Genomic DNA, 226,610 nt, shown 5'->3' with positions numbered 1-226,610 from the left:
GGCGGCGGTGCGCTGCCAGACATCGGCAAGCCGGCGGAACACTCCCGCTGGAAGCGGCGTACCGCCAGCCGCCTGAACGAGCTTGGCGGCGATCCATGGCAAGCGAAACCGCCAGGCGCACCCGACGATCATCGAACGGTGAACGCGTCGTATTGAATGCCAGCACGTTGCTGAACAAAGCGGGCGGTGTCACCAATGTCAGCATTGGATCGTTGCGCACGAGATGCGCCATCGTGGGCGAGATACCGGCAATATCCAGATCCCCGCTCACCAACCCGGCAAATTTCGTCGCCGCTTCATCCACCACGGCAACGATAATCCTGGACAGAGAGGGCGGGTTGCCCATCGCGACCGGAAACCGGTCGTTTCGCACAAAGCGCCAGCGGCGTCCCGCCGCCCGATCGACAAAGCGAAATGGACCGTTGCCAACGGGTGTCACGGAGAATGCGGCACGACGCCACGAGGTGCGTGGGACTGTATCGAGCAGGTGACGGGGCACCAACGGCAGTTCGGCCAGCACATTGGGCAAACGCCACTGCGACACGTTGAAATGCAATTGGATCACACTGTCGGAGACGACGTGCGTGGAGTCGAGGACCGACAAGTCTCCAGCGCGGGGGGAGCCGACCAACGGGTCGCGCGCCGCATCAAACGTGAAGCGCACATCATTGGCCGTGGTCGGCACGCCGTCATGCCAGGTCAGGTCGCCGACGAGTCGCACGGTGAGCACCCGATGTCACGTCCTACCCCCACGCACGGGCGTAATACGGGATCGGCTGAAAGACGGAATCGAAGCGCACCAACGTCACAAAGAGCGCATGCCGCTGGATCTGCCGGGTCAGCGAGTGCACGGTCAGCAGCGGATTGCCGGATTCCAGGTCGGTGCCGGACGCCATTACCACGGTATCGGTCGCCCGCGGTGGGACGCCGCAGCTGGCGACCACCGACAGGGTCCACGGGAGTGCCACGCGCAGGAGGCGCAGGGCTCGTGACCCCAAACCGGACGTCCTCTCTACCCAAGGCCGAGGCCCGCTATGGGTTGACGTGTGGGATTCCGCCCGCATCATCCTCGCGTGCGGCGCTTCGTCATTCGCTTCCTCGATGCCTTCGTGCGGCTCGGGCTGGTCACGAGCCTCACCTTTGCTCTGATTCATGTGGCGCCGGCTGATCCGGCGACGCTGCTGGTGGCACCAACCACCACGGCCGACGACATCGCATGGGAGCGTGCGCGCATCGGGCCTCGACGCGTCGATGCCCGCGCAATATGTGCAATGGATGGGCGCCGTGCCGCGCGGTGACCTGGGAACGAGCCCCGCCACGGCCCGACCGGTCAGCGCGGTAATCGCCGAGGCACTGCCACTGTCCTGGCATTGGGCGGCCTCTCCGCTCTTTCAGCTTCGCGATCGGCGTGATGATCGGTGGAGCAGGGTGTTCCGCGCCGGCTCCCCTCGAGGGGACACGACCGTCACGGTGCTCAGTACCATTTCTCTACGGCGCGCCCGGCAGTTTCTGGCTGGCATTGGCGCGGTGGTGCTGGCCACATCCGGCGCGTCCGCTGTCGGTGTTCCGTTCTGGTTGCGATTGCTTACCTTTGGCGGAATCGCTTACTGACTGGCCGAGGGCTCGCGCGCTGGCGACGTCGGCGCGTCACGCGGTGCTGCTGCTGACGGTGCTGGTCCTTCCGGGAGCTGCTTACGTCGCGCGGTATGTGCGTCACGCGATGCTCGAGGCATCGCGCGCACCGCAGGTCGGCGGCCGCTTCGGCGTGTGGCCTTTCCCGAGCGCGCATTGAACGATTTGGTATGTCCTTCGCACCGCACTGACACCCCTCGTCGTGTTGTTCGGTCTGACCCTTCCCGGCGTGATTGCTGGTTCGGTGTTCGTCGAACAGGTATTCGCCTGGCCGGGACTCGGCCGGACCTTGCTGACGGCGATTGCGGCTCGCGACTACCCCGTCGTGCTTGGCCTCACCCTGATCTACGCGACGGCGGTGATTGCGGCCAATCTTGTGGCCGATCTGATCCTGCTTCGCCTCGATCCGCGGCAACGATCAGTACGCGACGCGGCCGAATCACCATGAGGCGCACCATGTCGTCCCATCGCGATCCGACCGACCGATCCGTACGGCGTGACCCGCGCTTCCGCGTGGGCGTCAGCCTGCTCATCGTCCTCGGCGTTGCAGCGCTTGTGTGGCCATGGTTCGCAACGCGTGATCCAAACGCCATCACCGACGTGCTGGCGCGTCGATTGACGCCGCCGTTGTCGCGCGATGGACTGGGTCAGTGGCACCTCTTTGGCACCGACGCCGTCGGCCGCGATGTCACCGTACGTCTCTGGCTCGCGGCCCGCATTTCGTTGAGTGTCGGTGTCATCGGGTCTTTGCTGGCCGGCGCCATCGGCGTGCTGTTGGGGGCGATCGCGGCGTGGCATCGGGGACTCACGGAGCGGGTGATCCTGGCATTTGGCGACGCACTGCTTGCGGTGCCACGGCTGGTGTTGCTGCTGGTGACTGCCGCTCTCTGGGGACCCGGTCTTGGCGTCGTGGTGTCGGTGCTCGCGTTGACCGGGTGGATGTCTGTCATGCGGCTGGTGCGAGCCGAAGTGTTGCGAGTTCGCGTGCTGCCGTACGCGGAAGGGGCTTCGGCGCTTGGCGTCCGGTCAAACCGAGTGCTCTGGCGTCACGTGCTGCCCAATTCGCTGGGTAGTACGGTGGTGGCGATCACCCTTGGGGTGGGCAACGCGATCCTGCTGGAGAGCGGGCTGTCTTTTCTCGGACTTGGCATCCAACCGCCGGCGCCGAGTTGGGGGAACATGATCGCGGGAGGACGAGAATGGCTGCTCGTTGCCCCATGGATCGCGCTGGCTCCCGGACTGCTGCTGATCGTCACGGTCGTGTCATGCACACTGATCGGTGATGCGCTGTCAGGGGCGCGTGGATCGTCATCGGCGCGTTGAACAGACACTCAGTAGTCGCGCTGCACCTCAAGCGTCACCACCTCGCGCGATCGCGCGTCGAACGGTATCGCACCGCGCGACGCCGTCCAATCGCCCATTGGCGTTCCATCCATTCGACAGCGTCGGAACCGCCACGCCGCGTTGCCGGGCAATGTCCATACCCCACACCCCGCGCGCGACGCGGCGTTCGTGGCACGCAGAATCAGTGATTCCCCGCTGGTGCTAAGGCACACTGCGGACGCCACCAATCCGTCACCGGCAAGTGTCGGTCCTGCGAGCACCCGTGAGTCCCCGGCGAGGTCACGCCAACTCTCGCCAACCAGTGGCAACAGCACCGTCTCCGCCGTCTCCTCGACATCATCCAGTGTCGCATCAGTCCATGGGCCATGGAGCAGCAATCCGACCCGCGCGGCAAAGCGACCCTGACATTGCGCAGCGGGAATCGCACTGGGCCATCCCGCATGTCCTGGCCGCTCCGGCAATTCGGCGCGCGAGAGTTCACCGATGGCGCGCACCAGCGTCACAGCCAATCGATGACCGCCCGGGTCGCCCTCGCACAATCCATCGGAGATCAGCGTCACGCCCCGATCGTCGTCATGCACCGACAGCCATCGGTGCAACGGCATGGTGGACGCCGGCATCTCAAACGGGAGCGCATCGGGGACTGCCGCCGTGCTGGTACGCACAACCGGCCCGAAGGCCGCGTCCGCCGTGACGCGCGGCACCGGGACGTCGGTGCGCCACACCAGTTGGAGTCGATGATTGCGCCGGGCATTCCATCCGCGCACGTCGCACCGCACGTGCGAGGCACCCGCGTCGAGGATGATCTCCGTCGAGACGCGCACCTGCTCGCGACCATGGCGCCAGAGCCAGTGCAGTAGCACGCTGGCGCGCAGCGGACCTTGGGCCCCGAGGCGCACGGTGTGAAGCCGCAGCAACTCCGGGGACCCGCGGAGCGACGGCGTGTAGCTGTCACCAAGGTCGACCGTTGTCTCCAGCCCCAGCACGTCGTCGAGACGTCGAGCGCCACTGGCAATGGACACCCCCTGCGACGACGCCATGATCCGCAGTCGGCCATTGTCCAGTTCAACACCGTCGGGCGTTTCGCGCACCACCACCGGTGCAGGCGTGACCGGCAGCGCATCGTCGGTGGGTCCAATGACACGCACACCGAATGCCGGGACGACCGGCATCCATGCCACCAGTCGGTGCACGCGCACAAGATCAGTGTCCGGGTAGTGCTGCGGCGACTCACGACGTGCGTGCGTCACGTGTTCACGCAGTGGCTGCACGGTGCAGTTGCCCAGCAGTGGCCTGCGGTGCCCGTCCGGGATGACGACCGGCGGTGCGCCAGCGCTGCCCGGACCCACGGACACATCGCCCAGCGTCTCGGTGACACGCAATTCCGCCATGCCGCCGCGCGCGCGCGCGCCCCGGTTTCGCACAACGGTCAAGGGTGACACGGCGACTGGACCGTCTCGTGCGGCGACTCGATCGTGCGCGAGCGCGCAGGCCAGCGCCGCGTCGCGCAGTTCCAGTGCGGCGTCGGCCACCGCACGTTGGCGCGTGGCCACCGCTGCGGCGACCGCATCAATCGAACATCCGCACAGCGTGTCGTGCGGATGCGTGCGCAACAACATCTCCCATGTGTGCGCCACGAGCGCCGGGAGTTGTGCCAGCGTCAGTGATCCATCGGCCGAGACGAAATGCGCCGTGACCGGTGCGTGCAGCCAGGCCAGAGCCGTCCATGGTTCCACGTCCCGCACCAGCGCACGTTCCAGTTGCGCGTTGCGGCGCTTGCGATGCGCCCGAGTGGCCAGCGTGCCCTGTAGTGTCCAGGTATAGCCGTAGCTGTCGCGCAGTTCCCCGCGCACCACGGGCAGCACCCCTCCATGCTCCTCGTACCGGATCGCGGCCTGAACGAGTTCGTCCGACGCGCGTGCGAGCCCGTTTCGCTCGACCCGTGCACCGTCCCTCTCAGCCGCACCCTGCAACTGGGCAATCGCCTGCGAAAGGTGGGGAGACCGGGCATGGTGATCGGCACCGGTGAGCAGCAACGACACGCCGGTCTGATTTCGCGGCCGCATGGTCGATGCCACGTGACGCCAGCGTTCCGCGACCGCGTCCGGCGCGGTGGGGAGTGCGCTGCCGAACTCATATCCATCGGGCGGGAGATGGTACAGCAGCACTCGGCTGCTGTCGGGGCCGACCCACCATGCCGTGTCCACCGCTGGGTGCGATCGACCACCGAATCCTCGCCACACAATGGCCGTGACGAAACCAAAGCCCTGCGCAATGGCGGGCAGCGCCGAAGGATGGCCAAACGTATCCGGGCAATAGGCGACGCGCGGCGCCGTCGCGTTCAGGCGGGCCAGCCACCGTCGTCCTGCCTCAAGATTGCGGATGACCGCTTCGGCGGAGGGGATGAGGTTGTCGGCCAACACATACCACGGACCCGTTTCCAGCGCGCCGGACATCAGCGCGCGTGCGACATCGCCCGACCGCTCCGGCTTCACGGCGAGATAGTCCGCGAGCACAATCGTCTGGCCATCCAGCAGGAATGGCGCAGCGGAGTCGGGCTGACCATCGAGCAGCGCGTCGATCAATGCCACCAGCCGCGCCTGGAACCGTTCGGCCGAATGATACCATTCGCGATCCCAGTGCGTGTGCGCCACCACGTGCACGGACCAAGGGCGCTCGGTGCCGCTGGCATCGACCACAGTCGTGCGTTCGGGGGGCGGTGGCGTCTCGTGCACTGGCACGCTTCAAGTTACCGCAGTTGACCCCGCAGCGTGACCCGTCGACCTTTCTGTCTGTGCTTCCGCGGATGCACCAGGGGATCCCCGGGTCGATCGGGCCGAACACGGCCACCGCGCCTTTCAAACCTCACCTCGTGCAGCTGCTCTCAGAGTTCTTCAACCGTCTTCGTGATTTGCCCGCGCTGGTCCAGTGGGCCGGCTACGTCGGACTGACCATCATCATCTTCGCGGAGACGGGCCTGCTGGTCGGGTTCTTCCTCCCCGGCGATTCACTCCTGGTGACGGCGGGCCTGCTCGCATCGCAGGCCGATTTCGGCCTGAACGTGTGGCTGCTGGGTGCTATCTTGAATGTTGCCGCCATTGTGGGCAACTCCGTGGGTTACCAGATCGGCAAGGCCGCCGGTCCCCGCATCTTCACGCGCGAGGACAGCCTGCTGTTCAACAAGGCGCATCTGCTGCGCGCGCATGCGTTCTACGAGAAACACGGTGGCAAGACCATTATCATGGCGCAGTTCATGCCGATCGTGCGCACCTTCGTCCCGGTCGTGGCGGGGGTAGGCGAAATGTCCTACCGCTCTTTCGTGACCTACAATGTGATTGGCGCCATCGCCTGGATCTGGAGCATGCTGCTTACCGGTTTCCTGCTCGGACGATTCCTTCCGGGGGTGGCACAGCACATCGAGAAAGTGATTCTGGTCGTCATCTTTCTCTCGATTCTGCCGGGTATCATCAGTTGGTTTCGCGAACGCGCCAAGAAGTCTGCCCGATAGTCATTTCTGTAACGCCGCACACGACTCACCTTCAATCATTGAGAGCCCATACCATGGCCCACACGCTTCCGTCCCTGCCCTACGCCCCCGAGGCGCTCGAGCCGCACATCGACCTGCAGACCATGCAGATCCACCACGGCAAGCACCACCAGGCGTATGTCACCAACTTGAACGCGGCGATCGACAAGGCCCCCGAGCTCGCCGGCTGGTCACTTGATGATCTCTGCCGCAAGATCAACGAAGTTCCCGACGCGGTGCGAACGGCCGTGCGCAACAACGGCGGCGGACACTGGAATCACTCGTTGTTCTGGCAGTTGATGGCGCCGAACGCCGGGGGCGAGCCCACCGGAGCGGTGGCGGACGCGATTACCAAAACGTTTGGTTCATTCGCCACGTTCAAGGAGCAGTTCCAGGCGGCCGGCATCGGCCGTTTCGGATCAGGGTGGGCCTGGTTGGTTTCCACCAACGGTGCCCTGTCCATCATGAGCACGCCCAATCAGGACAATCCGCTCATGGACGGCAAGCACGCGATCCTCGGCGTGGACGTGTGGGAACACGCCTACTACCTCAAATACCAGAACAAGCGCGCCGATTACCTGAAGGCATTCTGGAACGTGGTGAACTGGGCGGAAGTCGCCAAACGCTACGACGCGAAGTAGGGCGCGTGTCGACGCGATGAGGTGCCAAGGGCCCGGCGAAATGCCGGGCCCTTGGGTTATCCCGTCACGACGGGACGCTACATGAGCGCCGATGGCGCCAATTGCAGAATCGCGCTGATGCCGAACATGATGAGCGCCACCACGATGCCGGTGCCCTTCGACACGCGCGCCACGACGGCCACACCAATCGCGGTGAGCGCCAACTGCCATAGGCGGAACACGTCCAGATTCCCGAGCAGGGCCAATACCGCCGGTGGCATGGTCATCGGATCGACGAATCGCGCCGGACTCAGCGACAAGTCCATCAGGCTCTTTGCGGACGCGCCGTCGGCCAGGATGGCCTGCACGGGCATCACCACCCAGGACAGGAGGCGTGGCACGCCGCCCAAGACGGCGACGGTCGCGGCCTGCGCATACGTCAGTGGGGCCTTCATCAGCTTGGCACCAATCAGGATCAGGATCGCATTGAGATACGGTCCGATCAGCGTCACCAACGGCGCGCCAAGCACGATACTCCATGCCGTCGACGCACGGATACCGGACGTCATCCCTTCCGGCATCGGTCGGCCCTTCGCGGCGGCCATCTTGATAGTCAGATCGGCCTGCGCATCGAACCACGGCTGCAACAGGTTCTTCGTCGCCACGACCACAATGGCCACGACAATTGCGGTCACGAGCGCATACTTGCCCGCCTTGATCGCCCGCGTTCGATCAAACACCTTCGACGGCGCATAGAGCACCTCGATCAGATCCTCGAACATGCCACCCTGTTTCGGTGCCGCAAGGGACCCCTCTGGACTCGTCACCACTGCCTCCGTTGGAATGTCTGCTACCGCGCCGCTTCGCCTTCCAGGTACGTGTACCCTTCCAGCCCGGCGACGTAATCCGCGATGAAAGCGTTCGCCTCCTCGCGTGACAACGACGATGTCGCGTTCACCTTACGCCGGAACGTCGCCAGGAGTTGCGACGCGCCGAACTGCACGTAGTTGAGAACCTCGGTCACGGTATCGCCTTCCACAAGGTCGGTAATCTCGTAGCTGCCTTGATCGTTGAGACGCACGTGCACGGCGTTGGTGTCGCCAAACAGGTTGTGCAGATCGCCCAGGATCTCCTGGTACGCCCCGGTCAGGAAGATGCCAAGGATATAGTCCTCGCCATCCCGGAACTCATGCAGCTCAAGGCTGGGGCGACCCTTCTTGTCGCCCACGAATCGGTCGATCTTGCCATCGGAGTCGCAGGTGACGTCCTGCAACGTGCCGCGGCGCAGCGGCTCTTCGGTGAGCCGGTGGATGGGCATGATGGGGAACAGCTGATCGATGGCCCAACTGTCCGGCAGCGACTGGAACAGCGAGAAGTTGCAGAAGTAGCGGTCAACCAGCACCGCCTCCAGTTCCGGCAACACATCCTCAAAGGTGTCCGCATCGGCGGCGCAAATGCGGTAGATCGCGTTCATCGTCGCCAGCCACAACACTTCGGCCTTGGCCAGTCCACGCAAATCCAGCACGCCACTGTTGAAGTACTGGCGCGCGCGATCCTTGTCGAACGATGCGTCATGAAACACCTCGAGCACCTTGCGTGGCTTGGCGCCGCGCTCGGTGATGGTGCGCCAATCCTCGAACATCTCGTGCAACAGCGAGTGATCGTCGTCGGTCAGTGGCGGTATCGGTTGTTCGGCCAGCGACTCGACATCAATGACCTTCACCAGCAGCAACGCGTGGTGCGCCGTCAACGCCCGACCGGACTCGCTGATAATGTGCGGCATCGGCAGTTCGGCATCGCGACACGCCTCCGCGATCGTGTAAATCACATCGTTCGCGTACTCCTGCAGCGAGTAGTTGACACTCGCGTTGTTCGTGGAGTTCGTGCCGTCGTAGTCGATGCCGAGGCCGCCGCCCACATCCACATGGGTGATGTCGACGCCCAAACGGCGCATCTCCAGGTAGAATCTCGCCACTTCCTGCAGTCCCGACTTGATGAAACGAATGTCGGTGATCTGGCTGCCAAGATGGAAGTGGATGAGCTTGAGGATGTCGAGACGGCCTTCCGCCTGCAGCCGATCGATGAGCTTGATCAATTCCGCCGAGCTGAGACCGAACTTGCTCTTCTCGCCACCGCTCTGGGCCCACCGTCCCGCACCTTCGCTGGCCAGCTTGATGCGCACGCCGCACACGGGTGTGACATCCAGGTCGGCGGCCACTTCCAGCAGCACATCCAGTTCGCTGAGCTGCTCCAGCACGATGAACACGCGGTGGCCAAGCTTCTGGCCCATGAGGGCCAGCCGCATGAACTCATGATCCTTGTAACCGTTGCAGACAATGAGATGCTCGGTGCTCTCCGACAGTCCCAGCACGGCCTGCAATTCCGGCTTGGACCCGCACTCGAGTCCCACACCATGCGTCTTGCCGAACTTGACGATCTCCTCCACCACATGCCGCTGCTGGTTCACCTTGATCGGATACACCGTCGTATAGCCACCGGAGTACTCGAATTCCTTGATGGCGCCACTGAATCGCTCGCTCAGCGTTTCAATACGCGAGCGCAGGATGTCGGAGAAGCGCAGCAGCACGGGAAGCTGTACACCCTGCTCTTCGAGATCACGGGCCAGATCCTTGAGATCCAGCGTCAGCTGCGGACGATCAGGGTCCGGTCGCACGATGACATGACCGCGCGTGTTCACGTCGAAGTAACCCGCACCCCATCCTTCGATGTTGTACAGGGCGCGGGCAGATTCGATGGACCACACCGGAGCAGCCGGCGTGGGAAGTTCGGGAAGTGTACGAGTGGCCATGGCGTGAAAAGCTAGCAGGGTACCCAAGGCGGGCACCCGGCAGGCTTACCGATCGCCACCCAGCAGGCCGCCCAAAGCGCCCAGGACCGATCCTTCCTCGCGTCGGCTGCCACCGGCGCGCGGCGCGGCCGCGATAATGCGGTCGGCAAGCCGGGAGAACGGCAACGTCTGCAGGATTACACGACCTGGCCCCGTCAGCTGCACGAAGAACAACCCTTCGCCACCGAACAGTGCGGTCTTGATCCCGGGCACGCGCTGGATGTCGTACTCGACCGTCGGTTGAAACGCGACCAGGCAACCCGTATCGACGCGGAGCTTCTCGCCGGCGGCCAGATCGATGGCGTGCAACGTGCCCGACGCATGCAGGAACGCCAGTCCGTCGCCCTGCAGTTTCTGCAGGATGAACCCTTCGCCTCCAAAGAATCCGGCTCCGATCTTTCGCGTAAAGGCCACCGTGATGTCGATGCCGCGCGCGGCGCACAAAAAGCTGTCCTTCTGCGCCATCACCGTGCCGCCCCAGTCGCGCAGGTTCAGCGGAACGATCTTGCCCGGATAGGGCGCGGCAAACGCCACATCGGCTCGGCGCGCGCCGCTGTTCCCGAACAATGTGACAAAGAACGAATCGCCCGACAGGACGCGCTTGCCCGCGCCGATCAGCTTGTCGAACATCGACCCGCTCTTGGCGTTCGGGTCGAGCGTGGTGGCCATCGTGATGCCTTCGCGCATGAACATCATGCCGCCGGCTTCGGCGTACACCGCCTCGCCGGGGTCCAGCGTGATGATCACCGCCTGCAGGTCATCGCCAATGATCTGGTAGTCGATCTCGTCCGCCGCCATCAGTTGCCTCCGGGTCCGCGCACGTTCGTGGTGCCCGTGGCGGGAGTGGTCGTTGGGCGCACCTGGTCCCGCCCTTTCTCCAGGAACGGAATACCGCGCACCATCCATGACGCGGGTGGGGCCCCCAGAAGTTTCGTCGCAAAGAACTCCTGCATCTTCTTGTCGATGTCCTTCTGGTTGGCGCGCTTGGTCGGGTTGTGGTCATCACCATTGTACGTCACCATGTACGCCTCCTTCTGCAGGCGACGCATCCCCACGTAGAACTCGATTCCCTGATACCAAGGCACCGCGCCATCGTTGTCATTGGCCATGAACAGCACGGGGGTTGTCACGCGATCCAGGCGGAACAAGGGCGAGTTCTCGACAAACCGCTCGGGGAACTCCCATAGCGACCCGCCAATGCGACTCTGCGTGTGCTCGTACTGGAACGCGCGCGCCAGCCCCGACCCCCAACGAATGCCGCCGTAGGCGCTGGTCATGTTCACTACGGTCGCGTTGGGCACGGCCGCCGCGAACATGTTCGTCACGGTAATCAGATACGCCGACTGATAGCCGCCCCATGACTGGCCCGTGATGCCCACGCGCTTCGGATCGACGAAGCCCTTGCCAATCAGCGCCTGCACGCCCGGAATGATGGCTTTCGCCGCGCTTGGACCGGGCTGGCCGTCGGTGTAGATGATATCCGGTTCGAACACGAGGTAGCCAAGCGCGTTGTAGACTTGCGGATTCACCACATTGCGTCCCGTCGGCGCCACATAGCTGTGCAGTCCGTCGGTGAGCTTTTCGTAGAAGTACACCACCATCGGCCACTGCTTCGACGCATCGAAATTCTCCGGTTTGTACAGCAACCCGCGCAGCGGAATGCCATCGCCGTTGAGCCACGACACCAGTTCCACCGTGCCTCGGGGGTACTGCGACTCCTGCGGATTGGCGTTCGAGATCTTCGACGTGCCGGCCAGCGAACCGCCCGTCCACAGGTCCGGGAATTCCCGATACGTGGACTGCGTGATCAGATACTGCTCAGCGTTCCGCGCCTTCTGCGGGTTGCCGAAATTCCGATCCGCCATAACGATGCGCTCCGGCTTGCTGTCCACGCCAAGGCGATCCCGATAGAAGCCCGAGGCCTTCGTCAACGAATCCACGGCGCGCAGCAGCACCGGCTCCGCCGGATCGAGGAATCGATCCTCCCGATCCAGGTTGATCACTCGAAATGTCAGACCAGCCCGTCGACCCTCGCCATCGGTGAGGTTTCTGGCCGCGACCATGCCGGACGGATCGACTTCCCATACATCGAATCGATCGTACACCAGCACCCGCTTGTCGCCGGTGGTCCATCCGCCCAACCCATATGGTGGTGGAATGTCGGGAGAATCGAATTCCTCGTCCTGAAACTTCACGCTCGAGATGGCCGCCGTCAGGCTGACCTTCTTGCCGGTGGCCGTGGCGTACGCGTACCACTGCCCGTCATCAAACCACGTGACGTAACTCCCGCCGGGCGACAGCTGCGTCTGACCACGCAGCTTCTTCGCGACCAGTGTTTTGGCACCGGTCATCGGATCGATCAGGTACACATCGGCACCTCGCTCACCCCAGAACTGCGGAATGGCGTACTCGACGCTGTTCACGGCGAGCGCGCGCTTCGCATCATCGCTCAGCGTGACCTGCAACGAATCGTTCGCCAATCGCGTCCACTTGCCGGTCGACAGGTGGTAGACGGCGAGATACGTGCGATTGCGATCGCGCGCCGCGTCAAGCTTCTGTTGCGGCTGGATCTTGGTGTCCTGCCAGTGCCACAGATCGTAGATGGCCTTGTCGGCCAGCGAGTCGGCCGGAATGGAGTCCATCGGCACATTCGCCAGCGCGAACAGCACGGCATTGCCTTCGCGCGTGAAATCCACCCGACCACGCTCGGCGATCAACAATCCCTCCGGCGCTTCCGTCCCGGCAACAATCCGCCGCGCCGCAATCGGGGCCGCTGCCTTGCCCTTGGCTGGCACCAACGACGCGTGATACACCGAGAACTTGGGGCGAGACGTGCTGTCGCCCACGTCGGACAGAAACACCACCTGTTCGCCTTTGCGATCGAACGCGAAACCACGATACGAGGCGCGTCCGGCGAGCAGCGTCGTGACCGCGCCCCCGGTGAGCAGGCGGACGTAGGCGCCATCTCCCTTGCCGTCGCGCGTGGTCACGGTATAGCCCAGCCACTTCTCGTTCTCGTCAAACGTGTAGTTGGTCACCCCATCGATGCGCACCTCGGTGCCGGTGGCCAGCTCGCGCAACACGAGTGTCGTGCCGGTCTCCCGCCGAGGCGCGGCGGGACGTGTCGTGTCACGGACCGCCTGTCCCGTCGCCGGCGCGGCACCGTTCTGCCCCGGTCGCTGCGCCGTGGTGTCTTCCAAGAGATAGGCGAGATAGCGACCGCCATTTCGCGCCAGACGATACGAGCGTACCGCAGGTACGCGGGTCACGATCCCATCGGCGAGATTGACGATCCCCATGCCGTTGCGCGGCGCCGGAGTGCCCCGACGGGACCGTGCGCGTTCGACGTCGGTGCGCGACGCATACGCGGTGAACACCACAAAGCGGCTGTCGGCGCTGACCTGCGCGGCGGCGGCGGAAAACTGCGCGGCGGAATCGGCCGAGGCCTGCAGTTGCGGGCGCCCGGTATACCCTCGCGGCACGCGATACTCGGTGGCACTGCTGGTGGACCGCACGATCAGATCGCCTTCACCAACGACGGGGCTCACCGTATAGACCGCCCACTTGCCGTCGTTGGACAACGACGATCCCGAGATCGTGCGCCATTCGTCATACGTGTCCTGCGTGATCGCCTTCTTCCCCGCCGGCGGCGGCGGCGGCGTCCACGGAGACACACGCGTATACGGATTGGCGTTGGACGACGAGGCGGCCGACGCCGCACTCGCCCCCTGGCCCTGTCCTGTCGTCGGCCAGCAGAGCATGGCTGCCACAGCGACCGTGGTCGCAACCTGCAGGCGGAGGATCAACGGAGTGCGCATCGAAAGTCTGGAAAGGGACGGAGCAGTTTGACTGGCGGGCTGGTCGGCCGTGCTCACTGGCCCCAGCTTTGGGAGCAACACCGGCTCGTTTTCACGCAAAAATAGACTAACGTCGCGGCGCCAGCCGCGTGAGGGATGCGATGGGTAAGCTGCTGGGCTATTTCGCACGCGGATTGGTACTGCTGGCGCCGCTGGCTGTCACGCTTGCGGTGCTGTGGTATGTCTTCACCAGTGTGGACGGGTGGTTGGGACGTCTCGTGGAACTGCCACCTGGTGCCGGGTTCGTCGTCACCGTGGGATTGATCACCCTGGTGGGATTCCTCGGCTCCAGCTTCCTTACGCGTTCCGCGGTCGGGTGGCTGGAGCGCGCAATGGCGCGACTTCCATTTGTCCGCCTGGTGTACGGGTCGACCAAGGATCTGCTGAACGCGTTTGTGGGCGAGAAGCGTCGCTTCGATAAGCCGGTCCTGTTGACATTGATTCCGAATGGCACGTTGGTCATCGGGTTCGTGACCCAAGAATCGATGCACCAGCTGGGCCTGCTCGATCATGTGGCGGTGTACTGTCCGCACTCATATGCGTGGTCGGGGCAGATCTACGTGGTTCCCGCCGGCCTGGTCCGCGCGCTCGACGTGAACAGTGCGGACGCCATGGCGTTCGCCGTGTCGGGTGGTGTGTCTCGGCTCGTGCCAACCGCCATGTCCACCGGCGAGTTTTCCGTGCAGCAGCAATAGCGTGGCAACCGTTTCTTCAACCTTCCGATTGCCCATGATTCGGCGACTCGCCCGTTCCGCCATCCTGCTTGGTGTCGCGTTCGCTCCGGTTGCCGCGCAGACCGCCGACGTGGCGCGCCCGGTGCCCCGTCCAGTGCTCCTCGTCCCCGACGCGGTGTTCGACGGCACCAGCGACGCCGCCGCCCGTGGATGGGCGGTGCTGGTACGTGGGCAACGCATCGTCAGCGTCGGACCGTTGGCCCAGATGCAAGTGCCGGCAGACGCCGAGCGCATTCCCTTGCCCGGCTCGACGCTGTTGCCCGGGCTGAGCGATCTCCACAGTCACGTGCTGCTGCACCCGTACGACGAAACACCGTGGAACGATCAGGTGTTGCGCGAATCGCTGGCCTTGCGCACGTCGCGCGCCGTTAACCACCTGCGCAACACGCTGATGGCCGGCTTCACAGTGTTGAGAGACCTGGGCACCGAGGGCGCCGGCTATGCCGATGTGGGACTCAAGGAAGCGGTGGAACAAGGCATCATTCCGGGACCGCGCCTGTTCGTCACCACCAAAGCGATCGTCGCCACCGGATCGTACGGACCAAAGGGATTCGGTGTGGAAATCGGCGTCCCGCAGGGAGCCGAAGAAGCCGATGGCGTGGAAGGCCTCACCCGGGTGGTTCGCGACCAGATCGGCCATGGCGCCGATTGGGTGAAGATTTACGCCGACTACCGCTGGGGCCCTCGCGGCGAAGCGCGTCCGACTTTCACTGACGCCGAGTGGCTGGCCATTGTGCAAACGGCCAGCGCCAGTGGGCGCCCCGTAGTGGCCCATTCCAGCACCGTCGAAGGGATGCGACGCGCGATCATGGCGGGCGTGGAAACCATCGAGCACGGTGACGCTGCCACCGCAGAAACGTTTGCGCTGATGAAGACCCACAACGTCGCGTTCTGTCCCACGCTGAGCGCCACCGAGTCAACGACTCGCTATCGCGGCTGGAAGAAGGGCGTGGATCCCGAGCCGGCCGGGATCACCCAGAAAAAGGCGATGTTCAAGCTCGCACTGGCGTCGGGGGTGACGATCTGCAACGGCAGCGATGTGGGCGTGTTCACGCACGGCACCAACGCGCTCGAACTGGAATTGATGGTGGAATACGGGATGACACCTGTCGCTGCGCTCAAGGCGGCCAGCAGTGTCAATGCGCGACTGCTGCACCGCGAGAATGACTTCGGTCGCGTCGCGCCCGGGTTGCTGGCGGACCTCATGGCAGTGTCCGGTGACCCCACCAAAGACATTGCCCAGTTGCGAAAGGTCAGCTTTGTGATGAAGGGTGGGCAGGTCGTACGCCGACAATAGATGGGGTCAAATACACCCTGGCCTCTGGACAACGGCTGCTCTTAACCGAATTTTAGCGACTGACCAAGCGGCCCGAACCGCGCGTACCCTTCACTCCGCCTCTGGAGCACGTTTGTCCTCATCGAACTCCGACGCCCACGCTGGCTCCAACGAAGCCTGGGGAAGTCGAATCGGCCTCATTCTCGCCATGGCGGGCAATGCAGTCGGCCTCGGCAACTTCCTGCGCTTCCCGCGCCAGGCGGCCGCCAATGGTGGCGGCTCGTACATGATTGCGTACTTCATCGCGCTGCTGCTGCTGGGTATTCCGCTCATGTGGATCGAGTGGGGCATCGGTCGCAATGGTGGACGATACCGCAAAGGACATCTACCCGGCATGTTCGCGGCCATCTGGAAGCACCCGGCCGCCAAGTACTTCGGTGTTGTGGGCATGGTGATCCCGCTCGGCGTGATGATCTACTACACGTATATCGAAAGCTGGACGCTGGCTTTTGCGATTTTTTCGGCCACCAAGGACTACTGGGGCAACACCACGCAGGAGACGATGCTTGCGTACCTGCGCTCCTTCCAGGGACTGACGCCAGAAGGCACGGCCGCCCAGCATGCGTCATATACACCGTACCTGTTCTTCTCGGTGACGCTGTTCATCAACATCTGGGTGTTGTCGCGCGGCATCTCCGGGGGCATTGAGAAGCTGGCCAAGATCGGCATGCCGATCCTGTTCATCTTCGCGATGATTCTGGCCGGTGTCGTGCTCACGTTGCCGGCGCAGGCCGGGATCGGAGCGACACCGGCGCAGGGTCTTGAGTTCATCTACAAGCCCGATTTGTCTCGGCTGAACCAGCCCGGCATCTGGTTGGCGGCGGCCGGTCAGATCTTCTTCACGCTGTCCGTCGGCATGGGCTCGCTGCAGGCCTACGCCTCGTATCTGTCCACGAAGGACGATATCACGCTCAATGGTTTGGCCACGGCTGCGACCAACGAAACGGCCGAAGTGGTGTTGGGTGGTTCCATCGCCATTCCTGCCACCGTGGTGTTCTTCGGTGTCGCCGGTGCCATGCAAATTGCCCAGGGGGGTTCGTTCGATCTGGGTTTTGCCACGATGCCCGTGGTGTTCCAACAGATTGACAAGACCTTGCCCATCGGCAACCTGCTTGGCGTGATGTGGTTTGGCCTGTTGTTCTTTGCCGGAATCACCTCATCGGTGGCGATGCTCACGCCTGTTACGGCTTTCTTCCGCGAGGAGTTTGGCTTCAAGCGCGAAAAAGTCGCCACGGCACTCGGGGTATTGTGTTTTTCGATCGGCATGATGCATGTACATTGGCTTGGCCACGGATTCCTCGACGAGTGGGATTATTGGGTCGGCACGTTCGGCCTGGTATTGGTAGCCGTGCTGGAAACCATCGTGTTCGTCTGGATCTTCAAGCCCGACAACGCGTGGAAGTCCATTCACATGGGCGCGGACATCCGCATCCCGCAGATCTTCAAGTTCATCATGACATATGTCACGCCGCTCTACCTGCTCATCATTCTCACCTGGTGGGGCAAGGATGAAGCGCTGCCGATTCTGCTGAATCAGCGGTCGGCAGGCAGTGCCAATCCGGTCACGGACGTCGACATGCCGTTCATCATGCTCTCGCGCGGCATTCTGGTGCTGTTCATCATTGTATTCCTGTTCATCATCCGCACCGCGTGGAAGCGGAACAAGTACGACGACTACAAGGGCTTCGTCGAGATCCCCACCAACCGAGCGGAGGCCTGATGTCCGGTGGCGCTATTGCCTTTATGGCCGTGAGTTGGACGTTTGTCCTTGGACTGACCTTCTGGTGCTTTTACCTCCTGTTGACCGAGAAGAAGCATCATGATCCGGATGGAATCGGGCCGCTGGATCCACCCGAGCCGCCGCATGCGAAGAAGAAGTAAGTACCAAGTACCAAGTACCAAGTACCAAGTACTGAGTACTGAGTACTAAGTACCAAGTACTGAGTACTGAGGCAGCGGGGCAGACCTTGCATGAGGTCTGCCCCGCTTGCTTTCCGTCACATATTGCAGGAATGTGTCCGAAATGTTATTCGCTATCGACGGGTGACTTTCCCGACTGCGAAGCCTGAATTTTCTGAGGATCCTGCCATGTCTCGCTGGTTGCGTCGAATCGGTGTTGTTCTTGGGAGCCTGATCGGTGTGGTGGCGGTATTTGTGGGCTGGGCCTACTACGCCAGCAGCCAGAAGGCGGCCAAGGTCTATGACGTCGCGCTCACCCCATTTACGGCCGTCTCCGATTCCCTGTCGATTGCCCGAGGGAAGCACCTGGTCGAGTCCATCACGAAATGCGTGGTGTGTCACGGGCCCGATCTTGGCGGGGCCACGCTGGTCGACGATCCGGCGCTGGGAATACTCGCTGGCAAGAACATCACCAGCGCCGGCGGTGTGATCGGCACCTACAGCGACGCCGAACTGGCGCGTCTCATCCGGCATGGCGTCAAGCGCGATGGGCATGCGGCAGCGATCATGCCGTCCGAGGATTGGATATCAATGGCCGACGACGACCTGTCAGCCATCATCGCCTACTTGCGCTCCGTCCCTCCGGTTGACCGACCCACCGTGAACGTGATGCTGCGTCCAATGGGGAAGGTGTTGTTCGCAACCGGCAAATTGCCGCTGTATACGGCCGATATCATCGATCATACCATCAAGCCCGTGGCATCAATGGTCCCCGACTCCACAGTCGGTTATGGCCGGTATCTGGCAGACATTGGCGGCTGCACGGGGTGCCACGGTCCGGGACTCAGCGGCGGACCCATCCCCGGACTCCCGCCGGAGACGCCGCCGGCCGCCAATCTCACGCCCACCGGCATCAGTCACTACACCGACGCACAGCTGGAGCACGCCTTGCGCGCGGGCGTTCGCCCCGATGGTTCGAAGCTCAAGGAGCCAATGCCAGTGGCGTCCACCACCCTGATGACCCCGATCGAGATGTCAGCGGTGATCAAGTTCCTGCGCACCGTGGCGCCCAAGGAGTTCGGGGGTCGCTGAGCGATGATATGGGAACCGCCCGGCCATCGCAGTGCGCAATGGCCGGGCGGTTTGTTATTCCGTGGTGACGATCGCGGTTACTTCGCGATGCCCGCCGGCAGTTCGAACAGTTTGGGATCATTGGGCGTGAAGGTGACCGACGCCACGTTGATCACGATGTCGCCTTGCGCGTTGGTGAGCACTTGCTTGGTCACCACCATCTTGCCCTCGAACGCCTTGTAATCCTTGAACACCGATTTCTGTTCACCGCCCGGGGCGGGTACAACCTGACCGCGTCGCAGTCCGGTGGCGACTTCAAAGAAGTCCACGCGTTCGCGGCCCGCCTTGGTGGTGATCGCCACCTTGTAGCACGGCACACCGTCAAAGTCTTCCTGTCCAACCACGCTGGCCTTGGCAAAGCGTGACGGATCGAGGAATGCCGCGCCCACGACATTGGCCTCATTGGCATAGGCCGCGTCGGACGGCGACATCTTGGCGACCGAGCCATCCGGCTGCGCATTCCACACCACGTCCCCGTCGCTGCCCTGTTCGACTTTGCCGACACCCAAGTCGATGATCATGCGCATCTTGTTGGGGATCGAATTGTAGCGCTCGTACGTGCCCGACAAATTGGCAAAGGTGATATCGGCGGACCCCTTCTCCGCGCGGTGCGTCACCTTCTCCCACGCCGCCCGCCCGCCCACGGCCGTGGCATACTTGTCGTACACCTGCTGCACCGACGGCAACTGTGCCTCGGCGCGGACGCTTGCGGCGACCACCATCACCGCCACCATTGCTGCGCGACGAACTCCCTGCATCGGAACTCCTGGTAAGGTAAGCGGGAGGACGTACGTGTCCGTCCCGCGAGCGGTTTCGGCTACACGTGCAACGACCAGTGCTTACGCGGGCACAACGCCGAGAAACGGGGACTCGGCGCCGGCACGCAGCGCCTCAATGCGTTCCTCGACGAACTCCACCAGCTCGCCCATCGTCTTCGCATCGAACACCAACTGCACGCCCGCCGCCTTGTACAGTTCGGGGAGCGAGCGCGTTCCACCCAACGCCAGAAACCGTTTGTACGCCGCCACCGCACTACCGGCATCGCGCACCGCGTTGCGGAACACCTGCAACGCCCCCATCTGGGCAATGCCGTATTCGATGTAGTAGAACGGCAGTTCGAAAATATGCAGTTGCCGATACCAGCGTGACACACGCTCAGGGTCGAGTCCCGACCAATCAACCCCGGTCTCGAATCGCGCCCGCATCGCCAGCCACTGGGCGTCGCGTGCGTCACGATCGGCGCTGGCCGGATTGGTGTAAATCTACGCCTGGAACGCATCAACGCTGGCGATATGCACCACGCTCGCCAGCACATCTTCAAGATGCTCAAGCCACGCCACGCGCGCCTGTTCGGGTGAGTAGTACCCGTCGGGCACCACGAGGTACGGCATGGCCAGCAATTCCATCCCCATCGACGCCAGCTCGGCCGCTTCGTGACCACTGCGCCGCTGCCACGTGAACGGCAGCGCGTGCGTGGCGAAGTCGTGAAAACAGTGACCCGCCTCATGCACCAGCGTGTTCACATCGTCCGGCACGCCCACCGCGTTCATGAAAATGAACGGTCGGCCGCGGAAGGCGAGATCGGTGCAATAGCCGCCCGGCGCCTTGCCAGGTCGGCTCTCGAGATCCAGCAGCTTCTCATCGGCCATGATCTTGAAGCGCCCGCCCAACTCCGCATCGACCCGATTGAAGATGCGCTGTGCGCCGGTCACAAACGATTCAACGTTGGCGAACGGATGCAACGGCTCGGTGATGTTGAGATCGACGGTGACGTCCCATGGCCGCAGCGTCGACACGCCGAGTGACTGTTGGCGATGCACCATCAGCCGCTCGACGGCTGGCGTGACCGTGTCGATCACCGCCTCGTGAAACCGTGCGCAATCGTCCGGCGTGTAGTCGAAACGGTGCTTGGACGCAAAGCAATACTGCTGATAGTCGGCAAAGCCCGCCTCGTGCGCCACGGCGACTCGCAGCGCATACATCCTGTCAAACTGCTCAGCCAGCGCATCCCGGCGCTCCAGATACGCGTTCGCCCCCAGGCGAAATGCGCGTTCGCGATCGTCGCGATTGGCCGACTTGAGATACGGCTGCAGCTGCGGAATGGTCTTGGACACACCATCCCACTCGACACTGAGCCCGCCCGTGATCTTCTGATACGCCGCCGACAACTCTTCGATCTGTGAAAAGCGCTCGACGTTGGGTTCGCGAAAGATCTCGATGTCGGTGCGGAAGCGACGAATGGTCGTCTCCAAGTCCGGACGAGACCAATTCAAGGCCAGCAGGCGACGCGCCAGTCGCACTTGCTGTTCGTCGATCTGCGGGAAGATCTCCATCGAGAAACGCAGATACGCTTTCTCCGCCGCCGAGTCGGCCGTATTGCCGGTATAAGCAATCATCGCCAGCGTGCCGGCTTCACTGACCAGCGCATCGAGTCGCGACCACGCCGCGAGCCACGCTTCCACCACGAAGTCGTCGGACGTCAGCGGCGCATCGGCGAGTTGATTGTAGTACGGGAGGACATCATCCCACGCAGCGTCGCGAAACGCCTCCGGAGAGGCGGGGAGGTCGATCATGTGGCAGTGGAAAAATTATTGACGACGGACCGGCGACTACTCGCCGTACGGAATCCAGATGTTCTTGACCTGCACGGCGCGACGAAGGAACTCGCGCCCTTCCCCAACCCGGGGATCCAGCCACTCGCGTCCTGTCCATTCGGTCCATGTGCGCTTGAGATTGGCCGCCGACGCCTTTTCCAGCGCCGTCGCGCCCGCGTGCGATCCAACGTACCAGACGGCGTCCACATCGTCGTGATCGGCCAGCACCTTCGCCAACGCGTCACGACTTCCCGTCACCAGATTCACGGCCCCGCCCGGCAGGTCCGAGGTTTCCAACACGCTGTAGAAGTCCGTGGCCGCCAGCGGGAACCGCTCGGACGGCACGGCGACCACCCGATTACCGGTGGCCAACAACGGCGCGACGAGAGAGCTCAGACCCAGCAACGGATAGGGATCCGGACATGCGACGCCCACCACACCAATCGGTTCGTGCATGGCCAGGGCCACGCCGCGCAGCGGCACATCATGGACTGCGCCATCATGCTTGTCCGCCCACGCGGCGTAGGTGAACAGTCGCGATATACTGGCGTCCACTTCACGCGCCGCGTCGTCTACGGCCTCGCCGGTCATCGAAACAATACGGTGCGCAAACTCGGCGTGGCGCGCGGAGAGATTCTCCGCGACGTAGTACAGAATCTGGGCGCGTTGATGTCCGGTGAGCTTGGACCAGCCCGCACCCGCATGCGCCGCTTCCACCGCGTTCCGAATATCTTTCCGATTGCCGTCGCCGACCTCCCCGACGGTGCGACCGGACACATCACGCACGGATAGCGAGTACCCGGAATCGGGACGCGCCTGCTTGCCGCCGATGAAGAGTTTGGGTGTCCGATCGATAACCGGGAGCGCGGCGAAGCGCGCGTCGTGCGGCTCCGGCCCATCCTCGGCAATAGCGGTGGACATCACCGGCGACGGCGCCGGCACCCGTGGCAGTGATGGCTTGAGATACTCCCACATGCCTTCGCGCCCGCCTTCGCGCCCAAACCCCGACTCGCGATACCCGCCGAATCCGGCCGACGCGTCAAACAGGTTGGTGCTGTTGATCCACACCACGCCAGCCTTGATTTTCGGCGCCACATCGAGCGCAAGATTGATGTTCTCACTCCAAATGCTCGCCGCCAGACCAAACGGCGTATTGTTGGCCAAGGCGACCGCTTCATCCGGTGTGCGGAATGTCATCGAGACCAGCACCGGCCCGAAAATTTCCACCTGGGCAATGGTGGACGATGGTGCGACATCGGTGAACAGCGTTGGTGGATGGAACCACCCCTCGGCCGGTGACGCCCACGACGGCTGCCAGCAGGTAGCGCCCTCGCTCACGCCTTGTGCGACCAGCGTCTTGATCCGTTCAAGCTGGACGGGCGCCACGATGGCCCCCATGTCGATCGACTTGTCCAACGGCGCACCCACCCGCAAGCGCTCCATGCGCGCGCGCAACTTCTCCAGCAAGCGATCAGCAATTCCCTCTTGCATCAACAAACGCGACCCGGCGCAACACACCTGCCCCTGGTTGAACCAGATCGCATCCACCACGCCCTCGACCACGCTGTCCAGATCGGCGTCCTCGAACACGACAAACGGACTCTTCCCACCCAGCTCAAGCGAGAGACCCTTGCCTGTGCCCGCCGTGGCGACGCGTATGGCCCGACCCACATCGGTGCTGCCCGTGAACGCGATCTTGTCCACGTCGGCATGGTCGACAAGCGCGGCACCCGTCCGTCCGTCTCCCGTGACGAGATTGAACACGCCCGCCGGCAAACCGATTTCGTCGATCAGTTCCGCGAAGCGCAGTGCGCTGAGCGGTGTGTACTCGGCGGGCTTCATCACCACCGTATTTCCCGCCGCGAGCGCCGGCGCCACCTTCCAGGCCAACATCAACAACGGAAAGTTCCACGGGATCACCTGCCCGACCACTCCGTATCCGTGATAGCCCGCGAACTCGGTGTCGAGCAGCTGCGCCCAACCGGCGTGATGATAGAAATGGCGGGCCACCAGCGGGATGTCGATATCGCGCGTTTCGCGGATCGGCTTCCCGTTGTCCATCGATTCAATCACCGCAAAGTGCCGCGCGTGTTTCTGGATGCCTCGCGCAATCGCATACAGCCATCGGGCTCGCGCGTGGCCGTCCAACGCCTGCCACGCCGGAAGTGCCGCCCGCGCCGCCGCCACGGCCGCGTCAACATCCGCGTTTGACCCGTGCGCTACCTGTGCGATCTCCGCACCGGTGGACGGGTCGTGCACGGCGAAGCACTCGCCCGCGGATGGGGCCACCATGCGACCACCGATGTAGTGGCCAAACCGATGATCATGCGCGGCAAGCCATTGACGCACGGGACTATCGCCTTCTGGCGCCGGCCCGTAGCTCATCGTGTCGAAGATCTCGCGCACATTGGTGCGTGTGCTGCCTGGTGTTCTGGAGACGGTCATCGGTTCACACCATGGGCATGCGATGTGACGCCGCATAGCGGCCGGTCACGAAGTGTTCCAGCTGACGCTCGATATCGGTGAGCAGTCCACTCGCGCCGAAGCGAAACAGGTGCGGACGCAACCACCGATCGCCCAGTTCTTCCTTCATGAGAATCAGCCAGTCAAGCGCCTGCTTGGCCGAGCGAATACCACCGGCCGGCTTGAATCCCACTTCATGGCCTTCTCGCGCGCCGTATTCGCGAATCATGCGCGTCATCACCAGGCCCACGGGAAGCGTCGCGTTGGTCGGCTCCTTGCCCGTGCTGGTCTTGATGAAATCGGAACCGGCCATCATGGCCACCAGACTCGCTCGGGCCACGTTGGTGAGTGTCGCCAGTTCACCCACGCCAAGAATCGTCTTGAGGTGCGCGTCGCTGCAGGCGTCGCGGAACGCCCGAACTTCATCGTACAATGCCTGCCAATTCCCCGTGAGCACATGCGCGCGCGTGATCACCACGTCGATTTCCGCAGCACCGGCGGCCACCGACGCGTGAATTTCCGCCAAACGGGTTTCCATCGGCGATAGCCCGGCCGGGAATCCGGTGGACACCGCCGCGACCGGCACGCCGGACCCGCGCAGCGCGTCGACGGCGGTTGCGACATACGCGTGATACACGCACACGGCCCCCACCGTCAGATTGAGGTCGGCAACGCCCAGCGCGCTGACCAGATCTTCTCGAAGTGGATGGCGAGCCTTGGCGCACAGCCGCCGGACATTGCCCGCAGTATCGTCTCCCGAGAGGGTGGTGAGGTCCATGCAACTGATGGCCCGCAGCAACCAAGCGGCTTGCCAGTCCTTTTTCACCGTGCGGCGCCCAGACAGGGTTGCCACGCGTCGTTCCACGGCACTTCGGTTGATGCGGATAGAGCGCACGAAAGCGAGATCGAGCGCCGAGCCCGGGTTACGAGCGGGCGCGTCGTCAACCGAACGAGGGTTCGACCCCCCGGCGGCGGTGGGACCGTGACCCGTTGAATCGGCCCGTCTGGCGGGTCGAGCACCGTGCAAGGGAGTGACTGTCATAGCTGGTCCAATCTACGACGCACGCCAGTCCAGCGCTCCCCCAAAACGTCGACCGAAAACCGGCGCTCAACTCCGGCTGTGGACCGGCCGACACTCCCACGTGGAGAGAGAGACCCCGACCCACGTTGACCATGCGCACGACCCAAAATCGGTACCTCCTGGCCGCCCTGCTGACGGCTGTCCCGACGCTGTTGGCCTTCCCCGGCTGCACCAAAACCGTGGAGGCGCCTGCCGCTTCGCGTCTGTCGATCGTGCAGGGCAACTTGCAGCAGGCGGCGGCAGGCACCCAGCTGCCGACATCGGTTGTACTCCGCGTCTACGCGACCGACGGCACCCCGGTGGCGAAGGTGCCCGTCAGCTTCAACGTGGTTCAGGGCGGTGGAATCGTGGATCCGCCGTCGGTGGTGAGTGACGCCAACGGTGAGGTCAAGGCCAAATGGACTCTGGGACCGGGCTTCCAGGCACAATCGGTGAGTGGCAACGCCCCCGGTGTGGACCCGGTCACCCTGCAGGCGTTCGGCATCCTGCCCAGCGATTTGGTGGTGGCGCAAGGCAACAATCAGGTGGGCAAGGCCAGTGCTGCCCTCCCCGTCCAGATCGTCATTCGCGTCACCGGCGGCTCGAATGTGCCGATCCCGAATCAGACCGTCGCGCTGGCTGTCACCGCAGGCGGGGGCAGCATTTCGCCCCAGTCGGTGGTCACCAATGCGCTGGGTGAAGTCACCGTGCGTTGGACGCTCGGGCCGTCCACCGGTCTCCAGTCAGCCACGGTAACCGCCGGCTCGCTGGGTCCGATCCCGATTTCAGCAGTCGCGAACTAAACGCGAACTGATTTCGTTTAGCGGGTAGACGTAGACAGGCGCGATCCGGTCGGGTCGCGCTTTTCTCGTTCAGACCGTCCCAAAAACCCGCTTCCGTTGTCGGCAACTCTCGCTGGGCAGTGTGTCGTGATCACCGGTGCCAGCGATGGTATCGGCCGTGCGGCCGTGCACGCGTTCGCCGCGGCTGGCGCTCGGGTCATCATGGTCGGGCGTAACGAGGCCAAGACCGTCGCCGCCGCGCGCGCCATCATGGGTGAAACCGGCAGCCGCCGCGTCGATTGGGAGATTGCCGACCTGTCCCGCCAGGAAGCTGTTCGTGATCTGGCCCTGCGACTGCGTCAACGCGCACCGCGCATCGACGTGCTGGTCAACAACGCCGGGGCCGTGTTTCTCGAGCGGGAACTCACCGCAGAGGGATTCGAGCGAACGTTTGCGCTCAATCACCTCGCCTATTTCTCGCTCACGCTCCTGCTCCTCGAATCCCTGTCATCCGCCGCGTCGCCCGGACACCCGTCACGGGTGGTGTGCGTGGCCAGTCGGGCGCATCGGGACGCGCACTTGCGAGTCGATGACCTGCAGAGCGAACGCGGGTATGCCGGGTGGCGCGCGTATGCGAACTCCAAGCTGGCCAACGTGCTGTTCGCGCGCGCGCTCGCCACGCGTCTCGATCCGGCCCGGATCGTCGTGCATGCCATGCATCCCGGCGTGGTGTCAACCCGTTTCGGCGTGAACAACGGCCGGCGCGGGCGATTGATGCGGCGCATCATGGATGTCGTATCCATCGGACCGGACGCCGGCGCCGACACGCTCGTCTGGCTGTCCACCGCCGACGCGCCCGGCCACTCCAGCGGCGACTACTGGGTAAAACGCGCTCGCATTGATCCCTCTGAGGCGGCGCTCGATGACACACTCGGTCAATCGCTCTGGGTGCACAGCGCCGCCCTGTCGCATCTCGATCCCGACGCGCTGATTGCCGCGTCGGGCGCTGCGCGCGCGAAGTGACATGACGTGATGCGCGACTGGCTTCGCCTTGGCGTGATTCTCGCGCGCGTCGTGCCACTGGCAGTCTCGTTTCGCCGGGACTATCGACGGTGGATTCGATGGGGCGGGCCGGTTCCCCGCTCGGCGGAATTCCATGCGGCGCGAGCACGCGCGGTCGTGCGTGGATTGGCGGAGCTCGGACCAACCTTCGTGAAGCTGGCACAGATTTTCTCGACCCGCGCCGATCTGGTCGCCGAACCGTACCTTGGCGCGCTCAGCACGTTGACCGATCAAGTGCCGCCGGTGGCCTGGCCGGCGCTGCGTGCGACGCTCGAGCGGGCTTGGGGTGTTGATCCGGACACGGTGCTCGACGCCCTCGATCCCGTGCCGCTCGCCGCCGGTTCGCTGGGCCAGGTGCATCGGGCCCGCCATCTCGGTCGAGAGGTGGTGGTGAAGATCCTGCGACCCGGCGTGGAAGCCATCGTGGCGCGCGACGTACGGCTGGCGCGACGCCTCGTGGACTGGATGTATGCGCGCTTCCCGCATCACCACGTCCTCGGTTTTCGCGTGGTGTTGAACGAGTTTGCCGTGCACGTGCGCGAAGAGATGGATTTCGTGCGGGAAGGTGCCCAATGCACGCGCATGCGCGCGCGCTTTGCCGACGAACCCCGGTTGCGAATCCCGGAGGTCATCACGGAACTCACCCGCCACGAGGTGCTGGTCCTCGAATATCTCCCGGGAACCCGAATCGACGCGCTGGAAGCGCGCATCGCCGATGGGTCGGTGTCCGCGCTGACGCTCGTGGAGACGCTCATCGAATGCTACGCCCGCATGATGCTCCGCGACGGAGTGTTTCACGCCGACCCGCACCCGGGCAACCTGCTGGTTGACGCCAACGGACGTATCATCCTGCTCGACTTCGGCATGGTGATTGATGTGGACGTCACCACGCGCAAGGCGCTGTTCGACACCATCATCGCGGCCGTGCGGCGCGATGCGGTGGCGACGTCGAACGGCTTCTTTGCACTGGGCATGGTCGCGCCGGGCACCTCGCCCGAGACCATGCAGGCGTTGGTGGCGGTGCTGCTCGACATCGCGTTCAGCGAGTCGGATATCGCCGAGCGCACGCGCATGCTCGCCGAGCGGGTCATGCGGGAGCTGTTCTCGTGGCCGGTGGTGCTGCCGGGCGAACTGGTGTACTTCGCACGAACCGCCGTGCTGATCGAGGCAGTTGGCGCCCGCTACGATGCCAGCTTCAACAGCATCCGGGTGGCCTCGCCGGTCGTGCTGCGATTGCGACGTGAACTATTGGTCGCGCTCATTGGTGATGCCGATGCGTCAGATCCGATTGTCCGTTGGGCCGCGACATTGGGCGCGGTGGCAGGTGGCGCCGTGGCCCTGTTGGGAACGGCCCGCGAACGGTGGGCCAGTGAAGCCACCCAAACATGGACGAAATGGCGGGAGGCGTTGGCGGCCCCCACGCAAAACGCCCCTCGGCGACCAGAGATCACCGAGGGGCGAAGCTGAGACCGTCTCAGGGCTTCGCGGTCGCGCGGCGGCGACGAGACACCGTGCCCATCGCCAGCAGTCCGGCCGCCATCAACATGTACGTTGACGGCTCCGGCGTGACCGTGGTCTGCGCAGGGCGATCGCGCCAGGTGAGGAACTCCTGATTGCTGGTCTCGGACCACGTGCTGGTCTTGACGTCATCGCTGAGCACGAACCAGTCCCTGGTCAGCGTGACATTCTGCGCGACTGCCAGATCCGTGAAGCCGCTGACATTGGCGCCGAACAGTTTCCAGATAGTGCCCTGGACGTTCGTCGACGAATAGGTGGAGCCGCCAACATCGTAGTACTGCTCGATCAGCCATGCAGCCTGACGGTACTTCGCCTGTACGTCGCGAGCCCGGCTGAAGTCGCCGTCACCCTGACGGCCGATGGAGTTCATCGAAAACGCCGTGGCGTAGTAGCTGTCCCAACTGCTTGAGGACGGTGCGCCGTGCGAGAAGTCGACACACCAGATGGATGAGAAGTTCGGCGACAGGACGTCATCGAGCATGGGCGAGAAGTCCTTGAGCTGGGCCTTGTACGGTCCAACCTGATAGCCACCCACGGTCCCATTGGAGCCTGCATCTCCGCCGAACTTGATGTTTCCGAGCTCGGGAGCTGACTGCGCAGACGAGGTACCGGGGACCGCCAAGGTGATGGCAAGGGCAAGCTGGGCGAAGCGGCGCATGGAAGGTCTCGGAGCAAAAGTGTGGGCCCGGATACGGGCTCGATTTCGGATTCATTGGTATGAAGTGCAATTGAAATGCCAGCAATTCGACCACTATTTGCGACACAGTTATTCAGAAGATGATACATAACCTATTACGCTACATACATTTATAAATTCCGTCCGGCAGAGCTCGCCGTTGCACCAGCACAACTGTCGCTTTCCTGCAACACTTAAACGCTACAGCAGAGCTTGCCAGATGCCTCGGCCAACCTAGAAGATCCACTCGCGGAAGAGATCAAATCCAAATTGCATTCGCGGGAAGAGGTCATTCCCCAGTCTGGAGCAGGGCGCCGAACCAGGATCGACACCCATTTGGGCCATGAAGCCCCGAGACAGCCGGTACTCCACCCCGATCCCATACCACAGCGACGCGCCGCGCACCGAGGTCTGCCCCGTCCCCCGACAGACCCCGGTGTTCAGCCGCAGAAACGTCCGTTCGCCCAGCTGTTTGCCGGCCGTGATGCTGAGGTTGTCCAGCAGGGAGTAGGCATTCACATCGCTCGACTGGCCGCCCGCCGTGGTCACCTGCAGGGTATTGAACACCGGAAAGAGCTTGTGCAGCGCGCCTTCCACCACTGCCCCGCCAAACGACGGGAGCAGCACACCGGTGACGGCGCGCACGGTGCTCTGACTTTGACCGTCGAGCGCGAAGGTCGGCGCCCCGAAGATGAGCAGCGAGATGATTTCCGATTCCGGCGCGCTGGCGTACAGCGGATCTGAGCTCGAGAGCGTCAACAACGGCGTCACAATGGTGCCGCCGATGTGGACCCCAACCGGAATTTCATCGCCGGTAGCCAATCGGACGACGTTGGTGGCGCTGATGTCCAACGACGGCGCAATGGCGGTGTCGCCAAAGAAGCGCACCCGTCCGGAATCGATGCTGAAGCTGCGATTCACCACCCCGAGCGCCAATTGGTACTGCCCGCGGTTGGCAGTGATTTCGCCCTCGGGCACCAACGCGTCGCCTTTCGTGGAGAGATTCACGCCCCCCGACAGTTTGACCGTCGCTTCGGGCGTCCGCACCCACACTTCATTGCCGAGATCCACGCGCACGTGATCGACCGACGCGAAACGGCCCAATCGCGTCAACGAGCGACCGGCGAAATCGACCACCGGCACTTCGCTTGGCGCGAGGTACTGGCGGGCCGTCACGGAGGTGAGGTCGAGCGCCGTACTGGCGCTCAGCGGATCAATCATCAAAGTGGCCCGCGGCACGAACACCGTGCCGCCTACCGACGGGCGCGACAGCGGACCACGCGCGTCGAGTGCTCCACTCACCACCATCTCGGTACCGTCGCGGCGACGCGCGAGGACCAGGTTACTGGCGGCGATCTGGGCGCTGATCGTCACCGGTTCGTTGAGCGCATAGCGCATGGCGCCGCGCACGCCCACGGTATCCGACGTGCGACCGCTGACCATGCGGAAGGATTCGAGGATGAGCGAGTCCTGCGCCGCGCGCACCACCGCGCGCCCTTCGTTGGGTTCTATCCCCAACTCGTCCACCCGCGCCGAAAAATCCGACAGGATCATCGTCCCCGTTCCAATCGGCCGATCCATGGTGCCGGTCAGCGCCACGTGGCCGTCCAACACGCCACGCACGCGACTGACACCGGCCACGGAGATCTTCAAGGCGTCAAGGCGCAGGGAATCGGCCTGGATATCCGCATCGACCGCATCACTGAGCAATCGCTTCTCGACCGTCGCAATGGAGAGATCCATCGGGACGCGCGCTTCCGCATTGATCCGACCGCCGGCACTGTCAGTGATGGTGGCCTGGGCCACCACCCGACGGCCGGTATAGAGGCCTTCACTCACCACGCGTGGCAAGTACGAGCCGTCAACGCCCAACGAGTCGGCATCAATGCGCCAATCGTACAGCGGCAAGGCGCGTGAGCCTCGCAAATGCGCGTCCCCGGTCAGCAACCCGGAGAATGTTCGCGTCCCCAGAGCGAAGGCCGCCGCCTCGCCCACCGGAAACCGCTCCAGGTGCATCGTCCCCTGCACCGCACCTTGCATGGGCACATCGGCGCGCAGTGCCAGCAATCCCCTGGCCGAAGAACGCACTTCCAGCGAATCGATGCGCAGCCCCGCGTCATCGCTCACGATGCGAATGGGCGCCGCGCTGCGCCAGGTGACGCTGTCGTACGCAAACAGCAGCGAGTCCGCCACGATGGTCAGGGCCCCGTCGCGCCGAAGATAGCCACCACGCACTACGAAATGCGCGTCGTTGGCGGAACTGGCATCGAGCACCAACCGCCCGCTGTCCGGATTCGCGCGCTGGACGCGGAACTCTGTCGAGGCAATGCGGATGGCGCCAACGCCATCCATGGCATCAGCCGTGGCCACCCCTTCAAACGTGGGACGCGTCAGCACGTGCTCTGCATGGAGCGAGCCGAAGATGCGCCCCACTCGTATCGCGCCGATCTGCACGTCACGAGCACCAAGCGCCAGCGTCGCATCGAGATCGTGGAGTGAACCGAACAGATAACCGGACACCGAGGCGTCGCCCTGGAGCGTATCCGCCGCGAACGCACGCAGCGACGCAGCCGTGACACTGTCGAGGGGCGCCAGTGTTGCCGCCAGACGCGTAAGTTGTCGGCGCACCGACTCGAGCGTGTCGGCGCGTGCCGACACCTCAAGGGTGTCCGGTGCCGATGGAGCCAACGACGCGGTGGCGCTCGCGGCGTTGATGGGTTCCGACGTCATGCGCGCCAGCGCGCCGTGCGCCTCCAGCGTGACACCACCCACATGCACCGTCAGCGAGTCGACACGCAGCCGTTGGCGATCGAGCGTCATGCTGGTGAGCACGTCGAAGGCCGGACGGTTGACGGCTTCGAGCTGCCGCAGGGAGACGTCGCTGTGCGCCTCGTCCACCTGCAGTGCCGCCGAATCGCGCCGACCAGCCGCACTCACGCGAACGGCGCCGGTCAACGCCGTTTGGGGCATATCCGCGCGCGCGGTCCACGCGTGCGTGTCGAACGCCAGCACGTCACCCGTCGCGGACACGCGCCACGTCGCCGGTTGGATGGACGCCGTGCCGATGAGCGCCACGCGACTGGTGCTGTCCGCCGACAATGTTGCCCGCCACGCCAGCGAATCAAGCGTACCAGACGCGAACACCTTCCCGGCCAGCGTACTCTGGACGCCAAGGGTGGTGTCCACCCGTGCCAGCGCGCGCATGGACAGCGGATCCAGGATCAGCGCCAACTCGATGGTGGGCACGCGGAGTCCGTAGCCAACGCGCGCATCCCCGGTGACACGCGACACGTTGCCGGCCCCATCGGTCCACGTCATGTCGAGTGACTTGACATCGGCGGCGCGCAGATCAGCGGCGACAATGCGACCACGGCCCTCGACGATTCCATCTATGTTGGGCAAGGTGGGCGCCAGCGCGCGCGCACTGCGCACGTCCGCGCGAAACGCCTGCACCATCACATTGCGTGCTGCCGGTGCCACGCCCATCGTGACCGCGCCCGACGCCCGCAGTGACGACACGGCACCCGGGACCACCGCGTCAGTGAACTGCGCATCCAGTCGATCAATGAGGAAGTTCCTGAGCGGACCGCCCGTCGTCGCCACCAGCCGGCCGGTCACCGATCCATTTACGGCAGCGGGAACCGCGTCGTAACTCAGACGCCGCAGCAGGTCGCTGCCAATGGGCGCAAAGGTCAGGTCCACGTGATGCATCAGGATGTCCGCCGGACGCACGATCACATTGAGGCGTCCGCTGATGCGCGAGTTCATCGACGCCACGTCGAGATCAGACAGCGCATACTCGGCGTCATCGGCGCTTTCCAGCGTGCGCATACGCACCGTGGCCGAGCCCCCGCCGACCGCCGGCAACACATCCCAAATCCACGTCAGGTCGGACAACCCGGCCTGCGCGGTGATATTGACGTCATAGCGAACGGCCCCGGGCTCATGCCACCAGACGCGCCCCACGGCGCTCCCGTGTGACGCAGGCAGTGACAGTTGCGGCAACGCGAGACGGAGTGAATCCGGCGTCCACGACACCTGACCGGCCGCCGCCGAGATCCGCACCGGCGGATCCGACACGGTGCCACGCAGTGAGTCGATCATCAGACTGGACGGCGCGTGACTGGGCTGCATGATGATGCCGCTGTGCGCTACCAGCCGCTCAATGGCAAACCGGCGGCGTTCCAGCAATCCACGTGGCGTGCGGATGATGTCGTGCAGGCTGTCGCGCACCGCGATCACGCTGTCGCGCGTCGCCCCCGCGAACATCGCGTTCGGCGCCCAGGGTCCGATGGTCGTGATGGTGCCGATCGAGACGCGCAACGTGTCGATTCGGATATCATCGCCAAAGCCCGGTGGTCCTGCAGGCTTGTTGGATTTTGGACCTGAAATGATGTAGGCGAAATTCCACGGGCCCGTGAAGTCACGTCGCAGATCGACCCGCAGATCCTCCAGCTGCAGCGCGCGCAGATGCACGCGCCTGTCGAGCAGGGCACCAAGGCTGAGGACTCCGTCCACGTGGGCGACGTGGATCACCGGCACTCCGGCCGAGTCGACGATTGACACGCTGTCGGCGCGGACGTGACCTGACCATGAGATGTCGCGCAGCACACCCACCCGCAGGTGCCCGCGCCCGCCGAACGCGCCGTCGATGGTAGTCACCAGCCGCGCCAGCACCCATCGACGTCCGTTCAGCGTGCCGGTAACCCACAACAGGGCAATCGACACACCGGCAATCAGGGCACCGATGATGCCGGCCGCCCACCAATACCGGCGCTGACGCGCGGACATCAGAACGCCTGCCCCAGGCCAAAATGAAAGACCAGCCGCGACAACACACCGCGCCCTTGCGGTGGTCGATACGTGTCCGGACAATCGAAGATGCTGCCGGGGTTCAGCGGATCACTGGAAACGGTGTTGCCTGGACTGGCACAGAGAATCGTGCCGCCCACGCCATTGGTCCCCTTGTTGAGGAACAGGGCGCGACCGGCGCGCGGTGCATACGGCTGGTAGCCGATGTCGACACGAAATGGACCGAGCGCGGTGAGCAAACGCATGCCAATCCCCGGTGTCGCCCGCAGATTGGCGGACTTGAACGGTTCGGATCCACCTTCCCAGACGTTTCCGACATCGACGAATCCGACGAATTGCAGTTGCTCGGCCAGCCACCGGAATCCATGTCGGTATTCGAAGTTCGCCACCAGCAGTGCCGTGCCCCCGCGCGGGACAGGCCGGTCGTAACCCGCCCCACTTTTCACTTGCTTCACCGACACACCATTGTTGACTGTATCCATCACCTCGGATACCACGTACACCAGCGGACCAAGCAAGTTCTGTTGAAAGCCGCGCACGGTGCCCTGTCCGCCGGCGAACAGGCGTTCCTGCTGCGGAATGAGCGGCGACCCGTCCACCAGGCGCGCCCCCGGTGCAAACGCTCTTGCCAACTGCAGCCGCGTCGCGACGATGCCACCGAACACGCGCGTATAGTTCGCCGCTTCAGCAGACGTCCGGTAAAAGCGCAGCGACGAGAGCCGGGCAAACGTTTGTCCAACCCGCGCCTCACCCCGCATACGGAACCCGCGGGAGGGATCGATGGGGTTGTTGCTGCGATCATGGGTGACGGTGGCATTGAGCAACGCCACTCCACGACCAAACACGGCCTGGTCGTACTCCTCCTTGCGGCACTGCCCGAAGCGGGAGCATGACTCGGCGGGGTCGATCTTGGTTCGGCCGTTCTCGTATTGCAGTCCGGCAGTGCCCGTGGTGCGAGGCGAGAACTGCCGCGACACCTCGCTCAGGGCACCGATGCCGATTTCCCGCAGATACGCGTACGGTTCGCTGCGCCGCTCGGTGTAGACCGTCGTGACCGGCGAGAGCGGCGATCCGAACAATCGCGTGCTCGACACGGTTGCCCCCAGATAGTGATTGAGCACCGTGAACTGCGTGTCCGCCTTCAACGCGGCCGAACAGAGGTTGGGCGCGAAGTCTGCCGGGGCACCCACCCCGATGCGCGACGCGCGAGCCGTGAGTTCCAGTCGACGGCCAATGCCCAGGAATCGTCGATCGACGAAGCGCGCTTGCGTACGCAGACACTCGAGCGTCGCCCACCCCACGCCGACGCGCGCGTTGCGAGTGCGCGCTTCGGCCACCTGAATGCGAAGATCGATCAGCGAGTCCCCGGCCAGCGCCGAGGGCGGTGGCGTGGCCGTGTCGATCAGCACCAGTCGAAAGACGTCCGAGCGATAGAGATCGCGCTGCGCACGCAGGATGTCGGAGGTGCGGTATCGATTGCCGGCGCGCAGCGCCGTCAGTCGACGCACGTCAGCGACGTCCACCGTCGCTCGAGTGTCTCCGATCCCCTGCACATCGACGGTGACTTCGTGAATTGCGACCATGCGCCCGGGGGCGAACGTCAGCGACAGTTGCACGCGCGATGTCGCACTGTCGACACGTACAACCACCTCCGGGCGTCCCGCGCGGAGGTACCCTGCCTCGCGCAGTCGCGCCACGACCGCCGTGATGGTGGTATCGATCCGGATGCGATCGAACCGCTGCCCCTGCAGCGCACGCAATGGGGCAATGAACGCGCGCCGACCGCCGGCGGTGTCGGGCAGCCCCTCGATGTGCAACGAATCGAGGATGGCGGCGACTCCCGGCACGATATCAAACGAGATGCGAATGCCGCTGGCCGTCACGGTCTGATGGGCCGCGACCGACGCCTGCAGCCATCCGGCCTGACGATGCAAGACGGCAATGCGCAGGGCGTCCAACTGCAGCGTCAGCGAATCACTGCAGGGTCTGGCGCTGAGATGCAGTCGCTGCAGCAGTCCCGGCGACGGCGTCGCAATTGTGGCCGCGAGGGTCGTGCCATCGTACAGCGGACTCCCCACGAACCGAAGACCGCGCACGCGCTGGTTGTCATCACATCGCGTCGCGGGCTGGGCCTGCACCACCATTGGTGCAAGCCCGACGACCAGGACCACGGTCATCCAGAGTACTCGCCAGCGCATTGTCACATGGGGGCGTAATAGATCAGTCATGTCTCCTTCAATCTCACCCGGTGCAGTCCCCCCTGCCAACCCGCCACCCCTTCACCGGCGCTGGACGTCACCGGGTTCGGCGCGTTGGTCGCCACGCACCGGTCAGGCTCCGTCCCTGTGTCCCCCTCAACCGTCGTGCATTGGCCCCGTCATCGGGCGTGACCACCGTTACCGAACGCCGACAACGGCCGGTGCCCGCGACGCCTCGGCCCATCGCATGGGGAGGCTGTGCATTCGCGTGTAGCACCTGTGTATCCGCGACCATTGTGTGCGAATCACATTCGCCGTCGCCGATCGCCCACAGGCACCATGGCACTAGAATTAATGAAGCGTTCATGCACGCGGGCTATGCTCCTCTCATGGAACGCCGCTGTCTGGACACAATTCACGAAACCATCTGCTCCCGTAGGAGGCTGTCCCATGATGCCATTGGCCAATGCCGCGTGTGCCGTATTGATGTCCTTGAATGCCCTGACGGCCGACAGCGCCAAGAAGGCGCCGCCGTTGTCGATCGATCCGGACGCTACACGACCGGTCCCACACCTGACCTTTGTTGCCGATACGGTGCGCAAGCCCCGGACGAAGGCCTTTGTGTATTCGGATGGTTACGATTTGCGTTTGACCTGGCATAAGCGACTGTCCTGGGGAATGATGCCGCTGTTCGCGGCGTCCTATTTCTCCGGTGACCAGTTGTTCAAGAAAGGATCAGCGGCGCCTGGTTGGGCCCGTTCAATTCACGGCCCATCCGCCACCGGAAGCGCCATTCTGTTCAGCGCCCAGACGCTGACGGGAGGGCTCAACCTGTGGGAAGGGCGCAAGAACCCGAGCGGGCGCACACGTCGCATCCTGCACAGCGTGCTGTTCACCACCGCCAGCGCCGGATTCGTGTACGCCGGAACGCGTCTCGCGGATGATGCCGAACAGTCGCAGTCGCAACGCACGCAACACAAGAATGTGGCGCTCGCGTCGATGGGTGTTTCCACGTTCAGTTGGTTGATCATGCTGGTTGGCAATTGACCTCCTTCCCTGCTGCCATGTTCGAGTCCCTTGCGACCCTCGTGCAACCGTGGGCCGACCTGTATGCCAACAACACCACGCTGTCGACGGCCGTGATCGCCGTGCATATGGTCGCCATGTTCGTCGGCGGCGGTATGGCCATTGGTGCCGACCGCGCAATCCTGCGCGCGGCGCCGGGCACCGCCGAAGCCGTGCGCGCCGTCGTGGCCGATCTCGCCACGATGCATTCGGTGATCATCGCCGCACTGGCCGTAACGTTTCTCAGCGGCGCCGCGTTATTCATCTCGGACGTTGCAACATTCTCCGCGTCCAAGGTGTACTGGATCAAGATGGGGATGGTGGTCGCCTTGCTGGCCAACGGTCTGCGTATGCGCAGTGCCGAGCGTGCCGTGTTGCACCCATTGGCCAACATTCCCATTCACACCACGGAGATGCCGGTGGTGTTCCCCAAGCGGGAATGGGATGGCGTTCGCAGTTCCGCCGCCGTCAGTCTCATGTTGTGGATTTCGATAGTCCTGCTTGGCGTGATCCTCACGAATGGTTGACCACCGTCAATCCCGACGAACTTTCTTCACCCGTTTCCTGCCACATGTCTGAATCCACCAGCGCCGCTGCCTGCAGTGGCGAGTGTTCCGGTCGTCGGGCTTTTCTTCGTGACGCGCTGAGCGCGGCGGCGGTGTTGGCCGGGTTGTCGGCGTTCGCGCCGTTCTCGAAGCTGTCGGCGCTTGCGATCGGTCCCGGCGGTGCGCTGCGCTATCCCATTCCCGCCACTGATGGCGTGTCCATCGATACGGCAAACGAGGTCATTCTCTGCCGGTTCAAGGGCGATATGTTTGCCTTCGCCCTCTCGTGCCCGCATCAGAATACGGCGCTGCGCGCGCTGCCCGGCACCAACGGTTTCCAGTGCCCGCGACACAAGTCCCGGTACCAGCCCGACGGCACCTTCATCAACGGCAAAGCAACCCGCAACATGGATCGTCTGCCAATCACCAAGGAAGGCAACGAGGTGGTGGTCGATCCCAACGTCGCGTACGAGAGCGATACGGAGCCCATGAAGTGGGCGAACGCGCTGGTCAAGGTGTGACGCCGAAGGCGACGCGCAGCCTGCCCTGTCTCGATCGCCGCGAATTTCTGGCGCAGGGTTCGATGGTTGCACTGGGAACACTGCTGATCTCGGCGTGCGGCGACGGACTGTCAGGGTCACCCACGGGGCCGGGTTCGGTGCGGGTGACCGTGAGTGTCTCCGACTACGCAGCGCTCGGGGCAATCGGCGGCATCGTCCGCCTGAACGGCACCAGTACGCCGATCGCCGTGGTGCGCGCGTCGACCACGGCGTATCGGGCCTTTTCGCTGATCTGTCCACACGCCGGCACCACTATCAGTATCAACGGCTCGGCCTTTCGTTGCCCCAACCATGGCGCCACGTTCGCGGCCAGCGGCGCTTGGACCGGAGGTCAGCGGACAACGTCCTTGTTTGAGTTCACGGTGGTCGCGGACACCGGGGCCGGGACCCTGACCATTACGTCGTAACGGGCGCCGTCGGATGGGCGGCACGTGGTCGCGTCGTCCAGTATTATTCTCGCGTTGTCGACCGGTCGGTCGGCAACGCGTTGTCGTATGGCCTTCCGCCGGAATCCTGTCATGCGTTTCGATCGCCTGGTCTCCCGTGCTGTTTTCTGCGCCAGCAGCCTATCCGTCCCGCTGACGGCGCCAACGCTCTCTGCACAATCGCGACCGGTGCCCACCCCCGACGTGGCCCGCATTGCGCAACTCGCGCCGGTGCGTCAGGCGTTTGCGTCACTGGAACGGGAGAATGCCTGGACGCTCGAACAGCAGGTCTCGCTGTGCGAGATCCCCGCACCGCCGTTCAAGGAGGCGGCACGGGCCGCTGTCTTTCGCGATCGGCTGGTGGCGCTGGGCGTGGAACACGTGCGCATCGATGGCGAGGGCAACGTCATCGGCGAGATTCGCGGTGCACGTCCCGGACCGACGGTGATGCTGGGCGGTCACCTCGATACGGTCTTTCCCGAAGGCACCGATGTGCGGGTGAAGCGCGAGGGCACGAAGTTGATCGGCCCGGGGATTGGCGACGACTGCCGAGGACTGGCGGTGACGCTGGCCGCCGTCCGTCAGGTGATTGCGTCGAAGATTCCGTTTTCGGGTCGACTCCTGGTGGTGGGCACGGTGGGGGAAGAGGGGCCGGGCAACCTGCGCGGCGTGCGTGCCATCTTCGCCGGTCCGCTCAAGGACTCCATTGATGTATTCCTGTCCGTCGATGGCACGGGATTCGGCATCACCAATGGCGGTGTCGGCAGCAATCGCTATCGCGTGAGTTACGTGGGGCCCGGTGGGCACTCGTATGGAGCCTTCGGCATGCCGAACCCGATTCACGCATTGGGCCGCGCCATCGCCAAGATCGCCGAGTTGCAGGTGACCACCGATCCCAAGGTCACGTTCAACGTCGGCGTCGTGTCCGGTGGCACGTCCGTGAACTCCATACCCGATCGCGGCGTGATGGAAATCGACCTGCGCAGCGAATCGGCCGTGGCACTCGCGGCCATCGACGCAAAGCTGCAGATCGCCCTGCGTGCGGCGTTGGCCGAGGAGCGCGCCCGTTGGCCGCAGTCGAAGGTGGCACTCGACCTGAAGATCGATACGATGGGGCTGCGACCGGCTGGCCGCACCTCGGATAGCGCGGCGGTGGTGCTGACCGCACAGGCGGCGGCCAAGACGATGAACATCTACGCCCCGCTCACCACCTCCAGCACCGATGCGAACATTCCCATGAATCTTCGGGTGCCTGCCATCACGCTGGATGGTGGCGGCGTCGGGCGCGGAGCGCACGCGTTGGAGGAGTGGTACGATGACCGCACCGACGGGTTCAAGGGTCCGCAGTGGGTCTTGCTGGTCGTGCTCGGCCTGCTGGGCGTCCGGTAGCCGCCTCGTGCCGACACGCCCGTCGTGAAAAGGCCGGCGAGGACGCTACCGGACGACGCGGAACAACGACGCCACATCGTGCGCCGAGATTGACGCGGATGATGCGGCGAGACCTGCAAGAAAGGCGGCCTCGCCCAGCAGCACCTCCGGGCGAACACCCGCCGCGCGGTACGCCTGCAGTGCCGTGTCGCGATTGGCCTTGCTCAGCTTTCCGCCATGCGGGTGCACCAGCAGCGGATGATGCAGCGTGATCGGCGGCACATCGCGACCCAACAAATGAGTCAGGCGGAACTGTCGCGCGGTGCTCGCCAGCAGGTCTTCCCCACGAATGATTACATCGATGTGCTGCGCCACATCATCGACGGCGACCGCGAACTGATAGGTCCAGTGTCCCAAGCGATCGCGCACCATCACATCACCGCACTGCCGATCGGGATCGTGCGCCATCGGACCCAGACGCAGATCGTCGAACGACACGACGGCCGGCGCCATGCGGACACGCCGTGCGTTGGTGGAGCGCGGATCGACCTGTCGATCGCGACAGGTGCCAGGATACCGCGGTGCCTCGCCAGCCGGATGCGGGACCAGCGCTTCGATGTCTCGACGGGTACAGAGGCACGGATAGACCATGCCTTTCGCCTCGATCGCCGCCAGTGCGTCGCGGTACCGGTGGGGATTGTCGGACTGTCGAACAGGATGCGACGTCGGTTGCGATCGGTAGGTCGACGAATTGGCGATGTCCGCCTCGAATCCCAGCCAATCGAGGTCGTCCAACAGTGCGGACTCGTACTCGGACCGACAGCGCGAGCGATCGTGATCCTCGAGACGCAGCAATACGTCGCCCCCGAATTGCCGCGCCATGCCCCACACGTACAGCGCATTCACCAGATGCCCAAGATGCAGATAGCCAGTGGGCGCGGGAGCGAACCGTGTCCGCCATCGGCGAGCCGGAAGCCGCGCCGCGACGTGCGCCAGCCACTCCACATTCGCATCGGCGGTGGAGCGAGCGGGCGACGGGCGGGAGACGGATGGCATGCTGCAGCCTAGCATGCCATCACAGCGCTGTCAGGAGGCCATCTGCACCATGGTTTGTTCAACACGACGCCGGCGCGTCCGGACCCGAGGTCTCGACTGGATGGACGTCGCGTCCCCATCGACGGACGTCTTCTCGCCCAGCAGGTCGGCAACCGTCGTGGTCTCGATGGCCTGAAGTGCCGAGGCCGTGATCGCGGTCCAGGTATTGTGCGCGGCACACGGATTGTTGGCATCGCAGGCCTTCTTACTCAGCAGGCACACACCGGTTCGTGGTCGCTCATCGAACAACTGGGTCACTCGGGCGACAGTCAGGTCGCGAGGCGCAACCGCCAGCGCGAATCCACCGGACGGGCCGCGGGCACTGTGCACGATTCCCGCTTTGGCCAGCGCGTTGAGCGTCTTCGCCAGATAGTTTCGCGGTGCCCCAATGGCTTCCGCCACGGCGTCGGCACGCATGGAGTGATCGGCTGGTATGCGGGCGAGCATCAGCACGGCTCGCAGGGCATGGTCGGCAGTAATGGAGAGCATATAACCTCAATCAGGTCGAAGGCGAGTTTCTCATCCTGAACTGAGGATCGCGATTCGCGTCACTGTTCGAAGTAGGGCGAATCATCCGGAGTACCGCCCTTTCTGCTCACACTGTTGTCAGTAATTACCTGACGTCGTGGCGGCCTCGGCTATTTCCAGCTCAGGATATCGGCGTTTTCGCCGTCGCCACCCGGGCGACCGTCTGCACCATACGACATGAGGTCGTAGCTTTGCGGGTTCACCCTGCCCGGAGCAGCGTAGACGTAGTCGCGGCCCCACGGATCCTTGGGAACGGCCTTGCGGAGATAGGGTGAACGCCAGTTCGGTGGCGGTTCAATGGCCGGTCGCTGCCAAAGGGCACTCAGTCCCTGAGCCGAGCTGGGGTAGCTGCCGTTGTCCAGCCGATAGGCGTCCAACGCGGTGCCAAACGTCTCGATTTGCGTCCGCGCCGTCGCCACCCGCGCATCTCCGACGTTGCGGAAGAGGTTCGGGGCGACGACCGTGGCCAGAATGGCAATGACCACGATCACTACCAGCACTTCAATCAGCGTAAAGGCCGCACGATTGAAGCCCGGTCGCTGGGGCACAGCCGTCACCCGCGCGTACGCAGCGAGTCAGCCTCGAACAGGCGCGGATCCACCCAACCGCTGATTTCCGGTGATTTCACCTGACGCCAGCCCGATCGGCCAATTCCCAGCATGGCCCTCTCTGATGGCTTGATGACCCCGACCACGTCGCCAATGCGACTCGCGTCACGTCGCACATTCACCCAGGTCCGGGCGACGGCCGGTACCCACTGTATCGAGTCCGAGACCACCAACGCGCCTTCGGACGACGCCACCATGAGGCTATCGGGCGGCAAGGTGGATGCGGGGGCAATATCAGGTGCCACAGTCGCCAAGGGCTTCGGGACAGCAGCCGAGGCACTACCGGCCGGTGACGCATCGGGCGTGGTCGCCTCCGCGAACACCTTGCCCAGCACATCGGCGGCCTGTCCACGGACTGACCAGCTTCCGACCGCCAGGAGTGCCACGGCGGCGACTCCAGTTGCTGAGCGGAGGACTGTCGGTGACCGCCAGGCAGCGGGGCGTTGCTCGCCGCACCAGTGGCAGCTGCGATCACGACGATGCATGATGCCGCACCCCGAGCATTTCTTGAGCGCGACGCGGGCGCCGCGACCGTCGTGCAGGCTGAATGGCGCGGCGCAGCGCGGGCACGTGGATGCCGCGGACAGGGCCTTCGCGCCACACGCTTCACATCTCAAGTAGCCCATGCGAGTCGACCGGAGGTCGGATGCCGAGAGGCGGCATCACAAATAAGGTGATCCAACAAAACGTTACTAGAATATGCGGCCAACATGATACACGATCTCAGATTGCGAAAGAGGGTGTGCCAGCATTGTGACGGATAAGACGTAGATAAGTCACAGATATCCACATTTCACATTTTCTAGGCAGCGTTTCGTAATTGACGACCAAGGATACCATGGCAGACAGATTTCTCTCCTGTCAGTTCCCCCAAGGACCAGATACCGTCGTAATCGAAAGCTGTTCGGCATCGACGGGCATGTTCGGCCCGCTCAGCCACGAACAGCGTTTCGGCCAACGGGTGCCTGGCCGACGGCCGCTCCCGTCGATGATGCGAGCCGATGGCGTCGGCCGCCGCCGAGCCGAGTCCCCACTGATGCGCGGCGGCAGCACCCAATGGTTCGTGTAACTGCTCCAGGGCACGGGCCAGCCAGGCGTCGGGGAGATTCACCGGCCGACGCTGGGACTTCCTTAGTGCGGAGACCTGATCGAAGAACACCAGCTTGCCGATGTCGTGCAGCATGGCAATGGAAAACGCTTCCTCGCTGTCGGCGCCGAAGGCCGGGGCGAGCGCGCGAGCCAAGGGCGCCGACTGCACCATATGTGACCAGATGTCACCCACCATCGAATCATAGACCCCGCCGGGTTTGGCCAGCAGTCCGTCAACACGCGGGACAGCACCACCGCCCGGGTTCCAGCCATGCCGATGCGGTCAATCGCCGCATCGACGCGAAGCACCGGCTGAAGCCCGGCGCCAAACCACGCGCCGTTCGCCTGTCGCAGCACCGCCTGAATCAGGGACGGGTCGACGCTGAGTCGTTCGGCTAGTTGGACTCGGGACAGGCTGGCGTTATCGCAAAGTGCCAGCGCGTCACGAGCGGCAGCCGGCAACTGTCGTATCACCGCGTCCGGCGTCCGAGCAAGCAACTCGAGAAGCTCACGCACATCGGGCCAGGCGTCATCGTCTGCCGTGGCGCGCCACTCGTTTCCGAGCCGCTGCAACACCCACTCCGTTCTCTGCTGCCAATAGTCCGCTGGGCGAGGTACCCACTCGACCGATCGACCCGCCTCCGACTCGATCGCGAGCGGAATCGATGGCCGAAGCACCGTGCGAATCGCCTTGGGCTGCTCAGTGGGCGGCACGGCCGCGCGCACTGTACTGGTACCGAAAAGAGAACGCCACAGCGCGACTATCACGAGGTTCATCGTTAGGGGAGGAAACAGCGTGCACGTCCCGACGTAGGAGACGCATGAGGGGCGCGAATGGTCTCGCCACCCGTGCCGCCCCCTCCTAGTATTCAGCGACGGCGACCCCGGCCCATCCTTCCCGCCGACCTCAGACCCTCCTTCGTGAATCCGCTCGATATCGGTGCCGTCCTTTTGTTCATGGTCGGCCAGACCAGCCCCCGGGCATCTGGCGCTTCGCTGGCCCCGCCGCGGATGCAATCCGGCGCGCACGGCACACAATCGCTCGCCCCGCATACGGGGCCCGTGTTTGACGGGCGGCGCGGGCAACTGGATGTCGCGACACCGCGACGCGATGCCACCGTGGCGGTGGACGGCAAACTGGACGAGGTCGCCTGGGGCAACGCGGCCCTGTTGACGGGCTTCTCCCAGTTCTTCCCCTCCGATGGAATCGCCGCCCAAGACAGCACGGAGGTGCTGGTTTGGTACTCGGCCACCACCCTGCACGTGGGTATCCGGGCATTCGCCCCTGCGGGATCGGTCCGGGCCACTCTGGCTGACCGCGATCGCATCTCGCAGGATGACAACGTGCAGCTCTTTCTGGGCACATACGGTGATAGTCGGCAGGCCATGGTGTTCTCGGTCAATCCGTTCGGTATTCAGAGCGACGGCGTGTTGACCGAGACCGGCGCGGCATCAGGTGGCGGGTTTTTCGGCGGTACGGCGCGCTCACGGGAAAACGCCGACCTGGCACCCGACTATGTCTGGCAGTCCAAAGGACATCTCACCGACTACGGGTACGAGGTGGAGCTGGCCATTCCGTTCAAGAGCCTGCGCTACCGCGCGGGCGACGTGCAGCAGTGGCAGTTGAACGTGATTCGCACCGTGCAGGCGAGCGGGCACGAGGAAACGTGGGCCCCCGCTTTGCGCGCCAACGCGAGTTTTCTCGCGCAATCCGGACACTTGTCTGGTCTGCGGAATCTGCGTCGCGGACTCACCGTCGACCTGATTCCCACGATCACTTCAAGTGCGGTCGGCACCAGCGACGTCGCAACGTCCCGCTGGGGCTATTCACAATCGAGACCCGAATTGGGCGGTAGTGCACGATGGGGCATCACCAGCAACCTGACGCTGGCCGGCACGGCGAATCCCGATTTCTCGCAAGTGGAAGCGGATGCGACGCAGTTCCAGTACGATCCGCGACGCGCGGTCTTCTTTCCCGAGCGACGCCCGTTCTTTCTGGAAAGCCAGGAACAGTTCACGACACCCAATCAGTTGATCTACACCCGTCGCATCGTGCAACCGGTGGCGGCGACCAAGCTCACCGGAAAGCATCAGGGATTTGACATTGGCGTGCTCTCCGCGGTCGACAGTCGAGACGCGTCGGCCACCGGCGATCGCTCCCCACTCTACAACATTGTGCGGGTGCAGCGCGACCTCGGCGCGACCAGTCGCATGGGGTTGGCGTACACCGACAAGATCGACGGGACCGACTGGAACCGTGTACTCGGCATTGACGGCCGCGTCGTGCAAGGCATCCAGTCCACACAGTGGCAACTGGCCGCCAGTGCCACGCATCGCGGAGCGACGACGACCCGCGCGCCGTTGTGGAATCTCTCCACCACGCGGAACGGGAGTCGGTACTACTCCCGATATTCGAGCAGCGCGATCAGCGGCGACTTCGATGCCCAAAGCGGATTCATCGCGCGCGCCGGCGTGGCGAACTTCGCCACGACGCATCGCTACACCAGGCTGGGCGGGAAAGGGGCCCGATTGGAAGTGTTCGCGCCGGAGTTGTTCCTCGACGGCACCTGGCGCTATGACGACCTGGTGAACCGACGGCCTGCGCAGGACGTGAAATTCCACGTGCGACTCAATACGCGATTCCGCGGCGGCTGGCAGGTTGGCGCGCAGGCGTTGGTGGAGGAGTTCAGCTACGATCGCGACCTGTACCAGAACTACTACCTCTTCAAGCCGCGCACTGGCGGACTCGATACCGTGGCCTACACGGGCACGCCCAATCTGCCGAATCTGGACTGGGTGCTGTCCATGGGGACGCCGGAGTTCCGCACGTTCTCGTTCAACACGTTCGTGATTGTCGGCCAGGATGAAAACTTTCCCGAATGGAGCTCGGCGAAGATTACCAGCGTGCAGGGCACGCTGAATGTGCGGCCGACGGAGCAATTGCGACTGGCGGGAACGCTGACCTACGACGCCTTCGACCGGAAAACCGACGGGTCGAGAGTGCAATCACGCGGCGCGCAGCGGCTGCGCATGGAGTATCAGGTGACGCGGCAGATGTTTGTACGGTTGATTGGGGAGTATTCGAAGACCACCCAGGACGCGTTGCGCGATGACTCGCGCACCAATCTGCCGGTGTATCTGCGATCGAGTACCGGAACCTACGCGCGCGCCGAGGCGTTCGAACGGGCGCGAGCACGACTGGACTTTCTGTTCTCGTACCTCCCCTCCCCGGGGACCGTGTTCTATGTCGGCTATGGCGATGCGCTCCAGGCGAATCGCCCCGCCGGACCCGACCGCTTGCAGCGTTCGCGCGACGTGTTCTTCACGAAGCTCAGCTACCTCTTCCGGATGCAGTAGATGCCCGCATGAAGCGATGGTCCGAGGGCGAATTGGCACTCGCGATTGGCGCCCTGGCCATGGTGGTATCCGGCCATCCGGCCTCCGCGCAACAGTCAACGGGGGTGGACACTGTGCGCCGCCAGGCCTCGCCACTCGCACCCGTCGTCACGAAGGCGGAAGCGTTGGCCAGCAAGCTTGATGACGTGGGGTTCACCTATCGTCGTATCCATTCGGGCGCACCACCATCACAATTCCTCACCCGTCTGGAAATCGAGAAGCGCGCGGTCACCGATCTCAGTCAATTGCTGCGTCGCATGAAGGGCCGCGCCTGGGGATGCGGCGACGGCGTGTTGTTCATCGATGGCGTGTTGCAGGCGACGCCGATTCCCGGGAAGGAAGCCGACACGGCGCGGTACGTCCCTCTGGAGAGCCGAGGGAAAGGGGCGCCACCCGTGGCGGCCGCGCCGATGCCCAAGGCGAATCCCCTGGATCAGATCGCCATCAATACGGTCGACGCCATCGAAGTCTATTCCGGCCCCTCCGAAATTCCCTTGGAATTCAAGGCCGCCTTCCGGCAAGCGCGCTGCGTCGTGGCGGTCTGGACGCGTTGACCACCGCGCTTTACCGTATGATCGTGAAACGCCATCGCATCGGCCCATGCCCATGGGCCGCCGTACTGACCGCCATCTGGCTTGCCGCGTGCAGTGGCGATAGCGCCTCGCCGGCGGCGACGTCGAAACTGCCGGACGGCACGTTTGCGCGTATCCAGCGCGACATCATCGATCCGTCCTGCGCCGCCTGCCATACCAGCGGTACGAGCACGGCCCGGCAATCGCGTCTGGTCCTCACGTCGGACTCGTCGTATCAACAACTGCTGGGTATCGCGTCGGTCCAGCAATTGGCCAACGCAGACGGACTGCCGCGCGTGAAGGCATTTCGGGCGGACAGCTCCCTGCTCTTCCACAAGCTGGCCTGGGTGCCGGGACATCACAGCCGTGACTACGGGCAGTTGATGCCAATGGGTACCACGCAGGGGCTGACGTCCGGTCAACTGGAGTACGTGCGTCGGTGGATCGAGGCCGGCGCGCCACGCACCGGCCACGTGGTGGATACCGCCGTGCTGCTCGACACGAGACGGCAAACCGCGACGTTTACGCCACTGGGTGCCCCCGCCACGAACGCGGGGCTGCAGCTCAGGGTGGACAGCTTCGCGGTGTCGCCCACCGCGGAACGCGAGTTGTTCGTGTACCGCCGAGTCGCCAATGCCAGCGACCTGTACATCACGCGGATCGAGTCCCGGATGCGCCCGGGTAGTCATCACCTGCTGCTGTATCAGTTCGATGACACCAAGACGTCGTTCCCCTGCAATGCGCGCCCCACGCCGGATGTGGTGCGCGACATCCGGAATGCCGATGGGTCAATGAACTTCGTGAACATGCTGCCCATGGCGTGTCATGTGTTCTTCGCCGGAGCGATGACTCCCGATTTCGACTACCGATTCCCACCAGGCGTTGCGCTCAAGTTGCCGGCCAATTCGTCGTTGGATTTCAATGTGCACTATGTGAACCGGTCACCCATCGATCTGCCGGGCCAGGCATTCGCCAATTTGTACACGGTGGATCGCGCGCAGGTGACCACGGTGGCACGCTCGCTCAACCTGGCCAACACCAACTTCACCCTGCCACCAGGGCAGCGGACCACGGTGCGCACGGTGTTCCCCATGAGTGCGCGAACCACCATCCTGGGTCTCACATCGCACATGCACTCGATGGGCGAGCGATTCGAAATTCATGTGCGACGGGCCAATGGCACCGAAACGACGGTGTACACGAATACCGACTGGGAACATCCGGGGTTCGTGAACTTCAGCACCCCGCTGGTGCTTGAGATTGGCGACGCCCTGGTGAGCGTGGTGACGTGGAATAACGTGACCGATCGGACGATAGCATTTGGCCTGCTTTCCTCCGACGAAATGGACATCATTTTCGGATACGCGTACTAGCGAACCAGTCCGTCCGCGCGCACCAACAGAATCGCCGAGGACGGCGTAGTCCTCGCGTACGGCAGACGCCGTATCGAGCTGTCCGTTCACTCCTGATCTCGGTTGCTGATGCGCTTTTTGCTCGGTGGTGCGGCCCTGCTCTGCTCGACCTTGGCGCTTGCGGACATCGCGGGCGCCCAGGTCGCGGCTCCGGCCAGCACGTCGTCGCGGGGGGCGCGGACGCTGCAGGCCATCCGCGCATCAACGCCAGTGACGATTGACGGCAAGCTGGACGAACTCGACTGGACCCGCGCCACCCCCGCCGATGGATTCATTCAGTCGGAGCCGCGCACCGGCGAGCCGGCATCCGAGGCCACGGAAGTCCGGATTCTTTTCGATGGCGAGTTCCTCTATGTGGGCGCCACCCTGCACGATCCCGATGCGGGGCATATCGTGCTCAACGACATCCGCAAGGATTTCAAGGAGGAGGATCAGGACGACTTCGAGGTCCTGTTGGACACGTTCCATGATCACCGCAACGGCTATCTGTTCGTGACAAACACCGCCGGCGCGCGCAGTGACCGGCAGATCGCCAATGAAGGCCGCGAAATCAATACGAGTTGGGACGGTGTGTGGTCGGTGAAGACCCAACGCACGACCGACGGGTGGACGGTGGAAATGGCGATCCCCTTTCGCACCTTGCGATATCAACTGGGGAGCGTGGACGGCTGGGGCATCAACTTCGCCCGGCGCATCCGTCATCGCAACGAATTGACGTACTGGGCGCCGATTCCGCGGGCCTTCACCATCTCACGCGTATCGCTGGCGGGCACGTTGGAGGGGCTCGCCGTCGACGGCACGTCGCGCGACCTGCGCCTGAAGCCCTACGCCATGGGGCGCACCGTTCGCGACGTCGGTGGCCCCTCGAGCGTGACCAGCGAAGCCGTCGGGCTGGACGTCACGTATGGCGTGACGCGCCACCTCGCGATGAATGTGACCATCAATCCGGATTTCGCGCAGGTGGAGGCCGACGAACAGCAAGTCAATCTCACGCAATTCAGCCAGTTCTTCCCGGAGAAGCGCGAGTTCTTTCTTGAGAACTCGGGCATTTTTTACGTGGGTGATGCGGCGCGCAATAATCGGGTGCAATTGGCCCCCACGCCGGATGAGGATATGCTGCTGTTCTTCAGTCGGCGCATTGGATTGTCACCCGACGGACGTGCGGTGCCCATTCCGGCCGGCATTCGCGTCTCCGGCACGGCCGGTGGGCTGACCATTGGCGCGCTGGCCATGCAAACGCGCCGCACGGCCACCACGCCGGCCAATCAATACAATGTGCTTCGACTGCGGCGTAACCTGCGCCCGGGTTCGGATATCGGGTTGATCGTGCTCGACCGCGAGGCCGTTGGCGGCGGCCACGCGGGGAATTGGAACCGCGTGGCCGGTGTGGACGCCAACTTCCGACTGCGCGGCAACTGGGACTGGAACAACTACGCCGTCGGCACGCGGACGCCGGGTCGTGAGGGCGGTCAGTACACGTGGCGAACGTCGGTGAACCATGAGGACAATTTCTTCCACGCCAAGCTGGGCGTGCTGGAAGTGGGACGCGGCTTTGCCGACGATCTGGGATTCTTTCGGCGCACGGATACCCGCAAGTACCTCGCGGATGTCGGCATTCGACCGCGTCCGTCGTGGCTCTCCACCATTGCCACGCGCGAGATGCATCCGCACTTCACCTGGAACTACTACGAAACCCTTGATGGTCGGATTTCCGCCAAGGACCTCCATACCGGCTACACATTCTTTCTGAGCAGCGGCGCATACTTCGAATTGTCCGGGAACCCCCGCTTTCAGCGTCTGGCCACCCCGTTTCGCATCAACCGGGACATCGCGCCGATCCCCGCCGGCGGCTACGCGTGGACCGACTGGCAATTCAAGGGATCGACCAACGCCAGCCGCAAAGTCTCGGCGACCTACACCTTCATCGAAGGTGGCTTCTGGAACGGCACGCAGCACACCCAGCAGGTATTGGTCAGCGCGAAGCCCTCCGCCAAGTTTGCGGCGTCAGTCGGGGCATCGCACACCGAGGCGGCATTGACAATGCCCAACGCCACCTTCGAGGCGCTGCTGTATACCGGCCGCACGAACTACAGCTTCACCACCAACATGTTCTTCGATGCGCTGGCGCAATACGATCCGCGGTCGCACCAGTTCAACGCCAATCTCCGTTTCAACCTGATTCACCATCCGCTGAGCGACCTGTTCATCGTGCTGAACGAGCAGAAGATCAGCCTGCCGGATGCGCCGGCCACCGGATTTGGCGTGATCGTGAAGTACACACAGATGCTGGCCTTTTAGGGCACAAGGCGGTGGAGGAGCGCGCAGAGCCATTTCCGCGACGAATGCCGCCGGGTGACAATGCGTCATTGTCTCAACAGGTGAGGCGGATCACGCGCACTGGGAATTGACGAACACGTCGTTTCTCATCCAATCGGGTGAGAAACGCTCCGTCTCCGGAGTGGCTATTTCGGGAAACCCCGATGGCGGGATACTTGCAACGGCAACCGGTGCGAGGACTCTCATCCCGAGCACGCCCGCGATCCCGGAGGGGAAATGAAGACTTTTGCTGCCACTGTATTTGCCGCTTCCCACGTTGGCCGCTCCTGTCGCTGCGGACGCGCAGGTGATCACGACGGGCACCTGGACGGCCATGACGGTTCCCAACAAGAACCTCTCCCCGTTCTGGGACGGGACCTCACAGGACATCATCAACGGTTCGAATTGCAACATCGGTTTCTATCTTCTGTACGCGTCGGGGGCAGGCTACGGGCCCTGCGCGAATCAGAAACCGACCGATGCGTTCGTGAACGCCAACGCGGGACGGCTTGGACTGACGGCTGGCGTGCCGAACGGGTCGTTCCTGCGCGGTGCGAACATCGATACGCCAATCGGCTATGCCTTCAAGGCCGGGTCATATCGACTGGAGCTGCTTGCCAATACGTCGGCCTTTGGCCCGTCCGGTCAGGAGCTGTGGGCGTATTCCGGTCCGCTCAGCGGTCCACTGCAGGTGCAGAAACTCTACGCTGTGGGGACGTACCCGAATGCCCTCACCACCGTGTTCAACGTGACCTTCAATACCGATTGGTACCTGGGCGCGCGGTCGGCGGCGAGCGGCAACCCGTGGAGCTACAGCAGTTCCGTCACGGTTCCCCACTACGCCCTGTTCAGTGAGCGGGCGGCTGGTGCCGACAAAGACAACGGCCGCTTCTGGGCCGCCTTTGGCGACATCCCGACGGGCGATCAGGACTACAACGACATCGTGCTCCAGATTCAGACCGTGCCCGAGCCATCCACCTGGGCCTTGATGGCATTTGGACTTGGAACGCTCGGCGTCGTTGGGCGCCACCGTCAGCGTCGTTGATCGTAATGATGCGGTGACGTTCGCCGACTAAACGTCGGCACAAAAAGACGGTCGCTGTCCGCATGGACAGCGACCGTCTTCTGTATTGACCATCGGGACGACAGGATTTGAACCTGCGACCCCTTCCACCCCAAGGAAGTGCGCTACCGGGCTGCGCCACGTCCCGTCGCAGCCGACCAACCTCAGCCGGCGGACAGAACGAGGAACTTAATCACCCCCTGAGCCACCGACCACCCCCGGGGCAGAAGCGGACTGCCCCCGTGTCGGTCTACTCGAAGACCCGTGCGGCCGCGCGCACTGCCGGGTCCATCTCCGGGTATCGCGGATCCAGCTGCTCCAGCGTTTCCACCAGCATGCGGGCAATCAGGAAGTTGCGAACCGTCTTGTCATCCGAGGGCACCACGAACCACGGGGCCTTTCGCGTACTGCACTCGGTCAGCGCCTCGCGGTAGGCCTCGGTGTAGTCGTCCCACAGCTCCCGGTCTTTCAGGTCGTCGACGCGAAACTTCCAGTTCTTGCGCGGATCGTCCAGCCGCTCGCGAAACCGCTTGGCCTGTTCTTCACGCGAAACGTGCAGCATGCACTTGCGGACAATCACGCCGTTGTCGGCCAGGAGTCGCTCGAAGGCGACAATCTGCGCGTACCGCGGCCGCCACACCGACTCCGGCGCCAGCTTGCGCACGCGGACGGCCAGCACGTCTTCATAGTGCGAGCGATTGAACACCCCGACCATGCCCAGCGGCGGCACGACCTGATGCACACGCCAGAGAAAGTCGTGACGCAACTCCAGAGGTGTCGGCGGTCCGAACGGCGCCACCGTCACTCCCGTGGGATTGAAGGCGCCATAGACTGTCCTGATCACCCCGTCCTTGCCCGAGGCGTCGCGTCCTTGCAGCACCAGCAGCAGCGCATGCCGGCGATCGGCGTGAAACGCGTCCTGCAGCGCGGTCAGTCGATCCAGCAGCGCGCGGGTGGCGTCCTCGATCAGTTCCTGCGGTGGTGCGTCATCAACGAGCGCGGCCTTGCTGCCCAACGCGGACGCGGTCATCCCGATCGACCGGCGCCAGACGCAGCGACTTGAGCGCGTCAGGCACCACCCACTTCCTGCCGTTGCCGTTGCCGTTACTCATGCGCCGTATCCCCGACATCGCGGCGCGACCCGTGAGTCATGCACAAAAGGCAGAAAACCAGATCCCGATCGGGTGTCGGATCGTGGGACGAACGCGCTCGGGACCAGATGACGCAAGGTGGCAACGCCACGCGCATACTGCCGATGCTCCACCGGCGCGCCCTCGGGGTCGGAAAGACGATCTGACCATGCACCACGACGCTCTGCCATGCGTGCAGGCCATCCACCTCATCCACCTCGAACGCCACCCACGGATGATGCGCCAGCACGCTGACCTTGGTGCCGAATTTCGTGCGGCCAAAGATATGGCCGTCCTCGAACACATAGTGAATCGGTTCGATATCGACCCGATCGTGAAACGTGAACGCCAACCGTCCGACATGGTGTCGACGCGCTACGCTTCGCAGTCGGCCCGGTCCAGATGGTGAATGGTTGGTGCCCCTCGGTGCGGCGTCGCGTGCCCTCGTGCGGTTCGAACGGTTCCATGTGAATGAGCACACCCAAGGCGGTCGGAACACTCAGCCGAATGGCGCCCTTCACACATCCTGACAAAATGTGCGCGTCGTGGAGCGAAAGCGCAGGGTCCGCCTGCACGTGAATGTCCACGTAGTGGCCCATGCCGCTCTTCCGAATCTTGAGCTTCTCAATGGCGAGAACTCCAGGCGTCTGTCGCGCGGCGTCGCTTACCGCATTGAAGAGTGGCGCATCAGGCGCCCGATCCATCAGGTCGCGAATGGCCTTGCGCAACAGCCTGGTGCCGTTGATGAAGATCATACCGCCGGCCACCAACGCGGCCCAATCATCGGCCGGTTCCCACCCTGGCCCACCAATCAAGGCCACACTGATGCCCACAAACGCGGCTGCGGAGGTGATGGCGTCCGAACGATGGTGCCAGCCGTCCGCTTCCACCACGACACTGCCGGCGGCCTCGCCAGCCTTGAGGACACGCTTGGCCAGCACCTCCTTGATCACAATGACTGCCGCCAGCACGGCCAAGGTGAACGCGGCGGGCGAGTGGTGCGGCGTCCGGATTTCCCGGATGGCCTCGATGGCAATGCCAGCGGCCGCGCCAAGCATGAGTGCCGCCACCGTGGCCGCCGCTAACGGTTCCGGCGCGACCGTATCCGAACGGATAGCGGTCATCCGGCGAGCGATTCGCGATCCGGAGTCCGCTGAGGACCACCAGCGAACCGATCGTGTCCGTTGCGCTTTCAATGGCATCAGCGACCAATGCGTAGGAATTGCCGACCAGACCGGCCACCAATTTGACGCCAGCCAGAAGCGCGTTGATGATCAAGCCCATCTGTGCCAGACGTTGAAGCGGACGCGACGATTTCACCGAAAGGGCCTTCCCGACAGCGGAGTAGTGTATGTTCCTATTACCAGATGATCTGGTAAATAGGAACTTGTTGGTATCGCGAATGCAATTTCGACGTTGTCGGGCACCACGCCAAATGGCTGGCGATCCTGTGCGTTCGGGAGCATTCCCAATTCAATGAGACGAACATGCGCAATCTACGCAGCCTCACGCTTGGCGCTGTCATCGCTGCGGCGATGGCGTTGGCAATTCCCGCCTCTGCTGACGCTCAACGACAGGGTGCCATAGAAATTGGCGGGTTTGGTCGCTACACCAAGTACATGGACACCCTCAAGCTGGATCCGACCTTGGGCGCTGGTGGCCGCGTCGGCATCTACGCGTTCCGTAACTGGCTGGCCGAGCTGGAGTTGAGCTATGCCGACGCCGACGTGAATCAGCCGATGACGGGCGAGAGTGGACGCGATTCGCTGCGCAAGGTGTCGGATGCCATGTGGTCGTACCGGATGACGTACAATCACCCGCTGGCCGAACGTGTAAAACTGCTGTTGGGTGCCGGATACGGATATCACTCTTACGGTCGGGTACGTCAGGTCGCACCACGCGGTGGTGGCCCGCAGGGATTGGTTGGTCTCCGCTTCATCCTGAACAACCGCCTGTCGGCGCGCGTGGAAGGAACCGGCACCTTTATCATGCCGGCCGACGACAATGCGAAACCGGTCGCGCGGGCGACGGGACTCAATCTGGGCGCCCAGGCTGGCCTCAGCCCTGTCGTTCTTCACCAACCCGCCGAAACCCCGTATTCAGTACGATACCGTCACGGTGACGCGGATTCAGCGAGACACCCAGTTCATCTCGCGAATCGACACCGTTCGTCTCGTTGGCCCGTCGCCTCGCCCGATCGTGATCGGCGCGATCAACTTCGGATTCAACAAGAGCGATATCACGCCCGAAGCCAAGGTCATCCTGGACAAGATCGCTGGGTCGCTGATTGCCCCACCAACGCGGCACGCACCATCGACGTCACCGGGAACACCGACGCCATTGGCAGCGAGAAATACAACGTGAAGCTTGGGCAGGATCGTGCGGATCAGGCCAAGGCCTATCTCGTCTCGAAGGGCGTCGCCGATTCGCGCATCAATGCCCGCACGGCCGGCGAGACCGATCCGATTGCGCCGAACACCACCGATAACGGTCGAGCGACCAATCGCCGCGTGCTGGTCATGCTCACGAAACTGAATGTAAATTCAAGCCAGCGGCACCTGCTGCCGCTGCTGGGGTACCCGAGCGCCGCGCCGATCCCTGATCGGTGCGGCGCTCATCTGGTATGTTTCGCCGTTCGCGACCAGCAACGCCAAGTCTCCGACCCTTTCGCACCGACTGGAATACGCGGCCACCCGCGCCGTTGTAGGCGTGCTGCGATTACTGGGATGGCGGGGCGCCAGCTGGGTGGGAGGTCGTATCGGACGGCTGGTCTACAAGCCCATCGGCATCCGTCGCGGCGTGGTGGAACGGCAAATCGCTGCGGCCTTTCCCGAACGCACGCCCGTCGAGGTCGAGTCGCTGGCCGGGCGGTCGTATGAGAGTCTGGGCCGAACGTCCATCGAGACCGCCACGATGCCCGGCACGACACCGGAAGAAATTCTGGCCCGGGTTGAGCGCGTCGAAGGCTGGGAGTACGTCGAGCAGAGTCTTGCCGGCGGCCGCGGGGTGATTCTGGTTACCGGCCACCTCGGCAACTGGGAGTTTGGCGGCGCCTATTTCGCCGCGCGCGGCATCCCGATTGATGTGGTCGCGCGCGGAATGGCCAACCCCATTTTCGAGGCCTACGTCAGTCGGACGCGGCGGAAGATCGGCATGGAAGTCATTCACGACAAAGATGCCGTGCGCCGGCCGACACCGCGGTCGCTGCGCGACAATCGCTGTGTGGCGTTTGTCAGCGACCACGACGCCTCGGCCTGGCCAGCACCTTTGTCCCGTTCTTCGGTCGACCCGCGAAAACACCTCGTGGACCCGCCGTCTTTGCGCTGCGCTTTGAAGTTCCTGTGCTGTTTGTCGCCATCGTGCGAGAAGCGAACGGCAAATACGCGGTCCTGATCGATCCCGTCCCGGTGCAGCCCACCGGGAGATCGCGAGGCGGACATCGACGCGATCGTGCTCGCGTATACGGAGATGCTGGAGCGGTATGTGCGGCGGTACCCCGAGCAGTATTTCTGGCAGCACCGTCGTTGGCGACGTCAACCGCCGGACACCCCCGCGCACTTACGCGAACCGTGAGCGCCCTGCGGTTCAAACCGTTCACGGGGCGGTGGTCGCAGCGACTGAGGGCGGCGATGACACGACGCCCGACGTCGCGATGGGGCCGCGTCGCACGGCGTGTCGTCATCGGGACCATGCTGATGTTGCTGGCGCCCGTGCCGATGATTCCTGCTCTGGCCGTCATTCAGCCGCCGGTGACCTCGGTCATGGTGCAACAGACAGTCACCCGCGTGTTCACCGGCGCGCGCCCGATCTGGCCGAAGCACACCACCGTGTCACGCGCCAAGCTCTCGCCCAACTTGCGCCGCGCCGTGCTGGCCTCGGAAGATGACCGTTTCTACCTGCACCACGGCATCGACTTTGTGGAGATCGACAAGGCCCTCGAGCGCCGGAGACGCGGCGGCAAATTGCGCGGCGTCCACGCTGACTCAGCAAGTAGCCAAGAATCTCTTCTTGTGGAATGGCCGGTCGTACGTGAGGAAGGGCCTGGAACTCTATCTGACGGTCTGGCTGGAATTGCTGCTCTCGAAGGAACGCATCCTTGATCTGTACCTGAACCTCGCCGAGTGGGGCCCCAGCGTGTACGGGGCGGAGGCGGCGGCGAAACTGCATTTCGGCAAGAGCGCCGCGTCACTCTCACGAGACGAGGCCGCGCGGCTTGCCGCCATCCTGCCGTCTCCCAAACGCTGGTCTCCTCGAGGAGCCATCGCCACGCGTCGCGCGGCCGCAATCATGGAACGCATGCGGTATGAGGCGTCAAAGGACTGAGTGAACAAGTACCAAGTACCAAGTACCAAGTACTAGGGTACTGAAGTACTAGCTAAGTACTAGGTACTAGGTACTAGGTACTAGGTACTAGGTACTTCCCTCACGTCCCAATGACCAATCCGCCATCAACCTGCAGCACCGCGCCGTTGATGAATGCGGCGAAATCGGACGCCAGGAAACAGTAGGCGTTGGCGACGTCCTCGGGCGTGCCAAGGCGACCCACCGGTGTGTGCGCCATCATGCCGTCGAGGGCGACTTGCGGCATTTTGCGGGTCATATCCGTGGCAATGAATCCGGGGGCCACGGCGTTCACGGTGATATTCCGTCGACCGAGCTCGCGGGCCCACACCTGCGTCAGGCCAATTACCCCCGCCTTCGTCGCGACATAGTTGGATTGCCCGAAGTTCCCGTTGAAGGCCACCACTGACGACGCGTTGATGATCCGTCCGCCCCCGCGCGCGAGCAGGTGCGGCACGACCGCCTGCGTGCAGGTGAATACCCCCTTGAGATTCACTGCCACCACATCGTCGAACTCGGCGTCGCTCATGCCGCCGGTTACCGTGCCCTCCTTCACCTTCACCAGCTGCGCGTCGCGCGTGATGCCGGCATTGTTGATGAGAATGTCAATCGCCCCGAAGCGCGTCAACGTGGCGGCCACCGCGTGATCGACGCTGACACGACTGGTGACATCCGTCTCCACAAAGGCGCATCCGCACCCGCAGTGGTGAGCGCGCGCTCCGCTGCTGCCCCGGCCTCGCCACGCGATCCCCAGATCGCCACGCGGGCACCGCTGGCGGCAAGGCGGTGAGCCGTCGCGAGACCGATGCCGTTCGCACCGCCCGTGACGACGGCAATACGCGAGCCAGATCGATAGGCGTAGAGTGGTATGGTTGAGGTGGACGGAGCCCGCAGGGATGGTGCGTTCGCACGATGTCGGGTAACCTGCCGGTATGCGTGCAATGTCAGTGGTCGGTGGAGGCCTTGTCGGATCGATTCTCACGGGCGCGTGCGGGAGTAGCGCCTTTGTCGCCCGCCGCGCCGGCCGCCGCCACCGGGATCGGGTCCAGTGGCTCGCAAAGTCCTTCTTCCCATCTCGCCATCGGTCGTCGACGCACCGATCAGCTATGCGCTGGAGCCGATGCTGTCGGCGCTCGAACAGTCGGTCCCCGGCGGTTTGGCGACATGACCCGTCGAATCACGATCCCGTCCAACAAGCGGCAGGCGTTCGCCTTCGCCGCCACGCGCACCCCATTCGACGTCGCGTTCGACGGGACTCGACTCACGCTATCGACGATCGTCTCGTACGAAGGACGCGGCTGGTACAACCCATGATCAGGCCCACGGTCAGCGCCGTCATGGCAGGTCGGCAGTATCAGGCCGCGGGTCGCGTCGTCATCACGACCGATCTGGAAGTGAATGCCGATTGGCAGATCCGCGCCCGATCACGCGTGCGATCCGTGCGACCGGTCACCGAGACAGATCGCGATGCGTGTCGGGTGACGATGTTCCACATCGACGTCACCGATCGTGTGGTGGCCGCGCTTCGGCCGCAACTGCAGAGTCGACTGCCCGCAGTCGATCGCAAGATTCCGCGTTCGATCTGCGAGCGCGCGTCGAGCGGTGGTACAATCTCCTCAACAAGAGCATTCGCATCCAGGACAGTCTCTGGCTGGTCTGGCACCGGTTTCAGGTTCGATTGGGCGGATTGCGGCAGGGATACCGCACTGATTGCGGATGTCCGCCTGTTCGCGCGGCCTTTGCTGGTGTACGGACCGCAGCCGGCGAGAATCACGACGACACTCCCTCCGTTGGTACCGGCCAATCGGGTGGTTGGAGACAGCGCCCACCTGCTGCTGGAGGGTCTGCTTGGCTACGATGCGGCGAGCACATTGCTGGCCAAACAGCTCGTCGGGCGACACTTCAGCCGCTTCGGACGCCGAGTCGCGGTGAAACAGGCGCGACTCTACCCGCTGGGCGACGGCCGCGTCGTGCTGGCGCTGGGCATGGACGGCGCCATCGGTGGCGACGCATGCTTTATGGGAACGCCGAAGTGGATTCGGTGGCCCGCATGCTCACCGTGCCTGACCTCTGACTTTGACGTGGCCACGGCCAACGCCCTGGTACTCGGGCTGGCGTGGCTCAAGAAGAGGATATGGTGACCGAGTTGCGCGCTCAGGCCGCGTCCCCATTGAGCCACTCATGGAGAAACCCGCTCGCGCGTCGAACAGGCGCTCAATCGTGATTTGGCCGACGGTGTCGTTGTCTGGTACCGTATCCACCGGTCGGTTGCTGGACGTCGTCGCCGAGCCGCGGTGGTTGGTGGTCCGCGCGGAAGCCATCGGAAACTGGGATTGGGCATCGATCAGGAGATCCCGTGAGCGCAGGACCGGCGAAAATCGGCAACAGACGCGCTGCAACACGGAGCGTCAACAAGTGATGTTTGTAGGATGCCCCTGAATCCGAATTTCTTCACTCGCCGCTTGGGCGCCGCCGGTGCAGCGCTGCTCGGCGTCAGTTGTACCCGTGTCCGCGCGCGCGGTGCAAAGCGCCAAGCCGCCCGCCGTGAAGTCGACACGCGCCAAGACCACGGCGGCGTCGAAAAAGCGCGCCACCAACAAGACGCAGCGCGCGGACACCATCAAGAAGTCCGCGCGTCCGACTGGCGCGCTGGGCTCCGTGGCCGGTGAGAAGCATCTCGCCTATAAGAACGCCGGCAGCGACCTCGATTCGCTGTGGCCACCCAAGATGCCCGCCACGCTTCCAGGTTCGATCTTGCCGGCCAAGCGCATCATTGCCTTCTACGGCAATCCGCTGTCGAAGCGCATGGGGATTCTGGGCGAGTTCGAGACCGATGACATGCTGCGTCGATTGGACCAGGAAGTCGCGGAATGGAACCGCCTCGATCCCTCACATCCCGTGCAACCGGCGCTGCACCTGATCGCCGTCGTGGCGCAGGCCGATGCGGGTCGCGATGGCAAGTACCGACTGCGCATGGACAGCACCGTCATCGAGAAAGTGTACGGCTGGGCGAAGCGCAAGAACGCCATCATGTTCGTGGACGTGCAAGTAGGGCAAAGCACGTTGCAGCAGGAGCTGCCGTGGCTGGAGCTTTCCTGAAGCGACCGGAGGTGCACCTGGGCATCGATCCGGAATTTTCCATGAAGGACGCCACGCGTCCGGGAAAGAAAATCGGCACGTACGATGCCGCGGATATCAACTACGCGTCGCGGTTTCTGGCCGGTCTGGTCGACAAGTACAACCTGCCGCCGAAAGTGCTGGTGGTGCATCGCTTCACACGTAAGGGCGTCACGAACGCGTCGAACATCAAGCTCGATGCGAAGGTGCAGATCGTGATGCACATGGATGGCTTTGGCGCGCCGTGGCTCAAGCGGGATTCATACTACAGCTACATCAAGAAGGAACCCGTGCAGTTCGCCGGCTGGAAGCAGTTCACCAAGTCGCGCAACGACAACCCATCCACCAGCCGCGAATCGATTCTGCGACTGTGGCCGGTGCCGCTGTATATCCAGTTGCAGTAGGGAATTCGGCCGACTACTGGAAAACCAGTTGACACGCGGGGGCCATGGTGTCATTCTACGGAAACTTCCGTACTTGACCCGCCATGGCCGACCCAATCCACTTCCCCCCCCGCGAACTCGCCGTGATGAGCGTCCTCTGGAAGCTCGGCTCGGCCACCGTCACCCAGGTCAAGGACGAGCTTGATGAGCCCGTGGCCTACACCACGGTTCTCTCGGCGCTCCAGACCCTCGAAGAGAAGGGATACGTCCGCCACGAGGCTGAAGGGCGCGCCTATCGCTACTTCGCGGCGGTAGAAGCCGAGCACGCCGGCGGAAGCGCTATTGCGCGCATCCGCGACGCGATCTTCAGGGCTCGTCGGAGCGCTTGTTCGCCCAGTTGGTAAATGACGAAGGCCTGGGGCGGGAAGAGCTGGAACGCATGCGCACGCTGCTGGCTGCTCGGCTACTGGCCGCCGACGCGGAGGAGCGCTCATGAGCAGCTGGATGCTGTTTTCTCTACTCATCGGCGGCCTGGTGGCGCTGGCGGCGATCGCTGCACACGATGCCCAGCATGCCGCCCAGCGCGCGGTCCGCTGGATCTGGTTTGGTGCCATGGGCGCCATGGTCGCGTTGAGTATCGCGGCTCCCTTCCGGAGAGAGTCCTCCTCCATGCGGGTGACGATGCCGGACACCTCGACTTCCGTAGACGCATCGATGGTGCGCGTTGATGCGCCGCACGGCGTTCGGGCGCTGTGGGCGCGTTCGCGCGACGTCATCATCGTTCCGATCGAAGCCGCGCTGCAGGTTGTGGAGGCGACGTTGGCTCGTGTCCCTGCCCCGCTGCAACGCGGTTTGGCCGGGATCTGGCTGCTGGCCAGTGTCGCAACGCTGAGCGTCTTCGTGGTCAGCTACCTCCGAATCCGGCGTGTCATGCGCCGTTGGCCGGTGCAACGCATTGACAACGTCAATGCGCGCATCGCGCCGACGGCTGGTCCGGCGGTCGTGGGTCTGGCCCCGTCCGAGATCATCCTTCCGGCATGGTTGCTGCGTTGCCCGCCCGAGGAACAACGGCTGGTTGTCGCCCACGAATCCGAGCATGTGCGCGCCGGTGATCCGTGGTTGCTGGTGATGGCCTGCGGGATCGTGGCCTGTATGCCGTGGCACCCTGCGCTGTGGTTTGCCCTGGGTCGGTTGCGACTCGCCATTGAACTGGATTGTGATCGACGTGTACTGCGCCGAGGTGTGCCGGCGGCCGCCTACGGTTCGCTGCTGATCGAGCTGTCCGCATTTCGTCCCGCCCTCCCGTCGGCTATGCCGGCATTTTCCCGCAACGGTTCGTACCTCGAACGGAGATTGGTTGCCATGACGTCACGCCCGTCGCGATTTGTGCACGCTCGTCGGTTTGGCAGTGGATTACTGGCGGCGGTCGCGCTCATGACTGCCTGCGAATCGAAGTTGCCCACCTCGGCGGATGTGGAACGCATGGATGCGACCACCGCCCAACGGGCCATGGCCGGCAGCGGCGCGGTGCACTATGTGGTGGACGGGACTCCCGTGGAGGAGTCGGTGGCGAAAGCGATCAGCGCCGAAAAGATCACCTCCATCGCGGTGTCGAAGCAGCGGGATTCGATCAGTGAGATTCGCATTCTCACCAAGGACGCTCCGGCCTTGATGAAGGTCGCCGGCGCGCTGGAGGAATCGCAGTCGGTCACGATTTCTGAAGTCAGAATCGCCCAGCCCAAGACGGATTTGAATGTCGGTGCACTCGGCACTCAGTCGCCCAAGCGGAAATTCGACGGACTGCTGCTGATCGACGGGAAGGTTGTCGAGTCCTCCGAGCTTGAGCGACTTGTGCCCGAGCAGATCGAATCCATCGAAGTGGTGAAGGGTGAACCAGCGAGACTGGCCTATGGCGATCCGCGGGCGAAGAACGGGGTTATCAAGGTGATCATGAAGGCGAAGCGGTAGCCACCCACCTCGCGATCGGCAGCGTGATGCGGTAACGTCGTGGGGGTCGGGTTCATCGCGAATCCGCCCCCTCGTTCCTATCCGCCATCTCGATCCACATGGATAAGTCGTCGCTGCCCAGTCGCCACACCACCGTCGGTCCCGAACGCGCACCACACCGCTCGTTCTACTATGCGATGGGTCTCACTGAAGCCGAGATCCAACAGCCGTTGATTGGCGTGGTGTCCAGTTGGAACGAAGCGGCGCCCTGCAACATCTCGCTGCGCCGGCAAGCCGAGGTGGCCAAGCGCGGCGTGATTGCGGCGGGTGGCACTCCGCGCGAGTTCACCACCATCACCGTGACCGATGGCATCGCCATGGGCCATGCGGGCATGAAATCGTCGCTGGTCAGTCGCGAGATCATCGCCGACTCCATCGAGCTGACGGTGCGCGGGCATTGCTACGACGGCCTGGTCGGTCTCGCTGGTTGCGACAAGTCGCTCCCCGGTATGATGATGGCCATGCTGCGCCTCGATGTGCCGTCGGTGTTTCTGTACGGTGGCAGCATTTTGCCAGGTCGATTTCATGGTCGTGATGTGACGGTGCTGGATGTGTTTGAAGCCGTGGGGTCGTACGCGGCGGGCAAGACCACGCTTGAGGACCTCACCGCGCTGGAGCGCGTGGCGTGTCCGAGTGCCGGTTCGTGTGGTGGCCAGTATACCGCCAACAGTATGGCGTATGTGTCGGAAGCCATCGGTCTCGCGTTACCGGGTTCGGCCAGTCCGCCCGCCCCGTACGAGGATCGCGACGCCTATGCCGAAGCGGCTGGCCGCGCCGTGATGCGTTTGCTGCGCGATGGGCCGCGTCCACGACAAATCGTGACGCGTCAGGCGTTGGAGAATGCGGCCGCCGTGGTGGCGGCCACCGGCGGTTCCACCAACGCCGCATTGCATCTTCCGGCGCTTGCCAACGAAATCGGAATTGCGTTCGATTTGTTTGATGTCGCCGAGGTCTTTGCGCGTACGCCACTCATTGCGGATCTCAAGCCCGGCGGCCGCTATCTCGCCAAGGACGTGCATGACATCGGTGGCGTGTCCATCATTCTCAAGGCGCTGCTGGACGGCGGATTTCTGCATGGTGATTGCCTCACCGTGACGGGCAAGACCATCGCCGAAGACCTGGCCGACGTGGTGATGCCGAGCGGCCAGGAGGTGGTGCGCGCGGTTTCCAATGCGATTTCGTCGACCGGTGGATTGGTGGGATTGCGTGGCAACCTTGCGCCTGATGGCGCGGTGGTGAAGGTCGCGGGCCTGGCGCATCGAACGTTCAGCGGACCGGCGCGCGTGTTCGAGTCGGAGGAAGCGGCATTCACCGCTGTCATGCAGCGGGCGTACTCGGCTGGCGATGTGCTGGTGATTCGCTATGAAGGTCCGGCTGGCGGGCCGGGCATGCGGGAGATGCTGTCCACGACATCCGCCATTTACGGCCAGGGAATGGGCGAGCAGGTGGCACTCATTACCGATGGTCGGTTCTCCGGCGCCACGCGCGGCCTGTGCATCGGGCATTTGTCTCCCGAAGCGTCGGTGGGTGGACCAATCGCGTTGCTGCGCGACGGTGATCTCATCGACATTGACGCCGATTCCGCCACCCTGTCGGTGCGGCTGACGGACGATGAACTGGCCGCACGACGCGCACAGTGGACACCGCGACAGCACGACTTCCAGTCGGGCGCGATTTGGCGCTATGCGCAGACCGTGGGTTCGGCGCGCTACGGCGCCGTGGTCCATCCCGGAGGGCATGCGGAAACGCACGTGTTTGCCGATGCCTGAATGGTGACGCCCGTCCCCATTGGTGTGCCGCACGACGCGGCGGCGTGACCAGACGCATCGGTCACACCTGTGACCGATGCCGTCAGCGGGGCGATCAGTGCATTATTCCCCGATGGCCGAACTGACCGCGCGCGACACACGATCACGGATCCCCCTTTGGTCGTGGCTGGTGTCGATCCTTGGCATCGCCCTGCTCCTGGGTAGTGCCCTGACGGCGCGCCAGCCCAGCACACGCCACGTAGCGACGGGGCGTCGGCAACTTTTTCTCGCGGTCGACGGGGTGGGATGGGAGGCGTTCTCGCGCGAAAAAGCGAATGGGCTGTTCAAGCGTTTTCGTCACGCCAGCCGCATGATTGCGCCGTATCCCACGATGAGCCACCCGTCGTGGACGGAGATCATCGGCACGCAGCGCGCCTTCGGCGAGCGCGGGCGTCTGCCCACTGTGGAGGCCCGCTGGTTCGACCTTGATGCCATGCGAGTGTTCGACGATCCGCGTCAGGTGATCGCCCGCCAGGCAAGCCCGTACAACTACATGCGCGCGTTCGACACCTTTTTCGATCCGCTCATCGAACCGCTGATGTATTTCCCCGGTCGTCGGCTGTTCGACCGCGAGTTGGAGGAGACCGAGCGCGCGATACTCGATGGGTTCACCGGTGAGCGCTTCAACGCGTACATCAGTGGCACCGATGCGATGGCACACACGCACAAGGACGACCTGCACGCCTTCCTTGGGCAGCTGGACGCGATGATCGAGCGTGTGGTTACCACGCTCGACGCCCGCGGCGACTCGGTTGACGTGTGGATGGTGTCCGACCACGGCAATGTCGGCGCGTTCGCCGAGGGCGAGGCCGAGTCGTATCTCACGCCGGTCTCGATGAACCCCGCCATTCGGCGCGCCGGCCTGGTGCGTCGCGATACCGGCACCGTGCTCGATTCCAACGACGTCTCGGTGGTCACCATTGCGTTGGCGTCGATGGTCAACCTGTACTTCCCCGATCTCTCGAAGCGGCGTCGCTTTGCCGACGAAGTGTTGCGCGAGCGCGGCGTCACGCTGGTCACGTGGATGGACGTCGCCGATGGCGAGCGCACAATCGTGGTGCGTGCGGCCGATGGTGGTGAAGCCGCCGTGCGTTGGCGCGTCGCTGGCGACGGGCGTTCGTGGGAATACACCTATCGGGCGCGCACCGGCAACCCGCTGGCGATACCGGACTCGCTCACGTCGCGCGAAACCGTTCGGTGGGTGCCGGACAGCGTTGCCCGGCATGCGTCGATTGACGGACCGTGGCCTGATGCGTTGCATCGCCTGGTGGCGACCGCCGAGAAGCGCGTGGAGAATGCGCCGGACCTGATTGTGAACCTGGCCGATGGATTTGCTCATGACGGTGACTTTGGTCGCACGGTTCGTATGGTCCGCACTCACGGCTCGATGTCCGCTCGTGCCACGTTCGGCATCGTGGCCAGTACGTCAACGCAGTTGCCGCACGATGTCCGCGCCGATGAAGTGATTGATGCCATGCGGGTGACCCCACGCCAACTGTTACGACAGGCGGACTGGCTCCATCCGCTCAATCCGGACTCCGTGGTGCGCGCGCAGGTACTCGCGTCCCCGCAGGTGGCGACCCGGCATGCCGATCACTCGGCGGATGCCGACTTCCTCCGGCGCGCCCGGCCGGTCGTGCAGTCCATTGGCTATTTCGACTGGACGCGTCTGCGCGGTTTGCAGGGGTTGGTGCCATCGTCGGCCGACTCGCCTGGCACATTGAACGCAGGCTTCGACTGGAAGGATGTGCAGAAGCGTCTGTCAAAGGTGGACGTGCTGCAGGGACTCGCGCGCGGCGTCGACACATTGCTTGCCCTGGCCGATTCACTTGATCCCGCCAAGCTCGATGATCGGCTGCGGACGGCCGCCGATCAGGTCCGTGGAATTCCTGAATTGATGCCGCTGGCGGGATTGTATGACGACTGGGATCGCCGACGGACGCGCGGTACGCAGTCGCTCAAGGCTGGTGGAGGTGCCGGAATACGCACGGCGGCCATGCTCTCGTGGACGCTGCCGTTCTTCCTGCAAGCCTCACTCGACTTCCCGGAAACCGACAGTGTTCTGGATTCCCGTGATCGGCCCTTTGCGCGCGACTGGCGCCGCGCGCAGGCGGCGCGGGTGCGTGCCGACCCGGAACGCCTGATGGGCCGCTCCCGCCTTGCCGCGACCCTATTCAGCCAAGTGTTCGCTGAGCGTAGTCTCTGGCAGCGCGTGGAGCCAGCGGCGATCCCGTTGTTGTACGATCCGGAGCTGTCCGGCATCACCGTTGTCCTGGTGCCCGGTATTTATGGCGAGCTCTTTGACGGGGAGATCTGGCAACGCGGATTGCACGCCGTGCGTGAGCGACTCGGCGTTCGCACCATGTCCGTCCGGGTTGATGGACGCTGCAGTTCGACCATCAACGCGTCCACGCTGCTGCGCGGGCTGCGTGACGACACGCGCCGGCGAATTGAGCGTGGGTACGCCCGTCCTCGGTACTTGCTGATCGGTTACTCCAAGGGCGGAGTTGACGCCACGGAGGCGCTGCTGGCCGACTCGGTATTTGCGCATCAGCAGGTGGCCGCACTGGTGACGATCGCCACGCCGCACCTTGGTTCGCCGGTGGCTGAGCGCGCGGAGTTGCCGGCATCATTGGTGCGCTGGGCGTCACGCGATACGATTCCCACCGCCTGTGCAACCGATGGTTCTGCACCATCACTCTACCCCGCCACGCGACGGGCTTTCTGGGGTGAATTCGGCGACCAGGTGGGTGAACGCACCCGCTTGTTTTCGCTGGCGCTCACCAGTGACGTGCATGACGCGCATCCGTGGATGAAACTGACCAAGCAGGTGGGGCAGTTTACGGAACCCAACGACGGCGTGGTGGCACTGAGCGCTTCGCGGTTCCCCGCCGACGTGCCGTCGGTCGACCTCGGGAGCGTTCGCGGTGATCACATTGCGGGCATCACCGCGTCCGCATTTCCACAGGAAGCATTTCTTGAATCGGTGGTCATCACACTGGGCGAATTGGGGGCGCTCGATTCGACCAGCGATGCGGCATGGGCTACGGCGCAGCGCGACTGGCGTCATTCCGCCGGTCGCCAACGCGCCGCCGCCACCATTGCGCCGCCGTTCGCCACGTCACTTCGCGCCCGCGCTCCACTTCCCGGAGGGTCGGCGGGCTGGACTCCACAGGCAACATTTCGTCTTCTGGAAGCCAGCAGTCAGCAGGATCGCGGCATTCGCACCATGATGCTCCAGTCGCACCCTGATGGGCTCATTTTGCACTGCGACCAGCGCGATCTCGGCGAGTTTCGACGCGAGTATGAGTTCATCTACGATGCCGGAAACGGCGGTCGCGAGGGCGACCTGCTGAATGGGTTTTCGATCGTCGCCGACAAAGGCGCGACGACAGGAAGGGCGTGTCATCTGGCGACGCAGGAAAGTGCAATCAAGATGACCACGGTCAGTCTGCGATTCCGGCCCGTGGAGTATCCGTCGCTGTCGATGCGCCTGCGCGTCCCGGTCAACGTGCGCGGCGTCGATCCGGGGGTGCGGCGCCGTGGCGCCAGCGACGCGGCGTTCAAGCTGTGGTTCGTGGTGGTGGACAAGCGACCTGGCGTCCCGAACGCCACGCGGCTCTTTGGTTACACCTGGAATGCGGCGGACCGTGACGGTCTGCGCCCCAAGGACGGCTCGTTTCTCGAAGCAGTATCGTCACGCCGCTCGCTGGTGGTGACGACACTCCCGGAAGCCTGGCTGGTCGCGATCGGCGCGGAGAAAACGGGGGACGCCTGGCAGCAGATCACGCGCGATCTGGCCGCCGACTTGCGCAAAGCCTATCCCAACGTCCCCACCGACGCGCTGGAGGTTGTGGGCATCACGATCCAATCGGACAGTGATGAGTCGAAGGGAAAGACTGAGGTCTATCTGGACGAAATTGCGTTTCGGCCGCGCGTCAGCACGTCCAAGGGATCGCCCTAGCGCATCACGGGCCCGTTACCGCCCCGTGGGCATGACGAAGTCGGCGCCGGCACCGATGCTTTCCGGCCAGCGCTGCATGATGGACTTCTGTCGGGTGTAGAAGCGGACGCCTTCCTCGCCATAGGCATGCATATCGCCAAACAGACTGCGTTTCCACCCGCCGAAGCCGTGCCACGCCATTGGCACGGGAATGGGGACATTGATGCCCACCATTCCCACTTCGATCCGGCGGGCGAACTCACGCGCGACATTGCCGTCGCGCGTATAGCAGGACACGCCGTTGCCATACTCATGGGCATTCACCAGTGCGATGGCCGAGGCCACATCAGGCACGCGGACGCAGCATAGCACCGGTCCGAAGATTTCCTCGCGGTAGATGCGCATGGAGGCGGTCACGTGGTCAAAGAGGGTGCCGCCGGTAAAGAATCCGCCCGGCCGACCTGACACGGTTGTGCCGCGTCCGTCCACCAGCAATGTGGCGCCCTCCTCCACACCGAGCGCGACGTACTGCTCAATCCGCTCAAGTGCTTCGCGTCGAACGATTGGACCCATTTCGGAACCGGCGTCCATACCGTCGCCAATCCGGAGCGCACGTACACGCTCAATCAGCTGCGGCACCACGACGTCGGCAATCTCCCCAACCAGCACCGCCACGCTAATGGCCATGCAACGCTCTCCGGCCGATCCGTAGGCAGCGCCCAGCAAGCCATCCACGACCAGCTGCACATCGGCATCCGGCGCCACCACCATGTGGTTCTTGGCGCCGCCCAGCGCCTGCACACGTTTTCCGTTGCGCGCACCGGTCTCGTAGATGTATCGCGCGATGGGGGTCGAACCGACGAAGCTGATGGCCTTCACATCGTCATGGGCAAGCAGGGCGTCGACCGCCACCTTGTCACCCTGCACCACATTGAACACCCCATCGGGCAGGCCCGCGTCCTTGAGCAGCCTGGCCAGCAACAGCGACGGCGATGGGTCGCGTTCGCTGGGCTTGAGCACGAAGGTGTTTCCGCAGGCCAACGCCACGGGAAACATCCACATCGGCACCATCACGGGGAAATTGAACGGCGTGATGCCGGCCACGACCCCGAGCGGTTGACGCGTGATCCAATTATCGACGCCACTGGATACCTGTTCGGTGTAGGCGCCCTTGAGCAGTTGCGGAATACCGCACGCGAATTCGACGATCTCGATGCCGCGCGTGACCTCGCCCTGCGCGTCGGCAAAGGTCTTTCCGTGTTCTGCGGTGATCATGGCCGCCAGGGCATCGCGATGCGAAATGAGCAGCGAGAGATAGTTGTTCAGAACACGCGCCCGACGCAGGGGCGGTGAGTCAGCCCACGCCGGAAGGGCCGCACGCGCGGCCGCGACCGCCGCCGCCACCGTCTGCGCCGTCCCGAGCGCCACATCCCGCGAAATGACGCCGGTGGACGGATTGTACACGGGAAGTCGCGGCGCGTCCGGCTCAACGACAACCTGGCCGTTGATGAAATGACCGACTGAAAACGAATCGGTGTACGGGATGGCAGAGCTCATGCAGGCGCTCCGAGCGACGAACGAGTGGCCAGATGCGTGCGGACAATCGCAACCTACTTCGGAAGTCCCCGCCCTGTCAGGCGGGTCGGCGGAATCCTTGCTCGTCGGACCGCTAGCCGCCCGGAGTGCACCGCCGTATCATCTGATTGAAATGACCGACCAGCCGCGGGCGGGAGACCATGAACAGTTTTACGACCTGCCGTTCATCGGAATGGCGGTCACGTCGCCGTCTTCCAAGCTCTGGCTGCAGGTCAACGAAACGTTGTGCGAGATCCTCGGCTATCCGCGCGAGGAATTGATCGCAAAGACGTGGGCCGAACTCACGCATCCGGACGATCTTTCGGCGGACCTGACGGAGTTTGACCGCGTCATGCGGGGTGAGAGCGAAGGCTACAAGCTGGAAAAGCGCTTCGTCCGCAAAGATGGTGCGGTCATTCCGGCGGCAATCGATGTGAAGTGCGAACGCGCACCGGATGGCCGCATTGAGCGCTTCTACGTCACCGTTGCCGACATCTCCCAACGCAGTGCCACCGAATCGGCGTTGCGCGCCAGCTCGGATCTGCTGGCCAATCTCGCCAGGCAGGTCCCTGGCGTCATCTATCAGTTTCGATTGTATCCGGACGGGCGGTCGTGCTTCCCGTTCGCCAGTGATGCCATCTGGGATATCTACGAGGTCACGCCGCAAGAAGTGCACGACGATGCCGCGGCGGTATTCGGTCGCCTGCACCCTGATGATCTGGATGCGGTATCCGCCTCCATCGCCCGATCATCGGAGACACTTGAACCGTGGAGCGCCGAGTACCGGGTTGTGCTTCCCCGGCAAGGCGTGAGATGGCGCAGTGGTCTCGCACGCCCTGAAAGACTCGCGGATGGCAGCACGCTGTGGCATGGCTTCATTACCGACATCACGGCACAGCGAAATGCGCAGGCGGCGCTGGCGGAAAGTGAGCAGCGCTATCGCGTACAGATCGAATCCGCGCCGGAAGCTATTGTCGTCTACGATATGGATTCCGGACGCTTCGCGGACGCCAACGACAATGCGACGAAACTGTTTGAGTGCGACCGCACCACGCTGCTCCAACTGAGTGTCAGCGATGTCAGCCCAGTGCGACAACCAGATGGACGCCTGTCCGTTGAACTCGCCATGCCCTTGATCGGACGGGCGCTGGCGGGCGAATCGCCGGTTTTCGAGTGGACGCATCGCACCGTGGCGGGTCGCGATTTCCCGACTGAGGTACGGCTGGTGCGTCTGCCGTCGGCATCGCACCGCCTGGTGCGCGGCAGCATCACCGATATTTCCGAACGAAAGCGCGCTGAGGAGGACCTGCGCATCAAGGATAAGGCGATTGCGACATCGCTGAACGCGATCGTCATCGCTGATGCGGAAGGCCGAGTGCGCTACGCCAATCCGGCCTTTCTGCAGATGTGGGGCTACGCCTCCGAATCGGAGATTGTCGGCCTGCACGCCACGGAGTTCGCCGAGCCCCAGGCCAGCGCGGCGGCGCTCGAATCTGTGGCCGCGACCGGTAGTTGGCAGGGCGAGTTGGTGGCGCGTCGGCAAGACGGGACGTCATTTGATATCGTGCTATCGGTAAGCGTCGTGCACGATACCGACGGGCGGGTCATGAACTTCATGGGCTCCATTGCCGACGTCACGGAGTCCAAGCGGCTGCAGGCGCAGTTGCATCAGTCGCAGAAGATGCAGTCAGTGGGACGGTTGGCCGGCGGCGTGGCGCACGACTTCAACAACCTGCTGACGGTGATGAAGGGCTATCTGGATCTCGCGCGAACCGAGGTGCCGACGCCGAGTGCGCTTGCCGAGGATCTCGCCGAAGTTGACCGCGCCGTGGACTCGGCGGCCAGTCTGACGCAGCAGTTGCTCGCGTTCTCACGAAAGCAGGTCATCAGTCCGCGTGTGCTCAGCCTCAACGAATCCGTGACGCGCATGCATGGGATGCTCAGTCGACTGCTCGGCGAGGATATCGAGCTCTTTCTGTCGACGTCGACCGATCTCGGACTGGTTCGATTCGATCCGAATCAGATTGAACAGTTGTTGATCAACCTGGCCGTGAACGCGCGCGACGCGATGCCAAATGGAGGTCGCCTGAGTCTGGAGACGGCGAATGTCCTGCTCGATGCCCGCTCCACCAGAATCCATCCAGACTCCCCCCCGGGCGAGTATGTGATGCTGACCGTGTCGGACACCGGCACGGGTATGAGTGCGGAGGTCCAGTCGCATCTGTTTGAGCCGTTCTACACGACGAAGGAACCGGGCCGCGGCACAGGCCTGGGACTCGCCATGGTGTACGGCGCGATCACGCAGAATGGCGGGCATATCGAAGTGGATTCCCAGCTGGGGCGTGGCACGCGTTTTCGGATCTGTCTCCCCCGCGTCCAGGACAGCGCGGCGCCGGACATATCGCCGACGACAACCAGGATTCCCCGGGGTTCGGAGACCGTGGTGGTGGTGGAGGACGAAGACTCGATTCGCGCTTTGGCCGTGCGCGTCCTGGTGGCTCAGGGCTATCGGGTCGAGGCGTTTCGATCTGGCATTCTGGCTCTTCGCGCAGTTGCCGAGAGGACCGTGTCGCCCGACCTAGTCCTCACCGACGTGATCATGCCGGACATGCATGGACGGGACTTGGCCAATCGACTGCGGGAACTGCGGCCCAGGCTACGCATCCTGTTTGCATCGGGGTATCCGGAGGACGTGATTGCGCATCACGGGGTACTCGATGACGACGTGGACTTCCTGCCGAAGCCGTATTCTATGGCCACCTTGGCACAGCGGGTCCGCGATGCGCTCGACCGCCCCCTTCCGACGTAGCGCCGTATGACCGACGCGTTGCGAGGCAAAGTCGTCTTGATTACCGGCCCGGCGCGCGGAATCGGCGCCGCCACCGCGCGCGAGTTGGCGTCACGGGGGGCCACGCTGTCTCTCGTGGGCATGGAGCCCGAGTTGCTGCAGGCGCTCGCCCACGAACTGGGTGGGGCGCATGTGTGGCATGCGTGTGACGTGACGGATCAAGCCGCGGTCGATGACGCCGTGCGCGAGACGGTCGACGCATTGGGCGGTATCGACGTGGTCGTGGCGAACGCCGGTATCGCCACGAACGGCACCCTGCTCTCCACCGATATCGAATCACTGATTCGCGTGATCGACGTGAACCTTGGCGGCGTATTCCGCATTGTAAAGGCGTCCCTGCCCTCCGTGATCGAGCGACGTGGCTATCTGTTGCTGGTCTCCTCGGCGGCGGCGTTCAGCGCCATGCCGGGCCTCTCCGCGTATGGCGCGGCCAAGGCCGGCGTGGAGCAGTTGGCCAACGTCTTGCGGCTTGAACTGGCGGTGCATGGCGTGGATGTGGGGTCGGCACACATGTCGTGGGTGGACACCGACCTGGTGCGCGATATTCAGGCGGACGTCGCGGCGTTTACACGCACCATCAGCAGGCTACCGGGCCCGTTCGGGACAATTACGCCAGTCGGAGATTGCGCCGCCGCATTCGTTCGCGCCATCGAGGCACGGTCACGAAAGGTGTTCGTGCCGACGTCGTTGGGCCGGATGTCGGCGCTCCGGCAGGTGCTGGGCAGCGCCATGGTCCAACGCGGTCTGCGCGCGACGCTGGCGCCCATTATCCAGGAGTCCGAACGCGAGGCCACAGAGACGGCCCGCGCCTTCGGCGTGCACAGTGTCGGGATGGGGAAGAACGCACCGGCTCCGTAACCGGTTAGCGCGACGGCTTGGTGGTGTTGGGCTTCACAGCTGGTTTCGCTTTCAGTTTTACTGGCTCCGCAAGGTTGGGATCCAGCTCAAACGCAGCGACAGGGGTTTTCCGTTTGGTCGTCGAGTCGCTGTACATCGCTCCGCTGTCGCCACTCAACAGGTTGCGCGCGAGATCGAACACAATCCGTTCGCTTTCCAGTCGCTTTCCGTCTTTGCGGGTTACCACCACGTGGCCGCGCGCTTCGAAACGGCCTTTGCGCAGCAAATACGTGCCGGTGTTGGCGGTGATCACGGCGCCCTTCACACCCAGCGCGTTCACCAGGGTCACCGACGGACTCCGTAGCTCCAGTCGAGTGCCGTCCTCGAAGGCCAGCCCCCGAGTGGCGAGCAGCAGGCCGCGAGTCACACTCGCGTCGGTGAGCACGGCTCGCACGCCGTACATGACCTGATCGGCGGAGTCCGCTTGAAGATCTGGCGCCTCTTTGACAGCAACAGGGGCCTTGGCGGCGGTGACCACCGGCACTGCGCTCGCGCCGCTAGCGGATGGCTTCGCTGGCCCCGTGCCCTGCGCTGGCGCTCTCGACGTCCTGCCACATTTCGCGCCGAGCAACAGCAGCGCGGCACCGACCAGCAGCGGCATTCGCTTAGGCACACTGGTGTGCACTACTGGCCTCGCGTGCCGAGGGCCTGCTGCAACGTCGCCGTGTTGTACAGGCGTCCGCCCCGGATCACGTGTTCGACTTTGCGCACATCGCTGATGCGCTCCTGTGGCTTCCCGTTCACGATGAACAAATCGGCGACCTTGCCTACCGACACACTGCCGTAGTCTTTCTCGTCGTTCATCACGCGCGCTGACACAATCGTGGCCATCTGCAGGACGCTCGCGGCGGGAATGCCCACTTTCTCATACATCTCCAGTTCGGTATCGAAAGACGTGCTGCCGAACGCGTCAGTGCCCGGCACCAATGTTACGCCGGCATCATACAAACGTTTCAGCAAGCGCAGGTAGTTGGCGTCGGCTTTCGCCACATCGGCGGACACGCCGGCGCCCACTGACTGCGCAATGCCGGTGCCGGCGCTTTGCACCCACACGGCAAACGTGCCATCAATGACTGTGCCTTTGGCCTTGAGCAGTGTGATGAGGTCGGTCATTGGCTTGCCGTCGACATCGATATTGGCCGCCACTGCCGATGCCACGGCGGAATACGCGCGCATGGCGGGGACGTACAGCGAATCCTGATAGAACGTGGAGAACAGAAAGGCGGCGTGATTGACTTCGTCAAATCCAAGCCGGATGGCCGCTTCCACGGTGAGTCCGCGGGGAATGTGCCCGCTCAAACGCATGCCCCGCGCGTGCGCCTCAGCGGCAATGGTGGGCACCAGATCGGGATGCAGTACGTTGTACAGCTTGATCTGCTTGTAACCCAGCGAGTCGTAGCGGGCCACCCACGCGCGTGCCTCAGCTTCGGTACTCACCAAGGTGGCGCTCGGCCCCGCCCATTTGAGCGGACCCTCCATGAATCCGGCCAGGACGGCGCGCGGTGCCGCAATGCGACCGGCCTGGGCGCGATCGCGCTGCGAAACGGCCACGTCGAGATCGGCCGCCAGGTCGCGCACGGTGGTAATGCCCGTCATCAGTTGCATCAGGCTGCCGGAGTTCTGGCTGGTGAGCTGCAGGTGACCATGCATGTCCCACATGCCGGGCAAGATAGTCTTGCCCGTGGCATCGATGACGGTGGCGCCGGCAGGGGTTGGTGTCGTGTCGTCGGGCCCCACGGCGACTATGCGATCTCCGCGCACAATGACCGTGGTGCGCGGACGCATGGTGCCTGTTTCGCTGTCGAACAAGTCGCCATTCCTGATGGCAATGGCAGAGCCGGCACGCGTCATCACGCGCGCATTGAGGGACTCGGCCTGCGCGTCGCGGTACTGCATCTCCACACGACGCAATTGCGGCAAAGCGGATAGCGCGCCCGGCTTGACGGTCATGAACCAGCCTACGTCGGTCACGAACAAGTCGTCGTGTGCATCCAGCCAGAGCACCTGTGGCGTGGTGGATGTGCCTCGGTAAATGGCCACCAGGCGCACGATCTGTGCCCCGCGCGTCGCGCGCACAGTGACGGTGCGCAGAATCTCCAGCCGCGACGAATCCCCATTCGCGAGGCGCATCGTGTGCGTCCGGGCGCTCAGCAACTGTTTCGCCAGCAGGACCTGGTCATATGGCGTCGCGCTCACGCCATAGTAGGTGTCCGCTCTGCGCACTTCCGTTGAGGTAGCGGCCGGCGTCCATCGGCGCACCGAGTCACCGGCCATCTCCAGGCGCATGGACGGTTCGCCCAGACGATCGTCGGCCAGCACGGGTCGAATTTCGGTGCTGACGATGCGGCCCTGCCGAGTGAGGTAGCGGACAAACGTGCGCGTGCCGCGATTGCGGTCGGTGAACACGTAACGCACCGTGACCGTATCGCCACTTCGGCGGACCGTCATCGAGCCGGCGGTTCGGTCGTGGTTGATGACCGGGTAGACGATGCTGTCGGGGGTGGGGACGGCAGCGGCAACGGCGGCAGCAAAGAGAGTGGCGGATAGCATCTGCTCAATTTGGGGCACGGAGCTGCCGGATGCGTAGCGGTCAAGGGCCGTCCTTGACACCGGTGTGCGGCGCAAGGTAGGCTACCGGTGGCATGAAGCGATTGCGCGGGTCCCGGCTGATGAACGCTCTGGCGGCGCTGGTATGGTGCGGCATTGTCGCCGCCCGACCGGTTGCCATGCCGTGCCCAATGGGCGGGCACGGTGCGGCGCATCAGGCTGTGCAGGGCGGAGTTTCGACCGCGGCGCACGTGATGCACGGGCAGCAGGCGGACATGGCGCACGAAGGGATGGGGACTCCCGATGCCGCGCCGGCCGTTCCGGGCAATCCTGACAATCCGCGTCATACTTGTGACTGCCTTGCCCATTGCTGCGCAAGCGTCGCGGCACTGCCGGGAGTCGTCGCGCCTTTGGTGGCGATCGTGGAGGCGGCCGCCGAGCCGTCCAATCCTCAGGCGCAGACGAGCTACGTGTCTGTTCGGGGCGACTTCGTTCTGCCGTTCGCCATCGCACCTCCGGTCAGCGCGCGCACCTGACCCTGCCGACCTCACGGTCGGCCCCACAATCCAGCCGCTGAAATTCGCGCACTTCGTGCGTGCGTCTTGCCTTTGCGCTGCTCGCGCTCTGGGCGGACAGCACGGTTGTGACGCGTTGTGTGCGGTGTCTGGTGTGGAGATCCCCCTTTTCGTCATTCGGATGCTGCAGCAACCGGCGCCTGTTTGCCTCCAGTCGGTTGTGTCTCCATTGCGTCGGGCCTGACGCAATGGAGGCGATTCGAAAGCCAACCCGGACCACCTAATGTCACCACTCCTCATGACTCATCCATCGCCGCGCCGCCGTGCGCGTATTTTGTCCCTCGCCTTCCCCGCCCTGCTCGTCTCGTCGCTGTCGGCGGCGATCGCCACCACCGCAACGGCGACGCCCGCCCTGGTGGCACGCGCTGATTCCCTGGTGCCAATCACCGTGCGATTCCGCGCCATGGTTGACTCGGCGGTGTTCCGTTGCGGTACGCGGTACGCGGGCGTCGGAACCTCGCGCGCCTCGGTGGTCGCCAGCGATTTCCGCTTCTATGTGCATGACGTCCCTGGACGACCAAATGATGACACGCGTACTGACCAACCTCCGCGCCCGCGCGCACTCCCGTACGAGCGTGGTACTGGTGGCTCTCATGGTCATGCTCTCGTTCGCGGCCACCCCAGGCGCCGCGATGCGACACCTCAAGTTGCTCAAATCTTCGCCGAGCGCCGACACAACGCTGACGACATCGCCTGACGCGATTCGTCTTTGGCTCTCCGAAGCGGTTGAACTTCCCGCCACGAAGATCCAGCTCGAAACCGCGGCCGGCATGACCGTAACGCTTGCGGCGCTAACGAGCGCAGCCACGAAGAACGCGCCGGTGGTGGCAGCGATTCCAACGCCACTCGCACCGGGTGCATACAAGGTGACATGGAAGGCGATGTCCAAGGATGGTCATGTTGTGAACGGAGTATTTGGCTTCACCGTTGGCACCAAGCCATGAGGACCTGCATCGGCACCGTGTTCGCCTTGGCGTTCACCGCGTCGGCCTTCCCGAATTGCCTTGCCGCACAGACGCCCACGCCAATCGTGGTCGACTATGATTTGGCGATGAAGGGGCTGGGTTTTGCGCCCAATACCACTGACGCCAATCTCGACGTCACCAGCAAGGGGAACGGCGTGCTGGACGCGGACGAAATGGCGTTGGTGTCGGCCATTCTCGCCAACCCATCAGTCGATCTCAGCTCGTCGGGCGGGGTGAGTTTTCGTGCGGTTCGCGCCGCGTTCCTGCAGGCGCAGGCCTCGGCGACGGTGGACTTCAAACAACTCGTTGGTACCTATCCAACTGCCGTCACGGTGGCGGCGGGCTACAGCATGCTGGGCAAAGGCTCGTTTGCCGCCTACAACGAAATGTCCACCACGTTCGGCGCGCCACTCAAGGGCGATTATGCACTGGCGTTGGCACTGACGCGCTTCCTCGCCTTTGATGGCGATGCGGACGGGGATGGCGTTTCCAACGTTACCGAGTATCTGGCGCACAAGAGCGAAGGACGTGCGGGCTACGTCCGCGCGGCACTCGATCCGCGGGTGAAATCCTCTGTTGCGATCGCGAGCCTGGCTTCGGTGTCGTCATCCGCGCCGGCCAAGAAGACTCTGGGCATTGTGTTGTATCCCGGTTTCGAAGTGCTCGATGTGTTCGGTCCGGTGGAGATGTGGTCGTACGTGTCGGAGTTCAAGGTGGTGATGATCGCACAGACGGCGGGCCCGGTGCGTTCGGCGCAGGGAGTCTCAACGGTGGCCGACTTTTCGTTCGAAACGGCTCCTCCCCTCGACATCATGATGGTGCCGGGCGGAATTGGCACGCGAACGGAGTTGCAGAATCCCGTGTTTCTCGACTACCTGCGCGCGCAGCACAAGCGCACGGAGATCACCACCTCCGTGTGCACCGGTTCGGCACTGTTGGCCAAAGCCGGCATCTTGAAAGGCCACAAAGCCACCTCCAACAAGGCGTACTTCTCGATGGCGGTGGATGAGGATCCGGACGTCGATTGGATTGTGAAAGCGCGTTGGGTGGATGACGGGAAGCTCCTGACGTCGTCCGGTGTATCCGCCGGCACCGACATGGCCCTGGGCCTGGTGGCCAAACTGTACGGCAAGGATCGCGCTCGGCTGCTGGCCCGGAGCCTGGAGTACGAATGGCACGAGGATGCCGGCGTCGATCCGTTCGCGTTGACGCAAGTGCCCAAGGCCGTCAGGAAGTGATGACGCGTCTCACGCCTTCGGGATGGTGGCTGGCCACCGCGCTGGGCCTGTTCGCCTGCGCACCACCGGAGTCGTCCACGGTGGCGATGGGCCGCGAGCTGTACACGGGCAATGGGTGCGTCAGCTGCCACGGACTGAACGGACACGGCGACGGCCCCATCGGCAAGACGCTCAGTCCACCACCGCGGGATTTCCGAAACGCTGCCGCCTTCAAGAATGGCACGGACGTCAGCGCCATCGCCGAAACGATTCTCCGCGGCGTGGGCGACGCCACACAGATGCCGGCCTTTGGGCATCTCAGCGCACGTGAGCGTCAATCGCTCGCGCTCTATGTCATATCCGTTCGCGATTCAACACCATCAACCAACAGAATTCCATGACCAATACCAACCGATCCATCCATCTCCGGTTCACTGTCGCCATCGTCGCGGCAGCGTTGTGCCTTCCTGCCGTCTTCGGCGGCGCGCTGCATGCGCAGACTGCGCCTGTGACCGTGCGCGATGCGTGGGTGCGCGAGCCGGCCGCGAGTCGCAAGACGACGGCGGCGTTTCTCGTGATCGAGAACGCTGGCACGACGAAACGCGCCATCGTCAGCGCATCCAGTGACGCCGCCGAGACGGTGGAACTGCACGAGATGGTTCGCGACGGCGCCATGATGAAGATGTCGCCCGTCAAGACCATCGACGTGCCGGCCAATGGCAAGACGGAGCTCAAGCCGGGTGGTCTGCACATCATGATGTTCGGCCTCAAGAAGCAGCCCGTGGCCGGTGACACCCTGCGAATCACGCTGACGCTCGACGATGGCACCAAGACCATCGTCGCCGCGCCGGTTCGCAAGATGGAGGGGATGAAGTGAGTCTCGCGAGGCGAATCACGTCGGTCATGCTCTCGGGGCTCGTCGCCGCAACGGCGGTCTCATGCACGGCCAAATCGGTGGGCGATGCGCTGCCCGTGCTGTCTATCGGCGGCGACTTTGCGCTGACCGATCACAACAAGGAGCACTTCGAACTGTCCACGCTGCGGGGCAAGGTGGTTCTGGTGTTCTTTGGCTACAGCATGTGCCCCGACTTCTGCCCGATCACGCTGTCGAAGCTCTCGACGGTGTCGAACCGATTGGGTGACGATCGCTCACAGATCAAGACGCTATACATCTCGGTCGATCCTGAGCGCGACACCCCAGAGGTGCTGAAGGAAGACCTGAAGAGCTTCAAACTGGATGCGCTGGGCCTCACGGGTACCAAAGCGGAGATCGACACGGTGGTTGCGTTGTTTGGCGCCAGCTACGAGATCGTGCCAACGCCCACGTCGGTGGCCAAGTACACGGTATCGCACTCCACCTCGCTGTACGTGCTGGACAAGCAGGGGCGCGTGCGACTGGAGTTGCCGTACGAGGCAACGGTGGAGGAGATCCTGAAGGGGATCCGGGCCGTCCTTGGGGAGGGATCGTAGGCGCCCGGTCCCTGTCGAAGGAACGGGGGCACTCGGAATTCGCGACAACGTCAGCTGGCGGCGACCACGCCATCGGCATTGCCGAAACCGTCATCAACCACGCACTCGATCAGGTTTGGACCACCGCTGCCAATGGCCGCTCGCAGCGCGCGGTCGATCGCTGCGGGATCAGAAACCCGGCAGGCCTGCATGCCGAATCCGTTGGCCAGCGCCACGAAATCAATCGGCGGATCGTGCAGCTCCATGCCGACAAACTGGTGCGAGTGGCGGTTGGCCAACAGGCGTTCCTTGATGATCCGATAACTGCGATTGTTGATGATCACGTAGGTGATCGGCAGTCGCAGGTGCGCGGCCGTCCACAGCGCCTGGATGCCATACATCGCGCTGCCATCGCCGATGGTCGCCACCACTGGGCGACCCGGCTGCGCGAGACTGATCCCGATAGCACCCGGCATCGCAAAGCCCAGTCCGCCGCTGGCCAAGCCGTAGAAACTGTTCGCATCCCGCATCGACAATAGACTGGCCAGGGCCGGCCAGGCGGTCAGCGCTTCCTCGACCACGATGCCGTGGTCCGGCAGCGCGTCCACGATGCACATCATGAGCCAGCGCGGATCGATTGGACGACGCGATGCTGTCGCGCTCACTTCTACGCGCGCCCGCTCGCGCAGCGCCTGCCAGTTGCGTGAAGCCAGCGCCGCCACGCGTTGTGCGGCGTTGCGCGCCTGCTCTGGTGTGCGCCGCGCTCGCAGCACGGGCAGCAGGGACCGCAAGGTCTCCTTCACATCGGCACGGATCGCGAAGGCGGTGTGATAGTTCTTGCCAAGTTCCCAGTCGCGTTCGGTGATGTGCACGACGGGCAGGTGGTCCGGCAGCGGATCCACCGGGCTGAACGGCGACATGCGCAACAGGTCGGCACCGATGCACAGCAACAGATCATGTGGCTCGAGCGTTGCCCTCACCTGTCGCTGGTTTCGTGTCAGGTCACCCATGCACATCGGATGCTCGGACGGGAAGCGCGCGTTGTACGGGACCGGCTCCTGGTACACGGCCGCGCCAAGCAACGTCGCCAGTTCCCCCGCCTCGTCAAACGCCTGCCGATTGGCCACTTCACGGCCCGCGATCATCACCGGCTGTTCGGCGGCGAGCAGTGTCTCGGCGAGGCGAACCAGCGACTCATCGGAGGGACGCGTCGCGGCATCGACGCGTGTTGCGCCGCGCAGGTCGAGTTCCGCTTCGTCATCCAGAATATTGCCGGGCAAGCTGATGAACACCGGTCCCATGGGGGGTGTCAGCGCGATCTTCGCGGCCCGTCGAACAATCCGAGGCAGATCCTCGATGCGCGTCACTTCGACCGCCCACTTCACCAGCGGCTGTGCGAGCGGCACCAGCGGTTCATACAACAAGGGCTCCTGCAGGCCGTAGCCGACTTCGTATTGGCCGGCCGTGACGATGAGCGGGGAGCCCGAGAACTTGGCGCTGTACAGCGCACCCATGGCGTGCCCGAGACCGGGGGCACAATGCAAATTGACGGCGGCGAGCCGCTTCGACGCGCGGGCGAATCCGTCCGCCATGCCAAGTACCACCGACTCCTGCAGTCCCAGCACATACGTGAGCTGCGGGAAGCGCGGCACGGCCTCCATGATCGCCAGTTCAGTGGTGCCGGGATTGCCGAACAGATGCGTCACGCCCTCGTCGATCAGCAGTCGCAGGAATGCGTCGCGACCGGTTATGCGTGCGGGCGTGGACCTCTCACCGCATCGTGAAGGGATTGGCGCTTACCGCGCCGGTGTTGATCCAGACGCTCTTGACCTGCAGGAAGTCGCGAATGGCCGCGATGCCGTTCTCCCGCCCCATCCCCGAGTCCTTGTATCCGCCAAACGGCGACAGATAGCTCAATGCGCGATAGGTGTTCACCCACACCGTGCCGGCCTGGATCCGCTCGGACATGCGGAACGCACGACCGATGTCGCTGGTCCACACGCCGGCACCGAGCCCGAAGCGGGAATCGTTGGCAATCGCCACCGCATCATCCTCGTCGGTGAACTTGATGATCGAGAGAATGGGCCCGAACACCTCCTCCTGAGCAATGCGCATGCTGTTCCGCACACCCGAGAAGATGGTCGGCTCGATGAACCACCCCGTGCCGCATTCGGGGCGCGTCGCGGGGACGCCACCCAGTAGCAGCTCGGCGCCGTCCTGCTTCGCGATGTCGATGTAACTCAGCACCTTGTCGTACTGCGGCCGCGTCGTGATCGGGCCAACCTGCGTCTCCGTGCTCATGGGATCGCCCATGCGCGCCGTGCGCGCCAATGCCGTCAGTCGGTCGACGAACTGGTCATGGATGCTGTCCTGCAGCAGCAGGCGCGACCCGGCGATGCACGTCTGGCCGGTGGCCGCAAAGATTCCGGAGACCGCACCATTCACCGCATCGTCGATGTTGGCGTCGGCAAAGACAATGTTGGCCGACTTGCCGCCCAGTTCCAGGCTTACGTGCTTGAAGTGCTTGGCCGCGAGCTGGTTGATCGCGCGCCCGGTGTTGTCTGAACCGGTGAACGCGACCTTTCGCACGAGTGGATGCTCCACCAGCGGCGCGCCGACATCACCGCCGAATCCCGTGACGACGTTGACCACGCCGGGTGGAAAGCCGGCCTCCTCGAACAACTTGACGAATTCCAGCGACGATGCCGACGTGAACTCGGATGGCTTGAGCACAATCGTGCAGCCGGCGGCGAGCGCCGGCGCGATTTTCCAGGAGCTCAGCAACAGCGGCGAGTTCCACGGGGAAATGGCGACGACGACACCCAGCGGCTCATTCTGCGTGAAGTTGAAGTAGCCCTTCTTGTCCAGCGGCACCACCGTCCCTTCGATCTTGTCGGCGAGGCCGCCGTAGTAGTAGTACCACTGCGGCAGATAATTGAGCTGGCCCATCATCTCGGCGATCAACTTGCCGTTGTCCCGGACTTCGAACTCCGCCAGCTTGCGCGCGTCGCGCGCAATCAGGTCGCCCAAGCGGCGTAGCAGCGCCCCGCGCTGGCTGGCTGTCAGTTGCGGCCATGGGCCGCTGGTGAATGCCCGGTGCGCCGCCTTCACGGCGCGATCCACATCGTCCGCAGTGCCTCGCGCTATCTGTCCCCAGACGTTGCCGGTGTACGGGTTGTAGCTGTCAAACCACTCGCCGGAGCTCCCGTCCGAGAATTGGCCATCGATGTACATCTGGTAGCGCTGCATCACATCGGCTCCTAGTCTTATCGGATGTCACTACGTCCCCTGGATGGTATCACGGTGCTGGCGCTTGAACATGCAGTCTCGGCGCCGGTTTGCACACGCCATCTGGCCGATCAGGGTGCCCGCGTCATCAAAATCGAGCGCCCCAAGGTCGGAGATTTCGCCCGTTCGTATGATCGGCGCGTGCTGGGGCAATCGTCCTACTTCGTCTGGGCGAATCGATCCAAGGAGAGCCTCACCTTGGACCTCAAGCACCCCGAGGCCCAACCCCTGCTTGAGGCACTGGTCGCTCGCGCCGACGTGCTCGTGCAGAACCTGGCGCCTGGCGCGACGGCCCGGCTGGGATTGACGTTCGACCAGTTGAACGCACGCCATCCCGCGTTGATCGTCTGCGACATCTCCGGCTACGGCGATGTGGGCCCCTACGGCAACCGGAAGGCCTACGATCTGCTGGTGCAGGCCGAAGCCGGTCTCGTGGCGGCCACTGGCGACGGAGAGATGATTGCGAGAGCCGGCTTTCTCGGCCGCCGACGTCAGCGCCGGCATGTACGCCTACGCCGCCATCCTCAACGCACTCCTGCTGCGCGGCCGCACCGGCAAGGGTTCGCGCATCGACGTATCAATGCTGGAAACGCTGGCCGAGTGGATGGGGAACCCCATGTACTTCACGCACGCGGGACAGGCGCCCGCTCCGCGGAGCGGCGCTTCGCATCCCAGCATCGCGCCGTACGGGCCGGCACAAACGGGTGATGGCCAGCAGCTGCTGCTGGGGGTGCAGAACGAGCGCGAGTGGAGGCGCTTCTGTGCCGACGTATTGCAAGACGCAAATATCGCCGACGACGCGCGCTTCGCGAACAACACGCTGCGCACAGAGCACCGGGCCTTGCTCGACGACTTGATCACGTCGTGCTTTGCCAGCCTGACGGTCCAGCAAGCCGAGGCGCGGCTGCTGGCCGCCGGCATCGCGACGGCGCGCATCAACAGCGCGGCCGATCTGTGGCAACACCCGCAACTGCTGGCACGTGAATGCTGGACCACGGTGCAGTCAGAGGCCGGTCCGATTCCCGCGTTGCGACCGCCGGCACCCAACAGCTGTTACGTGGCGCGAATGGACGCGGTGCCGGCGTTGGGGCAGCACACCGATGCCCTGCTGGCCGAACTGGGATGCGACCGCGCGCGCATCGATGCGCTGCATGCGGCGGGTGCCGTGTGATGACCCAAGCACCAGGCGGCGCCGACCTGCGCGAATGGATCGGCCGCGAAGAGCAGCAGGCTGATGAGATCACTATCGCGCCGCTGGTCGCGCTGTCTGCCACGCTCGACCGACAGGATCCCGTGCCGCGTGTGGGTGACCCGCTGCCTCCATTCTGGCATCGGCTGTTCTTCCTGCCGCGGGAATTGACGCGCGAGCTCGCGCCGGACGGTCATCCCCCGCTGGGCGGCTTCCTGCCGCCGGCCGACCTGCCGCGACGCATGTGGGCGGGCAGCCGATTGACGTTCGACCATGCGCCGCGCGTTGGTGAGTCCGTGCGACGTGTCTCGCGCATTGCCGATATCAACGAGAAATCAGGCTCTACCGGCCGACTCCTTTTTGTTGCCGTGCAGCACGAGATTCATACGCCGCGCGGGCTGGCGATTCGCGAAATGCAGGACCTTGTGTACCGCGACCTGCCGACACCCGGAAGCGCAGTCGGCAGCGCGCCCTCAAGTGCGGCCGACGTGCCGGAAGCCATGTTCAGCCGCGTCATCACTCCCGACGCGGTGCTGCTGTTCCGCTATTCGGCCCTCACCTTCAACAGTCACCGCATCCACTACGACCGCCGCCACGCCATGGAGGTCGAGGGCTATCCCGGCCTGGTCGTTCATGGACCGCTGGTGGCCACGTTGCTGCTGGATCTGCTGCGACGCGAGCACGCCGCGTGTGACGTGCGGGAGTTCACGTTCAAGGCCCGGCGTCCGTTGTTCGACACCGCGCCATTCAGCGTGCATGGTCGTGCCGACAGTGCGACGCATTTCACCCTCTGGGCGCTCGATGCGCACGGCCATGTGGCCGTGAACGCGTCGGCCACCATCGCTTAAGCACCGGGATCGATGACGCACACCGCTGACTATCAGGACATCCGCGAGGCCGTACGGGCGTTGTGCGCCGAATTCCCCGACGCATACCACCGACAGGTTGACGACGAGCGCGCGTACCCGCAGGCTTTCGTCGAAGCACTGACGAAGGCCGGATGGCTGGCCGCGCTCATCCCGCAGGAATACGGCGGCTCCGGCCTGGGGCTCGCCGAAGCATCGGTGATTCTGGAGGAGATCAACCGCTGCGGCGGCAACTCGGGCGCGTGTCATGGTCAGATGTACAACATGGGCACGCTCCTGCGGCACGGCAGCAAGACCCAAAAACAGCACTATCTGCCGCGCATCGCCTCGGGTGAATGGCGCCTCCAGTCGATGGCCGTGACCGAGCCTACCACCGGCACCGACACCACGCGAATCACGACGTCGGCCGTCAAGCGCGGTGATCGCTACGTGGTGAACGGGCAGAAGGTCTGGATCTCGCGGGTGCAGCATTCCGATTTCATGATTCTGCTCGCCCGCACGACACCACTCGCCGATGTCACGAAGAAGAGCGAGGGCCTGTCGATCTTCATCGTTGACGTGAAGGCGGCGCTCGCCCAGGGCATGACGGCGCGCCCGATTCGCAACATGGTGAATCACGAAACCTGTGAGCTGTTCTTCGACAACCTGGAGATTCCGGTCGAGAACCTGATCGGCCAGGAAGGCCACGGGTTCAAGTACATCCTCGACGGACTCAATGCCGAACGGGCGCTGATCGCGGCCGAGTGCATCGGCGACGGCCACTGGTTCATCGATCGCGTCACCAAGTACGCCAAGGAGCGCGTCGTGTTCGGCCGCCCGATCGGCCAGAACCAGGGTGTGCAGTTCCCCATCGCTGAGGCGCATATCGAAGTCGAGGCGGCGAGCTTGATGCGCTGGGAAGCCTGTCGTCTGTTCGACGCGCACCTTCCGTGCGGCGCGCAGGCCAATATGGCCAAGTATTTGGCGGCCAAGGCCAGTTGGGAGGCGGCGAATGCCTGCCTGCAATTCCACGGCGGTTTCGGTTTCGCGTGCGAATACGACGTGGAGCGCAAGTTTCGCGAGACGCGCCTGTACCAGGTGGCGCCGATCTCCACCAACCTGATTCTCAGTTATGTGGCCGAGCATATTCTGGGACTGCCGCGTTCATTTTGATGCCTGACAACGCGGTGGAGCGCTCATGACTGACTCTCAATCGCCCAGCGTCGTGCTGGCCACGTTCGCCGCGAATCTGCGATTCGAACAGATCCCCGCGCACGTGGTGCATCGCGCGGAAGACCTGTTCCTCGACTGGTTCGGCTCGACGCTGGCCGGTCGCAACGCACGCGCCGTGCAGAGCCTGGCACGGTTTGCCGCAACCATGGGCCCGGTGAGTGTGCCCGCAGCGGGCGCCGCCGAGGTGCTGATTTCGCGCGGTCGGAGCAGTCCGCTGTTCGCGTCGATGGTCAACGCCGCGGCCTCGCATATCGCTGAGCAGGACGATGTGCACAACGGCTCGGTGTTCCACCCTGCTGCCGTGGTGTTTCCACCGGCGCTGGCGGTGGCGCAGGCCATTGGCGCGTCGGGCCGGGACCTGCTGACCGCTGCCGTCGCTGGCTACGAAGTGGGTATCCGCGTCGGCGAATTCCTCGGTCGGTCGCACTACAAGGTGTTCCACACCACTGGAACCGCCGGCACCGTGGCGGCCGCCGCAGCCGTTGGACGGTTGCTCAACCTGAATGCCGAACAGATGCTGCATGCATTCGGATCGGCCGGCACGCAGGCCGCCGGTCTGTGGGAGTTTTTGCGCGATGCGGCCGACAGCAAGCAGTTGCATACGGCAAAGGCCGCCGCCAACGGACTGATGGCGGCCTACCTCGCGGCCGACGGCTTCACCGGTGCCCGGCACATTCTCGAGGGACCGCAGGGCATGGCGGCCGGCATGTCCACCGACGCCGATGCGCGCAAGTTGACCGATGCGCTGGGACAGCGATGGGCCCTCACGGAAACGTCGTTCAAGTTCCACGCATCGTGCCGGCACACGCATCCCGCCGCCGATGCGCTGCAGCAGGTGATGCGTGCGCACGGATTGCGCGCGGAAGACGTGGCCGAGGTCACGGCGCATGTCCATCAGGGAGCCATTGATGTGCTGGGACAGGTGACCGACCCTCGCACTGTTCATCAAGGCAAGTTTTCGATGGGAACCGTGCTGGGCCTCATCGCCGTGTTCGATCGCGCCGGACTCTCCGAGTTTGATGCGCACTATCGCGATGCGCGCGTCGTCGCGTTGCGCGACACCGTGCGCATGGTGCTCGACCCCGAGGTTGATGGCGCCTATCCGCAGCGCTGGATCGGCAAGGTCACGGTGCGCACAAGGGACGGTCGCGTGTTGCATGGTCGCGTGGACGAACCGAAGGGCGATCCCGGGAACACGCTCAGCCGGCACGAACTCGAAACCAAGGCGCGGGGTCTTGCCGCGTACGCCGATGGGGCCAGCGAAGTCGAGATGACCTCGGCGATCGCGCGCATCTGGGCCATGGCCGACTGGGTGCGCGTGGAGCCGCTGTTGAGCGAGCGCGCGTCATGATTGTGCGCACATTGCTGTTCGTACCGGGTGATCGACCGGAGCGCTTCGACAAGGCGGCCGCCAGCGGTGCCGATGCCATTGTGCTCGACCTGGAAGACGCCGTGGCCGCGTCCAACAAGGTGTTGGCGCGCGAGTCGGTAGTGGCGTGGCTGCGGAATGCGGTAGTCACCGATGGTCCGTTGCGCATCGTACGGGTCAATGCGCGGGGGACCCCGTGGTTCGAGGACGATGTGTCGGCGCTACGGGATATCGGCGTGCATGGTGTCATGCTGCCCAAGTGCGAGCAGCCATTCGATCTGGACACACTCCCCGATGTCGGCCTGTGGCCGTTGATCGAAAGCGCGCGAGGCCTCGCCAACGCCACGGCCATCGGCGCCGTGCCGGGCGTTCAGCAGCTGGTCTTCGGCAGCCTCGACTTCCAGCTCGATCTGGGCATCGAGTCTGATGCCGATGAAACGGAACTGGCCCCCTATCGCGCCCAGCTCGTGCTGGCCTCCCGATTGGCGGGGTTGGCCGCGCCCGTCGACGGCGTGACGATTGCGCTGAACGACGATGCCGCACTTGCCAATGCCACCCGGCGCGCCATGCGCGAGGGTTTCGGCGCCAAGCTGTGCATTCACCCCCGTCAGGTGCCTGTGGTGCACGCAGCCATGCATCCAGGCGCAGTGGCTATCGCCCACGCCCGCCGCGTGCTCGAGGCCGCAGCCGCGGCTGATGGTGCCGCGGTAGCGGTTGACGGCATGATGGTGGATCGCCCGGTGATACGGCGCGCGCAGTCGGTGCTGGCTCGCGCCGAGCGGGCGGTGGGCCCGGATGGGACGGGGGCGTGAGTGTGCGAGAGCTCGTGGTCCTCACACACGAATGGCGCCGCAAGCGCGGCGCCATGGTGTTGTACTGATTTCAGGTGATCAAGAGCGGGCGATGGGACTCGAACCGGCGACGTCCAGCTTGGGAAGCTGGCATTCTACCAACTGAATTACGCCCGCGAAGCCTGCGGACCGTGGTCCGCAGACGTTGCACACCAAGAACTTAACGTTCGGGGCGCGCGCGGAACAAGGTCATGGCTTCACCACGCGATACATCCAGGCGTCGCCTCGGTAGTCGCGCCACATGATGGTCGCGCGCTTGAGGTTACTCGACAGGGTCATCTGCGTCGCGACATGGGCGACCGCGCCAATCCGCTTCTCCTGGCCGGGGCCGGTCAGTTGACGAATATCGGCCGCATCGGTGCCGCTCCAGACGGTGAACGCCAGCGACCCGTCAGCCAGCCAGTTCGCAGTGGCGGTCTCGGCGAACGATCGGGACCAGGCCGTCATCTCGCCGCCGGCGGTCGGCACCACATCGACACGCACGGTATCGCCCGTGGAAAGCCCCCAGCCGACCACGGCCAGGCGTGATCCGTCGGGCGACGCATCCACCTGCAAGAAGTTGTCGAACCACGCCGGCTTGGCAATCTCATGTCGCTTGCCTCGCTCGTCGACAATCACCCGGTCGCGCGCAGTGGGAATCCACGCCCAGCCATTCGGCAGGGCGGTCACACTGGTAAGCACGGAATCGGGTACGTCGATGGCGCCACTTGCCGACCCAGTGCGAATGTCGACGCGCGCAAGGTGTGACCCGGTGGAATTCAACGAGCGAACGAGCACCGTCACCGAGTCGTACCACTGCGCGCCGACCACCTGCCCCGCCAGGTTGAGCGGCGTTTCGGCACCGCCCGCGAAGGGCGCGATGGAATAGCGCAGTTCATCGGCCCCATTGGGCGTGGGCACGCTGCGTCGCATCAGCAATCGTTCGCCATCCGGCGAGACAAACGCGCTGACGCGATTGGAGGCCTGCATGAGCGGTGCGCCAGCCGGCACCTTGCCCGCCATCAGGTCGGCCAGATTGCCCGCGATTACGGAAAACGTATAGCTGCCATCATCGACGGCCATCTGCGTGCCATCGGCCGTCACCGACAGGTTGGTGAACCGGCCGCTGTAAATCGTATCCTGATGGGCCGAAAACTTTCCGTTGGATGGATCGAGGGCGACTCGCACCACCGCTTCGGCCGCCGTCGGTCCGGCGCGCGTCATCCACAACGCATCGCGCGATGCCGCGGCGCCACACGTGCAGGAGTTGAGCAGCTTGTCGGTCACGGTGCCGTCCCGTTCGAGCACCTGCCACAACCCGTGCGCCTGTTGAATCACCAGCGCTACAAATCGCGTGGTGCCGGGAATGGACACCAGCGATGACAGCAGGCCGCCGGGACCGGGAACCCGCACGCTGTCGCGTACGGTGCCGTCCAATCCCGCGACGCGCACATAGAAGTTGGTTTCTGAGGCGCCGGCCGGTCCCAGCAGCAGCGAGTCGCCGCCAGCATAGAATGTCGCAGCGCCCGGCGTGAGGAAGCGCGGCGCGCCCCCGAGGGCCGACGCGATGAAGGTGCCGTACTTCCCCCCAATCGTGCCGTTTACCATCAGGTTGCGGCGGTCGGGGCTCCACTCGAGTGCGTATGCGGCCGTCGCCCCTTCCGTCACGCGGCGCGTCGTGGTGCTGCCCACATCCTGCACGTCCAGCGCGTAGCGGCAGTCGGCGCCAGTGCATTCGCGCGTGAAGTAGGCCAGTTGCTTGCCGTCGGCGGAGAGCGTGGGCGCACTGATCTTGCCGGTGAACGTGAGCTGCGTGCGATCGCGCAGCGCGGCCGACGTGTCTTCGCGCGTGAATTTCCCGTTCGCCGCCATCCAGCCAACGGTTCCGATAACGGCAATGCCCGCCAGAGATGCCGCAATCAGCGCGGGGCGCGAACGCGAACGGGCTGATGGCATTGCCGCGGCGTTTCCGACGGCGTTGGGGGCGGCCACCGGTGCCGCCTCGAGTGCGCGACTGAAATCGGCGACCGACGTGAAGCGATCGGCCGGCACTTTCGACAACGCCTTGGCAATTGCCGCGTCGATATGCTCCGGCACCGTGTTTCGCACGGTCCGCACATGCATCGGCGATTCCGTGAGCAGCTTGGCAATCACGGCTTGCGTGGTCTTGCCCGTGATTGGCGGCTCACCCACCAGCATCTCGTACAGCACGGACGCCAGTGAATACAAGTCACTGCGTGCGTCGAGGGCGCGCTCTCCCGTGGCTTGTTCGGGACTCATGTAGTACGGCGTGCCCAGCGACAAACCCGTCTCTGTGAGACGGCTGCCACCCGACTCCTGCACGGCCAATGCGATACCGAAATCGGCCAGCATCGCTTCGCCTTCCTGCAGCAGGATGTTCTCGGGCTTGATGTCGCGATGCACGACCCCCTTGCGATGCGCGTAGTCGAGCGCGCTCGCAATGTGCTTCGTGATGGCCAGCGCCTGTTCGAGGCTCAACTGCTGTTCACGGTCCAGCAGATCGCGCAGCGATTCCCCGCGCACAAAGGGCAACACGTAGTACAACAACCCGCCCGCACTGCCCGAATCAATGAGCGTCAGGATATGCGGATGATCGAGGCGCGCCGTGATCTTGACTTCAGCGAGGAACCGCTCGGTGCCGAGCACCGCGCCCAGCTCGGGCCGCAGCACCTTGAGCGCCACCTGTCGCTCATGCTTGAGGTCCTCGGCGAGGTATACGGTGGCCATGCCGCCCTGGCCAATCTGGCGTTCGATGCGGTAGCGATCGGTGAGAATCTCCGCGAGCAACTGGGACGTCTCAGACATGGCAGTGGCTCAGGGAGGGCCGAGGCAAGTGACCGTGACAGTCGGACTCGTCAATATGGACGAGCATCCAGTGGTGCGCAAACGAATCCATCCGCGGCAGAACAAGACGTTGGCCCCGTGGATTCATCCGTTGGGTCGTGGTCGCTCCCGAGCCCGGATCCATTCGTCTACCTCACGCTTTGCGTGCACAACCGCCGCGATGGTCGCTGCATCGCCCGCGTGCTGCTGTGCAAGCCGATCCAGTTCGCGGCGCCAGGCGCGCAGCTCAAACAGCGGAGAGAGCGCGCTGACCGTTGGTTCGATGACGGGTTCCATGATCTTCAATTTCCGATCGCGGCCCATTGCACACAAGCAGGTGTCGGCGCCTTTCAGGCAATCGCCTTTCAGGCAATCGCCAACAGCCGGATCAACGCAATACTCAGTCCAATGAGCGCCACGAGCGATGCCGTCACGGTGGCGATCACCCGCCCACCGGCACGCGTAACCGCACGCACATCCACTCCCAGTCCCAAGGCCGCCATGGCCGCGATCGTGAGCCAAGCCGAGACCGCGCGCGTCGGTTCGACGACGGCCACCGGAACCATTCCGGTTGATCGCAGCGCCGCCAGCATCACAAACCCAGTGATGAACCACGGCACGAACTTGGTGAGCGCGAAGCGGGGGCGTTTCGCGTCGACCCAGCCCGTTTTGCTGGTGGGATCGGATAGCGCGTTGGCACGAGGCGTGAGCGCGAAAAAAATCACCACCGGCCCCAGCATCAGCACGCGCACCAGTTTCACCAACGTCGCGACCTGACCGGACAGCACGCTGACAGGAAACGCCGCTGCGAGTACCTGCGGCACGGCGTACACCGTGAGTCCGGCCAGCACGCCATACTGGTAGTGCGACAAGCCGAGTGGATGCACGAGCAACGGCAGGCCGATCACCACCGCGACGCCAAGCAGCGCGGTGAAGGCAATGGACGACGCGACATATTCCGGGTCGGCATCAATCACCGGCGCCACCGCGGCGATGGCCGAGTTGCCGCAGATGGCATTGCCACAGGCGATGAGCACGGCCAGGGGGTGCGGGAGCCCGAAGGCGCGCCCAATGAGGTAGCTGGCGCCGAGACCAAACACCACCAGCAGCACGATGCCCAGGGCCAACGCGGGGCCGGCGCGCACCAGCAGCGGCAGGTCCACCGAAAGCCCCAGCAGCAGGACGGCGACCTCGAGCACTTGCTTGGCGGTGAAGGCCACGCCGGGCACGATGCGCGCGGGGGCCGTCCACAGCGTGCGCACGATCATGCCAATGACGATGGCCAACACCAAGGCCTCGACCACCGGGCGTCCGAACAGACGAGTGGCCGCGTTGGCCAGCAGCCAGGACACCGCCGCAACCAGCAAGGCCACGGCAATACCGGGGGCCAGTTCGCGGATAGAGGCGAAGCGAATCACAGCGAATCGTGTCACGTCGGAATGTCTATTTTGTGACCGGCGAACCCCTAAACGCCAACGGACGCCGCGAGGGCGTCCGTTGCGAACACTGCTAGAAGCGCGACCGATGGGACCAGTCGAAAGAGCCACAGATCGGGATTGAACCGATGACCGCCCGATTACGAATCGGGTGCTCTACCACTGAGCTACTGTGGCGACACTCGGGTAATGCACACGGAGAGGTGCCGTGCCCCATCGCCTGCACCAGCGGAAATGCCCTCGCGCGGACTCGAACCGCGACGCCTTTCAGCACTACCACCTCAAAGTAGCGTGTCTACCAATTCCACCACGAGGGCGTCCATCACCTGCTCCGGCCTAGCCGGCCCTCCCACATCCACAGCATCCCAGGTCCTTCACACATCACGTAATACGGGAGCGACGGGGCTCGAACCCGCGACCTCTCGAGTGACAGTCGAGTGCTCTAACCAAACTGAGCTACGCCCCCCGGTCCCAACACCTGCACCAGCACCTCTCAGGCCCCGCCAAGGGAGCCATAGCTCCAACGGGAGTCGAACCCGTCTCTCAACCTTGAAAGGGTCGTGTCCTAACCGATAGACGATGGAGCCAAACTGCCCTGCACCTGCCAACCACGTCCTACTGACCAGCACCTTCCAGTAGCGGTAACGGGATTCGAACCCGTGTTCCAGCCTTGAGAGGGCCGTGTCCTAGTCCCCTAGACGATACCGCCAACGTCGCCCGCCTTCGGCGGGTGCCGTTAGCGGTATGCTGTTTTTCAGTCGCTCGCGCGACTTGAAAAACAGTTTCTATGACCTGTCGCAATCGCGTAGCGATTGCTCCCTGCCCCGAGCGATCAACCTGCCCGGTCGTACCCTGCCAAAAACTCGGTACTGAGTACTTGGTACTTGGTACTTGGTACTAAGTACTCTCTTCACCAACAGGCCCGGAGGGAATCGAACCCCCAACCGCCGGTTTTGGAGACCGGTGCTCTACCAATTGAGCTACGGACCTCCGGGAGCGCCTGCAGCAGCCGGACGCTCTCGATGCGACTCAGGGTGACCGACGGGAATTGAACCCGCAACCCCCGGAACCACAATCCGGTGCTCTAACCAATTGAGCTACGGCCACCGTGTCGAACGCGTGGGCCGCTTCGCCACACCGTTCGGAACTCCCGATCACACCAGAAAGACGCGCGAGGGGAGTCGGAAATCGTAACCAGTCGAGCCGTCGTTTGCAACCCGCTCGCGACTCGCCGACACCCGCGCGGCGCCTTCAGTCCTTGGCGCGATCGAGATATTCGCCCGTGGTGGGATTCACGCGGATGCGTGTCCCCGATTCCACGAACTCCGGCACGTTCACCATCACGCCGTTTTCCAGCTTGGCCGGCTTGGACGACGCGTTCTTGGTGGCCCCACGCACCACGGGCGCCGTATCGACAATGGTGAACACCATCGAATTCGGCATCTCGATACCGATGGGGCGGCCGTTGTAGTACTCGGCCAGAATCTTCATCCCCGGCTGCATCCACGGCGCCGCATCACCAAGCGCTTCTTCGTCCATCTCCAGCTGATCGTAGTTCTCGACGTTCATGAAGTGGTAGGAATCGCCACCCTGATACATGAACTCCAGCTCATGCGTTTCCATGTCGGCTTTCACGATGGTGTCGGCCGCCCGGAAGCGATGTTCGAAGTTGGAACCGGTGCGAAGATTCTTGAGCTTCGCCTGCACCATCGCGCGCAGGTTGCCGGGCGTATGATGCCGGAATTCCACCACACGGCACGGGTCACCCTCGAACACGAGCACCATGCCGCGGCGGATTTGAGTCGCGGAAAAAGCCATAACGAGACCTGGAACGATCAGGGGAACGCCTGCGGCGTAGGTGAACGCGCACGCGATTGTTGGACAGCCTCGAAATTTAGCTACGCTGGCCCGCAGCGGAAGAAAGCCCGCCGGGGGTCGCGGTCGACTTGACCGGCGCTGACCCGGAGCATCTCTTTGGCGCTCGACCGGCCGGCGGCGGGTTCCAGAGCCCGGCAGCCGGGCGCACCGGGACCGACCAGTCGGCGGAGGTCCCCACCCGCTCGCCAAAGTGCGCGCCGAGTCCCTTGACGACCCCTCCAGCGCCCAGGCCAGCTCCGGCGCCATCTCGTCGAAGCCGATGCGACACCGGTGTGACCGTCCAGGAAATCTTCCCAGAAGTCGGGCGGTCGGCGTCGGGCACCACGACCGACATCGCCTGGGGCAGCACCACATGCATCTTGAGCAGCAGGGTCCGCGTGGAGCTGAACTCCTTGAGCGTCGGCAGCCCGAGCTTCAGCACCGGTGCCGCCAGCACCTGCCCCGCCCACCGATAGGTGTCCTCGATGGACTGCTTGCGACGCTGCGCGAGGGCGTTCAGGAACGCGCGGCTTGCTCGAGCGTAAGGCGCCCTCCGGGCCTCCGAAGATATCCGGACCGAGTCCAACAGGGGCTGGCGCCGAAGTCGGCGAACGCAGTCTTCGAGAAGGAAACGAGCGATGTCATAGGCACAGAGGAGGCGAAAGGCCGCCGTCGGCGACCAGGCCAGTTGATGTTCGAAATGAACGGCGAGTCAGGGCCCGGGGCACGCCTCCAGCAGGGCCCGCACGGCGGCATCCAATTGCCGGTCCCGACCACTGTAGGACTCGCCAACGGGGCGTAGCACCAGAAATCGGTCGCCCGGGGAGGGAAGCTCCATATCTCTCCCTGCGCATCCGTGACTCTGGTGGACGGGAGCCGCAGCGTCGTCCCGTCGAGCAGCGGCACATTCGACGTAAAGATGATCCACCCCGCCGTTGGTTCCCCGACCACCTTCCCCAACTTGAGCGTCCTGTAACCCTCGGTGAAATCCTCTCCATCGGATAGGGTATGCTGATTGGTCACCAGCACGGTGGGGCGCTCAATGGTGCGTTGCCCGAGGTTTCCGCGCGGCGGGGACGGCACCGAACCGCGCGACGTGAATTGCAGATAGCTGCGACGCGCCAGCACATCGATCGCATACGGATTTACGAAGCCACCGTTATTGTTGCGCACGTCGACCACCACCCCGTCGCGGGCCTGATTCTCGGCGTCGAGATCCAGATACAGTTGGTCCAGCGACGGCTCGCCCATGTCGAACATGTGCACGTATCCCAACCGCCCGTCGCTGATACGCGCCACGTACGCGCGCTGTTGTTCGACCCACTGCCGATAGCGCAGCGCCTTCTCCGTCGCAAGCGACACCGTCGCCAGCGCGACATCACGCGTGAGCGCCGAACTCGCAGTGGCCGCGCTGACGGTCAGCTGTCGACCGACCTTCCCCACCAGCGCCGAGTCCAGCGACGATCGCGCGGACCAAGGTGACGCCGTCGACGGCGACGATCTGATCGCCCACCGTCACCCCCGCGACCGCGGCGGGTCCCTGCGCGATGACTTCGGCCACTCGGTACTGTCCGCGCTGCTCCAGCGCGACGCGATCGAACTGCACGCCAAGTCGCGCCATCGGCACCGAGACCCCACCGGTGGTTGGCCCACTGACGCCCAAGTGCGAGCCATTCAGTTCGCCGATCATCAACGACATCACGCGGCGCAGGTCATCAGGATTGCGACTGCCCATCGCATACGGCTCAACGCGGGCGGCCAATCCACTCCAGTCCACGCCATGCATGGTGGCGTCGAAGAAGTTGTTCGCAAGATACGACCGCGCCTGATCGAAGATCGCCCGCTTCTCCGCTTCGAACGCGATGTCCACTTCGGCCGAAGCCGCGACCGTACGCGCCACGCGCGACTCCACCGTGATGGCGCTGATGCGACCGCCCTCGAGATACCACAGGTCACGCGAATCGGCAGAGAATTGCAGCGCCGATTTGCCGCCCGGCGACGTGGTGAGCGTGCGCAGCTGCTGATCGCGCGCCAACTCATCCAACAGCCACGTGTAGATCTGCTGTTGCCCGCCGGCGACCGCCGTAAATGCCAACGTGCGGCCATCGGGGCTGATCGCCAACGCGCCAATGTCGAGCCCCTGCGTCGGCACGATGCTCGACCGCAAGCGGATGCCCGTGAAAGCGATCGTCACGGGCGCCGTCGGTGCGGGCGCCGTCGATGGGTCGCACGCTGTCGGCGACGTCGCGGCGGGGCGCGAACCGTCGCGGCGCGGGAGCGTCGCCCGGGGCGGGCCGAACAAGTCGCGGAATTGATCTTCGCGGAATCGCGGCGTGCGCGGCACGAGATCCACGCGGATGATGCGCGGCGTCTCGGTGCGTTGCGACGAGCGATACAGCAGGAACTTCCCGTCCGGCGACCACTGCACGCCGCCAACGTTGGCGTCCGCCGCGAACGTCACCTGCTGCGGCGCAACGCCATCGAGCCCCACGACCCACAGGTTGCCGACCGACCGTTATCGTCGCGGCGTCATACGCGATCCACTTGGAGTCTGGCGACCAGGTGACGGCGGAGGCGCCGGCAAACGGCGGCTCCTCGACATCGGCCTGCGCGACGCGCGGTCACCGGTGCCGTCGGCGGACACACGCGGATCTCACCACCGTCGCGCTGATACGCCACCCACTTGCCGTCGGGCGACACGCGAGCGCCGTAGCTGCGAGCGGCGCCGGAGGTGAGCGCCCGCTCTCGCGCGTGCACCGCGTCCTGCACGAAGAGATTCCACGCGGTGCCGCGCATCGAGGCATAGACCACACGACGGCTGTCGGGAAACCACGACGGTTCTGATTCGAGATCGGGCGTCGCGGTCAGTCGCGTCGCCTCACCGCCATCGCGCGTCCCCACGACGAACACATCGCCGCGCGCCACGAACACCGCCTTGCGTCCGTCGGGCGAGACGCCGAGCGCCCCAAAGCCCTGCGACAGCGTCTGCTGTTCCGCGCTCACCTCGGCAGATACGCCGCGCAGCGTGATCGCCGATCTCACTGGCGCGCCCTTGGCGACATCGTAGCGCCAGATGCCGTAGTTCCGTTCGAAGACAATGGTGCTGCCGTCGTGCGCGATCGGCGGCCAGAGCACGACCATTCGTGAAATGCGTCATCTGGCGTCCGTGACTTGGCGATGTCGGACCCATCGGCTGCGCCCACAGATTTTCCTGTCCGCCCTGATCACTCACGTAGTACACCGCGTTGCCGTCTGGCGCCCACATGGGCCACGCCTCCTTGGCGCCCCCTGACGCACCGAAGGCCTCGTACGTCGGCGTGCCGGTTTCCAGCCCCTTCACCAACCAGATTTCGCTCTCGTCGAGATGCGAATGTCCATGACGCCACCACTGGCCCACCACCGTGCCGCGGGCGGTAATCGCGAGGGTCTTTCCATCGGGCGACGGGGCCGCCCAGTACTCCGAGGCATACCGATCGCCCGGCACGAGCGCGGGCTGTCCGCCATTGCGCTCACCCGCCAGACATCGTTCATGCCGGAGATGTCCCTGCTGCTCGTCGAGTAGTACAGCCAGGCCCCGTCGCGCGACCAACTGTCGAGCTGCTCCCGGCCGTCGTCAAACGTGCGACGCGTGAGCCGACCGCTCGCCAGCTCCAGCACATACACATCGCCGCCGCCCGTGCGCGTCGACACGAACGCGATACGCGCGCCATCGGGCGACCACAACGGCCGCGACTCGGTTGCCGGGTGCGCCACCAGCAGGCGCGCAACGCCCCCGCTGGCCGGCACGGTCCAGATGTCTCCGCCGGCCACAAACACCAGCTCTTTGCCATCCGGCGACAGTGCCGGCTCCGACAGGGCGGCGCGCGGCGCAGCCGCTTGGCGAGCCACGGTGGTCGGCAGCGCCAGCAGCAGTGGCGTGATCCAAGTCAACACAGCGTGGACGCGCATCATGGGCAACTTGAAAGCGAGTGGTGTAATCGCGCCCCAGATTGGTGGGCGCTTCCATCTGAATCAAGAGCACGGTGGCCGTCGGCTGGAGGCGGTGCACCACCCCGATGAGTCCCACCAGATTGGCTTTGGTGGAATCGGGATCGACACCGCGCAAGCCATCGTTCGCGCCAACCTCGAGTACCACGGCCGCCGCGGGTTGATCGAGCACCCACCCCGCCCGGCGCAGCGCGCCCGCGGATGTCTCGCCGCTCAGACCGGCGTTCACGAGCGTGATCGGGAACCCTGCGGAATCGACTTTTGCGTTGGAGTAACGCGGGGTAGGCTTTGTCCGGGTCGAGCCCAGGCCGGCCGTGAGGCTGGTGCCCAGCAAGACGACCTGCCGGCGCGCGGCCGGGGTACGGAGGCGGAACCGGGACGGGCGCGGGGGGTTGCCCCAGTGGCGGCCGCTCCGGTTGATTCCCCTGATGGTGTCGGACCGGGCGCGGCGCTTGAGGCGGTCCTTGCCTGACCCAGCGGTCCAAGCGGCCGAGCGCTCACCACGGCGAGTGGCCAGCGCGATCGCGCGTCGGGCCTGGTTCATCGAATCCCAACTCATCAATCGCATGCTTGTCGCTCGTGGGTTGACCAAATCGTATCAGAGTGGCGCACAGCCGCTCACCGTACTCCAGGACGTGTCGTTCGAGATTCCGCAGGGCGCGTTCGTGTCGATCGTCGGGCCCTCCGGCAGCGGAAAAACAACTCTGCTGGGACTGCTGGCCGGACTGGACACGCCATCACGCGGCACGGTGACCTTGGACGGCACGGACCTGGGCGCCTGGATGAAGATCAGCGAGCCGCCCTGCGCGGCGAAAAAGTCGGATTTGTCTTTCAGAGCTTTCAGCTGATCCCGACGCTGACCGCGCAGGAAAACGTCCAGGTGCCATTGGAACTCTCCGGCCGCGCCTCGGCCCGTGACGCGGCCGCCCGGGCCGCGACCTGCTGACGCGGGTAGGACTGGGCGACCGCACCCATCACTTTCCGCAGCAGCTGTCCGGCGGCGAGCAGCAGCGCGTGGCGATGGCGCGAGCGTTCGTGAACCAGCCGCGAATCTTGTTCGCTGACGAGCCCACGGGCAATCTCGATGGCGTGACCGGCGAACGCATCGTCGAACTGCTGGAAGAACTGAATCGCGAACGCGGCTGCACCATCGTGCTCGTGACGCACGACGCGGCACTCGCGGCGCGCACGCAGCGCACGATCCGGCTGCGGGACGGCGTCGTGGTGGAGGATGTCACCACGGAGACCTGCTGGCGCGTCCGGCGGTACGGGGAGCCGTGACCGCGTCGGCGACTGTGCGCCTGGCATGGCGGGAGAGTCGGACCGCGCGTCGACGTCTGGCACTGTACATGTCGTCGATCGCGTTTGGGGTGGCCGCACTGGTGGCCATCGATTCGTTCGCGGGCAACATCACCAGTTCCATTCGCGATCAATCGCGAACACTCCTGGGTGGCGACGTCTCGCTGGGCGCGCGGGCCGAGTTTCCTGCGGTGGTCGATACGTTGCTCGATTCGCTCGCGACGGTCGGTGTGCCGTACGCGCGCATCACGACCTTTGCGTCCATGGCGCTGGCCGAGCCATCAGGCGGCACCCGATTGGTGCAGGTCCGCGCCGTGTCGCCGGGGTACCCGTTTTACGGTGCCATCGAGACCGTGCCGGCGGGCGGATGGCGCACCGTGCATGACGCTCCCGTGGTGTTTGTCGATCCATCGCTCCTGATTGCGCTGAACGCCGCGGTGGGCGATTCCCTGCGCCTCGGCGTGCGTCTGTTCCGTATTGCCGGCACCCTGGGCAACGTGCCGGGTGACGCGGGCATCACCGCGGTGATCGGTCCACGGATCTACATCTCGGACAAATGGATTGCCTCGACTGGGCTCCTCAAGTTCGGCAGTCGCGCCGAGTACGATGTGGTGTTGCAGTTGCCAGCGACATTGTCGGCGAAAAAGGAGGCGGCGCTGTTCGCCCGCAGCTTGCGCTGGCGGATTGATCCGCGCGCCGCGGCGCTGCAGGAAGCCGCGGACGCGCGTGATGCCGGGGCGGGCGGTGCGGCGGCGGCGGCGGCGGTGCTGATGACGCGACCGACACGGCGCGCGACGGCGCCCGTACCAGCGCCCGCACCGGCGAGCGTGCCGACCGCGAGTATCACCGCGACGGCCAGCGACACCGCGCGCAGCGGACTCTCCTCGCCCGCGCCGCGTGCGCGTGTTCGCGTGCGCACGGTGGCCGACACCGAGCGTGATTTCACCGAAGCGGTCGTGCGTCTGGCCGACTTCCTGAGCATCATCGGCTTGATTGCGCTGTTGCTTGGCGGTATCGGCGTCGCCAGCGGTGTCAACGCGTTCGTCACCGCCAAGATTGACACGGTGGCGGTGCTGCGATGCCTTGGCGCCACCAGTCGGCAGGTACTCTCGTTGTACGTGGTTCAGGCGGCGGCCATGGGATTCGTGGGTGCGCTCGCCGGCGCCCTGTTGGGCATCGGCATTCAGTTCCTGCTGCCGTTGGTGGTGGCCGACTTCCTGCCCATCGACGTGCGCATCGCGCTCGAACCGCAACCGTTGGTGCTGGGCCTAGCCACCGGCGTGTGGGTGGCACTCATCTTCGCCATGCGACCACTGCTGGCGCTGCGCCGGGTTTCCCCCTTGCAGGCCATTCGACGGGATGCGGACACGGCTGCCTTGCCGCGCGAGTGGAAAGACCTGGCGCGCCTGATCGTCGACGGCCTGCTGGTGGGCAGTCTGGTGGCCATCATCATGACCCGATTGGGTGCGTGGCGTGAAGGACTGGCGGTCAGCGCGGGTATCACGGGCGCGGTCGCCGTGCTGTGGGTGGCGGCGACACTGCTGATTGCACTGGCACGTCGCAGTGCGCGCCCCTCGTGGCCGTTCACGTTGCGTCAGGGCGTTGCCAACCTGCACCGTCCGGCCAACCAGACACGGGCGGTGACCCTGGCCTTGGGCTTCGGAGCCTTTCTGCTCAGCACCGTCTATCTCGTCCAGGCGAACTTGCTGCGTCGCGTCCAGTCGTCCGCCGACGCCAGTGCCGGCAATCTCCTGTTCTTCGACGTGCAGGACGATCAGGCGCCGCCGCTGGATTCGCTGTTGCGCGCACGCCGTACGAGATCGTGCAACGCACGCCGATCATGACGATGCGCATTGACGCGGTGAACGGACGCAGCGTGGCGCCAACTCATGGCGGATACCTGGGTGCGGCGCGCGGGCTGGGCGCTGCGCCGCGAGTATCGCTCGACGTATCGCGAGGCCATTGTCGGTTCGGAGGTGCTCAAGGCGGGCCACTGGTTTCCTGACAGCGCGAAGCGCGCGCGGCAGCGCCAAATCCTGACGCGCCCTTTCCGGCGTCGTTCGAACGAGATGTGGCGACGGACCTGGCGCTGCACGCTTGGCGACACGGTCGCGTGGAATGTGCAGGGCGTCCCGGTCCGATCGGTGGTGACCAGCCTGCGCACGGTGAACTTGGCGCGCTTTGAAGCGAACTTCTTTGTGGTCTTTCGCCTGAGGCCATCCGGCGCGCGCCGCAGCAGTATGTGTTGGTGGCCAATGTCCCGCCGGGCGATGCCTTGGCCGCGATTCAGCGCGATGTGGTGCGTCGGTTCCCGAATGTCTCGAGTCTCGATCTCACGTTGGTGCGGCAGACGGTCGGATCGATCGTGAACCGCGTCGTGCTCGCGATCCGATTCCTGGGTGTCTTCTCGATCGCCATGGGCATTCCGGTGCTCTTCAGCGCGGTCGCCGCCACGCGTCGCGCGCGGCTGCGTGAGGGCGTCCTGTTGCGCACCCTTGGTGCATCGCGGGCGCAGGTGCTGCGCGTGCTGTTGGCTGAATACGGCGCGCTCGGCGCACTTGGCGCGCTCACCGGCATGCTGCTCGCCTTCGCGGGCGCGTGGGGCATCACGCATTTCGTCTTCCACGATCCATTCGACCCCGCGATTGCCGCCACGGCGATGATCGGCGGCGGGATGCTGTTGCTGACGATGGCGATCGGTTGGCTGACCAGCCGAGATGTCTACCGGGCGACGCCGATGGCGGCGATCCGGGAAAGCTGACACCGCAATCGATTGGGGAGCGTAACCCCGCGCGCCGTCCAACCCGCATACTCTGCAGCAGTCGGCGCGTCGCCTTCCTGCGCGCCTCGTTCCATCCCTGCGGAGCGCGTGATGCAGACCACCGAGTACGATGCGATTGTCGTGGGTTCCGGTATCTCCGGCGGCTGGGCCGCCAAGGAACTCACCGAGAAAGGCCTGAACGTGCTGGTGCTCGAGCGGGGTCGAAACATCGAGCACATCAAGGACTACGTAAACGCCTTCAAGCCGACGTGGGCATATCCGCACCGTGGCGGTCGCACGCAGGAGATGATCGCGCACTATCCCGTGCTCAAGCGCGACTATCCGTTGCAGGAAACCAACCTCGACTTCTGGGTCGACGATCGCGAGTCGCCCTACACCGAGGTCAAGCGCTTCGACTGGTTTCGCGGCTACCATGTGGGCGGCAAGTCGCTCATGTGGGGACGTCAGAGCTATCGGTGGAGCACGTTCGATTTCGCGGCGAACGCCAAGGATGGCATCGCCACCGACTGGCCGATTCGCTACCACGATCTGGCGCCATGGTACGACTACGTGGAGAAGTTCGCGGGCATCGCCGGGTCACGCGAAGGCATGCCGCAGTTGCCGGACGGACAATTCCAGCCCGCCATGCCGCTCAACTGTGCCGAGGAACTCGTGGCGGGCCGCCTGCAGAAGCTGTTCAACGGAAAGCGACGCATCATTCCGGGTCGGACCGCCAATCTCACCGAGCCACTGCCGGGTCGGAATCGCTGTCAGTCGCGCAACGCGTGCTGGTTGGGGTGTCCATATGGCGCCTACTTCAGTTCGCAGTCCTCGACACTACCGGCCGCTGTCAAGACAGGTCGGATGACCATGAAGATCTGGTCGATCGTCACCGAAGTGCTGTACGACCGCGATCGGAAGCGCGCCAGTGGTGTTCGCGTGCTTGATGCGATCACGAATCAGGTGACCGACTATCAGGCCAAGATCGTCTTCCTGTGCGCCTCGACCCTGAATTCCACATGGTTGTTGATGCGATCGGCCACCGATATCTGGCCGGGCGGACTGGGCAGCAGTTCCGGTGAACTGGGACACAACCTGATGGATCATCATTTCCGACTGGGCGCGTCCGGCACACTGGAGGGGATGGAGGACAAGTACATCTACGGCAGTCGGCCGACCGGGTTCTACGTTCCCCGCTACCGGAATCTGTTTGGCGACAAGCGTGGCTATCTGCGCGGTTTTGGCTATCAAGGCGGCGCCGGGCGCTCCAACTGGCAACGCGCCGTTGCCGAACTGGGTATCGGTGGCGACTTCAAGGATGCCGCCGCTCAGCCGGGGGCCTGGGGGATTGGTGCCACGGCGTTCGGCGAGATGCTTCCCGACCACGGCAATCAGATCTCGTTGGACCCCACGAGGAAGGACAAGTGGGGACTGCCGGTACTCAAGATTGATTGTGCCACCGGAGAGAACGAGCGCCTCATGCGCGTCGATATGATGGCCGACATGGCGGACATGCTCGAACAGTGCGGGGTGAAGAATGTGCACACGTTCGACAACGGCTATTTCCCCGGTCAGGGCATTCACGAGATGGGGACGGCGCGCATGGGCGTCGATCCGAAGACCTCCGTGCTCAACAAGCACAATCAGGTGTGGGATGCGCCGAATGTCTTTGTCACGGATGGGTCGGCCATGACCTCGGCAGCCTGCCAGAATCCTTCGTTGACGTACATGGCGTTGACCGCACGGGCCGCCGATCACGCGGTGGCTGAGCTCTCCCGTCGCAATCTCTGAACCACGGCACCCACATGTCACGAGCATCGGATTCAATGGACGTCATGCATCGACGTGAAGCGATCAAGCGTGTCAGCGCGATGCTGGGCGGCGTCGCGTTGGTTGGTGGCAGCGCGCTCTGGACCGCCTGCTCGCCGGATCGCCCGCGCGACGGGACGTCGGGGACGTCTGGTATCGGCACGTTCACGCCGGCCGATATCGCTTATCTCGACGAGATCGCCGACACCATCCTGCCGGACACGGAAAAGTCGCCGGGTGCGAAAGCCGCGCACGTGGGCGCTTTTCTGGCGCTCATGGTCACCGACTGTTACACGACGCGCGACCAAGAGATCTTTCGTACCGGCCTGACGCAGCTCAATCAGGCATGCGTCACGGCACACGCCACGTCCTTTGTCGCGGCGACACCCGCGCAGCGCCTGTCGCTGCTGGAATCGGTCGACCGGGACGCGAAGGCATACATGGCCGGCAAGACGGCCGAACAACCCACTCACTACTTCCGGATGATCAAGGAACTCACGCTGCTCGGGTTCTTCACGTCGGAAATCGGTTACACCAAAGCGATGCGCTACGTCGAATCGCCCGGACGGTTCGATCCCTGCGCGCCCTACACGAAAGGAGAGACCACGTGGGCATCGCACGCATGAACGACGTCCGCTGGTCGGTCGCCGCTGTGGTGACCGCGTTGGTCGCGATTGGCGGGTGTCGCAGTGGCGACAGCCAACCAGTTATCGGTTTGATTACGAAGACTGAAACCAATCCGTTCTTCGTCACCATGAAACAGGGCGCCGAGGCGGCCGCTGCCGCGCAAGGGTTTCGCCTCCTGACCGGTGCAGGCAAGAACGACGGCGACAATGCGGCGCAGGTAACGGCGATCGAAAACATGGTGGCGGCCGGTGCGAAAACGATTCTGATCACGGTCAACGATTCGAAGGCCATCGTGCCGGCCATCCGGAAGGCGCGCGCACAGGGTGTGTTGATGATCGCGCTCGACAGCCCGGCCGATCCACCCGATGCCACGGACGGACTCTTTGCCACCGACAACTATCGCGCCGGCGAGTTGATTGGCGAATATGCCAAGGCGGCACTGGGTAACCGGGCGCCGCGTATTGCCACGCTGGATCTGCTCCCGGGACATCCCGTGGGTGCGCAGCGCCACAACGGATTTCTCAAGGGCATCGGCCTGCCGACGAACGCGCGCACCAGCAATGAATTGGCGAGCCCGTCGGAAGTTGTCTGCATGGCGGACAGCTACGGAGATCGGGCGAAGGGGCAGACGGGGATGGAGAACTGTCTGCAGAAGAACCCTGACATCAACGTGGTCTATACCATCAATGAACCGACCGCGGCGGGTGCGTTCAACGCGCTCGAACGCGCAGGCAAAGCCGCCAGCGTCGTGCTGGTGTCCGTCGACGGCGGCTGTCAGGGTATCAAGGCCATACAAGCGGGACGACTTGGCGCAACGGCGCAGCAGTATCCACACAAGATGGCGCAGATGGGCGTGGATGCCGCCGTGCGCTTTGCGAAAACCGGTACGAAACCCAGCGGCTACACCGATACGGGCGTCCAGCTGATCACCGCGCGCCCGCTGACTGGCGTGCCGAGCGTCACCGCCGACAGTGCCTTGGCGGTGTGCTGGGGCGATCGTTGAGGGCACGATCCCTCGCGACTCTTGGACCGTTCATTGCCTTGCTGCTGGCCTGCGTGGTTTTCAGCACGCAGTCTCCGCGGTTCCTGGCGAGTGAGAATTTCGCGCTGATCCTGCAACAGGTGATGGTGGTCGGTGTGCTCGCCATCGGCCAGACGCTGGTGATTCTCACCGCCGGCATCGATCTCTCCTGCGGCCTCGTCATGGCACTGGGAGCGGTCGTCATGACAAAGCTCGCGGCGGCCTCCGGGTGGCCTCCAATGGCCGCGATGTCGGCAGGCATTGGCGTGACCGCCGCCGTCGGCCTGATCAACGGACTGCTGGTCACTCGCGTGAAGCTGCCACCGTTCATTGTCACGCTTGGTACCATGAACATTGCCTTCGCGGCCACGCAGTTGCTCTCCCGATCGCAGAGCGTCACGGATGTCCCGCCGCTGATGACCTGGCTCGGCACCACGATTCGCGTCGGGAATGCCCCGGTCACCTACGGTGTGGTGTTGATGCTCGGACTGTATGTGCTGGCCTGGCTGTGGCTTCGCGAAACGGCGGCGGGGCGTCATGTCTACGCCGTCGGGAATCATCGGGAGGCGGCGCGACTGGCGGGTATCTCGACTGACCGGGTCGTGGTGGGTGTGTATGCCGTGGCCGGCGTCTGTTACGGCCTCGCGGCACTGCTGTCCGTTGCACGCACCGGGGTTGGAGATCCACAAGCGGGCCAAACAGAGAATCTCGACACGGTGACTGCCGTGGTGTTGGGCGGCACCAGCCTGTTTGGTGGGCGTGGACTGGTATTGGGTACGCTGGTCGGGGCGTTGATCGTTGGCGTGTTCCGGAACGGCTTGACGCTGATGGGCGTCTCGTCGATCTACCAGGTGTTGGTGACCGGCGTGCTGGTGATTGTCGCCGTCGCACTCGACCAATGGTCGCGTCAGCCGTGACCGCGATGCGTGCGGCGGACGAGTCCGCGGTGGTCCTTCCTCTGGCGCTCGAAGCGCGAGGACTGACCAAGCGCTTCGGACACGTGGTCGCGCTCGATGGTACCGATTTCGAAGTACGTACCGGCGAAGTCATGGCCGTCATCGGTGACAACGGCGCCGGCAAGTCAACACTGATCAAGATGCTCTCCGGGGCACTCGCGCCGGACAGCGGTGAAATCCGACTCGATGGTGCCGTCGTGCGCTTGCGTCATCCGCTGCAGGCGCGGGAGCTCGGTATCGAGACGGTGTATCAGGACCTGGCCGTCGCTCCCGCCATGTCCATTGCGGAGAATCTGTTTCTCGGGCGGGAAATCCGTCGCAGCGGTCCGAGTGGTCGACTGCTTCGGTTGCTGGATCACGCGCGCATGCAACGCGAAGCCGCCGAGCACCTGGCCGCGCTCGACATTCGCGTGCAGTCCATCACCCAGCCGCTGGAAACGTTATCGGGCGGGCAACGGCAGGGCGTATGTGGTGATCCTTGATGAACCCACGGCGGCGCTGGGCGTCCGTGAAGGTGCCACCGTGTTGTCGTTGATTCGCCGCATCCGCGATCGTGGACTGTCGGTGGTGCTGATCAGCCACAACATGCCGAACGTGTTTGCCGTGGCCGATCGTATCCACGTGCAACGGCTGGGACGGCGCGCGGCGATTCTGGACCCGCGTCAGTCCAACATGTCCGACGCCGTGGCGATCATGACCGGCGCGGTGGACGGAGCTACCGGCGACCAATGACGCCGTACGCCGTGGCGCTGCGTGCACCCGGCTTCAGCGCAATCCATACTCGCGTGCCGTCAAGCCCTTGCAGCGGTGACGGCAACGCGCCGATGCGCTTGCGTCCCGAACCGTCCGTAAGCTGCAGGAAGCTTCCGTTGCCGTCGCTGGCGAGTTTTCCGTCGAATGCCGGCACCCCATTGGCGGCGCGGACGACGAATTCGGAGACCACAATATCGAGCGGCGTGATCATCACGCCGCGGACCATCAGTTCCACGCCAGCGAGGCGCGACAAGCCCGTGGTCACCATGCCGCTCATGGCAATGGTCCTGCTCCCATCCACCGTGCGCAACACCACTTGTTTTGCCGGCTCGGCACCAATCAGCGTGACCACGCCTCGCACGGTATCACCGCGTGAACGTCCGGAGCTGTTGCCGTAGACCAAACGCAATGCCGCCGCGCGGGCCATCGAGTCGCCCCGCGCTTGCGCACGCAGGGTGATGGATGCGCCGGTTCCCCCGACGATCGGATTGGTGACCGGCGCCTTGGGCGCCGCCGAATCGCCCTTGGTCCCCGCAACGACGCGCGGTCGCGGGACCTTTCCTTCAGCGATGGCGCGCAGGGAGTCAATGGTTGACGGCATTCGGTCGGCCCGCGCGATCAGTGAATCGCCCCGCAGTCCAATGGAGTCCAACCCCGCGACGTCACCACTGATGGTGACGCCATCCGATTTCTTTTCACAGGCCTGCGCACCCGGAAGCAGCAGGAGGGCGAGCAGGCCGCCGACTGAACCAGCGGCGCGGAATCGGAAAGTGGGAAGTCTCAGCACGTGAGGATGATGCAGCGATACCAGACCCTTCGGTAGCAGCAGACGACGCAAATGGGGATTTCCACAATTTGCGTGGAAATCTTCCGGATTCGAGATTACGCGTCCATCGCGCTTGAGCTCGGCAGTCCACATATTCCGCCTCCCGATTTCGTCGGCAGAACAGTGCCGGCACTGGCATTCCGTTCGCTCCCAGCACGACTGTCACCGCACGGGCACAGTGCGGTGACGATCCCCTCGACGAGGCGTCAAGCTTTCGCAATGCTCGGACTCACGGCGGACCCGCGCGCGACGCGCGATGTTTGGAGCGACGATAACGCCCGCGGACTCGCGTATGCGGCTGTGGGGGCCTGGTCGGATGCGGCCGAGGCGTTTTCCACGGCCGCCGAGGTCGCCGCCGCACCGGGTGATGTCGCCTCGCACGAAGCGCTGGCGCTGATCCTCAACAATCTGGCGCAGGCCAGTTTCCGCGCAGGACGGGCCGAGGACGGGATTCGGCATGCCCAGCGCGCGTGCTCCTTGCGCGCGGCGCTGGTAGGTGAGGACGCGATCGCTGTAGCGCGCGCGCGCGCCGATCTCGCGGTGATGTTGGGGGCGGTCGGACGCACGGATGAAGCGCTCGGACTCATGACGCGCGCCATTGCCGGCATCGAACGCAGCGCGGGCGACGAAGATCTGCGCCTGTCGTCCGTGCTTGAGAACGCGGCTCGCCTCGCCATGGTTGCGGGTCAACCCTCGACCGCCGAGCCTTACCTCATTCGGCTGCATGCCCTGCTCGCGGCGCACGAGTTGCCGACCGATACGGCCGACGTCCTCTTGCGGCGAGTCGCCCAGTACCGCGAGCCGAGTCGATTGGCGTGCATTGCCGAACGCGAAGTACCGGCCGCACCGGTGGTGGATGTTGCCGAGACGACGTCGAGTGAGGATTCCGGGGCGCTTGACGTGGCGACGGCCCACGTGGCCGACGCTGCCGATGCTGATGTCGACGTCGAGTATGCGTTCGACGATCAGCCGCTGCGTGATGCCGTGCGCGTGACCGACGAGCTCTTGCGATCGACGCCCACCTCCTCGCGGGCCATTACGCCGCTCGCGGTGATGGAGGTCGAAGGTGTCGAGAGTCCCGAGGGTCCGGAGTTGGTGATGGTCGAAGTCGAATCCGCCGCGCCGGCTGGCGTCCTTGGGCTTGATTTTGATCTCGTTGACGACGTGGTCGGGGTGGCAGAAGAGATGGTGACCGGGTTGACGATGGTGGATGAGTCGATCGAGTTGACCGAATCGCCGCGCGCGGACGACATCTTTGGCCACGCGACGTTTGATCTGGTGGAACCGTCGGCGGCCGGACACACGGGACACGGGGCGCACGCCTCGACGTCGGTCAACAACGTGCTGGGTTTCGTCGTGGAATACGGCATGCCCAGCGAATCGAGCGGTCCGGATTTGGCCGATCTGGATATTCTGGTCCCGCCAACCGCGTCACACGTCCCGACGCCGACCGAGATGCGTGCGGTGCAACCGCGGACGACTCCGCGAGGCACACCGATTGTCATGCCGTCGCCAGCGTCCAGTCATCGCGCATTTGCGGGGTACGACACGTCCGGCGGTCGCGAGGCCAGTTCAGAGAGCGAACGAGAGGCACGCGCACCGCGGCTGACACTGCACAACACCGACGATCTGGACCGCGAGCGTCGCATCCGGCGACCGAACATTCGCGCCGGTCGGGCCAGTGCACCTCGCAGTTCCCGCGGCCTCATGATCGCGGGGGTCGTGACGAGCGTGATTGCGGCTTCGGTGGGCTGGCTGGTGTGGTCTGGTGGGATGTAGGCGACCCACCGCCTGAAGCATCGGCGGCTACGAGACCGTATCGGCGCGCGGCTCAGCGGCCAGCGTGAAACGCGGAATCACCGCCTGGAATGACGAGCCGTCGTCACGCACAAAACGGTAGGTGCCTTCCATCCAACCGTGCGGCGACTTGAGGACACAGAACGAGCGGTACTCATGCACGTGACCGGGCATCAAGTGCGGTTGTTCGCCAACCACGCCCTCCCCTTCCACCACCGTGTCACCGGCCGACTCATCGTGAATGAGCCACCGGCGAGTGCGGAGTTGCGCCGCCTGATCACTGATGTTTTCGATGCGAATGTGATACGCGAAGACATACTGGGCGAGCATCGGATTCGAACGTTCCCGCAGATATCTCGGACGCACGGTGATCCGGATACCGGAGGTAATTCGATAAAAGAACGATGAACGTTCAACGGCCATCGGGACGACCTCTGGAGGAAGAACGGGACGCCGCCGGCTGGGCGGCGCGTCCGGAGACATTCAGCCCGGACGCCGTATCTGAAAGCGATATCGAAACGGGGGGACTTTCAACCCCCACCCGGTTGAAGGCGCGAACGGTGGCCCGATCGGGGGTCCCGGACACCGGGAGTGGAACGGACGTGGCGTCCCCTGGCAGTACGGTGGTGGTCCAGCCTTCAGGCGTTCGGTATTGTACCAGCCACTGCCATGGCGCGGCCGGACCAATGGTGCCCAACACCAACGCGGGCGTTCCATTCCGGTTGGTGAGGCGGAGCGCCGGTGTCGGCGGGGCCGCGGTGGGCAGCCACGGGGTCGCCGGTGTCAGCGCAATGTCGGCATACGGACCCGCCGCCAGTGAGTCGTTCATGCTGCCTTGATTGAGCAGAAACGACTTCATGCTGAAGTGCACGTTGCCGGTGGCGCCGGGTTGGAGCCGTGTGACCCGGATCTGCTCCACCAGTTCGCCGACCGAAAACGCGCTCGCCCCCGACGCGCCGGCGCGCGATGTGAAATTCCCGGGCCACAGATGACGGGACTGCGTGTTTTCCTCGGCCCACCACTGCAAGAGTGCGGGATAGGACTGCGCGACCCGCGTGGTCGGCCAATAGAGTTGCGGCGTGAAGTAGTCCACCCATCCTTCGTTCAGCCACTTTCGGCCATCGGCGTACAGCTTGCCGAACGCGTCAAACCCGCGAACCTGCGCGGGGTACCCGGGACGCCAGATGCCGAACGGACTCACGCCGAACCGGACCCACGGTTTCACGGTGTGGATGCCATCGTGCAACGCTTCCACCAGCATGTCCACGTTTCGCCGCCGCCAATCCCCTCGATCCAACGTGCCGCCGCCTTTGCGGTACTTGCGCCAACTCCCGTCATCCGGGAACGGGATCTCGCGCCCGCGCCTCGTGTTCTCGGGATACGGGTAGAAGTAATCGTCGATGTGCACGCCATCGATGTCATAGCGCTTCACCACGTCCAGCACCACGCGCAGCGTGCGCTCGCGCACTGCTTTCTCGCCGGGGTCCATCCAGAGGTACCCGGCATATTTCTTCACCAGCGCCGGATTGGTGCGGGCCAAGTGATTGGACGCCAGGGGACTTCGCGCGTCGGTGTGTCGCGCCCGATACGGATTGAACCAGGCGTGCAGTTCCAGATTGCGGGCGTGCGCTTCGCGAATGACAAACGACAACGGATCCCAGAATGGCTCGGGGGCCCTGCCCTGCGTTCCGGTGAGGTACTCCGACCAGGGTTCAATAGTGGATGCATACAGCGCATCGGCAGCGGGGCGCACCTGAAAGATGACCGCGTTGAGCTTGAGCGACGCCGCACGATCGAGCAGATCGAGTAGTTCGCGCTGCTGTGCCGCCGTGGACAGCGTCCGCTTCGACGGCCAGTCGATATTGGCAACCGTCGCCACCCACACGCCGCGAAACTCGCGCGCCACGTCCGGCGCGGTTTCACTCACGGCCGGTCGTGCAGGGACGCGCCGTGACAGACGTTCGGCGGCGCGCGGCGCATCAGCGGCGCGCTCGTCAGGACGCGGCGGCGCCGTTGCGGTGGTCGGCACCGACGGCGGCGGATCAACAATCACCACGGGTCGGCAACTCAACATCCCTGCCGCGCACAGCAGTGGCGCGCAACGGCGCATCCTGTGCACGGCGAGCGTGCGCCCGATCACCTTCACCCTCGGGCCGTGACGGGTGACGGTCGTGCGTCGTGTTCAGTCCGCATCGAGCGCAGCACGTCACCAGCGCGGCGCGCCGCCTCTGCGATGCGTGCCGGCGGCTGGATAAACGAGATGCGGAAGAACCCTTCGCCGCCTGCGCCAAAACCCGATCCAGGCAGCACGATCACGCCCGCGTCCTCCCGCAGCCGATCGGCGAAGTCCTTGCTGGCGATCCCGTCGGGCAACGGTATCCACAGGTACATGGTCGCGCGCGGAGTCTCCGCCGTGAATCCATTGGCGCGAAACGCGTCCACCGCGGCGTCACGTCGTATCTGAAACGTTCGGAGATTCTCCGGCACGAACGTCGCCCAGCTTTCAATGGCGGCGACGCCCGCCGCCTGAATTCCCATGTACTGGCCCGTGTCGGTGAACGATTTCACCTTGGCAAGCGCCGTGGCAATCTCCGGCTTGGCGACCGCCCAACCGCAGCGCCATCCCGTCATGTTGTACGTCTTCGACAGCGAATGGAACTCGATGGCCACGTCGCGCGCGCCATCGATCTCGAAGATGCTCGGCGGCACATACCCCTCGAAGCCCATCTCGGAGTACGCATTGTCGTACACCAACAGGATGTCGCGCTCGCGACACGTCCGCACCACGCGCTCGAGATAGTCACGCGGGGCGATGGCGGCCGTGGGGTTGTTGGGATAGTTGAGATACAGCACGCGCGTGCGCGCCAGGATATCCGGCGGAATCTCGTCCAGCTCGACGAGGAAGTCCGTTCTCGGGCGCAGCGCATACACGTACGGCTGCGCATCACTCAACAGCGTCCCCCCGAGATACGCTTGATACGCGGGATCGGGAATGATGCCCACATCGCCCGGACCCACGTATGCAAATGCCACATGGGCCAGCCCTTCCTTGCTGCCAAGGAGTGGCACGATTTCCGTCATCGGATCGAAACGCTGTCCGAAGCGCTGCGCCATCCAGGCGGAGACCGCCTCGCGATACGGCACAAACCCCAGCCCAAAACCGTACCGTTGCATGGCCGGCACCTCAGCCGCCCGCTGCAAGGCGGTGACCGCCGCCGCCGGCGGCGCGAGATCCGCGTCGCCGGCGCCCAGGTCGATCACATCAACGCCGGCGTCGATCAGTGCCTTCTTGCGGGCGGGGATGTGCGCCAGTGGATAGGCTGGGAAGGCACCGAATCGAGCGGAAAGTCGTGGCATGACGGCCGATGGGAAAGTCAGGACGTTGGCGGATTGAACTGGCCGTGCTGCCCATCGAGCCAGCTCTTGTGGTACGACGGGTCCTCGTACGGCATCGCGGCCTTCGCGATTTTCATCGGCTTGAAACTGTCCATCATGACGGCGAGCTCGTTCGTGTACTTCGCGCCGATGGACGCCTCGGCACGCCCCGGGTGCGGCCCATGCGGCAAGCCGTCCGGATGATGCGTGATCGACCCGTACTCGATGCCCTTGCGGCTCATGAACTCGCTCGACGCATAAAACAGCACTTCGTCGGAGTCGACGTTGCTGTGGTTGTACGGCGCCGGCACCGCCTCCGGATCGAAGTCGTAGGGGCGCGGGCAGAACGAGCAGATCACGAATCCGTCGCCCTGGAACGTCTGGTGCACCGGCGGCGGCTGATGAATGCGACCGACAATCGGCTCGAAGTCGTGGATGTTGAAGCTCCACGGATAGAAGTAGCCGTCCCACCCCACGACATCGAACGGGTGATGATCGAGGACCAGTTCGTTGATGGCATTGTACTGCTTGACGAGAATCGGGAACTCGCCGCGCTCATCACGCGGATCCAGATGGAGCGGTCGACGAATGTCGCGCTCGGAGTACGGCGCGCCTTCCAGCAACTGTCCCTACTCGTTGCGGTAGCGCGACGGGAAACGCACGTGCCCGCGGCTCTCCATCACGAGAAACTTGGCAGGGCCCGCGGATGCGTCGAGACGCCAGCGATGGGTGATGTTGCGATGGATGACGACGTAGTCGCCTGCCTTGTACGGCAGCTCACCGAACACGGATTCCAGGACGCCCTGCCCCTCGACCACATACACCACCTCGTCCGCCTGGCTGTTGCGGTAGAAGTGCGAGTCCGTGACGTCGGGCTCGACATACAGCATGCCAATGTCGCTGTTGAACATCAGCGGCATCCGGTCCAGCGTCGGCGAGCCGCCTTTCGCCACCCGGGACGTGAGGAAGTGCCGATGCCGCAGGACGTGGGATCGGCGTCCCATCTCGATCGTCGCGCACCCGGCGGGCGCTGAGCACCGTCGTGGGCGGATGCACGTGATACAGCAACGACGACGTGCCGACAAATCCTTCGTGCCCCATCAGTTCTTCCGCGTAGAGGCCGCCGTCGGGACGACGAAAGACGATGTGCCGCTTCCGCGGCAGCGAACCGAGTGCGTGATAGAAAGGCATAGTCGGCTCAGAGGTTGCCGCGCAGCGCTTGTTCGCGCTCGATGGATTCGAAGAGCGCCTTGAAGTTGCCCTTGCCGAAGCTCTTCGCGCCCTTTCGCTGGATGATCTCGAAGAACAGCGTGGGCCGGTCTTCCACAGGTTTGGTGAAGATCTGCAGCAGATAGCCGTCGGGATCGCGGTCGACCAGGATGCCGAGTGCGGCCAGTTCTTCGATCGGCTCGTCGATCGTGCCGACGCGCGCCTGCAATTCTTCGTAGTAGGACGTGGGCACCGACAGGAACTCCACGCCGCGATCACGAAGCGCGGTTACCGTTTCGAGGATGTTGTCGGTGGCCAGCGCGAGGTGCTGGGCGCCGGGGCCGCCGTAGAAATCGAGATACTCCTCGATCTGGGATTTCTTCTTGCCCGACGCCGGCTCGTTGATCGGGAACTTGATCTTGTCGTTGCCGTTCGCCATCACCTTGGACATGAGCGACGAATACTCCGTGCTGATGTCGTGATCGTCGAAGGTGATGAGATTGCGGAACCCCATCACGTCGGCGTAGTACTGCACCCAGCGGTTCATCTTGCCGAGTTCGACGTTGCCGACGCAGTGGTCGACGTACTTGAGCCCGACGTCGGCCGGCTGATAGTGCGGTGTGATATCCCGAATCCTGGCAAGAAAGGTGCCGCGGTAGTTGCGGCGTTCGATCAGTGAGTGGATCGTGTCGCCGTACGTCGCGATGGCCGCGATGACCATCTCGCCATCGGTCGTCGCGAATCACCTCGGGTTCGCGCACGCTGATCGCGCCGCGCTCGATCGCGGTGGCGTAGGCCAGTTGGGCATCGTCGACCCAGAGGGCGTAGTCCTTGACGCCGTCGCCATGCTGGTGCACATGGTCGGCGATTGGCGATTCCGGGCCCATGGCGGTGGTCAGGATCAGGCGAATCTTGCCTTGTTGCAGCAGATAGCTGGCGCGGTCACGAACCCCGGTCTCGGGACCGCGATAGGCAATCAGCTGATAACCGAATGCCGCGCGATAGAAATGACTGGCCTGCTTGGCATTGCCGACATAGAACTCGACATAGTCGGTGCCGTTGATCGGGAAGGCATCCAGCTCGATGCCGGCCTCGGGAGCGGTGAGCGTCGCCATGACATCCTCAAGAAGTCAGAAATGATCGGAACGGAACGGGGGGGGTACAGTTCGCCGTCGGCCGATCAGATATGTGAACGCGGCAGCGCGCCGATCCAGGCGCGCGACCGCTGGTCACCCATGTCTCCCGCGAGGTGTGTCAACATATCCAGTAAAGATAATACGTGAGGCCGCACCCGTCGGGCCATCAGTACCCGACAAGCTCCGGAATGGCCCGGAAGTGCGCCAGCGATTCGGGGTTGGCAAGCGCATCGGTGTTCCGGACGGGGCGCCCATGCACCACGTCACGTACCGCCAGCTCCGTGATCTTCCCGCTGAGCGTTCGTGGCACATCGTTGATCGCCACGATCACCCGTGGCACATGGTGCGGACTGGCATGTTGGCGGATGCGTTGGCGAATGGTATCGCGCAGCGCCTCGTTCAACACGACGCCGGCGCGGAGCCGCACGAAGAGGACCACGCGTGACTCGTCGGCAGACACTGCGGATCGCTGCTCGATGACCAGAGACTCCAGCACCTCGCCGATCTGCTCAACCTGCCGGTAGATCTCCGCCGTGCCAATGCGGACGCCGCCCGGATTGAGGGTGGCGTCGCTCCGACCGTGGATCACGAGGCCGTCATGCGCGGTGATCTCGGCCCAGTCCCCATGTCGCCAGATATTGGCGAAGTACTCGAAATACGCGGCCCGATACAGTCGCTGGTCCGGATCATTCCAGAACGCCACCGGCATGCTGGGGAATGGCGCGGTACACACCAGTTCACCCGCTTCACCGCGCACGGAACGGCCGTCGACGTCCACAACATCCACCGCCATCCCCAATCCGCGCATCTGCAGTTCCCCGCGATAGACAGCGCCGGTGGGATCGCCCAATGCGAAACAGCTCACGATGTCGGTGCCGCCACTGATGCTGCAGAGTCGGATGTCCGCCTTGATGTCACGATAGACGAAGTCGTAACTGTGCGCCGCCAGCGGGCTGCCGGTTGAAAGGATCGCATCCAGTGCGGACAGATCGAATCGGTCGCGCGGCCGAACCGATTCCTTCTCGAGCGTTGCGAGATACTTGGCGCTGGTCCCGAAGACCGTCACCCGCTCGGCTTCCGCCATGCGCCAGAGGATTTCCGGATCCGGGGCCAGCGGTGCGCCGTCATAGAGCACGATGGTCACCCCGAGCGACAACGCCGATACCAGCCAATTCCACATCATCCAGCCGCACGTCGTGAAGTAGAACAGCGCGTCTCCCGCACGCAGGTCGGTGTGCAGCGCATGCTCCTTCCAATGCTGCAGCAACGTACCACCAGTCCCATGCACCATGCACTTGGGGAGTCCGGTCGTTCCCGACGAATACAGAATGTACAACGGATGATCGAACGGCAGTCGCGTGAACACTGGTGTCGTCGTCGCGCGCGTAGCGGGCCAGCACGTGATCGAAGCGCTCGACGCCGGGCAGATCCGTCAGTTCGGGTTCGGCGGCCAACCACGGCACGATCCAGACGGCCCGGAGCGACGGGATGGCCTTCATCACCTCTTGAACGCGCGGCAGACAGGTGATCGGCTTGCCCGCATAGCGATAACCATCGGCAGCAATCAGCAGTACCGGTTCAATCTGGCCAAACCGATCCACCACCCCTTTGGTGCCGAAGTCGGGCGAGCAGGACGACCAGATGGCGCCGATGGAGGCCGCCGCCAACATCGCGATGACCGCCTCGGTGATATTCGGCAGATAGCCGACAACCCGATCGCCAGGAGCCACACCGAGCGCGCGCATGGCGGCCGCCGCGTGCGCGACGGCCACGGCGAGTTCGTCGAACGACAGCCGGCGTTGACACCCCAGTTCATTCCATGAGACAATGGCCACGGCGGCGTCTCGGCGGCGCAGCAGATGCTCGGCAAAATTCAGACGCGTCTCAGTGAACCAGTGTGGTCCGGCCACCGGGTCGGGCGGTGCCATACGGTCCCCGCCATGCAGCACAGCGCTCCAGGGCGCGTCCACCGAGCCCGGCCCGTCTGCCCGAATCCCTGCCTCCGTCCAGATTGCGCTCCAAAATGCCTCGGGATGCTGCACCGACCAGGCCTGCAACTGGTGCGCATCGGAGATGTCCGCCGAGGCGATGCCGCGCGCAATAAGCGATTCCCGGAAGCCGGTCAGGCGAGCGCCGGCAATGCGCTCACGCGACGGGACCCAGATTGGCGCCGTCGGGTCGACCGTCACGACGGAACGGCGTCCCGGGCCAACTTCACGGCACCGCACTGGGCGCCATGCTGTTCGCAATACCACCCGTGTCGATCGTGAAACACCATATGCGGCGCATCATTCGGTCGCGGCCGCACGCGTACGAGATGCTCGACGCCGGTCCGCACGCCAACCACCGCCAGCGGATCGAGGATATCGACCACCGGCGCGACGGGGAACAGATCAAACTGGGTCGACACGTGCAGGGACGTGTCGTCGGATTTCAACCGCGCGGGACGTGCCACTCGAGTTGCCACTCACAGAATGCGTCGCCTTCGATGGAACAGCGCACGTGACGAACGCGCGCTGAATCGCCTCCCGCCAATTCCACCGCACGGCGCAATCCACCGGTTTGGCGACGGCAGAACAGGCGCGTGATGGGATCGAAATCGAGGAGACGCAGGACAGCACGTCCCGCCACTTCCTCGACGGCGGTAATGTCACCCGGATGATAATACAGCCGGAACAGCGAGATGCTCTGGGTCAGGAAGACGCTGGGCGACGCCTTGCGCAGAATCCCACCATAGAGCTGCACGCCAACCGAATCAATCGAGAAAGCCCCGGCGTCTTCCGCCCACTGCGGGTAACGGCCTCCGAGCACCTCATCGATGACCTCCCACAGCGCCACGAGGTACGGGTAGGGGATCTCCTCAGTGGCTTCAACCGTATCGAGCCGCGCCCGTGTTGCGGCATCGAGACGTGCGCGCACCGTGTCCAGGCCAGAGCTCCCGAGACAATCCTTCACGTAAGCGTACGTCCCGCGGGCCGTGGACCCCTTGGCGGTGGCCCCCGCCGATTCCGGCAGGAGGGGCGCGGACGTAGCGGTCACGGCGGGATCAGCGCGTGCGCGGCCCGTCGATCAATCTTGCCGGATCCCAGACGCGGGATGGCATCGACGAACTGCACATGCTTGGGGACTTTGTATCCCGCCAGCCGCGATCGTGCGTGCGCCAGCAACACGGTCGCATCCAACGCGTCACTCTCCCGCACGACCAGCGCGCACCCCACTTCGCCCCACCGCGCGTCGGCCACCCCGATGACGGTCGCCTCCCTGACGCCAGGGCAGTCAAGCAACGCCGTTTCCACCTCGCCGGGGAAGACGTTTTCTCCCCCCGAAATGAACATCTCCTTGCGCCGTCCGCGTATGGTGTAGACGCCATCCGCGTCGCGACTGGCCAGGTCGCCGGTCCGCAGGAATCCGTCGTCCGTCATCACCTCGGCCGTCTGTTGGGGGGCGCGAAAATAGCCGCCAAACAACTGCGGGCCACGCAACTCCAGTTCACCCACTTCGTCATCACCCGCCACGCGGCCGGTCTCGTCCCGCAAACGCATCGAGAGAAAAGGCATGGGCCAACCCACGGTTCCATCCTTCTCGATGGCCGTTGCGTCGCTGGTGGCAAAACAATTCGGACCGCATTCCGTGAGACCGTACCCTTCCCGGAACTTGTAGCCAGCGAGTCGGACCGCGTCCTTGATGCGCTGTGCGCAGGGAGCCCCGCCGGAGAGAAAGGTGCGCAGGGCCGGCAACGGACGTCCCCAACTTGCGGTTTCGCGCACCATGGCCAGTTGCGTGGGGACGCCAAACGCCAGCGTCACACCAAAGCGTTCGAGCATCTCGAAGTATCCCGCGGCGTCGAACCCGTCGGTGAGGACGAGCGTGCCGCCCCGGAACAGCATGGGCGTAGTGAAGACATTCCACCCACCGGTATGAAAGAACGGCGTCGCGATCGGTCCCACATCATCGGCGCCGATGCGCCAGGCCGTCGTCGTGGCGATGGCGTTCCAGAGCAATTGCCGATGCGGCACCATCACGCCCTTGGGCGAACCGGTACTCCCCGACGTGTACAGTAACATCGTGGCGTCTTCCGCCGAGCGGGCTTGCGACATGGGCACGTGCTCCGCGACGGAAGCGAGATCGCGATCGAGATCGCGCCACTCGGGAATCCGCTCAAGGGTCGCCACGGCCAGTGCGGCTTCGGCCAGCGTCCGCATGCGGTCTTCGCCCAGGAGGACCACTGGCGATGCATCCTCCACCACGCGGGCAAGTTCCGGCGCCGAGAGCCGCCAGTTGAGGGGAACGAGTATCGCCCCGCGACGAATGCACCCGAAGAGGAGTGGGATAAACTCCGCGCGATTTTGTGCGAGGATAGCCACGCGGTCGCCGTGCCCGATGCCCCACCCCGCCAGTCGAGCGCACCACCTGTCGGCATCGATGTCCAACGACCGATAGGTGTGCCGTCGCGCGGACGCGGCCTCGATCAATGCCACGCGCGTGCCCTCAACGCGGGACCACCAGCTCAACGGATCGAAGATCTCAGGGGTCAACACAGGCACGGACGGCACCGGAACGAGAGCACGAACGATCTGCGACCACTACGGCAAACGGTGTTGTTGACAAAACGTGGCCACCATCCGACTCACGTCAGGACCCTTGGCATCCGTGAAGGTGCCGGCCGTCGAACCGCCCGCCCAGGCATGGCCCAATTCGTCAATGCGCACGCGCGTGACGACCGCCGCACCGCTGGCGTCGCGCCAATCGACGCGCCGCACCGTGTACGCATTATCCTGCGTCACCTGTTCGGGCGTGGCCTGCAACGGCGGAGCGCCCGCGTTTGCCCGGAGACGATCGTGCACACCGACCCATTGCGTGGCCGTCTCGTCGGCATTACGAAAAGCCACCACGGCATCGGCACCACCATGAATGACCAGCACCGGGAGTGCCCGCGAGTGCGCCCCCATGCCGAGCAGCACGGCATCCGCCGAGGGCACGGCATCGCCGGCACCGCGTTGCATCACCGACAGCGCCGCTCCCACGTTGCGCGCAGCCTGCCACGGCACGCCACTCAAGCTGGTCAGCGTCGCGAATCGCTCGGGATACGCCACGGCGACCAGTCCGGCCATCGCCGCACCGGCGGAGATGCCGACAATATGGACGCGCGTCGGGTCCGCGGGAAATTGCGTCAAGACATCGGCCACCAGACCGGCGAGGATCGCGGGCTCCCCTGCGTCACGTGCCTGATGGGCGGCATCGAACCAGTTCCAGCACGTCCGCGGATTCGCCTCCACCGGCTGTTCAGGATACAACACGAGAAAGCCGAGTTCCTCCGCCACCTGATCCATCTGTGATCCGCGCGCGATATCTGCGGCGGTTTGCGTGCATCCGTGCAACAGCACCATCAGCATTGGCGGCTTGGACCGCACATAGGACGACGGCACATACAGGCGCCATGCCCGGCCGCCCGCGGGACCGTGAAACCGCCCCGTGATCACCTGCCCCACCGCATCCGTCGCGGTCATCGTCGGCTCCGTTGGTTGGGCGCTTCCGCCTCGCGTGGCGGGGATGGCCAGCATCCCCGCGCACGCCAGGACGGACAGTCGAAACCGGCGAGTCATCATCTGGTCACTCGCCGACTTTGGGTTCGGTTCAGCGGTCGAACCGCAGGCCCACGAAGCCCATCGCGCCCAACGCCGGCATGTTGAGCAGCTCGATGTGCTTGCGGCCCACGCCGCAATCCCATCCCTTGAGGAACGACGACGGCAACGCTGCATTCAGGTACACCGGTGGCGTGCTGGTACCGCTCGTGCACGTATACAGGTTCTGCAACGACACGTTGAGCGTCGTGTGCTGACCAATCTTCTTGCCGACGTTGATATCCAGCGTGATGATGCCGGGAATGACGCCGTTATGCACGCCGGACAGGAACCGGTAGTCCTTCACGAATCGGAACGTGAAGCCGCCGAACGACTGAAACGGCATGTCGTGCGCATCGCCGCCCATGGTGGCCTTGAACGACGGGCTGTTGAGCGACGTCGCCTCCGGCGGATCACCGGCCTTGGCGATGATCGAGTCCAGCTTGAGGGCGCTCATCGTGCCCGACAGGTTGAACTTGGAATTCACCACGTACCGCACGCCGGCATCAATGCCGGACAGGGTCGCCTCACCGAGATTCAGATACGACAGCGCGACCTGGTCGGCGCCGGCGGCATTCGTGAATTTCGTGTCCGTCTTCGTGTTGTAGCCGTAGGTGCCGCCGAACGGGTTCGCCACCACCACCAGCGGACTCAGGAACGCCTTGTACCGCGCCACGTAGCCGGCCACGTCCACGTACAGACGCTCGTTCAGCACGCCCTTGTAGCCCAATTCGAATGTGTTGTTCACTTCCGGCACCACAGGGTCGATGGTGCGCTGGACCACGCCGGCCGCGTTTTTGATGGTGATGCCGTCCTTGTTGCCGAACACGCCAATGCCGGGGCTGAAATCGCGATAGAAGAAGTTCGTCTGCAGGATCGACGGCGACTTGAAGGCGCGATTGAAGGTCAGGCGGAACGTCGAGTTCTCGGTGGGCGACACCAACAACGCCGCCTTGGGACTGAACTGCGGATCGTAGAACTCGGGATTGTCGTACCGCGCGCCCAGCACGAGCTTGGTGATCTCGTTGAGCGGTGTCTCCGTCTGCGCGTACACGCCAATCTGGGTGAGCTTGAGGTCTTCCTTGGTCAGCGCATCGGTCAACCACACCCGCTTGGAACTGACCACATCCCGACGATACTGCACGCCCGTGACGACGCGCGTGTTGAACAGGCCCGTAAGCGTGACATTGTTCTGCACTTCCGCCGCCGTCAGCCGGCCGTCGGCAGGAAACGCCGACGCACGACGCACCGAATCATCACCGATGCCGTTGAATCGGGCATTCACCCGGTTGGTGGTGTAACCGTTCAGGGCAAAGGTCTCGCCCGACAACGAATGCGTGGTGTAGGCCTGTGCGAACCAGTTGTTGGTGGTGAAGCGGACCTGCTGGTTCCGGTATTCCCAGTCCTTCAACTGGTTGCGGCCGGCGCTGGTGACACCAATGCCATTGCTGCGGCTGGCACCGGCCTGATACTCGAGGCGTCCGCCATTGTCGAAGTAATACACCAGTGCACCACTGGCGCGACGATAGCTGGTTGACCAGTCCGGGCCGTTCTCCTGCACTGGTGTCGTGCCCGCTCCGTACACATTGACGTTCTGCCAGTCCTGCGCGGTCAGCACCTCGCCGGTCACCTTGTATCCCAGCTTGCCGCGCACACCCGCGTAGCGGAGTTGCGCGTCATTGTAGCTGACGCGACCCTTCTGCTTGTCGAAGTAGTTGCCAGGACTGCCGCCATTCGAACCGAGGGTGACTTCGCCGGTGAATCCCTGATACTGCTTGGGATCCTTCGAGAGCAACGTCACCACTCCGTTCGAAGCGTCGGGGCCGTACAACGCCGCGCCGGGGCCGATGAGGACTTCCACGCCGGCGATGTCCACCTTGGGAATCGTGGTGAAGACACCCACGGGGAGTCCATTCTCCGGAAGGACGGCCACCCGGTTGTCTTCCATCTGCAGCATGCGGTTGTTGAACGCGCTGTTGAATCCGCGCGCGTTGATTCCCGCCGCCGCGATACCCGTCTGGAAGAAGTCGACGCCTTTGACTTCCTTGAGCGCCGCCGTGAACGAGTTGCCCGCCGAATACTTGAACGCCTCGGCGTCAATGCGCGTGACCGTCGCCGGCGCTTCGGTGATCTTTTCCACTCGACGCGACGCCGACACGACGTACCCGCCCAGCTGGAGCGCCGTCGCTTGCAGCGTGATATCCAGCGTCGCATCCGCACCCGCCGCGACCGCGACGTTTTCAAAGGTCCGCGCCTTGGCACCGATGCGCTGCACACGCACCGAATAGCTGCCGGCCGGAACACCCACCACGCGGTAGCGGCCGTCCATGCCCGACGTCGCGCCAAAGCGTGTGCCCACCAGGGTGACCTGGGCACCAGGGAGCGGGACCTTGGCACTATCGGTGACCAGACCGGTCACTCCACCGGTCTGTGCAGACGCCGCCACCGGCAGCGCCAGTACGGACAACGCGCCGCAGAGCGCCATGATGGCACGGTTGAACCGGACACACTGCCGTAGCACGCAGACTGCCGCGAATACGGGATGACGAACTAGGACTGACATGCGAAATCCTCCTGGAGGGGTACAACGGGAGACTGCAACAATCTGGGGCCTGAAACCGCATTCCGGAGCTTCCACGGCCGACGTCGACCGCGAGCCGGACGGGGGGACACTGCGACCGGTGGCGGCATCATCCTTCGCGGGGAATGAGGATGACCGCTTCACCGTCCAACACGAGCTTGCCGGACTGATTGCGGCACTCCGTCGACAGACGGGCGTGACGCTGATCCGGGAGCAGCTCGATGATCTCCACCGTCGTCGTGATCGCATCACCGATGCGCACCGGTCGGAGAAAGCGGAGCGACTGCGACAGGTAGATCGAACCAGGTCCGGGCAACTGCATCGCCATCGTCGCCGAGACGAAGCCGGCCGTCAGCATCCCGTGGGCGATGCGCCCCTTGAAGCGCGACGCCTGCGCCTGCGCGTCGTCAAGATGCACGGGATTACTGTCGCCCGTGATCGCGGCAAAGAGGACAATCTCGCTCTCGGAAACGGTGCGTGTCATCGTGGCCGACTGACCAACGGCCAGCGCGAGGAACCGATCCGAGGGGCCCGATTCTGTCATGGTCACGCCTCCATCACCGCGCGCACATCGGCGGAGAGCGTGGAGGCCGCCGTCGCCCGCGTCAGCCACGACACGGTCACAAACACGAGCAGCGACAGCACCAGCGCGATGGCGGTGGCGGTCACACCCGATGGGAACGTGAAGACCTTGAAGAATGCCAACGATTCGAGGGCGAGTGTCGTGACCAGTCCGGTAGCGATCGATGCGATGGCCCCGGCACGTGTGGCCCCCTGCCAGTTGAGCCCAAGCGCCAGCGACGGCACCAGCGTGGACGCGAACAGCCCCCAGCCGAACACGCCGAGCAGCGCCACCAAGGTCCCGGCGGCCTGTGCCACGATGGCCGCACCCAGGGTGATAAGCACCGTCCAGATACGACCCCAACGCAACTCGTTGATCACCCGCGTGCCGAACGCCACCGGCAGGTCGTGCGTCAACGCGGCCGACCCGATGCTCATGAACGAGTTGACGGTGCTCATGATCGCGGCCGCGACGGCGGAGAAGACCAACGCCGCGAGTGGCAACGGTGTGAACTGCAGGAGGAATGTCGGAGTGGCGTCGTCGGGTGACGTCAGTGCCGGGGCGCGACCGGAAAGCACCAGCGCCTTCATGGAGAGTCCCACACCCACAAACAACAGCAGCGTGAGCGACAGCGCCAACGTCATCAGCAACGGGTACCACTTGAGCCGACGTGCGTCTTTCAGCATGAAGAACTTGTGCGCCACATGCGGCTGCCCCAGCGAACCCAAACCGAACACGAAGAAGAATGACAAGGCCGCCAATGGGGACAGTTTCCCCCACGGCGCGAGGATGGTCGGATCGTGCGTCATCAGCGTGCGGGAGATCCCGCTCAGCCCACCGCCGGACTTCAAGGCGAACGCAAACACGAGCGTTGACGCGACCGCCATCAGGATGCCCTGAAAGACGTCGTTGTAAATGCCGGCCAGAATACCGCCCGACACGGAGTACGCGAGCACAATGGCAGTACCCAGCCAGATCGCCGGCACGCGCCCAATGCCGAAGATCGCGTCAATCACCAGGCCAAGCGCCAGCAGGTTGGTGGCCATATACCCGATCACCGCAATCACGATGGCCACCGCCGACATTCCCTGTGCCAACGGCGATTGGAATCGGGCGCCGATCGCGTCGGGGATGGTGATCATCTCGCGCACTTCCGCCAGCAGCCGCAATCGCTTCGCCATCACCCAGGCGCCCATCGAGTTGGTCAGCGCCGACGGGAGGATGATGAATACGGCCCCGAGACCGATGGAATACACGAGGCCGGGTCCTCCAATAAATGCGAAACCCGAGAGGGTCGCCGCCATCGAGGCAATCGCCAGCGTGAATAATCCGAGCCCCTGTCCGGCCACAAAGAAATCGGCGACGGTCTTCGTGCGTCGGGTTGCCCAGATGCCGATGGCCGCCACCACCACGAAGTACGCAATCGCCACGCCGCCGATCACGGGCTGGGCCATGGACGGCAACGTCGTACCCTGCAAGAGCGGGGTGATCACGGCAGCATGGCCCGCCATCATGCCGCCCCCGGCCCGTCGTCGGACGGCAGCGTGACGCGGCGAGCCGCGCGCACGCGCGCAATGTCGGCGTCGGAAAGTGTGAACGCGTCGAAGGTGAGGGCATACGCGAACGGCAACACAAACAACGGCAGCACGCCCACGCCGTACAGGATCACCGCCGCACGCTTCGGCAAGCCGAGCCATAGCGCGGCAGACGGTTCGTCAGGTGGCAGGGCGAGAGCCAGCAGAAATCCGCCCGTGACCAGCACCAAGACGATGGCGATCGGCCATATCAGAACCCCCAGTCCCCGACCGTCACGCACCGCGCCGAACGTCATCATCGCCATCAGGCAGATGGGCAACGCCACGCTCATGATCCATGGTCCGAACGCGGCGATCGCCGGCGAAGCGAACGCCGAGGCGTAGGCGACGGCTATGCCGGCCGCGCTCAGTACGACAGCCGCAAACGCCACTCGGCGCACGCCGGTCAACTTGGAACTCGTCATGCGGACGACTCTCCGTACAGCGCGTCAAAGGATTCGGCGTACCGGGCGGCGATCACCTGGCGCACCAACTTGTGCGTCGGTGTCAGTTCACCGGCTTCGACGGTCAATTCGTGCGCGATGACCGTGAACCGCTGGACGCGGTCGGTGCGCGCGAGGTCGGCGTTCACCTGACTCACGACATCATGCAGCATCGCCTGCCAGCGCGGATGCGCGACCAGATCCGGCCACGCCAGTGCGAGACCGGCGGTGCGCGCCCACGCCTCCACCACGGGACGCCGCAGTGACAGCAGCGCCGTCAGATACTTGCGACCTTCACCATAGCACACCGCATGGGCGATGAACGGCGACGACACCAGCGCCGCCTCGATCGGAATCGGGGCGATCTTGCGGCCAGTCGAAAGCGCGATCAACTCTTTCACGCGACCGGTGATGCGCAGCATGCCGTCGGCGTCCAGTGCGGCGCGATCTCCCGTGCGCAGCCACTCCCCATCGTCGGTGAAGGCGGCGCGCGTCGCGTGCGCGTCTCCCCAGTAGCCGCTGAAAGTCAGCGCGCTTTTCGCCACCAGCAACTCACCGTCATCGGCGATCCGCACCGTGGTCCCCGGCATGGGCACTCCCACCGCGTCGAAGCGAAAGTGTCCGGGGCGATTCATCGCCACACACAAATGCTCGGTCTGCCCATACGCGCCGAGAATGGGCAGCCCCAACGCGGCAAGCTCCGCCGCGATGTGGCTCGGCATCGCGGCACCGCCTGACGTGGCAAAGCGGCACCGCGGCCCGATCCGATCAGTGATCGCGGTGCGCGGATCCGTCCCGTCGCGACGAGCCACTTCCACCGCCTCGTACAGCCGCTCAAAGATCCGCGGCAGCCCGCCCAGCATGGTCGGCTCAAAACTCCGGGCGACAACGAACACGTCGGCAGGATCCTCGATGAGTGCGGTAGGCAGACCCGCGACGATGCGGGTACACTGCCCGAACACCCGCTCAGCCGCGTGCGAAAATGGCAGGAACGACAGCGTACGATCCGCGCTCGTGAGCGCCAGGACGTCGGCGATCGACTCCGCTGATGCCGCCAGATACCGATGCGAGATGCACGCGCCCTTCGGCTTGCCCGTCGATCCCGACGTGTAGATCAGCGCGGCCAGATCGTCCAGTGCCACGGCGCTGATGCGCGCCTCCAGTGCGGCGCGCAGGGTGGCATCCGATGCCAGTGACGCGGCACCACGGCGTTGCCATTCCTCCCACGAGGAATCCCCGGTCACCACATCGCCGGCAGCGGGCGGAAACTCGTTCTCGGGCGCATCGGCAATGATGGGCAGTGCACGTCCCACCGCGCGACGCGCGTACTGCAGCGTACGCCGATGGGTGGCTCCCGCCACCAATGCCAACGCCGTCCCACTATCCATCACCATCGCCTCAACCTGCGCGGGCGTGCTGGTCGGATACACCCCTACACCAATCGCGCCCACCATTTGAATCGCGAGATCAGCGATCGGCCAGAGTGGGCGATTGCCTGCCAACACCATCACTCGGTCACCCGGTCCGATGCCGGCCTGCAGCAATTGCGCGGCAATGGCCCGCGAAGCGTCAGCCCATTCGCCCCACGAAAGGTCTGCGGTCGCGCGCGACGCGCCGGCGGGATACACGGCGAACGCCAACGCCAACGGCGTGTGCGCCGCACGGGAGAGGAACTGCCGGACCAGCGGCACAGATTCCGCGGTCATCCGTCGGCCGCCCCGTGACCTGCAGTCGTCCGTGCACGCCACCGCATGGCCAGCGATCCCATCGCCAAACCAGCACCCGACCCCGTCAACACCAGCAGATGACCGTCGCGGATTCGCCCGGAACGCACGGCATCATCCAACGCCATCGGCAAACAGGCCGATCCCGTATACCCCCATTTGTGCATGATCGTGTGCGCGCGCTCCATCGGCAGCGCCAATGCATGCATGACCTGGACGATCGTCGAACGATTCACCTGCGTCCACAGCCAGCAATCCACATCTTCCGGCCGATGGCCGGCGCGGGCGAGCACCGAGCGCACGATGCGCGGCCACCCGTCTTCGTTCAGTGACGCGGGATACTTCTCGACAAAGCGCAGTCGATTCTGAACGCCCGCGGCCAGGACGTCGACGGTGATCGGCGTGTGCGTACCACCGGCAAAGATCCCCATCCCGTGACAGTAGCGTCCGTCGGCGAAGAGTTCGGACGCCAGTATACCCGGCGTGTCGCTGGCTTCAACGACCGCAGCCCCCGCCCCGTCGGCGAAGATCGTCACCGTCTTCTTATCCGTCGGATCGAGATACTTCGACATCGCGTAGGCGCCGACCACCAGGATGCGCCGGTATCGCAGATCCGCACGGAGATATTTCCACGCGACATCCATCGCCGTGACGAAGCCTGCGCACCCCGCGTTGAGGTCAAACGTCCCGGCATTGGTGGTTCCCAATCGCCCATGCAGCACCGACGCGGTCGCCGGCGACACGAACTCCGGGGTGTCAGTCGCCACAATGACGAGATCGATACTCTCCGGGCCGATCCCGGCGGCGTCAAGCGCTCGTCGCGCGGCATGCTCGGCCAGGTCGGCCGTCGATTCGTTCGCCGCGCACCAGCGACGCTCATGAATGCCCAGTGTGCCGGTCACGAACGGGGCGATGTCCTCACCCAGCTGCGTCGACAACTCCGCATTGGTGACCACGCGCGCGGGCACGTAACTGCCGGTGCCCGTGATGACCGCCTCGCGATACCCCATGAAGCCAGTCATGCTATGCCGTCGCGTGCGGTGTGGTCGGCACGGGGCCCGACGATTCGCGTGGCATCAGTCGCACGGGCAGCATTCGACGGGCGCTCAGGCGACGCGGCGACTGCTCGACGAGTTGCACCAGCAGCCGCGCCGCGCGCGCACCCAATTCGCGGGCAGGCACCGAGACGGTCGTCAGCTCGGGCGTGACATAGCGCGCGAACTCGATATCATCGCATCCGACAAGCGAACAGTCGGTCGGCAAACGCAGGCCGGCGCGCAGACACTGCTTGATCGCGCCGATGGCCATCAGGTCGTTGGCGAAGAACACCCCGGTGGGTGGTGTCGCCAGTCGCAGCAGTTCGCGCATCGCCTCACGGCCGCCAGCCATCGTCGCGGGGGCTCGTTTCCAGCGGTCGCTGGACCACCGTACCCCTGACTCGCGAAGCCGCAGGACGAAGCCACGCTCGCGCATCCGGAAGGTATGCACGTCCGTCGCCGGTCCGACGAAGGCCACGTGGCGATGTCCCAAGGCGAGCAAATGATCGGCAGCCAGTCGTCCGGCACCCATGGCGTCCGTGGCAATGCCCGGCCACCGCTCCGATGGTTCGTCAATCAGCACCACAGGCAACCCGGCCAGCGCATCTCCGGACAATTCCGCCGCGCCGATCGCATCGATCAGGATGCCGTCGATTTGACGGGCCTTGAGAATGTCCAGATGCTGCGCGATGTCCCGCGCATGCTGATCGCACAGCAACACCGCATACCCGGCTTCGGTGGCCACGCGCTCGGCGCCAGCGACCACGTCCGCGACAAACGGATTGCGCATGTCGGGGACGATCACGCCGAGGGCGAATGAACGACCCTGCGTCAGTGCACGCGCCGCCACATTGGGTCGGTAGCCGAGATCGGCCGCGGCCGCCAGCACCCGCTGCCGCGTCAAGGCAGCCACGCGGGCGCGCGGATGATTCGAGAGAACGAGCGACGCGGTCGGTTGGGAAACACCGGCGCGGGCCGCCACGTCATGGATGGTGACGCGGTGGCTGGGGGTGGGGTGGGACATCGCCGCAAAGATTGTACTGCAAATACGTATTGGCAAGTGGGGTCGCCAAAGCTGATAGCTTTCGTTGTGCCTGACGAATCTGGTGTCCAGCCCCCCGAATCCACGCCCCGCCGACGCAACTGGCTGCGGGCGGGCGAGAGTGCGCCAGCGCCTCGGCGGCGCCGGCCGATGGTCCGGGTGCTCATCGCCCTCACCAGCAGCACCGCGCTGCTGGGTGTGGCGGCCCTCGTGGCGGCGGCGGCGGTCGTGCCCCCTATCGGCGCACGCCGGGCGGCTCGCCTTTCTGCCCAACGCGAAATACGGTCGCAGCTGTCGGCGGATGAGCGAATCGTGGCCTCAGTCTACGCGAGCCAGCGGCGATGGACCGACATGTGGCGCGAATCGTTCGGGATGGTCGTGGCCACCAATCGACGTGTGCTCTACGTGGGCGCTCCACCCACGCCGCTCTTGCGTCCGCGTGAGGATGGGCCAGAGGAACTGCTGGTTGAGAGCTATCCATACGACGCCGCCTTTACACTCGAGCCCGGACTCCTCTTTCGCGGACTCGGCCGTGGGCTCGAATTGCGCACGCCGACCGCCCACGTCGATTTTCTCGTCGATGACGCGACGTGGGCGGACGCAGTCCGCGTGTCACAGGCCAGCATCGACGCTCGACGCGCCGTCACGCGCAACGAGGAAGCATTCGCCGAAAGCAATCGGTCGGCCCTTCCGACCGCCGCCGAGTATGTGACTCACGTTGTGCAACCGGGTGAAAACCTCACCGGGCTGGCTCGGCGCTTTCAGACGTCGCCAGACGTGCTGCGGCAGCTCAACCGGCTGCCGTCAGACGATATCCGAAGCGGTCAGCGCTTGCGCGTGCCGCGGGTGATCGAGCCGCCCTGATCACTCACACCACATCGACGATGGTCAAGACACGCCGCGCTGGTACGTGGGCAATCCGCGCCGTTCACTGACCCAGCACGATCGCAAACACCAGCGGGGCGACGATCGATGCATCAGACTCGATGATGAACTTGGGCGTCTCGATGCCCAGTTTGCCCCACGTGATCTTTTCGTTGGGCACCGCACCGGAATACCCGCCATAGCTGGTGGTCGAATCGCTGATCTGACAGAAGTATCCCCACAACGGCACGTCTTCGCGCTTCAGATCCTGATGCAACATGGGGACCACGCAGATGGGGAAGTCGCCGGCGATGCCGCCGCCAATCTGAAAGAACCCGATGGTCGTGTCCTTGGTGGTCCGCGTGTACCACTCGGCGAGATACATCATGTACTCGATGCCACTGCGGACCGTGTGCACGTTCTTCACGCCACCTTCGATGCAGTACGAGGCGAAGATGTTGCCCGTCGTCGAGTCTTCCCAGCCCGGCACGATGATCGGCAGGTTCTTCTGGGCGGCAGCGAGCATCCAGGAATTCTTCGGGTCAATCTGGTAGTACTGCTCCAATGACCCGCTCAACAGGATGCGATACATGAACTCATGCGGGAAATACCGAACGCCGTCACGATCCGCCGCCTTCCATTCATCGAGGATCGCCTTCTCGATGCGACGGATGGCCTCTCCTTCGGGGATGCAGGTGTCCGTCACGCGGTTCATATGCTTGTCCAACAGCCGCTGCTCGTCCTGGGGCGTGAGGTCGCGATAGTTCGGCACACGCTCATAGTGATCGTGCGCCACCAGGTTGTAGATGTCCTCTTCCAGATTCGCGCCCGTACAGGTGATCGCATGCACCTTGTCCTGCCGAATCATCTCGGCCAGTGACAGCCCCAATTCGGCGGTACTCATCGCGCCGGCCAACGTGACCATCATCTTGCCGCCACCATCAAGGTGCTGCACGTAGCCATCAGCCGCGTCGACAAGGGCGGCCGCGTTGAAGTGACGATAGTGATGACGGAGAAACGCGGAGACCGGCGCGGCGGCGGGCGCGGATGAAGTAGGCGTCATGAGGAGCGCTGGAGAGATGGCGGCGAACGCGGCGCCGGTCGGGTTCGGCAACCGCTGGTCGGCGGCCATTACCAGGCACCACCGACCGCGCGCAATCTACTGCGGCGACGTCCGGTCGTGGGTGCCCCGCCGGTCGCCTTCCCGGCCGCTGCGACGAAGCCCGAGCCACACGGCACCCGCGGCCAGGCCAATGGCGATTGCGCCATGCGACGTGACCAGCGCCGTTGCCGCCAGCGCAACACACACCAGCGCCACAGCCCGCACCCCCGCGCCCTCCGCCCACTCGTTGCCAATAGCCGGCGTCGGGATCTCCCGTGCGGCACCCCAACCCATGCCGGCGTGCTCGGCGTTGTATGCGGCGTCCGGCGATGTGGTCGCTGTTGCCGCTCGCGACGCCGACGTCTCCTCCAGGAGACCGAGTCCCAATCGTACGGGAATAAGGGGAGCGCGTTCGGAGTCGCCGCGCACGGCCATCATACCCGCTGATGGGGTACCGAGCCGCTCATCGGCAATGGTGGTGAACGCCGGCGCGGTACGTGCATGTGGCATTCCGCCGTTTTCAGGCGCGCTGTCGTTCACCGCAGGATTCCGCTGCCCTTCGGCAATCTGCGCGCCGCGCACGATGGCCAGCAGCAACCGACCGATCGGTTCACGCACCAGCATGCTCTGACGTCGCACCGCCCGCTCCGCGTCATCGAATCGCCCATCCTGCAACAGGGGCAGCAGCTGCTCGACCATCGTGCGTACCGGAGCCGGCGTTTCGGCGCCTTCGCCGGTGGTCGCGCCGAGGAACGTCGTAAGCACCGTGCGAGCGGCGTGCGCCTGATCGGCATTGGTGGCTGATGCCAGCGTTCCGCCGGCGCTGAACGCGCGCATCAGCATGCGCGCCTCGCGTGCGACTTCATTCGTTGGACGCATCACGATGCGAGCGCCGAATCGTTCCAGCGCTGATGCCGCGACATCGGTCTTTGCGGAATCGGAGGCGAGTGCATCAGCGCCGACCGCGGCCGATGTGATCGGTGGCGTTCGGTGGCCGATGCGCGTCGCCGACGGGTCGCCCAGATGCTCCGTGATCTCGGCGAAAATATGGTCGGTGCTGGCTGGTGTCACGCGCGCGGACCTGACGGCAGTCGGCATGGCCACAGGCCAATCGATTGGGGTCGGCCTTGAGCGCTGACGGGTATTGTCGGCCACGATGGTCCGCAGTACGGCGCGCCCCCACGTCAGGGCCGGATGTTCGGCTGCCGCGGTCGGTCGGGAGAGCAAGGCATCAGCCCCGCGCGAGTCCCCTTGCTTCGCCTGCACCAGCGCGTGTTGCACCAGCAGCAGGAGTTCACCCGGAGAACCCTGCAGGGCCTGTTGGAGTACGGAGCGGGCACCAGCCAGGTCGCCAAGCGCCATGCGTGAAACCGACTGCATGAAGCGGAGCGCCAGAGAGCCCGGCCGCACCGCCAGTCCCTCCTCTGCGACGCGCTCACTCTCGCCAGGCAGTCCGAGTACCGCCAGTGATCCACTGCGGAGGTACCACCCTTCTTCCGTGCGTTTCGCGCCCTCCCATACAAGGTCCAGGGCCGTCAAAGCGTCCGCGGGCAGATTGCGAAGCAACGACCCACGGGCCTGTTCAAGCCCGACCTCCATTTCCACCATTCCGGTTGCCTGCCGCGGGGCCACCAGATCGGTAGTGGCCAGAAGATTGAGCAGGTCAAGGCCGCTGCGACCCAACGGATGCTGAGGCGTCGAGACGGCGTCACGTGGGTCGATCGGCGCAATCCGCGTCAGCGCGCGCGACGGTTCACTTGCTCCGCTGCCGGCGGTGCCATGGGCAGTCGGAAGCGGAACGCGGTCGGCGGACGACAGACCTTTCAGGTCAGAGGGCACGCGGCAATTGAGAAGGAAGCGGCCGCGCCCGAAATGCGGGCGCCGTATCTCAATGAAGTCTCGGCTCCGGCCCCCTCCGGCTTCACTCGCAGCGTTTTAGCTGAGCGCCTCGACCAATGCCTCTTCGCTGCCAATCCGGCTATATCCGGCAAATAGCGCAAACCACCGGTACGCGCCCCCCTCCCGATCGAGCACCAGTCGGCGGCGAGTGACGCTGTGCTCGTACAGCCGCAGCTCGCCGACATCGGCAGGCCCGTCGATGAAGCCGATGAACCAGAAGGCGGCCGACGCGTCGACTGCGGCGTCACCGAATTCCGCCACGAGGGCTCGCTGGAGTGGGGCCCAATCGGGCGGACGGAAGTCAGTGGGCATATACACGATCGTTGCCCTGTGGACGCCTTGTCGATGAGGGCGTCACGATTCGTCACGTGTCCGGCGCGCAGCATTCAATCGCGATCCGGCGCGGGGCGATTCGGGACGTCGATATCACCCGCCCCTGACACGGTCCGTGATAAAGCGCACGGTGTCCGTCAGGGATTCCGCCGCTTCGGGAAGGACCGCCGGGAAGAACTGCCACACGTGCGGCACGCGCTGCCACAGTCGCAGTTCGACGTCGACGCCGGCTGCCCGCGCCCGCTCGGCCACACGCACGGCGTCGTCGCGCAGGACTTCATCTTCGCTGGCGTGCACGAGCAGCGGCGGCATGCCCGCAAACTCGCCGTACAGCGGTGAGATGTAGGGCAGCCGCGGATTCGATGCGCCGAGATAGAACGTGGCCGCGCGATGAATCGTGATGCCGGCAAACATCGCGCAGCGATCCGTGTTCTCCTCGATCGACCGGCCGGTCGCGGCGAGATCCGTCCACGGGCTGAAGGTGACCACGGCGGCCGGCAAGGGCGCGTGCGTGTCGCGCAGCGCCAGCGTAAGCGCGAGGGCGAGTCCGCCGCCGGCCGAGTCCCCGGCAATCACAATACGCGCGGGGGCGATGCCCAACGACAGGAGGTGGCCGTACGCGGCCCGGGCATCATCCAGTGCGGCCGGATACGGATGCTCCGGTGCCAGGCGATAGTCGGGCACGAATGCCGCGCCCTCCAGCCGTCGCACCAGCGACGCGACCAGCGGTCGATGCGTTTCCGGTGATCCCGCCAGATAGCCACCGCCGTGCAGATACAGCAGGACCGGCCCGTCACTCCTGGCGTGCGGCCACGAGACGATTTCACCGCCCCGCCAGTCGCCCGATGGCGGAGCGGCGACGACCTGCACGCCGGTGGAGCGAACCATGACATCGCGGGGCATCTGCTGTCGCCCCATGCGCCGCCGCACCCAGAGCGGATCGATCGGCTTCAACACATGCGGTCGCATGTATGCGCGAATCACCGCCGAGACGAATCGGGACTGCCAACTCGCATTGGCCGTGCCGGGAGCACCCTGTTCTGCACGCATACTGAATACTACCAGACTGCGAACGCCTCCACGTGCGTCGGCCCCGACGGCGTCAGACGCCGACCTGCTTCTCCACCCGATCGCGATAGTGCCGACTGAGTCGCAACCGGGTGCCGTCTTCCAGAATCACCACGTAGTCTCCCGAGAACCACTGCTGCATTTCGCGAACGCGATTCAGGTTCACAATCGTCGACCGGTGAATGCGCGCGAACAATCGTGGATCGAGCGTCTCCTCCAGGTGGCTGATGCGGTCCCGGATGGTATGGGCGACCTTGCCGACATGCAGACGTACGTAGTTGCGGTCCGCCTCGATCCAATCGATTTCCGTCGTCTTTACAAAGAACATGCGACCATCCTGCTTTACCAGGATACGACTGGCAAAGTGACCGTTGCTGCCGGGACTGCCCGCGACGGCGTTGGTCTGATGGCCCGCCGATGCAGCCGCGGCGTCACCGCGTTCCGGAACGCCATTCCCGTCGGCCAGGCGACGCACCGTGGCCAGCAATTCGCCCAGACGTTCGGCCGCGACCGCATGGGCCCGCTGCGTTCGCGCGCGCTCGAAGGCCGCGCGAAACCGATCAGCATCCACTGGTTTGAGCACGTAATCCACCGCGTGGACATCGAACGCGCGTTGCGCATGCTCATCGTACGCGGTCACGAACAGGATCATCGGCATGGTCTCGCCATCGAGTTCGGCCAGCACGCCGAATCCGTCCAATTCGGGCATCTGCACATCCAGGCAGACGAGATCGGGATGCGTCTCGGTGATCATACGGATCGCATCGCGGCCGGTCTCCGCCTCCCCGATGATCTCGACATCACTTTCGTTCTGCAGCAGGCGCCTCACGCGTTGGCGCGCCAGCGCCCGTCATCTACGATCAATACTCGCACGATGGCCCCTCCGGAGACTCGCAGTGTGCGCGGCATTCGCGCAGGTTGAATCGAGACAAACTACGTGAGACGGCACGCAATCGTTGCAGGTCATGTTCTTCGTACACGACGCGCGGACCGGTAGTTTCAATCCAGTTGTCCGGCACGCGTTTCCGACAATCCCCCGGGGATTGCACCCCGTCTCACCTAAGACGCCTTTCAAGGCTCCAATGGTTGCTTCGTCCCAATCCCTGACGATCGCCGATGAAGGCCAACGGCTGCGCAGTCTGACGCGATGGATGTTCGCCGTGGTCTGGCTCGTGCCGGCGGCGCTGGCCGCGCTGCAGCTCACTGTGGTGGGCGATGCCTCGGGAACGCACTACGGTTTTGGCCGTGCGCTGGTGTGGCAGGGTGGCGCCTGGCTAATCTGGGGCGGCTGGTCGCAGGCCATCCTCACGTTGGTCGACCGCGTGCGACTGGGGGCGGGAAAACTGGGCACCTGGGTTGGTGTGCACGTGCTGGCCACCGCAATCGTCTGTGCCATCAACGTGCTGGTGCTGGCCTGGTTCGACCATGTGTTTGGTACCATCGGGCAGGTGACGAGCTATGCCTTCGCCGTCCGCATCGTGCTCGTCAATCATCTGGACTTTCAGGTTGTGCTGTACTGGGCCGTGCTTGGCGCTGCCTATATGGTGGAGTTCGTCCGACGCTTCCGGGAGCGTGATCGGGCGGCGGCCGTGCTCGAACAGAAACTGGCGCGCACACAGCTCGATGCGTTGCGCATGCAACTCAATCCGCATTTCCTGTTCAACGCGCTGAACTCCGTGGCGGAATTGATGGAGCAGGACGTGCGCGAGGCACAACGCACGCTGACGCGGGTGGCCGACCTCCTGCGACTGTCGTTGCGCAGCGCCGCGTCCTCGACGATTCCGCTGTGGCAGGAAATCGAGCTGGTCGAGCTGTACCTGCAAATCGCGCGCGTGCGCTACGGCGCGGGACTGGATGTCGACATCGAGGTGGACTCGTCGGCGGTTGATGTCGATGTGCCGAGTTTTCTGCTGCAACCGTTGGTGGAGAACGCCCTCAAGCATGGACTCGCCCCCGGCCATCCCGACCAATCCATCACGATTTCGGTCACCCGCTCCGGGGACACACTGCTGCTGGTGGTGGAGGACAATGGCAAGGGCCTCGACGGACTGATCACCACCAGTGGACGATTTCTGGCCGTGCGCCCGCAGACGGTGGATGGCCTCGGAATCGGCCTCACCAATACGCGCTCCCGGCTCACCATGCTCTACGGTGACCGATATGCATTCGTGATGAGCAATCACGCGGCGGGCGGCTGCCGCGTCGAGATCCGGCTGCCGGTGGAATGACAGGGGTTTTGGGGTAGGTTTCGGCATGCGCCAATTCCCTGCCCGCTCAATCACCCGCGCCGTGTTGGCCGTCGCCTGCGTCGTGCTGCCCTCCAACCTTGCCGCATGGGGCGACGTTGGACATCGGCTCACCGGGCTGGCGGCCGCCCAACGATTGCCTGAGGAGATGCCGCAGTTCTTTCGTGCGGCCAGTCAGCAACTCGCCTATCTGAATCCCGAACCTGACCGCTGGAAAGACCGCGCCGAGCGCACTCTCGATCCGGCATTGGAAGGCGGGACGTCGCCTGAGCATTACATCGACATGGATCTGGTGGCGCCGTCCGTCCTTGCGGCGGCGCTCGCCGCGCCCAACCGATTCGGCTACGCCGATACGCTGCGGCAGGCCGGCGCAGCCGCCAGCACGATGGGCCTGTTGCCGTTCGAGATGCTGGAACTGGCGCAGCAACTGCGTGGGGATTTCCGTTTGTGGCGCATCGCACCCGATTCGACCACGCGCGCCTGGATCGAGTCGCGCATCATCGATGATGCTGGCATACTCGGGCACTACGTCGCCGACGGCTCGAACCCGCATCATACCACCAAACATCACAACGGTTGGGTTGGCGAGAATCCGAAAGGTTATACCAGCGACAACCGGTTTCATTCGCGCTTCGAATCGGCATTTGTGCAAGCGCACATCAAGCTTCCCGACGTGCTTGCCGGCATGAGCCACGACGCGCGCGTCCTACCCAACTTGCGCGAGGCGATCGTGACGTATCTGACAACCAGTTTCGGGCAACTCGACCGCCTGTACGAATTGGACAGGGCCTCGCCCTTCCAGCCCGAAACCAGTACGCCGGAGCAAAAGGCATTCGCCTCGGCGCGCCTGGCGGCCGGGGCGGAGATGCTGCGTGATATCTGGTGGACCGCGTGGGTCACCAGTGCGCCCGTCACTCCCCGATAACCGACGTCCGCCTGTCACTGTTGACGTTTGCAGTCGAATCCATTCACCGGTAATCCATCATGACTGACGCTTCCTGGTCGCCGCGCACCCTCACCGTGGGTGCAGTCGTGCTCGCGCTCGGTATAGCCGCTGGCGGATATCTGGCAGGCGCCGGGGTGGCGCGCATGCGCACCGGCGATCGCACCGTGACCGTGCGCGGCGTTGCGGAGCGTGAGGCCAAGGCCGACCTGGCCATCTGGCCGTTGCGTCTGGTCGCCACCGATGATGACCTGTCACGCGCCAACGCCTCGCTTGAGCGCAGCGTCCAACTGGTTCGCACATTTCTGAAAGAGACCGGTGTCGATTCTGCCGGGACCGAGATCACGTTGCAGGAGTTCTCGGTGCAGGATCAGCGCGCGTCAGGCGGGTACCAGAACAGCAGCCGATACATCATCCGCCAGACGCTGGTGGTCCGCTCGACGAGAGTGGACGTCGTGCAAGCGGCCAGTCAGCGCGTGCCGGAACTCGTGCGCAATGGCGTCGTGTTGTCGTCGGGACAGGAGTACGGCACGGGCGGCCCCACCTTCGTGTTCACCAAACTGAACGATCTCAAGCCGCCGATGATTGCCGAGGCCACGGCGCGGGCGCGCGAAGGTGCCGAGCAGTTTGCGCGTGATTCGAAGAGCACGCTGTCCGGGATTCGCACCGGCAGCCAGGGCGTCTTCGAGATTCTGCCGCGCGATCAGGCGGCCGGCATCAGTGAAGAGAGTCAGGTGGTCAAGCGCGTACGCGTGGTCACGACGGTCACCTACGGGCTGAACTAAGGTTCTTCAGGCGGCAGAAAGCGTTTGGCTGTTGGCGGCGGCGTGTACGGATGTCGGGGTTCGAATTCCTTCCACAGCATCGCGGACAGTTTTCGAATCACCACGTAGCCTTCGTTGTCGTTGGTCCAGCTTGAGTCCTGCTGGTTTCGTGTGGCGATGGCGAACACGTAGTCGCCCGACGGGGCATTCACCAGCACGACCTCCGACCGCGACTTGTTGACCATGCCCTGCTTGGACGCGACCTGCACCCACGGCGGCACCTGCGACAGCGCTTCACCGTTCCAGTAGCTGCGCGTGAGCGTGCGGTACATGGCCTCACTCGCGGCCACGTCAACGGCGCGGCCTTCGCGAATCATGGTGAGCATTCCCGCCAATTCGCGAGGCGTCGTTTGCCCCCAGCCAAACTGCGTGCGGGCGGCCTCCCGCCCCGGAACTCGCGAATTGACGCGCGTGGAATCGAATCCGTGATCGTGCAGCCACGCATTGATGGTCGCGCCGCCCACCAATCCCTGCAGCCACAGCGACGCGGTATTGTCGCTGAGTGAGATCATCAACAGCGTCAGCTTGGCCAGCGCCACCTTGGTGGAGTCGCGCAGATTGCCGGACAGGTCATCACGGCTGTAGACCAGCGAATCCCGAAAGGTGAGCAGCGAGTCGTACGACAATTGGCCGCGCTGCATCGCGTCGAACGTGCCCAGAAGGATGGGGACCTTGATGAGGCTGGCCGTCGGGAACAGCTCGTCGGCGTGGACGGCCGCCGTGCGCCCGGTGCGAAGGTGCTTTATGTAGACGCCGACATCGCCATGGAAGCCCCGCACCAACGCCTCGACCTTGGCCTGAAGGCGGCGGTCGGTGTGTGCCACCGTGCGCGCGGCGGCCTGCGCGGCGAGCGGTAACGAATGCCCGGCCGCCGCCAGGAACAGCAAAATCGCCGCCGCACACGAGCGGCGCATCGGAGAGAGTCGCATGGGACAATACTCGTTGAGGACGCAGGTGCCCGGAAGTCCGGGTGCCCGGCATGCTGGCGAGGGCAAGTGACCCGTGGTCGTCGATGTGCTATGATCCGCCGGGATGAGCCAGCTTGTGAAGCACCTTGCCAATCTCGGTTACGGCACCCGTCGCGACATCACGCGCCTGATGACGCAGCGACGGGTCACGGATACGCATGGCACGGTCTTGCGCGCCGAAGCCGCCTTCCGGCACGACGACGTGTTGGTGGATGGCCTGCCGCTGGATCCGCCACCCGCTGCCGTCGTCCTGTTGCACAAACCGGTGGGGATACGTGTGCTCGACGACCGATGTGGCCAATCCCGTCGTATACGATCTGCTCCCCGCGCGATTCCGGTTGCGCTCACCGATGATGGCGCCGGTTGGCCGGCTTGATCGCGACACGTCAGGGCTCTTGCTGCTGACCGATGACGGCGCGCTCAATCATCGTCTCACGTCACCTCGTTCGCATGTGTCCAAGGTGTATGTAGCCACACTGTCGGAGCCCTTGCGCGGCGACGAGCGCGAACGCTTTGCCAGCGGCACCCTGCGGTTGGCCGCCGAAGCCGATCCGCTGGCGCCGGTTGCACTCGACGTGCTGGATGACCGCTGCGTGCAGCTGACACTCGACGAGGGCCGCTACCATCAAGTGCGCCGCATGTTTGCCGCGGTCGGCAACCACGTCACCACACTGGAGCGCATCGAGGTCGGTCCGCTCTCGCTCGGTGATCAGGCCATCGGGTCATGGCGACTGCTGACGCCCGCCGAATGCGCCGTGCTACGGACGTCGGTTACGCCCGGCGCGCCGAGAGCACCTTGAACCGACGTCCGTCGTACAGCGAACGATAGGCGCCAAACTGCGCGGACAGCATCGCTTCGTAAGGCAGCGTGCGATTGGCCACCAGCAACACCCGCCCCCCGGGGACCAGCACATCAAATGCGTCCCGGATGAACTGACGAGGCACGTCGAGATCGACCTGTGTGCCCACGTGGAACGGCGGATTCGCCACCACCACATCGAACGACTCGTCCCGCACCGCTGACGCGACGTCACTCACCAGCGCGCGGGCGTTGGCGACACCTGCGGCGTGCAGTGTCTGCGTCGCGCACCGCACCGCTTCACTGTCCACATCCACCAGGCAGACCACTCCCGTGTGGGACAGGTGTGCGGCCACCACACCCAGCGCGCCAGCGCCGCATCCGATATCGAGGACGCGCTCGCCGGGCGTGATGTCGATCAAGCCGGCCAACACCTCGGTCGCCTCATCCAGATGCTCCCAGGAGAACACGCCTGGACGCGTAGAGAGCGTGAACGCGCGGCCGCGCAGCGAAACGGGAACGTCACGAAAAACGTGCGGGTCGGTGAACGGCGTAATCAACTCGTCGGAAATGTCCGGAGGCTGTGCCGGTCGCGTGGCCACGACCAACCGGTGACCCCGATGCTGCGCCAGCGTTTTCGCGTTGCCGAACAACCGCTCCAGCAGGCGCGCCGCCGATTTGGCGCCCTCGTGATTGGCACCGGCCAGGAGGCATCGCCCTCCCGGGCGAAGAATGCGCAGCGCGTCGTGCAGCAGGATGAGCATGGGAATGCGCTCCGCCACCACGCGAATCGCCACCACATCAGCCATCACGTCGAGCGGCAGTGGTCCGGCGCCGTGTCCCATCCGCACCGCTCCATTGACCGCGTTGGCCTTGAGCGTGCGTTGGGACGCATCGATCGCGAGCGCGTTGCGATCCGTCATCCAGACCTGCGAGGCGCCGCTGGCCGCGGCCACGGCACCGACGAGACCATTGCCGCACGACATGGAGACCACGCGCTGACCGGCGCATTCGGTCACTTCAGCGGCCAGCATTTGCGTGGCCGGGTCCTCGTGGCCATGCGCAAATAGGCCGGGCTTGGTGGCCACATGAAACGCGCGATCGCCAACGACGACGCGTCCACGCTGCCAGGCGCGATAGTCAGGGCCGAAGATCTGCGGTACGGAACCAGTCATTGGCGGCGGACAGAAGTCGTTGCCCAAGAGGGCCCCAAAACGAGACGGGACCGTCGCACCAGACGGTCCCGTCAACGCTATCGCAATGTCATGGGCCTTGTAGGAGTTGAACCTACGACCTCACGCTTATCAGGCGTGCGCTCTAACCACCTGAGCTAAAGGCCCGTCCGGAACGCCCAGCGCGCCATCCTGCGACGGCCGTGGCGTTCCACCAGAGCCAAGTAATTAAACCAAGCCCGTCCTGACCGTCAACGCCCGACAACGGCGTCGACGGCTCACACACTCGACCTATGCGTCCGGATCGCCGTCGGTATCGTCGACGTCCGGCTCGAGGTCGTCAAGGCTGTCAAAGTCCTCGCCTTCGTCGTCGTCATCATCATCGTCGTCGTCGTCGTCGTCGAGATCGTCGTCGTCGTCATCGTCGTCGTCATCGTCGTCGTCAAAATCGACATCATCGTCGTCATCGAGATCGTCGTCGTCATCATCGTCGAGATCTTCGTCATCGACGTCGTCGTCATCCCCAAACGAGAAGACCGAGGCCAGCACCTTCTCTTCGAGCGCGTCCGCGGACGACGACCCGAACAGCTCCAACATGGGACGATTCTCCTGCACGATGTGAATGGATGACCCCCGGCGAGAGTCCGGGTGGCCGATGCATGACGCCATACCATACCACTGCGTCACGCAATCAGAGGCAAGTATCGGAGGGGACGCGCCCGGACGCAACTGCTGGCCCATTGCGCGTCCCACCAAATTTCCGCCAACCGGTCAGGCCGAGGCTTTATCCCGCTTGGCCACGCGACTGGTGCGCTTCCGATCGGCCGCCGCCAAGGCCCGCTTGCGCAGGCGGATGTTGTGCGGTGTGATCTCAATCAACTCGTCTTCCTCGATGTACTCGAGGGCGCTTTCCAGCGTCAGCTCACGCGGCGGCTCAAGCGTGATGTTCTCGTCGGTCGACTTGGTCCGGATGTTGGTCAGCTTCTTTTCCTTGGTCGGATTCACGTCCATGTCGCCCGGCCGTGAGTTCTCACCCACCAGCATCCCCTCGTACACCGCGTCGCCCGGGGCCACGAAGAGCGTCGAACGCTCCTGCAGGCTGAACAGCGCGAAGGCGATGATGGTCCCGTTCTCCATGGACACCAGCACGCCACGCGACCGACCGGACAACGGTCCGGCCCACGGCCCGTACTCCAGGAAACGGTGGTGCATGAGTCCAGTGCCGCGAGTGTCGGTCAGGAACTCGCTGCGGAAGCCGAACAGGCCGCGCGCCGGCACACGATACAGCAGTCGCACCAGACCCTGCCCCGGGTTCTTCATCTCGATCATCTCGGCCTTGCGCGGTCCGAGCTTTTCGATGACGGTGCCCAGATAGTCCTCCGGCACGTCGATGGCCAGCTCTTCAAACGGCTCCAGCCGCTCGCCGTTCTCGCCCGTACGGGTGATGACGCGCGGGCGCGACACCTGAAACTCGAATCCTTCGCGCCGCATCGTCTCCATGAGAATGGACAGATGCAGCTCGCCGCGACCAGAGACGCTCCAGGCGTCCGTGCTGTCGCTGTCCTCAACCTTGAGGGCCACATTGCGCTCGAGTTCCTTGTACAGGCGCTCGCGCAATTGGCGCGACGTCACGTATTTCCCGTCGCGACCCGCAAACGGGGAATTATTGACGAGGAAGTCCACGCTGATGGTCGGCTCTTCCACGCTGATGCCCGGCAGCGCATCCTGCGACTCCGGGTGCGTGAGCGTGCTGCCGATGTCCACGTCCTCAAAGCCGGCCAGCATGACAATTTCGCCAGCCGAAGCTTCCTGGATTTCGACGCGCTCCAGTCCCTCGTACCCGAACAGCTTGGAAACCCGCCCGCGCTGCACCGGCTTCCCGGACTCGAACGGCACCAGCGTGATGGAATCGCCATAGTGCACGACGCCACGCTCGACGCGCCCGATGGCCATGCGTCCGAGATAGGCGGAATACTCGATGGTGGACACCAGCATTTGAAACGGCCCCTCCGCGTCGTGCGGCGGCGGCGGCACGCTGTCCACGATGCACTGATACAGCGGCGTCAGATCCACCGGTGTCACGTCCATGTCCATGGTGGACGTGCCCTGCTTGGCGCTGGCGTACACCACCGGCGCATTCAGCTGCTCTTCCGTGGCCTCAAGTTCGATGAACAGGGACAGCACTTCATCGTGCACGCGCAAGGGATCGGCGCCGGGCCGATCGATCTTGTTGATCACCACGATCGGGGTGCACCCGAGTTCCAGCGCCTTGCGCAACACAAATCGTGTCTGCGGCATGGGGCCGTCGAAGGCGTCGACCACCAGCAGCACGCCATCGACCATGCGAAGAATTCGTTCCACTTCGCCGCCGAAATCGGCGTGGCCGGGCGTGTCCACGATGTTGATCTTCGTGTCATGCCAGCGGATGGACGTGTTCTTCGCGAGGATCGTGATCCCCCGCTCCTTTTCGAGCGGATTGGAATCCATCACGCGCTCTTCGACGACCTGATTATCGCGAAACGCCCCAGCCTGGCGGAGCATCTTATCGACCAAGGTGGTCTTTCCGTGATCGACGTGCGCGATGATGGCGATATTGCGAATCTGCATAGCCTTAAAACATAGCGGAGTCCAGTACCAGTATTCAATGCCTCCGGGCTCTGGATCCGCGCCTTAAGTGCTTTTCCCAGAAACCGTTACGTGACCGCGACCGGTGACGCCGGTCACCCGTTGGACGGACAGCGGCTTTCGCCCTCGCCGTGCTTGCCTCCCCGTGAAAATATTCGTACCGTGTCAGGACACCCGCTTGAGGAGGCTCTGATGCACGAGCAGGAGAAGCGCACAGCCGACGGCTACCCGATTGGCAGAGGGTATGGCCATGACTACATGCGCGGGGGCGAAGTGTTCGGTGGGTACGGTTACAGCGAACGTCCGGAGTACGAACAGCGCCGCGGAGAGACCGGCGAGCAGGAAATACCAAAAGAGCCCGAGGAAGAGCTTTCGCCCTGAGGACGAGCCCTTGAAGCGAAATAGCCTGCGGATTCCCGGATTCGCAGGCGCCTCGCGTCCCGCGAGAACCTAGGGCCGTCGCCTCACCAGCCTGACCGCCATCTGCATCGCCGCGACCATGCTTTCGGCCGATGCGATGCCCTTCCCGGCAATATCGATCGCCGTGCCGTGATCGGGTGACGTTCGCACGAACGGCAGCCCCAGCGTGACATTCACCGCTTCACCGAACGACGCGACCTTGATGGCGGTCATGCCGACATCGTGATACGGTGCGATGACCGCGTCGAACTCCCCGCGCATCGCGCGCACGAAGACGGTGTCTGCGGGGAACGGTCCCGAAATGTCAGCGGCTCGCGCCGCTGGGGCCAGCAGTCGTGTGTCCTCGTTCCCGAAACGCCCGCCATCGCCGGCGTGCGGATTGAGCGCACACAGGGCAATGCGCGGCTGCTCAATGCCGAAGCCATCGCGCAGTCCCTTCCGGGTGGCCGATGCGGCCTGCACGATACGGTCGTGCGTGAGCGCCGCCGGGACGTCCCGCAGCGCGATGTGCGTAGTGGCCAAGACCACACGGAGCCGGTCTGACGCCAGCATCATCGTGGTCGGACATCCGGCAATGGCGCCCAGCATCTCCGTATGCCCTGGATAGTCGTAGCCGCCAGCATGAAGCGCCGCTTTGTCCAGTGGCGCGGTGACGAGGCCATCGAGGGCGCCCTCCATGGCCAACTCGGCGGCCCGTCGCACGGCGTCTCCGGCCAGACGACCGGCCTGCGCCGCGTCCCGCACGGCATCACCGCCCGGCATCCACGAACCGGTCACCTCGGCCGCAGGCTGTTCGGTACCGCTCGGGCCGACCACCAGCCAGTCCACCTCAAGCGACCCAATGCGCGCGTCGGCCAGCGACTTGCGCACGATTTCCGGACCCACGCCCCGCGGATCGCCCAGTGTGACGCCAATCCGCGGCCGCCGTGGCGGCATCATGGGACGATCGGTGCGCTCACTTTCGTTGGATCGTAGCGCACGGAGACATAGGTCTGCTTCTTGAGCGTGTCGATGAGACGACGCATGCTGCGTTCTTCCGACAACTGGGAGCGAATGCGTTCACGCATCTCGGCCAACGTGTATGCGCCGGCTTCGTCCAAAAAGGTGATCTGCGCGATCACGAACTTGTTGATGCCGGGTTGACCGCTGGGGATGGCGAACGGATCGAGAATCTCGTTGAGCTTCTTTCCTTCAATCGCGTTGCGATACACCTCTGGCAGCGAATCGCGCGGATACTCGGGAATGGTCTTCTCCTCGCCGCCCGCCAGATCGTGGAAACGCACGCTGAGTGAATCGAAATTCCCGCCCTTGCGCCACACCGTCGCGACCGAGTCGGCCAGCACCTTCGAGCGCGCTTCATCGGCCGAGTCGAGGGTCCAACTGAGCAGGATGTGCCGAGCCTTCACCTCGGCTGGCTGCACACGGTCAACGCGAATGATGTGGTAGCCGAATGACGTCTCCACCACCGGACTGATGACACCGGGGTTGAGGGCGAACATCATGCGATCGAATTCCGGCACCATCCGACCGCGCCGGTTCCATCCCAGATCGCCACCCAACTCCTTCGACGCCGGGTCCATCGACTCCTTCTTGGCGATGTTCTCGAAGTCCTCCGGATGCTTCTCCAACTCCGCCCGCAATGAATCGATCTTGGCGCGCGTCTTTTTCTTGGACGATTCCGACGGCTTCGTCGCCAGCACGATTTGCCGCAGGCCGATGCGCGCTTCCTTGCGCGGCAGCCGCGACTTGTTGGCCTCGTAGGCCTCAGTGACCTCCGCTTCACTCACGTTGACGGCCGTCATCTTGCCGTCACGCTTGAGCTTCTGGATGAGGTCACGCTGGTAATTGTCGCGCTTGAGCAGATCGGTCTGCATCTTGCGCCATTCGTCGTACGATCCGAAGCCGTTTTCCTTGAGCGCCGTCCGGAACTCCAGTTCGGTCTTGAACTGGACCTTGATCTTCTTCTCCTGATCATCCACCGAGCGCGTCAACTCCGCTTCGTTGACTTCGATCTTTTCGGCCTTGGCCTTCTGTACCAGCAGCTCGGCTTCCAGCAGTTGATCACGCACCTCGGTGAGAAGCTTGTCGAACTCCGCCTTGGTGTTGATCTGCATGCCGGCTGACCGGCGCCGCAAGGCCTCGGCCGTGACCTCGGAGATCAGGACAACCTGATCACCCACGACGGCAGCGATGCCGTCCACCGGCAGCGTTTTCGTGGTGTCCTTGGCCGCCGGTTTGGTGGCCGAGTCCTTGGGCGTCGGCTTGGCAGGCGCCGCCTGCGCCACCAGCCCCTGCGCCATCGGCGATATCACAAGGCAAAGTGACAGCGGCGCCGCAAACAACGCGGCGCCGGTCAGGAAGCGAGGTAGTGTACGTGTTATTTGGGTGATTACCCGTTTAGTGGATCAAGGTTTCTGAGCGGGCGGGACTGGCGGCTTGGTGGGAATCGGAGCGGCTCCCGGAGCCGGCGCGCCCGGAGGCGGACCCTGCTTGGCCTTGAGCGAATCGGCCGTGGCGCGCACCGTCTTCGCCCGCTCGACCACCTTATCGAGGCCGGCGTCGTTCACCGCGTAGTCAAACTTGTGCTGCAGTGCGCGTGCCACCGGATACGGCACGTCGACAAACTGCGCTTCGTTCTTCACGAGCTTGTCGAAGAACGTCTCGATACGCGCGGCCGCAATCTTGGCCTTGTCGCCGCCGGTCTTCGCGCTGTCGGCCAGCTTGGCCGGGTCAATGCCCAACGCCGTCCACGTCTGCGTGACTGCGTTCTTGAAGTTCAGGTAGAGATTGCCCATCTCGGCCGTGTCCACCGTCATCTTGGTGCTGTCGGCCGCCCGCAACATCAGCTCGTTGCGTACAATCTGCTTGACAAACTTTTCCACCAGCGTATCCGGCGCACCAATCAACTGTGGCTTGACCTGGGACTGGGGCGGATAGGCGCCCAGCCAGTCGGCGAATTCGGAGTTCGTCAGTTCCCCGCCCTTGTACGTGGCGATGGCCTTGTTGTCCTTGACGTAGCCGAGCGAATTGCGCGCGATGGCCTTGGCCGTGATCGCCGCGCCGCTGCTCAGCTCAACCTTGGCCGCCTTCTCCGCTCCTGCGAGGTACACACTGTCGGCGATGGCCGTGTTCCGCTGCTTGGCCAACGGCGCGAACTTGTCTTTCACGTCCGCATACGACGAGCGGAGAATGACATGGTAGCCGAACTCCGTCTGGCAGACCGGGCTGATCTCGCCCGGCTTGATGTCCATGACGCACTTCTCGAAAGCGGCCACCATCTGTCCCTTCCCGAACAAGCCGAGATCGCCACCACGTTCGGCCGCCCCCGGTTCGTCACTCTTGGCGGTGAGCTTGATGAAGTTGGCGGGCGTCGCTTCGGCACGAATGGCTTCGGCCTTCTTGCGCGCGGCTTCGCGCTGCTCAGGGGTGGCGTTCGCTTCCACCTTCACCAGGATGTGACGAGCGGCCATGCCTTCGCCGGCGTTGTAGCGCTCTTCGTCCGTGCCCACCTTGACGGTGTCCCACGTCTTCTGATACGTGTCATAGAACTTCTTCACCCGCATGTTCTCAATGCTCGACCAGAGCGCGTCGTCCATCGTCTTCTTGTCGCTCATGGAATCGCCCTTCGAAGCCGCCATGCCGATCAACTGATAGTTGACCCACAGCTCGGCGATGGAGCGAGCGACGTCCTTTTCCAGCGGCGCCTGCGAGGTGCCGAGGATATCGGCCAGTCGCGTGACGGAGAGTTGTTGCCCGCCCACCTTGGCGGCCACATCGGGATTGGAGGCGCCACACGCGATGGCGAAGTCGACAGCGGCAAGAGCTGGCAAACGATACGATGTCATCGAGTCGAACTCCGGTACCGGAGTGATAGGAGGTTATGGAAGTGGGACCCCGACGGCGCGGCAGAGGTTGCCGACCGTATTCGTCCAACTCCCCTCAAGCGGCCAACGCCCGTAACGCGCGCACCAGCCCCTCGAGCATTTCCGCGCCGCCCAACCGGGTCAGTTTGAGTGCCAACGGTTGCGTCCGCCGAACGTCCACCTGGAACTGGACCTCGTGGAACGCCGACGACAGCCCTTTGAGGCGCGGAATAGCGTCAGCCCTGAAACTAACACGGGCTTCGGAGGCGCGCACAAGCACCCCGTCCACTCCGAGGGTGGCCCCGAGCACCCGCAGCATGGCGCTGCCGAAGAGAGCCAGGGCCGAGGGCGGCAACGGGCCGAACCGGTCCCGGACCTCGGCCTGCAGGGCCTCGATGTCCTTGGACGCCCGCATGGCGGTGAGCCGGCGGTAGACATCCAGCTTGGCGTCCTGTGACACGATGTAGTCGTCCGGTAAGTACGACGCGAAGTCCAACGAGACGTCGGCCGGGATCCAGGCCTTCTGGCCGTCGCCCTCGGACAGCTGGCGCACCGTCTCGTCCAGCAGGCGGAGGTAGAGGTCAAACCCCACCGAGTGGACGAATCCCGACTGTTCGGGACCAAGGAGATTGCCCGCTCCGCGCATTTCCAGGTCCTTGAGCGCAATCCGGTACCCTGAACCCAGTTCCGTGTGGTGTTCCAGCACGGCCAGGCGTCGCTCGGCATCGTCATCGATGCGGTCAGGCACCAGCAGGAAACAGTAGGCCCGTCGGTGCGACCGGCCCACCCGCCCCCGCAACTGATACAACTGGGCCAGCCCCAGGTGGTCGGCCCGATTGACCAGCATGGTGTTGGCGTTGGGCACATCCAGCCCGCTCTCGACAATCAGTGTGGACACGAGAATGTCCACCTCGCCCTCGACAAATCGACTCATCACCGATTCAAGGTCGCGCTCCTTCATCTGACCATGGCCGATATCCACCTTGGCCCGGGGCACCAGGCGCTGGATATGATCGGCGATGGCCTGAATCGTCTCGATGCGGTTGTGCACGAAGAACACCTGCCCGCCGCGATCGAGTTCGCGGGAGACCGCTTCTTCGATGAGGGCGTCGTCCCACGGCTCGACGAAGGTGAGCACGGGCGATCGATCGCGCGGCGGTGTCTGCATGATGGTGAGATCGCGCAGGCCGGCCAGCGATTGGTGCAACGTGCGCGGGATCGGCGTGGCCGTCAGCGTCAGCACATCGGTCTGCAGCTTGAGCTGCTTGAGCCGCTCCTTGTGCTTCACGCCGAAGCGATGCTCTTCATCCACCACAATGAGTCCCAGGTCGGCAAACTGCACGTCGGGGCTGAGCAATCGGTGCGTGCCGATGACGATGTCGACCTGCTTCTTGCGCAGCTTCTCCACGACCACGGCCTGCTCCTTCGCGGTCTGGAATCGGCTCATCACTTCGATCGTGACGGGAAAGTCCGCCAGCCGATCGCCAAAGCTGCGGGCGTGCTGCTCGGCCAGGATCGTGGTTGGCACCAGCACGGCCACCTGCCGCCCGCTCTGCACGGCTTTGAAGGCGGCGCGTATCGCGATCTCGGTCTTGCCGTAGCCGACGTCGCCCACCAGCAGCCGGTCCATGGGGCGATCGCTCTCGAGGTCCCGCTTGACGTCGGTGGTGGCCTTGCGTTGATCGGGCGTGTCTTCAAACAGAAATGAACTTTCCAACTGCCGTTGCCACGCGCCATCGACCGCGTGCGGCGGCCGCGTACTGATCTTGCGACGCGCATAGAGGTCGAGCAGCTCCTGCGTCATCTCGAGAATCGCCATGCGGGTCTTCTCGCGCTGCTGCTTCCAGCGATTGCCGCCCAGCTTGTGCAGTCGCGGCGCCGGGGCGTCCTCGGACACGTCATGGGCGCTGCGATATCGCTCGATCTGATCGATGCGATACAAGGGCACGTTCAGGCGATCACCGCCTTCGTACTCGATGACCGCCGCCTCGATCGTGCTTTCGCGAACGAAGATCTTTTCGATGCCGCGATAGATGCCGATGCCGTGCTCGAGGTGCACCACGTAGTCGCCGGCCTTGAGGGCGCCCAGCGAGTCGAGCGCCGATCCCGTGGTGTACTTGCGCGTGCGGCGCAGACGCCGGTCACGGCGGAAGATCTCGTGGTCGGTGAGCACGCGCACCACGTTCGGCACGATGAAGCCGCCACCCAACACGCCGATGGTCAGCGACGCGGCGATGGGTCCGTCTTCACCCAGCAGCTCGTCGAGACGTTCCGCCTGTCCCGCATTGTCGCACAGGATGACCGTGTGCAATCCGTCACGTTGCAGGCGGCGCAGCACGCGCAGGTCGCGCGAAATGGTTTCCGGCGGTCGGATCGCGAAGGCGATGTCGGGATCGGGTCCCGCCGGCTGCACATCGGCACTGGAAGCACTCGCGGCGCGCTGCGGCGGTGGCGCCAGACGCAGCGTGCCAAAGCGCGCCAGCCGCGACGCCATCTGCGGTGGTGGCACAAACAGCGAGGCGCGCGAGACAAAGGCCTCGCCTCGACGGCGCGCCAACTCGATATGATGTTCAGCCTCCTCCCAGGTGCGCACCAGCTCCGGCAGCACCGAGCCCCCGGTTGGCATCACCACGATGGCATCGGGGGGCCACAACTCCGGCAGCGTGACGCGCTCGAGCGTGCCGGTTTCATCCTTCACGCGGCCATCCACCGGCAGAATGAGCGCCAGGTCGGCGTCCCGCGTGCTGCGCTGCGAATTCAGGTCGAAGTGCCGCAGCTCGACGATATCGTCGCCCCAGAATTCGAGGCGCACCGGCTCGGCCATGCCAAACGAATAGATATCGAAAATGCCACCGCGCACCGAGAACTGCGCGACGTCCTCCACCATCGTCACCCGCTCAAACCCGATGGATTCCAGGTGGGCGGACAACTCTTCCGGACGTCGCACATCGCCCTTGCGTAGTTCCAGTCGCGCACCGGCCAAGGCGCGCGGCAGCGGCGTCTGCTCGAGAATGGCGCGGGCCGTCGTCAGCAACAATCGCACGCGGCTTCGGCCCAGTTTTTCCAGCGTCTCCACCCGCTCACCGGCCACTTCGGCGTGCGGTTCCACTTCCCCGAAACCTTCGCGCGGCGGATACAGCGCCACCGGAATGTCGTCAACCAGCGACTGCAGGTCGGCAAGCCACCGTTCGGCTTCCGCAAGCTGGTCGGCGACGACCACCACCAGTCGTTGCGGCATGGCGCGCGCGAGCGCAGCGATCAGCACGGCATCGCTGCTGCCGGCCAGCCCACCAACGCGCAGCGAAACGCCCGGGCCCGGCAATGCCTTCAGCACACGGGAAAACGCCGGTAACGCTTCGACAGCGTCGAGAAGTCGCGGGAGACCCATCAGAGACCAGCAACCTGCGGTGCGAGTGAACTCAAGCGGCGCGCGCGACGGCGATGTCTGGATCGCGCGGATTGGTGGTCGAAGCCGACGCCCCGCGCGAGAACCACGCTTCCAGCAACAGCGCCAACAGGGCGATCCCCACCAGTGGTGTGAGCAGTGAACGACCGGCGGCCTGATTGAGCGCCCGCGTGCGCCATGATCCGACCACCGTGTCGACCCCCGCAAATCGACCACTGACGCGACGGCGGAATGCCTGACCGATGTCCGTCACGGGTTCGGCACGCAGGTCCGATTCCATGGCCTCCGCGTTGACCACGATGGCACCGATCCGAAGGGCCTGCCGCCGAAGAAAGTACACACCGGTTTCGTTGGGCACCGTCAAGCGATCGCCCGACATGGGGACCACCGTGCGATCGGGGCGTTCCAATCCCGATGCCGTGCTGAATGTGCGGTCAACCAGATGCTGTCCGGGCGTGGCCTCAATGATTTGTCCGTCGTCACCCAACCGACGCGACAGCGCGTCGAGCAGCCACGGCACGAAGCCTGCACGCAACGGCAGGTCCGTGGCCTCAGGATCGATGGGTGACGCCAGCAGGACATACCCGTCGCCGGCCACCGCCCACGGTGTACCGCCGGCGGTCGCCAGGGTGTCCGTGCCTCCGCCAGCCGACGACGTGCCGGGTGATCGTTGCAACGGGTACCGAATGCGCACCGACACGCCTTCGAGTGCCGGGGCGCCCCGCATGAGGACCACGTCCCGGGCGATGGCCCCGAAACGCCAGGGAATTCCCAGTCTCGCCAGCGTGCGATTGGCTTCCCCCACCCGCACCGGGTCAGACGGCGCCGTGAGCAACGCCGGTCCGCTGGCAACGGGTGCATCAGCACCGGACACCGTAACGACGCCGCGCCCGCCCGCCGTCGCGCGTTCCAGTCGCTTTTCCTCCACGAGCGTGGACAATGCTGCGGACAGAAATGGTCCGCCTTCGGCACGCGCCATCACCGCCGGTGGCGGGGCCACCCTCACGGCAAACCAGCGGGCATCGTCACCACGCAACTCATCGGCATCGAGTTCAATGCTGCCCCGAACCCACCCGATTGACGTGCTGGCCAACTTTTGCGCCAGATGCTGAGGGGCGTCAGCCGTTGCCGGCGGCGCGGTCCCCCGGGCGACCGTGCGGCCGTCGAGCGAGATGCGCCACGCAGCCGAATCCGGCGAGACAACAGCAAACGCCACCGCACCGGCCGGTGTCCAACGTGCCGGATCCGCACGCACGTCCACCACGGCGGCATTCCGAACCACGCTCCGCGGCCGAGTCAACAATTGGACCGGCACGTCGCCGACCTCGAGCACGCGGGACGCCGCGGTATCGCTGCTGGACATCGACCAGGCGGTGGCCTGTCCATCCGACAGGATGGTGACCACTGGCGCCCGCGGCGCCCCGCTGCGCACCAGTGTCATTGCACGGCGCGTCGCCGCGACCAGATCGCCGCGGCCACCCAGCGGATGCATGGCGGTTAACGCGTCCTCGAGCGCCGAAACCGCGCCGCCGATGACGCGACCGTCGGCCGTGATCAACCATGCGCGATCATCCGGTGTGAGAGCCCGCAACAGACTGCGCGCGTCATTCCGTAAGTCATCCAGGACGACTCGTCCGTCATGGACGGCGCCGCTGCTCATGGAGTTGTCGATGACCACGGCCACCGCCACGGGGGCGTGTCCGAGCCCGGCCCAACGCGCGATGGGCCGCGCGGCCGCCGCGGCCAGCGCCAGTACCGCGAGCATCCGCAGGAACAGCAACAGTCGGTGGCGCAACTTGCGTTCGCGGCTGTGCTCCTGCTCCATACGCGCGAGGTACCGCACCGCAGGAAAATCCACAGTGCGACTGACGCGCCGACGCAGCAAGTGCACCAAGAGCGGGACACCGGCCAGCGCGGCCAGAAACAGAAACGCCGGTGCGAGAAACCCCATCACGAATGCCCGATCAAATCATCGCTCCACGACCGTTGGCACCCACCAGCAACCGAAGGGCCTTGCCGAACGGCTCATCGGTGGTCGCCACGGCGTAACGCGCTCCGGCGCGTCCGAGCGCGGCGCGCCACTCGTCCAACGCTTCTCGCACGGTCTCCTGATAGGCGGCCCGCACATCCGACGGAGCGGCCGGCACTTCCAGTCCTGATTCAGGATCGCGATACCGCGCCTCACCCGCTTCCGGAAAATCCCGCTCGGCGGGATCCATCACATGCACCATCAGCACTTCGTGTCCGCGCGCGCGCAGTGTACGTGCCGCGTCCGCCACGGGCCCGGGCTCCACCAGGAAATCGGAAATGACCACCACAAACCCCGGTCGACGCACGATACGTCCGGCCTGCATCATGGCGCCCGCCACATCCGACGCGTCGCCGCCTCCCGGCTCATCCAGCGCGGCCACCAGCCGTCGCCACTGCGCGCGCTGCGCGCGCGGCGGGATCACGTTCCGCAAGCCGGCATCGAAGCGCACCAGTCCGACGGCATCGCGCTGTCGCAACAACAACAAGGCAAACGCCGCCATCAGGTGTTCGGCATACGCCAGCTTGGTGAGTCGGGACGGATCGCCGGTCCACTGCATGGACTTGCTGGTATCGAGCACCAGAACCGCGCGCGCGTTGGTCTCTTCCTCGAATTGCTTGACCAGCCACCGATCGGCACGGGCGGCAATGCGCCAATCGAGATACCGGAGATCGTCGCCCGGCATGTAGGGTCGATGCTCGGCGAACTCCACACTGAACCCCTTGCGCGGTGACCGGTGCAATCCCGTGATGAATCCGTCCACGGCCCAGCGTGCCACCAGTTCCAGGTGGCCGAGGGCGGCAAGGACCGCGGGGTTCAATTGGTCGGCGCGTGGTGCGGACATCCCCCAAAAGTGACACGGTGTGGGGGCCGGGACCATGGGCCACCCCGAAGGTTTGTGAGAAAGCCGTCCGGAGTTGGCTTTCCGGGCAGCGGCCACCGCGACGTACCCTCCACCCTCCCCCCTTGGTTATCTTTCAAGGCTGCCCCTGTCGCCTTCATCCAGCCGGTCCTCCGTTTTGAAGCTCAGCCACATCCGCAACTTCTGCATCGTCGCCCATATCGATCACGGCAAGTCGACGCTCGCCGACCGCCTGATCGAAATGACCGGCACCCTGCAGAAGCGCGAAATGCAGGCTCAGTTCCTCGACACGCTGGATCTCGAGCGTGAGCGCGGCATCACGATCAAGCTGAATGCGGTGCGCATGAGTTATGCGGCCCGCGACGGCGAGACGTACGAGTTGAATCTCATCGACACGCCCGGCCACGTGGACTTCACCTACGAGGTCTCGCGGTCGCTGGCGGCGTGCGAAGGCGCCATCCTGGTGGTGGATGCCTCGCAGGGCATTCAGGCGCAGACGCTATCCAACTTGTTCCTGGCGATGGATGCAGGGCTTGAGATCATTCCGGTGCTCAACAAGATCGACCTGCCGGGCGCCGAGCCCGAACGGCGGCGGCAGGAAGTGTGCGACCTGATCGGATGCCTGCCGGAAGACGTGCTGTCGGTGAGTGCCAAGGAAGGCGTCGGTGTGCCGGAGTTGCTGGAACAGATTGTGGCGCTCGTGCCGCCGCCAAGCGGGAACCCTGACGGACCGTTGCGCGCCCTGATTTTTGATTCGTACTACGACAAGTATCGCGGCGCCATTCCAAGCATCCGCGTCGTGGACGGCGAGATTCGGAAAGGCACCAAGATCACCTTCGGCGCGTCGGACAGCGTGTACGAGGTGGATGAAGTGGGCTTGCTGCAGCTGCGACAGGTCAAGACCGACGTCCTGCAGGCCGGCGAGGTGGGCTACGTCGTGGCCAGCGTGCGATCCGTGCGCGAAACGCGGGCCGGCGACACGATTTTCGATCAGAACAATCGCGCGACTGAGGCGTTGCCCGGCTATCAGGAAGTGAAATCGTTTGTGTTCGCCGGGATCTATCCGACCGATACGACCCAGTACGAAACGCTGCGCGATGCGCTTGAGAAACTCAAGTTGAATGACGCCTCGTTGCAGTATGAGCCGGAGACCTCGACGGCGCTGGGCTTCGGATTCCGCTGCGGCTTCCTGGGCCTGCTGCACATGGAGATCGTGCAGGAGCGCCTGTCACGCGAGTACAACCTGGATCTCGTGACCACGGTGCCCAGCGTCGAGTATCAGGTGCACCTGACGGACGGCACGATGCTGCTGGTGGAGAACCCGGCGCTGATGCCGACGCCCGGCATCATCTCGTCGGTGGAAGAGCCGTATGTGAAAGCGCGCATCATGTGCCCCACCGACTATATCGGTCCGATCATGACGCTCGGCACCGAGCGGCGCGGCGTCTACAAGAACATGCGTTATCTCGACACGGCGCGCGTGGAGTTCGACTGGGAATTTCCGCTGGGGGAAATCATTCTCGACTTCTTCGACAAGATGAAGACGGTCAGCCGCGGCTACGCCTCGCTCGACTATGAAATCCTCGAGTATCGCGCCAGCGACCTGGTGCGCCTTGACATGCTGATCAACGGAGACGCCATCGATGCGTTCTCGGTGATCGTGCACAAGGACAAGGCGTACGAATGGGGACGCAAGGTCGCGGAAAAGCTCCGCGAGTTGATTCCGCGCCAGCTGTTCGAGGTCGCCATCCAGGCGACGATTGGCCAGAAGGTGATCGCGCGCGAAACGGTGAAGCCGTTGCGCAAGGACGTGCTGGCCAAGTGCTACGGTGGCGATATTTCCCGCAAGCGCAAGCTGCTGGAGAAACAGAAGGAAGGGAAGAAGCGCATGAAGCAGGTCGGCAGTGTGGAGATTCCGCAGGAGGCGTTCCTGGCGGTGTTACAGGTTGACTGAGTAGGGTGACCAGCCTCGTCATTCAGACGTCGTTTCTTGGCGACATGATCCTCACCACACCGCTGATCGAGCGGTTGGCGGCGAGGGGGCCGGTCCACGTGGTCGCGACACCGGCCAATGCGGGACTTCTGGACAATCATCCCGCCGTGGCGTCGGTGATTGTGTTCGACAAGCGCGGCACCGATCGCGGCCTGCGCGGCATGCAGCGCGTGGCACGGGCGGCGCGGGCCGTCGGCGCCCGGACCGCGTACCTGGCGCAAGGATCGCTGCGCACAGCGGCCATCGCCCGACTCGCGGGCATTCCCGTTCGGGTGGGATTCGCGACATCGCCAGGTCGCCTGCTGTATACCCGACGGGTGTCGTTTGATGCGTCCCTGCACCACGCGCAACGTCTGTGGCAACTGGCCTCGCCACCCGGTGTCATCGAGCCGGCCCCGAGGGTCCGCCCGACGCTGCATCCGGGGGCCCGCGATGTCGGGCAAGTCGAGGCGCTGTTGTCGTCGGCCGGCGTGTCCACCGGCGATCAGCTTATCGCCTTTGCGCCGGGCAGTGTGTGGGCAACCAAGCGTTGGCCGTCGTACGCCGAATTGGCCGCGATGCTGGTTGCACGCGGCGATCCCGGTGCGTCGCCCGCACACGTGCCCGTCCGGTTGGTGGTTCTTGGTGCCGCATCGGATGGGCCGCTCGCATCCGACATCGCGGCGGCGGTGGCCTCACAAGGCGGCGCTCCCGTGATCGACGCCACGGGCCGATTGTCGTTACTCGCGTCGGCCGTGCTGTTGTCCCGCGCCCGGGTGCTGGTCACCAATGATTCGGCACCCTTGCATCTGGCCTCCGCCATGAACACGCCGACCCTTGCCGTGTTCGGCCCAACAATTCCGGCCTTCGGATTCGGTCCGCTCGCCGAGGTGCAGGAGGTTGTCGAACGACGTGGCCTTGCGTGCCGACCGTGCGGGGCGCATGGCCCGCAGCAGTGCCCGTTGGGACATTGGCGATGCATGCGCGACATCAGTGCGCAGTCGGTCGCTGATCGTGTCACGCCGCTCAGGCGCGACTAGTCCACGGGGTGGCGAGACACCGATCAGCGGATGGCTGGCATCGGTGGAATGGTTATCTTACCTGCCATGGCTCACTCCCAATTCATCGTCGGCGTCGACCTCGGCGGCACCAATATCGTGGTCTGTGCCATGTCCGCTGACGGCACCCGACAGCACGGACTGCGCTCCGAACCAACTCAGGCGGCGGAAGGCACGGATGCCGTGATCGCGCGCATGGCCCGCATGGTGAACGAAACCGTGGACATCACCATGCAGGAAACCGGGGTCGCGCGAGACGCCTTTCGCGGCGTCGGCATCGGCGCGCCGGGTCCACTGGATCGCGAGGCCGGCATCGTCTTGGTGGCGCCGAATCTGGGCTGGCACATGGTGCCTCTGCGTGATCGCATTACGGCGCTTACCGGACTTCCCGCAGCGCTGGATAACGACGCCAACTGCGCGACGTACGGCGAGTGGTGGATTGGTGCGGCCAAGGGCGGCCGCAACGTGATTGGCGTGACCATCGGTACCGGCATCGGCGGCGGACTGATTCTCGATGGCAAGCTGTATCATGGGTCCAGCGACATGGCGGGAGAGATCGGACACACCACCATCGACCAGACCGGGCGCCGCTGCGGATGCGGCAACTACGGGTGCCTTGAGGCGTATGCGTCCGGCACCGCCATCGCCGAACGGGCACGCGAGGCCTTGTCGTACGAGCAGGTGTCGATCCTTCCCGATCTGGTGGGCGGCGACGTGTCACGGATCACGGCCGCCATCGTCTACGAAGCCGCCGCGCAGGGGGATGCGGTCGCCACCGAAGTCGTACGCGACACGGCGCGCTTTCTTGGCACCGGGCTCGCCAATCTGCTCAACATCTTCAATCCGGATGTTGTCGTGATTGCCGGTGGCGTGACGCAGGCCGGCGAAGCGCTCTTTGGTCCCTTGCGCGCCGAAGTCCGGCGTCGCGCGTTCAAACCGGCGGTTGACGCCTGCCGCATCGTGCCGGGCATCCTGCCGGGAACGGCGGGTGTGGTGGGTGCCGTGGCCACGTTCATCGCGCAGCATGGAGCCGCTTCCCAATGATCGGCTCATGACGCAGGGGCGATCCGGCGCCAGACCGGCGCGGAAACGCCTTGGCGTCATCGGCTCATTTGTCTGGGATGTCATTCATGGGCGTGATCGCCGCGCGGTGCCGGTCGAAGAGTGGGGCGGCATCACCTATACCCTGTCGGGACTCGACGCGGCATTGTCCGACGACTGGGAGATCGTTCCACTGTGCAAGATCGGCGCGGATCTCGCCGAGCGCGGTCGGACGTTCTGCCGCTCGCTGCACCACATCGCACCCGACGCGGCGTTGATTGAAGTGCCGCAACCGAACAATCGCGTCGAGCTCCGGTATCTCGACGATGAGCGCCGTACGGAGCATCTGTCCGGTGGCGTACCGGGGTGGACATGGCTCGGACTCAAGCCGGTCCTCGACAGCGCGCGCCTCGATGCGCTGTACATCAACTTCCTCAGCGGCTGGGAGCTTGACCTGTCCACCACGCAGTTGATTCGCGCGCACTTTCGCGGTCCGATCTACTGTGACTTGCATATGCTGGTGATGGCCGTGCAGGCCGACGGGCTTCGCGTGGCCCGTCCCCTGCCGGACGTCGCGGCGTGGTGCGGTTGTTTTGACGTGCTGCAGGTGAACGAGGAGGAGATGCAGATGATGGCGCCGGACTCGATGGCGCTGGCGGCGACGGCGATGGCGGCGGGTGTTTCGTGCCTGTGTGTCACCCTGGGCAAGCGAGGCGCCGTCTACGTGGCCGCGCCAGGCATCGAGCGATTGTCCGATATTCCGCGTCTGTCAGGTCACACTTCGGCACTGTCCACATCGCCGCGTGGCGGAAGCGGCGCGATGGGCGCCGTGCGCACGGGACTCGTTCCCTCGGTTGCGCCACGCGTTGATGGTCCCGGTGATCCCACCGGCTGTGGCGATGTTTGGGGTGCGACCCATTTCTCCCGACTGCTTGCGGGTGATATGTTCACGGATGCCATCGGCGCCGCGAATCGCGCGGCATCCCGCAATGTCGAACACCGCGGCGCGACGGGACTCGCGCAACACCTTCGGGGAGAGCTCAGCACGACGTGACCACCGTGATCAGCGTGCCGCCTTCCCTCGATGAACAGACGTTTGAACACGTCATCGAGCAGTTGGCGCCGGTGCCCGAAGGGCAGAAGATCCTGGTCGACGCGCGACATGCGCGTTGGGCGTCGCCCTACGGCCTGACTGCCCTGCTCTGTCTGGCGCAATCGCGCGAAGACCGCATGGCGTTCGCGGTCCCAGAGCACCCGGAGACGCTGTCGTACTGGTCACGCACCGGATTCTTCCGTCATGCCGGTGAGCTGTTCGAATTGCACGGAGCCGTACCGCGTGCGCGCGACGCGCACGAGTCCGATGTGCTGCTGGAAATCACGCCCATCGTGCGCAGCGACGACGTGCATGGGGTGGTGGGGCGCATTCAGCAGAAGGCGGCGGACATTCTGCATGGCCAGTTGGGGCTCGATACGGCCATCACCGGCGCATTCGGCATGACGCTCAGCGAATCGTGCCAGAATATCGTCGAGCACGCGGGCCAAGGTGGTTGGGTCGCCGTGCAGACCTACAAGTACGCTCGGCGGCTCGGACGCCGGGTGGTGGTGATCGCGGTGTGCGATGCGGGCGTCGGATTCCGGCGATCGCTGGAGAGTGCGCCGGGACATCGCGTCAGCGATCGATGGGATGATGCGATGGCACTGGAAGACGCCGTGCTGCGCGCCGTCAGCCGCTTTCGTCACGGCGACCACGGGCGGGGCCAGGGACTCGCCGGCATTCGTCGGTTCGTGGGACGGTGGCAGGGAAAGCTCACCGTGCGCAGCGGCACCGCGCGTCTTGCGATTACACCCGAGTGGGACGAAGATGTGCCCATGACGGAATCGCTGCCTTATTTTCCGGGCGCACAGATGCAAATCACGATACCGGAGCGCATCGGAGAACCGACGCCGCGCGCCAAGTCCGCTCCGGTGTCCAGCGCACGGCCGCGACCGTCCGAGCGCGAGACATGAGTCATCTGATCGACGTCAGCTCGGTGTTGCGAGGCACCGTGTGCGACCTGTATTCCAATCTGGTGACGCGACCGACCGGCGCGGCGGTGCGCACGGCCATCGAACGACAGGTGGTCGATATCGGCGCGCCGGTGGTGACCACCATCGACTTCTCGCAGGTGAACCTGCTGGATTTCTCGTGTGCGGACGAGATCGTGGCCAAGCTGCTGCTTCGCTACGCGGAGACGGATGGACTGGCCGGCTTTCTCCTGTTCCGCGGCATCCACGGCGAGCACCTCGATCCGATCGAGACGGTCCTGGAGCGCCACGAATTGGCGCTGGTGGCTTGGCACGAAGGATTGGCAGAACTCTATGGCTGTGTCAGCGAGGCCGAGCGGTGGTTGTGGGAGTTGGTCCGTGATGGGGGCCCCATCGGCGCGGGAGATGCGTCGGCCGCCCTGGGCACCACCGCTGACGACACCGAGGCCCTGTTGGAGCAACTCTTCCGCCGCCGATTGATCATGCACCACGACACGGGATACGTCGTGCCGGGGACGCTCCCCAAGGCGTCCTGAACAGCTCATGGCCAAGTACAGCGGATTTTCACCGGCCCTGCAGGTTATCGGCTTCATCGCCACGCGTCCCGGCGACCCGGATCGCGGGCCAATGATCCGCATGCGCCCGGAGGACGCCCTCATCCGGCTCGTGACCGATGGCGAGCTTGTGCGTGTGGTATCAGAGCGGCGATCGGAACTGGCCGTCCTCGTGGTCGACGATTCGCTGCCGCGCGGCGGCGTGATCCTGCGCGATGTGGCGGGCGCTTCACCCTCGGAGATCGTTCGCGTGCTCAAGCCCGACACTGAAAGTCTCCGCTACGTTTGACTTCGACCCACCTCTCGTGAATCGCGCAACGCTGCTGCTGCACGGCGGACGCGCTCCTGGCGTCGCCGGAGATCCGGTCGTGACGCCGCTGTCACCGTCGGTGAACTACATGATGTCGCCTGGTGGCAACGGCGACGTGAAGTACGCCCGGTACGGCAACACCCCGACAGCCGACGCCCTGCACCGAAGACTGGCCGCGCTGGAGGGGGCGGACTCGGCCCTCGTGCTCTCAAGTGGGATGGGGGCGACGACCTGCACCCTGCTGGCATTGTTGCGCGCTGGCGATCATGTGGTGGCCAGTGCCTGGCTGTACGGCGACACGCGTCGGTTTCTCGAGATCGAGCTGCCGACGATGGGGATCGACGTCACGTTCATCGATCCCACGGAAACGCGTGCCTGGCGTCGCGCGATGCGGCTGAATACGCGTGTCCTGTTCCTGGAATCGCCCGTCAATCCCAGCATGCGCGTGGTCGATCTCCGACCGGCACGCATGCTCGCACAGGAACAGGGCGTGGCACTGGTGGTGGACTCAACCTTTGCCACCCCGATCAACTATCGCCCGTTGGAACACAGAGCAGACGTAGTACTTCACTCCGCCACGAAGTATCTGAATGGCCATCATGATGTACTGGCCGGCGTGGTGTGCGGGGCGGAATCAGTCATCGAGGAAGTGCGCGCGAAAATGGCGATCTGGGGGCAGGCGCCGGACCCATTTGCGGTCTGGTTGCTGGAACGGGGCCTGAAGACGCTGGACGTGCGTGTGCAGCGGCAGAACGCCAGCGCCCTGCAGATCGCGCAATGGGCTTCCGGCGTCTCGTCCATCCGCGCGGTGCACTATCCAGGGTTGCCATCCCACCCCGATCACGAAATCGCCCGGGCGATGTTTGACGGGTATGGCGGCATGCTCGCGATTGAATTGACCGGCGGCGACGAGGCGGCAGCGCGCGTCGTATCTCGCCTCGCGCTCTTCACCCACGCGCCATCACTTGGCGGCGTGGAGTCGCTCGTCAGCGAACCGCGCTACACGTCGCATAGGCAGCTGGATTCCGAGGCGCGCGCGGCGATGGGGATCCCCAGCGGCTTTCTGCGCCTGAGCGTTGGACTCGAAGGGGTTGACGACCTGATCGCCGACCTGACACAAGCGCTGGAGTCCTAGTGGCGGGCATCCTGCGCTTGACCGGAGTGACGAAGGATTATCCTCGCGCTGGCGCGGCGCTCCGCGACGTGTCGTTTGAACTGGAGAAGGGGGAGTTCGTGTTCCTCGCCGGACACAGCGGCGCGGGCAAGAGCACGCTGCTCAAGCTGATCTCGATGACCGAACGGCCGACGCAGGGAGAAGTACGGGTATCCGGGTTCTCCTCCAAGACGATCAAGGCGCGTGAGATCCCCAAATTGCGACGACGCCTGGGCATCGTGTTTCAGGATTTCCGTCTGCTCCCCGACCGCACCGCCGAAGCGAATGTGGCATTTGCGCTGGAAGTGACCGGCGCGCGTCAGTCGACCATCGGCCCGAAGGTCGCGCGGCTGTTGACGCAGGTGGGCCTGGCATCGAAGGCCACGTCCTTCCCGCACGAACTCTCCGGTGGCGAACAGCAACGGGTGGCCATTGCCCGTGCATTGGTCAACGATCCGTTTGTCCTGCTGGCCGACGAGCCCACCGGCAACCTCGATGAAAAGGCCACGCACGCCATCTATCTGCTGCTGCGCGAGATCAATGCGTCAGGCACAGCCGTGGTCATGGCCACCCATGATGTCTCCCTGATCGAACGGACCGGCATGCGATTCCTCGAGCTCGATCGTGGAGCGCTGGTGTTCGACGGCACCGATGTGGCGCGCCTGAAGGCCGACTTGCGCGGCGGCGGACGGCGATGAGACTTGCCTGGCGTGAAGTGCTGCTGGCGTTCCGACGGTCGCCGGCGCTGGCACTGCTCAGCATCACCACCATCGCCTTCTCGTTGTTTGCGTTCGGCTTGTTCGGACTGGTCGCCATCAACATCCAGTCTGCGCTGCGCGCCATCGAGAACCGCGTGGAGATTCGCGCCTTTCTTGTGGACGGTGCCAAGGAGGCGCAGATCAGCGAGTTGATCGCCGCGGTGCAGCGGATCCCCCAGGTGGCCGACGTCGGGTACGTCAGTCCCGACTCGGCGTTGCAGCGGGCCCGCACCGAACTGGACGAGTTTCGTGATGTGATGGAGGGTGCGATGCTGCCCGGGTCCGTCGAATTGCGTCTCAAGCCGGGGACGCGCGACCCGGAAATCATGAAGCAGATCACCGGACGCCTGCAGACCTACCCGGTGGTTGAGGACGTACGGTACGGCCGGGAGTGGGTGGAGAAGCTGTATCGCGTGCGCACAGTGGCCGGCGTCGCGGGGCTCGGGTTGGGCCTCGTGTTCGCGCTGGTCGCGGTGATCATCATCGGCGCCACCATTCGCATGGCCATTCTGGCGCGCACCAAGGAAATCGAGGTCATGCGATTGGTGGGTGCGACCAATGGCTTTGTGCGGCTGCCCTACCTGATCGATGGCACGCTCAAGGGTATCGCCGGCGGGTTGATCGCGCTGCTGTTGTCATGGATATCGAATCGCGCCGTGGCGCGATCGTTCATGCAAACCGATTTCTTCACGACCGAGCAGATGCTGCTGGGCGTATTGGCCGGCGCGGTGATCGGACTGCTGGGGAGTTGGATCTCGGTGGGTCGGCACCTGCGGCGGGTGTGGCAAGAGCGCTGATGCCCCGCCGCTCGAACCTGATGCGGTGTTGGGTGCTGGCCCTCGCCACGGTATCCGTGACGCCGAAACAGGCCGTCGCACAAACGGGCGCCAGCACGCCCGAGCAGCGGCTGCGTCAGCAACAGGACGAACTCGACAAGTTGCGTCGCGAACGCGCCGATCTGGAAGCCCGCATGCAACAACTGCAGCGCAATGCGCGATCGTTGGCCGAAGAAGTGAACAATCTGGAACAGCAGCGGGCGACCACGGCGCGGCTTGTCGTCGCCCTGGACGCGCAGTTGACCACGATTACGCGCGAGGTGGCCGAGGCGAGTTCCGGCCTGGCCAAAGCCGAGCAGGAAATCGTGAGGAAGCAGACCGCGCTGCAGCGGCGTATGGTGCAGATCTACAAGCGCGGTCAATTGTACGACGCCGAGGCCATGCTGTCGGCCCAATCGTTCGCCGCGTTGGTGGCGCGCTACAAGTATCTGCATGACCTGGCGCTGCACGACCGCAGCCTGGTACGCCGTGTGGAGGCGTTGCGCAACAACATCGTGACGCAGCGCGAACTGCTGGTGCGCCTGCAGGATGATGTGGCGCGAAACCGCAGTGAGAAGGATCGCGAAGCGAAGCGCTTGCGCGACCTCGAATCACAACGCCAGCGCAATCTCACCATCGTGCAGCGCAGTGCCACGCAAACGCGGGATCGGCTGACACAGCTGGCGCGCGACGAGGCGCGACTGGCCGGCGTCATCGCCGGGCTGGAGACCGCGCGCAGCCGTGCGGCGATGTCGCCGAATGCCCGTCCAGCGGCACCGTCGACCATCAAGACCGCCGATTTGGGTCGTCTCGACTGGCCGGTCGACGGCAACATCCTGTACAATTTCGGACGCGTGGTGAATCCCAACAACGCCACGACGCGTTGGAACGGGTTGGGCATCGGCGCCACTCTTGGTGCCGCGGTGAAAAGCATCGCCGCAGGCGAAGTGGTTCTGGCGGAACAGGTCGGCACGTACGGACCCACGGTCATCGTACAGCACGGCGGTGGTGACTACTCCGTGTACGGTTCGTTGGGGCGCATCGATGTGCGCAAGGGACAGGATGTCGTGAAGGGCCAGGTCATCGGCACGGTCGGTGCCTCCGATCCCGACTTGCCACCCCACCTGCACCTGGAGATTCGTCCCAAGGGACGGGCGGTGGATCCGTTGGAGTGGTTGCGGGCACAGCGACGGTAAGACGGGAGAATGGAGACGGGAGACGGGAGACGTCCAGCTTAGCGGTCGTCTCCCGTCTCCCGTCTTCTGTCTCCCGTCTTATTTTCCACCATGCCTGCCAAACGCCCCGCAATCAAGACCCAGACTCCCATCCTCGTGGACGCCGGCGACTGGACGCAGGACCGGGGACCACTGGGCGCCCATGTGTCCATTGCCGGTGGAACGTGGGAAGCTGCCGCGCGCGCGAACGAGATCAATGCGACCGCGACGCAGATCTTCACCAAGCAGGCCAATCGGTGGGTGGAGCGCGATGTCACGCCCGAAGAGGTGGAACGCTATCGCGCAGCGATGCACGCGACGCACGTGCGTTGGACCTGTTCCCACGATTCGTACCTGATCAATCTGGCCTCGCCCGACGTCGACTTGCGCGCGCGATCGATTGCCAGCTTTCGACGCGAGCTGCGGCGATGCCACGCGCTGGGACTCGATGCACTGGTCTCGCACCCGGGTAATTTCATGGATGACCGCGCCGCCGGACTCGCGCGCAATGCGGACGCGATTGCCGAGGCGCTCGAAGCCGAGCCGGGTTCGACGCAACTGCTGATGGAGTTGACCGCCGGTCAGGGTACCGTGCTGGGCTCGACCTTCGACGAGATGGCCACACTGCTGCGGATGATCCCGGCCGCGTTGCAGTCGCGGGTGGGAGTATGCCTCGACACGGCGCACGTCTGGGCCGCGGGGTACGATGTGGTTCGGGACTACGACGGCGTGTGGCAACGCTTCGATGATGCGATCGGCCTGTCGCGCCTGGGGTGCCTGCATCTGAACGATTCGAAGGCGACGCTGGGATCGCACCTCGATCGGCACGAACTGATTGGCGCAGGCACCATTGGGGTCGACGCCTTTCAGCGCCTCATGATGGATGCGCGGCTCTTCGCGGTTCCGAAGATTCTCGAGACCCCCAAAGGCGATACGCCCGCCGAGACCGACGGGCGCATGCTCAGGCTGCTTCGCGAACTGGCCCGCTGACGTCGGTCACCGCACCGTCCGCCGACCTGCCGACCGAATCCGGTGACTAGTACAACAACTTGTAGACGACGCTGAGATTGCGCCCCGGGTTGTAGGCGAAGCTCTTGATACGACTGGATGCATCGCGATACCGCTCGTCGAGCACGTTGTCCGCACGCACCGTGAACGCATGCACCGTATTGCCACGCACGGTGAACAACCAGGAGACACTGGCGTTCAGCATGATATACGCGGTAGTCGGCACGTCCAGCACGTCGCCGCTGACGCGGGTCTGATCGAAGACGCGGCGGACCTCTCCACCGGCGGACCAGCGTCCGTTATCGAAGCGGAGCGATGCGCCCAGACGACCGGCGGGGATGAACGGGAGGTCGCCCGTGCCCTGTCGCAAGGTGGCGCGCGTGAGGTCGCCCATCACGCCTCCTACGAGCTGATGCGCCAGTTGCGTTTCCAGCTGTCCCTCGACGCCGTACAAGTGCGCGTCATCCTGCGTGTAGCGCACCAGCGGCACGAGGGTGCCGTCGACATCCTGCTCTCCCATGGCCACCGGGCGAATGTATTGGTTGATCAGATTGTAATAGGCGTTGAACTGGGCAAAGGTGCCGGCTCGTTGTGCCCGTACGCCGGCCTCGAGACCCGTGCTCTGTTCGGGGCGCAGCTCCCGGTTCCCTTCGTCGAATGTGCCCACGGCGGCATGAAAGCCGTTGGCAAACAGTTCTTCGACCGTGGGTGCGCGAAACCCGCGCGAGGCGTTGGCCGTCAGCGAGACATCCTTGGCCACCGGCACACTCAGGCCGGCCGATGCGGCGACATTGGTGTACACACGCGATTCCGCCAGACCAAAACGCGCGACGTGATCGGCATCGGTCGGGTTGGTGCTGATGGTGAACCGATCGACCCGCGCGCCCAGCTGCACGCGGGCGGATTGTTCTTCAGTGGCGGCTCGCGAAAGCGGAAGCTCCTGAAAGATGAACGCGGCGATGTTGCGGTTGTCGGCCCCGGGTGTGAAGGCTTCGTCACCGGCCGGCGCGTACTGGCGAAAGATCCCCTGGACGCCAATCGCCCCCGCGACCCGGCCAACCTGCGTGCGCGCGGTGGCGTTGGCGGTCTGGGTGTTCAAGGTGAACCGCGTCCCGATGTCCCCGGTCGGTTCAATCTCATTGTGGGCATACCATTGCGCGGTGCCATCCACCTTGATCGCACTGAACGCGGCAATATGCGTACCGAACGTGGACTGCATCTGCAGCATCTGGCGATGGCCGTCAATGCGAATCGCCTCGTCACCGTCCGGATGCGGCAGCCCATACTCGAAGCTGGACTGTCGGTATACCATTCCGACAGATTCGTGATTGCCGACGAACCCAAGGCCAATGGTGGCGTTGTTGGTGCGGCCACTGGTGTTGTCCTGCTGCTCGCCGCCGCCCACCCGCATATTCTGGAAGCGACGAGCGCCCCCGCGGACGGTTGCCGCAACGCGCGTCCCCAACGGCAGGTTCAGCGCGGCCGACACGACACCGCCCGGTGTGACGCTTTCTCCCTGACCAAGCAGGAAGCCGCTGGCGCGCGACGGAATGCTGGTGGGGATGTCGCTGGTGATCACGTTCACCACGCCGCCGAGCGCGCTGTTCCCGTACAACAGTGACGCGGGTCCACGCGTGACTTCAATGCGGTCGGCGCCGCTGGGATCGACGGCGTTGAGATGATCCACGGCCGCCGCCGAGAGGTCTCCCGTGCGATCGCCGTCCTGCAGCACCAGCACGCGTTCACCGGTCAATCCACGAATGACCGGTGCCGACGCCAGGGGGCCGTTGAACCGGGTCGCCATGCCCGGCTCACCCGCCAGCGTCTGGCCAATGGACGCACTCAACACCCGTTGCAGTTCCTTGCCGGAGAGCTGCACGGTGGCCTGCGTGACGTTCAGCGGGTCCGCGCCCGTTGGCGTGGCGGTGACATTGACACTGGATAGTCGAACGGTGGCCACCCGCATGGTAATCGTCACCCGGACATCGGGGCCATTCGCGGGTACGGTGATGACCTGATGCTCCGCCGAATAGCCGATGCGAACCACGTCGAGGTGATAGGTTCCGGCCGGCAGACCGCGAAACGTGAACTCGCCGCGTTCATCGGTGGTGGCAACTCGGTTTACGCCGCTGACGATCACCTGCACATTGGCGATCGACCGACCGACCGTGTCGCGCACCACCCCACTGACGACGCCTTCGTCGCGCAAGGGGCCGTTGCGCGGGCGTGTGGGACTTGCAAGGGACGGCGCGGCGGCGGCGATCCGACCAGCGCTCAGTGTGCAGACGACGATGAACAGACGCAGCGCCGCAGACGGGCGCGCGAACCATGGTGACATGCGGACTCCACGCGAAAGATTGAGGCGCACGCATGGGGCGTGCGCGCGGATTCACACCGCACGCGCGGTGTGGAACAGCTCAGCCTTTCAGCGCGGGGGGAGCGCGAGGGGACGCGACACGTGACAGGTGGCGCCGAATGGCACCAGTGGTGGCGCCCAGCGCCAGAGTGATCGCCTTGCGCGGCGCCGCGACACACGAGAGTGGTCGGAGTGTGCCCGTGGCGCCGGTCGCTATCGAACACAGCGCGCAGGTGTGTGCGTGGACCACGACGCACGAAGAACTCGACTCCGACTCGATGTGCGCGAACGCCCGTCGTTGGTCCAGTCGCCACGCATCCGCGATGGCCGCGACCGACGGCGCGACCAACTGGAAGGCGGCGAACAGCACCAGGATCCGCGAAAGACGCGGATGGCGGGAGAAGCGCATGGCGGCGGAGCAAGGGTTCGGGACCGCGGGCACGGCGATCGACATCCTCTGCCGCGGCGGCCCGCTCAAGTGTAACGTCTAGGCGTGTTCGATCAAGCCAAGGCGGCACTGCCCGTCATCGCCTGTGCCCTGTCGTTTGCGGCATCTCGCTGCCCTGCCCAGGCCCCCCTGCGCGATCACGCCGGTCGTTGGCGCTACGGCGGCGAAGTAGGCGGCGTGCTTGGCGGCACGTGGCTGAGCGGTCCGTCGTCGCCCTCCGTCGTCACGGGCACTGGTGCGTCGCTGTCAGTCGACGTGCAGCGATCGGCGTCCGCTCGCGTCAACGCGGGCGGCGCGCTTCGCGTGATGGCGCAGCCAGTGCGACTGCGTGAGGCGCGCACGCAATGGGATGGCGGGACACTCACGGTGGCCCAGGCGATGGCCATCGTGGACGTCGCCATGCATCGAGGCCATCGTGCTGACGCGCACGTCGAACTCGGCGGCGGTCTGTCGCTCCTGTCCGGAGCCCGCTCGGTGTATCCGTTCTCGTCCGCCGCACGCGTCACGCCCACCACCGAAGTCGGTATCCTGCTGGAGCGCGTCACCCATGGTGATGCCGCCTTGTCTCGATGGCCGTTGGGGCTGTCGGTCCGCTACAGTGTCGCACGCGTCGCTCCGGGGTCATCACCGACAACCGCGATCGATGGCACGCGCGCGTCAGCGGGATGGGTGGGGCGCACCACCATCGGGCTCCGGGTGAAACGATGACCCTGCGTCCACGGTCATTGCTGCTCCTGGCCGCGCTGGTGAGCTGTGATGGCCCAGTGGCGACACGCCCGGAGCCCGCTTACGACCCGACGGTGCTCACCGGTGGCCTGCTCTATCGTTGGAGCAGCGGAAAGACCATTCGCGTCTGGATCGTCCCCACCACCGCGACGACATCGCCCGACCTCGGCGTCGCCGTGCGACTCGCCATGAGTCGCTGGAACGACGTGCGGCAGTTTGCCGAGTATACCCTGACCGCCGCATCCAGCATCGGCGACGCCGACATCCTCGTGTTCGACCGCGAAAGCACCCTGCCGATCGCGACGGGCAGTTGTCCGTTCGATCCGCGCGGCTCAGCGGGCTACACCTACTTCTGTCCCGGATCCGGCGAGCCGCGACGCGCGGAACGACTGGCACCGTCCACCAATGGCGGTGCCGGCGTTTCCGTGGTGATTCGGGTCGACCGCGGACGGGTTGGTTCGCAGAGCGGCTACAATGCCGTCATGGCGCATGAGTTTGGCCACGCCCTTGGCATCGGCGCGCACAGCGACGAGGCGGCCGACCTGATGTTCGGCCTTCCCTCTGTTGAAATCCCCAGCGCGCGCGACCGCGCGACCTTGCGTTTCCTGCTGGGGCGCCCGCCGGGACTCACGCTGTAGTGCGCTGAACGGCGCTTGAGCCAGCGCCACGAAACCGCCATGTTTCCGGTCAGCGTACGGTCGTTGCCGAATAGCGGCCGAAGCGTCGTATTCGAAGTCGTGGCATTCTGGTTCTTCTTGCGGAGGCGTCAGCTGATGCCTCCGCTGTCCTTTGCATGAGGGTCGCGCGAATGGCGACAGCGGTCAGTGGCTCCACGTCTGCAACGCGCGAGAGCGCCGGCGGACTTTCCCCGCAGGGACTCAATCCGACGGGTCAGGTTCACTGGAATCTGGTCGCGCCGGAACTGGTTGAAGCCGCCATTCGTCGGGGCGAAGGCGTATTGGCCGACATGGGACCGTTCGTCGCCGTGACCACGCCGCACACCGGTCGCTCCCCGAACGACAAGTTCGTGGTGAAGGAGGCATCGAGCGAGGCCGATGTCGACTGGGGGAAAGTCAATCAGCCGATCTCCACCACGCATTACGAGACGCTCAAAGCCGACGTGAAGCAATATCTCAACGGGGTGGGCGAACTGTTCGTGCAGGATCTGTATTGCGGTGCCGACCCGGCGACGCGTCTGAGTGTGCGCTATGTGCTGCCCAACGCGTGGCACGCGAACTTCGTGCGCAACATGTTCATTCGCCCGGTCATCGAGGAATTGGCGACGTTCGCGCCAAACTTCACCGTGTATCATGCGCCGGAGTATCAGGCCGATCCGGCCCGTCACGGGACCCGCACCGGCACGTTCATCGTGCTGAATCTCGCAGAACGCACGATCCTGATTGGGGGCACTCGCTACGCGGGTGAGCTCAAGAAAGCGATGTTCACCGTGATGAATTACCTGCTACCCAAGCAGGGCGTGCTATCCATGCATTGCTCGGCCAACATCGGACCGGCCGGTGACACGGCGCTGTTCTTCGGCTTGTCCGGCACCGGCAAGACGACCTTGTCCGCTGACCCGACGCGCAACCTGATTGGCGACGACGAACACGGCTGGTCGTCCGACGGCACCTTCAACTTCGAAGGCGGCTGCTACGCCAAGGTGATCAACCTGTCGGCGGAGAGCGAACCGGATATCTATGCCACCACGCAGATGTTCGGGACGGTGCTCGAGAATGTGGTGCTGAACCAGCCGTCACGGACGGTCGACTTCGGCGAACAATCCATCACTGAGAATACCCGCGCCTCGTACCCGCTGCATTACATCAAGAATCACGTGCCGAGCGGACGCGGTGGGCATCCCGTGAACGTCGTGTTTCTCACCGCCGATGCGTTTGGCGTGCTGCCGCCGATCGCCAAGCTGACGCCGGAGCAGGCGATGTATTACTTCCTGTCCGGATACACCGCCAAGGTCGCCGGCACCGAGCGCGGAGTGACCGAACCGCAGGCCACGTTCAGCGCGTGCTTCGGCGCGGTCTTCCTGGTGTGGCACCCCACCAAGTACGCCACGATGCTGGGTGAACTGCTGCGTGCGCATGGCGCGCAGGTCTGGCTGGTGAACACCGGATGGAGTGGCGGCGCCTATGGTGTTGGCAAGCGCATGAAGCTGTCGTACACGCGGGCAATGGTACGCGCCGCGCTGGATGGCTCGCTGCACTCGGCGGGGACGATGACCGACCCCGTGTTCGGACTGCAGTTGCCGACATCGATTGACGGCGTGCCCAGTGATGTCCTCGATCCGCGGCGCACCTGGAGTGATGGCGCGGCCTACGATGCCCAGGCGCACCAGCTGGCCGAGATGTTCCGCGAGAATATCAAGAAGTTCGGCGACGCCGTTCCCGCCAACATTCTGGCCGCTGGGCCGAAGGGATAGTTGGACGGCCGTGACGCACTGAATGACAGAACCCCGCCAGGACTGATGTCCTAGCGGGGTTCTGTGCGTCTACAGGGACTCAGTTCACCACGCGGGTCTTCTCCAGAAAAACTTCACGACCTTCCCGCACGGTCAGGTACACGACGCCATTTCTGCCGAACCCGACCACCTGACGGCCCGGCGGCAGCTGCACGCGATGGACGAGTTCGCCTCTGCGATTGACCACGTCGTACACGAGCGGAGCCATCATGGCGGCGGTGACGCCGGCAGGCATCATGCCGGCAAGCCCCCCCGCGCCTCCGCGACCGGTGGAGTCACCGGCGACGCGCCCGGATCGCGCAGCGCCTCGACCGGCCGAATCGCCCGCCGCACCCGCTCGGCCCGCTCCTCGCGTCGCAGAATCACCAGCCGCGCGCCCGCCTCCCGGAGGTCCGCCGCCACCGCCAAGTCCGCCCCGTCCACCACCACGACCACCATCGCCCGTCATCGATTGCGCCAACTGCGCCGACAGATTTGACGTCGACGGCAAAATCCACAGGTTGCCATCGTGATCGGCCTGCGTTGAGCCGGCGCGAATCGGCGGATAGTAGTCTGGCAACTTCTCCGCCGCGATGACTTCGAAGTTCATTCGGAATCCGCTGTTGCCGCCTTGTGCGGCCGCGCGATCAGACACCGACTTGGCCAGCGTCTTCAGCGAGTCGACCATCTTGATCTTGTCCTCGTCGGAGATCCGCTTCCAATCGAATGGCAGGCGACCTGACGATACGTGCTCTCCGGTGGTCGCGTAGTAATCCACGTGATAATCGAGCACGCGAATGACCGCGATGGTGCCATCGTTGAGCAGCGCCCAATCATCGCCCTGCGGCAACGGATTGATCTTGGACGTGAAGCGCATGCTGCCATCGTCACCACGCGTCATCGACGTTTCGTTCTTCGGCACTTTGAGCCAGGCGACGCTATCGGCCTTGCGAGTGTCAAAGTTGACGCGAACAATCGGCACGGAATCGGGCTGGGTCTGTTGCTGATTCCCGCGACCACCAGGACCTCCACCGGGGCCACCGAAGCCCCCGCCGCCGAAGCCTCCGCCGGGATCACCGCCACGCGCACCGGCGTCGCCGCCCCGTCCGCCTTGGGTTGCCGGCGCACCGGGACGCCCTTGCTGTCCGGCCTGCCCGGGCTGTCCGCCCTGCCCCGGCTGTCCACCGCCGCGGCCACCGCGGTCGTTTCCAGACCCGAACATCTGCGCTATGCCCGGACCACCACCCACGTTGCCCTGACGATAGACCAGTTGTCCCTTGGTATCGAAGGCGTTCGAACCAAGGTTTACGTTGGACAGCGTATTGATGTCATTCGTGCGCGGCGACGCCATGATGCGGGTCATCTTCCCGTTCGCGTCGAGCACCAGCATGGCCGACGTCGACGGGTCGACGATAATGGTTGAGTCACCGAGATACGGAATCAGGCCGGACGGTCGTTGCCCGTACGGCAACTGCGCACCCGGAGCCGTGTCGGCGATGACACGCACTTCCTTGAGCGCACCGTCAAACAGCGCCAGCTGTCGACGCTGGTTGTCGTTGATGAACACACTGCCGTTGGGCAAGGCACGCAGCGACGACACCGCGTTGAACCCGCGCGACGAGCGCGCCTCGGGCGGTGCCAGCTGCTTCACCGGAATTTTTGCCGTCGAATCCTGCGCCGCCAGAGGGGCGCCGACAGCCAGCGACGTGCCGGCGATAGCGCCGCCGAGTGTCAGAAACCGTGATCGGAAATTCATGTATGTCTCACCTGTGGGTCGTTGCTGTTGGTCGTTACGGGAGCGGGTGCGATCGGGTCAACGGCATCAGCCCCCACGTCCACCGCCTCCTCCACCACCACGTCCGCCACCGCCGCCGCCACCACCACCACCAAAGCCTCCACCGCCACCGCTGCCAGCCGTCCCCGACCGAATTCCAATGAGCGTGCGCTTGTCCATGAAACCGGCCAGCTGCGTTGGCAACAGGCGATACTGGGCCGCGGTAATCAGCTTGCGCAGGTCGGGGGCGACCTTGATCAGCAGGTCGACGGTCTGTTCACGCGCGTGCCGGTACTTGTCGTACGCCGCGCCGTGATCATAGCGGTCCGGCAGATCGGCCAGAAAGCGCGCGACGGGATTCCAGATGGAATCGGACTTCAGGACGTATCGATAGTTCAGCGTGGCAATGCTGTCCGCCTGGCGTCGCGTCAGCTTGAGCGAATCGGCCTGCTGCAGCAGCTGCTGCATGGGATTGATGATGCCGACGTTGGCCGTGCCCCGCAGCTGTTGGAGCGACGGCTTGTTGCCTGGCCGTGTGCGTCCGCGATCAAGCTGCTGGATGAGTTGCTGACTCTCGCGCGTGGGACCGATGTCAAAGCGCAACAGTGCGGTGATGGATGTCGGTGTGCGGATGGCGTTCTGCGACGGCCGGGTGGACCCGAACCGTTCGTTGACTTCGTACTTGAACGAACCCGTGGCCGCGTCGAAACCGCGCACATACAACAGGGACTGATCGGGATTGATGGACATCCCCCATCCCTTGATCTTGTCTTCACCATGCAGAAGCCGGTCAATCCCGCCCAGCGGGTTGGCAATCTGCACCGACAGCGTCGCGCGCTGCGGCAAGCCGATGCGGAGCGAGTTGAAGGACATGCTCAGGTTGCCGCTCATCGTCCACGGGCCTTCGCACGAATTGCGCTGCGCCAGTTTACCCAGCTGAGACCGCAAGCAGGCCGTGGCTTCCCGCGTGCCGGTGGCCAGCAACGTCTGCATGCCGGCGGCCAACACCGGGTCAGCGGCCGTGGCTGGATTGTAGATGAACGCACGGTCGTTGCCAAAGCTGTCGCCGTTGAGATCGCCCTGCACCAGCGGCGAATACAGCACGCCGGAACGCAAACCGCCCGACCAGGAAATGCGCATCGTGTTCAGCCAGTTGTAACTGAGCTGGTACTGAATCTGCTGCCGCGAGAAGTTCTGCCCCGGCGACCAGGCGCGAGCACGCGGGTCGCCGATGGTGCTGGAGAATCCGTTGAACTGCTCGCGCACGTCCGCGAGAACGTACGACAGGCTCCATCCCCACCGCGAGCTGAACGAAATGGGTCGCACACTGAACGTGAGTTGCCGACTCTCCGACTGCAGGTCCGACCGTTGTTCACTCACCCGACCGTAGGCTTCCACGAGTCGCGATCCGCGCCAGGCAATGACGCCGGTGGTGGGCACGATGGATGTGGCCGGCACATAGATGGGGCGATTCCCCTCATTCAGCAGCGCGAACTGCTGCACGCCCGGGAAGTTGATGTCGATGGACCCGGGCTGGTTCTGATTGCGAGACCACGTCGCGTCGACCGTGGCCGACAACCGGTTCTTCAGGATGGCGCCGCTCCACTGCAGGTTGGATCGCAGCGAACGTTGCGCCAGATATCCGGGACTGAACAGCGTCACGTTGGGCGCGCTGTTTGAGAACACCGTGCCATTGGTCCCATCGGCGCACGTGAGGGGAATGCTCCCCACATTGGCGGCGTATTGCGACCAGTCCGGAATTGGCGAGGCAATGCCCAGACACGTGAGCGACTGCAGGCCGGTCGGCAATCCCGTATTGTCGACGGCACCCTGAATCAACTGCAGTCCCGGTGTGTTCTGGAAGACACCGAATCCACCGCGCACCACGGCGCGAGGCGCTCTCGCCATACCGGGCAGCAGCGTCAACTGATCCGCTTGTCCATACGTCCAGGAGAAGCCCAGGCGCGGGCTTACATACAGCTTGTTCGGAATGGCCGAGTTATCCAAACCGAAAGCACTCTGCACGGTGGGATTCAGCTCGGGTCCGCTGAGATAGCGATTTCCGTCGACACGCAGCCCGTATTGGACCTGCACATCATTGTGCGGCCGCCAGGCATCACCCAGAGAGACCGCCGCCACCATCTGGCTGCCACTGCGGCGACGCGGCGACAACTGTCGAGTGAACGAGGCGGGCACGTTGGCTTCGAGATCGGCGAGCGAGTTGAACGTGAACGTGCCAAGCTGGTTCTGCGTGAAGTCCTGCCAATAGCTGTCACGACGCAATTCCGATGTCAGCTTCACCCGGTGCCGATTGTCCGAACTGAACCAGGACAGCGTGTTGTTGCCGGCCAACGACGCGTTCTGCGACGCGGTATTGAGATTCGTGCTGCCGGCGAACGACAACGAGCGCACGGATGCAGACCCGTCGTCCAGCGACGAGTTGACGCGCACCGAACCCGCCGGCAGGTTGACGAACGGCTCGGCCGTGTTCTGCGACAGGTTGTAGCCCAGCGTGGTTTCCGTGAACAGGCCGAACAGGCCCACCTGACCGCTATGCCGCAGCTGGGACGATCCGCCATACGACGAGCGCGTGCCGTCGCGGGACGGCGTAAACAGCGCCGTCTGGCCGCCGCCCACGGGCGACGTCCTATTGAGGTTGCCGCTCAACGTCGCCGTGAACGTATTGCCGCGTGTCGAGTTTGGCTGCACGAAGTCAAAGCTCCCCAGAAACGACCCACGATCCTGAATACGTTGCGAGGAATACTCGGCCACATTGAACGGCGCGTTTTGGGCGTTGAGGATGCTCAACAAGCGGTTCACGGAGTCGGCCGATACGCCCACGGTCTGAAATCCGAGGTCATCGCTATTCAGCAGTGTCTGCAGGTCCTGCATGCGACGATCGTACTGGAACGACGAGTTGTAGAACGCCTGATCCTGCTTGATGGGCCCCGATGCCGACCCGCCCACGGAGAGATTCGTGTATTGCTGCGACGTCGCGAGGCCAGCCTTGTCCACCCACTGCATGGGCGGCGCGATGAGATTCGAACTCAGCGAGCGATTCCGGAAATTCGATCCGGAACTGGTGCGCACCTGCAGCTGCCCTCCGGAAAACCCACCGCGAGCAACATCATAGGGTGACGTGGACAGCGACGTGCGCACGTTGGCATCGCGCGGCACACTGGCGTCACCGAAATTCAATCCGTTGAGCTGCGTATTGTTCTGGTCACCGCCCAGACCAAACACGGAAAACGCGTCAGCCGCACCGTCGGCGCCCAGCAGTAACTGCACGCCGGGAATCGACGCCGCCATGGCGGCCAGATCACCCATCTGCTCGGCCGTCAGGAACCCGGGATCGGCGGTCACCGCCTTCTCCGTCCCGCTGACATCGGAAATGGTGTCGCTGCGCGACGCAATCGCCTGTTCCGTGACCCGCACCCCTTCCAGCGTGACGGTGGCCGGGCTCATGCGTGCATCGGCGATCAGGATTTCCTGATCAGCCGTGCGCAGCACCTGATAGCGACGCGGGGTGAACCCGAGGGCCGTAAACGTCACCCAGTAGTTGCCTTCACCACCAGGAAACGAAATCTGATAGCGACCGTTCTTGTCCGTGCGCGCGGTGCGACTGACATTGCCGGTGAGAGTGGTCGCGGTGACCAGCACACTGGGTACCGCCATCGCGTCCGGACCGAGCACACGCCCTCGGATGATATCGACCGATTGCGCACCGGCCGAAGCCGTCGCAAGCAGGATCAATCCGAGGGCCGACGTGAAGCGGCGAAAGAAGGAGATAATATGCACGTGAGACGTAGACGAGGTGCGATTCGATTCGTTAAGCGGGCCATCCTGCCGAGCAGGCAGAACCCGCACTGAGAGCAATACACGGAGCCGGTCGATTTCGTTGGAACCACGGGCGTCGGACAGTCGGCCGCGACATCTCGTGTCGGGTCGACACCCCGTGGGTGCCGCACGACGACAGGAAACCACCGACGGTCCCTTGCGCATCCCGGACCGGATCATTGTCGCTGGCGCAATGCCACGGTGGGGATACGCATCATCCGCTTCTGTCGTTGACCGGCCTTCGCGATATCTTGCGGGTATGGAGATCCTCCGCGACCCGCTCTGGAACAACGTCCGCCTCGATCCGCTGGCCCTGGCACTGCTCGATACGGCGGTCGTCCAGCGGTTGCGCTATGTGCGTCAGTTGGGGCTGGCCTACCTCGTCTACCCGGGTGCCACGCACTCGCGCTTCGAGCATGCGGTCGGTGCCTATCATCTGGCCGGCGTGGCGCTGCGCTTGCTCGAGGAGCAGGGCGCGCTCGGTGGCTTCGACCCGCGAGACGTCGCGGTCGTTCGCGCCGCCGCCCTGCTGCATGATGTCGGACATTACCCATTCTCCCATGCGCTCGAGGAGATCGGCGTCACCCATCACGAGGAAATCGCCAAGCCGCTGTTGATGGATGGACCGGTCGCCGACGTCCTGGTGCGCGCCTTAGGTGCGGATGCCCCGGCAAAGGTGTACGCGCTGATCAGCGGCGGTAGCGACAGTCCCCTGCAGGGTCTCATCTCGGGGTCCGTCGATCTCGACAAGATCGAATACCTCAAGCGCGACGGCACCATGTGCGGCGTACCGTACGGCGAAATTGACGTGGACCGCCTCCTCAATTCGCTCGTGCTCGTCGTTCACCCGGAGCATGGCCGACGCGCGGTCGGTGTGCATGAGAAGGGGCTGTCCGCGCTCGAATCGCTGCTGTTCGCCAAGTACCAGATGTATCGCAATGTCTACTGGCATCACGCCGTGCGCAGTGCCACCGCGATGTACAAGCGACTCGTCGCTGTCAGCCTCGAAGCCGGCATTGTGTCGGCCTCGTTCGTGGCCCGCTGCACCGACGAGGAACTGTTGGTGCATCTCGACACGCCGGCCCTGCCAGCCGAAGCACGAGCGCAGTTGCACGGGCTGCGAGTGCGACGGTTGCACAAACGCGCCTATGAGCAGCCGGCCGCCACGCTGGGGGAAGATGTCGGCGAGTGGATTGCCTCCGACTACGCGCTGACGCGCCGTGTCGAGGATGCACTGGCGCGGGAGTTGGGTATGCCACTCGGCGCCCTGCTGCTGGACTATCCCACGAAGACGCAGATGCTGGGTCTGGAACTGCCGATGCTTCGCCGCAACGGTCGTGTCGAGTTACTGACCGCGTCGGGCTGGGAAGGCGCGATGAACCTGCCCCGCTTGAGCGACGAGTTCTATCGCAGTGCGAGACGATTGCGCGTGTTTACCGCCAATCGCGCACCGGTCCCGGCCGAGCGTGTGCTGCAGGTGCTGCAACAGGACGCCAGCTCCGTGCGTGAGCGGCTCGATCGAGGCGCGGCCCTGCTGGCGTAGCGCTACGTCGCGGATCCCGTGTGACACACCCGGGCGCCCGATTTCGCCGCTTCCATCATCTCCACCGCCTCGGTGGTGACACCTTTCCCACGGTCATTCGCGTAGAACCCGCGGATGCCGGCATGCAGCGAATCGCTACTGACCGCACGGCGCACGCCGTGCGCCCAATCACGAATCTCGCGCGGCAATTCGACAATGCATCCGACGTCACGCCCGGTGGCATCCAGCAGCACAATGGTGGGTGTGGCGGCCCGCCCATCGAGCGATCGGTGGGACTCCTGCACCGCGCGTCCCTGATCAGGCAAGACGATCCGGAGATCCAGGCCCGGCACTTGTTCCGCCAACTTCGCGAGGTACGGCACGGAATTCATCGAGTCGCCGCATCGGTCGACCGCGATGACCAGGAGATGCCACGTGCCCCCCACCGCCCGTGCGCGCGCCAGCAGCGACTCATCCACCCGTGCACTATCGCGCATCTGCAACCATCCCTCGCGCCTCGCCTTTGCGGCCGCCAGAAAGTCGGCAAAGGTCTGGCCGCCGGCGTGCAGTTGCAGCAGCCCGCTGTCGGCTTGGACAACGCATCGGGTGGGGATCGGCATCGCGGCGCTGATCCGGGGTGTCACAAACAGTAGCGGCATGGCCAGGACGGCCCACAGAGAGGATTTCATGTCTTTTTGCGGGAGAGGCGACGGGTCACGCCGAATCGCGTTTGGACCGTCCGCGCGATTCGGCCAATTTGCGGCCGATTCCACGATAAAAGGCCGCATCAAGCGGCTTTCCCTCGAGGTCCAGCGACAGCGCGCACTTTTCCAGTGCGTACAGGATGTTGCCCAGATAGACGTTGGCCAGCCCGGCGACGGTATCGTCGGTTGGCGGCCCGTCTGCGGGCCGTTCAGGCACGTGGAGCAGCGAGCGACTCGCCCGTGGTCCCTGTGGGCATCCCGTGAACGGACAGGACCTGGATCACGATGGCGGTGATGTTGTCCAAGCCACCTCGACGGTTCGCCTCGGTGATCATGGCGTCCACCATGCGCCCGGGAGTCGCCCGCGTCTCGAAGATCTTCTTCAATTGCGGGTCCTCCACCATTCCCGTCAGGCCATCCGAGCAAATGAGGTACAAGTCCCCGTTCTGCAACTCACCTTGGAGGACATCGGCTTCGACGGCCGCGTTCGCGCCCACGCAACGGGTAATCACATTGCTGTACGGATGATACCGCGCCTGTTCGGGGGTCAGGAACCCGGCATCAACCTGCTCTTGCACGTACGAGTGGTCTTTGGTGACCTGCCGGAAGACCCCGTCCCGAACGAGATACACGCGGGAATCCCCGATGTGGCCGATAATCCATCGGCCCCCACCCATGAGGACGCAGGAGGCGGTAGTCCCCATGCCCTGCTTGTCGGCCTCGACGATGGTACGCTCGTAGATTGCCCGGTTGGCCTCACGCAGCGCGTGGGCCATGGCGGCCAGGGGCTCGGGGCCGGCCAGATCGCGGGTCCCGGCAAGCTCGCGGGCCACGATTTGCACCGCCATTTCGCTCGCCACTTCTCCCGCGGCGTGCCCTCCCATACCGTCGGCGACGATAAAGAGCCCCCGCTCGGAATCGGCGTCGGCGTAAAGGCTGTCTTCGTTGCCTGCGCGAATGCGCCCGACGTCGGTGCCGGCGGCGACGGAAAGCTGCACGTGGATGGGGTGGACTTGGCCCGAAGGAAGTTACAGAGGAAGTCGAAGCTACCCGAGCGCCGCGTCTATTCGCAAGCGCAGAGCCGAGTCCGATGCTGGCGAGTCTTGGGGATCGGCTCCGGCCGCCCCCCGCCGTTCGCCCACTTGCAGCCGGAACAGACGGTCGTATAAGCCTCCGATGGCACGAAGCGACCGGTGGGTCCCCCGCTCGACCACCTCTCCATGGTGCAGCACCAGAATCTCGTCCGCGTCGAGAATGGTGCTGAGGCGATGGGCGATGGCAATGGTGGTCCGACCCCGCATCAGCTCGGACACGGCCGCCTGGATCTCCGCCTCGATTTCGGAATCCACCGCACTGGTGGCTTCGTCAAGGATGAGCAGCGCAGGATCGGCCGCGATCGCTCGCGCGAACGCCAGCAGCTGCCGCTCGCCCACGCTGACACTGGCCCCGCGTTCCGCCAGCTGATGGTGCCATCCGTAGGGAAGTCGCCGGACCACCCGATCCGCTCCCACGCGACGGGCAGCGCGGTCCAGCGATGCGTCATCCAGCGGCAACCCCAATCTGACGTTCGACGCCACGTCCCCGGCGAAGAGGAAGATGTCCTGCTGGACATAACCGATGACCGCGCGGAGAACGTCCACCGGGAGATCGCGGATCTCCACATCATTGATCAGGATACGTCCGCGCTGTGGTTCGTAAAAGCGCAGGAGCAGGTTCACAATCGTCGTTTTCCCAGCACCCGTGTGACCGACCAGGGCGATGGTCTCACCGGGTCGCACGGTGAAGCTCACGCCGCGCAGCACCCACGGTGCTGTTCCATCAAGGACGTCGGTCGGACTCCCCTGTTGGGAGGTATCATCGGACACCCCGCCGGCGGCGGCGTAGCGGAACCACACCCCTTCGAATCGCACCGTAACCCCGGCCTGCCGCAGCGTGGCTACGCGCTCGGCCAGGTCGGGCGTCGCCAGGAGCCCGGGGGCTTCCGGCGTATCGAGCAATCCGAAGATGCGCTCCGAGGAGGCCATGGCCTGCTGCAGGATGTTGTACTTCTCCGACAGGTCCTGCAGCGGTTGAAAGAATCGACGGACCAGCTGCAGGAACGCGGCAACTGTGCCGATGGTCAGCGCGCCGCTCCCCACGCGAAACCCGCTGGTGACCAGCAAGCTGGCCAGCGCGAAGGTCGTGAGAAACTCAATGACGGGGAAATACAGGGCATAAACCGTGATCGAACGCAGATGTGCCTCGAGGTGCGAGCCGTTCAGGGTATCGAAGCGGGCGACTTCTGCGGCTTCCCTCCCGAAGAGCTGCACGATGCGCACACCCACCAGGCGTTCCTGGAGAAACGCATTGAGCTGGGCGAGTCGCGTTCGGATGTCCCGATAGCCGGTGCGGACGTGGGCCTGGAACACGCGCGACGCCAGAAACACGAAGGGGATCACGACCAACGACGCCAACGACAGCTGCCAGTCGACCAGCAGCATCATGCTGCTGATCGCCAGCAACGTGCAGAGGTCGCCCAGCCCGGCGACGACGCCTGAGGTGAACAGCTCGTTCAGCGCCTCGACATCACTGGTTACCCGCGTCACCAAACGCCCCACCGGCGTCCGATCGAAATAGGCAATGGGCAGTCGCTGGAGTCGCGCGAACAACTCGGCGCGCAAGTCACGCATCACGCGCTGCCCCAGCAGGCTGGTGAACAGCGTTTCGCCATACGCGGCACCGAATTGTGCGACGAGCAACACAACGAATGCGAACGCGGCCCAGACCACCAGCTGCGGATCTCGCGCCGGCAGGGCCCGGTCGATCACCCACCGGGTCAGTAGCGGACCGGCCAACTGCATGGCGGATTCGACGGCGATCAGCACCAGCGACCCCGCCACCAGCCGACGATACGGCCGGACATAGCGAAGCAGCCGCCGTGTCAGGCGCGCATCGTACGCCTTGCCGGCGATCTCATCCTCAGTGTGCGAAGCATCGGCCATTCCCTGCAGAATCTAGCAGCGCGCGCGGATAGTTTTCACTGCATGAAGGATCGCATTCGCATTCGTGGGGCCCGGCAACACAACCTGAAGGGCTTCGATCTCGATATTCCGCGCCGAGCGCTCACGGTCGTCACGGGAGTCTCGGGCTCGGGCAAGTCGTCGCTGGCCTTCGACACGCTGTACGCAGAGGGGCAGCGTCGGTACGTGGAGTCGTTGTCGGCGTATGCGCGACAGTTCCTGGAGCGGATGGAAAAGCCGCTTGTGGATTCGATCGATGGTCTGTCGCCGGCGGGGGCGATCGAGCAGAAGAATCCGACCCCCACGTCGCGATCCACCGTTGGCACCGCGACGGAGATCTACGACTATCTGCGCCTGCTCTGGGCGCGCGTCGGGCATACGCACTGTCGCGTATGTGACCGGGAGTTGCGACCCGATACCGTGCAATCGGTCACGGACGTCGCCATGACGCTAGCGTCCGGCACGCGCTTCGCCGTCGCCTGCCCGCTCATCCGCTCGACGGAAGTCACCCACGCGGTGATCGAGGAGAACCTGCGGGCCCGCGGTTTTGTGCGCGTCGCCGCCGGAGAGCGACTGCTGCATCTGGACGAGTTGGCGACCGCGGGGATCGACCTGGCGACGTCACCGTCGCTGTATATCGTGGTCGATCGACTGCGTGCCGACACCACCATGCGAGGGCGCATCGCCGATGCGGTGCAGACCGCGTTCAACGAGGGCGATGGGGATGTCGTCTTGCTGTTTCCGGAACCGGTAGTGCCGCCCGCCAGCCTGCACGCCGCCGCGCCGGGGACCCTCGTGACGCGCTTCGCGTTTACCGATCGCTTTGAGTGTCCCAACGACGGGACGCGCGCGCCGATCCCGACCCCGCAACTGTTCTCATTCAACAATCCCCGCGGTGCCTGCCCCACGTGCAATGGATTTGGTGCCAACCTCACATACGACGAAGCCCTGATTGTCCCCAACGCCGACCTGTCGGTGCGTGAAGGGGCCATCGATCCCTGGACCGCACCGCGCTACGAAAAGCAGCGCCGCACCGTGGTGGAGTTCGCCCGCTCCCTGGGCGTGTCGCCCGACGCCCGCTGGAGTGCCCTGCCGTCCGCTGCCCGCCATCAGTTGCTGCGCGCGAAGACTCGCGGATACACGGGCATCTATCCCTTCCTGGAAGCGCTCGAGGAGAAGCGATACAAGCAGTACATCCGCATTTTCCTTCGCAAATACCAGCGCGCCATGTCGTGTGCAACCTGTGGCGGCACGAAGCTGCAACCCGAGTCGCTGATGGTGCGGGTAGCGGGGCGCCACATCGCCGAGGTCACGGCACTGCCCATCCGCGACCTGCGTGACTGGCTGGATGAACTGGCGCTGACCGACACGGAGCATCAGATCGCCGACGCCGTACTGCGGGAGGCACGCGCACGCACGCGCTTTCTGGCCGACGTGGGACTGACCTATCTCACCCTCGACCGGGCCACACGCACCCTGTCGGGTGGCGAAGCGCAGCGCATTACGCTGGCCAACGCCCTGGGCGCTGCACTCGTCGACGCGATGTATGTCTTGGACGAGCCCAGTATCGGGCTCCATGCGCGCGACCTCGATCGGCTCCTGACGTTGTTGAAGGCCCTGCGCGACCACGGCAACACGGTCATCATGGTGGAGCACGACCTGGAGGCCATGCGGATTGCCGACTACATGGTGGAACTCGGACCTGGCGCCGGCGAGCTGGGCGGACAGGTGGTGTTTGCCGGCTCCATGGCGGACGCCGCGCACAGTCCGCTCACCGGGCAGTATCTGACCGGCGCCCGCTCAATCCCTTTGCCGACGAAGCGCCGCGCCGTGGGCCCCCGCTGGGTCGACTTGCGGGGCGCCACCGCGCACAACGTGCACGACGTAGACGTGCGCATCCCGATTGGCGCGATGACGGTGGTGACGGGCGTGTCCGGGTCGGGCAAGAGCACTCTGGTGCACGACATCCTGTTTCACGCCATCGAGGCGCGATTGCACGGCGAACATTCAGCCAAGGAGCATCTGGGAGAAACGGTGGGCTCGTTCACATCGCTCACGGGTGACGAGGCGTTCGGCGATGTCGTGCTGGTGGACCAGACGCCGATTGGCAAGTCCCCGCGATCGAACCCGGTGACGTACGTGAAAGCGTATGATGAGATCCGCCGGTTGTTCAGCGAGACACCGCTGGCGCGTACGCGAGGGTACGGCCCCGGGCATTTCTCGTTCAATGTGACCGGTGGTCGCTGCGAAACGTGCGAGGGCGCTGGCGCCATCGAGGTGGAGATGGTCTTCATGGCCGATGTCTTCGTACCCTGCGACGCCTGCGGCGGGAAGCGATTCAAGCCGGAGCTGCTGGAGGTGCGATTCAAGAACAAGACCATCGCCGATGTACTGGAGCTGACGGTGGACGAATCGATCAAGTTCTGGCCGCGCGAGGACAAGCTGGCGCAGGCGTTGTGGCACGTGCAGCAGGTCGGACTCGGCTACCTGCGACTCGGACAACCGGCGACCACGCTGTCAGGAGGCGAAGCGCAGCGACTCAAGATCGCGCGTGAACTGGCCGTGTCCGCCAAAGGTGGCGTGAAGAAACTGTACGTACTGGACGAACCCACCACCGGTCTGCATCTGGAGGACATTCGTCGATTGGCGACGGTGTTCGAGCGCCTGCTTGACCAGGGACACACGCTGGTGATCATCGAGCACAATCTCGACGTGATCAAGCTGGCCGACTGGATTGTCGACATGGGACCCGAGGGCGGTGACGGCGGTGGCCGAGTCGTTGCGATGGGGCGACCGGAGGAGATTGTCGCGGTCGCGGCGAGTCACACGGGACACTGGCTCAAGCGTGTGTTGCCAGACCGGTGAATCACACGGACCGGGACCGGGATTCGACAGGTGCTCCCCGCGACCCTTGTGACCCTTGTGGTTCAAAACTGTCCTTTCACGGATAGCCCTTGAACCATGGGGTGCTCACGTCGCTTGACTTGCCGGTAGAGGTCGGTGAAATTCAAAGGCTGCAGGAAGTATTCCCGGGTAGCTCAGCTGGTAGAGCAGGTGACTGTTAATCACCCTGTCGGGGGTTCGAGTCCCTCCCCGGGAGCTGTGGACAATAGAGAGTGCCCGAAACGGGCTGCCAGTCAGATGGCAGCCCGTTTCGCGTCGTGGTGCCCGAAGGCTTCAAGCATCACCCGATGCACGTTGAGGTGACGAATGCGACCACATCATTCTCAGTACCGGCGGGATCTGGACGGGCTGCGCGCCTTGGCGGTTGGAGCGGTGATTGTCAATCACGCATTCCCGGCGGTCTGGCCGGCCGGATTTGTCGGCGTCGATATTTTCTTCGTGTTGTCGGGGTTTCTGATTACGCGAATCGTTGTCAGCGAGCGACGACGCGAAACGTTTTCGTTTGTCGAGTTCTATTTCCGGCGCTGTCGACGAATCCTGCCGGCACTTGTGCTGGTGTTGACCTGTACCTGGGTGGCGGGCGCCATCGTGCTCACCAGTCCCGAGTTTGAATCGCTCGGCAACCACCTGGTCGCCGCGAGTGTGTTCTCATCGAACCTCCTCCTCTGGCGCGAAGTGGGATACTTCGACGGGACGGCGGTCGCGAAACCACTGCTGCATCTCTGGTCGCTGGGCGTGGAAGAGCAGTTCTATCTCCTCTGGCCCTTGATCGCGCTCTCGGTCGCCACAGCCTCGTCGCGCACCTTCAAGCTGGTTCTGGCGCTCGCGGCGGCATCGTTCGCGTTGAGCATCACCCAAGTAACCAGCCACAATGCGTCCGCGTTCTACTTGCTTCCGTCCCGCTTCTGGGAGTTGCTGGTTGGCGGTTTGCTCGCGTTTCGGGATCTGTCCCGATCACGCGATGGCACCATTCCCGAGTCGGTGGGCGACGTAACGAGTCGCGGGCGGGCGTCGTTCGCGTTGCTGGGGATCCTGCTCATTGGAGCGGCGTTTCTGTGGATCGACGAGGCCAGTCGATTCCCTGGGTATTGGGTGTTGTTGCCGGTACTGGGCACCGCGCTGTTGATCGAGGCCGGGCCGAGCACATGGATTGGTCGGCGCCTCTTCGGGAATCGTGCGATGGTCGCCATTGGGCTGATCAGCTATCCGCTTTACCTGTGGCATTGGCCAATGCTGTCGCTCTTTCGGCTGGTCGGATTCGACCTCGGCCTGACCGTCGCGGACATGCTACGGTGGAAGATCGGACTTCTCGCGTTGGCCGTCACATTGGCCGCCGGAACCTATCGATTCGTGGAGATGCCGATCCAGCGCGCCGCACAGCGCGTCGGCGGAAGTCGCACGCGTCAGGCGTTCGGTATTGCCGCACTCTGTTCGCCCCTGTGTCTGCTTGGACTTCTGGGATTCAGTACCGCCAGGACCGGCGGCTATCCGCAGCGGGTACCGAATCTCGACCCGGGCCTCGTCACGGAATTGAGGAATGGCAGACGCGCCATCTCGGTCCGCGAAGCGCAATCGGTGCCCTGTCAGCCGGCGGCCGATCGAATCGGTGTTTCCTGGTGTTTCAGAAGCAGCCAACGTGATCCGGACATCGCCGTGTGGGGCGATAGCCATGCATGGGCGATGTCCTTTGGATTGGGCGCGACACTGGTGAATCGATCCGTCCTGTTGGTCGCACAGTCTGAATGCCCGCCGGTCCTTGGCGAGCGATTCCCCGCCAGAAGTTCGAGTCTCGATTGCGCATCCAAAAGCGAGGCCGCTCTGTCATTCCTCGGCACGCAGGGAAGCGTGAAGACCGTCGTCATCGTCTCCAGAGGCCCCCTCTATGTCGAAGGATCCGATTTCGGAAAGGGCAATGCACCGTTGAATGATGTTCTGGTTGATGGAACCCTGATCCCATTCCTTGGAAATCGCGCGGCCATGTTCGAATCAGGACTCGCGAGGGCAGTGGAGCGACTTCTGGGCTTCAGCATGAACGTGGTGCTGGCCCTCGATGTACCTGAGTTGGGATTCAGTCTCAGCGAATGCGTGGTCGCGCGTCCGCTGGGTCTGACGCAACTACGCACGGACTGCGCCACCCCGTACCAGGCGTTCCTGCAACGAAACGCCCGCTATCATGCAATTGTTCGGCGAGTCGCTTCACACTACCCGAACGTGCGGGTGTGGGATGCCAGTGAACCACTGTGCGAGTCCCAGTCATGCGTGGCGCGCCTGGGAAAGCACTTGCTCTACGTGGACGATGACCATCTGAGTCTGTATGGCAGTCAGCGTGTCGCGGGTGGGTTGGAGCGCATCCTGCGGGGCCTTGAACCATCAGCCGTTCCCGGTACCGCCCCCCTCCGCTGACCGGTGAGTCTAGAAGGCCAGCGAGGCCGTGACCCGCACGCCGCGCAGGGAAGCGGGGGTAACGCTCAGACTCACGGGACGAGCGACCATCGTCCGCCAGGACTCGTGTTTGGAGCCGGTGCCGAGAACAGCGCCAAGCAGCATCCCCGGGACGGCGCCGACCACCGCGCCAGCCGCCACGGAAAATCCACGGCCCAGATCCACAAAACAGCCCCCGTCACATGCTGGCTCCTCGTAGGTCCCGGCACCGACGAGCGCACCGGCCGCCGCGCCGAGCAACAGTCCCACGCCTGCTCCACGCAGTGCGTTGGAGTGCATACCCGTGCTCTGTTCCAGACGATCATTCCCCTGCAAGACCCATTCGATTGCCGACGACGTCGAATCCGGTGTGACCGAACGGATGCTCACGCCGTTGGCGGTGCGCGAGACCAGCTCGCCCTCGACCAAGATCTGATTGGACTCGCGTACGATGCGTACCCTGGCACCGGGGATAGCGCCCTGCCCCTCAGCCTGCCTCGCCACGAGCGCACACACGATCGAGAGGAGCACCTTCCGCACACGGTGGGATTGCATGGTCACCTCAACAGAATCGGTTCATCATCCATAGAATTTCTGGAAGAACGATCGCATCGAAGTGCGCCACGGGAAATACGTCAGATGACGTATCCTCACCACTTGCTCACTACCGGCCGTTTCGCAGCACCTCGTAGTTCGTCCCGATCTTGCGCACGTACCCCAGCGTCTCCTGGTACCGCCAGCGTGGAATCTCCGGCGCGACTTGCTCGATGCTGGGCCACTTCGCGTGATCCAGGTTTTTTGCGCGCGCCGCCGCGGAGGCCCGCGTGATCGGCCCTTCGCCTGCGTTGTACGTGCCAAACATGAAGGGCGGCCGCGCCTCAACTGGCACGGACTTCTCCCACATCCGCCATGTGTCGCGATCGTGGAGGATGCCGGCAGCAATGTTCCACTCCGGATCGTCGATTGACGTGAACTCGCGCCGATTCGTGGCGACGGCCTTGTACGTCGACGGCATCAGTTGCATCAGCCCGCGCGCGCCCACTCGGCTGCGCGCCTGCGGATCGAGATCGCTCTCCGCCATCGCCTGCGCCTTGAAGTAGCGCCAGTCGAACGCCACGCTGAAATAGCGCTTGGAGTATTTCCGGAAGATCGGATCGTAGCGCGAGGTGGTTGGCTTGCGCGCCGCACCGGAGCGCTGCGCGTCGCTCTCGCGCATCGGCGTCAGCAGCAGCGCGGCCACGAACCACCGGCTCAGTCGACGCGTGCGCCTGATCAGTCGACTCAATTGAGTGAGTGCCCGATGATGATCGCGATCGACACGAAGATCGCCGCGATGAAGATGGCCACCGCGATGTTCCCCTTCTTGAGCTCTTCCGGGAAGTCGACCTGCGGGGTGAGCTTGTCGATGACGCGATAACTGAGAAACATCAGTACAACGCCAAACACGGCGTATCCGAAATTGACCACCAGGATTGACAGCTGCACGCGACCTCCGAGAGGGATGGGACACGCTCCACCGTCAGGCGAAGGTACCCGACGGACGCGCTAAGTTCCACCGCGCGGGCCTGACGCGACGACGGCCGGCGCAGTATTGTCGGTCGTCCGGGGACGCCGGTGCGTTCCCATCCGCCTTCGCTTGAACCGTACGGAGACGCTGCATGAACACCCCCGAAGATCGTCTGGAAGCCTCCGAGTCACTCGTCGCGGACATGGCCGATGAACTCGAAGCCAGTTCCGGCATCGATCGCCGTCAGTTCATGTTCTACTCGCTGGTCGCCGCGGCGGCCAGTTCGTTCGGGGTTGAATCGGCTCGGGCGCAGGGCGCGCCATTGCCCGCACCGGAGGACTGGGCACCAACCATCGAACTGCCGGCCAGCCTGTTTCAGCCGCCCATCGTGCCGCCGCTGGCACTTGGCAATGGCGAAGCCCCGGCCCTGCAGTTTCAGGCGTATCCCGGCGGCACCGGAGCGCTCATGGAAAAGTTGGCGCGCGAGCGCGGCCGGGCCGCATTTGATCGGTCGGTGTTCACCGTGGAGAAGTTCAGCGGCGCGATGCCCGCCTCCGATGAGGACATCGCCTACCTCCCGGCGCATCGCCTGTCCGCCCTGCTGAAGCAGCGCAAGATCACATCCGCGCGTCTGACGGCGATCTACCTGGAGCGCATCAAACGGCTCAATCCGACGTTGCTGTGCGCCGTCACCATCATGGAAGACTCGGCCCGGGCCGAAGCGGCCAAGGCCGACGCGGAAATCGCGGCCGGCAAGTATCGTGGGCCGCTGCACGGACTGCCGTACGGCGTGAAGGACTTGTTCTCGACCAAGGGCGTGCCCACCACGTGGGGTGCCGCCGACTTCGAGAATCGCATCATCGATGAGGACGCCGAGATTGTCGTGCGCTTGCGCGATGCCGGCGCCGTGTTGATTGCCAAGCTGGCCACCGGGTTGTTCGCGCAGAACGATCAGTGGTTTCGCGGCCGCACCAACAATCCCTGGAATCTCAACATCGGCTCCAGCGGATCGTCCGCCGGTCCCGCATCGGCGACGGCGGCAGGCTGCGTGGCGTTCAGCATTGGCACGGAAACGCAAGGGTCCATCGTGTCACCGTCGATACGCTGCGGCCTGAGTGCGCTGCGGCCCACGTTCGGACGCACATCACGACACGGCGGGATGGTGTTGGCGTGGTCGCAGGATCGCGTCGGCCCCATTTGCCGTAGCATCGAAGACTGCGCGATGGTGTTCAACGCCTATCACGGTGTCGACGAGAAGGATCCGTCCACCCTCACCACGCCGTTCCAATTCGATCGCGCGCTCAAACTCTCATCGCTGCGCATTGGTGTTGATCCCAACGCGCCGAAAGAACTGGTCGAGAAGTTGAAGGCGCTGGGCATGACGCCAAAGGATGTGGGGCCGCGTCCCACGGTGCCCGGTGTGGGTGGTGGCGGACTGAATGTCGAGTACGCGGCTGCCTTCGATTCCTATGTGCAACGCAAGGCGAAGGAAATCGGGCTCGATCTCACCGCGCTGCCCGAACCCGCGGCCGACGGCCGCGGCAACAACGCGCCGTTCGGCAATCCGCCACCGAATACGAGTCCGATGGCGCCTGCCGACTGGAATCCGCGCTTCGTGGGCGGTCGCACGGCGCGCGCCTTCGAGTTCATGCAGAATCAGCGCCGACGCATGGTGCTGGTGGCCAAGTGGGGCGAGTACATGAAGGACCTGGACTTGTTCATTGGCGGGCCGAATGCCGACGTGGGGCCGAACGCGCAAACCGGTCACCCCTGCGCGGTGGTCCCGTACAAGTTTGACGTGCCGCAGTTTGGCGGCGGAGGCGGCGGACGCGGAGGCGGCGGACGGCGGAGGCGGCGGACGCGGTGGTGCCGATGCGGCGGCCGCGCCACCGCCACCAACGTACAAGCCGCAACCCATTTGCGCGGTGATCACCGGCAACCTGTTCAACGACGACATGATCCTGTCGGTCGCACATCAATTTCAGAAGGCCACCGACTTTCATCTCCGGCGCCCGGCGTTGTAGGAGACGGGAGACGGGAGACGCAAGACGGGAGACGTCCCGCACGAGAATGTCTCCCGTCTGCCGTCTTCAGTCTCCCGTCTCTACCCGCACGACATCCCCGACACGAATGATGCCGATCGCCCCATGCGTGGCGTTCATGCCGAACATCACCGAGCCGTTCTGCCGTCGATAGGTGGCCAGGGTGCGCAATGGCTCAAGACCTTTCTCCCCGGTGAGCGGATCCACGGTCGTCATCACACACCGCTCGCACGGCGCGCCGATGGCGACGTCCACGTCGCCAATGCGAATGCGCGTCCACGAGTCCTCTTCGTGCGGCGTCGTGGCCGACAGCAGAATATTGGGGCGAAAACGTGAAACGGTGGTCGGGTCGCCCCCTGCTCCACCAGCCGTGCGCTGAGTGCGTCGACACTCGCCTGACTCAATATCAGGAGCGGCGCCCCGTCGGAGAACGCCACGCGGCGTCCCTCGTTCGGCAGTGTCCCCGCATATTTGGGCGCGAGGGGGCGCCGGGCGTGCTCGGCCAGTCGCACGACACGACACCGTCGCCTGATCGCTTCGGACATCCACGCCGCCACGGCATCACCAGCATCGTGCGCATCCACCGTGTCGGCCCACACGCGCACCGCACGCGTTGCCGCAGTGGCCGGCAGTCGCAGCGAGAAGCGCGACAGCCCGGGCGCATCGAGCAACAACGGTCCGTCAGTGTTTGTCCGGTGGTCTGGCGCGACAGCGGCGTTGGCAAAGTACGGGCGGACCATCGCCAGCGCCGATGTTTCCCGAGCAGTGATCTGCACACCGTCGTCATCGATCACCAGCCATCGGCGATCCCCGACGGCGCCGCGATCGTCCAGCGCCAGCGCGTCGACCGGAATCGCGGCCGCCGACTTGATGGGATGCACGAACAACGCCGTAACGCGGGGTGCCCTCACCGCGACGCCGCCGATTGTCGGCGCCAGTACGCGAACACGGGCAGGCCGAGGGCGAGCAGTGCCGCGCCGCGCGCCGCGTTGCCCGGATTGGACGTGATCGATCCGATCACCACGTACATCGCGGCGGCAATGAATATCAGGGTGCTGTATGGATGGAACGGCGTCCGCACCGAGGGCTGTATGCCGTCGCGCATGTCACGGGCACGAAGCACAAACAGCGCCGCAGCCGTGGACCCGAAGAAGATCCAGTCGGCGAACACCACATAGTCGAGCAATTGCCCATACGTACCGGTCAGCAACAGCGCGAGCGCCACCACGCCCTGCGCCAGCAGCGCGGCGACGGGAGTGCGCGTGCGCGGATGCAGCGTGGCCATGGAGCGGAAGAACAGACCGTCGGCCGCCATCGCCTGATACACGCGCGCCGACATCAGGATGACCATGGAGAGAAACCCCACGGTCGACGCGACGATACCGCACGTGATGAGGGTCCGGCCCATCGGCCCGAGATACACGAACATCGTGTCGGCCGCCGGAGCCGTGCTGGCCGCCAGACCATCGACGCCCAGCGCGCGCAGGTAGGCGATGTTCACCAGCATGTAGGTGGCGACCACCACCAGCACGCCGATGATCAAGGCGCGTGGCAGGGTGCGCGACGGATCCACCAGTTCTTCAGCCACCGCGTTGGTCTGTTGCCAGCCCCCATACGAAAACAGCACGGGTACCAACGCCGCGCCCATCGCCAGCACAACGGCACTGCCGCCGACAGGAATGGCGAGCGCAGGCGGCGCGGCCACGGCGCCAGTCAATTCACCCGCGTGCGTCGGCGACAACACGAGAGCGGCCAACACCAGAATCCCGATTGCCGCCAGCTTGAGCACAGTGAGCACATTGCCGGTGGTGGCGCCAATCCGAACCCCCAACACGTTCAACAGCGTCAACACCGCAATGATGCCTATGGCCAGCGGACGGATGGCGTCCGTTGGCAGGCCGAGCAGCGTGGCCAGGTAGCTGGCGCCGGTCATCCCGACGGCCGCAATGGCTCCCGTTGCCATGATCAGAAACAGCGCCCAGCCATACAGAAAGGCCGGCAGCGGTCCCCACGCGTCCCGCAGGTAGACGTAGGTCCCGCCGGCCAAGGGACGCCTGGCGCCCAACTCGGCATAGATGAATCCGCCAATGATGGCCACCACGGCGCCCAGTCCCCAGGCACCAAGCGTGAGTGCTGCGCTCCCAACCCGCTGCGCCACGACCGCGGGCGAAAGAAAGATGCCGGCACCAATAATGCCGCCGACCACCAGCATGGTGCCGGAAAACGTGCCAAGCCGCGCGTCGTAACCAACGCGCTCAGTGCCGGCGGAGTCTGCACTCAAAGGCGAAACCATCGGCCCAAACTGCACCGTATACATTTCGGGCGCTACCGGTGTCCAATCTCGCAGGCTTCAACCCCTCTCCGCCCCTCCCGCCCCGCCATGTCGCATTCGTCCCGCCCGCGCTTGTTGGCCACCGCGATCGTGCTGGCCTGCGTCGCGGTTCCGCTCGCCGCACAAGCGCCGCAGGCACCGCGAATTCCCTTCGAGAAATTCACCCTGCCCAACGGGCTCGAAGTCATTCTGCACGTGGATCGTTCGGTTCCCATTGTCACCGTGAACGGATGGTACAAGGTCGGATCCGGCGACGAGAAGCCTGGGCGCACCGGATTTGCCCATCTCTTCGAACACATCATGTTCATGGGCTCGGAGCACGTGCCCGTTGGCAAGTTCGACGAGTGGTTGGAAGCGGCGGGCGCGAACAACAACGGTTCGACCACCAACGACCGTACCAACTACTACGAAACCGGTCCGTCCAACGCCCTGCCGTTGATGCTGTGGCTCGACGCCGATCGCATGGGCTGGCTGTTACCGACAATGGACAAGCCCAAGGTCGACCTCCAACGCGACGTGGTGAAGAACGAACGACGGCAGAACACCGATAATGTGCCGTATGGACGCGCGTTCGAAACGCTGCTGCCGGTCATGTTTCCCCCGGATCATCCGTACTCGTGGCCGGTGATCGGGTCGCTGACGGATCTCAGCAAGGCCTCCCTGGACGACGTCAAGGAATTCTTCCGGAAGTACTACGCACCCAACAACGCCAGCATCGCCATCGCCGGCGACTTCAACCCGGATTCGGCCAAGGTCTGGGTGCGCAAGTATTTCGGGAGTATCCCGCGCAACACCGATGCGCCCGTGCGTCCGACGGTTCCGATGGTGAGACTGGCCAAAGACACGGTACTGGTTCTGGAGGATCGCGTGCAATTGCCGCGATTGTACTACGCGTGGCATGGCACCAAGGCGCTCAGCGCCGATGAGCCGGCGGTTGATGCGCTCTCGCAGATTCTGGCCGGTGGCAAGAGTTCGCGCCTCTATCGAACGCTGGTGTATGAAAAGCAGATCGCCCAGGACGTCAACATGGGCAATGACGCGAACAAGCTCGATGGCATGATCCTCCTGACCAGTACCGCCAAGCCCGGCGTGCATCCCCGGCAGATTGCGGCGGAGTTGGATGCGGCCATTCGTGAGGTGGCCGACAACGGCATCACCGAACGCGAACTGACCCGGGTGAAGAACGGGGTTCGCGCCTCGTTGCTGGATGAATTGTCCTCGGTGCTTGGCAAGGCCGATCGACTCAACTACTACAACTATTTTGCCGGTACGCCGGAGTACATCGAACAGGATCTCGCGCGCTACGAACGTCTGACGGCGGCCGACGTGCAACGCGCCGCCCGAACGTTTGTGGCCGGTCGACCCAAGATCATCCTGACCGTTGTGCCAGAAGGCAAGAAGGAACTCGCGTTCGCGCCCGGAGGGGCCAACTGATGCCGCGCTTCACTCGCACGATGGGCGCGGCAGTGCTGCTGCTCGCCGCACCGCAGGGACTGTGGTCGCCACTTCGGGCGCAAGCCAAGCCCGCCTCGACGACACCACCACCGTTGAAAGCACCGAAACCGCTCACGCTGCCCGCGATCACCGAGCGGACCCTGCCCAACGGACTGCGCGTGGTGATTGTCGAGCAACACGAGTTGCCGATCGTCGACGTGGTCCTGGTGGTGCGGACTGGCGCCGAGGCAGATCCGCCAGGCAAGGCGGGGCTCGCCACGCTCACCGCCAATCTGCTGGACGAAGGCGCCGGCGCTCGCGATGCGCTCGGCATTGCCGAACAAATCGGCTATCTCGCCGTGCGCCTGAATACCGGCGCCGCACTCGAGCTCAGCCAAGTGAGCCTGCATACAACACGGGCGACCCTCGACAGCGCCCTCGCGCTCATGGCCGACGTGGCACTCCGCCCCGCGTTCGCTGAAAAGGAGTTCAGTCGATTGAAAAGCGATCGCTTGACGTCGTTGCTGCAGGAAGTTGATCGCGGCCCCGCCATCGCCGACCGCGCGTTTGCCGCAATCGTCTTTGGCGAGAACCATCCGTACGGCCGGTCCACCAGCGGCACCCGCGAGGAAGCAGACACGTTCACGCGGGACGATGTGACCCATTTCTGGCAGACGTGGTATCGGCCCAACAATGCGACCCTCGTAATTGTCGGCGATCTCACCACGACCGAGGCAATGACACGCGCAACATCCGCGTTCGGCGGCTGGACACGCGCCGAGTTGCCGGTCCAGGCCCGCATTGCGCCGTCACCGGCCAAACCGACCACAGTCTACATCGTCGACAAGACCAATGCCCCGCAAACGTCATTTCGGATTGGCGGTATTGGCGTGGCGCGAAGCACCAAGGACTACTACCCCTTGATGGTGATGAATACGGCACTGGGCGCATCATTCACCGCCCGACTCAATCAGAACCTGCGGGAAACGAAGGGGTACACGTACGGCGCGAGTTCGGGATTCTCCATGCGACGCCAGCCGGGCGCGTTCACCGCTCGCGCGGAAATCGTCGCGGCGAAAACCGATTCGGCACTTATCGAGTTCATGAAGGAGCTCAACGGGATACGCACGCCAATGCCCGCTGCGGAGCTGGCCAAGACCAAGCGTTACCTGCAACTGGGGTATGCTGAAGGTTTCGAGTCCACCAGCGACATTGCCGGCCAGATTGCCGCGCTCATTCCCACCGGCGTGCCGTTGGCCGCGCTAGGCACCTTCAACACCGGCATCGGCGCAGTGACGGGCGCGGATGTGCAGCGTGTTGCGCGACAGTACATTGATCCGTCAAAACTCGCGATTGTAGTGGCCGGAGACCGGGCCAGCATCGAGCCGGCGCTCAAGGCGCTCAAGATCGCCCCGGTGGAAATCCGGGATGCCAAGGGCCGCCGAGAGATCACACCGTGAGTCGCGTCTCGCGATACCAGCGCGTTCGTGCACGTTGCGCCACCGCCGCCACGTTCGCGCTGTTCGCGGTGGCGTGTCGTCACGGGAGCGCCGTGCCAGTGGCGGGCGCGCAAACGCGTTCGCAGATGCTGGTCACCACGACCTGGCTCGCGGAGCACGCGTCCGACGCCAACCTGGTGGTGCTGCACGTGGGGAACAAGGCGCAATACGATAGCGGACATGCGCCGGGCGCTCGTCTGGTGACGTTGGCGGAGCTCTCGCTCCCGCAGGTCGAGGGCGGGTTGACGCTGCAGATGGGAACCGTCGCACAACTCGCGGCCTGGGCCACCGCCAATGGCATCGGTGACAAGTCGCGCGTCGTCGTGGTGCCACACGACGAGAACCTGCAGTCGGCCACGCGGGTGTTCATCACCCTGGCCTATCTGGGCGCGTTCGAACGGACGTCCGTGTTGGACGGCGGCTTCAAGGCGTGGAAAGCCGAAGGGCGTGCGGTGACAAAGGCCGCTCCCTCCGCTGCGAGCGCGGTCACGTTTACGCCACGACCACGACCGGAACTGATCGCCACGCTGGCGCAGGTGGAGGCCATCTCGAAGGATTCCGGTCGCACGGCCCTCATCGATGCGCGCCTGCCACGCTTCTACAATGGGGACGGTGGTGGGTATCCGCGACCCGGGCACATCCCCACCGCCGTCAATATTCCCCTGAACACCGTCAGCACCAACGGGTTCATGAAGCCGGCATCCGAGCTCAAGACGCTCTTGGCGCAGGCGGGTGTGAAAGGCGACAAACCCATCGTCACCTATTGCCACATCGGACAGCAAGCCACGGTGCTGTGGTTCGTGGCCACGCTGCTGGGATACGACGCCAGGATGTTTGACGGGAGCTTTCAGGAGTGGAGCAGCACCACCCGATTGCCGGTGGTCGCGCCGCCGCCCAAGGAATGACGCGGTCGGCTACGGCTTGAACACCTCCACGGACACGGCAAACGACCGTTTCGACCCGCCCAGCAGCGCACCAACACTCACGACGTGACGCGCGACTTCCACCCCGCGTTCGTCGGTCACGCTGATCAATACCGAATACTCCCACGGCGTCATATCCGCCGCATGTTCGACCGTGCCCTCCACACGAAGCGCCACTTCCCTGAGCCCGGCGCGCACCACCTCGTCCTTGGTGGCCTCGAAGCGCAGATGTTTTCGGCACGCCGGACACACGCTGGCGCTTTCGAGAATCGTCTGGCGGCAATGCGGACAGCTGCGCGAGGCGCCGATCGGCGAGCGCCGTGCCGAGCTCACGGCGTGCGCGAACCCGTTTCCGGCCATCCGAATTCCGCCTTGCCACGCATGCGCGAACCGGCAGCCACCGTGAGCGAATCGGCCGTCAAATCGCCGATCAGTACGCCCGTGGCCAGCAAGTCGACTCGAGCCGCCGCATCGACGTTCCCTTCGAGATGTCCACCAATCGCCACCGTCTTCGCCCGCACGGCACCGGTCAGGGTGGCGCCGGCTTCGATGGTGAGATTGCCTTGCACGTTGACATCACCTTTGAAGCGCCCGGCAATCCGAATGTCGCCCGACCCTTCAATCTTGCCCTCGATGTTCAGGTCAGCCGAAATGATGGACTCTTTCATTCGCGGCTCGGGTATCGCAAGGGGCCTGACGGTACTCGTGGCATATTCCATATTCGGCTCTGCCTCTCGACTGACGGCGACGTCCGTGGCAGCCACCGCCGTCGACGTACTCTTGGCGGGCGAGCCTGGATTCCAGATAGCCATGTGTGCAGTCTCCATGCCGCGCGACCCGTCGGGCGGCCCGTTCAGGAACGTTCTCAGCATCCTCTACCGGGAACGCTAGTCGAACCATGGCAGCGACACTGTGACCCAGATCATGCCATTCTGAAATTCCGGGATTGTCCGTCTCGGGCCTTTGCTCGGCGGCAGGGTCTTCCGCGACGAGGCGGTCCTTGAGCCGCCACCGCAAGCCTCCAACCAGCATTTGGCCGCGCCGCGAGTAGTGCGATAGCTTACTCCGACTACGAACCCCTCGTCTTCGGAGCCTGTCGTGCACGCTGCTACAGTTATCCCTGCTGCCTCCCCGGTGACCCCGCTGGTCGGGGTCGTGATGGGCAGCGCAAGTGACTACGACACGCTCGCGCCGGCCTGCGAGATACTCGCCGAGCTGGGCATTCCCTACGAGGCGCGGGTGGTGTCGGCGCATCGTACGCCGGACTGGCTGTTCGAGTACGCCGAAACCGCCCAACGGCGCGGACTGCGCGCAATCATCGCCGCAGCAGGTGGTGCGGCGCACCTGCCGGGGATGTTGGCTGCGAAGACACTGGTGCCGGTACTGGGCGTTCCCGTTGTCGCCACGCCGCTGAATGGACTGGACGCGTTGCTGAGCATCGTCCAGATGCCGGCTGGTGTTCCCGTCGCCACCTTTGCGATCGGCAAGCCAGGTGCGGCCAATGCGGCGTTGTACGCCGCGCAGTTGCTGGCCGCGCACGATGCGACGTTGCTTGCCGCTCTTGTCGCGCGTCGCGCTGCCAAGGCGGCGGACGCCTTGGCGCGTCCCCTGCCCGCCCCCAACGCCATCGCACCGTGAGCGGCGGCCCGATCCTGCCGGGCGCCACCATCGGCTTTCTCGGGGGCGGTCAGCTGGGGCGCATGACCGCATTCGCCGCCCGATCGATGGGATACGACGTCCATGTGCTTGATCCTGATCCGGCGTGTGCGGCACGTGCCATCGCCTCGCGCACCATTACCGCGTCGTTCAGCGACGTCGATGCCGCCGTGGATCTCGCGCGACATTGTGACGTGCTCACGCTTGAAATTGAACAGATTCATCCTGACGTGCTGCAGGCGGCGGCCGAGCATGCGCCAGTGCGTCCAGGTCGCGCACCGGTGTACATCATTCAGGAGCGCATCCGGCAGAAGCAGTGGCTGGCGACACAGGGATTTCCGCTCGGCGCGTTCGTGACCGCCGACTCGGCCGAGGCGATCGCCCACGCCGTCACCACCCTTGGGCCCTGCATCGCGAAATCCACGCATGGCGGGTACGACGGTCGGGGACAGGTGCGATTGTCCGCTCCGGATCAGGCGTCCAGCGCGTGGCAGGCGTTGGGCGAACGCACCTGTCTGGTGGAACAGCGTGTCGACATCGACTACGAAATCAGTGTGCTGGTGGCGCGACGTCCGTCGGGTGCAACGGCGGTGTACCCGCCCTCGCGCAATCATCACACCAACGGCATCCTGACGTGGGCCGTCGCTCCCGCCACCATCGCCGACCGCATGACGACGCGAGCGCAGACGCTGGCGGTGGCCATTGCGGAACGCATCGACGTGGTCGGTGTGCTCGCGGTGGAATGCTTCGTCACGCGCGAAGGCGAGCTGCTGGTGAACGAGTTGGCGCCGCGACCACACAATACGTATCACCACAGCGAACGCGGATTCGCGACCAGCCAGTTCGAGCAATTGGTGCGCGCCATCTGTGACCTTCCGCTGGGGAGCACCGCGCTGCACGCCCCCTCGGCCATCGTCAATCTCCTGGGCGAGGTGTGGTTGCATGACACGCCGCCTGACGTGACGCACGCACTGGGCGTGGCAGGCACGCGCCTGCACCTGTATGGGAAGGCCGGCGCGCGTGCCGGTCGAAAGATGGGACACCTTTCGGCAGTCGGTGACAGTGCGCAGGACGCACTCAGCCGCGTTCTCGAAAGTTATCGACGCTTGTCACCCGGCACGTCGGACAGTTTCGACGTGCACGAGCCCGTGTTGCCGCATCACTGAGCCGTTCACCTGGGACCGCCGACATGGCCCTCTACACGCCCCTTTGATGTCCGACACACCCCCATGAACGTCCTCGTACTCAATGCAGGATCCGCGACGGTGAAGTTCCAGGTGGTCGTCACCGATGAATCCACCATCGCGTCGAATTCCGATCGCGCGTTGGTGCGTGGTCAGATTGAACGCATCGGCGGCGAATCGGTTATCACTGTGCGGATGGCCGATGGCTCCACGCGCACGCTCACCGCGTCCCTGCGCGACTTGCGTGCGGCCGTGGAGTGGGTCGTGGCCTACGTGACGCAGGCGGACAGCGGAAGCGGTCTGCGTTCCCGAGCGGACGTGCATGCGGTCGGCCACCGCGTGGTGCATGGCGGCGAACAGTTTCAGGACAGTGTGCTGGTCGACGACGCGGTGCATCGGGCGATCGAAGCCATGATCGAATTTGCGCCACTCCACAATCCTCACAATCTGCGCGGCATCGATGCGGCGCGAGCCGCCTTGGGGGCAGGTGTTCCGCAGGTGGCCGTCTTTGATACGGCGTTCCATCAGTCGTTGCCCGAGTACGCGTACCTCTACGCCATTCCGTATCCACTGTATCGGCGTCACAAGATTCGCCGATACGGATTCCACGGGACGTCTCATCGCAGTATTGCGTGGCAGTGGCGGCGGCTCACGGGCCGGGCACGCAGCGACGTGCGGATCGTGACGCTGCACCTTGGCAACGGCTGTTCGGCCTGCGCCATTCAAGGCGGCCGGTCCATCGACACGTCGATGGGATTCACGCCACTGGAAGGGCTGGTGATGGGCACCCGTTCGGGCGATATCGATGCGGCGCTGCTGGACTACATCGCGGCGAAGGAGGGACTGTCGCTGCCACAAGTGGAGTCATTGCTCAACCAGCAATCGGGTCTGCTGGGTATCTCCGGATTGACCAATGACATGCGCGATCTGCTCGCCGAGGCCCACGAGCATCAGGATCGGCGCGCACGCCTGGCCATCGAGATCTTCTGTTACCGGGTCCGGAAGTATGTCGGCGCGTACCTCGCCGCGCTGGGCGGCGCCGATGCCATCGTTTTCGCGGGAGGCATTGGCGAGAATTCGCCCGAGATTCGCACGCGCATCTGCGAGGGCCTCGCGTGGGCCGGACTCACCATCGACGAGGCGGCGAACGCGCAACTGACGGACGGACGCGAAGGCCGCTTCTCGACCGAGGGTGCGTCCCTGGAAGCATGGGTCGTGCCGACCGACGAGGAACTGCTGATCGCGCGCGATACGTTTCGAGTGGTGGCGGGGATAGAACCGCCCATGTAGATGGTCCTGCGGTCGGCGTGAATGCGGAGGCTTGACCTTTTCGCGTTGCACACCGATACTGTGATGTGCGCGGCGATTTTCCCGATTTGACGGGCCGCGCACCAGTGCCTGTGGCACTGGCCTTCCGTCTAAGTCGTGGCCCTGACGGCCCGCGACGAGCAATCGACGCGGGCCGTCATTCGTTTCGGCCCGCGACATGATGGGTGCAGTATCGTCGTTGCGACAACTGATGAGACCGGTGACTCGACGTTGAGCCGCCCGTGGTGATTTGCCGCCGATTGCCGCCACGCAAAACAAGGAGCTAAACCGCGACCGCGCTCTGCGCCGTGTGTGTATTGGCGGCACTCAACCATTCCTGGAGAGTGCCACGATGTCCGACAGTACCCGCAGCACCCATGGCGGTCACGCCACCGCCGTCCGCCCGCGCCGCGCAGAAACGCTCGCGCTGCATGCCGGTCAGGAGTGCGCCGATCCGGCCACCGGCGCCCGCGCGGTGCCCATCTACGCCACCACCTCGTTCGTGTTCGACAGTCCGGAACACGCCGCCGACCTGTTCGGCCTGCGCGCGTTTGGCAACATCTACTCGCGCATCAACAATCCCACCGTTGATGTCTTCGAGCGGCGCGTCGCCGCGCTGGAAGGCGGCGTGGCCGCGGTCGCCGTCGCCAGCGGTCAGGCCGCGCTGACGCTGACCATGCTCAATCTCGCGGAAGCCGGCGACAACATCGTGGCGTCGCAGTCACTGTACGGGGGCTCCGTGGCGCTCTTCACGCACACGTTGCCGCGCCTGGGAATTCGCACGCGATTTGTCGACATTCATGACCACCGCGCCGTGGCCGCCGCCATCGATGGTGGCACTCGCGCGATCTATGTCGAGACCGTGGGCAACCCCGCGCTGGACGTGCCCGACCTTGAGGCGTTGGCCCGGCTGGCGCACGACTTCAACGTACCGCTGGTGGTCGACAACACGTTCGCGCCGATCCTCGCGCGACCATTCGACCACGGGGCGGACATTGTATTGCACAGTGCGACCAAGTGGATCGGAGGCCACGGCACGACGATTGGCGGAGTCGTGGTGGACGGCGGGCGCTTCGACTGGACCGCAACCGCCCGTTTCCGCCGGCTCTACACCGAGCCGGAACCCGCCTATCATGGATTGCGCTTTGCCGAAGCGTTCGGGAATGTGAACGGGGCCAATATCGCCTTTGCCGTGCGGTTGCGCGTCCTGCTGTTGCGGGACATCGGCGCGTCGCTCTCGCCGTTCAGTGCGTTCCTGTTTCTGCAGGGACTGGAAACCCTGCCGCTCCGCATCCGGCAGCACAGTGCCAATGCGCTGGCCGTGGCGTCGTTTCTCGCCGCCCATCCCGCGGTCTCATGGGTGCGCTATCCCGGGCTCACGTCGCATGTCACGCATGCCAATGCTGATCGCTATCTCACCGACGGCTTCGGCGGTGTGCTGACCTTCGGTGTTCGCGGCGGCGAAGCCGCGGCCACGCGCTTCATCGCCAAGACGGGACTCTTCTCGTTGTTGGCGAATGTGGGTGATGCCAAGAGTCTCGTCATCCACCCGTGGACCACCACCCACGAGCAACTGAGCGAGGCAGAACGTCGCGCCGCGGGTGTCACGCCCGACCTCGTGCGTCTGTCGGTTGGCCTGGAGCACCTGGACGATCTGCTTGAGGATCTCGATCGCGCACTCGCTGCCGCCGTGGCCGTCGACGCGCACCGGACCACCACGGCCGGCCCCCAGCGTGGCGAGAGTGCCGCGTGAACCAGCTCAAGTCATCGCGCGTGCGTCCGGACCCGGTGGTGGCGCACCGTACGCCAAGCCGCCCCAACGCGACGCAGGGGGCATGGCCAATCCGCGAGCAGGTGCTGACGTTTCACAACGTGTCGCTTGAGTCCGGTGAACGGTTGGAGACGCTGGACGTGCGCTATCGCCTGGAGGGAGCACTCAACAGCGCGCGCGACAATCTCGTGCTGGTCGTTCATGCGTTAACCGGTACCGTGAACGCCACCGACTGGTGGCGCGGCGTCGTCCGCGAAGGCGGCGCGCTTGATCCCGCGCGGCATGCGGTGCTCACCACGAACTTGTTGGGCGGGTGTGACGGAACCACCATCAGGCGTGGTGATGGCGTGCGCCTGTCGCCACCGATCACGACGCGCGACCAGGCGGCGGTTCTGGCACGCGTGCTTGATGCGCTGGGTGTGGCCACGCCGCTTCTCGTGTGCGGTGGGTCACTGGGCGGACAGGTTGCGCTCGAATTTGCCGCGAGTTTCCCCCAGCGCGTGCGCGCCGCCGTCGTATTGGCCGCGCCCGCCGCGCAGACCGCGCAGGGATTGGCCTGGAACGCGATCATGCGGCGCGCGATTGCCATTGCGGGCCCGCGCGAAGGCCTCGCGCTTGCCCGCATGGTGGGCATGCTCAGCTACCGGACACCTACAGGACTCGAGCAGCGCTTTGGTCGCTCGCGTGGGACCAACGGCACATTCCTCATGAACGAGTGGCTCGCGGCGCACGGAGAGAAGCTGGTCGCGCGGTTTGATGCGACGAGCTACGCCACCCTGCTGGATGCCATGGATGCACATGATGTCGGTCGTGATCGTGGCGGCATCCCGGCGGCCCTGTCGGCCGTCGGCGCCCGCTTGACGGGCGTTGGCATCCCTGGCGATCAACTCTATCCCGCTGAATCGGTGCGCGAGTGGACCCGGGCCGTTGGTGCGCAGTATGTCGAACTCCCTTCGATCCACGGTCATGATGCGTTCCTGCTCGAAACGGCCCGCGTCAGTGACATTCTCCGTCGCGCGATGGAACGCGTGGTGGATCCGCCCGCGGCGCCGACGAACGAGACCGCCGCCGTCATGGAACGGAGCGCGCCCGCCCGCGACACATTCGTTCGGAGCGCGCGCACCGCGCGCACAGCAACGCCAATTCATTCACAGACCCTTCGGGTCGCGCTCGCCGGCTGCGGCCATGTGGGCGGCGGACTGCTGGACCTTCTGTCGGAGCCCGGCCGCGACCGGCGTGCGGTGCTGGTTGACCGCGTGCTGATACGCGACGGTAGTCGGCGGCGCCCTTCGCTCGAACAGGCCATCGCACACGGCAGTGCGTCGCCGCAGGCGCGGGTGATCGATCCCACCGTATTGCTCGATGATGATACCGACGTTCTGGTCGAAGTGATCGGTGGCACCACCACGGCTCGCACGCTGGTCGAAGCCGCATTGCAGCGAGGCATCCGCGTTGTTACAGCCAACAAGGCGCTCCTGGCGGCACGCGGCCCCGAACTGGTGGCCCTTGCACACGCCCACGGAACGCGAATCGATTTTGAAGGAGCCGTGGCCGGTGCGATTCCCGTCATCCGTTGCATTCGCCACGGTGCGGCCGGCGTCGGCATTCACTGCATCAGCGGCATTCTGAACGGCACCAGTAACTTCGTGCTCGACTGCGTGACCGAAGGGGCATCGCTCGCCGAGGCGATTGGTCGCGCGCAACAGCTCGGATACGCCGAGGCCGATCCAACACGCGATTTGTCCGGGGAAGACGCAGAAGACAAACTGCGGGTACTCGCGTGGCTGGTGTTTGGCATCCATCCGACGACGCTGACGGTGGTCCGCCGCGGGATCGACGCCGAGACCGCCAGTTGGGCCGCGCGGGTGGCGGCAGAGGGAGACCGCGTGAAACTGATCGCCAGTTGCGCCGTCGAGCACGGCGCCTTGGTGGCCCGTATCATCCCCACGCGCGTGTCGCGTGACGACCCATGGGCCGGAGTGAGCGGTCCCACCAATCGTATCGTGATCGAGAGCACGTCGGCAGGCGCACTGGTGCTTCAAGGGACCGGCGCGGGCGGACGCGCCACCGCCGGTGCCGTACTTAGCGACCTACTCGGCTAGCGCCGACGACACACCGTTCAGCGAATGCCCCTGACTCGCAACAGCTGCCGGACCGAATCAACCGGCAGCGGATTCACGCGCCCGGCTCGACTGGAGACCGGAGTGGCCATCAAGAGCGCATTGTACAACGCTTCTTCGGTGGCTTCAGTCACGGCCTGGAACAGCGATGACATCGCATCGTTCCCCAGTTCCTGCATGGACGCGACGACGGCATCGGGATTGCGCCGGACCGAAGGCGCCGTCGAGAAAGCCAGGACATAGTCGCCCGATCCATTCGAGGCACTCGACCCGGTGCGCGCGAGCCCCATGACCGCCCGCGCGGCCAACCGCTGGAGATTGCGCGCGAGCACCGGCGCGTCGGTGGCAATCACGATCATGCACGATCCGTCACCATGCTCCGCCGACGCATCGCCCGGCCCGCCACCCGGTCGCCGTGCATTCTCAACATCGCGTTGAAACGAGTACCGTCCAAGCAGCACGCCAATGGGCACGCCGGCCATCTGCAATACGCCGCCATAGTTCCCCTGCACCAGAACGCCAATCGTGTATCCACCCAGCGACGCCGGAAGCACCCGTGACGATGTGCCTATGCCACCTTTCCACCCAAACATCACGGTGCCGTGACCGGCGCCAACGCTGCCCTCGGCAACCGCGCCGGTGTCAGCCTGTTCCAGGGCGCGCACCACGGCCGCACCAATACCCGGGCGCTGTCGGGTCGCGTTGAGTACGCCATCGTTCGTTTCACCGACCACCGGATTGATGGACCGCACGGCAGCATTCTCGGGCTTCCGCAACATCCATTGGGCCAGCGCATCGCCGGCCTGCCAGATGCACAGCGTACAGGTCAGCACGATCGGTGTTTCCAGTTCGCCCAATTCTCTGAGTTGTGTCGCACCCAGCAGCTTGCCAAAGCCGTTGCCGACGTGCAGTGCGGCCGGCACGCGGTCTCGAAAAAGGTCACCGCGGTGCGGGATGATCGCCGTCACGCCGGTGCGGAGCGAGTCGCCGTCGCTCACGGTGGCGTGACCGACGCGCACGCCAACCACGTCGGTAATGGCGTTCCATCGTCCGGGTGCGAACACCCCCGGCACCAATCCGATGGCGCGCGCCCGAGTTGGTTGCGCGTGTGCACTCAACGACGCGGTCCCGGACCACGCCGCGAACACCACGGCGAACCGGACGGTCGCCTTCCCTGAGAATCGCCGGACGGCGTCAAGAATCGTCATGGACACCAACGTACCGATCCGACGCGTCGGTCGCACGAGCAGGGCATGCGGCGTACGCCGCATCGAATGGTCCCCATCGCTTCACGTGAGGCGTCTGGTCCGGCATATTGGCCCCATGGCCCACCGCCCCGTCTTTGGACACCACGCCCTCCGCCAGCGCCTCGCCGCATCCTGGCACGCGGGCAGGCTGCCATCCAGCTTGCTGTTTGTTGGAAGGCGGGGGGTGGGGAAGCAACGACTGGCGTTGTGGCTTGGGCAGCTGCTCATCTGCGAGCGGGCAACCGCCGATGGACTTGAGGAGCCCTGTGGCGAGTGCCAGCAGTGTCGGTACGGAAATCGCGGCCAGCACCCCGACTTGCACTGGTTCTTCCCTCGACCGCGCCTCAAAGACGGAGACCCAACGCCGGATGACGTGAATGCCGACCTGGGCGACGCCATTGCGGAACGAATGGCGGCTGACGGCCTGTGGGCACCCTCGCTGGGCAGTGAAGGCATTCATGTGGCCACGGTTCGAGCGTTGGTACAGCAGGCCGCCGTCCGTCCGGCGATGGCATCACGAGCGGTCTTCGTGGTGGGGGATGCCGAGCGAATGGTGCCGCAGGAAGGCGCGGAATTCGCAGCGAATGCCTTCCTCAAGCTGCTGGAGGAGCCCTCACGGAGCACCACCCTGATCCTCACCAGCAGTGAACCAGGGGCGCTCCTGCCGACCATTCGTTCGCGGGTGGTCACCATGCGTGTGCCGCCGATAGGTCGCGTGGACGTTGAGGCGTTCCTTGCTGACGTCGCCGTACAGCGTCGACTCTCCGCCATCACCCTGGATGAAGCGTTCGGGCGCTCCGGCGGTGCGCTTGGCGACTTACTGGCCAGCGAGTCCAATGCTTCTTCGTTCGCATCGGCGCGGCGGCTGCTCGAGGTCGCGTTGCTGCCATCGACACCCGCCGGCGAGGCCGATCGGACCAAGGTCGCCGCGCGACAGGGGGTATCAGGCGCTCGAGGAGCATTCAGTGAGATGCTGGACGCCCTCACGGTGCTGCTTCATACACGGGCTCGACAGCTAGTTGCTTCCGGTCACGAATCCGACGCCCGCCGAACGGCGAGTGCGCTGATGGATGTCGAGTACACCAAGTTGCGCGCGCAGGGCAACGTCAGTCCGCAACTCCTCAGTGCATCGCTGCTTGGCGCGCTGCATCGCACGCTGCGTCCATAGCAAGCCTTACACCGTGCGCCATCGCGCGGACCATTCGTTCCATGGAGGTACACGTGAAGGCAGGCAAATCGGACAATCAGGGGGTGGCTGGGGAGGTCGCGCGCGAGTTAACGCACGTCGATGCGACTGGAAAATTCAGTATGGTGGACGTCGGAGCAAAGCCATTTTCCCTCCGATCGGCGTTCGCCAGCGGGACTATTCGGATGCAACTAGCTACATTTAAAGCCATACGAGACAATACCTTAGCGAAAGGTGATGTCATACCGGTGGCACGATTGGCCGGGATTCAGGCGGCCAAGCGCACGTCCGACCTTATCCCCCTGTGTCACCCTTTGCCGTTGTCCGGGGTAGAGGTTCTGGTTAACCTCGATGAGTCCCTCCCTGGCCTTCGGGTCGAGGGATTTGTCAGAACCACCGCCCAGACCGGGGTGGAGATGGAAGCGTTGACTGCCGTTTCCGTGGCGTTGCTGGCGGTATACGACATGGCGAAGGCGATCGACCGGACGATGGTGATTTCCGAGATCCTGCTGCGCGAGAAACGCGGCGGCACGAGAGGGGATTTCATCAGCGGTCCGTGATAGACCAGACGACTTGGACGGAGGACCATGATGAATATCGATCCACTTGATGGCAGCATGACTTTGGACGCGGCGGCTCGCCGACGGCGCATGCATCGCCGGCAGGCCAAGCGGCGGCTGACGCGGGTCGCGGTAGTGGCAACGGTCGTGTTCACGGCGGCGGCATTGATCACGCCTGATCGCGCGGTGGTGGCAACTCCGAAAGGAACGAGCGACGCCCGTGGCCCGATGTCGACCGTCCGCATGGTGGCCAGCGCCGTGGCTGGCGCCAGTCTGCCAATTCAACCGTCCTGGCGCCCCGCCGGAGCGGTGCTGACACGAAAGGCTACTCAGGCGCCGTCCCTCCCGTTCGGCATCGATCCGCGTGAGGTGGAGCGACGTGAATCGCTCAGCCGATGGCATCGCATCTATACATACTCCACGCGATATCGCATCAAGCCTGACCTTGCCCGGCGCGTCTATGACGCCGCCGTCACCGCCGGCATTGAGCCGGAGCTTGGTTTTCGTTTGGTACGCGTGGAAAGCGTGTTCGACACGAAGGCGACCAGCCCGGTCGGTGCCGTGGGGTTGACGCAGTTGATGCTGGGCACGGCGCGCGAGTTCGAGCCGAATGTCACGCGTGAGCTGCTACTCGACCCGGACGTGAACCTGCGAATTGGCTTCAAGTACCTGCGATCGCTGATTCGCGAGTACAAGGGCAATCTCAAGCTGGCGTTACTGGTCTACAATCGGGGACCGGCGGCCGTGCAAAACGCCCTCAGTCTGGGGATGGATCCCACGAATGGCTATGAGAGCATCGTGATGCGTGGGTATCGCGGCCGCGGCGTCCTGGACTAACGCGATTCCTCAGGACATGGCGGCGGCGAGGCTTAACGCTTCGCCGCCGTTTTCCTTTTCGCGGGTGGGGTCTTGCCGGACGACTTCTTGATGGGCGCCTTCTTCGCGCTCGGCGCTTTCGTGGCGGTCGTCGTCTTCTGCGATGTGACCTTGCGGGAGACGGCCTTCCGGCTTCCTGAGGCGCGCTTCGCCGAGGTTCCGGCGCTGGCGCTGGACCCTTTCCCGGAGGACACGCGGAGCGTCTGGCCTGGAAGCACCCGACTCCCTCTGAGTCCGTTGAGCGCCTGCAGGCGTTGCACCGTCAGGTGGTATCGCTTGGCGATGCCCCCCAGCGTTTCGCCGCGCCGGACCACATGGTAACCGCTTCTGGTCAACGCGGCCGCTGACTCTCCACCATACCGTTCGATGGAAGGATCCGGCAGGTCGCGAGCGAACGCAAAGACCTCGCGCACCGGGATTCGAACGGACTGGCCTGCGACCAAACGCCCTTTTCGTGTCGTTTTCAAGGTCGGGTTATACCAGCGCAGTTGCTTGGCCGTGACACCTTCGCGCTGTGAGAGCGCGACGGGCGTCAGCGCAGCGCCGGAAACCCGCACGGTGCGATAACCGAGTCGCTGATCCATCGACAGTCCATCCAATTGCGATGCGGCCCGCTCACCAGTGCCGCTGGGCACGTGGACCCATACCTCGCCATCGGGTGGTGTGACACCACGCAGGATGGCCGGATTGAGGTCCTTCATGACCACATTCGTTGCCCCACTGGCCGTGGCCACGGCGGCCAGGCTCGTTCCCGCCGGAACCCGCACGGAGTCGTAGGAGAGCGGTGGCGAGGAATCAACGGATAGTCCGTAGCGTCCTGGCAACTTGGCCACCAGTGCGGCGGCAATCAGCTGGGGCACGTAGTTCTTCGTTTCGGCACGAAGGTAGTCCTGCTCGGCCAGCGCGAAGAACCGGTCTTCGCCTGCCGCGCCTTCCAACTCGCTGGCAAAGCGCGTGAGACCGCGTGCCACGCGTCCCGGACCGCCGTTGTACGCCGCCGCCGCGAGATACAGAGATCCGAACTCTTTCTGCAGAAAGCCCAGAAACCGGATGGCCCCTTCGGTCGAACGAACGGGATCACGCCGCTCATCCATCCACCAATCCACCCGCAGACCGACGCCGCGCGCCGTGCTGCTCATGAACTGCCACATTCCGACCGCCGCCGCTCGCGAGTACGCGTGCGGGTCGTACCCGCTTTCGATCAGCGCCAGATACGTGAGGTCTTCCGGCATACCGCTTGCCCGCAGCTTCGATCGAATCATCGGCTCGTAGCGAGATCCTCGCGAGAGTCGCGCAGCAAAACGCTCCCGTCCGTCAGTCGTGAACAGCTGGACGTAGTGCGCCACCCTCTCGTGCGTTTCGTACGAACGCACATTGATATCCCACACGGGCTCCGCGTCCGCTCCACTGGTGGAGTCGGGATGCAACGCGGCCGTGTCTCCGAATACCGCAACCACTGCGCGCGCGAGATCGTCATCGGTCGTGACCGGCTTCGGCGTGACAACTGGCGCTCGCGATATGGGTCGCGACTCGACGGCGGCGGGACGGTCTTCGATTCGCGCCGCGGACGCGGGGGTCGCCACTGGCGTCGGTGGTGCCGATCGACAGGCTGCCACACCCAGCAAACACCAAATGGCGACGCGAGGAACTCGTTGAGGAGGGAGCACGGGCAGAAGCTATCCTGACATCGACGTCACCGACACTACCGCCCACCCCGAGAACCGTGTTCAGATCACCAAGCGCGTGAGGAGTGGTGAGGCCAGACGGTTGATGGCGTGCATCGTGGCGCGTGCGGTGCCAATCAACGCATCGTCCTCCGCCAGCGCCGCCCCGACAATGCGGGTCGCCTTCCCTTCATGATGCGCCAGCACCGCGACGACCACGATGTTCGTGTCGAATGCTCGCAGCGGCTTGACCCCGATCAAGTCCAACGTGAGGGCGCCACAGGTGGCCTGCGTGACCGCGTCCAAGGTGGCCAGCGCTGCCAACCGCAAATCACCGCCGGGGCATGACGAGCCCTCCTGCCGTCCCACCGTGCGTTGTCCGGTGGCAGGACCATCGCACTCGACCACGGCGCGAGTAAGCGCCCCGCGCGCGTGCTCCACGCGGCAGTCCACCAGACGAAGTCGCACGGTGGACTCCAACTGCTCGACGCTACTGTCGATTGTCGGGAGGCTGAAAATGGCCGGCAGGACCATGCGGCGATGTGGGCAATGGGAGTTGACCAAGGGGGTCTCAAGGCCTGACGACGACGCCCCCTGCGCGTCACACCATCGTGATCCACGTCACGGGAGGGCGAGTACGCCACAGGTGATCAACAGCGCAATGCCCTGCCCCACGACCACGTCGCCCGGATAGTGCGCGCCCAGGACCACGCGTGAGAGGCCGACCAGCAGGGCCAGCATCAACAGCGGCAGCGCCATCATCGGAAAGGCCCACGCATACGCCGCGGCGAGCGTCATGGCCGCGCACGCGTGTCCACTCGGGAACGAATAGCAGTCGGGAACGCGAATCAGTGCCGGCAACGACAGGCGGACGGTTGGTCGTTCCCGAACGGCAAACCGCTTGACGATGTGCACCACCAGGTGCGACAGACCCAGGAGCACGAGGGCGCGTCCGGCGATGGCCACGGTGACCGATGGGAGCAGCACGGACAGCACACAGATGCCGATGGACCCCCGCGCGCCGCCGACATGCGTGATGGCGGTCCAGAAACCGCGCAGGGGATGCGTCCGGTTCGCGTCAAGCGCAACACGGATGAAGAGCGCGCGATCGCGCGCATCGAGCCGAGTCAGCAGCGGTGGCATCATTGACCAGCAGTCTGGCCGACCGGTGTCGCCGTCTCGCGAACAGCGGGAAACGATGATGTAACGGCCGCCGGCGTGGCGACCCATCCGTCACTCAGGGCATCGCGTGCAGCAGCGTCACGGTGCCCAGCAATTCCACCCGTGGGTCGGCCACCAGATCGGCCACGTCGCGCACACCGGGCACCTTCACCACCACCTGTTGCGAGGGCACGGCGGACACCTGCGTGCGCACCATCGTCTCGCGGCCGTCGCGGTCGCGCACCACCAGCGTGAGTGGCGCGGCAAAGGGCGCGAATCGCGTGCCCTGCACCACCTGCATGACCAGCGATGACGTCTCCGCGCGCCACGTCCAGGTGATCGTCCACTCGGCCCATCCGGGCCGATGCAGCCACTGTGCGAAGAATGGCGTCAGGGACGTGCCGGCCCGTCGCTCCAGCAGGCGCTGCAGATTGTCCGTGGTCGCCGTGCCATGGCGATAGCGTCGCTGGTAGTCGCGCAGCGCCCCGAAAAATGCGGGGTCGCCCAACTGGACCCGCAGCATGTGCAGCACGAAGCCGCCTTTCTGGTAGCTGTTGGCGTTGAGCAACGACATCGGCATCGCACTCCCCACCGAATCCACCACCGGGCGCTCCACAACCACGGGCGCGGCCAGGATCTCCCCGCGAATACGCTGCAATTCCGCGCGGAAGGCCGAGTCGCCGCGCGATCTTTGCGTGTACACCGCCGCGAAGTACGTGGCAAATCCTTCCGACAACCAGAGATCCGCCCACCGTTGCGGAGTGACCGCGTCGCCAAACCACTGATGCGCGGTCTCGTGTGCGATGAGCGACACGCCGACGCCCTGGGTGCGAAACGCCTGATCCGAGTAGAAGATCGCGGTGGCATTCTCCATGCCCCCAAACCGCGTCGCGGACTGCACATGGTCGAGATGGGCATACGCAAAGGGGCCCGCGAGCGCCGCAAATGTCGACACGATGCGCCCGGCCTCGCGAAAGTTACCGGGCATCGTTGGCGTCTCCGGCACGAACGTCCACACCGACTGCGGTACGCATCCGCCGTCGGGCCCCGCACCGCACGCGGTACGACCCAGACGCGTCTCGCGAAGGGTTGCCGCGCCAATCACCATCAGGTAGGTGGGAATCGGTTGCGACATCGCAAAACGCGTGGTCACCCAAGGTATGCCGTCGCGGTGCGACACCGGTGCGCCGCGCGTGAGCCGCGTACCGTTGGCGACCACGGTCCGGCCGGCCGGCGCCGTCACCCGCCAGCTGACCGTCGCTTTGTCGCTCGGGTGATCGATCGACGGGATCCAGAAGCGTGCGCGATTGGGCCAGTTATCGCCGAAGGCACTCCATCCGCGAGTGGAATCTTCACGGACAATGAGTCCGTCACGGGGCGCACCATGATAGCGCACCACGACGCGGAGTCGCGATCCGTCCGAAGAACGCAAAGGCACCCGAACGGTCGCGCTGTCACGTATCACGTCGCGCGCCCGACCGTTGACCGTGACCGTGTCGACCGACAGCGCGATCAAGTCGAGTCGCAGCGTATCGACGGCACGATCCCGGAGGACCGTCAGGGTTGCGACCCCACGGACTTCGGAACCGCGTGCCGGCAGCGTCAACGCCAGATCGTAATGCTGCACGTCGATGCCCGGGGCATACGGGAAACGGTCCACAGGCCCGATGGCGCCGACGCCCGGCGAAGGGCGGGTCGGCACGAGTGGACCGGGATGCACGGCGGTTCCGGCCTGCGCGCGCGCGTGCGAAACCGAAGCCGCGATACTGCAGGCGACCGTGACGGCCATGCGCATGACACGGAATACCCTGGGGCAGTGGCTCACGGTGTCCCGGTCAGGCCGGCTTCCAGCGCAAAGCGTGTCAGTCCGGCGACATTATGGATTTCCAGTTTCTTCATGAGGCTCTCCCGATGCGCTTCCACGGTGCGACGACTGATGCCGAGTTCGGCGGCGATCGCCTTGTTGGTGAGTCCTCGGGCAACGCCATCCAGCACGTCGCGTTCGCGCGGTGTCAGCGCGCCCAACAGCACCGCCGCCGCCGGCGCTTGCGCCGGTGTCGCGGTGGTCAGGCGTTTGACCACGGCCGGACTGAAGAACGTCCCGCCGGCGTGCACCGTGCGGATGGCCGTGCGCAATTCACCTCCGGCGCTGTCCTTGAGAATATATCCGTGCGTGCCAATCCGGATGCCTTCGCGCACATACTCTGTCTGATCGTGCATGCTCAAGAGCAGCACGCGCGCGGACGGCAATAACTCGCGCAACCGCGCTGCCGCCGAGAGACCCGTCTCTTCCGGCATCGTGATATCCAGCACGACCACATCGGGCCGATGCACGAGCGCAAGCTCCACGGCCTCCCGTCCATTCGCCGCTTCGGCCACCACGTCAAACCCCGGCTCGGCGTCCAGCACGTGCCGAATGCCTTCGCGGACGAGCGCGTGGTCGTCCGCAACGAGAATCCGGATATTCGTCATACGGTCACTCCCGCCATCAACGGCAATCGTAAAGTGACTTCCGCACCCGGCGCGGCATTGCGCAGCGCCACCGTGCCGCCAACGGCGTGCATGCGCTCGCGCATGCCCGTCAATCCCATTCGACCTTCCGTCTCTTTCACCCGGCAATCCCGCCCGACGGGAAAGCCGCGACCGTCATCCCGAACGATAATGGACAAGCCACCAGCGTCGACGGTCAGCACGACCGCCACCGCATGGCCACCGGCATGACGGGTGACGTTGGACAACGCCTCCTGCAGCGCGCGAAAGAGCGCCAGATCCGCGTCGGGTGGAAGTGCCGGCACGACATCAGGCGACGTCAACGTGGCCTGCAGTCCGCTTCGCTCATTGAAGTCGGTAACGAGCGAGCGCAGCGCCGGCACCAGCCCGAGATCATCGAGCAGCGACGGACGCAAGCCACTGGTCACCTGACGGATACTCGCGATGCCCTGATCCACCAGCGACAACAGCCGATCGAGGCGCGAGAAGGCTTGCGGCACCAGCGACGGGCGCAGCGATTCCAACTGCATCTTCACCGCCGAGAAGACCTGTGCCGTTTCGTCGTGCAGTTCGCGCGAGAGGCGGCGCCGCTCCTCCTCATGCTGTCGCACCATGCGCGCCGAGAGACGCTCAAGGGCCGTGGTGCGCGCGGCCAGTTCGCCGTCGAGTTCAAACTGTTCCAGCGCGGCACCCACTTGCTGGCCCAACGCCAGCAGGAAGTCGTCATTGAGTGCCGTGAACGGATTGCGCACATCGCCCGCCATCACGAGCGCGCCGATGAGACGGTTGGCCGCCGTGACCGGCAGGGCGGCGATGAACGGAAACTCGCCGACCGACGCCACCACCTGCGGGCGTCGCGTGAGCCGCATGCGCGTGAGCGCATCGGCCACCGCTGCATGCGGAGTCGTATCCTGCCACCCAGCGCAGCTGCCGGCGCCGCGCACGAAACGACCGCCGGTGGTCTCGCCGTCGAATTGGAACATCGCGCTGCCCCGCACGCCGGGAAGTGTCAACGGCCGTGACAGCAACAGGTCCATCGGGTCGGACTGCGCATCGTGGCGCTGCAGGTCTCCCGAGAGCGCCGAGAGCGCGCGCACGCCACGTCCGAGATCGTCGAGCACCAGCAGCACCAATCCCGCCCCGACCAGCAACTCGAAGCAGATGTCGAGATAATAGCCCCACGGGGTCCACGCGCCTTGCGCCCGCAGGATCGGATAGTCGAGATGGTGAAGTCCCCAGGCGAAGAACGACACCGCCAGCAGTCGTGCGCCGGCAGATGACACAATGCGATGGTGTCGCCAGAACACCCAACCGGTCCACGCCGTCGCACCGCTGAGGAACAACACCGCCGGCAGGGCCGCCCACAAGAAGTGGTCAAGCTGATAGATCGCGATATACGACCAGACGGGCGGAAAGAGCGCGTACCACAGGTATCGCGGACGCGTTGGCGGTTGCCGCAGAAACACCATCGCCGCCCACAGGAGAATCAGCGCCGTCCACCCGGTCGTGACCTGATGCAAGTAGAGCCAGATGCGATGATTCGTGAGCAGGAAGCTCAGAATACAGAGCAGGCGCGCGACATACATGCCCCACGCGAGCGCAAACCATCCAAACCATGGCCGCTGGTAGCGCGTGTACAAATGCGCGCACAGCGCGGTCAGGCCGGTGGTGATGGCCCCCTGCAAAAGCGTGGCGGCCAGTTCCGACACCAGCAGCAGATGCGGCGAGCTGGCAAAGGCCTCCTGCACGAGCGCTGGTGCCAGCGCCGACGGCAATCCGGTCATCACTCGACGATTGGGCCAGTCACCGGCCCCACCGGTGCGCTCGCCCCATTCTGGGTCACGTGATAGACCGTGCGCGACGGCAGCGCAAACGTCGAACCGTTGCGTTCCACCACACGCAGGAATTCCAGCAGCAGGTGGTGCCGTATCATCAGGAACTCGCCCCAGTCCTGTGTCTGGAACCAGGCGAGCACTTTGAGGCGAATGGCCGAGTCCGTGAACGCCGTCACATGTACGTGCACCGCGTCGGGCCAGATCCGCTCGTGTGCGCGCAACGTGGCCTCGAGATCATCGCGAATGCGATCGATGACCGCCGACGACGTCCCGTAGGTGAGATCGATGTCGGTGCGCAACAGCATGCGATCACGTTCACCAAACGTTTCGATCCGTTCGTCCGCCAGGCGACCGTTGGGCACGCGCACCACGGTCCGGTCGTTGGTCCGAAACACAGTTGATCGCAGACCAATGCGCTCGATGGTGCCTTCCGTCGCGCCGGCCCGCACCCAGTCGCCCACGCGAAACGCGCGGTCTGCCGCGAGCGAGATCGAACCGAACAGATGTTCCACGGTTTTCTGCGCTGCCAGCGCCACGGCGATGCCGCCGATGCCCAGCCCGGCCAGCAGTGTCCCGACGGGATAGCCGAATTGCGCGAGGGCCACCAGCAACGCGACAATGGCCAGGGTGATGCGCAGGAAGTTGCCCAGCAGCGGCACCAGCGTTCGCGCTTGCGCGCCGTGGCCTGCTTCCCAGGCGACATTCTCCATCCGGTGCTGCACCAGCTTGATCACCCGGAGGAGACCCCAGAACAGCGCCAGCAGGACCAGCCCGCGTGACGCGTCGCCCACGAACGCCGACAGTCGCGCATTCAGTTCAAGCACCCCCAGCAGCGGCGCCGCCACGATCGCGCAAATCCAGAGCCGGAAGGGGCCTCGCAAATGCTCAACGAGCAGATCGTCCCAATCCGATGTGGTGCGGGCGGCGAGTCGCGTCAGCAGCGTGCGCAGCGTGCCGCCGACCAACCACGACAACAACACGAGTGCCGGCAATGCCAGCGCGAGACCGATCCACTGCCAGTAGAACACATGCCACGGTCCTTCGCGCATCAGCGTCGGCGACAGGTGGTCGCGTAGCCACGGGGCACCGAGATTCTCATACCACGCATTGACCGCCGACACCGTGGCCGGGGAGAATACCCAGCGGGAGCTGCCGTCAACCGTGGTTCGAATCAGTCGCACGGGGTCTTCGCGTCCACCGGGGCCGGCAATCAAGCCAAGGCGATCCCCGACGGCATCGCCATCCGCGGTATCACCCATCGCCAGCGGCGAGACGTTGGAAAGCGTCAGGGACAGTCGCTGATCAAGCACGACGGTCAGGCGCCGCGCCAGCGTCAGCGATTGCTCACGGTCAGCAGACGGTACGGCCAGATACCCGGCGGCGTCGGCCCAGTCACGGGCCCGGGCCAGTCGCAGAAATTCCTGCAAGGACGCGCGCGGCGACCCGGGAGACACGGTCGGCGCAGCGGTGTCGCTACCGGGGCGGGGCTGCGGCTTCCCGAGGAATTGCGCGTCGACCGGCGACGGCAACAACAAGGCCGCCGCGAGGGTCATCGCTCGCAGGCGGCCGGGGAATGGGGTGCGAGAACGCATGAGAAAAGTTAACAGTGCCCCGGCTGGGACTCGAACCCAGGACCTACGGCTTAAAAGGCCGCTGCTCTACCAACTGAGCTACCGGAGCGAGCCGCGGGTGCTTTGCGGCCGAGCCGGAATTTAGCAGGGTCGCGCCAAAGCCGAAGGGGTTCGGCTCAGCGGATGAGCGTGATCGCTCGGGGCGAGAATTTCCGCTCGGACAAAGCGTCCACCACCTCCACCCGAAGCGTAGTCGCATTGACCAGCTGTACCAGCAGCTGGTACTCGGCGCGCCCCATGCGCACCTCGTCGTCCGCGTGGTGGAGTTGGTATCGCACTATGCCTCGCGCCACGTCCACCTCGGCCGGATCGGGGTCCTCCCACGCCACCGATCGAACCCCGCGAAACCCCAGACTCCCGGCAAGGGCGATGCCCGCGGCGATGCGCACCTGGCCCGGTCGCTCGGCGTCGTACGCGAACGTCAAGGCCACCGGCGCCAGCGACATCGAGGGATCGATCTCTGACGCCTGACCCGCCGCAAAGGAATGGGTGTTCACAGCGTCAGCCACCCCTGCGCCTGCGTTGACGACGTCCACTGCGGATGGATCAAACCAGCTCCCGACCAGATAGCCCACCCGATCATAGTCGATGCGTCCATCAAGATCGGGCGCCGCGCGTCGCACGAGCCCGAACACGGCCGACCGCAACGAGTCCGTGAGGTATCGTGCAAAAAACGTCGTGTGACGACGCGACCCGTAGCGTTCCGGTCGCACCCACCGCGTTCGCGTCGTCGCGACGTCCAGCACGCGCACGGTAATCCCGTCGTTCGCGCGAGCGGGGTCCGCCGTCCCAACCGGTTCACCTGCACGCAACACACGCCCCACCCAGAGATCTCGGCGTAGCGACAGGCCGCCAAGTCGAATGCGAACTTGATCGCGCACGCGCATGGTGAGCGCGCCATTCGCCGCATCGATCTCCGTGATCAGGCCATCCGCCACGGCATGAACCACCGCAGTGCTCGGTGGGTGCAGCTGCAAACGCGCGTCCGCCGAGGGCAGCGCATCGTCGGACATAAACGTTCCCAGTGGCAGCACAGCCGACACCAGCCGTCGGTCAATTGGCAGCCGGTCCAGCGCCAACGAACCGGCGCCGCCGAACCTCGAAAGATCGCGCCATGCGCGCACGGCAAACTGCACACGGGTGCTGTCGTTGTCGTCCAGCGATGCGTCGGCGCGATACATGGTGGCGATCGTGTCATGTACGGGCAGTTGCCATCGGTCGACCGTCGCCATCCCGGAGCTGTCACTGACCGCGACTATCGTAGTGTCGTCCCGGTGCGCGTCGTGCGACGGCAAGCCGTCGCCGCCCACGGTAATGTGAAAGCGAACCACCGCCCCGCTCACCGGGCGCCCACTGGCAGCCACGACCCGCACGCGAAACACATCCGACACGGTCGTACCCATCCACGCGTCAGTTGGCGTCTCGATCGTGGCGCGACTGTCGATGCGCTCCAGATGCGCGGGCACCGATGTCGCCGGCGCCGTGCCCACGGGGCCGATCACGGTTGACGAATCACGATCGCGGCATGCGCTCGTGGCGAGCGCCAATGCGATGGTCCAGACCCGTGCACTGCGCGTGATCGGCATGCCGCCGAGTCTCGGCAGCACCCGTGCGTCGAATAACGATGAAACGCCCCCCATTCGTGACGCCTGTCACGTTACCCGTGCCTCCACGTCACAGCCAAACGAAATGGGCCGGGGATGTGACAATCCCTGGACGTCGGACGCGTCCGGAAGCCGTCACCGCACGCGGTGAATTGTCAGGTAGTCGTCGATCAAAAGGTCCCAGACGAGGTCCCATGTCTTGCTGGCCGCAAAAGCCAGCGCTGCCGAGCGCGCGGCGGCCAATCGCGCCCGATCATCGATCAGCGCCACAATGGCGTTCGCAAACGCCTGGGGATCTTGCGGCGGAACCAGCCAGCCGCGATCGGGATGCAGTTGCTCCCGAGTCGGCCCGACATCCGCGCCGACCACCGGGAGTCCGGATGCCATCGCTTCCAGCAGGACGTTGCCAAACGTATCCGTGATGGACGGGAAGAGAAACACATCCGCGGACGCATAGGCTTCGCTAAGCGCATCACCTTGCAACTTGCCCGGCAGCCAACTTCCCGTCGGCGCCAGCCGATGCACGTCGGCCGTGAATGGTCCATCGCCAACCGCCATGAACTGCGCGCGCCCCGGGCGGGCGGCCTCCACCAATCGCATGGCGTGAAGTCCGACTTCCAGGCCCTTCTCCGCCGCCAGGCGCCCCACATACGCCACCACCAGCGTGGCGTCATCCGCTCCAATGGTGGTGCGCAACGTCGCGGAGCGAAAACGCGGCGAAAATCTTGCGACATCAACCCCGCGTGACCACACCATGGTATTTCGGAACCCTTCGACCCGCACTTCGTTTACGATGGCCTGTGTCGGACAGTACGTGCGTTGACCGCCATTGTGGAACCAGCGCAGGTACGACCAGCCGGGGTGCGCCAGCGCCCCCAGCTTGTAGAATCGGGCGTACGCCGTGAAGCTGGTGTGGTATGACGACACGAACGGCACATCAAGCGCCTTCGCCACGCGACGCCCGGCCAATCCCACACCGAATTCGGTTGCGGCGTGAATCAATGTGGGTGCGAACGCGGCGACATCGCGACGCGCGCGACGCGTCGATGGCCAGGACAGGCGCAGTTGCTTGTAGGCCCAGAATGGCACACTCCGATAGCGGCACACCTGCGGCGATACACCAGCGTCAGGATCCTCCACGGTGAACACCTGTGCCACACCACCACGCGCTTCCACCGCCGCCACCAGTCGCTCGAGCGTACGCGACACGCCATTCACCTGAGGAGGATAGGTGTCCGTAAAGAGCGCCAGACGCAGGCTCGACGCGTCGATGGCCGGGCGTGCAGGAATCACAGGTCGCCGTATCGAACGAGGATTCGCGCATGCACCCATCGCGCCAGTTCGCGCCGAACCGACGCGGCCGTGACGGGATGCAACAGGTCGGCCGGATGCAGCGCGAGTCGCAGCACTGGCTCCTGCTGCCACGTACCCCACCGAACCTCGGCCATCACTCTCGATCCCCAGGCGCGCAGCGTCGTCCGCCCACTCCAGCGCAGTGCCGGCGCGCGAAGCCGCGTGCCCGTGCGATGCAGTCGAATCGAACCCGCGTCCTCGCTGAAGGGGAGACCCGTTTCGCGCACCACGTCATGAGTCGCCTCACGGGCCAACCACGCCGGTGGGATGAATCCGACCGGTACCAGCTGTTGATCAGCCAGTCGCGCCAACCCTCGACGGATGCGGACGCGCGCCGCCTCGCGGTCGAGGGTCAGAAACTCGCCTTCCCGCGCCGTGCGCCCGACGGCGCGCAGTGCGTCACCCCACGCGCGTGGCAGTCCCGCTTCATCGTGTCGTTCCCCGTGCAGGATGATCTCCGCCCCATCGCGCGATCGCGCACGCACCCAGTCCATGAACAGCGGGTGTCGTTCGATGGGCCACGCGCCATGCCAGTCCGGAACGACGAGGAGTGCCGGGGTGACGCCGTGCGCGCGACAGAGTTGCCACAGCGCCCGCACCGAGTCGTCGAGAGCCGGCGTGACGTCATGGATGGACACCAGCAGGCGTGCCGTGCGCGCGACCACGCTCACCGCTCGACGGCCATCGGCACCTTCGGGGAGGGTCGGCCGCGCAACACCGTCCGATACACCTCGAACAACCGATCAAACACGGAATCCCAGGCGTGTTCGCGTTCGGCGTACACGCGTCCACGACGGCCCAGGGCCGACAGGTCATCGCCGAACATGCTCACGGCCTCCTCGGCCAGTGACGCCGCCTCACCCGACACAAACGTGCGTCCGGCTCCGCTGCTCCGCACCTGCTCGGAAACGCCACCTTCATCCGCCGACAAGACGGGTGTTCCGCTGGCCAGTGCTTCAAGCGACGACAGGCCAAAGGTCTCTATGCGTCCCGGCGCGAGATACAGGTCAAACGCCGCCAGCACATCCGCCAAGGTGGAGCGATCGGATTGGAATGGCACGAAGTGCACACGTGATCCGTAGCGATGCGCGCGCAACGCGGCCTCAAGCGGTCCCGCACCCACCAACACCAGGCGCGCTCCCGTGCGACGTTCCACCTCCATCCAGGCATCAAGCACCATCTCGAGCTCCTTCTCGCGCGCAAATCGGCCCACGAATCCCGCCAACGGACCGCCGGGCAACCCGAAACGCCGGCGCGTGGCGTCGGCATGGACCCGACGTGTTGGGGAAAACCGTTCCAGATCCACGCCCAACGGGACTTTGGCGACGCGCGTGATGCCTTCCTGCGCGAGATCCTTCGCCGAAAAATCCGATGTCACAATCGTCAGGGGAAACATCCGGTCGAGGCGACGCATATACGTCCAGGACGCCCGAAAGACGGCCCGCCGCGCGGCGCTATGGTAGCGCGCATTCGGCGCGAACATGCGCGGCAGGTTGGTGTGATAGAAACACACCAGCGGCACATCGAGGGTACGCGTGGCATGGCGCACGATCCATGGCACAATGAACGGACTGCCGATCTCGATGATATCCGGCCGCTCATGCCGGACGATTTTCGCCACGCTTTTGGTGGCAAGCATGAAGCGATACGGCTTCTGCCGCGGAATGGGTGGGCCCTGCAGTCGATAAAGACGCACGCCATCCTGCTCGGTAATGGCGTCGCGCGCGCCCGGCACGGCCAGCACCTGGCGGAGCCCCGGACGCGCCGCGACATACTGCGCCTTCTGCAG

Annotated in this window: 181 protein-coding genes, 12 tRNA genes, 12 pseudogenes and 1 riboswitch (1 of these 206 only partly in view); of the genes and pseudogenes, 94 read left to right on the top strand and 111 right to left on the bottom strand. The window is 64.6% G+C overall.

What is annotated here, in order from left to right; genetic code table 11:
- Both IPP90_20895 and IPP90_20890 read right to left on the bottom strand, forming a co-directional pair.
- Positions 1 to 721: hypothetical protein (locus IPP90_20895; protein MBL0173099.1), on the bottom strand; the 721-nt coding region annotated here is incomplete at its 3' end.
- A 22-nt stretch (positions 722 to 743) separates the two neighbouring features.
- Entirely contained in the window at positions 744 to 998 is a 255-nt protein-coding gene (locus IPP90_20890; protein ID MBL0173098.1) for a hypothetical protein, read from the bottom strand.
- A 75-nt stretch (positions 999 to 1,073) separates the two neighbouring features.
- Here IPP90_20890 and IPP90_20885 point away from each other — a divergent pair, with 75 nt between their 5' ends.
- The 4 genes from IPP90_20885 (at position 1,074) to IPP90_20870 (ending at position 2,955) form a co-directional block, all read left to right on the top strand.
- On the top strand, positions 1,074 to 1,298 hold the full coding sequence (locus IPP90_20885) for a hypothetical protein (protein ID MBL0173097.1): 225 nt from the start codon (positions 1,074 to 1,076) through the stop codon (positions 1,296 to 1,298).
- A complete protein-coding gene (locus IPP90_20880; GenBank protein ID MBL0173096.1) occupies positions 1,252 to 1,611 on the top strand; it encodes a hypothetical protein in 360 nt (119 codons plus the stop codon). Before IPP90_20885 ends, IPP90_20880 begins: the two co-directional genes overlap by 47 nt.
- A gap of 223 nt (positions 1,612 to 1,834) precedes the next feature.
- On the top strand, positions 1,835 to 2,080 hold the full coding sequence (locus tag IPP90_20875; GenBank protein ID MBL0173095.1) for an ABC transporter permease subunit: 246 nt from the start codon (positions 1,835 to 1,837) through the stop codon (positions 2,078 to 2,080).
- 8 nt (positions 2,081 to 2,088) lie between these two features.
- Complete coding sequence (locus IPP90_20870; GenBank protein ID MBL0173094.1) at positions 2,089 to 2,955, top strand: ABC transporter permease; 867 nt, start codon at positions 2,089 to 2,091, stop codon at positions 2,953 to 2,955.
- Positions 2,956 to 2,963: 8 nt separating this feature from the next.
- On the opposite strand, the gene IPP90_20865 is transcribed toward IPP90_20870, so the two are convergent.
- Positions 2,964 to 5,717 carry a hypothetical protein gene (locus tag IPP90_20865; GenBank protein MBL0173093.1) on the bottom strand — a complete coding sequence of 918 codons (2,754 nt, stop codon included), beginning with the start codon at positions 5,715 to 5,717 and terminating at the stop codon, positions 2,964 to 2,966.
- 65 nt (positions 5,718 to 5,782) lie between these two features.
- Here IPP90_20865 and IPP90_20860 point away from each other — a divergent pair, with 65 nt between their 5' ends.
- Together IPP90_20860 and IPP90_20855 are read left to right on the top strand one after the other, a co-directional pair.
- Positions 5,783 to 6,484: a VTT domain-containing protein gene (locus IPP90_20860; protein MBL0173092.1), complete on the top strand. Its 702-nt coding sequence runs from the start codon at positions 5,783 to 5,785 to the stop codon at positions 6,482 to 6,484.
- Between the two features lie 53 nt (positions 6,485 to 6,537).
- Entirely contained in the window at positions 6,538 to 7,143 is a 606-nt protein-coding gene (locus tag IPP90_20855; GenBank protein MBL0173091.1) for a superoxide dismutase, read from the top strand.
- A 77-nt stretch (positions 7,144 to 7,220) separates the two neighbouring features.
- On the opposite strand, the gene IPP90_20850 is transcribed toward IPP90_20855, so the two are convergent.
- From IPP90_20850 to IPP90_20835, 4 genes are read right to left on the bottom strand one after another with little or no spacing between them, the layout of a single operon-like run.
- Positions 7,221 to 7,949 carry a YIP1 family protein gene (locus tag IPP90_20850; protein ID MBL0173090.1) on the bottom strand — a complete coding sequence of 243 codons (729 nt, stop codon included), beginning with the start codon at positions 7,947 to 7,949 and terminating at the stop codon, positions 7,221 to 7,223.
- Positions 7,950 to 7,972: 23 nt separating this feature from the next.
- Positions 7,973 to 9,931 (bottom strand): biosynthetic arginine decarboxylase, encoded by a 1,959-nt coding sequence (gene speA / locus IPP90_20845; GenBank protein MBL0173089.1) that lies wholly within the window; start codon positions 9,929 to 9,931, stop codon positions 7,973 to 7,975.
- Between the two features lie 45 nt (positions 9,932 to 9,976).
- Positions 9,977 to 10,768, bottom strand: a complete 792-nt coding sequence (locus tag IPP90_20840; GenBank protein MBL0173088.1) for a TIGR00266 family protein — start codon at positions 10,766 to 10,768, stop codon at positions 9,977 to 9,979.
- On the bottom strand, positions 10,768 to 13,788 hold the full coding sequence (locus tag IPP90_20835) for a S9 family peptidase (protein MBL0173087.1): 3,021 nt from the start codon (positions 13,786 to 13,788) through the stop codon (positions 10,768 to 10,770). Before IPP90_20835 ends, IPP90_20840 begins: the two co-directional genes overlap by 1 nt.
- Positions 13,789 to 13,916: 128 nt before the next feature.
- Here IPP90_20835 and IPP90_20830 point away from each other — a divergent pair, with 128 nt between their 5' ends.
- The 5 genes from IPP90_20830 (at position 13,917) to IPP90_20810 (ending at position 18,888) form a co-directional block, all read left to right on the top strand.
- Positions 13,917 to 14,522: a DUF502 domain-containing protein gene (locus IPP90_20830; GenBank protein MBL0173086.1), complete on the top strand. Its 606-nt coding sequence runs from the start codon at positions 13,917 to 13,919 to the stop codon at positions 14,520 to 14,522.
- 34 nt (positions 14,523 to 14,556) lie between these two features.
- The gene (locus tag IPP90_20825; GenBank protein ID MBL0173085.1) at positions 14,557 to 15,858 is read left to right on the top strand and encodes an amidohydrolase family protein; all 1,302 of its coding nucleotides are present in this window, start codon (positions 14,557 to 14,559) and stop codon (positions 15,856 to 15,858) included.
- Positions 15,859 to 16,045: 187 nt separating this feature from the next.
- Positions 16,046 to 17,617: a sodium-dependent transporter gene (locus tag IPP90_20820; GenBank protein MBL0173084.1), complete on the top strand. Its 1,572-nt coding sequence runs from the start codon at positions 16,046 to 16,048 to the stop codon at positions 17,615 to 17,617.
- Entirely contained in the window at positions 17,617 to 17,778 is a 162-nt protein-coding gene (locus tag IPP90_20815) for a hypothetical protein (protein ID MBL0173083.1), read from the top strand. Before IPP90_20820 ends, IPP90_20815 begins: the two co-directional genes overlap by 1 nt.
- 207 nt (positions 17,779 to 17,985) lie before the next feature.
- Positions 17,986 to 18,888 (top strand): c-type cytochrome, encoded by a 903-nt coding sequence (locus tag IPP90_20810; GenBank protein MBL0173082.1) that lies wholly within the window; start codon positions 17,986 to 17,988, stop codon positions 18,886 to 18,888.
- 77 nt (positions 18,889 to 18,965) lie between these two features.
- On the opposite strand, the gene IPP90_20805 is transcribed toward IPP90_20810, so the two are convergent.
- The 5 genes from IPP90_20805 to deoC all read right to left on the bottom strand — a co-directional run bounded on the left by IPP90_20805 (position 18,966) and on the right by deoC (position 25,026).
- A complete protein-coding gene (locus IPP90_20805; GenBank protein MBL0173081.1) occupies positions 18,966 to 19,685 on the bottom strand; it encodes a hypothetical protein in 720 nt (239 codons plus the stop codon).
- Positions 19,686 to 19,766: 81 nt separating this feature from the next.
- Positions 19,767 to 20,132, bottom strand: a complete 366-nt coding sequence (locus tag IPP90_20800; protein ID MBL0173080.1) for a hypothetical protein — start codon at positions 20,130 to 20,132, stop codon at positions 19,767 to 19,769.
- A 57-nt stretch (positions 20,133 to 20,189) separates the two neighbouring features.
- Entirely contained in the window at positions 20,190 to 21,500 is a 1,311-nt protein-coding gene (locus IPP90_20795; protein ID MBL0173079.1) for a M3 family oligoendopeptidase, read from the bottom strand.
- A gap of 36 nt (positions 21,501 to 21,536) precedes the next feature.
- Positions 21,537 to 23,906 (bottom strand): aldehyde dehydrogenase family protein, encoded by a 2,370-nt coding sequence (locus tag IPP90_20790; GenBank protein MBL0173078.1) that lies wholly within the window; start codon positions 23,904 to 23,906, stop codon positions 21,537 to 21,539.
- Positions 23,907 to 23,970: 64 nt separating this feature from the next.
- Positions 23,971 to 25,026 (bottom strand): deoxyribose-phosphate aldolase, encoded by a 1,056-nt coding sequence (gene deoC / locus IPP90_20785; protein ID MBL0173077.1) that lies wholly within the window; start codon positions 25,024 to 25,026, stop codon positions 23,971 to 23,973.
- Positions 25,027 to 25,157: 131 nt separating this feature from the next.
- Between deoC and IPP90_20780 the strand changes: the two genes are divergently transcribed.
- The 3 genes from IPP90_20780 (at position 25,158) to IPP90_20770 (ending at position 28,355) form a co-directional block, all read left to right on the top strand.
- Positions 25,158 to 25,847 carry a hypothetical protein gene (locus tag IPP90_20780; GenBank protein MBL0173076.1) on the top strand — a complete coding sequence of 230 codons (690 nt, stop codon included), beginning with the start codon at positions 25,158 to 25,160 and terminating at the stop codon, positions 25,845 to 25,847.
- Positions 25,848 to 25,973: 126 nt separating this feature from the next.
- Positions 25,974 to 26,849, top strand: coding sequence for an SDR family NAD(P)-dependent oxidoreductase (locus IPP90_20775; GenBank protein MBL0173075.1), 876 nt, complete (start codon positions 25,974 to 25,976; stop codon positions 26,847 to 26,849).
- Between the two features lie 9 nt (positions 26,850 to 26,858).
- Positions 26,859 to 28,355, top strand: a complete 1,497-nt coding sequence (locus IPP90_20770; protein MBL0173074.1) for an AarF/ABC1/UbiB kinase family protein — start codon at positions 26,859 to 26,861, stop codon at positions 28,353 to 28,355.
- Positions 28,356 to 28,362: 7 nt separating this feature from the next.
- Here the strand turns inward: IPP90_20770 and IPP90_20765 are convergent, their stop codons facing one another.
- The 3 genes from IPP90_20765 to IPP90_20755 all read right to left on the bottom strand — a co-directional run bounded on the left by IPP90_20765 (position 28,363) and on the right by IPP90_20755 (position 36,071).
- The gene (locus tag IPP90_20765; GenBank protein ID MBL0173073.1) at positions 28,363 to 29,064 is read right to left on the bottom strand and encodes a PEP-CTERM sorting domain-containing protein; all 702 of its coding nucleotides are present in this window, start codon (positions 29,062 to 29,064) and stop codon (positions 28,363 to 28,365) included.
- 252 nt (positions 29,065 to 29,316) lie between these two features.
- Positions 29,317 to 33,873, bottom strand: a complete 4,557-nt coding sequence (locus tag IPP90_20760; protein ID MBL0173072.1) for a translocation/assembly module TamB — start codon at positions 33,871 to 33,873, stop codon at positions 29,317 to 29,319.
- On the bottom strand, positions 33,873 to 36,071 hold the full coding sequence (locus IPP90_20755) for a BamA/TamA family outer membrane protein (protein ID MBL0173071.1): 2,199 nt from the start codon (positions 36,069 to 36,071) through the stop codon (positions 33,873 to 33,875). The genes IPP90_20760 and IPP90_20755 overlap by 1 nt, the downstream gene beginning before the upstream one ends.
- A gap of 471 nt (positions 36,072 to 36,542) precedes the next feature.
- Between IPP90_20755 and IPP90_20750 the strand changes: the two genes are divergently transcribed.
- The 5 genes from IPP90_20750 (at position 36,543) to IPP90_20730 (ending at position 40,076) form a co-directional block, all read left to right on the top strand.
- The gene (locus IPP90_20750) at positions 36,543 to 37,139 is read left to right on the top strand and encodes a hypothetical protein (GenBank protein MBL0173070.1); all 597 of its coding nucleotides are present in this window, start codon (positions 36,543 to 36,545) and stop codon (positions 37,137 to 37,139) included.
- A gap of 17 nt (positions 37,140 to 37,156) precedes the next feature.
- Complete coding sequence (locus IPP90_20745) at positions 37,157 to 37,684, top strand: hypothetical protein (protein MBL0173069.1); 528 nt, start codon at positions 37,157 to 37,159, stop codon at positions 37,682 to 37,684.
- A gap of 44 nt (positions 37,685 to 37,728) precedes the next feature.
- On the top strand, positions 37,729 to 38,223 hold the full coding sequence (locus IPP90_20740; GenBank protein ID MBL0173068.1) for a Rieske 2Fe-2S domain-containing protein: 495 nt from the start codon (positions 37,729 to 37,731) through the stop codon (positions 38,221 to 38,223).
- Positions 38,220 to 38,669 carry a Rieske 2Fe-2S domain-containing protein gene (locus IPP90_20735; protein MBL0173067.1) on the top strand — a complete coding sequence of 150 codons (450 nt, stop codon included), beginning with the start codon at positions 38,220 to 38,222 and terminating at the stop codon, positions 38,667 to 38,669. Before IPP90_20740 ends, IPP90_20735 begins: the two co-directional genes overlap by 4 nt.
- Before the next feature lie 111 nt (positions 38,670 to 38,780).
- A complete protein-coding gene (locus IPP90_20730; GenBank protein ID MBL0173066.1) occupies positions 38,781 to 40,076 on the top strand; it encodes a M20/M25/M40 family metallo-hydrolase in 1,296 nt (431 codons plus the stop codon).
- Positions 40,077 to 40,121: 45 nt separating this feature from the next.
- Here IPP90_20730 and IPP90_20725 read toward each other — a convergent pair whose 3' ends face one another.
- The 6 genes from IPP90_20725 to IPP90_20700 all read right to left on the bottom strand — a co-directional run bounded on the left by IPP90_20725 (position 40,122) and on the right by IPP90_20700 (position 44,152).
- Positions 40,122 to 41,111, bottom strand: a complete 990-nt coding sequence (locus IPP90_20725) for a tRNA glutamyl-Q(34) synthetase GluQRS (protein MBL0173065.1) — start codon at positions 41,109 to 41,111, stop codon at positions 40,122 to 40,124.
- A 30-nt stretch (positions 41,112 to 41,141) separates the two neighbouring features.
- Complete coding sequence (locus IPP90_20720; GenBank protein ID MBL0173064.1) at positions 41,142 to 41,639, bottom strand: Rrf2 family transcriptional regulator; 498 nt, start codon at positions 41,637 to 41,639, stop codon at positions 41,142 to 41,144.
- Positions 41,640 to 41,788: 149 nt separating this feature from the next.
- Positions 41,789 to 42,226 (bottom strand): type II secretion system major pseudopilin GspG, encoded by a 438-nt coding sequence (gene gspG / locus IPP90_20715; protein MBL0173063.1) that lies wholly within the window; start codon positions 42,224 to 42,226, stop codon positions 41,789 to 41,791.
- Between the two features lie 5 nt (positions 42,227 to 42,231).
- Positions 42,232 to 42,672: a hypothetical protein gene (locus IPP90_20710; protein ID MBL0173062.1), complete on the bottom strand. Its 441-nt coding sequence runs from the start codon at positions 42,670 to 42,672 to the stop codon at positions 42,232 to 42,234.
- Positions 42,673 to 43,088: 416 nt separating this feature from the next.
- A complete protein-coding gene (locus tag IPP90_20705; GenBank protein MBL0173061.1) occupies positions 43,089 to 43,529 on the bottom strand; it encodes an HDOD domain-containing protein in 441 nt (146 codons plus the stop codon).
- Positions 43,418 to 44,152 (bottom strand): HDOD domain-containing protein, encoded by a 735-nt coding sequence (locus IPP90_20700; GenBank protein MBL0173060.1) that lies wholly within the window; start codon positions 44,150 to 44,152, stop codon positions 43,418 to 43,420. Before IPP90_20700 ends, IPP90_20705 begins: the two co-directional genes overlap by 112 nt.
- 144 nt (positions 44,153 to 44,296) lie before the next feature.
- Here IPP90_20700 and IPP90_20695 point away from each other — a divergent pair, with 144 nt between their 5' ends.
- The 5 genes from IPP90_20695 (at position 44,297) to IPP90_20675 (ending at position 52,116) form a co-directional block, all read left to right on the top strand.
- Positions 44,297 to 46,732, top strand: a complete 2,436-nt coding sequence (locus IPP90_20695; protein MBL0173059.1) for a carbohydrate binding family 9 domain-containing protein — start codon at positions 44,297 to 44,299, stop codon at positions 46,730 to 46,732.
- An 8-nt stretch (positions 46,733 to 46,740) separates the two neighbouring features.
- Entirely contained in the window at positions 46,741 to 47,325 is a 585-nt protein-coding gene (locus IPP90_20690) for a hypothetical protein (GenBank protein ID MBL0173058.1), read from the top strand.
- A gap of 23 nt (positions 47,326 to 47,348) precedes the next feature.
- On the top strand, positions 47,349 to 48,716 hold the full coding sequence (locus IPP90_20685; GenBank protein MBL0173057.1) for a hypothetical protein: 1,368 nt from the start codon (positions 47,349 to 47,351) through the stop codon (positions 48,714 to 48,716).
- Between the two features lie 108 nt (positions 48,717 to 48,824).
- Positions 48,825 to 51,053 (top strand): carbohydrate binding family 9 domain-containing protein, encoded by a 2,229-nt coding sequence (locus tag IPP90_20680; protein MBL0173056.1) that lies wholly within the window; start codon positions 48,825 to 48,827, stop codon positions 51,051 to 51,053.
- Between the two features lie 295 nt (positions 51,054 to 51,348).
- Positions 51,349 to 52,116, top strand: a complete 768-nt coding sequence (locus IPP90_20675) for a PEP-CTERM sorting domain-containing protein (protein ID MBL0173055.1) — start codon at positions 51,349 to 51,351, stop codon at positions 52,114 to 52,116.
- 92 nt (positions 52,117 to 52,208) lie between these two features.
- On the opposite strand, the gene IPP90_20670 is transcribed toward IPP90_20675, so the two are convergent.
- The 4 genes and pseudogenes from IPP90_20670 to IPP90_20655 form a co-directional block, all read right to left on the bottom strand.
- Positions 52,209 to 52,282: transfer RNA gene (locus tag IPP90_20670), tRNA-Pro, on the bottom strand.
- A gap of 102 nt (positions 52,283 to 52,384) precedes the next feature.
- On the bottom strand, positions 52,385 to 53,164 hold the full coding sequence (locus tag IPP90_20665) for a polyphosphate kinase 2 family protein (GenBank protein MBL0173054.1): 780 nt from the start codon (positions 53,162 to 53,164) through the stop codon (positions 52,385 to 52,387).
- A gap of 74 nt (positions 53,165 to 53,238) precedes the next feature.
- Entirely contained in the window at positions 53,239 to 53,616 is a 378-nt protein-coding gene (locus IPP90_20660) for a pyridoxamine 5'-phosphate oxidase family protein (GenBank protein ID MBL0173053.1), read from the bottom strand.
- Between the two features lie 97 nt (positions 53,617 to 53,713).
- Positions 53,714 to 54,548 (bottom strand): annotated as a pseudogene (locus IPP90_20655) (cation transporter).
- 203 nt (positions 54,549 to 54,751) lie between these two features.
- Between IPP90_20655 and IPP90_20650 the strand changes: the two are divergent.
- From IPP90_20650 to mtgA, 4 genes and pseudogenes are all read left to right on the top strand, one after another.
- A complete protein-coding gene (locus IPP90_20650; protein ID MBL0173052.1) occupies positions 54,752 to 56,143 on the top strand; it encodes an OmpA family protein in 1,392 nt (463 codons plus the stop codon).
- A 339-nt stretch (positions 56,144 to 56,482) separates the two neighbouring features.
- A pseudogene (locus IPP90_20645) lies at positions 56,483 to 56,665 on the top strand (hypothetical protein).
- Between the two features lie 49 nt (positions 56,666 to 56,714).
- On the top strand, positions 56,715 to 56,837 hold the full coding sequence (locus IPP90_20640; protein ID MBL0173051.1) for a hypothetical protein: 123 nt from the start codon (positions 56,715 to 56,717) through the stop codon (positions 56,835 to 56,837).
- Between the two features lie 56 nt (positions 56,838 to 56,893).
- Positions 56,894 to 57,587: pseudogene (gene mtgA, locus IPP90_20635) on the top strand (monofunctional biosynthetic peptidoglycan transglycosylase).
- Between the two features lie 100 nt (positions 57,588 to 57,687).
- Here mtgA and fabG read toward each other — a convergent pair.
- A pseudogene (gene fabG / locus IPP90_20630) lies at positions 57,688 to 58,475 on the bottom strand (3-oxoacyl-ACP reductase FabG).
- Between the two features lie 294 nt (positions 58,476 to 58,769).
- Here fabG and IPP90_20625 point away from each other — a divergent pair.
- The 7 genes and pseudogenes from IPP90_20625 to IPP90_20595 all read left to right on the top strand — a co-directional run bounded on the left by IPP90_20625 (position 58,770) and on the right by IPP90_20595 (position 68,884).
- Positions 58,770 to 58,919, top strand: a complete 150-nt coding sequence (locus IPP90_20625) for a hypothetical protein (protein ID MBL0173050.1) — start codon at positions 58,770 to 58,772, stop codon at positions 58,917 to 58,919.
- Positions 58,916 to 59,746, top strand: a complete 831-nt coding sequence (locus tag IPP90_20620) for a DUF4403 family protein (protein ID MBL0173049.1) — start codon at positions 58,916 to 58,918, stop codon at positions 59,744 to 59,746. Before IPP90_20625 ends, IPP90_20620 begins: the two co-directional genes overlap by 4 nt.
- 334 nt (positions 59,747 to 60,080) lie before the next feature.
- Positions 60,081 to 61,126 (top strand): annotated as a pseudogene (locus IPP90_20615) (hypothetical protein).
- Between the two features lie 83 nt (positions 61,127 to 61,209).
- The gene (locus IPP90_20610; protein MBL0173048.1) at positions 61,210 to 61,509 is read left to right on the top strand and encodes a BlaI/MecI/CopY family transcriptional regulator; all 300 of its coding nucleotides are present in this window, start codon (positions 61,210 to 61,212) and stop codon (positions 61,507 to 61,509) included.
- Positions 61,510 to 61,597: 88 nt separating this feature from the next.
- Positions 61,598 to 63,073 carry a hypothetical protein gene (locus IPP90_20605; GenBank protein MBL0173047.1) on the top strand — a complete coding sequence of 492 codons (1,476 nt, stop codon included), beginning with the start codon at positions 61,598 to 61,600 and terminating at the stop codon, positions 63,071 to 63,073.
- 98 nt (positions 63,074 to 63,171) lie between these two features.
- Complete coding sequence (gene ilvD, locus IPP90_20600) at positions 63,172 to 64,881, top strand: dihydroxy-acid dehydratase (GenBank protein ID MBL0173046.1); 1,710 nt, start codon at positions 63,172 to 63,174, stop codon at positions 64,879 to 64,881.
- 112 nt (positions 64,882 to 64,993) lie between these two features.
- Entirely contained in the window at positions 64,994 to 68,884 is a 3,891-nt protein-coding gene (locus IPP90_20595; GenBank protein ID MBL0173045.1) for a DUF3047 domain-containing protein, read from the top strand.
- A gap of 15 nt (positions 68,885 to 68,899) precedes the next feature.
- On the opposite strand, the gene IPP90_20590 is transcribed toward IPP90_20595, so the two are convergent.
- Entirely contained in the window at positions 68,900 to 70,420 is a 1,521-nt protein-coding gene (locus tag IPP90_20590) for a CoA-acylating methylmalonate-semialdehyde dehydrogenase (protein MBL0173044.1), read from the bottom strand.
- A gap of 151 nt (positions 70,421 to 70,571) precedes the next feature.
- On the opposite strand from IPP90_20590, the gene IPP90_20585 reads away from it, so the two are divergent.
- On the top strand, positions 70,572 to 73,247 hold the full coding sequence (locus IPP90_20585) for a PAS domain S-box protein (GenBank protein ID MBL0173043.1): 2,676 nt from the start codon (positions 70,572 to 70,574) through the stop codon (positions 73,245 to 73,247).
- A gap of 6 nt (positions 73,248 to 73,253) precedes the next feature.
- Positions 73,254 to 74,144 (top strand): SDR family oxidoreductase, encoded by an 891-nt coding sequence (locus IPP90_20580; protein ID MBL0173042.1) that lies wholly within the window; start codon positions 73,254 to 73,256, stop codon positions 74,142 to 74,144.
- Positions 74,145 to 74,148: 4 nt separating this feature from the next.
- Here the strand turns inward: IPP90_20580 and IPP90_20575 are convergent, their stop codons facing one another.
- Together IPP90_20575 and IPP90_20570 are read right to left on the bottom strand one after the other, a co-directional pair.
- Entirely contained in the window at positions 74,149 to 74,796 is a 648-nt protein-coding gene (locus IPP90_20575) for a hypothetical protein (GenBank protein ID MBL0173041.1), read from the bottom strand.
- Positions 74,797 to 74,807: 11 nt separating this feature from the next.
- Positions 74,808 to 76,733, bottom strand: a complete 1,926-nt coding sequence (locus tag IPP90_20570; protein MBL0173040.1) for an amidohydrolase family protein — start codon at positions 76,731 to 76,733, stop codon at positions 74,808 to 74,810.
- Positions 76,734 to 76,852: 119 nt separating this feature from the next.
- On the opposite strand from IPP90_20570, the gene IPP90_20565 reads away from it, so the two are divergent.
- The 6 genes from IPP90_20565 (at position 76,853) to IPP90_20540 (ending at position 80,957) form a co-directional block, all read left to right on the top strand.
- Entirely contained in the window at positions 76,853 to 77,266 is a 414-nt protein-coding gene (locus IPP90_20565; GenBank protein MBL0173039.1) for a hypothetical protein, read from the top strand.
- A gap of 560 nt (positions 77,267 to 77,826) precedes the next feature.
- Complete coding sequence (locus IPP90_20560; protein ID MBL0173038.1) at positions 77,827 to 78,249, top strand: copper resistance protein CopC; 423 nt, start codon at positions 77,827 to 77,829, stop codon at positions 78,247 to 78,249.
- Between the two features lie 407 nt (positions 78,250 to 78,656).
- Positions 78,657 to 79,508 carry a DJ-1/PfpI family protein gene (locus IPP90_20555; protein ID MBL0173037.1) on the top strand — a complete coding sequence of 284 codons (852 nt, stop codon included), beginning with the start codon at positions 78,657 to 78,659 and terminating at the stop codon, positions 79,506 to 79,508.
- Entirely contained in the window at positions 79,508 to 79,888 is a 381-nt protein-coding gene (locus IPP90_20550) for a cytochrome c (GenBank protein MBL0173036.1), read from the top strand. The genes IPP90_20555 and IPP90_20550 overlap by 1 nt, the downstream gene beginning before the upstream one ends.
- A complete protein-coding gene (locus IPP90_20545) occupies positions 79,885 to 80,364 on the top strand; it encodes a copper chaperone PCu(A)C (protein ID MBL0173035.1) in 480 nt (159 codons plus the stop codon). The genes IPP90_20550 and IPP90_20545 overlap by 4 nt, the downstream gene beginning before the upstream one ends.
- A complete protein-coding gene (locus IPP90_20540) occupies positions 80,361 to 80,957 on the top strand; it encodes an SCO family protein (GenBank protein MBL0173034.1) in 597 nt (198 codons plus the stop codon). Before IPP90_20545 ends, IPP90_20540 begins: the two co-directional genes overlap by 4 nt.
- A gap of 50 nt (positions 80,958 to 81,007) precedes the next feature.
- Here the strand turns inward: IPP90_20540 and IPP90_20535 are convergent, their stop codons facing one another.
- Positions 81,008 to 82,726, bottom strand: a complete 1,719-nt coding sequence (locus IPP90_20535) for a thiamine pyrophosphate-binding protein (protein ID MBL0173033.1) — start codon at positions 82,724 to 82,726, stop codon at positions 81,008 to 81,010.
- On the bottom strand, positions 82,707 to 84,185 hold the full coding sequence (locus IPP90_20530; GenBank protein ID MBL0173032.1) for an aldehyde dehydrogenase: 1,479 nt from the start codon (positions 84,183 to 84,185) through the stop codon (positions 82,707 to 82,709). The genes IPP90_20535 and IPP90_20530 overlap by 20 nt, the downstream gene beginning before the upstream one ends.
- 24 nt (positions 84,186 to 84,209) lie before the next feature.
- On the opposite strand from IPP90_20530, the pseudogene IPP90_20525 reads away from it, so the two are divergent.
- The 5 genes and pseudogenes from IPP90_20525 to IPP90_20505 all read left to right on the top strand — a co-directional run bounded on the left by IPP90_20525 (position 84,210) and on the right by IPP90_20505 (position 89,672).
- A pseudogene (locus IPP90_20525) lies at positions 84,210 to 85,395 on the top strand (CoA transferase).
- Positions 85,395 to 86,261 carry a MaoC family dehydratase N-terminal domain-containing protein gene (locus tag IPP90_20520; protein ID MBL0173031.1) on the top strand — a complete coding sequence of 289 codons (867 nt, stop codon included), beginning with the start codon at positions 85,395 to 85,397 and terminating at the stop codon, positions 86,259 to 86,261. The pseudogene IPP90_20525 and the gene IPP90_20520 overlap by 1 nt, the downstream one beginning before the upstream one ends.
- 12 nt (positions 86,262 to 86,273) lie before the next feature.
- Positions 86,274 to 87,431 (top strand): acyl-CoA/acyl-ACP dehydrogenase, encoded by a 1,158-nt coding sequence (locus IPP90_20515; GenBank protein MBL0173030.1) that lies wholly within the window; start codon positions 86,274 to 86,276, stop codon positions 87,429 to 87,431.
- Between the two features lie 25 nt (positions 87,432 to 87,456).
- Positions 87,457 to 88,842: an MmgE/PrpD family protein gene (locus tag IPP90_20510; protein MBL0173029.1), complete on the top strand. Its 1,386-nt coding sequence runs from the start codon at positions 87,457 to 87,459 to the stop codon at positions 88,840 to 88,842.
- Positions 88,839 to 89,672, top strand: a complete 834-nt coding sequence (locus IPP90_20505) for a CoA ester lyase (GenBank protein MBL0173028.1) — start codon at positions 88,839 to 88,841, stop codon at positions 89,670 to 89,672. Before IPP90_20510 ends, IPP90_20505 begins: the two co-directional genes overlap by 4 nt.
- Before the next feature lie 83 nt (positions 89,673 to 89,755).
- Here the strand turns inward: IPP90_20505 and IPP90_20500 are convergent.
- From IPP90_20500 to IPP90_20420, 17 genes are all read right to left on the bottom strand, one after another.
- Positions 89,756 to 89,828 (bottom strand) — tRNA-Gly (locus tag IPP90_20500).
- Positions 89,829 to 89,900: 72 nt separating this feature from the next.
- Entirely contained in the window at positions 89,901 to 92,516 is a 2,616-nt protein-coding gene (locus IPP90_20495; protein ID MBL0173027.1) for a serine/threonine-protein kinase, read from the bottom strand.
- A 383-nt stretch (positions 92,517 to 92,899) separates the two neighbouring features.
- The gene (locus IPP90_20490; GenBank protein ID MBL0173026.1) at positions 92,900 to 93,952 is read right to left on the bottom strand and encodes a putative sulfate exporter family transporter; all 1,053 of its coding nucleotides are present in this window, start codon (positions 93,950 to 93,952) and stop codon (positions 92,900 to 92,902) included.
- Positions 93,953 to 94,075: 123 nt separating this feature from the next.
- Positions 94,076 to 94,147: transfer RNA gene (locus IPP90_20485), tRNA-Thr, on the bottom strand.
- 58 nt (positions 94,148 to 94,205) lie between these two features.
- Positions 94,206 to 94,287, bottom strand: a tRNA-Leu gene (locus IPP90_20480).
- Between the two features lie 74 nt (positions 94,288 to 94,361).
- A tRNA-Asp gene (locus tag IPP90_20475) sits at positions 94,362 to 94,436 on the bottom strand.
- A gap of 49 nt (positions 94,437 to 94,485) precedes the next feature.
- A tRNA-Glu gene (locus tag IPP90_20470) sits at positions 94,486 to 94,557 on the bottom strand.
- A gap of 49 nt (positions 94,558 to 94,606) precedes the next feature.
- Positions 94,607 to 94,679 (bottom strand) — tRNA-Glu (locus tag IPP90_20465).
- Positions 94,680 to 94,887: 208 nt separating this feature from the next.
- Positions 94,888 to 94,960, bottom strand: a tRNA-Trp gene (locus IPP90_20460).
- Between the two features lie 43 nt (positions 94,961 to 95,003).
- Positions 95,004 to 95,077: transfer RNA gene (locus IPP90_20455), tRNA-His, on the bottom strand.
- Between the two features lie 144 nt (positions 95,078 to 95,221).
- Positions 95,222 to 95,788, bottom strand: a complete 567-nt coding sequence (efp, locus tag IPP90_20450) for an elongation factor P (protein ID MBL0173025.1) — start codon at positions 95,786 to 95,788, stop codon at positions 95,222 to 95,224.
- A 76-nt stretch (positions 95,789 to 95,864) separates the two neighbouring features.
- Positions 95,865 to 96,269: a hypothetical protein gene (locus IPP90_20445; GenBank protein MBL0173024.1), complete on the bottom strand. Its 405-nt coding sequence runs from the start codon at positions 96,267 to 96,269 to the stop codon at positions 95,865 to 95,867.
- A gap of 74 nt (positions 96,270 to 96,343) precedes the next feature.
- A complete protein-coding gene (locus IPP90_20440) occupies positions 96,344 to 97,270 on the bottom strand; it encodes a hypothetical protein (protein MBL0173023.1) in 927 nt (308 codons plus the stop codon).
- Positions 97,206 to 98,318: a PD40 domain-containing protein gene (locus IPP90_20435; protein ID MBL0173022.1), complete on the bottom strand. Its 1,113-nt coding sequence runs from the start codon at positions 98,316 to 98,318 to the stop codon at positions 97,206 to 97,208. The genes IPP90_20440 and IPP90_20435 overlap by 65 nt, the downstream gene beginning before the upstream one ends.
- A gap of 38 nt (positions 98,319 to 98,356) precedes the next feature.
- Positions 98,357 to 98,752 (bottom strand): PD40 domain-containing protein, encoded by a 396-nt coding sequence (locus IPP90_20430; protein MBL0173021.1) that lies wholly within the window; start codon positions 98,750 to 98,752, stop codon positions 98,357 to 98,359.
- Positions 98,706 to 99,311, bottom strand: a complete 606-nt coding sequence (locus tag IPP90_20425; protein ID MBL0173020.1) for a PD40 domain-containing protein — start codon at positions 99,309 to 99,311, stop codon at positions 98,706 to 98,708. Before IPP90_20425 ends, IPP90_20430 begins: the two co-directional genes overlap by 47 nt.
- Positions 99,312 to 99,440: 129 nt before the next feature.
- Entirely contained in the window at positions 99,441 to 100,148 is a 708-nt protein-coding gene (locus tag IPP90_20420) for a hypothetical protein (GenBank protein ID MBL0173019.1), read from the bottom strand.
- Between the two features lie 232 nt (positions 100,149 to 100,380).
- Here IPP90_20420 and IPP90_20415 point away from each other — a divergent pair.
- The 8 genes and pseudogenes from IPP90_20415 to IPP90_20380 all read left to right on the top strand — a co-directional run bounded on the left by IPP90_20415 (position 100,381) and on the right by IPP90_20380 (position 109,019).
- Positions 100,381 to 101,095 (top strand): annotated as a pseudogene (locus IPP90_20415) (ABC transporter ATP-binding protein).
- Positions 101,092 to 102,957: an ABC transporter permease gene (locus IPP90_20410; GenBank protein MBL0173018.1), complete on the top strand. Its 1,866-nt coding sequence runs from the start codon at positions 101,092 to 101,094 to the stop codon at positions 102,955 to 102,957. The pseudogene IPP90_20415 and the gene IPP90_20410 overlap by 4 nt, the downstream one beginning before the upstream one ends.
- Before the next feature lie 404 nt (positions 102,958 to 103,361).
- Positions 103,362 to 103,874 carry an FtsX-like permease family protein gene (locus IPP90_20405; GenBank protein ID MBL0173017.1) on the top strand — a complete coding sequence of 171 codons (513 nt, stop codon included), beginning with the start codon at positions 103,362 to 103,364 and terminating at the stop codon, positions 103,872 to 103,874.
- Between the two features lie 111 nt (positions 103,875 to 103,985).
- Positions 103,986 to 105,665 (top strand): GMC family oxidoreductase, encoded by a 1,680-nt coding sequence (locus tag IPP90_20400; GenBank protein ID MBL0173016.1) that lies wholly within the window; start codon positions 103,986 to 103,988, stop codon positions 105,663 to 105,665.
- A gap of 44 nt (positions 105,666 to 105,709) precedes the next feature.
- Complete coding sequence (locus IPP90_20395; GenBank protein ID MBL0173015.1) at positions 105,710 to 106,309, top strand: gluconate 2-dehydrogenase subunit 3 family protein; 600 nt, start codon at positions 105,710 to 105,712, stop codon at positions 106,307 to 106,309.
- Complete coding sequence (locus IPP90_20390; GenBank protein MBL0173014.1) at positions 106,306 to 107,313, top strand: sugar ABC transporter substrate-binding protein; 1,008 nt, start codon at positions 106,306 to 106,308, stop codon at positions 107,311 to 107,313. The genes IPP90_20395 and IPP90_20390 overlap by 4 nt, the downstream gene beginning before the upstream one ends.
- A complete protein-coding gene (locus tag IPP90_20385) occupies positions 107,295 to 108,248 on the top strand; it encodes an ABC transporter permease (protein MBL0173013.1) in 954 nt (317 codons plus the stop codon). The genes IPP90_20390 and IPP90_20385 overlap by 19 nt, the downstream gene beginning before the upstream one ends.
- A 5-nt stretch (positions 108,249 to 108,253) precedes the next feature.
- A pseudogene (locus IPP90_20380) lies at positions 108,254 to 109,019 on the top strand (sugar ABC transporter ATP-binding protein).
- Here IPP90_20380 and IPP90_20375 read toward each other — a convergent pair.
- Positions 109,003 to 109,827 (bottom strand): hypothetical protein, encoded by an 825-nt coding sequence (locus tag IPP90_20375; protein ID MBL0173012.1) that lies wholly within the window; start codon positions 109,825 to 109,827, stop codon positions 109,003 to 109,005. The pseudogene IPP90_20380 and the gene IPP90_20375 sit on opposite strands and share 17 nt — an antisense overlap.
- A gap of 258 nt (positions 109,828 to 110,085) precedes the next feature.
- Here IPP90_20375 and IPP90_20370 point away from each other — a divergent pair, with 258 nt between their 5' ends.
- Positions 110,086 to 111,645, top strand: coding sequence for a tetratricopeptide repeat protein (locus IPP90_20370; GenBank protein MBL0173011.1), 1,560 nt, complete (start codon positions 110,086 to 110,088; stop codon positions 111,643 to 111,645).
- 27 nt (positions 111,646 to 111,672) lie between these two features.
- Here the strand turns inward: IPP90_20370 and apaG are convergent, their stop codons facing one another.
- The 17 genes and pseudogenes from apaG to IPP90_20285 all read right to left on the bottom strand — a co-directional run bounded on the left by apaG (position 111,673) and on the right by IPP90_20285 (position 131,949).
- Positions 111,673 to 112,086 (bottom strand): Co2+/Mg2+ efflux protein ApaG, encoded by a 414-nt coding sequence (gene apaG / locus IPP90_20365; GenBank protein ID MBL0173010.1) that lies wholly within the window; start codon positions 112,084 to 112,086, stop codon positions 111,673 to 111,675.
- Positions 112,076 to 113,716 carry a family 10 glycosylhydrolase gene (locus IPP90_20360; GenBank protein ID MBL0173009.1) on the bottom strand — a complete coding sequence of 547 codons (1,641 nt, stop codon included), beginning with the start codon at positions 113,714 to 113,716 and terminating at the stop codon, positions 112,076 to 112,078. Before IPP90_20360 ends, apaG begins: the two co-directional genes overlap by 11 nt.
- 89 nt (positions 113,717 to 113,805) lie before the next feature.
- A complete protein-coding gene (locus IPP90_20355) occupies positions 113,806 to 115,020 on the bottom strand; it encodes an aminotransferase class I/II-fold pyridoxal phosphate-dependent enzyme (GenBank protein MBL0173008.1) in 1,215 nt (404 codons plus the stop codon).
- A gap of 17 nt (positions 115,021 to 115,037) precedes the next feature.
- Positions 115,038 to 116,229: pseudogene (locus IPP90_20350) on the bottom strand (homogentisate 1,2-dioxygenase).
- A 7-nt stretch (positions 116,230 to 116,236) separates the two neighbouring features.
- Positions 116,237 to 117,362, bottom strand: a pseudogene (gene hppD / locus IPP90_20345) (4-hydroxyphenylpyruvate dioxygenase).
- A 187-nt stretch (positions 117,363 to 117,549) separates the two neighbouring features.
- Positions 117,550 to 119,572: pseudogene (locus tag IPP90_20340) on the bottom strand (acetoacetate--CoA ligase).
- On the bottom strand, positions 119,569 to 119,793 hold the full coding sequence (locus IPP90_20335) for a hypothetical protein (GenBank protein ID MBL0173007.1): 225 nt from the start codon (positions 119,791 to 119,793) through the stop codon (positions 119,569 to 119,571). Before IPP90_20335 ends, IPP90_20340 begins: the two are co-directional and overlap by 4 nt.
- Before the next feature lie 23 nt (positions 119,794 to 119,816).
- Positions 119,817 to 120,422 (bottom strand): hypothetical protein, encoded by a 606-nt coding sequence (locus tag IPP90_20330; protein MBL0173006.1) that lies wholly within the window; start codon positions 120,420 to 120,422, stop codon positions 119,817 to 119,819.
- The gene (locus tag IPP90_20325) at positions 120,419 to 121,927 is read right to left on the bottom strand and encodes an AMP-binding protein (protein MBL0173005.1); all 1,509 of its coding nucleotides are present in this window, start codon (positions 121,925 to 121,927) and stop codon (positions 120,419 to 120,421) included. Before IPP90_20325 ends, IPP90_20330 begins: the two co-directional genes overlap by 4 nt.
- Before the next feature lie 39 nt (positions 121,928 to 121,966).
- Positions 121,967 to 122,989, bottom strand: coding sequence for a PHB depolymerase family esterase (locus IPP90_20320; protein MBL0173004.1), 1,023 nt, complete (start codon positions 122,987 to 122,989; stop codon positions 121,967 to 121,969).
- A gap of 28 nt (positions 122,990 to 123,017) precedes the next feature.
- Complete coding sequence (locus IPP90_20315; GenBank protein ID MBL0173003.1) at positions 123,018 to 125,567, bottom strand: TonB-dependent receptor; 2,550 nt, start codon at positions 125,565 to 125,567, stop codon at positions 123,018 to 123,020.
- Positions 125,568 to 125,694: 127 nt separating this feature from the next.
- Positions 125,695 to 126,129 (bottom strand): MaoC family dehydratase, encoded by a 435-nt coding sequence (locus tag IPP90_20310; GenBank protein ID MBL0173002.1) that lies wholly within the window; start codon positions 126,127 to 126,129, stop codon positions 125,695 to 125,697.
- A gap of 2 nt (positions 126,130 to 126,131) precedes the next feature.
- Complete coding sequence (locus IPP90_20305) at positions 126,132 to 127,640, bottom strand: sodium/proline symporter (GenBank protein ID MBL0173001.1); 1,509 nt, start codon at positions 127,638 to 127,640, stop codon at positions 126,132 to 126,134.
- A 17-nt stretch (positions 127,641 to 127,657) separates the two neighbouring features.
- The gene (locus IPP90_20300; protein ID MBL0173000.1) at positions 127,658 to 128,146 is read right to left on the bottom strand and encodes a hypothetical protein; all 489 of its coding nucleotides are present in this window, start codon (positions 128,144 to 128,146) and stop codon (positions 127,658 to 127,660) included.
- Entirely contained in the window at positions 128,143 to 129,870 is a 1,728-nt protein-coding gene (locus tag IPP90_20295) for a long-chain fatty acid--CoA ligase (protein ID MBL0172999.1), read from the bottom strand. Before IPP90_20295 ends, IPP90_20300 begins: the two co-directional genes overlap by 4 nt.
- Positions 129,867 to 130,898 (bottom strand): ketoacyl-ACP synthase III, encoded by a 1,032-nt coding sequence (locus tag IPP90_20290; GenBank protein MBL0172998.1) that lies wholly within the window; start codon positions 130,896 to 130,898, stop codon positions 129,867 to 129,869. Before IPP90_20290 ends, IPP90_20295 begins: the two co-directional genes overlap by 4 nt.
- Positions 130,899 to 130,911: 13 nt before the next feature.
- Positions 130,912 to 131,949: a LacI family DNA-binding transcriptional regulator gene (locus tag IPP90_20285; GenBank protein MBL0172997.1), complete on the bottom strand. Its 1,038-nt coding sequence runs from the start codon at positions 131,947 to 131,949 to the stop codon at positions 130,912 to 130,914.
- Positions 131,950 to 132,117: 168 nt separating this feature from the next.
- On the opposite strand from IPP90_20285, the gene IPP90_20280 reads away from it, so the two are divergent.
- On the top strand, positions 132,118 to 132,831 hold the full coding sequence (locus IPP90_20280; protein ID MBL0172996.1) for a LysM peptidoglycan-binding domain-containing protein: 714 nt from the start codon (positions 132,118 to 132,120) through the stop codon (positions 132,829 to 132,831).
- A 64-nt stretch (positions 132,832 to 132,895) separates the two neighbouring features.
- Here the strand turns inward: IPP90_20280 and IPP90_20275 are convergent, their stop codons facing one another.
- The 5 genes from IPP90_20275 to IPP90_20255 all read right to left on the bottom strand — a co-directional run bounded on the left by IPP90_20275 (position 132,896) and on the right by IPP90_20255 (position 138,062).
- Positions 132,896 to 133,894 carry a deoxyhypusine synthase family protein gene (locus IPP90_20275; protein ID MBL0172995.1) on the bottom strand — a complete coding sequence of 333 codons (999 nt, stop codon included), beginning with the start codon at positions 133,892 to 133,894 and terminating at the stop codon, positions 132,896 to 132,898.
- A gap of 96 nt (positions 133,895 to 133,990) precedes the next feature.
- Positions 133,991 to 135,772, bottom strand: coding sequence for a hypothetical protein (locus tag IPP90_20270; protein ID MBL0172994.1), 1,782 nt, complete (start codon positions 135,770 to 135,772; stop codon positions 133,991 to 133,993).
- Between the two features lie 96 nt (positions 135,773 to 135,868).
- Positions 135,869 to 136,144, bottom strand: a complete 276-nt coding sequence (locus tag IPP90_20265) for a hypothetical protein (GenBank protein ID MBL0172993.1) — start codon at positions 136,142 to 136,144, stop codon at positions 135,869 to 135,871.
- A 114-nt stretch (positions 136,145 to 136,258) separates the two neighbouring features.
- Positions 136,259 to 137,215, bottom strand: a complete 957-nt coding sequence (locus IPP90_20260; protein MBL0172992.1) for an alpha/beta hydrolase — start codon at positions 137,213 to 137,215, stop codon at positions 136,259 to 136,261.
- 52 nt (positions 137,216 to 137,267) lie between these two features.
- Complete coding sequence (locus tag IPP90_20255; GenBank protein MBL0172991.1) at positions 137,268 to 138,062, bottom strand: response regulator transcription factor; 795 nt, start codon at positions 138,060 to 138,062, stop codon at positions 137,268 to 137,270.
- 253 nt (positions 138,063 to 138,315) lie between these two features.
- Between IPP90_20255 and IPP90_20250 the strand changes: the two genes are divergently transcribed.
- From IPP90_20250 to IPP90_20240, 3 genes are read left to right on the top strand one after another with little or no spacing between them, the layout of a single operon-like run.
- Entirely contained in the window at positions 138,316 to 139,461 is a 1,146-nt protein-coding gene (locus tag IPP90_20250) for a histidine kinase (protein MBL0172990.1), read from the top strand.
- 25 nt (positions 139,462 to 139,486) lie between these two features.
- Positions 139,487 to 140,404 carry a hypothetical protein gene (locus IPP90_20245; GenBank protein ID MBL0172989.1) on the top strand — a complete coding sequence of 306 codons (918 nt, stop codon included), beginning with the start codon at positions 139,487 to 139,489 and terminating at the stop codon, positions 140,402 to 140,404.
- Between the two features lie 59 nt (positions 140,405 to 140,463).
- The gene (locus IPP90_20240; GenBank protein ID MBL0172988.1) at positions 140,464 to 141,207 is read left to right on the top strand and encodes an SIMPL domain-containing protein; all 744 of its coding nucleotides are present in this window, start codon (positions 140,464 to 140,466) and stop codon (positions 141,205 to 141,207) included.
- Here IPP90_20240 and IPP90_20235 read toward each other — a convergent pair.
- Positions 141,204 to 142,160, bottom strand: coding sequence for a serine hydrolase (locus IPP90_20235; protein MBL0172987.1), 957 nt, complete (start codon positions 142,158 to 142,160; stop codon positions 141,204 to 141,206). The two genes, IPP90_20240 and IPP90_20235, sit on opposite strands and share 4 nt — an antisense overlap.
- A gap of 118 nt (positions 142,161 to 142,278) precedes the next feature.
- Here IPP90_20235 and IPP90_20230 point away from each other — a divergent pair.
- Positions 142,279 to 143,014 (top strand): annotated as a pseudogene (locus tag IPP90_20230) (pseudouridine synthase).
- On the opposite strand, the gene IPP90_20225 reads toward IPP90_20230, so the two are convergent.
- The 4 genes from IPP90_20225 to typA form a co-directional block, all read right to left on the bottom strand.
- Positions 142,986 to 144,188, bottom strand: coding sequence for a methyltransferase (locus IPP90_20225; GenBank protein MBL0172986.1), 1,203 nt, complete (start codon positions 144,186 to 144,188; stop codon positions 142,986 to 142,988). The pseudogene IPP90_20230 and the gene IPP90_20225 overlap by 29 nt on opposite strands.
- A gap of 91 nt (positions 144,189 to 144,279) precedes the next feature.
- Positions 144,280 to 144,353 (bottom strand) — tRNA-Ile (locus IPP90_20220).
- A gap of 123 nt (positions 144,354 to 144,476) precedes the next feature.
- Positions 144,477 to 144,782 (bottom strand): hypothetical protein, encoded by a 306-nt coding sequence (locus IPP90_20215; protein ID MBL0172985.1) that lies wholly within the window; start codon positions 144,780 to 144,782, stop codon positions 144,477 to 144,479.
- Positions 144,783 to 144,956: 174 nt separating this feature from the next.
- The gene (typA, locus tag IPP90_20210; protein MBL0172984.1) at positions 144,957 to 146,792 is read right to left on the bottom strand and encodes a translational GTPase TypA; all 1,836 of its coding nucleotides are present in this window, start codon (positions 146,790 to 146,792) and stop codon (positions 144,957 to 144,959) included.
- A 210-nt stretch (positions 146,793 to 147,002) separates the two neighbouring features.
- Here typA and IPP90_20205 point away from each other — a divergent pair, with 210 nt between their 5' ends.
- Positions 147,003 to 147,191, top strand: a complete 189-nt coding sequence (locus IPP90_20205; protein ID MBL0172983.1) for a hypothetical protein — start codon at positions 147,003 to 147,005, stop codon at positions 147,189 to 147,191.
- A 69-nt stretch (positions 147,192 to 147,260) separates the two neighbouring features.
- On the opposite strand, the gene pdxA is transcribed toward IPP90_20205, so the two are convergent.
- The 6 genes from pdxA to IPP90_20175 form a co-directional block, all read right to left on the bottom strand.
- Complete coding sequence (gene pdxA, locus IPP90_20200; protein MBL0172982.1) at positions 147,261 to 148,169, bottom strand: 4-hydroxythreonine-4-phosphate dehydrogenase PdxA; 909 nt, start codon at positions 148,167 to 148,169, stop codon at positions 147,261 to 147,263.
- Complete coding sequence (locus tag IPP90_20195; protein ID MBL0172981.1) at positions 148,166 to 149,542, bottom strand: peptidylprolyl isomerase; 1,377 nt, start codon at positions 149,540 to 149,542, stop codon at positions 148,166 to 148,168. The genes pdxA and IPP90_20195 overlap by 4 nt, the downstream gene beginning before the upstream one ends.
- 93 nt (positions 149,543 to 149,635) lie before the next feature.
- Positions 149,636 to 151,075, bottom strand: coding sequence for a peptidylprolyl isomerase (locus IPP90_20190; GenBank protein ID MBL0172980.1), 1,440 nt, complete (start codon positions 151,073 to 151,075; stop codon positions 149,636 to 149,638).
- Between the two features lie 94 nt (positions 151,076 to 151,169).
- Positions 151,170 to 154,481, bottom strand: a complete 3,312-nt coding sequence (gene mfd, locus IPP90_20185) for a transcription-repair coupling factor (protein ID MBL0172979.1) — start codon at positions 154,479 to 154,481, stop codon at positions 151,170 to 151,172.
- Positions 154,482 to 154,512: 31 nt separating this feature from the next.
- Positions 154,513 to 156,450 (bottom strand): BatA domain-containing protein, encoded by a 1,938-nt coding sequence (locus IPP90_20180; protein ID MBL0172978.1) that lies wholly within the window; start codon positions 156,448 to 156,450, stop codon positions 154,513 to 154,515.
- 13 nt (positions 156,451 to 156,463) lie between these two features.
- Positions 156,464 to 157,372 (bottom strand): DUF58 domain-containing protein, encoded by a 909-nt coding sequence (locus IPP90_20175; protein MBL0172977.1) that lies wholly within the window; start codon positions 157,370 to 157,372, stop codon positions 156,464 to 156,466.
- A 175-nt stretch (positions 157,373 to 157,547) separates the two neighbouring features.
- Between IPP90_20175 and lepA the strand changes: the two genes are divergently transcribed.
- The 12 genes from lepA (at position 157,548) to IPP90_20115 (ending at position 169,280) form a co-directional block, all read left to right on the top strand.
- Positions 157,548 to 159,344: an elongation factor 4 gene (lepA, locus tag IPP90_20170; GenBank protein MBL0172976.1), complete on the top strand. Its 1,797-nt coding sequence runs from the start codon at positions 157,548 to 157,550 to the stop codon at positions 159,342 to 159,344.
- A 5-nt stretch (positions 159,345 to 159,349) separates the two neighbouring features.
- Positions 159,350 to 160,402 (top strand): glycosyltransferase family 9 protein, encoded by a 1,053-nt coding sequence (locus tag IPP90_20165; GenBank protein MBL0172975.1) that lies wholly within the window; start codon positions 159,350 to 159,352, stop codon positions 160,400 to 160,402.
- Positions 160,403 to 160,468: 66 nt separating this feature from the next.
- Positions 160,469 to 161,464, top strand: coding sequence for an ROK family protein (locus IPP90_20160; GenBank protein MBL0172974.1), 996 nt, complete (start codon positions 160,469 to 160,471; stop codon positions 161,462 to 161,464).
- Positions 161,445 to 162,515 carry a carbohydrate kinase family protein gene (locus IPP90_20155; GenBank protein MBL0172973.1) on the top strand — a complete coding sequence of 357 codons (1,071 nt, stop codon included), beginning with the start codon at positions 161,445 to 161,447 and terminating at the stop codon, positions 162,513 to 162,515. The genes IPP90_20160 and IPP90_20155 overlap by 20 nt, the downstream gene beginning before the upstream one ends.
- Positions 162,512 to 163,468 carry an ATP-binding protein gene (locus tag IPP90_20150; GenBank protein ID MBL0172972.1) on the top strand — a complete coding sequence of 319 codons (957 nt, stop codon included), beginning with the start codon at positions 162,512 to 162,514 and terminating at the stop codon, positions 163,466 to 163,468. The genes IPP90_20155 and IPP90_20150 overlap by 4 nt, the downstream gene beginning before the upstream one ends.
- Positions 163,465 to 164,022: a hypothetical protein gene (locus tag IPP90_20145; GenBank protein ID MBL0172971.1), complete on the top strand. Its 558-nt coding sequence runs from the start codon at positions 163,465 to 163,467 to the stop codon at positions 164,020 to 164,022. Before IPP90_20150 ends, IPP90_20145 begins: the two co-directional genes overlap by 4 nt.
- Positions 164,023 to 164,029: 7 nt before the next feature.
- On the top strand, positions 164,030 to 164,329 hold the full coding sequence (locus IPP90_20140; GenBank protein MBL0172970.1) for a hypothetical protein: 300 nt from the start codon (positions 164,030 to 164,032) through the stop codon (positions 164,327 to 164,329).
- A gap of 16 nt (positions 164,330 to 164,345) precedes the next feature.
- Complete coding sequence (locus IPP90_20135; protein ID MBL0172969.1) at positions 164,346 to 165,485, top strand: aminotransferase class I/II-fold pyridoxal phosphate-dependent enzyme; 1,140 nt, start codon at positions 164,346 to 164,348, stop codon at positions 165,483 to 165,485.
- Between the two features lie 8 nt (positions 165,486 to 165,493).
- A complete protein-coding gene (gene ftsE, locus IPP90_20130) occupies positions 165,494 to 166,201 on the top strand; it encodes a cell division ATP-binding protein FtsE (GenBank protein MBL0172968.1) in 708 nt (235 codons plus the stop codon).
- On the top strand, positions 166,198 to 167,058 hold the full coding sequence (locus tag IPP90_20125; protein MBL0172967.1) for an ABC transporter permease: 861 nt from the start codon (positions 166,198 to 166,200) through the stop codon (positions 167,056 to 167,058). Before ftsE ends, IPP90_20125 begins: the two co-directional genes overlap by 4 nt.
- Complete coding sequence (locus IPP90_20120; GenBank protein ID MBL0172966.1) at positions 167,058 to 168,272, top strand: peptidoglycan DD-metalloendopeptidase family protein; 1,215 nt, start codon at positions 167,058 to 167,060, stop codon at positions 168,270 to 168,272. The genes IPP90_20125 and IPP90_20120 overlap by 1 nt, the downstream gene beginning before the upstream one ends.
- Before the next feature lie 90 nt (positions 168,273 to 168,362).
- A complete protein-coding gene (locus tag IPP90_20115) occupies positions 168,363 to 169,280 on the top strand; it encodes a deoxyribonuclease IV (GenBank protein ID MBL0172965.1) in 918 nt (305 codons plus the stop codon).
- Between the two features lie 46 nt (positions 169,281 to 169,326).
- Here IPP90_20115 and IPP90_20110 read toward each other — a convergent pair whose 3' ends face one another.
- Both IPP90_20110 and IPP90_20105 read right to left on the bottom strand, forming a co-directional pair.
- Entirely contained in the window at positions 169,327 to 171,636 is a 2,310-nt protein-coding gene (locus IPP90_20110) for a TonB-dependent receptor (GenBank protein MBL0172964.1), read from the bottom strand.
- 79 nt (positions 171,637 to 171,715) lie between these two features.
- Positions 171,716 to 172,063 carry a hypothetical protein gene (locus IPP90_20105; GenBank protein MBL0172963.1) on the bottom strand — a complete coding sequence of 116 codons (348 nt, stop codon included), beginning with the start codon at positions 172,061 to 172,063 and terminating at the stop codon, positions 171,716 to 171,718.
- Between the two features lie 84 nt (positions 172,064 to 172,147).
- Between IPP90_20105 and IPP90_20100 the strand changes: the two genes are divergently transcribed.
- The 3 genes from IPP90_20100 (at position 172,148) to pckA (ending at position 175,259) form a co-directional block, all read left to right on the top strand.
- Entirely contained in the window at positions 172,148 to 172,810 is a 663-nt protein-coding gene (locus IPP90_20100; GenBank protein MBL0172962.1) for a hypothetical protein, read from the top strand.
- Positions 172,807 to 173,466 carry a hypothetical protein gene (locus tag IPP90_20095; GenBank protein ID MBL0172961.1) on the top strand — a complete coding sequence of 220 codons (660 nt, stop codon included), beginning with the start codon at positions 172,807 to 172,809 and terminating at the stop codon, positions 173,464 to 173,466. Before IPP90_20100 ends, IPP90_20095 begins: the two co-directional genes overlap by 4 nt.
- A 170-nt stretch (positions 173,467 to 173,636) precedes the next feature.
- Positions 173,637 to 175,259 (top strand): phosphoenolpyruvate carboxykinase (ATP), encoded by a 1,623-nt coding sequence (pckA, locus tag IPP90_20090; GenBank protein ID MBL0172960.1) that lies wholly within the window; start codon positions 173,637 to 173,639, stop codon positions 175,257 to 175,259.
- A 79-nt stretch (positions 175,260 to 175,338) separates the two neighbouring features.
- On the opposite strand, the gene IPP90_20085 is transcribed toward pckA, so the two are convergent.
- Positions 175,339 to 177,033, bottom strand: a complete 1,695-nt coding sequence (locus IPP90_20085; GenBank protein MBL0172959.1) for a hypothetical protein — start codon at positions 177,031 to 177,033, stop codon at positions 175,339 to 175,341.
- Positions 177,034 to 177,099: 66 nt separating this feature from the next.
- Positions 177,100 to 180,849, bottom strand: a complete 3,750-nt coding sequence (locus tag IPP90_20080) for a TonB-dependent receptor (protein MBL0172958.1) — start codon at positions 180,847 to 180,849, stop codon at positions 177,100 to 177,102.
- 298 nt (positions 180,850 to 181,147) lie between these two features.
- Between IPP90_20080 and IPP90_20075 the strand changes: the two genes are divergently transcribed.
- Positions 181,148 to 182,431, top strand: a complete 1,284-nt coding sequence (locus tag IPP90_20075; protein ID MBL0172957.1) for an HD domain-containing protein — start codon at positions 181,148 to 181,150, stop codon at positions 182,429 to 182,431.
- Positions 182,432 to 182,433: 2 nt separating this feature from the next.
- Here the strand turns inward: IPP90_20075 and IPP90_20070 are convergent, their stop codons facing one another.
- The 4 genes from IPP90_20070 to IPP90_20055 are packed head-to-tail and all read right to left on the bottom strand — an operon-like array spanning position 182,434 to position 186,095.
- Complete coding sequence (locus IPP90_20070) at positions 182,434 to 183,099, bottom strand: thioredoxin family protein (GenBank protein ID MBL0172956.1); 666 nt, start codon at positions 183,097 to 183,099, stop codon at positions 182,434 to 182,436.
- 25 nt (positions 183,100 to 183,124) lie between these two features.
- On the bottom strand, positions 183,125 to 183,331 hold the full coding sequence (locus IPP90_20065) for a hypothetical protein (GenBank protein ID MBL0172955.1): 207 nt from the start codon (positions 183,329 to 183,331) through the stop codon (positions 183,125 to 183,127).
- Complete coding sequence (locus tag IPP90_20060) at positions 183,324 to 184,112, bottom strand: Stp1/IreP family PP2C-type Ser/Thr phosphatase (protein MBL0172954.1); 789 nt, start codon at positions 184,110 to 184,112, stop codon at positions 183,324 to 183,326. Before IPP90_20060 ends, IPP90_20065 begins: the two co-directional genes overlap by 8 nt.
- Before the next feature lie 48 nt (positions 184,113 to 184,160).
- The gene (locus IPP90_20055) at positions 184,161 to 186,095 is read right to left on the bottom strand and encodes an ABC transporter ATP-binding protein (protein MBL0172953.1); all 1,935 of its coding nucleotides are present in this window, start codon (positions 186,093 to 186,095) and stop codon (positions 184,161 to 184,163) included.
- 42 nt (positions 186,096 to 186,137) lie between these two features.
- Between IPP90_20055 and uvrA the strand changes: the two genes are divergently transcribed.
- The 3 genes from uvrA (at position 186,138) to IPP90_20040 (ending at position 191,420) form a co-directional block, all read left to right on the top strand.
- Positions 186,138 to 188,978, top strand: coding sequence for an excinuclease ABC subunit UvrA (uvrA, locus tag IPP90_20050; GenBank protein ID MBL0172952.1), 2,841 nt, complete (start codon positions 186,138 to 186,140; stop codon positions 188,976 to 188,978).
- 162 nt (positions 188,979 to 189,140) lie between these two features.
- Positions 189,141 to 189,213, top strand: a tRNA-Asn gene (locus IPP90_20045).
- 110 nt (positions 189,214 to 189,323) lie between these two features.
- Positions 189,324 to 191,420, top strand: coding sequence for an acyltransferase (locus IPP90_20040; protein ID MBL0172951.1), 2,097 nt, complete (start codon positions 189,324 to 189,326; stop codon positions 191,418 to 191,420).
- 9 nt (positions 191,421 to 191,429) lie between these two features.
- Here the strand turns inward: IPP90_20040 and IPP90_20035 are convergent, their stop codons facing one another.
- From IPP90_20035 to IPP90_20025, 3 genes are all read right to left on the bottom strand, one after another.
- On the bottom strand, positions 191,430 to 191,993 hold the full coding sequence (locus IPP90_20035; GenBank protein ID MBL0172950.1) for a hypothetical protein: 564 nt from the start codon (positions 191,991 to 191,993) through the stop codon (positions 191,430 to 191,432).
- Positions 191,994 to 192,102: 109 nt separating this feature from the next.
- Complete coding sequence (locus tag IPP90_20030) at positions 192,103 to 192,723, bottom strand: transglycosylase SLT domain-containing protein (GenBank protein ID MBL0172949.1); 621 nt, start codon at positions 192,721 to 192,723, stop codon at positions 192,103 to 192,105.
- Positions 192,720 to 192,923 carry a DUF350 domain-containing protein gene (locus IPP90_20025; protein ID MBL0172948.1) on the bottom strand — a complete coding sequence of 68 codons (204 nt, stop codon included), beginning with the start codon at positions 192,921 to 192,923 and terminating at the stop codon, positions 192,720 to 192,722. Before IPP90_20025 ends, IPP90_20030 begins: the two co-directional genes overlap by 4 nt.
- A 173-nt stretch (positions 192,924 to 193,096) precedes the next feature.
- Between IPP90_20025 and IPP90_20020 the strand changes: the two genes are divergently transcribed.
- Entirely contained in the window at positions 193,097 to 195,079 is a 1,983-nt protein-coding gene (locus tag IPP90_20020) for an amidase (GenBank protein MBL0172947.1), read from the top strand.
- On the opposite strand, the gene IPP90_20015 is transcribed toward IPP90_20020, so the two are convergent.
- The 3 genes from IPP90_20015 to IPP90_20005 are packed head-to-tail and all read right to left on the bottom strand — an operon-like array spanning position 195,036 to position 197,280.
- On the bottom strand, positions 195,036 to 195,203 hold the full coding sequence (locus IPP90_20015) for an MOSC domain-containing protein (protein MBL0172946.1): 168 nt from the start codon (positions 195,201 to 195,203) through the stop codon (positions 195,036 to 195,038). The two genes, IPP90_20020 and IPP90_20015, sit on opposite strands and share 44 nt — an antisense overlap.
- Positions 195,203 to 195,898 carry an MOSC domain-containing protein gene (locus IPP90_20010; GenBank protein ID MBL0172945.1) on the bottom strand — a complete coding sequence of 232 codons (696 nt, stop codon included), beginning with the start codon at positions 195,896 to 195,898 and terminating at the stop codon, positions 195,203 to 195,205. Before IPP90_20010 ends, IPP90_20015 begins: the two co-directional genes overlap by 1 nt.
- Positions 195,895 to 197,280, bottom strand: coding sequence for an amino acid permease (locus IPP90_20005; GenBank protein MBL0172944.1), 1,386 nt, complete (start codon positions 197,278 to 197,280; stop codon positions 195,895 to 195,897). The genes IPP90_20010 and IPP90_20005 overlap by 4 nt, the downstream gene beginning before the upstream one ends.
- 87 nt (positions 197,281 to 197,367) lie before the next feature.
- On the opposite strand from IPP90_20005, the gene IPP90_20000 reads away from it, so the two are divergent.
- The 3 genes from IPP90_20000 to IPP90_19990 are packed head-to-tail and all read left to right on the top strand — an operon-like array spanning position 197,368 to position 201,157.
- On the top strand, positions 197,368 to 198,753 hold the full coding sequence (locus IPP90_20000; GenBank protein MBL0172943.1) for an insulinase family protein: 1,386 nt from the start codon (positions 197,368 to 197,370) through the stop codon (positions 198,751 to 198,753).
- The gene (locus tag IPP90_19995) at positions 198,753 to 200,213 is read left to right on the top strand and encodes an insulinase family protein (protein MBL0172942.1); all 1,461 of its coding nucleotides are present in this window, start codon (positions 198,753 to 198,755) and stop codon (positions 200,211 to 200,213) included. The genes IPP90_20000 and IPP90_19995 overlap by 1 nt, the downstream gene beginning before the upstream one ends.
- Complete coding sequence (locus IPP90_19990) at positions 200,210 to 201,157, top strand: sulfurtransferase (protein ID MBL0172941.1); 948 nt, start codon at positions 200,210 to 200,212, stop codon at positions 201,155 to 201,157. The genes IPP90_19995 and IPP90_19990 overlap by 4 nt, the downstream gene beginning before the upstream one ends.
- Positions 201,158 to 201,166: 9 nt before the next feature.
- Here IPP90_19990 and IPP90_19985 read toward each other — a convergent pair whose 3' ends face one another.
- Together IPP90_19985 and IPP90_19980 are read right to left on the bottom strand one after the other, a co-directional pair.
- Positions 201,167 to 201,535 (bottom strand): hypothetical protein, encoded by a 369-nt coding sequence (locus IPP90_19985; protein MBL0172940.1) that lies wholly within the window; start codon positions 201,533 to 201,535, stop codon positions 201,167 to 201,169.
- On the bottom strand, positions 201,505 to 201,987 hold the full coding sequence (locus IPP90_19980) for a polymer-forming cytoskeletal protein (protein MBL0172939.1): 483 nt from the start codon (positions 201,985 to 201,987) through the stop codon (positions 201,505 to 201,507). The genes IPP90_19985 and IPP90_19980 overlap by 31 nt, the downstream gene beginning before the upstream one ends.
- A 346-nt stretch (positions 201,988 to 202,333) precedes the next feature.
- Here IPP90_19980 and purE point away from each other — a divergent pair, with 346 nt between their 5' ends.
- The 5 genes from purE (at position 202,334) to IPP90_19955 (ending at position 209,196) form a co-directional block, all read left to right on the top strand.
- Positions 202,334 to 202,813, top strand: a complete 480-nt coding sequence (purE, locus tag IPP90_19975; protein MBL0172938.1) for a 5-(carboxyamino)imidazole ribonucleotide mutase — start codon at positions 202,334 to 202,336, stop codon at positions 202,811 to 202,813.
- The gene (gene purK / locus IPP90_19970; protein ID MBL0172937.1) at positions 202,810 to 203,997 is read left to right on the top strand and encodes a 5-(carboxyamino)imidazole ribonucleotide synthase; all 1,188 of its coding nucleotides are present in this window, start codon (positions 202,810 to 202,812) and stop codon (positions 203,995 to 203,997) included. Before purE ends, purK begins: the two co-directional genes overlap by 4 nt.
- 63 nt (positions 203,998 to 204,060) lie before the next feature.
- On the top strand, positions 204,061 to 205,305 hold the full coding sequence (locus IPP90_19965; protein MBL0172936.1) for an acetate kinase: 1,245 nt from the start codon (positions 204,061 to 204,063) through the stop codon (positions 205,303 to 205,305).
- Positions 205,306 to 205,555: 250 nt separating this feature from the next.
- Positions 205,556 to 205,633: riboswitch (SAM riboswitch) on the top strand.
- A gap of 42 nt (positions 205,634 to 205,675) precedes the next feature.
- Entirely contained in the window at positions 205,676 to 207,076 is a 1,401-nt protein-coding gene (locus tag IPP90_19960) for an O-acetylhomoserine aminocarboxypropyltransferase/cysteine synthase (GenBank protein ID MBL0172935.1), read from the top strand.
- The gene (locus tag IPP90_19955; GenBank protein ID MBL0172934.1) at positions 207,073 to 209,196 is read left to right on the top strand and encodes a homoserine dehydrogenase; all 2,124 of its coding nucleotides are present in this window, start codon (positions 207,073 to 207,075) and stop codon (positions 209,194 to 209,196) included. The genes IPP90_19960 and IPP90_19955 overlap by 4 nt, the downstream gene beginning before the upstream one ends.
- Positions 209,197 to 209,213: 17 nt before the next feature.
- Here IPP90_19955 and IPP90_19950 read toward each other — a convergent pair whose 3' ends face one another.
- Entirely contained in the window at positions 209,214 to 210,422 is a 1,209-nt protein-coding gene (locus IPP90_19950; GenBank protein MBL0172933.1) for a P1 family peptidase, read from the bottom strand.
- Positions 210,423 to 210,537: 115 nt separating this feature from the next.
- On the opposite strand from IPP90_19950, the gene IPP90_19945 reads away from it, so the two are divergent.
- From IPP90_19945 to IPP90_19935, 3 genes are read left to right on the top strand one after another with little or no spacing between them, the layout of a single operon-like run.
- Positions 210,538 to 211,629, top strand: a complete 1,092-nt coding sequence (locus IPP90_19945; GenBank protein MBL0172932.1) for a hypothetical protein — start codon at positions 210,538 to 210,540, stop codon at positions 211,627 to 211,629.
- A gap of 41 nt (positions 211,630 to 211,670) precedes the next feature.
- Positions 211,671 to 212,207, top strand: a complete 537-nt coding sequence (moaC, locus tag IPP90_19940) for a cyclic pyranopterin monophosphate synthase MoaC (GenBank protein MBL0172931.1) — start codon at positions 211,671 to 211,673, stop codon at positions 212,205 to 212,207.
- 30 nt (positions 212,208 to 212,237) lie between these two features.
- Positions 212,238 to 213,044: a transglycosylase SLT domain-containing protein gene (locus IPP90_19935; GenBank protein MBL0172930.1), complete on the top strand. Its 807-nt coding sequence runs from the start codon at positions 212,238 to 212,240 to the stop codon at positions 213,042 to 213,044.
- A 32-nt stretch (positions 213,045 to 213,076) separates the two neighbouring features.
- On the opposite strand, the gene IPP90_19930 is transcribed toward IPP90_19935, so the two are convergent.
- The 12 genes from IPP90_19930 to IPP90_19875 all read right to left on the bottom strand — a co-directional run.
- On the bottom strand, positions 213,077 to 214,750 hold the full coding sequence (locus IPP90_19930; GenBank protein ID MBL0172929.1) for a transglycosylase SLT domain-containing protein: 1,674 nt from the start codon (positions 214,748 to 214,750) through the stop codon (positions 213,077 to 213,079).
- A 60-nt stretch (positions 214,751 to 214,810) separates the two neighbouring features.
- The gene (locus tag IPP90_19925) at positions 214,811 to 215,281 is read right to left on the bottom strand and encodes a hypothetical protein (GenBank protein ID MBL0172928.1); all 471 of its coding nucleotides are present in this window, start codon (positions 215,279 to 215,281) and stop codon (positions 214,811 to 214,813) included.
- Positions 215,282 to 215,368: 87 nt separating this feature from the next.
- A complete protein-coding gene (locus IPP90_19920) occupies positions 215,369 to 215,890 on the bottom strand; it encodes a phosphatase PAP2 family protein (GenBank protein ID MBL0172927.1) in 522 nt (173 codons plus the stop codon).
- A 94-nt stretch (positions 215,891 to 215,984) separates the two neighbouring features.
- Complete coding sequence (locus IPP90_19915) at positions 215,985 to 217,703, bottom strand: M1 family metallopeptidase (GenBank protein MBL0172926.1); 1,719 nt, start codon at positions 217,701 to 217,703, stop codon at positions 215,985 to 215,987.
- Between the two features lie 26 nt (positions 217,704 to 217,729).
- Complete coding sequence (locus IPP90_19910; protein MBL0172925.1) at positions 217,730 to 218,380, bottom strand: response regulator transcription factor; 651 nt, start codon at positions 218,378 to 218,380, stop codon at positions 217,730 to 217,732.
- On the bottom strand, positions 218,377 to 220,182 hold the full coding sequence (locus tag IPP90_19905) for a GAF domain-containing sensor histidine kinase (protein MBL0172924.1): 1,806 nt from the start codon (positions 220,180 to 220,182) through the stop codon (positions 218,377 to 218,379). Before IPP90_19905 ends, IPP90_19910 begins: the two co-directional genes overlap by 4 nt.
- Positions 220,182 to 221,825, bottom strand: a complete 1,644-nt coding sequence (locus IPP90_19900; GenBank protein MBL0172923.1) for a mechanosensitive ion channel family protein — start codon at positions 221,823 to 221,825, stop codon at positions 220,182 to 220,184. The genes IPP90_19905 and IPP90_19900 overlap by 1 nt, the downstream gene beginning before the upstream one ends.
- A 15-nt stretch (positions 221,826 to 221,840) precedes the next feature.
- A tRNA-Lys gene (locus tag IPP90_19895) sits at positions 221,841 to 221,913 on the bottom strand.
- A gap of 67 nt (positions 221,914 to 221,980) precedes the next feature.
- Entirely contained in the window at positions 221,981 to 223,450 is a 1,470-nt protein-coding gene (locus tag IPP90_19890; GenBank protein MBL0172922.1) for a hypothetical protein, read from the bottom strand.
- A 153-nt stretch (positions 223,451 to 223,603) separates the two neighbouring features.
- Entirely contained in the window at positions 223,604 to 224,761 is a 1,158-nt protein-coding gene (locus IPP90_19885; protein MBL0172921.1) for a glycosyltransferase family 1 protein, read from the bottom strand.
- Entirely contained in the window at positions 224,758 to 225,486 is a 729-nt protein-coding gene (locus tag IPP90_19880; protein MBL0172920.1) for a DUF2334 domain-containing protein, read from the bottom strand. The genes IPP90_19885 and IPP90_19880 overlap by 4 nt, the downstream gene beginning before the upstream one ends.
- Positions 225,487 to 225,488: 2 nt before the next feature.
- Positions 225,489 to 226,610 carry the 3' portion of a glycosyltransferase gene (locus IPP90_19875; GenBank protein ID MBL0172919.1) on the bottom strand. The gene runs 174 nt beyond the window's last position, so only the last 1,122 of its 1,296 coding nucleotides appear in the window; its start codon lies off the right edge, out of view — the gene reads right to left on this strand; the stop codon is at positions 225,489 to 225,491.

This window comes from Gemmatimonadaceae bacterium, from assembly GCA_016720905.1.
In the GTDB taxonomy this organism is placed as follows: Bacteria; Gemmatimonadota; Gemmatimonadetes; order Gemmatimonadales; family Gemmatimonadaceae; genus Gemmatimonas.
This window is presented reverse-complemented; position numbering and strand designations above follow the sequence as displayed.

Coding starts and splice junctions, on each gene's coding strand:
- IPP90_20825 (MBL0173085.1), top strand. CDS start 14,557: ATGATTCGGCGACTCGCCCGTTCCGCCATCCTGCTTGGTGTCGCGTTC.
- IPP90_20275 (MBL0172995.1), bottom strand. CDS start 133,894: ATGACGCCTACTTCATCCGCGCCCGCCGCCGCGCCGGTCTCCGCGTTT.
- IPP90_19905 (MBL0172924.1), bottom strand. CDS start 220,182: ATGACCGGATTGCCGTCGGCGCTGGCACCAGCGCTCGTGCAGGAGGCC.
- IPP90_20180 (MBL0172978.1), bottom strand. CDS start 156,450: ATGGGGTTTCTCGCACCGGCGTTTCTGTTTCTGGCCGCGCTGGCCGGT.
- IPP90_20690 (MBL0173058.1), top strand. CDS start 46,741: ATGAAGCGATGGTCCGAGGGCGAATTGGCACTCGCGATTGGCGCCCTG.
- IPP90_20280 (MBL0172996.1), top strand. CDS start 132,118: ATGGTCCGGGTGCTCATCGCCCTCACCAGCAGCACCGCGCTGCTGGGT.
- IPP90_20105 (MBL0172963.1), bottom strand. CDS start 172,063: ATGCGCTTCTCCCGCCATCCGCGTCTTTCGCGGATCCTGGTGCTGTTC.
- IPP90_19950 (MBL0172933.1), bottom strand. CDS start 210,422: ATGACGATTCTTGACGCCGTCCGGCGATTCTCAGGGAAGGCGACCGTC.
- IPP90_20720 (MBL0173064.1), bottom strand. CDS start 41,639: ATGCTCTCCATTACTGCCGACCATGCCCTGCGAGCCGTGCTGATGCTC.
- IPP90_20730 (MBL0173066.1), top strand. CDS start 38,781: ATGCGTTTCGATCGCCTGGTCTCCCGTGCTGTTTTCTGCGCCAGCAGC.
- IPP90_20115 (MBL0172965.1), top strand. CDS start 168,363: ATGCCTGCCAAACGCCCCGCAATCAAGACCCAGACTCCCATCCTCGTG.
- moaC (MBL0172931.1), top strand. CDS start 211,671: ATGGAGGTACACGTGAAGGCAGGCAAATCGGACAATCAGGGGGTGGCT.
- IPP90_20515 (MBL0173030.1), top strand. CDS start 86,274: ATGACGCACACCGCTGACTATCAGGACATCCGCGAGGCCGTACGGGCG.
- IPP90_19915 (MBL0172926.1), bottom strand. CDS start 217,703: ATGCGCATGGCCGTCACGGTCGCCTGCAGTATCGCGGCTTCGGTTTCG.
- IPP90_20725 (MBL0173065.1), bottom strand. CDS start 41,111: ATGCCATCCGTCTCCCGCCCGTCGCCCGCTCGCTCCACCGCCGATGCG.
- IPP90_20205 (MBL0172983.1), top strand. CDS start 147,003: ATGCACGAGCAGGAGAAGCGCACAGCCGACGGCTACCCGATTGGCAGA.
- IPP90_20805 (MBL0173081.1), bottom strand. CDS start 19,685: ATGCAGGGAGTTCGTCGCGCAGCAATGGTGGCGGTGATGGTGGTCGCC.
- IPP90_20565 (MBL0173039.1), top strand. CDS start 76,853: ATGAACGCTCTGGCGGCGCTGGTATGGTGCGGCATTGTCGCCGCCCGA.
- IPP90_20070 (MBL0172956.1), bottom strand. CDS start 183,099: ATGAAATCCTCTCTGTGGGCCGTCCTGGCCATGCCGCTACTGTTTGTG.
- IPP90_20835 (MBL0173087.1), bottom strand. CDS start 13,788: ATGCGCACTCCGTTGATCCTCCGCCTGCAGGTTGCGACCACGGTCGCT.
- IPP90_19965 (MBL0172936.1), top strand. CDS start 204,061: ATGAACGTCCTCGTACTCAATGCAGGATCCGCGACGGTGAAGTTCCAG.
- IPP90_20595 (MBL0173045.1), top strand. CDS start 64,994: ATGGCCGAACTGACCGCGCGCGACACACGATCACGGATCCCCCTTTGG.
- speA (MBL0173089.1), bottom strand. CDS start 9,931: ATGGCCACTCGTACACTTCCCGAACTTCCCACGCCGGCTGCTCCGGTG.
- pckA (MBL0172960.1), top strand. CDS start 173,637: ATGGCGACAGCGGTCAGTGGCTCCACGTCTGCAACGCGCGAGAGCGCC.
- IPP90_20790 (MBL0173078.1), bottom strand. CDS start 23,906: ATGAGCTACGGGCCGGCGCCAGAAGGCGATAGTCCCGTGCGTCAATGG.
- IPP90_20085 (MBL0172959.1), bottom strand. CDS start 177,033: ATGAATTTCCGATCACGGTTTCTGACACTCGGCGGCGCTATCGCCGGC.
- IPP90_20555 (MBL0173037.1), top strand. CDS start 78,657: ATGTCCACCACGTTCGGCGCGCCACTCAAGGGCGATTATGCACTGGCG.
- IPP90_20015 (MBL0172946.1), bottom strand. CDS start 195,203: ATGACGACCGTGGATCCGCTCACCGGGGAGAAAGGTCTTGAGCCATTG.
- IPP90_20240 (MBL0172988.1), top strand. CDS start 140,464: ATGACTGACGCTTCCTGGTCGCCGCGCACCCTCACCGTGGGTGCAGTC.
- IPP90_20190 (MBL0172980.1), bottom strand. CDS start 151,075: ATGACATCGTATCGTTTGCCAGCTCTTGCCGCTGTCGACTTCGCCATC.
- IPP90_20000 (MBL0172943.1), top strand. CDS start 197,368: ATGTCGCATTCGTCCCGCCCGCGCTTGTTGGCCACCGCGATCGTGCTG.
- IPP90_20545 (MBL0173035.1), top strand. CDS start 79,885: ATGACCAATACCAACCGATCCATCCATCTCCGGTTCACTGTCGCCATC.
- IPP90_20145 (MBL0172971.1), top strand. CDS start 163,465: ATGAGTCATCTGATCGACGTCAGCTCGGTGTTGCGAGGCACCGTGTGC.
- IPP90_20870 (MBL0173094.1), top strand. CDS start 2,089: ATGTCGTCCCATCGCGATCCGACCGACCGATCCGTACGGCGTGACCCG.
- IPP90_20880 (MBL0173096.1), top strand. CDS start 1,252: ATGCCCGCGCAATATGTGCAATGGATGGGCGCCGTGCCGCGCGGTGAC.
- IPP90_19935 (MBL0172930.1), top strand. CDS start 212,238: ATGAATATCGATCCACTTGATGGCAGCATGACTTTGGACGCGGCGGCT.
- uvrA (MBL0172952.1), top strand. CDS start 186,138: ATGAAGGATCGCATTCGCATTCGTGGGGCCCGGCAACACAACCTGAAG.
- IPP90_20370 (MBL0173011.1), top strand. CDS start 110,086: ATGCTCGGACTCACGGCGGACCCGCGCGCGACGCGCGATGTTTGGAGC.
- IPP90_20400 (MBL0173016.1), top strand. CDS start 103,986: ATGCAGACCACCGAGTACGATGCGATTGTCGTGGGTTCCGGTATCTCC.
- IPP90_20765 (MBL0173073.1), bottom strand. CDS start 29,064: ATGCGCCGCTTCGCCCAGCTTGCCCTTGCCATCACCTTGGCGGTCCCC.
- IPP90_19925 (MBL0172928.1), bottom strand. CDS start 215,281: ATGGTCCTGCCGGCCATTTTCAGCCTCCCGACAATCGACAGTAGCGTC.
- IPP90_20095 (MBL0172961.1), top strand. CDS start 172,807: ATGACCCTGCGTCCACGGTCATTGCTGCTCCTGGCCGCGCTGGTGAGC.
- IPP90_19995 (MBL0172942.1), top strand. CDS start 198,753: ATGCCGCGCTTCACTCGCACGATGGGCGCGGCAGTGCTGCTGCTCGCC.
- IPP90_20530 (MBL0173032.1), bottom strand. CDS start 84,185: ATGCAGCGCTACCAGATGTACATCGATGGCCAATTCTCGGACGGGAGC.
- IPP90_20290 (MBL0172998.1), bottom strand. CDS start 130,898: ATGGGGTATCGCGAGGCGGTCATCACGGGCACCGGCAGTTACGTGCCC.
- IPP90_20780 (MBL0173076.1), top strand. CDS start 25,158: ATGCGCACGACCCAAAATCGGTACCTCCTGGCCGCCCTGCTGACGGCT.
- IPP90_20665 (MBL0173054.1), bottom strand. CDS start 53,164: ATGACCGCGTCCGCGTTGGGCAGCAAGGCCGCGCTCGTTGATGACGCA.
- IPP90_20820 (MBL0173084.1), top strand. CDS start 16,046: ATGGCGGGCAATGCAGTCGGCCTCGGCAACTTCCTGCGCTTCCCGCGC.
- IPP90_19960 (MBL0172935.1), top strand. CDS start 205,676: ATGTCCGACAGTACCCGCAGCACCCATGGCGGTCACGCCACCGCCGTC.
- IPP90_20395 (MBL0173015.1), top strand. CDS start 105,710: ATGCATCGACGTGAAGCGATCAAGCGTGTCAGCGCGATGCTGGGCGGC.
- IPP90_20625 (MBL0173050.1), top strand. CDS start 58,770: ATGACCCGTCGAATCACGATCCCGTCCAACAAGCGGCAGGCGTTCGCC.
- IPP90_20245 (MBL0172989.1), top strand. CDS start 139,487: ATGCGCCAATTCCCTGCCCGCTCAATCACCCGCGCCGTGTTGGCCGTC.
- mfd (MBL0172979.1), bottom strand. CDS start 154,481: ATGGGTCTCCCGCGACTTCTCGACGCTGTCGAAGCGTTACCGGCGTTT.
- IPP90_20265 (MBL0172993.1), bottom strand. CDS start 136,144: ATGCCCACTGACTTCCGTCCGCCCGATTGGGCCCCACTCCAGCGAGCC.
- IPP90_20310 (MBL0173002.1), bottom strand. CDS start 126,129: ATGACAGAATCGGGCCCCTCGGATCGGTTCCTCGCGCTGGCCGTTGGT.
- apaG (MBL0173010.1), bottom strand. CDS start 112,086: ATGGCCGTTGAACGTTCATCGTTCTTTTATCGAATTACCTCCGGTATC.
- IPP90_19980 (MBL0172939.1), bottom strand. CDS start 201,987: ATGGCTATCTGGAATCCAGGCTCGCCCGCCAAGAGTACGTCGACGGCG.
- IPP90_20055 (MBL0172953.1), bottom strand. CDS start 186,095: ATGGCCGATGCTTCGCACACTGAGGATGAGATCGCCGGCAAGGCGTAC.
- IPP90_20585 (MBL0173043.1), top strand. CDS start 70,572: ATGACCGACCAGCCGCGGGCGGGAGACCATGAACAGTTTTACGACCTG.
- IPP90_20110 (MBL0172964.1), bottom strand. CDS start 171,636: ATGTCACCATGGTTCGCGCGCCCGTCTGCGGCGCTGCGTCTGTTCATC.
- IPP90_20495 (MBL0173027.1), bottom strand. CDS start 92,516: ATGTCTGAGACGTCCCAGTTGCTCGCGGAGATTCTCACCGATCGCTAC.
- IPP90_20750 (MBL0173070.1), top strand. CDS start 36,543: ATGATGCCATTGGCCAATGCCGCGTGTGCCGTATTGATGTCCTTGAAT.
- IPP90_20800 (MBL0173080.1), bottom strand. CDS start 20,132: ATGCGGGCGCGATTCGAGACCGGGGTTGATTGGTCGGGACTCGACCCT.
- IPP90_20005 (MBL0172944.1), bottom strand. CDS start 197,280: ATGGTTTCGCCTTTGAGTGCAGACTCCGCCGGCACTGAGCGCGTTGGT.
- IPP90_20855 (MBL0173091.1), top strand. CDS start 6,538: ATGGCCCACACGCTTCCGTCCCTGCCCTACGCCCCCGAGGCGCTCGAG.
- IPP90_19910 (MBL0172925.1), bottom strand. CDS start 218,380: ATGACGAATATCCGGATTCTCGTTGCGGACGACCACGCGCTCGTCCGC.
- IPP90_20320 (MBL0173004.1), bottom strand. CDS start 122,989: ATGATGACTCGCCGGTTTCGACTGTCCGTCCTGGCGTGCGCGGGGATG.
- IPP90_20840 (MBL0173088.1), bottom strand. CDS start 10,768: ATGGCGGCGGACGAGATCGACTACCAGATCATTGGCGATGACCTGCAG.
- IPP90_20810 (MBL0173082.1), top strand. CDS start 17,986: ATGTCTCGCTGGTTGCGTCGAATCGGTGTTGTTCTTGGGAGCCTGATC.
- IPP90_20160 (MBL0172974.1), top strand. CDS start 160,469: ATGGCTCACTCCCAATTCATCGTCGGCGTCGACCTCGGCGGCACCAAT.
- IPP90_19985 (MBL0172940.1), bottom strand. CDS start 201,535: ATGGCCGGAAACGGGTTCGCGCACGCCGTGAGCTCGGCACGGCGCTCG.
- IPP90_19945 (MBL0172932.1), top strand. CDS start 210,538: ATGGCCCACCGCCCCGTCTTTGGACACCACGCCCTCCGCCAGCGCCTC.
- IPP90_20155 (MBL0172973.1), top strand. CDS start 161,445: ATGGAGCCGCTTCCCAATGATCGGCTCATGACGCAGGGGCGATCCGGC.
- IPP90_20740 (MBL0173068.1), top strand. CDS start 37,729: ATGTCTGAATCCACCAGCGCCGCTGCCTGCAGTGGCGAGTGTTCCGGT.
- IPP90_20605 (MBL0173047.1), top strand. CDS start 61,598: ATGAGCAGCTGGATGCTGTTTTCTCTACTCATCGGCGGCCTGGTGGCG.
- IPP90_20315 (MBL0173003.1), bottom strand. CDS start 125,567: ATGTCAGTCCTAGTTCGTCATCCCGTATTCGCGGCAGTCTGCGTGCTA.
- ilvD (MBL0173046.1), top strand. CDS start 63,172: ATGGATAAGTCGTCGCTGCCCAGTCGCCACACCACCGTCGGTCCCGAA.
- IPP90_19890 (MBL0172922.1), bottom strand. CDS start 223,450: ATGCCGATCACGCGCAGTGCACGGGTCTGGACCATCGCATTGGCGCTC.
- IPP90_20040 (MBL0172951.1), top strand. CDS start 189,324: ATGCGACCACATCATTCTCAGTACCGGCGGGATCTGGACGGGCTGCGC.
- IPP90_20860 (MBL0173092.1), top strand. CDS start 5,783: ATGCACCAGGGGATCCCCGGGTCGATCGGGCCGAACACGGCCACCGCG.
- IPP90_20235 (MBL0172987.1), bottom strand. CDS start 142,160: ATGCGCCGCTCGTGTGCGGCGGCGATTTTGCTGTTCCTGGCGGCGGCC.
- IPP90_20020 (MBL0172947.1), top strand. CDS start 193,097: ATGAACACCCCCGAAGATCGTCTGGAAGCCTCCGAGTCACTCGTCGCG.
- IPP90_20680 (MBL0173056.1), top strand. CDS start 48,825: ATGCGCTTTTTGCTCGGTGGTGCGGCCCTGCTCTGCTCGACCTTGGCG.
- IPP90_20175 (MBL0172977.1), bottom strand. CDS start 157,372: ATGTCCGCACCACGCGCCGACCAATTGAACCCCGCGGTCCTTGCCGCC.
- IPP90_20505 (MBL0173028.1), top strand. CDS start 88,839: ATGATTGTGCGCACATTGCTGTTCGTACCGGGTGATCGACCGGAGCGC.
- IPP90_20295 (MBL0172999.1), bottom strand. CDS start 129,870: ATGACCGCGGAATCTGTGCCGCTGGTCCGGCAGTTCCTCTCCCGTGCG.
- IPP90_20795 (MBL0173079.1), bottom strand. CDS start 21,500: ATGATCGACCTCCCCGCCTCTCCGGAGGCGTTTCGCGACGCTGCGTGG.
- IPP90_20745 (MBL0173069.1), top strand. CDS start 37,157: ATGTTCGAGTCCCTTGCGACCCTCGTGCAACCGTGGGCCGACCTGTAT.
- IPP90_20125 (MBL0172967.1), top strand. CDS start 166,198: ATGAGACTTGCCTGGCGTGAAGTGCTGCTGGCGTTCCGACGGTCGCCG.
- IPP90_20215 (MBL0172985.1), bottom strand. CDS start 144,782: ATGTTGGAGCTGTTCGGGTCGTCGTCCGCGGACGCGCTCGAAGAGAAG.
- deoC (MBL0173077.1), bottom strand. CDS start 25,026: ATGACAGTCACTCCCTTGCACGGTGCTCGACCCGCCAGACGGGCCGAT.
- IPP90_20755 (MBL0173071.1), bottom strand. CDS start 36,071: ATGACCGTGGTCCTGGTCGTCGGGCTTGCACCAATGGTGGTGCAGGCC.
- IPP90_20760 (MBL0173072.1), bottom strand. CDS start 33,873: ATGTCCGCGCGTCAGCGCCGGTATTGGTGGGCGGCCGGCATCATCGGT.
- IPP90_20075 (MBL0172957.1), top strand. CDS start 181,148: ATGGAGATCCTCCGCGACCCGCTCTGGAACAACGTCCGCCTCGATCCG.
- IPP90_19920 (MBL0172927.1), bottom strand. CDS start 215,890: ATGCCACCGCTGCTGACTCGGCTCGATGCGCGCGATCGCGCGCTCTTC.
- IPP90_19900 (MBL0172923.1), bottom strand. CDS start 221,825: ATGCGTTCTCGCACCCCATTCCCCGGCCGCCTGCGAGCGATGACCCTC.
- IPP90_20250 (MBL0172990.1), top strand. CDS start 138,316: ATGGTTGCTTCGTCCCAATCCCTGACGATCGCCGATGAAGGCCAACGG.
- IPP90_20550 (MBL0173036.1), top strand. CDS start 79,508: ATGACGCGTCTCACGCCTTCGGGATGGTGGCTGGCCACCGCGCTGGGC.
- IPP90_20140 (MBL0172970.1), top strand. CDS start 164,030: ATGGCCAAGTACAGCGGATTTTCACCGGCCCTGCAGGTTATCGGCTTC.
- IPP90_20035 (MBL0172950.1), bottom strand. CDS start 191,993: ATGCAATCCCACCGTGTGCGGAAGGTGCTCCTCTCGATCGTGTGTGCG.
- IPP90_20650 (MBL0173052.1), top strand. CDS start 54,752: ATGCGCAATCTACGCAGCCTCACGCTTGGCGCTGTCATCGCTGCGGCG.
- IPP90_20815 (MBL0173083.1), top strand. CDS start 17,617: ATGTCCGGTGGCGCTATTGCCTTTATGGCCGTGAGTTGGACGTTTGTC.
- IPP90_20590 (MBL0173044.1), bottom strand. CDS start 70,420: ATGAGCTCTGCCATCCCGTACACCGATTCGTTTTCAGTCGGTCATTTC.
- IPP90_20610 (MBL0173048.1), top strand. CDS start 61,210: ATGGCCGACCCAATCCACTTCCCCCCCCGCGAACTCGCCGTGATGAGC.
- IPP90_20520 (MBL0173031.1), top strand. CDS start 85,395: ATGACCCAAGCACCAGGCGGCGCCGACCTGCGCGAATGGATCGGCCGC.
- IPP90_20260 (MBL0172992.1), bottom strand. CDS start 137,215: ATGCGTGCAGAACAGGGTGCTCCCGGCACGGCCAATGCGAGTTGGCAG.
- efp (MBL0173025.1), bottom strand. CDS start 95,788: ATGGCTTTTTCCGCGACTCAAATCCGCCGCGGCATGGTGCTCGTGTTC.
- IPP90_20285 (MBL0172997.1), bottom strand. CDS start 131,949: ATGTCCCACCCCACCCCCAGCCACCGCGTCACCATCCATGACGTGGCG.
- IPP90_20120 (MBL0172966.1), top strand. CDS start 167,058: ATGCCCCGCCGCTCGAACCTGATGCGGTGTTGGGTGCTGGCCCTCGCC.
- IPP90_20620 (MBL0173049.1), top strand. CDS start 58,916: ATGATCAGGCCCACGGTCAGCGCCGTCATGGCAGGTCGGCAGTATCAG.
- IPP90_20700 (MBL0173060.1), bottom strand. CDS start 44,152: ATGAACCTCGTGATAGTCGCGCTGTGGCGTTCTCTTTTCGGTACCAGT.
- IPP90_20390 (MBL0173014.1), top strand. CDS start 106,306: ATGAACGACGTCCGCTGGTCGGTCGCCGCTGTGGTGACCGCGTTGGTC.
- purE (MBL0172938.1), top strand. CDS start 202,334: ATGGGCAGCGCAAGTGACTACGACACGCTCGCGCCGGCCTGCGAGATA.
- IPP90_20770 (MBL0173074.1), top strand. CDS start 26,859: ATGCGCGACTGGCTTCGCCTTGGCGTGATTCTCGCGCGCGTCGTGCCA.
- typA (MBL0172984.1), bottom strand. CDS start 146,792: ATGCAGATTCGCAATATCGCCATCATCGCGCACGTCGATCACGGAAAG.
- pdxA (MBL0172982.1), bottom strand. CDS start 148,169: ATGATGCCGCCACGGCGGCCGCGGATTGGCGTCACACTGGGCGATCCG.
- IPP90_20580 (MBL0173042.1), top strand. CDS start 73,254: ATGACCGACGCGTTGCGAGGCAAAGTCGTCTTGATTACCGGCCCGGCG.
- IPP90_20560 (MBL0173038.1), top strand. CDS start 77,827: ATGATGACACGCGTACTGACCAACCTCCGCGCCCGCGCGCACTCCCGT.
- IPP90_20225 (MBL0172986.1), bottom strand. CDS start 144,188: ATGACTGGTTCCGTACCGCAGATCTTCGGCCCTGACTATCGCGCCTGG.
- IPP90_20570 (MBL0173040.1), bottom strand. CDS start 76,733: ATGCTATCCGCCACTCTCTTTGCTGCCGCCGTTGCCGCTGCCGTCCCC.
- IPP90_20300 (MBL0173000.1), bottom strand. CDS start 128,146: ATGACGAGTTCCAAGTTGACCGGCGTGCGCCGAGTGGCGTTTGCGGCT.
- IPP90_20355 (MBL0173008.1), bottom strand. CDS start 115,020: ATGCCACGACTTTCCGCTCGATTCGGTGCCTTCCCAGCCTATCCACTG.
- IPP90_20510 (MBL0173029.1), top strand. CDS start 87,457: ATGACTGACTCTCAATCGCCCAGCGTCGTGCTGGCCACGTTCGCCGCG.